Consider the following 229,627-nt stretch of genomic DNA (forward strand, 5'->3'; position numbering starts at 1 on the left):
GCGGCGCGCGCCTGTCCGGCGGCGAACGCCAGCGCATCGCCATCGCCCGCGCGCTGGTCAAGGATGCGCCGATTTTGCTGGTCGACGAGGCGACGGCCGCGCTCGACGCGGAAAACCAGGCCGCCATCGCCGAAGCGCTGGCGCGGCTGCGCGGCAAGCGCACGGTGATCGTCATCGCGCACCAGTTGTCGACGGTGGCCATGGCTGACCAGATCGTCGTGCTCGATGGCGGCACCCTGGGCGAGCAGGGCGCGCCAGCTACCTTGCGCGCGCAGGGCGGCCTGTATGCCCACTTCCTGACCCAGCGCCAGGCGGCCAAGGGCTGGCGCATCGCCGCGCCTGCGCCGGAGTCCGGCATTTGACACACGCGCGTCTGCTTTTCCTTTTCGTGCTGCTGTGCTGCGCCTCCTTGCTGGTGGGCGCCAGGCAGATGGAGTGGGCACAACTGTTGTCATCGTCCGGCGCGCTGTCTGCCGATGCTTGGCTGACCCTGACGGCCAGCCGGCTGCCGCGTCTGGCGGCGCTGGTGCTGACGGGCGTGGGCCTGTCCGTGTGCGGCGTCATCCTGCAGCACATCGTGCGCAACAAATTCGTCGAGCCGGCCACCTCGGGCGGCCTCGACGCGGCCAAGCTGGGCATCCTCGTGGCGCTGACCGTGGCGCCAGCGGCGGGCACGGCGGGCAAGATTGCGTTCGCGCTGGCCTTCTGCCTTGCCGCCAGCGTACTGTACGTGGCCCTGATCCGCCGCATCCGCTTCAAGAACACGATACTCGTCCCCGTGATCGGCCTCGTGTATGGCGGCGTGCTGAGCGCCGTGGCCGAGTTCTATGCCTACCGCAACAACATGTTGCAAAACATGCAGGGCTGGCTGCTCGGCGATTTTTCGCGCATCGTGCAGGGTAACTATGAAATCATTTACCTGATCCTGCCCATCGTTGCCCTCACGTATGTGTACGCGCAGCGTTTTACCGTGCTGGGCATGGGCGAGGGCATGGCGACCAGCCTGGGCCTGAACTATGCGGGCACGGTGGCGCTGGGCCTGATGCTGGTGGCCGTCACGGTGGCGGCCACGGTGATCACGGTGGGAGCGATCCCGTTTGTCGGGCTGGCCATCCCCAACCTGGTGGCCTTGCGCTACGGCGACAAGCTGGACCGCACCTTGCCCATCGTCGCCCTGTGCGGCGCGTCGCTGCTGCTGGCCTGCGACATCGCCGGGCGCTTGCTGATCTACCCGTTCGAAGTGCCGATCGGCATGACGGCGGGCGGCGTGGGCGGGGTGCTGTTCCTCGTCCTGATCATCCGGGGGCGGCGATGAAGCGCAGTGTGAACCAGCGGACGCTGTGGCTGGCCGTGCTTGCTTTGGCCGTGGTGTTTCTCTTCCTCGGCGCCAATCTCGACTTCGATTACATCATCCCCAAGCGCCTCTCTCGCCTGGCCGCCATCGCCATCGGCGGCGTTTGCGTGGCCGTGTCGTCGATTGTGTTCCAGACCATCGCCGGCAACCGGATACTGACGCCGGCCGTCATGGGTTATGAAGCCGTGTACCTGCTGCTGCAATCGCTGCTGATCCTCGCGATGGGCATGCACAGCGTCGTACTGCTGGGACAGAACGGCAATTTTGTGCTGTCGATCGCGCTGATGCTCGCGTATTCCTGGGCCATCCACTATTGGCTGTTTCGTGATGGCAAGAACAACGTGTATTTTTTGCTGCTGCTGGGTTTTGTCCTGACGATGGTGATCGGCACGTTCACCCAGTTCATCCAGCTGCGTATCAGTCCCGGCGAATTTGCCATCCTGCAAGGTTTCAGCCAGGCCTCGTTCAACAAGGCGCAGCCCGCACAATTGCTGACCTCGGCCCTGCTGGCGGGCGCCGCCTGTGTGGCTGTGCTGAAAACCCTGCCGGCGCTCGACGTGCTGGCGCTGGGGCGCGAACAGGCGATCTCGCTCGGTATCGATTACCGGCGCATGGTGCGGCTGCAGCTGACGCTGATCGCCGTGCTGGTGGCCGTGTCGACGAGTTTGCTGGGCCCCACGGCCTTCATGGGCATCTTCGTGGCAAACACGACCTATGCCCTGGCCCGCACGGCGCGCCATCGCGCGACCTTGCCGCTGGGTTGCGCCATCGCCATCGTCATCTTCCTGGCCGCCCAGCTTCTGGTCGAGCACGTTTTCAATTACCGGACCACGGTTGGCATCCTCGTCAACCTCGTATGTGGCGCGTATTTCCTCGCGCTCATGGTTCGCACCCGAGGCACCGCATGATTCACGTCAACCAGATTGAAAAAAGCTACGGAGAAAAGCGCGTGCTGGCCCACGTCAGCGCGCAGTTTCCCAAGGGCAAAGTGACGTCTCTGATCGGTCCGAATGGCGCCGGCAAGACGACCTTGCTGATGCTCATCGCGCGCCTGCAGGAAGCGAATGGCGGCGAGATTACGATAGACGGGCGCAGCATCGCGGCCATCAAGATCCAGGACTATGCAAGACGGGTGGCCACCCTGCGCCAGTCGCCCGATTTTCATTTGCGCCTGACGGTGGAAGAGCTCGTCGCCTTCGGCCGCTTCCCCTACAGCCGAGGTAGCTTGACGGCGCAAGACCGGCAAGCCATCGATGACGCCATCGCCTTTCTGTCGCTGGAAAACTTGCGCGCCAGCTACGTCGATGAGCTGAGCGGCGGCCAGCGCCAGATGGCCTTCCTGGCCATGACGATCGCCCAGCAAACGGATATTCTGCTGCTCGACGAGCCGCTCAACAACCTCGACATGAAGCACGCCGTGCAGATCATGCGCGCGCTGCGCCGCCTGTGCGACGAGCAGGGCCGCACCGTGATCCTGGTGATCCACGACATCAATTTCGCCGCCAATTATTCCGACCACATCGTTGCCATGCAGGGCGGCGCCGTGCGCTTTGCTGGTCCCGCGCACGAGGTCGTCACCGAGGCACGCTTGCGCGCGCTGTACGACATCGATTTTCACATCGTGCTCAATGAGCGCGGCTGCGTCTGCAATTACTTTACCCCCACAGGAGCTTGAGATGATCTGGAACAAATCCCACTGCGCGCTGGCCGTGCTGCTCGCCGCCATGGCCGTCCTGCAAGGCTGCACCGACAAGGCGTCCACGGCACCGCCAGCGCCTGCCGCTTCCGCGTCGGAGCAGGCATTTACTCCCATCACCATTGAGCACAAGCTGGGCACGACGGTGATCCAACAGCGTCCGCAGAGGGTGGCCGTGCTCGACATGAACGAAGTCGATTTCCTCGACCAGCTGGGCGTGCCCGTGGCCGGCATGGTGAAGGATTATGTGCCGCATTTCCTCACGCGCTACAAGGACGACGCGAACATCCGCGACCTGGGCGCCATAGTGCAGCCGAACCTGGAACACATCCACGCGCTCCAGCCCGATCTGATACTGATGACGTCGATCCAGGCCAACCATTACAAGGAACTGAGCCAGATCGCGCCTACCCTGCATTTCGACGTGGATTACCAGAACAGCGAAAGCCAGCACATCGAGGTGGTCAAGCAGCACTTGCTGACCCTGGGCCGCATCTTCGGCAAGGAAGATCTCGCCAGCCGGAAAGCCGCCGAGCTTGACGCGAAGGTGACGGATGCGCGCAAAATGACGCAGGAGCGTCCCGAGAAGGCGCTCATCGTGCTGCACAATAATGGCGCCTTCAGCTCCTTTGGCGTGCGGTCGCGCTACGGTTTCGTCTTCGATGCGCTGGGCGTGAAACCGGCCAGCACGGCCATCGAAGCGGGCTTGCATGGGCAACCGATTTCCAGCGAATTCATCCAGCAAGCCAACCCCGACATCATCTATGTGGTCGACCGGACGGCCGTGATGGAACACCGTCCCGTCATGACGGCCGAGCAGATGGCCAATCCGCTGCTGCGCCAGACCAATGCCTGGAAGAACGGCCGCGTGGTCTTCGTCGATGCGGACGCCTGGTACATCACGGCGGCCAGCGTGACGTCGCTGAAGCGGGTGATCGACGACGTGCTCAGGGGCTATCAATAATCTAAGTTATTTTTGTAATGATTCGTATTTGCATTGAGGGTTTTGCCTTTTCGTTCGGGAGATAGGGTGAGAACAAGCAATCATCCCCTCTGAAAGGATTTACCGTATGACACACCGCATGGCAACGCGCCACCTTCCCGCCTTGAACCTGAGCCGCATCGCCAACGCCGTGCAACTGGCGCTCGTCACGGGCTTGACCATGGGGGCGCTGGGCGTCGCGGCTCCGCCGGCCTACGCGCAAGCGGGGGCGGGGCAGGCCCGGCAAGCGTTCAGCGTGCCGGCCGGTGCGCTGGGCTCGGCGCTCAACATTTTCGCCGCCGAGGCGGGCGTGGAATTGACGGTCGAGGCGAGCCTGCTGCAAGGCAAGAACAGCGCCGGCCTGTCCGGCAGTTACAGCGTGCCCGAAGGCTTTTATGAATTGCTGCGCGGCCACGGCTTGCAGGCCGTACGCGAAGGCAATGGCAGCTATACGGTGCGCCGCGAAGCGGTGCATGGCGCAGCCGCCGAGGCCGCCGCGACCATGCCGGCTGTGACGGTGTGGGGCAAGGGCAACACGGTGACGGATGCTTACGCGGGTGGCCAAGTGGCGTCCGGCGGCCGCGTGGGATTCCTGGGCGACAAGGATTTCATGGAAACCCCGTTCAACACCATCAGCTATACGGATAAATTCATCGAAGACCGCCAGGCGCGCGACATCACCGATGTGATTGCCGCCACCGATCCCACCGTCTTCAGCAGCGGCATGACGGGCATCATCGGCGAGAACTATTCGATACGGGGCTTCAGCTCGAATATCGGCGACGTCGCGTTTGGCGGCCTGTACGGCATCTCGCCGTATTACCGCACCTCGCCTGAAATGTTCGAGCGCATCGAGGTGCTGAAAGGGCCATCGGCCTTGCTCAATGGCATGCCACCGGGCGGCTCGGTGGGCGGCAGCATCAACCTCGTGCCCAAGCGCGCGGGCGAGACGCCGCTGGCGAGGGTGACGGCATCGTATATGTCGGATGCGCAGTTCGGTGGGCATATTGATCTGGGCCAGCGCTTTGGCGAGCATAAACAGTTCGGCATCCGCGTCAACGGCGTCTACCGCGATGGCGACGGCGCCATCGACCACCAGAAAAAGAAGACCCGGCTCGTCTCCGTGGGCCTGGACTGGCGTGGCAACGGCGCGCGCCTGTCCGCCGACCTGTACCACAGCGAGGACCGTGCCGATGGCTTGAACCGGGGCGTCAACCTGGCCCCCGGCTTGCCCGTGCCGCGTCCGCCGAAAGCGGAAACCTTGCTCAATCCCAGCTGGGCGTTTTACGACACCAAGGACAAGGGCGCCATGCTGCGCGGCGAGCTGGACTTGAATGCGCAGGTGATGGCGTATGCCGCCGTGGGGGCCAGCCGGGCCGATTACCAGTCGACGGGCGCCTACCTGATCCAGGTGTTCAACACGGCCGGCGACTACCGCACCAATCTTGCCGACCTGGGTTTTGACGTGGAAAAGCAGTCAGCGGAAATTGGTTTGCGGGGCAAGTTGCGCACGGGCGACATCGGCCATCAATGGGCCGTCAACGCCACGTATTACCACCACACGGACAAGCAGTACGGACGCCGCAATACCCTGGCGAAAGACTGGATCACGAATATCTACCACCCCGTCTGGGGGCCGGCGACGCGCTTCGAGGCGCCGCAAATTTCCAAGGCGGAATTGCGCCTGGCCAGTGTCGGCCTGGTCGACACGCTGTCCTTTGCGCAAGACACCGTGCAGCTGACGGTGGGTCTGCGCCGCCAGGAAGTACTCAGCGACAGCTTCAATATCAAGACGGGCGCGCGCACCTCGCGCTATGACGAAGGCGCCACCACGCCGGCCGTCGCCCTGCTGGTCAAGGCCAGCAAGACTATCTCTCTGTACGGCAATTACATCGAAGGCTTGAGCCAGGGCGCCACGGCGCCGTTGACGGCGGCCAACTCGGGCGAAGTCTTTGCGCCCTACAAGTCGAAACAGGCGGAGCTTGGCGTCAAGGTCGACCTGGGCGAGTTCGCGCATACGGTCAGCCTGTATGAAATCAAGCGGCCCAGCAGCTATGTTGACCCGGTCAGCAATGTCTTTTCCTTTGGCGGGGAACAGCGCAACCGCGGCGTCGACTGGGGCTTCTTCGGTTCGCCCTTGCGCGACGTGCGCCTGATGGGCGGCGTGGCGTATGTCGACCCCGTCTTGAGCAAGACGGTGGGCGGCGCCAACCAGGGCAAGCAGGCCACGGGCGTGCCCAAGCTGCAAGCCAAGCTCGGCGTCGAGTGGGATACGCCCGCCATCCCCGGCGTGACCCTGACGGCGAATGCGACGGCGGCATCGAAGCAATACATCAATGCCGACAATTCGATGTCCGTGCCGGGCCGTACCGTGTTTGACCTGGGCGCCCGCTATGCGACGCAGGCGGCGGGCCGGCCCCTGACCGTGCGCGCCAGCGTGACGAACGTCGGCAACCGGGCGTACTGGGCGCTGCCGCAATGGACCAGCCTGGGCCTGGGTGCGCCGCGCACTTTCATGCTGTCGGCCACGACGGAGTTTTAATCCGGCTAGTCGTCTGGACCCCGCGCCAGACTGTCCGAGCGGCGCCACGTCCACATCAGGCCGATGCCGGCCGAGGTGCCGCTGTTCTGGCGCAGCAGGGGGCTGGCGCGGTTGGCGGCGCCTGAGTAGTTGTCGTAGCGCAAAAAAGCAAAGGCGCGCCAGTCCCGCTGCAGCCGGTACGAACCACCGAGGCCCAGGCGCGTGAGCATCAGCCCGCTTTTTGCCGCATACGCGGGGCGCTGACTGGTGGCAAACGCGGGGTTGACGCCATACAAGTAATCGTTGATGGCGGCATTGCCCAGCACGGCGCCCAGGCTGGCATCGACGTGCCATGCCTGGCCGTCATCGTTCAGACGGTAGAGCAGGCGCGGCTCGAAGGTGGTGCCCTGGCGGCGCAGGCCGCCGCGCGCTTCGATGACGGCGCGCAAGGGCAGTTCCAGTCCCAGGCGGCTGTGCTGGGTCGGCTCGGCCAGTTTGATTTTCAGGCGCGGGCCAAATTCCACCAGCGTACCCAGGTCTGGCATACCGCGCCGGGCCGGCACGTCGCTGGAGCGGGCCGGCAAGGACAGGGCAAAACCGATATCGAAGTCGAGGCGGTCCGTGTTGAACAGGCGCGCGCCCACGCCGGAGCGATCTGCGCGCAACACTTTCCCGCGATAAATCAGATAGGGCAGGGCCAGGCTGCGCGTCGAGCGTTCGCTGGCGCCCGGATAGGCGGGTGTGACGGCCGTGCCGCCAAACACGCCCGCTTCCCATAAGGGCAGCGGTGCTTCGGCGGCGCGCGCCGGCGCCAAGGCGGCGAAGAGGGCCGATGCTGTCAGCAAGGTGCGTGCGATATTCATCGAGGAACTCCGCAGGGTTTGCCGGCCTGTAGCGATTCCAGCGCCTTGTCGCTGAGCGCGCTCGATTGACCGCTTTTCTTTGCCAGCGCGATGGCCTGGCGGAAATGGAATTCGGCCGCATCGTCGCGGCAGGCTGCGCTGGCGGCCCGTCCCGCCTCGTGGTGCAGCCGCGCCTGCCAAGCGGGATCGCCATGGCCCAGTTCGACATTCCCGACGGCGTCCGCGTAGTTGCGCATGGCTAGCGCCCAGTCGCCCCGGCTGGCCGCCTCGCGTCCGAACTGTTCCTGCTGCGCCGCCGTGCGCAGTTCGATTTGCGTGGAGCAGGCGCTCAGTGCCATCAAGACGAGCGGCAGGACGAGGCAAGACCGGAAGGGGAACAGTGTGGACATGGCGCCACTGTAGCGCATGGGAAGGCGCGCACGTTTGCCCGATACGCATGAATTCGGGATTTTCCCCGGCATGGATGACATATAATTTGCACACGACTTTGTTATTTTTGACAGTACACTTCACGGGAGCACCATGTTTTCACGCAAATTCCATTCTTGTGCACAGCTGATGCTGGCTACCATGCTGATGGGCTTTATCGCCGCCTCCCCCGCGCGCGCGCAGCAGGCGGCCGTCAAATTGCCGAATGTAGTGATTCTGGCCACGGGCGGCACCATCGCCGGCAGCGGCGCCGACAGCACCACCACCGTCGGCTACACCTCGGCCACCGTGGGCGTCGAGCGCCTGATCGCGGCCGTGCCGGAATTGAAGAAAGTGGCAAACGTAAAAGGCGAGCAAGTGTTCCAGATCGCCAGCGAAAGCATGGGTAATAGCCACTGGCTGGCCCTGGCCAAGCGCATCAACGTGCTGCTCGCCTCGAACGAGGTCGATGGCGTGGTCGTGACGCACGGCACCGACACCATCGAGGAAACGGCGTATTTCCTGAACCTGACCGTGAAAAGCCATAAACCGGTGGTCGTGGTGGGCGCCATGCGTCCATCGACGGCCATTTCGGCTGACGGCCCGATCAACCTGTACAACGCCGTGATGCTGGCAGGTAGCAAGGAAGCCGTGGGCAAGGGCGTGCTGGTGGCCTTGAACGACCAGATCAACGCCGCGCGCGAAGTGACCAAAACCAACACTTCGACGACCGACACCTTCAAGTCGCCGGAACTGGGCATGCTTGGCTACATTCAGGGCAGCAAGGCCTTCTTCTACCGCCAGTCGACGCGCAAGCACACCCTGGAATCGGAATTTGACATCAGCAAGCTCGATGCCCTGCCGCAAGTGGACATCGTTTACGGCTACGCCAACATGAACCGTGTCGGCATGGACGCCTTCATCGCCGCTGGCGCCAAGGGCATCATCCACGCAGGCGTCGGCGATGGCAGCGTGGCCGCGCAAATGAAGCCGGCCCTGGTGGAAGCGCGCCAGAAGGGCGTGCTGATCGTGCGTTCGAGCCGTGTCGGCCAGGGCATCGTGGCGCGCAATGGCGAAGCCAACGACGATGAACTCGACAGTGTCGTGTCCGACACCCTGAATCCGCAAAAAGCCCGCATCCTGCTGATGCTGGCCTTGACCAAAACAAATAGCACGCAAGAAATCCAGCGTATTTTCTACACGTATTGATCCTTGTCATGCCGGGCCAGCCTTATTGGCTGAGCCTGGCCGATTTACGCTTGCCCGCTTTGCTGCCATACTTCGCTTCTGAATAACTTCCTGGCAGAAGCAGCAACACTGTTCCTTGTCCCTGGTTCATGGCTATCCTGTCCGACATCATCCTGTATCCGATCAAATCGTGCGCCGGCATCCATTTGCGCGAAGCGGTCCTGACGCGCTCGGGGCTGATGAGCGAGCACGTGTTCGACCGCGAATGGATGGTGGTCGATGAGCAGGGCCGCTTCCTGACCCAGCGCGAACATCCGCGCATGGCGCTGATCGTGCCGTCCATCAAGGCCACCACCCTGGAATTGCGCGCGCCGGGCATGCTGCGCCTGGAAATCGAGCTGGGTTTGCCGCATCCGCAACTGGCACCGATGCTGGACGTGCAAGTGTGGGACGATAGCGTGCGCGCCTACGATTGCGACGACGTCACGGCCACCTGGTTTTCCAACGCCATCGGCGTGCCGTGCCGGCTGGTGCGCTTTCACCCGGACGTGGTGCGCGCCACGAGCACCAAATGGACGGACGGCGTGGCTGCCGAGACCATGTTTGCCGATGGCTACCCGGTGCTGATCGCCGGCGCCGCTTCGCTCGATGACGTCAACGACAAGCTGCGCGCCGCCGGCCGCGAGGCCTTGCCGATGAACCGTTTCCGCCCCAACCTCGTCATCGGCGACATCGGCGCCTTCGAGGAAGACTACGCCGACTTCCTGCAATTCGGCGCGACCGTGCTAAAACCCGTCAAGCCGTGCTCGCGCTGCCCGATCCCGTCGGTGGACCAGGCCACGGGCGTGCCCGGACCGGACCCGCTCGATGTCATGCATGGCTACCGCGCCAAGCCCGAGCTCGACGGCGCCATCTGCTTCGGCATGAACGCCATCGTCACCGAAGGCGGCGATGAGCGTATCGTGGTGGGGCAGGACATCGGTTTCGAACTGGCATTTTAAGCATGGCGCCCGCACACAAGGGTTTAAGGTTTCTATGAATCAAGCAATACCGCCGGATCCGCGCATTGCCAGCCTCGAAGCCGAAAACCAGGCCTTGCGGGCGCGTATGGCTTTCCTGCTGGAACAGGTCGAGCGCAACCACGACATCATGTGCCGTCACCAGGCGTTCGACCTGGAAATCGTCGGCGCGTCCACGTTTCCCGAACTGATCGGCACCATCTTCCGCACCTTGCCCGTGATTTCCGACCTCGACGGCGTGACTTTGAGCCTGCTCGACGAGGATGACGATATCGTGCTGGTGATGGAAAAGCTGGGCGTCGATTTCAGCGCCTTTCCGCAGTTGCTGTTCGTGCATGCCGTGGCGGAGCTGGGTTTTGCCGCACCAAAGCCCGTGGCCGAGGGCGAAGCGGCCTTGCCGCCGATGCCGCTGCTGGGGGCCTTCGATGCGGCCGTGCATGGCCCGCGTTTTCCGGGTATCGATGCGCTGCGCAGCGTGGCGCTGGTGCCCTTGCTGCGCAACAAGCGCCTGATTGGCAGCCTGAACCTGGCCAGCAGCGACGTGACGCGCTTTACGCCCGCGCTGGGCACGGATTTCATCAAGCACATGGCGTCCATCATCGCCATTTGCCTGGAAAACGTGATCAGCAATGAAATGCTCAAATACATCGGCTTGACCGATTCTCTGACGGGCGTCTATAACCGCCGCTATATCGACCGCCGCCTGCTGGAAGAAATCGCCCGCGCGCGGCGCCAGAATTATTGCATCTCATGCATGTATATCGACATCGACCATTTCAAATTGGTCAATGACACGTACGGCCACCAGGGCGGCGATGAAGTGCTGCGCGAAGTGGCGACGCGCATCCGCATGGAATTGCGCCGCTCGGACGCGCTGGGCCGCTTCGGCGGCGAGGAATTCGTCGTGCTGCTGATCGACGCCGACCTCGACAGCGCGACCTTCGTGGCCGAGCGCATCCGCGCCAGCATCGCCGGCACCATGTTCGACTTGCCGGGCAGCGCGCAAGCGTGGGTCAGCGTGTCGATCGGCGTGGCCAGCCTGGAAGCGGACGCGGCGCTACTCCCCATCGAAACGGTGGCGCAGCAACTGGTGGCGCATGCCGACCAGGCCCTGTACCAGGCCAAGGCCGATGGCCGCAACAAGGTCGTCAGCTGGCAGGCACAGCCCGGTTAATTACTTTAACAGTAACGTTTCCGCTTTGGCCACGGCGTCGGCCGTGCCGCGCAGCACCACCACGTCGCCGCTGGCCAGTTGCGTCTCGGGCGTGACATCAAGGCGGCCGCGGCCGCGGCGAATGGTCGTCACGGCAGCGCCGCAGCCGGCCACGTCGATCGTGCTCAGGGGCAAGCCCACGCAGTGCGCGCCTTCGCTGACGGTGACCGTATGCAGGCGCTCCAGCTCGGCATCGTCACCCGCGTCGCTGGAACCGTGGAAATAGCCGCGCAGGGACGCATAACGCTCCTCGCGCGCCGCCTGCACCCGGTGCACCACGCGGCGCAGGGGCACGCCCATCATGATCAGCGCGTGCGAAGCGAGCATCAGACTGCCTTCCATCAATTCCGGCACCACTTCGGCCGCGCCCGCCTTCTTCAGCTGGTCGAGGTCGGTATCGTCGTGGCTGCGCACGATGACGGGCAAGGTCGGCGCCATTTCGTTAAGTAAATGCAATAATTTCAAGGCCGAGGGCGTGTTCGCGTACGTGATCACCACGGCGCTGGCCCGGTAGATACCGGCCGCCACCAGGCTTTCGCGCCGGCCCGCGTCGCCATACGACACATGGGCGCCAGCCAGCTGCGCTTCCTGCACCCGTTCCGGGTCCAGGTCCAGCGCGTGGTATTCGATCTTTTCTTCCGCCAGCAGGGTGGCCAGGCTTTGTCCGCTGCGCCCGAAGCCGGCGATCAGCACGTGTTTCTGCGAGGCCATGGTGCGCGTGGCGATCTTGGTCAGCGCCAGCGATTGCATCATCCAGTCGTTGGCCGCCAGTTTCATGACGATGGCGTCGGACTTGGCGATGAGGAAGGGCGCCACCAGCATCGACAGCACCATCGAGGCCAGCACCACCTGCACGACGAACGGGTCCATCAGCTTGATGCCGCCAGCCAGGTTCAGCAGCACGAAGCCGAACTCGCCCGCCTGCGCCAGTCCCAGTCCCGTGCGCAGGGCCACGCCGTTGCTGGAGCCGAATAGCCGGGCCAGGCCCGCGATCAGCGCGAATTTCAGCAGCACGGGGCCGCACAGCAGCAGCAAGACGAGCCACCAGTTGTCGAGTACGACGCGGATATTGAGCAGCATGCCGACGGTGATGAAGAACAGGCCCAGCAGCACGTCGCGGAAGGGCTTGATATCCTCTTCCACCTGGTGCTTGAATTCCGTCTCGGAAATGAGCATTCCGGCAACAAACGCGCCCAAGGCCAGCGACAGCCCGGCCCGCTCCGTGATCCAGGCCGCGCCGAGGGTGATCAGCAGCAGGTTGAGCATGAACAATTCTTGCGAGCGGCGCTTGGCGACGATGGTCAGCCAGCCGCGCACCAGTTTCTGGCCGATGAACAGCAGCAGGATCAGTACGACGAGGGCCTTGCCGCCGGCCCAGGCCAGGGTTTCGGCCAGGTTGTCCGAATCGCGCGTGAGGGCGGGAATCAGGATCAGCAGGGGCACGACGGCCAGGTCCTGGAACAGCAAGATGCCGATGATCTTGCGGCCGTGTTCGCTTTCGAGCTCCAGCCGCTCCGTGAGCATTTTCGAGACGATGGCCGTCGACGACATGGCCAGCGCGCCGCCCAGGGCGAACGCGGCTTGCCAGCTCAGGTGGATGTAGGCGGACAGATAATGTCCGACGAGCCAGCCGAAGACGACGGTGGCGATGATGGTGGTGACCACCTGCGCCATGCCAAGGCCGAAGACGATGCGCCGCATGGCGAGGAACTTGGGCAGAGAAAATTCGAGCCCGATGGAAAACATCAGGAAGACGACGCCGAATTCGGCCAGGGTGTGGCTGGCCTCGTTTTCCGCTGCCAGACCCAGCGCGTGGGGGCCGATGACGATGCCAACGGCCAGGTAGCCCAGCATGGGCGGCAAATGCAACATTCTGAAAGCGACCACGCCCAGCACGGCGCTGCCGAGTAACATCAGGGTCAGTTCAAGCGAGGAAAACATGGGTTGCCCGGTACGGTCAATGGAAATCGTTGTTTGTTGTGACTGGCAAGTTTTTTGCTTTCCTAATTCGTTTATACTTTGGGCATGAGTGTAACCCATGAAAAAACAATGCTGAAAGCTTTTGATCGAATTGACATGCAAGCGACGACCGAGCGCGCTGTCGCGCTGGCCCGCACCACCTTGCAGATCGAGTCCGACGCCATCGTTGCGCTGCACGCGCGCCTGGCCACGGACGACAGCGTGGGCCGCGCCGTGGCGCTGTTGCTGCAATGCAAAGGAAGAGTCGTCGTCTCCGGCATCGGCAAGTCCGGCCATATCGCGCGCAAGATTGCCGCCACCCTCGCTTCCACCGGCACGCCGGCCCTGTTCGTGCATCCGGCCGAAGCGGCCCATGGCGACCTGGGCATGGTCACCTCGGAAGATGCTTTTATTGCCATATCGTACTCCGGCGAATCATCGGAACTGATGGCCATCATGCCCGTCGTCAAGCGCATGGGCGGCGTGCTCATTTCCATGACGGGTAAACCGAATTCGAGCCTGGCCCAGCTGGCCGACGTGCACCTGGATGTTTCTGTTGAAAAAGAAGCCTGTCCGCTGAACCTGGCGCCGACGGCCAGCACCACCGTCACCCTGGCCCTGGGCGACGCGCTTGCCGTGGCCTTGCTCGACTTGCGCGGCTTCAAGGAAGAAGATTTTGCCCGCTCGCATCCGGGCGGCGCCCTGGGCCGCCGCCTGCTCACGCACGTGCATGACGTCATGCGCAGCGGCGAACGGGTGCCGCAAGTGTCCGTGCAGGCTTCCCTGCTGCAGGCGCTGGAAGAAATGACGAAGAAGGGCATGGGCATGACGGCCGTCGTCGACGCCGACGACCGCCCCGTGGGCGTGTTTACGGATGGCGACTTGCGCCGCATGTTCGAGCGCGTGCAGGATTTCACGCAAGTGGCGATCCGCGACGTCATGCATGCGCAGCCGCGCAGCATCGCGCCCGAACGCCTGGCCGTCGATGCCGTGGCCGTGATGGAGCAGTTCCGCATCAACCAGATGCTGGTCGTCGATGCCGACGGCAAGCTGGTGGGCGCGCTGCATATCCATGATCTGACGCAAGCGAAGGTGATTTGATGGACAGCGTAGCGGACAACCTGGCGCGCGCGGCCAAGGTCAGACTGATGATCTTTGACGTCGATGGCGTGCTCACCGACGGCAGCCTGCATTTCGGCCCGGACGGCGAGATGATGAAAACGTTTAATGTGTATGATGGCCTGGGCATCAAGCTGCTGCAGGAATCGGGCGTGCAGACGGCCATCATCAGCGCGCGCCGCTCGGCCATCACGGCACGCCGCGCGCAGGACCTGGGCATTACCCATGTGCACCAGGGCGGCCACGACAAGCTGACGCCGTTTCGCGAACTACTGGCGCTGACGGGCTTGACGGAAGAGCAATGCGGCTATATCGGCGACGACGTCATCGATGCGCCCATCCTGAAGCGCGTCGGTTTTGCCGTCAGCGTGCCGGGCGGGCGCCCGGAAGCGCAGGGCCTGGCGCACCATGTGACGCAGGCCGGCGGCGGCCGCGGCGCCGTGCGCGAGATCTGCGAATTCCTGCTGCGCGCCCAGGACAACTATGCGCGCGTCATGGCGCCGTTCCTGGAGTGAGGCGCGCCTTGCCGCCAGTGATATTGGAAAGAGTGAAACCCTATGCGTAAGCCAGGAGGCGCCCATCGCTGGCGCACGATTTTTACCCTGCTGGGCGCGGTTGTTGTCGCGCTGGCCAGCTTTTGGCTGCTCGAAGTGATGAACAAGAACAGCCAGGACATCAAGGCCAGCAAACATTTGGATGAGCCCGATTATTTCATCACCAATTTCAGCCTGGTGCGCATGGATTTGACGGGCAAACCCAGCTATATCGTGTCGGGCACCAAGCTCACGCATTATCCGGCCGACGATTCGTCCGATATCGACCAGCCCTTCGTGCGCAAGCTCACGCCAGGCATGCCGCCGTTGAACATGAATGCGGAACTGGCGCATATCGACCAGGACAATACCCGGCTGCAACTGCACCGCAAGGTCGTGATCGACCGCGTGGCCAGCCCGAAGGCGCAGAACCTGACGGTCAGGACGGAAGCGCTGACGGTGTTCCCGGATGAGGAAAGAATGGAAACGGACGTGCCTGTCGATATCCTGACGGGCGCCTCGCGCCTCAATGGCGTCGGCATGAAGGCCAATAACGCCACCGGCGTGGTGGAAGTGCAGAATGCGCTGCGCATGGTCCTACCGCCGAAACCGCGCCCGGCCGCGGCGGCAAAATGACAGAATGAAACAAGGAAACCATACTATGAAGAAGATCTTGCTGTTGACCGTATTTTCCCTGGCCATCATGGGCGTGGCGCATGCCGAGAAGGCCGATTCCGAGAAGGAAGCCGTCATCACGGCACGCAGCGGCCACGTCGATGACGTCAAGCAGGTGCGCACCCTGACGGGCGACGTCGTGCTGGTGAAAGGCACCCTGACCATGAAGGCGGGCCGGGCCCTGATCACGGAAGATCCGCAAGGCTACCAGTTCATTACCTTCTGGGCCGATCCCGGCAAGCTGGCCACCTTCCGCCAGAAGCGCGATGGCGCGGGCGACCTGTGGGTCGAAGGCGAAGCGGAGCGCGTGGAATACGACAACAAGACGGAAGTGGTGAAACTGTTTTCCAGAGCCAAGCTGACCCGCCTGGAAGGCACGAAAGTCACCGACGTGGCCAACGGCGCCTTCATCTCGTATGACAGCCGCAAGGAAGTGTTTGCGATGGAAAATTCCAACAGCGGCACCAGCACGCCCGATGGCGGCAGCGTGCGCATGGTGATCCAGCCGAAGACCAAGGCGCCGGCGGCGGAGAAAGCGCCGGCCACGCCCGCGCCAGGAAAGAAATAATGGAAAATACACGTTGCGGCAGCACCCTGATCGTTCGCGGTCTGCAAAAAACCTATGGCAAGCGGCAAGTCGTGCATGATGTCTCGCTGCAAGTCGAATGCGGCGAAGTGGTGGGTTTGCTGGGCCCGAACGGCGCCGGCAAGACCACCTCGTTCTACATGATCGTCGGCCTGGTGCCGTCGGACGGCGGCAGCATCGATATCAGCGGCGTGGACATTTCCAGCCTGCCGATTCACCGCCGCGCGCAGATGGGCCTGTCTTACCTGCCGCAGGAAGCGTCCGTTTTCCGCAAGCTGACGGTGGAAGACAATATCCGCGCCGTGCTGGAAATCCAGACCGTCGAAGGCCGTCCTTTGAAGAAGGCCGAGATCGAGGAGCGCCTGGACAAATTGCTGGCCGACTTGCAGATTGAAAAGCTGCGCGAGAACCAGGCCCTGTCCCTGTCTGGCGGCGAGCGCCGCCGCGTGGAAATCGCCCGCGCGCTGGCCACCGATCCCCGTTTCGTGCTGCTCGACGAGCCGTTCGCCGGCGTCGATCCGATCGCCGTGATCGAGATCCAGCGCATCGTGCGTTTCTTGAAGGAGCGCAATATCGGCGTGCTGATCACCGATCATAATGTGCGCGAGACGCTGGGTATCTGCGACCGTGCCTACATCATCAACCAGGGCTCGGTGCTGGCGTCGGGACGCCCCGACGACATCATCGCGAACGAGTCGGTACGCCGGGTCTATCTGGGCGAACACTTCCGCATGTAAGCCAATGAAACAATCATTGCAGCTGCGCACTTCGCAGCACCTGGCACTGACGCCGCAGTTGCAGCAATCGATACGCCTGTTGCAATTGTCTACCCTGGAATTGCACCAGGAGCTAGAGCAACTGCTGACGGACAATCCCTTGCTCGAACGCCTCGACGATCCGCTCGACCGTTCGCTGCGCCTGCTGTCCGATGGCGCCTTGAGTTCCACGGCGGCGCCGGCCGAAGCGCCGCCCCAGCCGCCAGGCCAGGAAGCGCCCGCCGCGCCGGCCGAAGCGGAAACTTTTGATGGCGAGGCGGGCGACAGTCCGGCCGCAGCCGAGGGCGGCGACAGCGACTGGAGCGAGGCGAGCCGGGGCAAGGCGCCCGACGACGAAGATTCGCGTCCGCAGCTGGAGGCCCATCACTGCACCCTGCGCGAACACCTGATGGAGCAGATGCGCGTGACGGTGCTCGAATTGCGCGACCGCGCGCTGGTCGAGCTGATCATCGACGCGCTCGACGACAATGGCTACCTGGAAGAGTCGCTCGACGACATCCTGGCGCGCCTGCCGGAAGAGCTGGAAATCGACGCCGACGAGATGCGCACGGCCTTGTCGCTGCTGCAAAGTTTCGATCCGCCCGGCGTGGGCGCGCGCAATGCGTCCGAATGCCTGGCCCTGCAAATCAAGCGCTTGCCGCACATCGCCATGGTGACGCGGCGCATGGCCCTCGTCATCGTGGAAAAGCACCTGGCCTGGTTTGCCCAGCGCGATTTCAACAAGCTGAAAAAAGCCCTCGATTGCGACGAGGAAGACTTGCGCGAAGCGCAGACGGTGATTCGCCAGTGCAATCCGCATCCGGGCGCCGTGTTCGCCTCGGACGTGTCCGATTACGTGGTGCCCGACGTCGTCGTCAAGCGCGCGCGCAATGGCTGGCAAGTGACCCTGAACAACGATGTGATGCCGCGCCTGCGCGTCAACGCCATGTACGCCAACCTGCTCAAGCAGGGCAAGGGCGAGGGCGCCATGGGCGCACAGTTGCAGGAAGCCAAGTGGCTGATCAAGAATATGCGCCAGCGTTTCGACACCATCCTGCGCGTGGCACAGGCGATAGTAGAAAGACAAAAGAACTTTTTCTCGCATGGGGCCGTTGCCATGCGCCCCCTTGTGCTCCGTGAAATAGCTGATACACTGGGTTTACACGAGAGTACTATCTCGCGGGTAACAACTCAAAAGTACATGCTGACCCCGCACGGCATGTTCGAGTTGAAATATTTCTTTGGTAGCCACGTCGCCACCGAAGCGGGGGGCGAAGCGTCATCGACGGCGATACGGGCATTGATCGTGCAACTGACAGGAGCAGAAGACCCTAAAAATCCTTTATCCGACAGTAAGATTGCGGACATGCTGGGGGAACAAGGCATGGTGATTGCGCGACGTACTGTTGCCAAATACCGGGAAGCGTTGAAAATTCCGCCAGTGAGCCTGCGTAAGTGTTTGTAAGTTTTTTTCGGTTCCTCTGCGGGCCGGATAGGATGGACCGCACGAACCCGATCATCTTTAGGAGTGTGTATGAATCTCACCATCAGCGGACATCATCTCGAAGTGACACCAGCCATCCGTGAATACGTACAAACGAAGCTGGAGCGTGTGAAACGTCATTTCGATCAAGTTATCGATATCGCCGTGATTCTGACCGTGGATAACCTCAAAGAGAAAGAAAAACGTCAAAAGGCTGAAGTCAACCTGCGTCTGAGTGGCAAAACCGTCTATGTGGAAAGCCTGGCGCATGACCTGTATGCCGCAATCGATACCCTGATCGACAAGCTGGACAGGCAAGTGATGAAGTACAAAACCAAAGTGCAAGGGCACGGTAAAGAGGCGATCAAGCATCTGCCAGACAACTCCGAGGAAGACGCCGTCGTCGCCGTTTAAGGCCACCCGCTTCCAGCAGTTGTGATCAACTAAGGGCGCACATCTTGCGCCCTTTTTTGCGCCTGGACCTGTTGAACGCAATCTTCCCCGCGCAGGCGCTAGAATGTTTGCACTTTCACTTCTTTCCTGCCTGCCATGAGCGACTTCGTCCAGACCTCCATCCGCAACCGCACCGGGCACATCGTGCTCGACCGTCCGAAAGCCTTGAATTCCCTGTCGCTGGAGATGGTGCGTGCCTTGAGCGCGGTCCTGCTGGCCTGGCGCGATGATCCGCACGTGGACGCCGTGGTGATCCGTTCCAGCAGCGAAAAAGCCCTGTGCGCCGGCGGTGACATCCGCTTCTTTTACGATGCGGGACTGGCCACGCCGCAAGGCGGCAGCGCCTTGCTGGAAGATTTCTTTACGGAAGAATACGCCTTAAATCATGTGATTCATTTCTATCCGAAACCGTATATTGCCGTGATGGACGGCGTGGTGATGGGCGGCGGCATGGGCGTGGCGCAAGCCGGGCCCGGCAACCGCCTGCGCATCGTCACGGGCCGCACGCGCATGGCCATGCCGGAAGTCAATATTGGCTTGTTCCCCGACGTGGGCGGCAGTTATTTCCTGTCCCGCCTGGCCGGCCAACTGGGCCTGTATCTGGGCTTGACGGGCCTGACCATCAACGCGGCCGACGCCCTGTACACGGGTCTGGCCGATGTCTACCTGCCCGAGGCGCAGATGGGGGCGCTGCTGGCCCTGTTCGAATCGACGCCGGGCGAGGCCTTGCCGGTGGCCATCAAGGCGCTGGCGGCGCCGTTCCAGGCCGGGGCGGGGGTATCTTCCCTGGCGACGGAGCGCGTGGCGCTGGACCGCCATTTCGGTGCGCCTTCCGTGGCTGCCATCATGGCCTCGCTGGCGCAGGACAGCAGTGCATTCGCCACCAAGGCGCTGGCGGCCATGCGTTTGCGCTCTCCTTTGATGATGTCGGTCACCCTGGAATTGCTGCAGCGGGGCGCTCACCTGGGCGTGGCCGATTGCCTGCGTCTGGAGCGCACGGTGGTGCGCCATAACTTCGCGCATGGCGAAGTGCTCGAAGGCGTGCGCGCGCTGGTGGTCGACAAGGACAATGCGCCGCGCTGGAACCCCGCCAGCCTGGACGAGGTCGATACTGCCATGGTGGCGCGCTTCTTTGTCCCCGTCTGGCCGGCGCAAGCGCATCCGCTGCGCCACCTGAATTAACTAGGAGCGTTCGCGGTGGCGCAGGACCACGCGCTCGTTGGGGCCGAAGTATTGCGCCAGCCGTTCCGCCATGTACACGGAGCGGTGCTGGCCGCCCGTGCAACCGAGCGCCACCGTCAGGTAGCTGCGGTTGTCGGACTTGAATGATGGCAACCATTTTTCGATGAAGGCGCGGATGTCGGCCAGCAGCTCCAGCGCGCTCGGCTGCGCGTCGAGGAAGGCGATCACGGGCGCGTCGCGTCCGTCGAGGGGACGCAGCGCCAGGTCGTAATAGGGATTCGGCAAGGCCCGCACGTCGAAGACGAAATCGGCGTCCAGCGGCACGCCCAGCTTGAAGGCGAACGATTCGAAGAACAGGGTCAGCGGCGCGCGTTCGGAGGCGACGATATCCTTGATCCAGGCGCGCAGCTTGTTGGCGCTCAATTCCGACGTGTCGATCACATGGCCCAGTTGTTCGATGGCCGACAGGCGCTCGCGTTCTTCCGAGATGCACTCGATCAGGGTGCGGCGGCTGGCGGGATTCTGGTTCGGACGCAATTCGTGCGACAGCGGATGGCTGCGCCGCGTTTCCGAGAAGCGCGCCACCAGCGAATGCGTGGTCGCCGTCAGGAACATGACCTTGACGTCGTGCCCCTGGTCGCGCAGCAGGGCCACATTGTGTGGCAGGCTGGTCAGCGACTCGGCGCTGCGCGCATCGACGGCGACGGCCAGTTGTGGTGTACCTTCGTCGAGCAGGGTTTGCACCAGGCTGGGCAGCAAGGCCGGTGGCAGGTTGTCGACACAATAGTAACCGGTATCTTCCAGCACATTGAGCGCGACGGATTTACCGGAGCCGGATATTCCGGTGATAAGGACGATATGCATACGCCGATCATACAATAAAGATCGACGCTCTGCTCCCAAGGCAATTATCTTTACAAATTATTGCAATTATTGTTCGAGTCAATGTGGGGTCAGACCCATCGGGTCGGACCCCGGTAATTAATCGCCGCTCATTGCCAAACGTTGCCGCTCCATGAACTCCTGCAAGGTATCGATGCCGCGCAGTTGCAAAATCGTATTGCGCACGGCCGCTTCCAGCAGCACGGCGATGTTGCGGCCGGCGGCGACGGGGATGACGACCTTGCGCACGGGCAAGCCCAGCACGTCTTCCGTGGGGAACAGGAAGGGCAGGCGCTCGACCTCTTCTTCCAGTGCGTTGCGGCGCACCAGGTGCACGATCAGTTTCAAGCGCATCTTGCGGCGCACGGCCGTTTCGCCAAAGATGGCCTTGATGTCGAGTAAACCCAGTCCCCGCACTTCCAGCAGGTTTTGCAGCAGTGGCGGGCAGCGTCCTTCGATCATGTTGGGGGCGATGCGCGAGAACTCGACGGCGTCATCGGCCACCAGGCCGTGGCTGCGCGAAATCAGCTCCAGCCCCAGCTCGCTCTTGCCCAGGCCCGAATCGCCCGTGATCAGCACGCCCACGCCCAGCACGTCCATGAACACGCCATGCATGATGATGCGCTGCGCCAGCTTTTTCGATAGGTAGACGCGCAGGAAGTCGATCACTTGCGCGGCCGGCAGCGGGGTGGAGAACAGGGGAATGTTTTGCTCGTCGCAGATGGCGAGGATGTCGGGCGGCGTTTCCAGCCCCTGCGCGATGATCAGCGCGGGCGGCCCGCCGGCGATCAGCTCGCCAATCACGTGGGTGCGCGTGTTGACCTTCAGGCGCTGGTAGTAATTGATTTCCTGGTGGCCAAAGACCTGGATGCGGCCCGGATGGATCAGGTTCAAGTGGCCCACCTGGTCGGCGGCCGACGAGACGTCGCCCGAGATCAGGCGCTCGCCGCCGGGGAAGCCGGCGAACCAGCCCAGTTGCAGACTTTCACGATTGTCGTCGTACAGGCGTTGTATCGTCAGTGGCGTTTGCAACATGGCAGTCTTCTTCAGGAGTGGAGGAATACCTGAAGTTTAACCCGCCGCTTGCAGACTAGGTTGCCAATTGACGATGCGCGAATGCACGGATTTCGGTTCCGGATCCGTGGCCAGCGCCGTGCGGAAGGCGTCGTCGGAAAACATTTCCGCGATTTCCGACAGGATTTCCAGATGTTGCTGAGTGACATGATCGGGAATCAGCAGGAAAAACAGCAGATTGACGGGCTTGCCATCGGGCGACTCGAACGGAATCGGCTCGGCCAGGCGCACGAAGGCGCCCAGCGGCGATTTCAAGGTTTTGCTGCCCTTGACTCTGCCATGCGGCACGGCCACGCCATGGCCCAGGCCAGTCGAGCCCAGGCGTTCGCGGGCAAACAGATTGTCCGAGACGGTAGAGCGGGCGATGCCGTAATTGTTTTCGAAGATCAGGCCGGCTTGCTCGAAGGCGCGCTTTTTACTGGAGACTTCCAAGTCCAGCAGGACGTTTTCGAGGGATAATATTTTGCTAAGATTAGTCATGACACTCAATGAAATGGTGCAATGCGCAGAGGGCTTGCGAGCCGAATTATAGGCCTGTTTCGGTGGCCTGTAACGCCAATTCTCAACAGTATACGCCCGCTGCGGGCGCAGTGGGCGCTACAGCCCACGTGGCCATCATTTTAGCAAAAAAATAACATCGGCGTGTATCGGCTATTTCCTGATTAAAAACACGCGGCGCACCGGTTTTTCCGCCGCCGAATGCCGATTTTCCGATTTTTCACCGTCTGTGACATGCTCTGCGGCACTACTGCAACGTTGTTTTAAAACACAGCCAACATTCCTGTTGGCATGGTTTCGTCGTGTTGCGCGATGTTACCCAATCAATGTTACTGGCGCGCATTGCGCAGATTGCCCGGCATCGTACCCGTACTGAAATTGCTGCGCCAGGGATTGATGTCGAGGCCGCCGCGGCGCGTATAGCGCGCATACACGGACAGCTTTTGCGGCTTGCACTGACGCAAGATATCGACAAAGATGCGCTCCACGCATTGCTCGTGGAATTCATTGTGCTCGCGGAAACCGATCAGGTAGCGCAACAGGCTTTCCTGGTCGATCTGCGGTCCCGCATATTCGATCTGCACGCTGCCCCAGTCGGGCTGGCCCGTCACCAGGCAATTCGATTTGAGCAGGTGCGAAACGAGTTTTTCTTCCACCGGCGCTTCATCCAGGGCGGCTTTCAGCAGCAGCGGCGAGGGCGTGTATTGCGTGATTTCCAGATCCAGGCGGTCGAGCAGCACGCCGTTGAATTCGCCCATTTTCAGCTTGCCGAAATCTTCCTGCAAGGTCAGTTCCACTTGCACGGGCGCGCCGAAACCGTTCGATAAATCCTGCTTGAGCAGGGCCAGCAGCGCATCCGCGCTATCGAGCTTGGTCTGGTTGAACGAGTTCAGGTACAGCTTGAACGATTTCGATTCGATGATGTTGGGCGAATCGGCCGGCGCGCTGACCTTGGCAATGGCCACCTGTGGCTTGCCGCGCTGATTCAGCCACGACAGTTCATACGCATTCCAGATATCGAGGCCGAAGAACGGCAAGGTGCCGTGCAGTTCCAGCTCGTCGCGCTTGCCCTGGCGCGGAATCGGAAACAGCAATTCCGGCGCGTAATCGGTGCGGTAGGCGGAGCTTTTGCCCAGGGGAGACAGTTCGGCGAGATCGTTGGTGGTGGTCATGGTCGTGTGGCGTAGTTCGGTCAAGGACGCATGGTAGCCTATTTCAACCCAACGGCAAGGACCGGGGTCAGACCCGACGGGTCTGACCCCAGCATGTGCAGTTGGGTTATTTCCCCATTTACCCCAGGAATAATTTGTACACGGGATTGCTGCTCTCATCCCAATAACGGTACCCCAGGGTATCGAGGAAGCGGGCGAACTCTCCCATCTCGTCTGGCGGCACTTGCAGGCCGATCAGGATGCGGCCCACGTCGCCGCCCTGGCTGCGGTAGTGGCAAAGTGAAATATTCCAGTTCGGCGCCATGCTGTCGAGGAAGCGCATCAGTGCGCCCGGCCGTTCGGGGAACTCGAAGCGGTACAGCAACTCGTCCTGCGCCAGCCGGCTCTTGCCGCCTACCAGGTGGCGGATGTGCGACTTGGCCAGTTCGTCGTGGGTCAGGTCCAGGGTCTTGAATTCGTGTTCCTCGAAGGTCTTGGCCAGCACGCTCGACTCATGCCGGTCGGCAATTTGAATGCCGACGAACACGTGCGCGGCTTTTTCATCGCTGATGCGATAGTTGAATTCCGTCACGTTGCGCGCGCCGATGAGCGAGCAGAAGCGCTTGAAGCTTCCCCGCTGTTCGCGCATGGTGACGGCAAACACGGCTTCGCGGAACTCGCCCAGTTCGGCCCGTTCCGCCACAAAACGCAGCCGGTCGAAATTCATGTTCGCGCCGCTGGCGATGGTGACCAGGGTTTCATTGTTGACAGGATGCTTGGTCAGGCTGGCCCGTTCCACATAGGCTTTGGCGCCGGCGATGGCCAGGGCGCCCGATGGTTCCAGGATGGAGCGCGTATCCGTAAACACATCCTTGATGGCGGCGCAGATGGCATCCGTGTCGACCGTGATGATTTCATCGACATATGCCTGCACCAGGCGGAAGGTTTCCTCGCCGGCAAGGCGCACTGCCGTGCCATCGGCAAACAGGCCCACGTCATTCAGGGTCACGCGTTCGCCCGCTTTCAGCGAACGGGCCATGGCATTCGAATCGACGCTTTGCACGCCGATGATCTTGATGTCGGGACTAATCTGTTTCACGTAGGCGGCAATGCCGGCGATCAAGCCGCCGCCGCCGATGGGGGCGAAGATGGCGTGGATGGGGCCGGCATGCTGGCGCAGGATTTCCATGCCGATCGTGCCCTGGCCGGCGATCACGTCCGGGTCGTCGAACGGGTGCACAAAGGTCAGCTTCTGTTCCTTTTCCAGGGTCAGCGCATGGTTGTAGGCATCCGTGTAGGACTCGCCGTGCAGCACCACTTCCACGTTCACGCCGCCGCGCCCCTTGACCGCCTCGACTTTCACCAGCGGCGTGGTGGTCGGCATGACGATGACGGCGCGGCAACCCATGCGCGCGGCCGACAGGGCCACACCCTGGGCGTGGTTGCCGGCCGAGGCGCAAATCACGCCGCGCTTGCGTTCCGCTTCGCTGAGCTTGGACATCTTGTTGTAGGCGCCACGAATCTTGAAACTGAACACGCTTTGCATGTCTTCGCGCTTGAAGTAAATCTGGTTGTTCAGGCGCTGCGACAGGGCAGGGGCCAGTTCCAGCGGCGTTTCAGTAGCGACGTCATAGACGCGGGCGGTCAGGATTTTCTTGAGGTAGTCGATGTTCATAGTCTGCAAGCAAGTGATTCTGGGCCAGAAAGGGTCTGGAGCGTGTCGGGCGATAGCGGCGGCGCCGCGGCGGATAGCCTGGCGACAATAATGCTCTGTGGAACTGCGGGCGGGTATGCCTTTGCCGGCCGTCGCGGATTGTGCGGCGCGCAAGCTGCTCTTCATTATAATGGAGAGCCTTACCGCATCGTGAAGTGTTCCATGATCGAATCCGCAATCGCCTGGCTGCTGCAGCTGATCGCAGCGCCGGAAGTCGGGCTGACATCGGTCTTTCTGATCAGCTTTATTTCCGCCACCTTGTTGCCGCTCGGCTCGGAACCGGCCGTCTTTGCCGTCATCAAGGCCAATCCCGCGCTGTTCTGGGCCGCCATCGGCGTCGCCACCCTGGGCAACACCCTGGGCGGCATCGTCGACTACTGGCTCGGCTACCGGGCCAAGCAGGCGTTTGCCAAGGAGCGCGACACGCGCTGGTTCCGCTGGCTGGCCCGCTATGGCGCCAAGACCATGCTGCTGGCCTGGCTGCCCATCGTGGGCGACCCCCTGTGCACCCTGGCAGGCTGGCTCAAGCTGCCGTTCTGGCCCAGCGTGGCCTACATGGCCGTCGGCAAGTGCGCGCGCTACCTGACCATGACGGGCTTGCTGCTCTACGTTCCTGATGGCGTATGGCACCGGATTGGACAAATGCTGGCGTAGTGGCACGCAAACGGGGCGTAATGCAACGCCAGTTTGCCCCATTTTTGGGCAGTTCGATAGTTTGTAGTAGAGTCCTGTTCTTGGCATTTTTGCGTCGAAAAATCAGCAAGACTGGTTTTTTATTCATGAAAAATAGGGCTTTTCCGTATTTGCTATGGTAGTGGATGAGGTGCTTAAACCTTGGGCGGAATAAGGCTGTTCCCGCATGGTGCGGCGCAATAAGATAAAATGGGTCTTTAGGGTCCAGTCCACATCGTCACCACACTCCATGAACGCTCCCGCACATATCCAAGCTTTACTGGCAGAAACGCCCAATGGTCCCGCAGCAAGCCGCCTGCGTGAAATCCCGTATAACTACACGTCGTTTTCCGATCGCGAGATCGTCATACGCCTGTTGGGGGAGGACTCCTGGCGCCTGCTCGACGAGCTGCGCGGCGCCCGCCAGACGGGCCGTTCGGCCCGCATGCTGTACGAGGTGCTGGGCGACATCTGGGTCGTGCGCCGCAATCCCTACCTGCAGGATGACTTGCTCGACAATCCGAAGCGCCGCCAGGGCTTGATCGATGCCTTGCATCACCGCCTGGCCGAAGTCGACAAACGCCGCCTGGGCATCGATGCGGCCGGCGGCGACGTCGCTGCCAGTGGCGAAGCGCCGGAAGTCGCCAAGGCGCGCAGCGCCAATGTGGAGCTGCTGCTGAAAGCGGCCAGCAAGGCCGTGGCCGACTTTGGCGACGAATTCCGCAAGACCTATGACTTGCGCAAGCGCACGGTCAAAGTGCTGGGCCGCTACACGGAAAAGCACAATGTGCGTTTCGACGGCATGACGCGCGTGTCGCACGTGACGGACGCCACCGACTGGCGCGTGGAATACCCGTTCGTCGTGCTCACGCCCGACACGGAAGAGGAAATGGCCGGCCTGGTCAAGGGCTGTATCGAGCTGGGGCTGACCATCATCCCGCGCGGCGGCGGCACCGGCTACACGGGCGGCGCGATTCCATTGACGCCGATGTCGGCCGTCATCAACACGGAAAAACTCATCACCCTGGGCGCCGTGGAAATGACGGTCTTGCCGGGATTGAGCCACGAATACGCGACCATCAATTCGGGCGCGGGCGTGATCACGAATAAAGTGTCGGAAGCGGCGGAGAAGGCCGGCTTCGTCTTCGCCGTCGACCCGACCTCGGCGCACGCTTCATGCATCGGCGGCAACGTCGCCATGAATGCGGGCGGCAAGAAAGCCGTGCTGTGGGGCACGGCGCTGGACAACCTGGCCTCGTGGCGCATGGTCGACCCGAACGGCGACTGGCTCGACGTCACCCGCCTCGACCATAATCTGGGCAAGATCCACGATATCGCGCTGGCACGTTTCCAGCTGGAATGGCGTCACCCGAGCACGCGCGACGCAAGCAAACCGAACGCGCCGTTCAAGACGGAAATCCTGGAAATTCCTGGCCGCAAGTTCCGTAAAGAGGGCCTGGGCAAGGACGTCACCGATAAATTCCTCGCCGGTTTGCCGGGCATCCAGAAAGAGGGTTGCGACGGCCTGATCACGTCGGCGCGCTGGATTTTGCACAAGATGCCGAAATTCGCCCGCACCGTCTGCCTGGAATTCTTTGGCCAGGCGCGCGATGCGATTCCGTCGATCGTGGAAATCAAGGATTACCTGGATGGTTTGCCGGCCAAGGGCGAGCAATATACAACCATCCGCCTGGCGGGCCTGGAACACCTGGACGAGCGCTACCTGCGCGCCGTCGGCTACGCCACCAAGTCGAAGCGGGGCGTGTTGCCAAAGATGGCCCTGTTTGGCGACATCGTCGGCGACGATGAAAACGCCGTTGCACAAGCGGCGTCGGAAGTGGTGCGCATCGCCAACACCCGCGTGGGCGAAGGTTTTGTGGCCGTCAGCCCGGAAGCGCGCAAGAAATTCTGGTTAGATCGTGCCCGCACGGCCGCGATCGCCAAGCACACCAACGCTTTTAAAATCAATGAAGACGTCGTCATTCCCCTGAACCGCATGGGCGAATACACGGATGGCATCGAGCGCATCAATATCGAACTGTCGATCAAGAACAAGCTGCAACTGGCCGACGCCCTGAGCGAATTCTTTGGCAAAGGTAATTTGCCAGTAGGCAAGAGCGACGATGCGTCCGACGACCGCGTCGACGATGCGGAAATGCTGGGCGACCGCGCCGAGCAGGCACAACAGCTGCTGGCCCAAGTCACGGCCCGCTGGACCTATCTGCTGGCCCAGCTGGACCGTCCGCTGGCGGACGTGAAGGGCGAATTGGCCGAACTGGGCATGGAGCGCTTGCTGCCCGTGTTCGATGCGCGCCTGGAAACGCAGCCGGACGCCACCCTGTTCGACGTGGTGCAGGACCGCACCGTACGCATTACCTGGAAGCAAGAGATCCGCGCCCAGCTGCGCCAGATCTTCAACGGCGCCGCCTTCAAACTGATTCTCGACGAGGCCACCGCCATCCATGCGCGCATCTTGCGTTCGCGCGTGTTTGTCGCGCTGCACATGCATGCGGGCGACGGCAACGTGCACACGAACTTGCCCGTCAACTCGGACAATTACGAAATGCTGCAGGACGCCCACGAAGCCGTGGGCCGCATCATGATCCTGGCCCGCTCGCTGAACGGCGTCATTTCCGGCGAACATGGCATCGGCATTACCAAGCTGGAATTTTTGACGGAAGAAGAAATCGGCGAATTCCGCAGCTACAAGCAGCGCATCGATCCTGAAGGCCGTTTTAATAAAGGCAAATTGCTGAACCTGCCAGGCATGGGCGCCGACTTGCGCAATGCCTATACGCCATCGTTCGGCCTGATGGGCCATGAATCCTTGATCATGCAGCAAAGCGATATCGGCGCCATCGCCGACAGCGTCAAGGATTGCTTGCGTTGCGGCAAGTGCAAGCCCGTGTGCTCGACCCACGTGCCGCGCGCCAACTTGCTGTATTCGCCACGCGACAAGATTTTGGCGACCTCGTCGCTGATCGAAGCCTTCCTGTACGAAGAGCAGACGCGGCGCGGTATTTCCATCAAGCATTGGGAAGAGTTCGAGGACGTGGCCGACCATTGCACCGTGTGCCATAAATGCGTCACGCCTTGCCCCGTCAACATCGATTTCGGCGACGTGTCGATGAACATGCGCAACTTGCTGCGCAAGATGGACAAGAAGAGCTTTAATCCAGGCACCAAGGCGACGATGATGTTCCTCAACGCCACCGACCCCGTGACCATCAACGCCACGCGCCAGGTCATGATCGGCTGGGGTTACAAGGCGCAGCGCCTGGGCCACGATTTGCTGAAGAAATTTGCCAAGAAGCAAACCAAGGCGCCGCCGCCATCGACGGGCAAGCCGCCCGTCAAGGCGCAGGTGATCCATTTTATTAACAAGAAAATGCCGGGCAACCTGCCGAAGAAATCGGCGCGCGCGCTGCTCGACATCGAAGATGACAAGGTCATCCCGATCATCCGCAATCCGAAGACGACGACGGCCGATACGGAAGCCGTGTTCTACTTCCCCGGTTGCGGTTCGGAACGTTTGTTCTCGCAAGTGGGCCTGGCCACACAGGCGATGCTGTGGGAAGTGGGCGTGCAGACGGTCTTGCCGCCGGGCTACCTGTGCTGCGGTTATCCGCAGCGGGGCGCGGGCGAGTTCGACAAGGCCGAGAAGATGATGACGGATAACCGCGTCCTGTTCCACCGCATGGCCAACACGCTCAATTACCTAGACATCAAGACGGTGCTCGTCTCGTGCGGCACCTGCTACGACCAGCTGGCAACGTATCAGTTTGAAAAGATTTTCCCCGGCTGCCGCATCATGGATATCCATGAGTATTTGCTGGAGAAAAACGTCAAGCTGGAAGGCGTCAACGGCACGCGCTATATGTACCACGAGCCATGCCACAATCCGATGAAACTGCAGGAGTCTAGCAAGACCATCAATTCCTTGATCAGCACGGTGGATAACGTGAAGATCGAGAAGAATGACCGTTGCTGCGGCGAATCGGGTTCCCTGGCCGTCACGCGTCCCGACATTTCCACGCAAGTGCGTTTCCGCAAGGAAGAAGAGATGGTCAAGGGCGCCGACAAGCTGCGCGGCGATGGGTTTACGGGCGACGTGAAAATCCTCACCAGCTGCCCGTCGTGCCTGCAAGGACTCTCGCGCTACAATGACGATTCGGGCACGACTGCCGACTACATCGTCGTCGAGATCGCCAAACACTTGCTGGGAGAGAACTGGATGCCGGATTACGTGAAACGCGCCAATGACGGCGGCATCGAACGGGTGCTGGTGTAATGTCCGCGCCTTGCGATCTGTGCAGCTTGCTCGACGGCTACGCCAACAAGCAAGGTCTGGAGACCTTGCTGTGGCGCAGCGAGCGCCTGTCTGTCGTGGCCGTTGATGACGCCGCCTATCCCGGCTTTTGCCGTGTGATCTGGAACAAGCACGTGAAGGAAATGACGGATTTGACGCCGGGCGAGCGCAACTATGTCATGGAAGTCGTGTGGCAAGTCGAGCTGGCCGTGCGTGAAGTGATGCAGCCGGAAAAGGTCAACGTGGCCAGTTTCGGCAACATGACGCCGCACGTGCACTGGCACGTGATTCCCCGCTACCGCGACGACGCGCATTTCCCGAACCCCAGCTGGGCCGTGGTCCAGCGCGAGACGGCGCCGGAAGTCCTGGCCGCGCGCCGCGCGCTGCTGCCGGCCTTGCGCGACGCCATCATTCAACGTTTATCCGCATAAAGTATCGTCATGACTGAAAAAACAGCAACACCGCAACCGACCGGCTTGACCGTGCACAACCAGTCGCGCGTGCTCGACGTGGCGTTCGATGATGGCAGCGAATTTGTCTTGCCGTTCGAATACCTGCGCGTGTATTCGCCGTCGGCCGAAGTGCAGGGCCATGGCAAGGGCCAGGAAACCTTGCAATTAGGTAAACGCCTGGTCGGCATCACGGGCCTGGAGCCGGTCGGCAACTACGCCGTGCAGCCTACTTTCAGCGATGGCCACAATTCCGGCCTGTACACCTGGGCCTATTTGTACAAGCTGGGCGCGGAAAAAGACAAACTGTGGCAAGCCTATCTGGACCAGCTGGCGGCAGCCGGCTACCCGGGCGACAGCGGCCGCGACGCGAAGGCCGACATGACGGTCAAGCAATCTTCCGGCCACGTGCACGGACCGAGCTGCGGCCACAAACACTGAGGTGAGAAAATAATGCGGTAATCTGTCGGATAACCGCCGCCCCGTTCGTCGTATGAATGCCCGCGCTTGCGGGCATTTTTCTTTTGGAGAAGAGACTATGGAATACCTGATCCTGATCTACGCCGACGAGGCGCGCTATGAATCCATGGAAGAGGGCCAGATGGCCAGTCTGATGGCCGACTTTGCCAGCTATACGAAGGACCTGGAGGCGGCCGGCGTGCTGCGCGGCGGGGCCGAACTGGCGCCCGTGGCCAGTGCCACCAGCGTGCGGGTGCGCAATGGCAAGCCCGTCATCACGGATGGGCCGTTCGCGGAAACCAAGGAGCAGCTGGGCGGCTACTATCTGCTCGCCTGTGCCAACCTGGACGAGGCGCTGGCCTGGGCCGGGCGTTGTCCGGTGGCTTCCTTGGGCACCATTGAAGTACGGCCTGTCACGGCATAAACATGGCCGGCGACGCCCTGTCGGCCGTCGAACACGTCTTTCGCCAGGAAAGGGGCAGGGTGCTGGCCGGCCTGATGCGGCGTTTCGGCGACCTGGGCCTGGTGGAAGATGTGTTGCAGGAAGCGTGCCGCAAGGCGCTGGAATTGTGGCCGCGCACGGGCATCCCGTCCAATCCCGCGGCCTGGCTCAGTTCCGTGGCACGCAATGCGGGCCTCGATCACGTGCGCCGGGCAGGCAAGAGCGTCGGCGAGGCCGAGGCCGTGTTCTCCGGCCTGCCGGCGCCCGTGATTGAAGAAGCGCACGCCATCGAAGACGACCGCCTGCGCCTGCTGTTCATTTGCTGCCATCCCGCGCTGGTGCCCGAGGCGCAGGTGGCGCTGGCCCTGCGCACCCTGTGTGGCCTGTCCACGGGCGAGATCGCACGCGCCTTCGGCCTGGCGGAAGCGGCCCTGTCGCAGCGGCTGTTGCGCGCCAGGCGCAAGATCGCCGAAGCGTGCATCCCCTTTGAGTTGCCACCTGAGCAAGAATTGCAGCCACGGCTGGCGCAAGTGCTGCACGTGATTTACCTGGTGTTCAGCGAAGGCTATTGCGCCAGCGGCGGCGACACCCTGCTGCGCGCGGACCTGTGCGCGGAAGCGCTGCGCCTGGGGCGGCTGCTCGACTGTCTGCAGCCTGGGCAGCCGGAAGTGCAGGGGCTATTGGCCCTGATGCTGCTGCAGGCGTCGCGCGGCCCGGCCCGTCTGTCGCCCGAGGGTTTTCTGCTGACGCTGGAAGAGCAGGAGCGGCGCCTGTGGGATGGCGGCCTGATTGCCGAGGGACTGGCGCTGCTGGAACTGGCCTTGCCGGCGCGCGCACCGGGGCCATATCAGTTGCAGGCCGCCATTGCCGCCTTGCACGCCAAAGCGCCCACGGCCAGCCAGACGGACTGGCGCCAGATCAGCGCCCTGTATGGCGCCTTGCTGCGGCACAAGCCGGAACCCTTGATTTTGCTCAATGCCGTCATCGCCTGCGCCATGGAGCATGGGGCAGCACACGGGCTGGCGTGGCTCGATCGCCTGGAAACCGTGCCCAGCCTGGCGCTATCGCATTATCTGCACGCGGCTCGCGCCGACTTGCTGCGCCGCCAGGGTGACCGGCCGGGGGCGCTGGCGGCATACGCGCGGGCGGCCATGCTGGCTGCGAATGCAGTGGAAAGGCAATACCTTCTCCGGCGTCACGGGGAAATGCGCCTGCCGCTTGTATAATGCTCCCAAGTTCAAACAGACTGCCTACCATGACCAATACGACCCATTTCGGATACAAAACAGTTGCAGAAGACGACAAAGTGCGCGAAGTCGCCAAGGTGTTCCATTCCGTCGCTGCCAAATACGACGTGATGAACGACTTGATGTCGGGCGGGCTGCACCGTCTGTGGAAGACGTTCACCATTGCCAACGCGGGCGTGCGCCCCGGTTTCAAGGTGCTCGACATCGCCGGCGGTACGGGCGACCTGTCGAAGGCATTCGCCAAGCAGGCGGGCCCTACCGGCGAAGTCTGGTTGACCGATATCAATGAATCGATGTTGCGCGTGGGCCGCGACCGCCTCTTGAATCGCGGCTTGCTCACCCCCACCATGTTGTGTGACGCGGAAAAACTGCCATTCCCCGACAATTATTTCGACCGTGTCAGCGTGGCCTTTGGCCTGCGCAACATGACGCACAAGGATGTGGCGCTGGCGGAAATGCGCCGCGTGCTGAAACCGGGCGGCAAGCTGCTGGTGCTGGAGTTTTCCAAGGTGGCGGCGCCCCTGCAAAAGCCGTACGACCTGTATTCGTTCTCGGTCTTGCCGTGGTTCGGACAGAAAATCGCCGGCGACGCGGAAAGCTACCGCTACCTGGCCGAATCGATCCGCATGCACCCGGACCAGGAAACCCTCAAAACCATGATGGAAACGGCGGGCCTGGAACGCGTGCAGTACTACAATTTGACGGCAGGTATTGCCGCTTTGCACACCGGTATCAAGATGTAATGCATCAACGTTGGTGATTTTAGGAGATGGAATGAAATTGAAGAAATTTATGGTCGGCATGATGCTGGCCGCGACCACGGTATCCATGCTGGGCGAGGCGCTGGCCCGTCCCATGGGCGGTGGCCGTTCGTTTGGCCGCCAGTCGCAAAACGTGGGCCGCCAGGCGCCCGCACCGGCGCCAACCCCGGCACCGGCCGCCGCGCCACGCCAGGCGCAACCTGCGCCGGCTCCCGCACCGGCCCCTGCCGCCAAGGCACCGAGCCGCTGGAAGGGCTTGCTGGGCGGCGCCTTGCTGGGTCTGGGTTTGGGCGCGCTGCTGTCGCATTTCGGCCTGGGCGGCGCCCTGGCCAGCATGATCAGTACCCTGCTGATGGTGGCCTTGCTGGCCGGCGTGGCCTTCTTCATCTACCGCATGGTGCGCGGCAAGCGTGACAGCAATGCCAGCGGCAATGCGCCGTTCGCCGGTTTCGGCAACCAGCCTGCGCCAGCCGGCAACGTGCCTGACATCGGTTCGCGCATTCCACCGCTGCCGCCGCTGCAACCCGTCTCGTCCGGCGTTGGCCTGGATAAGCCGGACCCGGTCCCGGCCCCCGCTGCAGCGCCATGGGGCGTGCCAGGCGACTTCGACAAGGATGCCTTCCTGCGCCACGCGAAAAGCAATTTCATTCGCCTGCAAGCGGCCTGGGACAAGGCGGACGTCAACGATATCCGCGAATTCACGTCGCCGGAAGTGTATGCGGAACTGCGCATGCAAATCCAGGAACGGGGCGCGCAGCCGGACTTTACGGATGTCGTCACCATCGATGCCGAACTCCTGGGCATCGAGACGAGCGTCAACGATTACCTGGCCAGCGTGAAATTTACGGGCCTGATCCGTTCGGCGCCGGGCGCCGCGGCGGAACCGTTCGCGGAAGTGTGGAATATGTCGAAACCCGTCAGCGGCAACAGCGGCTGGGTCCTGGCAGGCATCCAGCAATTGAATTAATTGCAAAAACTTGCTGAATACTGGCTTAAGTCCATGCGGAATGCATGATGCTTAACAGATATTTCCTGCTGAACTGGTAAGATCGAAACCGCCCGCGTAGTTTTACGGGCGGTTTTTTCTTTTAGGGGCGCGCCTGGCGCGCTGTATATAGATGGCACCACTTTCCGATCTCTCCCTGATGACGCCCGTCATCGCGACCATCAACCACTTGCTGGCGCAAGAGCCGTGGGCGCGCCAGCAGTTGGCCGTGCACGCCGGCAAGCTGGCCTGCATCGACACGGGCGCCGTGGCCTTGCGCCTGCGCGTCGACAGCGCCGGCATGCTGGCAGCGGCGCCGGCCGACATGCCGGCCAACGTGACCATCCGCGTGAAATTGTCCGATGTGCCGCTGATCCTGCAAAACCGCGAGCGGGCGTTTTCGTATGTGAAAATCGAAGGCGATGCCGAGTTTGCCAATGCGATTTCGCAATTGAGCAAGGGCTTGCGCTGGGAAGCCGAGCACGACCTGGAAAAAGTCGTCGGGCCCATGCTGGCCACGCGCCTCGTTTCCGGCGCGAAAGATGCGGCCTCCTTTGTGCGCACGGGCCAGCAAAAGCTGGCGGAAAACGTGGCCGAATATTTCCTCGACGAACAGCCCATGCTGATCCGTCCTGCTACCTTGCAAGAGTATTCCGCTGGCGTGACGCGCGTGCGCGATGACGTCGAACGCCTGGCCAAGCGCCTTGCCCGGCTGGAAAAGGCGGCCGCCGCCGTCCAGCTGCAGTCCTCCTCACCGGATTTGTCTACATGATATTGAAATTTCTGCGCCTGTTTAAAATCATCCGTGTTTCCATCAAGTACGGTCTGGATGAGATAGCGATTTCTGGTCTGCAAGTTCCCCGCACCGCCAAATTGATCGACACCCTGATTTTCTGGCGCGACCTGTCGTCGCCACGGGGCTTGCGCCTGCGCCTGGCGCTGGAAGAGCTGGGCCCGATTTTCGTCAAATTCGGCCAGGTGCTGTCGACCCGGCGCGACCTGATGCCGCCCGACATCGCCGAAGAACTGGCGCGCCTGCAAGACCGCGTGCCGCCTTTCGATTCCGACCTGGCCATCGCGCAAATCACCAAATCGCTCGGTGCGCACCCGGATCAATTGTTTGCCCGCTTCGAGCGCGAGCCGGTGGCGTCCGCCTCGATTGCCCAGGTGCACTTCGCCAATTTGAAAGATGGCCGCGAAGTGGCCGTGAAGGTCTTGCGTCCAGGCATGAAAAAGCTGATCGACGAAGACGTGGCCCTGATGCACATCGCCGCCGACTGGACCAGCCGCCTGTGGGCCGACAGCAAGCGTTTGAAACCGAAAGAAGTGGTGGGCGAGTTCGACAAATACCTGCACGACGAGCTGGACCTGATGCGCGAGGCGGCCAACGCCAGCCAGCTGCGCCGCAACTTTGCCAACTCGGACTTGTTGCTGGTGCCGGAAATGCACTGGGATTATTGCTCCAGCAGCGTCATCGTCATGGAGCGCATGGTCGGCATCCCCGTGTCGCAAACGGAGCGCCTGGTGGCGGCCGGCGTGGATTTGCGCAAACTCTCCAGCGATGGCGTGGAGATTTTCTTCACGCAAGTGTTCCGCGACGGCTTTTTCCATGCGGACATGCACCCGGGCAATATCCTTGTGTCGATCGCGCCAGAATCGTTCGGCCGCTACATCGCGCTCGATTTCGGCATCGTGGGAACGTTGAACGACTACGACAAGGATTATCTGTCGCAAAACTTCCTCGCATTCTTCCGCCGCGACTACAAGCGCGTGGCCGAAGCGCATATCGAATCGGGCTGGGCGCCGAAGGATACGCGCGTCGATGAGCTGGAAGCGGCCGTGCGCGCCTGCTGCGAGCCGATCTTCGACCGTCCGCTGAAGGATATTTCTTTCGGACAAGTCTTGCTGCGCCTGTTCCAGACTTCGCGCCGCTTCAACGTGGAAGTGCAGCCGCAGCTGGTGCTGTTGCAAAAGACCCTGCTCAATATCGAAGGCCTGGGGCGCCAGCTGGACCCGGAACTGGACCTGTGGCAAACGGCCAAGCCGTATCTGGAAAAATGGATGAGCAACCAGGTGGGCCCGCAAGGCTTCATGGAGCGCCTGCGCGCCGAGGCGCCCCGCTATGCGCACATCTTCCCGCAACTGCCGCGCTTGCTGCACCAGGCCTTGACGGTGCATGGCGAGCCGCGCGAAAACGATGTGGAATTGATGAAAACCTTGCTGGCGGAACAACGCCAGACGAATCGCTTGCTGAGCTTTATCGTGTACTTCGTGGGCGCCTTCGCCCTCGGCGCGTTGGGCTTGCAAGTGTTCATGCGCTGGCATCAACTGCCGTTTTAAAGGCTGAGGACGTAAGTGATGGCTGACTTCCAAACCCGCGATCCGCTCTCGCCCGCCTTCTGGGACGAGCGGTTCGAGAAGCAATTTACGCCCTGGGACCACGGCGGCGTGCCGTCGCGCCTGCGCAGTTTCGTTGCCGGCAGCCCGGCGCCGTTGCGCTGCCTGATTCCCGGCTGCGGTTCCGCGTATGAACTGGTCTTCATGCTCGATCACGGCTGGGATGCCACGGCCATCGACTTTTCGCCGGCCGCCGTGGCCGCCGCGCGCGCCGTCGTCGGTGCGCGGGCAGGGCAGGTGGTGGAAGCGGATTTCTTTGCCTGGGAACCCGCCGCACCGCTGGACCTGATCTATGAACGGGCCTTCCTGTGCGCCATGCCGCGTGCCATGTGGCCGCAAGTGGCGGCCCGCTGGGCGCAGCTGCTGGCGCCCGGTGCCATGCTGGCCGGTTACTTTTTCTTTGACGACAATGCCAAGGGACCGCCATTTGGTATTTCTCGTGAGAAACTGCAGGAGTTGCTGGCGCCGCATTTCGACTGCCTCGCCGATGAAGCCGTCGATGATTCCATCGCCGTCTTCGCCGGCAAGGAGCGCTGGATGAGCTGGCGCCGCCGGGCGGACTGAGGCGGGCGGGGCAATTTCTGCTGGGAGCAAAGGAAAAGCTTTATAATTCAGGGTTTTTGATGATTTTCTCGGAGTAGAGATGCCGATTTACGCTTACCGTTGTGACGAGTGTGGTTTTGCCAAGGACGTCTTGCAAAAGATCTCCGATCCAGTACTGACGGTGTGCCTGTCGTGCGGCAAGCCCAGTTTCAAGAAACAATTGACGGCCGCCGGTTTCCAATTGAAGGGCACCGGCTGGTACGCGACCGATTTCCGCGGCGGCACGGCGCCCACCACGGCCATCCCGACGGGCCCGGCTGATGGCGCCAAGCCTGCCGCAAGCACCGAGAGCGCACCTGCTGCCGCGCCTGCGCCCGCCCCTGCTGCCGCTGCGCCGAAAGCGGACTGAGCGCGCGCCGCGCCGCTACGATCCCTTACCGAGAAACCGATGCGTAAATATTTTATTACCGGATTACTGATTTTGGTGCCCCTGGCCATTACGGCCTGGGTTCTGAATCTGGTGATCAGCACGATGGACCAGTCGCTATTGCTGGTGCCCGGCAGTACGAAGCCCAGCATATGGTTCGGCCACTTGGTTCCTCCGCTGAGCACCATTCCCGGCCTGGGCACGGTATTGACGGTACTGATCGTCTTCTTCACGGGCTTGCTGACGAATAACCTGGTCGGCAATTACGTGGTGAAACTGTGGGAAAAATTGCTGCAACGCATACCCATCGTCAATTCCCTGTATTCGAGCGTCAAGCAAGTCTCCGATACCCTGTTTTCCCCGTCGGGCAACGCCTTCCGCAAGGCCGTGCTGGTGCCGTATCCGCACCAGAACTCCTGGACCATCGCTTTCCTGACGGGTGTGCCGGGCGGCGATGCGGCGAACCACCTGGTGGGCGACTTTGTCAGCGTGTACGTGCCGACGACGCCGAACCCGACATCGGGCTTTTTCCTGATGATGAAGCGCAGCGATGTCGTCGAACTCGACATGAGCGTCGATGCGGCGCTCAAATATATCGTCTCGATGGGCGTGGTGGCGCCTGCGGAAGTTGTTGCTGTACCGGCCCCGGTCCCGGTACCGGCAGCCAAAGAATAAAGGCAGGCGTCCCACGTGGGACGTGGCCGGATTGAACACTCACTAACCTGAACTGAGAATTTTATGTCTATGCGTACTGAATACTGCGGCCTCGTTACCGAAGCCATGCTGGGACAAACCGTCAGCCTGTGCGGCTGGGTACATCGCCGCCGCGACCACGGCAGCCTGATTTTCATCGACTTGCGCGACCGTGAAGGCCTGGTGCAAATCGTTTGCAACCCGGAACAAGCGGAAATGTTCAAGGTCGCCGAAGCCGTGCGCAACGAATTCTGCCTGCGCGTGACGGGCGTCGTGACCAACCGTATCGAAGGCACGATCAACAACAACCTGAAATCGGGCAAGATCGAAGTGGTCTGCTCGGAGCTGGAAGTGCTGAACCCTTCCGTACCCGTGCCTTTCCAGCTGGACGACGACAACCTGTCGGAAACGACGCGTCTGACGCACCGCGTGCTGGACCTGCGCCGCCCGCAAATGCAAAACAACCTGCGCCTGCGCTACAAGGTGACGATGGAAGTGCGCAAGTACCTCGACGCGCTGGGCTTCATCGACATCGAAACGCCGATGCTGACCAAATCCACGCCAGAAGGCGCGCGCGATTACCTGGTGCCGTCGCGCGTGAACGCGGGCAGCTTCTTCGCCTTGCCGCAATCTCCACAGTTGTTCAAGCAACTGTTGATGGTCGCCAACTTCGACCGTTACTACCAGATCACCAAGTGCTTCCGCGACGAAGACTTGCGCGCTGACCGCCAGCCTGAATTCACGCAGATCGACTGCGAAACCTCGTTCCTGACGGAACAGGAAATCCGCGACCTGTTCGAAGACATGATACGCGTCGTCTTCAAGAACACCCTGGACATCGACCTGCCGAACCCGTTCCCGGTGATGGATTTCGCCGAAGCGATGGGCCTGTACGGTTCCGACAAGCCGGACATGCGCGTCAAGCTGGCCTTCACGGACTTGACGGAAGTCATGAAGTCGGTCGAATTCAAGGTCTTCAACGGCGCCGCCAACATGAACGGCGGCCGCGTGGTTGCCCTGCGCGTACCGCAAGGCGGCAGCATGCCACGTTCGGAAATCGATGCCTACACGCAATTTGTCGCCATCTACGGCGCCAAGGGCCTCGCTTACATCAAGGTCAACGAGAAAGCCAAGGGTCCTGAAGGCTTGCAGTCGCCGATCGTCAAGTTCCTGCCTGCCGACGTGCTGGCCACGATCCTCGAGCAGACGGGCGCGCAAGACGGCGACCTGATCTTCTTCGGCGCCGACAAGGCCAAGGTCGTCAACGACGCCATCGGCGCGCTGCGCGTGAAAATCGGTCACAGCGAGTTCGGCAAGAAGGCCGGCCTGTTCGAAGACGTGTGGAAGCCATTGTGGGTGGTCGACTTCCCGATGTTCGAGCACGACGAAGAAGCGGACCGCTGGACGGCAACCCACCATCCATTCACGGCGCCGAAAGACGGCCATGAAGACATGCTGGAAAGCGATCCGGGCGCCTGCATCGCCAAGGCCTACGACATGGTTCTGAACGGCTGGGAACTGGGCGGCGGTTCGATCCGTATCCACCGCGAAGAAGTGCAGTCGAAAGTGTTCCGCGCGCTGAAGATCGACGCGGAAGAAGCGCAGCTGAAGTTCGGCTTCCTGCTCGACGCCCTGCAATACGGCGCGCCACCGCATGGCGGCCTGGCATTCGGCCTGGACCGTATCGTGACCATGATGACGGGTTCCGAATCGATCCGCGACGTGATCGCCTTCCCGAAAACCCAGCGCGCGCAAGACTTGCTGACCCATGCGCCGTCGGAAGTGGACGAGAAGCAACTGCGTGAACTGCACATCCGTTTGCGCAGCGCCGAGCCAAAAGTAGTGTAATGAAGCATGCGGCTGCCTTGGCGGCCGCTGTTTGATCCACTATGCAAAAAAAGGCGCTGTCGTGGCGCCTTTTTCATTGTTGATATGACTCATAAAATCCCTGTTTCCGTGCTGGTCGTCATTCATACGGCTGACCTTGACGTCTTGCTCATCGAACGCGCGGGCCAGCCCGGCTTCTGGCAATCGGTGACGGGTTCCGTCGATGCCGTCGATGAACCGCTGCTGCAGACGGCCGCGCGCGAATTGGCGGAAGAAACCGGCATCGTTGCCGATGGGCGCGATATTGTGCTGCGCGACTGGAACTTGTCGAACGTGTACGAGATCTACCCGATCTGGCGCCACCGCTATGCGCCCGGCGTGACGCGCAACACGGAACACGTGTTCAGCGTGCAAGTGCCGCGCGACATCGCCATCACCCTGAGCCCGCGCGAACACTTGCAGTACGCGTGGCTACCTTACCTGGCGGCGGCCGACCGCTGTTTCTCGTCATCCAACGCGGAAGCGATTTTGCAATTGCCGGCCATGACGGGCCTGGCGCGCCCCACCTGATTTCCCTAGAAAGCATTCCATGTTGAACTGGTTACATTTGACGACACAGCAAAAAATGCTGGGCACCTTGGGCATCGTTTTTTGCCTGTGCTTTATTTTCCTGCTGTTCAGCTCCACCGTGCCTGGCCGCACGCCGCCGATCGGCATGCCGCTGATGGCGATCGGCTGGCTGCTGCATCCGGGCGCATTTGCCAAGGGCAAGCGCACCGTGGCCTGGCGCGGCGCGCCGTTGCTGGTGAAAATCGTCTGGGCCGCCGGCATCACCGCGCTGCTCGTCAGCGTGACGGCGGGCGTGGGACGCATGCTGGCTTAAGCGCTGCAAACTATTGTCATGTGGTATTATTGCTTTAATAGTAATTTCACTTCCTGACGAAAGGCGTACATGCTGAACTGGTCTCAACTTTCTTTTCAGCAGCGTCTCGTGGGCGCCGTATTTCTGTCCTGGATAGTTGGCGCCCTGTATGCCGTGTGTTTCCCCGATCAGCCGCATGCCCGCCTTCCACAGGCAGGCTTGCCCTTGCTGATGCTGGGATTTCTGTTGCATCCCCGTTGCTTTGCCGGCGGACGGGGTGCCTTCAGCTGGAGCAGCGCACCCCGGATCGTGAAGGGCTTGTGGGTGATCGGCATGGTGGTGGGCAGCATCAGCGCCATCGATAGTTTGCTGGCGGCGATGACGGGCAGATAAAGCTGCCATAGGTGCGCACGCGCACCTACGCTGGCGCCGCGCGAGGCCCGTCTGGGAGTAGAATCAATGCATGAAAATCCGCGTAGCAACTTATAATATTCACAAGGGTGTCTCCTCCGTGCGAGGCTTGCCCCGCGTGCATGCTTTAAAACAGGCGATTGCCCTGTTTCATGCCGATGTCGTCTTTTTGCAGGAAGTGCAAGGCAAGCATGACCGCAATGCGGCCCGTTATGGCGCCGAGAAAAACGGCCACAAGCATTGGCCGGAAGCGTCACAGCATGAGTTTTTTGCCGGCGCCGAACACCATTCCGCGTATGGCATGAATGCCGTGTACGATCACGGCCACCATGGCAATGCCTTGCTGAGCAAGTTTCCCATCGCCTCGCAAACCAACCACGACGTCTCTGACCATGCCTACGAGCAACGCGGCATCCTGCATTGCGTGCTCAAGACGCCGCAGGCCGACGTGCACTGTTATGTCGTCCACCTGGGCCTGTTCGAATCGGGACGGGGCCGCCAGACGCAGGCGCTGATCGACGCCGTCATGGAATCGGCGCCGGATGGCGAACCCGTCATCATCGCGGGCGACTTCAACGACTGGCGCAACACGCTCAGTGACAAGCTGCGCAATGCGCTCGGCGTGGTCGAGGTGTTCGACCAGCGCGCATCGAACTCGGCCTTGGGCGACCTGGTGCGCACCCTGGCGCGGCGCCAGAGCAAGACCCCGACACCCGTGCCGGCGCGCACCTTTCCCGCCGCCTTGCCGTGGTTCCGCCTGGACCGCATCTATGTGCGCGGTTTCCACGTGGAAGGCGCGCAAGTGATGCATGGCACCCTGTGGGCAAAACTGTCGGACCACGCGCCGATCGTTGCCGCTTTGAAACTCGCGTAGACTGCCAGCATGCGTACAGTCAATTTCATCGCCCACAACGACATCCAGCTGCTGTATTGCGGCACCGATTACTTTCCCGCGCTGATAGCCGCCATCGACGGCGCGCGCGCGGAAGTCTATTTCGAAACGTATATCTTTGCCGACGACGCCACGGGCACCCTGGTGCTCGACGCGCTCAAACGCGCGGCCGCGCGCGGCGTGCTGGTGTGCATGATCACGGACTGGTTCGGCACGGGCAACCGCCGGGTCAACGCCATGCATGCGGAGCTGGAAGCGGCTGGCGTGCACCACCGCATCTTCAACCCCTGGTTCAAGCGCGGCATCACGCGCACGCACCGCAAGATTTGCGTGGCCGATGGAGAAATCGCCCTGGTGGGTGGCATCAATATCAACGATGACATGTTTTGCGACTACGACCACAACATCAGCCTGGAAGCGCCGCGCTGGGATTTCGCCGTGCAGGTGAAGGGCCCGCTGGTCGACGCCATCCACGAAGAGGTGCAGGCGCAGTGGGCGCGCTTGGGGAAAATGAACCTGGTGCGGCGTATCAAGTTGTACCGCAAGATGCGCGTCGTCAGCAAGGAGCTGGCGAAGAACCCCGTCGTGGCCGGCTTTGTCGTGCGCGACAACCTGCGCAACCGCCGCACCATCCAGCGCGCCTACCTGCAGGCGCTGGGCCAGGCGCGTAAAAGCGTGATGCTGGCCAACCCGTATTTCGCGCCCGGACACAAGCTGCGCCGCGCGCTGGCCCAGGCGGCCCAGCGGGGCGTCGATGTGGTCTTGCTGATCGGCGTGGGCGAATTTCGCATGCAAGACGCCGTGGCGCACTCGTTTTATCCGAAACTGCTGGCCGCCGGCGTGAAAATCGTCGAGTACCGCAAGACGCAGCTGCACGCCAAGGTGGCCGTCGTCGACGATGACTGGGCGACGGTCGGTTCCAGCAATATTGACGCGCTGAGCCTGTTCCTGAACCAGGAAGCGAACGTGGTGATCAAGGACGTGGCGTTCGCGCAAAGCTTGCGCCAGCACATCGAGCAGGGCGTGGCCGACGGCATCGTGATTCACCAGGATGATTTCAAGCACATCGGCCGCTTCCGGCGCATCGGCTATGAAGCCGCCTTCCTCGTGTACCGGCTGGTGATGCGCATTTTTTCAGTAGGCAAGTACGCATGAACGAGATGACAACGGTAAGGCTGGACAAATGGCTGTGGGCGGCGCGCTTCTTCAAGACGCGCTCGCTGGCCAGCGAAGCCGTCGACACGGGCAAGGTCAAAGTGGGTGGCGAGCGCGTGAAACCGGCGCGCAGCCTGCGCGTGGGTGACGAGCTGGCCATCGACAATGGCGCGGAGACATGGGAAGTGGCCGTGCTGGGCCTGTCCGACAAGCGCGGCGCGGCGCCCGTGGCGCGTCTGCTGTATGGCGAAACGCCGGCCAGCATCGCCCGCCGCGAGCAACTGGCCGAGGAGCGCAAGCTGTTCCGCGAGCCGGGCGCCACCATCAAGGGGCGGCCGACCAAGCGCGACCGCCGTCAATTGAACAAGGCAGGCGGCCTCGACTGAGGCCATGCGGCAAGGGCGCATGCCGCTTTTGCCTGCCTGAAATCGCTATAAACACGCGGCCCAAAAATGCTGCGCTGCACCAATAGAACACCGGCTCTAAAGTTCCCGTTTGACTTTTACGTGGTAGTGGATAATAGTACGAGCGTTCGGATTTTTTTGGAGCGTGCTTTTTTTTACCCTCGCTTCAGTCCGCCAAATCGGCAACATCACTTTTAGAACGGTAATCTTGAATACTTCAGTCAAATTCATGCGCAAGGGCGAACTGACCCGTGCCGCCATCCTCGACGTGGCGCTGGACCTGTCCAGCCGCGACGGCCTGGAGGGCCTGACCATCGGGCTGCTTGCGGACAAAATGAACATGAGCAAGTCGGGCGTGTTTGCCCACTTTGGCTCGCGCGAAGACTTGCAGATGGAAGTGCTGAAGCTCTACCACTATCGTTTCGAGCAAGAAGTCTTTTTTCCCAGCATGAAAGAACCACGCGGCATCCAGCGTCTGCAATCGATGTTTGCGCGCTGGGTCAAGCGGGTCAGCGTGGAAATCGCTTCCGGCTGCATCTATATCAGCGGCGCCGTCGAGTATGACGACCGTCCCGGTCCCATCCGCGAGTCCCTCGTGGCCATGGTGCGGGCCTGGCAGGGCGCGCTGCTGCGCAGTGTCGAGCAATCGATCGCCACGGGCGACCTGAAAGCGGACACGGACGCCCAGCAGCTGGTGTACGAGATGTATGGCCTGATCCTGGCCCTGCATCACGACGCGCGCTTCCTGCGCGTGCCGGGCAGCATCGAACGGGCGCAAGCGGGCTTTATCCGCCTGCTGGCGTCGTACCAGAATTCCGTCACAAGCAAATAAGCCGTCAGGCAGTATCCGCAACAACGCACACGCACTTACAAGTACAACACTTTAGCTAATCGCCTTCAGGAGAAAATTATGGGTCAATACGTCGCGCCAATCCGGGATATGCAATTCGTTCTGCATGAGTTCCTGCAAGTGGAAGAAGAACTGAAGCAAATGCCGTCGTACGCCGACGTCGACGCCGACATCATCAACCAGGTGCTGGAAGAGGGCGGCAAATTCACCTCCGAGGTATTGTTCCCGCTGAACCACTCCGGCGACCGCGAAGGCTGCCACCACGACCCCGTCACGAAAAGCGTGACCACGCCTAAAGGCTTCAAGGAAGCCTACAAGCAGTACGTCGAAGGCGGCTGGGCGGCACTGGCTTGCGATCCGGAATACGGCGGCCAGGGCTTGCCTGTCGTGCTGAACAACTCGTTCTATGAAATGCTGAACTCGTCGAACCAGGCCTGGTCCATGTACCCGGGCCTGTCGCACGGCGCCTACGAGTGCCTGAAGGAACACGGCACCGACCACCAGAAGGAAGTGTATCTGCCGAAACTGGTGTCGGGCGAATGGACGGGCACCATGTGCCTGACCGAACCGCACTGCGGCACCGATCTGGGCCTGCTGCGCTCGAAAGCGCTGCCTGAGGCGGACGGTTCCTGGACCATCACCGGCAACAAGATCTTCATCTCGGCCGGCGAGCACGACATGGCGGAAAACATCCTGCACCTGGTGCTGGCCCGCGTGCCGGACGCGCCGGAAGGCTCGAAAGGCATCTCGCTGTTCCTGGTGCCGAAATTCCTGCCGAATGCGGACGGCACGGTCGGTGAACGCAACCCGATCACCTGCGGCGCCATCGAAGAAAAAATGGGCATCCACGGCAACTCGACCTGCCAGATGAACCTGGACGGCGCGAAAGGCTGGATCATCGGCCAGCCAAACAAGGGCTTGAACGCCATGTTCGTCTTCATGAACGCGGCTCGCCTGGGCGTGGGCATGCAGTCGCTGGGCCTGACGGAAATCGCCTACCAGAACGCGCTGATCTACGCCAAGGACCGCACGCAAATGCGTTCGCTGTCCGGCATCAAGAACCCGGAACTGCCGGCCGACCGCATCATCGTGCACCCTGACGTGCGCCGCATGCTGTTGACGGGCAAAGCCTACGCCGAAGGCGCGCGCGCTTTCACTTCCTACGTGGCGCTGCAGATCGACCGCGAACTGCACCACCCGGACGCCGACGTGCGCAAGGAAGCTGCCGACGAAGTGGCGCTGCTGACGCCCGTCATCAAGGCCTTCATCACCGACAACGCCTGGATCGCCACCTCGGACGCGATGCAAGTGTTTGGCGGCCACGGCTACATTTCGGAATGGGGCATGGAGCAGTATGTGCGCGACGCGCGCATCAACATGATCTACGAAGGCACGAACACGATCCAGTCGCTCGATCTGCTGGGCCGCAAGATCCTCGGTGACAACGGCGCCAAGCTGCGCAAGTTCGGCGAAAAGATCAAGGCTTTCGTCGAAGACAACGGCACCGATGAAGCGATGAGCGAATTCGTCACCCCACTGGGCGATTTGGGCGACAAAGTCACCAAGCTGACCATGGAAATCGGCATGAAGGCCTTCCAGAACCCTGACGAAGTGGGCGCGGCATGCGTGCCTTACCTGCGCGTCGTCGGCCACATGATCTACAGCTACCTGTTCGCGCAGATGGCCAAGATCGCCCTCGAAAAAGAATCCAGCGGCGACACCTTCTACACCGCCAAACTGGCTACCGCACGTTTCTACTTCGCCCGCTTGCAGCCTGAAACGGCAACCCTGATCCGTCAGGCGCGTTCCGGTTCGGCCAACCTGATGGCACTCGACGCAGACCTGTTCTAAGACTTGAGGAAAATATGACCAATTTCATCGTTAAAAAAGTAGCCGTCCTCGGCGCCGGCGTGATGGGCGCGCAGATCGCCGCCCATTGCATCAACGCGAAAGTGCCGGTCGTGCTGTTCGACCTGCCTGCAAAAGAAGGCCCAAAGAATGGCATCGTGCTGCGCGCCATCGAGAACCTGAAAAAGCTGTCGCCTGCCCCGCTGGGCAACAAGGATGACGCCGCGCTGATCCAGGTGGCCAACTACGAAGACAACCTGGACTTGCTGGCCGGTTGCGACCTGATCATCGAAGCCATCGCCGAGCGCATGGACTGGAAACACGACCTGTACCAGAAGGTCGCCCCGCACATCGGCCCGAACGCGATTTTCGCTTCGAACACCTCGGGCCTGTCGATCACCAAGCTTGCCGAAGGCTTCGATGCCGACCTGAAATCGCGCTACTGCGGCGTGCACTTCTTCAACCCGCCACGCTATATGCACCTGGTCGAAATCATCCCGACCGAGTCTACCCGCCCGGAAATCGCCGACCAGCTGGAAGGCTTCTTGACCACCACCCTGGGCAAGGGTGTGGTACGCGCCAAGGATACGCCGAACTTCATCGCCAACCGCGTTGGCGTGTTCGGCATCCTGGCCATCGTGCACGAAGCTGAAAAATTCGGCCTGTCCGTGGACGTCGTCGATGATTTGACGGGCGCCAAGCTGGGCCGCGCCAAGTCGGGCACCTTCCGCACGGCGGACGTGGTCGGCCTGGACACCATGGGCCATGTGATCAAGACCATGCAGGACTATCTGCCGAACGATCCGTTCGCCGCCGTCTACAAGACGCCGGAAGTGCTGGCCAAGCTGGTGGAAAAAGGCGCGCTGGGCCAGAAGAGCGGCGCAGGCTTCTACAAGAAGGTCGGCAAGGAAATTCAACGCCTCGATTTCGCCACCGGTGAATACGTGGCCGGCGGCGCCAAGGCTGCCGACATCATCGCCCGCATCCTGAAAGAAAAGGATCCGGTCAAGAAGATGAAGGCGCTGCGCGAATCGACGAACCCGCAAGGCCAGTTCCTGTGGGCGATCTTCCGCGACGCTTTCCACTACATCGCCATCCACCTCGACACCGTGGCCGACAATGCGCGCGACATCGACTTCGCCATGCGCTGGGGCTTCGGCTGGAACGTCGGTCCGTTTGAAACGTGGCAGGCATCGAACTGGCTGCAAGTGGCCAACTGGGTCAAGGAAGACATCGACGCCGGCCACGCGCTGTGCAACGCACCGCTGCCAGCCTGGGTCTTCGAAGGTCCGGTTGCAGACAAGGGCGGCGTGCATACGCCGGAAGGTTCGTACTCCGCCGTGTCGAACAGCTTCGTGCCACGTTCGACCCTGTCCGTATATGACCGCCAGCCATTCCGCGCGCCCGTCCTGGGCAGCGGTGCCATCGACGGCAAGACCGCCGGCACCACCGTCTTCGAAGACGAATCCGTGCGCGTCTGGCATACGGGCGACGATGTCCTGATCATCTCGTTCAAGACCAAGATGCACGTGATCGGCGAGGGCGTCATTAATGGCCTCAAGCTCGCGCTGGCCGAAGCCGAGAAGAACTTCAAGGGCCTGGTGATCTGGCACGCGGACGCAGCCGAAGGCGGCGCCTTCTCGGCCGGCGCCGACCTGCAATCGGCCCTGCCGGCGTTCATGCAAGGCGGCGTGAAGGCCGTCGATCCGATCATCGCCGAACTGCAGAACACCTTCATGTCGCTGAAATACGCGAACGTGCCGGTGATCGCCGCGGTCGCTGGCCTGGCGCTGGGCGGCGGTTGCGAGTTGGCGCTGCATGCATCGAAGCGCGTGGCATCGATCGAGTCCTACATCGGCCTGGTGGAAGTGGGCGTCGGCCTGATTCCTGCCGGCGGCGGCTTGAAGGAAGCGGCGCAGCGCGCCTACAAGGAAGCCAAGGGTAACGACATCCTGCAATTCCTGAAAACGGGCTTCACCAATGCGGCCACCGCCAACGTGTCGAAATCGGCGCTGGAAGCGAAAAAAATGGGCTACCTGAAGGAAGACGACGTGATCGTGTTCAACGCCTACGAGCTGCTGCACGTGGCCAAGGTCGAAGCGCGCGCCATGTTCGACGCCGGCTTCCGTCCAGCGCTCCCTTCGCTGATCCAGGTGACGGGCCGTTACGGCTGGGGCACCATCAAGGCGCAGCTGGTCAACATGCGCGACGGCGGCTTCATTTCGGCGCACGATTTCAAGCTGGGCGAGATGATCGCCGAGATCGTATCGGGCGGTGACGTGGACCAGGGCAGCTTCGTCAGCGAACAGTGGCTGCTGGATATGGAACGCAAGGCATTCCTGGAGCTGTTGAACCATCCGAAAACCCAGGAACGGATCATGGGCATGATGCAAACCGGTAAGCCGGTACGCAACTAAGCCTGACGTCGATGACGATCCTGTCCATTATTTTTAAAGTATTGCTGCGCGTGAGGCCAAGCATGGTGTATGACCGTATCAAACAACAGATGATGGACACCTTGCCCTTCGTGCGGCTGCTGGGGATCAGCATCGACGACATCGGCGCCGGCACCTCGAAGGTGTCGATGCCGGAAGATCCAAAACTGAATAATCACCTGGGCACGCAGCATGCGGGCGCCTTGTTTACCCTGGCCGAAACGGCTTCCGGCGCGGCCATGGCTGGCGGCTTCGCCGAGCTCATTATGGGCTTGCGCCCGGTGGCCAAGGAGTCGCGCATCCAGTACCAGAAGGTGGCCCGGGGCGCGACGCGCGCCGAAGGCCGGGTACCCGGTGACCTGGCTGCATTGAAGGCGCAGCTGGCGCAGGATGGCAAGGTGGCGTTTCCCGTGGCAGTCGATATTTTCGATTCCGAAGGCACGCTGGCGGCACAGGTGACGGTGGACTGGTATTTGTCGCAGAAGCGATAGGCCAGCATCCCGGACATTCGACAGAACACGAACCTCGTTCAACATCTTTGAAAGCATAAAATGAGCAAACAACTTCAAGACGCGTACATCGTCTCTGCAACCCGCACTCCGATCGGCAAGGCGCCGCGCGGCATGTTCAGAAACACCCGCCCGGACGACCTGCTGGTGCGCGTGCTGCAATCGGCCCTGGCGCAAGCGCCTGGCCTGGACCCTGCATTGATCACCGACGCCATCATCGGCTGCTCGTTCCCGGAAGCGGAGCAGGGCTTCAATATCGCGCGTAACTCGGTGCTGCTGGCCGGCTTGCCGAAAACCGTCGGCGGCGTCACCGTCAACCGTTACTGCGCTTCGGGCATCACGGCCATCGCCATGGCCGCCGACCGCATCCGCGTGGGCGAAGCCGACGTGATGATCGCCGGTGGCATCGAATCGATGTCGATGGTGCCGATGATGGGCCACCACCCATCGATGAACCTGGACATGTTCAGCGACGAGAACATCGGCATGGCTTACGGCATGGGCCTGACGGCCGAAAAAGTGGCGCAGCAATGGAAAGTGTCGCGCGAACAGCAGGACGCGTTCTCCGTTGAATCGCACCGCCGCGCCATCGCCGCGCAACAAGCCGGTTTCTTCAAGGCGGAAACGACGCCCGTGGAAATCATCACGCGCACGCCTAACCTGGCTACCGGCCAGGTCGATGTAACGCGCCGCACCGTCGACACGGACGAAGGCGCACGCGCCGATTCGTCGATGGAATCGCTGGCAAAACTGAAGCCCGTCTTCGCCGCCAAGGGTTCCGTCACGGCCGCCAACAGCTCGCAGATGTCCGATGGCGCCGGCGCGCTCTTGATCGTCAGCGAAAAAATCCTGCGCGAGCACAACCTGACTCCGCTGGCGAAATTCTCCTCGTTCGCCGTGCGCGGCGTGCCGCCGGAAATCATGGGCATCGGTCCGAAATTCGCCATTCCGGCAGCGTGCGCCGCCGCCGGCATCACGCAAGACCAGCTGGACTGGATCGAGCTGAACGAAGCGTTTGCTGCGCAAGCCTTGGCCGTCATCGGCGACCTGGGTCTGGATCCATCGAAGGTCAACCCGATGGGCGGCGCGATCGCCCTGGGCCACCCGCTGGGCGCCACCGGCGCCATCCGCGCCGCCACCGTGATCCACGCACTGCAGCGCACCAAGCAGAAGTACGGCATGGTCACGATGTGCGTGGGCGCCGGCATGGGCGCGGCAGGCATCTTCGAACGCGTTTGATCTGCCGGGCGTCGTGAGGTAAGAGGTCAGATTAGATTGGTCAAAACTTGGGCGCTGGGGATACCTCGGCGCCCTTTATCTTTTTGGAGACGACATGGATATTTTGTGCAGCAAGAGCGAGGGCATTCTGACCCTGGAATTCAACCGCCTGGAACGCAAGAATGCGATCACGGGCGCCATGTACCAGACCCTGGCCGATGCGCTGGTAGCGGCCGAGACGGACGATGCGGTACGCGCCATCCTGATCTGCGGCAAGCGCGAGATTTTCACGGCCGGTAACGACCTCGATGACTTCATGAAGACGGCGCGCCCGAAAGATGGTTCGCTCGACCATGACCGTCCCGTGTTCCAGTTCATGCGCGCCCTGTACGGCAGCAGCAAGCCCGTGGTGGCGGCTGTCTCCGGTCCCGCCATCGGCATCGGCACCACCTTGCTGATGCACTGCGACCTTGTCTATGCGGCCGACAACGCCAGCTTCTCGATGCCGTTCACGCAACTGGGCCTGTGCCCGGAATTCGGCTCCAGCCTGCTGCTCACGCAACTGGCCGGCTACCCGCGCGCGGCGGAAAAGCTGATGCTGGGCGAAGCGTTCCCGGCCAGCGAAGCGCTGGAAATGGGCCTGGTCTCGAAAGTCGTTCCCTTGTACGAATTGATGACCTTCGCGCAAGGCCAGGCCGCCAAGCTGGTGGCCCTGCCGGCCGCTTCGATCCGCGCCACCAAGCGCCTGATGAAGCAAAGCCGCATGGAACCGATGAAGGCCGCCATCGCCGACGAAAACAAACTGTTCAGCGCCATGCTGGGCGGCGCCGAGGCGAAGGAAGCGTTTACGGCCTTCTTTGAAAAACGCAAGCCGGATTTCAAGAAGTTTGCCTGATCGCTTGGTCCCGCTACTATTGCTCGTTGAAAAACAGGCCGATAATGCATTCTAGACGACTGGTCTAGTCGTGCTATGCTTTGCCTCATGAAAGCTGAATACACCGACGTCCGTCAGCACATCCTTGAGCAGGGCAAAGTCACATGAGGAACGAGTATAGTTTCGCGGCGCTGGTAAAGCAGGACGTCGCACCGGGACCATGCGCCGATGCGCTTTTTTTCAGCATGCTGGCGCTGGTCCTGCGCGGCGGTCCGCTGACCGCATATGATTCGATTGCTGCTTTGCGCGCGCAATTGACGGCGCCCGCGTATTACGTGGCGCACAAGCTGGTGGCTCATGCAGGCAAGCGTGCCATCTTCCAAGGCCGTGTGGTACAGGCCAGCGCCACCGACCTGCTGGTATTTCTCGATGCGGCAGTGGTAAGTGGTGATCTGCGTCCCATGCTGCTTGCGCCTGTGTTTGAAGGAATACCGGCGCAGGTGATACACATCGATGAGGACGTGCTGCATGTCTACACTGCAAGCCCGGCCTGACGAGGCGTGCCTCCAGCGGGTACATGCAATATTCAATCGACCAGCCTCGTTCCACATTTCGCTCCTTATTGGTAGACGACTGGTCTAATTGTGCTACAATCATCGCATGAAAGCTGAATACACCGACGTGCGCCAGCACATTATCGACCAGGGCAAGGCCATCATCACGCGCAAGGGCTTTGCCGGCGTGGGGCTGAACGAGATTTTGTCGGCCGCCGACGTGCCCAAGGGCTCGTTCTACCATTACTTCAAGTCCAAGGAATTGTTTGGCGAGGCGATGCTGGAAGATTACGTCACCGGCTATCTGGATGAAATGGAGCTCGTGCTGGGCCAGCCCGGCAAGAGCGCGGCGCAGGCGCTGATGGCGTATTGGGCCAGCTGGACCAGCGAGAGCCTCGATGGCAGCGGTTGCGACTGCCGCTGCCTGGTGGTCAAGCTCAGCAGCGAAGTGGCGGATATGTCGGAGCCGATGCGCGTGGCGCTTCTGGACGGCACCCACCGCATCATCTCCAGACTGGCCCTGGCCATCGCGCGGGGCAGGGTGGACGATACCCTGCCATCGGTAGCCGACCCGGCGCAGATGGCCGCCACCTTGTACCAGCTGTGGCTGGGCGCGGCGATGCTGACCAAGCTGCGGCGCGACGCCAGCGCATTGCAAACGGCCTGGCGGGCGACTCTGGCCATGTTGCAGCTGTCGCCGGACAGCTACCGATAGGCAGCAAACCAAGCAAACAAGCGGACGCACCACGTCCGCGTTTTTTGAACCGCATTCTAGACGACCAGTCTAATAATAAAGGAGCAGCAGCATGAAGAATTTTGAATTCCATAATCCGACGAAGATTGTGTTCGGTGCCGACACCGTCGCCAAATTGTCCGCCCTGGTGCCGCACGATGCGCGCGTGCTGATTTTGTACGGCGGCGCCAGCGCGGAAAAGACGGGCACTTTGGCCGAGGTGCGCGCCGCGCTTGCGCTGGGCCAGCGCAGCGTGCAGGAGTTTGGCGGCATCGAACCCAATCCCAGCTATGAAACCCTGATGCGCGCCGTCGCTCAGGTGCGCAGCGAAAAGCTGGACTTCCTGCTGGCCGTCGGCGGCGGCTCCGTGATCGACGGCACCAAGTTCGTTGCCGCGGCCGCCCTGTACGACGGCGAGCCGTGGGAAATCGCCGAGCGCGGCGGCGCCAATGTGCAGCGCGCCCTGCCGTTCGGCACGTTGCTGACCTTGCCGGCAACGGGATCGGAAATGAACAGCGGCGGCGTGGTGACGAAAAAAGCCACGCATGACAAGCTGAGTTTTCGCAATCCGCTGCTGTACCCGCAATTTTCCGTGCTCGACCCTAGTAAAACCTTTACCTTGCCGGCCACGCAGGTGGCCAATGGCCTGGTCGACGCCTTTGTCCACACGACGGAACAGTATCTGACCTATCCGGTGCAGGCGAAGGTGCAGGACCGCTTTGCCGAAGGCTTGCTGCAAACCCTGGTCGAGATCGCGCCGCAGGCCATCGCCTCGCCCGACGATTACGATACCCGCGCCAATCTGATGTGGACGGCCACCCTGGCCCTGAATGGCCTGATCGGCGCCGGCGTGCCGCAGGATTGGGCCACTCACATGATCGGCCACGAACTGACGGCCCTGTACGACATCGACCATGCGCGCACCCTGGCCCTGGTGCTGCCGGCCCTGCTGGACGTACAGCGCGAACAGAAACGCGGCAAATTGCTGCAATTTGGCGAACGTGTCTGGAACATCAACAGCGGCAGCGACGACGAGCGCATCGACGCCGCCATCGCCCGCACGCGCGCTTTCTTTGAAGGCCTGGGCATCCCGACCCGTTTGTCGGCCTATCAGCTGGGTCAGGAAGCGGTGGACGCGGTACTGACGCAACTGGAAGCACATGGCATGACCTCCCTCGGCGAACACCGCGATATCGACCTCGCGCGCAGCCGCCGTATCCTCGAAGCAGCACTGTAATCCTACCCTCGCAAGCTCACTGAAAAGGAAACAACATGAACATCCTGATGGTACTGACCTCGCACGATCAACTGGGTAACACCGGCAAGAAAACCGGCTTCTGGCTGGAAGAATTCGCCGCTCCCTACTATGCCTTGCAGGAAGCGGGCGCCAGGCTGACGGTGGTCTCGCCCAATGGCGGCCAGCCGCCGCTGGACCCGAAAAGCGACGAGCCCGATTCGCAAACGGACGCCACGCGCCGCTTCAAGCAGGACGCCGATGCGCAAGCCGTGCTGGCCAACACGGGCAAGCTGGCCGACGTGAAGGCGGGGGACTTTGACGCCGTGTTCTATCCGGGCGGCCACGGTCCGCTGTGGGACCTGGCCGAAGATCGGCACTCGATCGCGCTGATCGAGCAGATGATCGCCGCCGGCAAGCCCGTCGCCGCCGTCTGCCACGCGCCCGGCGTGCTGCGTCACGTGAAGGCAGCTGACGGCACGCCGCTGGTGCGCGGCAAGCAGGTGACGGGCTTTACGAATACCGAGGAAGACGCCGTCGGCCTGAGCGCCATCGTGCCTTTCCTGGTCGAGGACATGCTCAAGCAAAACGGCGGCGTCTACTCGAAGCTGGGCGACTGGCAGCCGTACGCCGTCACCGATGGCTTGCTGGTCACGGGCCAGAATCCGGCGTCGTCGGAAGTGGCCGCCCAGGCGCTGCTCAAGCTGCTGGCCTGATGCCAAGGTAGGGCGTCCGGCCGCTGGACGTCACACCGCAGTGCGTCCGGCGGCCATGCCCGCCAGGATCAGGCCGACCGAGGCGTGCCATTGCGTCTCGCTGGCCGGCCTGCCCGCCAGCGCATAGCCGTGCAGGAAATCAACGAGCGCATCGCGCCCGCGCAGGCGGGTTTTCTTGTCCAGGCCCAGGCCCTCCACGGCCAGTTCGAACAGCGCCGTGAACCGCTCGGCCACGTCGGCTTGCTCCACCAGCCCGCGCGCCATCAGGCGCACGAAATACGGCGTGGCGCTGACCAGTTCCAGGTACAGCGCGCACAGCGCGAGCAGGCGCCGCTGCGGCCCCTGGCGTTGCGTAAACGGCGGCTGGCACGGGTCGAGCGCGGCAAAGCGCTGCGCCATCAAGGCCAGCAATAATTCCTCTTTTCCCGCGTAGTAGTGATACAGGGCCATGGCATCGACGCCCAGGCTGTGCGCCAGTGCGCGCATGGAGAACGCTTCGCCTTTTTCTTCCAGCAGGGCCAGGGCCGCTTGCAGGATGCTGGCGTTGTCCAGTGCGGGCGCGGCGCGGCGCGGACGTCCGGCGCGGCGCACGGGAGATGCCACGACTTGAAGTTTTGGAGTTTTCATGGGCATAATTCTACACTGTAGAATTAAATCAAGGAGCACCCATGCAAAAAACTTTCGTCAGCGTTTTTCTCGGCATCAGCCTCGACGGCTGCATCGCGGGAGAAAACGGCGACCTGTCCTGGCTGGCCGAACTGGCCCCCGACTCGCCCGACTCCACCGGCTATACGGCCTTGATGGAGCAGGTCGATACCTTGCTGATCGGCCGCACCACGTATGACGCCGTGCTGGGTTTTGAGCCGTGGCCGTATGCGGGCAAGCGCGTGGTGGTCCTGAGCCGCCGCGACTTCGCGCCGCGCCATGGCGAGCAGCGTCGCGCAGGCAGTGTGCGGGCAGTGCTGGAGGGGCTGGCGGAGGAGGGGTGCCGCCACGTGTATCTTGATGGCGGCGCCGTCATCCGCGCCGGCTTGCGCGAGGGCGTCATCGACAGCCTGACCTTGTCCGTGCTGCCCGTGGTGCTGGGCAAGGGCGTGCGCCTGTTCGAGGACGGCTTGCCGCGCAGCGACTGGCGCCTGCACAACACGCGCCAGCTGCCCAGCGGCGTGGTGCAGCTGCGCTATGCAAAGCGTTAAACCGTGCTGGCGAGGTCGACGATGAAGCCGGAATCGTAGCGTTCATTCTCCGGCGTGCCATCGGGCCGCTTGTAGCCGCAGGGGTTGCACACGACGCGACAGTCCTGGACGCGGTAGTCGAGCGAGGCGTGCATGTGGCCATGCACCCACAGGTCGGCCTGCGCCACCAGCGCGTCCAGCTGCGAGGCGAAGGCGGGCGAGCCCAGGTTCGTTGCGTATTGCTCTTCCACCGACTGCATCGATGGCGCCATGTGCGTGATGACGACCGTCTTGCCATCGAACGGTTGCGCCAGCTGTTGCTCTAGCCAGGCGCGGTGCCGCGCGTGCAGCTGCGCCGTGTCGCTCGCGCACAAGAGACGCGGCGTATCGCCGCCCGTGCTGATGCGCTTGTAGTCGGGCATGTAGGTTTGCGCCGCGCTCAAGGCTTCCTCGTACCTGTCGGCGCCGAACAGCAAAAAATCCGTCCACAGCGTGACGCCGAGAAAACGCACGCCGTTCAGCACCATGGCGTCGGCGTCGAGCAGGCGGATATTGGCGCCGTGCGCATTGGCGCTGGTGCAGGCGTCGCGCACGGCGTCCTGCATGTGTTCCAGCTGATGGCCATAGCCCTCGTGGTTGCCGTGTACGTACAGCACGGGCAGGGCGCCGAAGGTGCGCGCGGCCCAGGCGATGGCATTGCTGCCCGTGTCGATGTCGCCGGCCAGGATCACCACGTCGGGCCGGCAGGCGGCAAGGTCGATGGCGGGCGTGTCGTCACCCCAGACTTCCAGGTGCAGGTCGGACAGAATCAGCAAACGCATGGCAGGAGGCGCGGCGAGGCGCACGGCAGTGAATGGGCCTCTATCGTAGCGCAAGTCGCCACGCCCGTCCGCTTGACCGCGCGCGGGGGCGACGTTACCCTGTGGCATCGATTACCGCACACTCATTACTGGAGCCGCATGCCGCCTTTCTACTTTCCCAAGTCTCTGCTCAGCATCGCGCTGGCCGCCATGGCGCTGCCGTTTGCCGCGCATGCCGCCACGCCCGCCGTCGATCCCTTGACGCAGCCGATCGCCTCGCCGTATGCGGCGCAGTGGAACCGCCCGCAGCAGCCGGCGCGCATCCACGGCGACACGTATTACGTGGGCGTGGGCGGATTGAGCGTGGTGCTGATCGACACGCGCGAAGGCTTGATCCTCATCGATGGCGCGTTGCCGCAATCGGTGGCCGCCATCAAGGAGCATATCCTCGAGCTGGGCTTTCGCCTGGAAGACATCAAGTTCATCCTGAGTACGGAAGCGCATTTCGACCATTCGGGCGGCATCGCCGCCCTGGCCCGCGACAGCGGCGCGCAAGTGATCGCCAGCCCGCTGGGAGCGCAGGCGCTACGCGCGGGATCGGTGCTCGCCATGGACCCGCAAGCGGGCGAAATCGACCCCATGCCGGCCGTGGAAAACGTGCGCGAGATCGCCGATGGCGAAACCCTGCAACTGGGCGACGTGACCGTCACGGCGCGCTACACGCCGGGCCATACGCCGGGCAGCACCAGCTGGACCTGGGTGTCGTGCGAGGATGCGGAGCGCAAGGAATGCCTGAACGTGGTGTTCGGCGCCAGCCTCACGCCGGTGGCGGCCGATGATTTTCACTACCTGGGCGATGAACGCCATGCGGACCTGACGCCGGCCTTCCGCCGCGTCATGCAGGACTTCGCCAGACTGCCGTGCGACATCCTGATCTCGGCCCACCCCGACCACTCGGGCGGCGACCGCAAGCTGACGCAGTTGCTGGAAGGCGTCACGCCGAATCCCTTCATCGATGCGCAGGCGTGCAGCAGCTACGCTGCCAGGAATGAAGTGAAGCTCGATGCCCGCATCGCCAAGGAAAAAGCCATGGCTGGCGAGGCTGCGACAAAATAACAACGTTGGCGCATGCGCCATGAAAAGCGGTTGACGCACTGCAGCATCCGGCGCAGAATCGTCATCCGCAGTACAGATCAACCACACAAAAAGAAAGGAAACCCATGTTCGAGCAGGCTGGCAGCAAGTTGACGTACTACTAGCCCCGCGCATGACGCTCGGGGCCATCGGCAGCAATGCCGATCCCGAGCCGGTGTCCTTCAAACCCCGGTGAGGAAACTTGCCGGGGTTTTTTGTTTTGCGCGAGCGGGTTGAAAGGAAACAGCATGAAAATCAAAGTGAAAGCCACGTCCAAGCCGCGCAATCCGCTGGTGGTTGCCGCCAGGCTGCGCGGCGGCGCCGGCGCGCACCAGTCGGAGGCGTCGCCACGCGTGGCGCGCCGGGCCGGCAAGCACCGCCTGCAGCAATGGCTGGCGGGCCGTTTGAAACCGGATGATTAGCGTGGGCCTAGTTCGACGATGAAATTCGGATCGAACGCGGGATTTTGCGGCGCGCCGCTGCGCGTCTTGTAGCCGCACGGGTTGCTGACCACGCGGCACTGGCCGATCCAATAGTCGCGCGAGGCGTGGAGGTGGCCATGCACCCACAGGTCCGCCTGCGCCGCCAGGTCGTCCAGGCGCGAGGCGTAGGCGGGCGAACATCCCTCGCTGCCGTAGGCATCGTCGACCGACAACAGCGACGGCGCCATGTGGCTGATGACGACGGTGCTGCCGTCGAAGGGCTGCGCCAGTTCGCGCGCCAGCCAGGCTTTTTGCTGCGCGTGGAACATGGCCGTATCGGCCGCGCGCAGCTTGCGAAAACCCATGTTGGCCAGGCGGATGCGCTTGTAGTCGTTCATGACGGCTTCCGCATCGCGCATGGCCGCCTGGCGCGTGTCGTCGCCCAGCAGGCGGAAATCCGTCCACAGGGTGGCGCCCAGGAAGCGTACGGTGTGGCCTGCCTGGTCGGTGATGAGGTGAGACCCGGCGTCGAGAAAATGCACGTTGTCCGTGGCGGCGCAGGCTGCGCGCAGCTCCTGGCGCACCTTGTCGAGGTGGTGGCCATAGCCTTCGTGGTTGCCGTGCACGTACATCACGGGCAGGCCCGCGAATGCGGTGGCCGCCCAGGCGACGGCGCGCGCGCCCGTGTCGATGTCGCCGGCCAGGATGACGGCGTCGGGGCAGCTGAGCGCGAGGTCGCCCTGCGGCGCTTCGTCGCGCCACAGCTCATGGTGCAGGTCCGACAGTATCAATAAACGCATGCTGTTTTCACGCCGCTTGAAAGAACACCATCGTACCTGAAAACCTTCATTCGTCCGGCAGCGCGGCGAAGCTGTGCGCCAGGTAGTCGAGCAGCGCGCGCACGGCCGGCAGCAGGCCGCGCCGTGAGGGAAATACCGCGTGGATGATTTCGCGCTGCGGCCGCCACTGCTCCATCAGCGGCAGCAGGCTGCCATTGGCCACCTGCTCCGTGATCATCATGGTCGGCAGCTGCACCACGCCCACGCCGGCCACGGCCGCGTCGCGCAGGGTCAGCATGTCGCCCGTGACGAAGCGTGGCACGTGGCGCAGCTGGGCGCGCGCGCCATCGGGGCCGTATAAATCCCACTGGTAGTGCTGTTGCGGCGTGCCCAGGGCCAGGCTGGGCCAGTCGGCCAGGTCGGCCGGCGCCTTCGGCATGGGGGCGCCGGCGAACAGCAGCGGGCTACCCACCATGCACTGGCCCCGTTCGGCCAGCACGCGCAGCACCAGGTCGCTGTCGGGCAGCGGCGGCGGGCGCACGCGGATGGCCACTTCGATGCCTTCGGCCACCAGGTCGACGCGGCGGTTGCTCGCTTCCAATAGCAGGGTCACTTGCGGATGCGCGCGCATGAAACCGGCCAGCATGGGCGCGACCAGCGAGTGCAGCAGGGCGATGGGGCAGGACAGGCGCACCGTGCCGCGCGGCGCGGCCCGCGTCAGTTCGATCGCTTCCTGCGCCGCCTCCGCTTCCACCATCATCGCCTTGCAATGCTCGTAAAACGTCTGCCCCACGTCGGTGACGGAAAAATGCCGCGTCGTGCGCTGCAGCAGGCGCGCGCCCAGACGCTCTTCGAGCAGGGCGATGCGCCGGCTCAGTTTGGATTTCGGCATGCCCAGCGCGCGCCCGGCCGGCGCGAAGCCGCCATGGTCGACCACCTGCACAAAGTAATACAAGTCATTCAGGTCCTGCATGCCGCCTCCTTGATCGTTCTATTTTTGGAACGCTGATGGCTGATTTTACCGTCTACCGCCTTCATCGTTGCAGGTCTATTCTGTCTTCATCGTAATGCAAACCCCAACAGGAGATCGAGATGAACAAAGTCACAGGTATCTACAGCGCACCTCGCCAGCACTGGGTCGGCGACGGTTTCCCCGTGCGCTCGATGTTTTCGTATAACGGCCACGGCAAGCAGTTGAGCCCCTTCCTGCTGCTCGACTATGCCGGTCCCGCCGAATTTGCGCCCGGCACCCGTCCACCCGGCGTCGGTTCGCACCCGCACCGCGGCTTTGAAACGGTGACCATCGTCTACAAGGGCGAAGTGGCGCACCGCGATTCGACGGGCCAGGGCGGCGTGATCGGCCCCGGCGACGTGCAGTGGATGACGGCCGGCGCCGGCATCCTGCATGAAGAGTTTCACTCGCCTGCCTTCACGCAGTCGGGCGGCACCCTGGAAATGGTGCAGCTGTGGGTGAACCTGCCGGCGAAAAACAAGATGACGGCGCCCGGCTACCAGGCCATCACCAGCGACACGATACCCACGCTGGCGCTGCCGGACGATGCAGGTTCCGTGCGCGTGATCGCCGGCGATTTCGCTGGCCAGCATGGCCCGGCCCGCACGTTCTCGCCGATGCAGGTGTGGGACGTGCGCCTGGCCCAGGGCAAGCTGACGGAGTTGCCTGTGACCCGCGGCTGGAGCACGGCGCTGATCGTCCTGCACGGCACGGTGCTGGTCAACGGCGAGAGCGTGGTGCGCGAAGCGCAGATGGCGCTGTTCGAGCGCGACGGCGATAGCATCACCATCGAGGCAAACAACGACGCCGTGGTGCTGCTGCTGAGCGGCGAGCCGATCGAGGAACCCATCGTCGGCCACGGCCCCTTCGTCATGAACACCGAAGCGGAAATCGCGCAGGCGTTCGAGGATTTCAACAGCGGCCGCTTCGCCCGTATCGCGACGTAATTTGTGCAGTGAATTTGTGTAGTACCCATGCCGCATCCCGCGGCACGGTTTTTCAGGAGACCACCATGAGCACCCCCGCCAACTTCCAAGGTTTGCCACCGATGATCGATCCCGACGATGCCGTCATGCTGCTGATTGACCACCAGAGCGGTTTGTTCCAGCTGGTGCGCGACATCGAGCAGCACGTGCTGCGCGGCCACGTCACGGCGCTGGCCAAGCTGTCGCGCCTGGCCAACATGCCGACGTTTACCACCGCTTCCGTGCCCGACGGTCCGAACGGCCCCTTGATCCCGGAAATCCACCATTTCAACCCGGAAGCCGTCTACATCCCGCGCACGGGCCAGATCAATGCCTGGGACAACCCGGCCTGGGTCGAAGCCATCGAAAAGACGGGCCGCAAGACCCTGCTGATCGCCGGTACGCTCACCAGCGTGTGCATGGCCTTCCCCACCATCAGCGCGCTGGCGGCCGGCTACAAGGTGTTTGCCATCATCGACGCCTCGGGCAACTGGTCGAAGATGGCCACCGACATCACCATGGCGCGCGTGACGCAGGCGGGCGCCGTTCCGATCGACACGTACGCCGTGCTGGCTGAAGTGATGAGCACCTGGAACCGCGCCGACGCGATGGAATTCGCCGCCATCATGACCGACCACATCGTGCCGCCATACCGCGCCCTGATCGAAAGCTACGACAAGGCGCAGGGTGTGCAAAAGAATGGCCGCGAAACCAAGCTGGAAATCCTCGAAGCGGCCAGCAAGGGCTGACCGCCGCTACGGCGCTTCGTAGCGGCTGCGTATCGCCGCCAGCACGCCGCGCTGTTCCAGGTGCGTGATGGCGGCGTTCAGGCGCGCCAGGTCGGCGGCGCTGGTCGTGCGCGCATTGAGCATCAGGTGCACGGGCGCGCGCAGGACCAGGAAGGGCAGGGCGTTCAAGGCGACGCCCTGCAGGCGCGCTTCGTGGCGCACGGCCAGCACGTCGCCCAGCAGCAGGTCGGCGCGGCCCGCGTCGAGCATGCGCACGCCTTGCTGGAAGCTGCCGAACGCATTCAGGCGGCCGGCCTTTTCCAGCGCTGGCCGGGCCGCCGCGTACTGCGCGCCATACCAGCCCACCTTGGGCGCCAGCAAGGTCGACTTGCCGCGCGCGAGCTGCGCGAAGCTGGCGATCTGCTGGTGGCCGCCGGGCGCGCCGGATTTGCTGAAGACGCCCACGGCTTCATCGCGGTACGAAAGGGAAAAGCGCGCATAGGACAGGCGTTCCGGCGTCTCGGACGCGGCGGGCATCAGGTCCAGTCCCCCTTTCTGGAACAGCAGCTGGCGCCGCGCCGTGGGCAGCTCCGGCAAGGTGACCAGGGTGCAGCGGGCTTCCTTGAAAATGGCGTTCAGCAGCTCCAGGTCCAGGCCCGTATGGCGGCCCTGGGCATCGCGGTAGACATACGGCGGCCATTGTTCCAGCGCCATCGTCATGCGGCAGGCTGCGGCGGGCAGGGCAGATACGCCGAGCACTGCCGCAAACAGGAGATGGCGCACACGCATATGGGAGCTTCCCTGGAGTTTCAACTTGATATTCAATTTGCCAGATTGGCCACGGAAGTCAAGGGCTGTGGCCGCTGAAAGCCTGCCTGATTCGCCTTTCCTCGATGTTTGCGCGGTTTTTGCCGCTTTCTCCCCTCGTGTCGCCTCCGGCGTGGTGAACACCGTGCAGTGTAATCGGCTATAGTGGCGCGGTGCCACCACTGCCCCGCAAAGGAAGACCGCTTGACTGCCCCGCTCGAGATCGCCGCCAATGTGCTGATGACTGCCTCCATCATTTTGGCTGGACGCAATAATATTCATTCCTGGTGGATCGGCATGGTCGGCTGCGTGCTGTTTGCCGTGCTGTTTTTCCAGGTCAACCTGTATGCCGACGTGATGCTGCAGCTGTTTTTCATCGTCACCTGTGTCATTGGCTGGCTGCAATGGCGGCGCGGCGCCGGCGGCAAGCCCTTGCCGATCACGCGCACGGGCTGGCGCAGCCTGGCCTGGGTGGTGCCGGCCGGCATCGCCTCCGTGGCGATCTACGGCCTGCTGCTGCACCGCTTCACGAATGCCTACGCGCCCTTCATCGATTCGGCGGTGTTGGTATTTAGCATCATCGCGCAATTCCTGCTGATGAACCGGCGCATCGAAACCTGGGCCTTCTGGCTGCTGGTCAATACCGTCGCCGTGCCGCTGTACTACAGCCGCGGCCTGCACCTGACGGCCGTGCTATATGCGGCCTACTGGGTCAATGCGCTGATTTCCTGGTACTGGTGGGGCGTGCAGGCGCGCCGCGCGGCGCAAGCGCCTGCGGCGACGGCCGACGCCTGATCTTGCCAAGCACCAAGTCCTTAGATTCAAATCGTATATACAATCAATTTTTAATTCGTTCACGCGATAAAGACACCGGGATATAGTGGCCTTTCCCCGCTTACCGGTGTCTTTTATGTTGCGTTTTACCCTTTCCGCCTGTTTTTACGCCGCCGCGCACCAGCTGACCATGCAATGCATGGCGCAGTGGATGCCGGTGCGTGCCCGTCCACGCATCCCTTAAGTCACCCCATCCGTTTCGTTGTCGTTTGCCCGCTGGCCCACCCGGTCCGCGTGCCCCTGCTCGGCCTTTTTTATCGGAAAAAGGCTGCAATCCCAATAAGAGGAAACCATGTTCAAACCACTCGCCATCAGTCTTGCCATCGCCGCCGCCTTTCCCGCCGTTTCCACCATCGCCCATGCGGAGGACGACATGCTGCGCGTGAATGTCACCGGATCGAATATCCGCGTCAGCGAAAAGGAGGGCGCCAGCGCCGTGCAGGTCATCACGGCCAAGGAATTGAAAGCCAGCGGCAAGACCAGCGTGTCGGACGTGCTGCGCGCCATCTCCGCCAACAGCGGCAACAGCTACAACGAACAATATACGGGCAGTTTCTCGGCCGGCACCTCGGGCCTGTCGCTGCGCGGCATCGGCCAGCAAAACACCCTGATCCTCGTGAATGGGCGCCGCGTGGCCAGCTACGCCACGGCGCAGGATTTGCAGCAGACCTTCGTTGACCTGAACAGCCTGCCGATGGCGGCCGTGCAGCGCATCGAGGTGCTCAAGGATGGCGCCTCGTCCGTGTATGGCTCCGACGCCGTCGCCGGCGTGGTCAACATCATCCTGTACAAGGAATTCACGGGCACGGACATCACGGCGCAATGGGGCGGCTCGACGCAAGGCACGGGCCAGCACGAAAAGAGCGCGGCGCTGCAAACGGGTTTCGGCAAGCTCGAGGAAGATGGCTACAGCGTGGTCTTCTCGGTCGACGCGCAGCAGCGCGACAAGCTGCAGCAAAGCGACGTGGCATGGCTGCGCGACGCCGATTACCGCCAGCAGCAGCGCGGCAGCCTGGGCTGGAACGTGACGAATTACGCCGGCAACGATCCCACGCAAACCTTGGGCGGCGTGCGCGGCCCGCTGCAGCTGGTGCCATACAACGACATCAATCCCGATCGCAGCGGCCAGGTGCTGGCCTACAATCCGGCGCCGTATAAGACGCTGATCCCGGGCATCCAGCGCATCCACTCGTCGCTGCGCGGCACCGTGAAACTGAACGCGGACACGGAAGCCTATGTCGACCTGCTGCACAGTTATTCGCGCGCCGACCAGACCTTCAGCGCGCCTTTGAGCGTGAACAACGCCACGCGCGTGTGGAACAACAGCACCAAGCTGCTCGATACCATCCCCGTGGTGCTGCCCGTGGGCCATCCGAACAATCCGGGTACGACGCCCTTGCCGTTCACGGCCACCCTGTTCGACCTGGGACCGCGCCTGAAGCAGGACCGCGTCACCTTCTACCGCGCGCTGGCCGGCGCCAAGGGCACTTGGGCGGGCTGGGACTGGGATACTGCCGTGGCCCATTCCAGCAGCAAGCTGGAGGAAACGGTGCAGAACTTCGTCAACCGCTACGAATTCCAGAAAGTGCTGGCCGAGGGCAGCTACAATTTCTTTGACCAGTCGCAAAACAGCGAAGCGGTGCGCAACCGCCTGCGCCTGTCGACCCTGCGCCCGGCCGAATCGACGCTCGACACGCTCGACTTCTCGGCGGCCAAGGATATCTGGGACTTGCCGGCCGGCCCGCTGGGCTTTGCCGCCGGTGCCCAGTGGCGCCGCGAAAAAATGGATTCGCAAACCTCGACGGCCGTGCTGTCGGGCACGGAACTGCGCCCCGCACTCAATATCATCAACGGCTCGCGCAATGTGTCGGCCCTGTTTGCCGAATTCAATGTGCCCGTCGTGAAAGACCTGTCCGTCAACGTGGCGGGCCGCGCCGACCATTACAGCGACTTTGGCAATGCGTTTTCGCCCAAGGCCAGCGCGCGCTACCAGGCGGCGCCATGGCTGCTGCTGCGCGGCACCGTGTCACGCGCCTTCCGCGCGCCGTCGCTGCCGGAAATCACCGACAGCACGGCCGTCAGCTATACGGGCGTGATCGATGCCCGCGATCCGCTGACGCCGACGCAGTCGCGCGGCGTGACGGTGATGACGATCGCCAATTCGGCCCTGCGCCCCGAGCGTTCGAAAAACCTGAACCTGGGCGTGGTGGTCTCGCCCACCAGCAGTTCGAGCATCGGCCTTGATTACTACCGCATCAAGCAGGATGGCGTGATCGGCACGGCCAGCGCCACCACCATTCTCGAAAATGAAAGCACGGCGCCGCAACAGATCACGCGCGGTGCCGATGGACGCATCACGACCCTGTACCGCCAGTTCCGCAACCAGGGTCAGCGCGAAGTGTCGGGCATCGATATCGACCTGCGCCAGCGCTTCGTCGACAAGGACTGGGGCAAGCTGACCCTGGCCGGCCAGCTGAGCCGCGTGCTGCGCTTTGCCGAACCGCTGTCCGATGGCGCGCCGCTCACCGATGGCGCGGGCACCAATTATTTCGGCTCCATCCCGAAATGGCGCGGCGTCAGCTCGGCCACCTGGGAACAGGGAAAATGGTCGTCCACGCTCACATGGAACTATGTGGGCAGCTATGCGCAGCAGCAGCACCTCGATGAATCGGTGGCCGCCTTCAGTACCTTCGACGTGACCAGCAGCTGGCAGCTGACGCCACAGGCGAACGTCACCTTCATCGTGCAAAACCTGGCCAACAAGCGCGCGCCCTGGGACTATGCCTCCACCGGCTTTGACTTTACCCAGGCCGATCCGCGCGGACGCGTCGCGGCGCTCAAGCTGAACTACAAGTTCTAGCCGCCCGTCGCCTGCCGCTGGCCCGTCTGCTCCTGCAGGCGCTGGCGGTAGGCGCTGGGAGGCACGCCCATGCGTTCGCGAAAGGCGGTGGCGAAGTTGCCCGCGTTGTGAAAGCCGATCAGCAGGGCGATATCCTGCACATCGATATCCGTCTGCTGCAGCAATTCCACGCCGCGGGCAATGCGCGCTTCGCGGATGAAGGCAAACACCGTCATGCCCGTCTGCTCGCGGAACATCAGGGTCAGCTTTTCGCGGTAGGTACCCACGCTGCGGGCGATTTCGGACAGGTTCGGCAGGCTGCCAAGGTTGTCGAGAATCAACTGTTTGACCGCATTGACGAACACCTGGTCGGGATGCTGCAGCTTGTCGCTGACCGGCGTCGTTGCCGGCAAGGTACTGTTGCTTTTACGCATCAAACCCAGGTGGATATGGATGCGCGCGGCCAGTTCTTCCGGCAGGAAGGGTTTGGAAATGTAATCGACGCCGCCTACCTGCAAGCCCATGATGCGCTCCTTGGCGGCATCGGCGCCGCTGAGAAAGATCACGGGAATCTCTTCCGTTTCGGGATTGGCCTTGAGCAAACGGCAGGCCGTGTAGCCATCCATCTCGGGCATGCGTACGTCGAGCAGGATCAGGTCCGGATGCGTGGCCAATGCCAGCTGATAACCCTGGTAGCCATTGAAGGCAATGCTGAAACGATAGGGCTGCTCGCTGAGCAGCTCCATCAGCATGCGCTGCTCGAACGCGGAGTCGTCCACGATCAAGATGTTCTTTTTGATGGTTTCGCTGGTCAATGGCATGGCATGGATGACTTAACCAAATAGCAAGTTGTGGCTTATTATGCCTCGCTTTTTCTTTTTTTTCTGCTTTTCTCGTATTTCAAAAGATGTTTCTCCGCGAGAAGAAGCGCGGATTTCCCAGATCGCCAATAATTCACTCATGCATTGATTTTAAGCAATGTCGCTTGCCAAAAAATCTGTTTTGCCAATGCTGCAAAAAGTGCCGGAGTCCCCGGGTTCCTGACTCTCGGCACACGTAATTTGTCGTCCTGGTTTGCGTGCCCAAGAAAACGCCGGCAATACCGTGACTATCCTCGATGCCCTCCATATTGGCGGGCTCATTAATGATGTTCCATCATCAGGAGGTATCATGTTGCGAGTTATTTTCCCCCGCCTTATCGTTGCCGCCAGCGTGGCTATTGCCGCCACGGCGTTCCTGCCGCGTGGCGCCGACGCCGCCGTGTATCTGAATGGCAGCGCCAACACCACCTTCGACGTTACCCTGAAAATCATCGCCAATTGCACCATCGCGGCGGCCAATCTCGACTTTGGCCAAAGTCAGGGTGTACTGGCTACTGCCGTTAACGTCAATACGACCGTGAACGTCACCTGCACCAATACCACGCTGTATAACGTGGGCCTGACGGCTGGCTCGGGCACCGGATCATCGGGCACCACGCGCTACCTGAGCGGCACTGGCGGCAACCTGGGCACGGTGCAGTTCAATCTGTACCAGACGGCCGGCAGCACCTTGTGGGGTGATACCCAGGGCACGAATACCGTCGGCGGCACCGGCAACGGCTCATCGCAGCCAATCACCGTGTACGGCAATATTCCGCCGCAGGCGACACCGGCGCCCGATACCTACAAGTCGACCATCACGGCCACCGTTTACTTTTAAGCCGGGCGCTGCGTGAAGGCCGGTGCTGCTTCCCTGATGCAAGGCGTGCTGGCGCTGCTGGCTTGCTGCGCCACGGGCGCGCACGGCGCCAGCCTGCAGATTTCGCCGGTGACGCTCAACTTGCGCGCGGCGCAGAATGCGGCCGGCATCAGCCTGCAAAACCTCGGCGACCAGCCCATCTACGGGCAAGTGCGGGTGTTCGTCTGGGACCAGCGCGATGGCGAGGAAACGCTGGCGCCAACGCAGGAACTGGTGGCCAGTCCGCCGATCGTCGAGATCGCCGCCAACAGCCGGCAGACCATCCGTCTCGTGCGTGCCCAGGCTGGCCCCGTCGCGCAGGAAAAGACGTATCGCGTGCTCATCGATGAAGTCAGCCGCGAGGATGAGGCGGGCCGCAGCGGCGTCGATATCCGCCTGCGCTATTCGGTGCCCGTGTTCGTGCTGCCGGCCGGTGCGCCGGGCAAGGAAGTGCTCGACTGGCAGGTGTTCCGGGAACAGGGCGAGTGGATGTTGCGCGTCAAAAACAGCGGCAATTTCCATGCGCAGCTCGGGGCGATGACGTTCACGAACCAGGCGGGCAAGGAGTTTGTCATCAGCAAGGGGCTGTTTGGTTATGTCCTGGCAGCCCGCATGCGCGTATGGCGCCTGCCCGTAGCCAGGGAGGCCGAACTGGATGGACCGTTGAGTATTGCGGTCAATGTGAATGCCAAGGCACTCATTGCCAAGAATTCGACACCTTGAACATGGCTGCCATGACGGGCCGGCTTGCCGCGCGCCTCGGGCGCAAGCGGCCACACCATGAAGCGCGTACTGGCAGCGTTGCTGTTGCTGGGCATGGCGCCGCTGGCCAGGGCCGATGCCGCGGTGGCCGTGACGGGCGCCGATCCGGGTCCCGCCAGCTTGCCCAGCGATCCGGCGGCGCCGAACGAACTGTATCTGGAGGTCACTGTGAATGCTGAATCAACCGGGCTGATCTTGCGCTTTACCCAGGTGGGCAAAGGCTTGCGCAGCAGTGTGGCGAACCTGCAGCAGCTGGGGCTGGCCCCGGCGCGCCTGGTCGCACCCGGTCAGGCCGAGGTGGCGCTCGATGCGATTCCCGGACTCAGCTATGAATATGATGCGGCGCGCCAGAGCGTGTCGCTGCAGGTGGCGGACGACTTGCGCGCGCCGTACCGCATCAGCGCGCGCACGGCGGCGCAGACGCCGCCATCGCGGGTCACGCCCGGCGCCGTCCTCAATTACGAAGCCTATGCGGAACTGGGCCGGACGCGCCGCGCCGCCATCTTCAACGACGTGCGCTATTTCAATGACAGCGGCGTCTTCAGCAATACCGGCACGGTGAACCTGGGGGCGGATCAGCGCAAATACATGCGCTTTGACACCTTCTGGAGCCACGCCGACCCCGAGACCTTGCAAACGTGGCAGGTGGGCGACCTGATTTCCTCGTCGCTCAGCTGGAGCCGCGCCGTGCGCGTCGGCGGCGTGCAGTGGCGCAAGAATTTCCAGCTGCGTCCCGACCTGCTGACCTTCCCCGTCGCCTCCGTCGATGGCACGGCGCTCGTGCCTTCGTCGCTGAGCCTGTATGTCAATGGGGTGCAGCAATATGCTGCCAGCGTGCCCAGCGGTCCGTTTGTGCTGAACCAGGTGGCCGGCATCAATGGTGCGGGGCAAGCCACCCTGATCACGCGCGATGCGCTGGGGCGCAGCGTGACGACCGTGCTGCCCCTGTACGTCGATACGCGCATGCTGGCCGGCGGCTTGAGCGATTATTCGGTCGAGGCGGGCGCCGTGCGGCGCGACTATGGCCGCCGCCTGTTCGGCTATGAACGGCAGCTCGTTGCCAGCGCTTCCGTCCGCCATGGCGTCAGCGACAGCTTCACCTTCGAAGGCCATGCGGAGCTGGCCGCCGGCCTGTATCAGGCGGGGGCGGGCGCGTTGCTGCGGCTGGGCCAGGCGGGCGTGCTCAACGGTTCGCTCTCGGCCAGCGCCGGCCGCAGCCGTGGTGTACAGCTGGGCACCGGCTACCAGTACATGGGGCCGCGCTTCAGCGTCGATGTGCAAAGCGTGCGCGCCAGCGCCGGCTTTGGCGACCTGGCTTCGCGCGACGGCAGCCCCGTGGTGCGCGCGGCGGACCGCTTTACCGTCAGCCTGCCATTGCCTGCAGGAAGCAGCATCAGCAGCAGCTATATCAGCTATCGCACGCCTGGCGCGCCGCCATCGAAGCTGGCCACCGTCGGCTATTCCGCCACCCTGTTGCACGGCCTGTTCTTCAACGCCAGCCTGTTCCAGGACTTGCGGCATCGCGAGAAACGGGGCTTTTACTTTGGCCTGAGCATGGCCTTTGACAACAATCTGTCCCTCAGCGTGAACAGCAGCCGGCAAAACGGCGAGAGCGGCCGCAGCGTCAGTGCCCAGCGCGCGGCGGACTTTGGCGGCGGCTTCGGCTGGAACTTGCAGGCTGGCACGGCGGGCGGCAATGCCTACCGCCAGGCGCAGGTGGAATATCTGGGCAATGATGGCCGCGTGAGCGCGCGCACGCAAAGCAGCAGCATGGGCAATGCCTCGTCGCTGGGCGCGGCTGGCGCGCTGGTGCTGATGGATGGCCATGTCGAGGCGGCGCGCCAGGTGGGCAATGGTTTTGCGCTGGTGTCGACTGGCGGCGTGGGCAATATTCCTGTGCTGCATGAAAACCGCCAGATCGGCGTGACGGGCAGGGGAGGCTATTTGCTGGTGCCGAATTTGAACCCCTATGGCAATAACCAGATCAGCATCGCTACCGACGAGCTCGACGTTGATGCGCGGGTACCCGTGAGCAATGTCAATGTCGTGCCGCAGCACCTGGCGGGCGTGCTGGCGGATTTTCCCATCGAGCGCTACAGCGCGGCCACCGTCATCGTGCAGGATGCGCAGGGCAAGCCGCTGGCCACGGGCTTGCCCGTGTTGCACCTGCAAAGCGGCAAGCAGACGGTCGTGGGATTTGACGGCATCGTTTTCGTCGACGACCTGCTCGAACAGAATCAGTTGCAAGTTGGCGAGGGTGACAGCGCGTGCACCGTGCGTTTTGCCTATGTGCGTCCGGCGGCTGGCGGCTTGCCCGTGATCGGGCCGCTGCGCTGCGCTGGCGTTGCCGCCAGCGCCGGGGCGGGCCACTGATGCGCCGCCTGTTGCTATGGCTGACCCTGCTGCTGGGCTGCGCCTGGGGCAGCGCGGCGCAGGCGGTCGATACCTGCACGGTCAGCATGACGAATATCGATTTCGGCTCCGTCAGCCCGATTTCCGGTACCGATTATGTGGCGCAGGCAACGGGGACCTTCAGCTGCCTGTTTTCGTCGCTGAACCTGGGACAGTTGCTCACGCCGAATGCGCAAGTGTGCATCTCGCTGGGGCTGGGCACGAATTCCACCTCGGCCCTGCCGCGCAAGCTGGGCAACGGCAGCAACCGCATGGAGTACAACATCTATGTGGACAATTCGTATGCGACGGCGAAGATCTGGGGCGGCGCCGGCGTGGCGGGCGCGCCATCGACCTTCGGCATGATCCTGTCGGCCGGCTTGCTGGCGCCGCCCGGCACGTATTCCACCACGTTTACCGTGTACGCGAAGATCCCTGCCGGCACGGCCCTGGCCGCCGTGCCCACGGTCGCCAACGCCAATACCGTGTATACGTCGAGCTTTGCCGGCGTGGGCACCTACACCTACACCACGTATGGCCTCGTCAACCTGCAGGGTTGCTCGGCCACCAGCGGCAGCTTCGGTTTCACGGTGAATGCCACGGCCGTCAACGATTGCACCATCACGGCCACGCCGATGGCGTTCGCGAACGCCTCCATCCTGACGGGCAACCTGCGCAGCACCAGCACCTTGTCGGTGCGCTGCGTGAACAACAACGCCTACCAGATCGCCCTGAACGGCGGCAGCGTGGCGCTCAATGTGGCCAACCGGCAAATGAAGAACACCATCACGACGGACAAGGTCAGCTACCTGCTGTCGGCCACGCTCGATGGTGCGCCCTGGGGCGATGGCACGGCAGGCACGAGCATGGTGACGGGCACGGGGACGGGCGCCAGCGTGCCGCTGACCATTTACGGCCGCGTGCCGGCGCAGGTGTCGCCGCGCCCCGGCGACTACAAGGACACGGTGACGGCAACGATTTATTTTTAGAACGTGACGGTGACGAGGCCAGCGCCCGATGGCGTTGTCTGCTGGAGCAGCAGATAGGGCGTGTTGTGCTGGCAGCGCACCTGGGCGCTGTTGCGCTGCGAGACGATGGTGCACGTTTCGTGGACAACGAATGTGGCCTGGAGCGACGCGGAAGACACGGTACCGGCGGTGGTGGTCTGGCAAAGGGACAGGGCGAGCAGGGCAGGCAGTACGGCAAGCTTCAAAGGGGTCATCGTGAACGCATCGAGTGAAAAACGGGCGTGGGCAGCAGCGCCGCAAGGCGTGGCTGGCACCGTTTTTCGCACCGGGATTGGGGGAACAGAACTAGCCACGATTGTACTTGAACAAGGAAAGTGTGAGTTTTCGCGTATTTTCAGCCCGCCACAGGGGCACGCACCTCACTTTCAAAATGATAGTAACTAAGTTTCCGTGTTGCAACTGAAATTTTTTTTCGATTGTTGTGTTGAATCAATGTGAGGAGATGGCCATGAAACATACCAACTTTAATAATTTGCCTTGCCCGATTGCGCGCAGCCTGGGCAAGGTGGGCGAATGGTGGAGCATCCTCATCCTGCGCGAAGCGTTTTATGGCAAGACGCGCTTCGACGAATTTGAAAAAAGCCTCAAAATCGCCCCCACCATCCTGACGCGCCGCCTGGCCGACCTGGTGGAAGGGGGCTTGATGACGCGCCGCCTGTATTGCGCCAAGCCGCCCCGCTACGACTATGTGCTGACCAAGTCCGGGCGCGCCTTCAAGCCCGTCTTGCTGGCGTTTATTGCTTGGGGTAATGAAAACTTCGCCCCGGAAGGCGCCAGCCTCGTCATCGCCAGCCGCGACACGGGCCTGGCCGCCGACCCGGTGCTGGTCGACGCCACGACGGGCTTGCCCATCAATGACGAGTACTACGCGTTCGCGCCAGGGCCGGCCGCCAGCGACAGCATGCGCAGCATCATCCTCGACGCGGAAAAAAGCAGTGGCATCGCGCCCAAGCCGAAGGCGCCGGCCGCCAACCGCGGCTGGGTGGCGGAAGGGCATTTGGCCTGAGGACGCGCTGGCAGGCGAGCAGCAAGTTTGGCGAAAAGCAATGCGGACACGGCGGCATGGCGTTACTGTCGCACTATGCAATGCAAGTGCGGCGCAAACCCAGGTTCAGCACTGCTGGCGGGGCAGGGCGCCATCCGTGATCCGATGTCCGTTGAAGGAGTATTGCGATGAGCACACTGCAACAACACGTACGCCGCGCCGCCAGCGTGCTGGCGCTGGCCGTCCTGCTGGGCGCCTGTTCCCATGGCCCGCATCAGCCGGGCGGCCATGACGTCACCTTGACGGGCGCGCAGGAAGTGCCGGCCAATACCAGCACGGCCAGCGGCAGCAGCACTCTTCGCGTCGCCCACGACCGCAGCGTCAGCGGCGGCGTGCGCTACACGGGCATGGTGGCGACCGTCGCGCACATCCATGAAGCGCCGGCCGGCGCCAATGGCCCCGTCATCGTGCCCCTGGTGAAAACGGCCGAAGGCATGTTTGCCGTGCCGGCCGGCGCCATGCTCACGCCGCCCCAGTATGCGAGCTACCAGGCCGGCAACCTGTACGTGAACGTGCACAGCGCCGCCTACCCGGCCGGCGAGATCCGCGCCCAGCTCAAGCCCTAGCCGGCCAGCGGCCTTATCCCCGAAACCTCCTTGGGCCGCGCGAGCGGCCTTTTTTTGCGCCAGGCGGCCAGCCGGTGCGGCGCGCTACAATGGCGCTCCATGCTGACCATCCTCGCCATCACCTTTCCCTTCTTCGCCCTGGTGCTGTGCGGCTACCTGGCCGTGCGGCGCAAGCTGCTGCCGCTGGCCGCCATCGGCGGCTTGAACAGTTTTGTCCTGTACTTCGCGCTGCCGTGCATGCTGTACCGCTTCGGCGCCGCCACGCCCATCGCGCAGCTGCTCGACGCCAGCGTGTTCGGCGTCTACCTGCTGTGCGCGCTGATCATGGTGGGCGTCACCATGGCCATGACACTGAGCCACCGCATCGACTGGAACAACGCCGCCTTCGGCGCGCTGGTGGCGGCCTTCCCGAACACGGGCTTCATGGGCGTACCCCTGCTATTGACCTTGCTCGGCCCCCGTTCCTCGGGTCCCGTCATCGTCACCATCGTCGTCGATATGCTCATTACCAGTTCGCTGTGCATCGCCCTGTCGCGCATCGGCAGCGGCGGCGCGCACGGCAGCCGTGCCGCCGTCGTCAACGCCATGAAGGGCATGCTGGGCAACCCGATGCCGTGGGCGATCGTGCTGGGGGCCTTGTCGTCGTGGCTGGCACTGGCCTTGCCCAAGCCATTGATGCAGACGGTGGGCCTGCTGGCCGACGCCGCCTCGCCGGTTGCCCTGTTTACCATCGGCGCCGTGCTGGCCCGCTCGCAAATGAGCACGAGCGATCCGGCGCCGCTGGGGGAATATGTGCCCGTGGCGCTGAAAAAACTGCTGCTGCATCCGCTGCTGGTGTGGGGCATCGGCCACGCGGCCATCGCGCTGGGCGCGCCGCTCGATCCATTCGCGCTGACTTGCATGGTGCTGGTGGCGTGCCTGCCCAGCGCCAGCAATGTCTCGCTGCTGTCGGAACGCTTCGGGGCGAATACGGCGCGCATCGCCCGCATTATCCTGGTCTCGACGGCGCTGTCGTTTTTGACGTTTTCGGCGGCCGTCAGCTGGCTGGCGTGACGTTGGCGGCGATCAGCGCGCCCAGGGCCTGCGCGGCGCCGGGCTGGCTGTCGTGCGCCAGTTCGCGCGCCATCGTGGCCTGATCTTCCTGCGTGCGGTTCTGCCCCAGCTTCCATTTGCCCGTGATGCGCGTGAGGGGGATTTCGATGCCGACGATGGCTTTCAAGAGTTTTTCGATATAGGCGGCCGGCGCATCGCTCACCCGCCATGGCGCGGCCAGCCCTGCTTCATGGCGCGCCGTCAGCCGCTCCACCAATCCCAGCAGCCACGCCGCATCGTCGATGACGCGCAGGGGGCCGTGGGCGTGCACGACCGCATAATTAAAGGTCGGTACTTCCTTGCCGCTGCGCTGTTTTTCCGCATACCAGGCGGGCGTGATGTAGGCGTGCGGCCCCTGGAAAATCACCAGTGCTTCATCGTTCCCGCCGGCTGTACGCCACAGCGGGTTGGCGCGCGCCACATGGGCGCGCAGGATGCCGAATGGGGCGTCAGGCGTGGGTGCGGCGATCTCGAATGGCAGATGGTCGGCGCACAGGCCATCGACGCCATGGCGCACCAGCGCGCCCAGCGGGTGCGCGGCTATCAGGCCATGCAGCACGTCGAGGCGCTCTTCGCGAAAGCTGGCTGGCGTGTACATTTAATTGGCTCCTTCCACGACCACGTCGGCCGTCAGCGAATTGGCGATGTAGCAGCGTTCATGCGCGTCGTGGTGCAGGGCCGCCAGAGCCTCGGGCGAGGGTGGCGTTCCCGCAAACGCGATGCGCGGACGCAGCACGATGCGCGTCATGGCCAGGCGGCCTGCCGCATTTTTCCCCAGGTCGCCGGTGGCGTCGTCGCGGTAGTCGTCGATGACGTAGCCGCGCTGCGCTGCCAGCGACAGGAAGAACAGCATGTGGCAGCTCGACGTGGCGGCCACCAGCGCTTCTTCCGGATCGATATTTGCCGCCACCGACATGGGCAGCGGCACGGACAGGGGCGACGACGAGGCGGCTACCGTCAAGCCGCCGTCGAACTGCCATTCATGACCACGGCTGTAGCGCTGGCCGGCGAAATCCTGGCCGTCGCGCTGCCAGGCCACAGTGGCGAAAAACTGATGCATGGGTGCTCCGCAAGAGTAGAGGGGATGCGCCATCTTAGCGCCAGTCTTGGCTATTTAAAACAGCCAATAAGTGCTATCTTGAAGCTACCAATTCAAGAAGGCCACCATGCCAGCTTCCCATCTGCACCAGCTCATCGCCGCCTTGCCGTTGCAGCGCGGCGCCGGCGAGCCGCTGTTTCGCCAGCTGTATGCGGCCATCAAGGCCGCCATTCTCGATGGCCGCATGAGTCCCGGCATGCAGCTGCCGCCCACGCGCGACTTTTGCCGCCTGCTGGCCGTGTCGCGCCAGACGGTGCTCAATGCGTATGCGCTGCTGACGGCCGAAGGCTATCTCGATGGCGCCGTGGGGCGCGGCACCTTCGTCAGTCGCGACGTTCCGCTGCCGGCGCCTGTCCCTGCAACGGCGCCCGGCCTGCTGCGGCCCCTGTCGGCGCGCGGGCAGGGCGTGGTGGCTACCATGCGCCAGGTGGCATTCCACCGGGGGCCGTTGCGCGCTTTTCGCGTCGGCATGCCGCGCATCGACCATTTTCCGTTCGACGTGTGGCACCGCCTGGAAGCGCGGCGCTGGCGCCGGCCCGACCACCATTTCGGCTACAGCGATCCGGCCGGCTACCTGCCGCTGCGCGAGCTGCTGTGCGTGTATCTGAAAGCGTCGCGCGGCGTCCAGTGCACGCCGCAGCAGATCGTCATCACCTCCGGTTCGCAGCAGGCGCTGTTTTTGCTGTCGACCATTCTGCTGGCGCCGGGCGACTCTGCCTGGATGGAGTCGCCCGGCTACCGGGGCGCCAGCGGCCCGCTGCGCGCGGCCGGCGCGCGCGTCTTCCCGGTTCCCGTCGATGCACAGGGGCTGGACGTGGCGTATGGCGTGGCGCACTGTCCGCAGGCGAAGCTGGCGTACGTGACGCCATCGCACCAGATGCCGCTGGGCGTGAGCATGAGTTTACCGCGCCGCCTGGCCTTGCTGGCCTGGGCCGCGCACAACAAGGCGTGGTTGGTGGAAGACGATTACGACAGTGAGTACCGCTACACGGGCGCGCCGCTGGCCTCGCTGCAAAGCCTGGACCGGGCCGGCTGCGTGGTGTATGTGGGCACCCTGTCGAAGGTGCTGTTTCCCGGCCTGCGCCTGGGCTATATGGTGGCGCCGCCCGCGCTGGCCGACGCGCTGGTGCAGGCCAAGGCCGTGATGGACCGGCACACGGCCATCGTGCCGCAGATGGCGCTGGCGGACTTCATCGCCGAGGGCCACTTTGGCCGGCATATCCGCCGCACACGTGACAGCAATGCCGAACGGCGCGACCTGCTGGTGCGTGGCCTTGCGCGCGAACTCGATGATCAACTGCTGTGCGGCCCGGCCGACAGCGGCCTGGAACTGTGCGCGTATTTTCGCGCCGGCCACGATGAAGAAACGGTATCGCGCGCGGGCCTGGCGCGCGGCATCGAATTGCGTCCGCTGGGCCACTATGCCGATCCGGCGGCCGGGCCCGAGTGCGCCACGCCGCCCGGGCTGCTGCTGGGCTTTGCGGCCATTCCCCCGGACGAGATGGCGCACGGCTTGCGGGAATTGGGACGCATCCTGCGCGGCCGATAAACTATACTGGCACTTGCCTGCACATGAAGAACACGACCATGAATATTACCCGCTGCTCCTGGGCCAACCCGGCCAATCCCCGCTACCTCGACTATCACGACACGGAGTGGGGCGTGCCTTGCCACGACGAGCGCCGGCTGTTCGAGATGCTGAACCTGGAAGGCGCGCAGGCTGGCCTGAGCTGGGAAACCATCCTGAATAAACGCGACACTTACCGCGCCGCCTTCGACAACTGGGACGCGGAAAAGATCGCCGCGTACGGCCCGGACAAGGTGGCGCAGCTGCTGGCCGACCCCGGCATCGTGCGCAACCGCCTGAAGGTGGCGGCCGCCATCACGAACGCGCAAGCCTATTTGCGCCTGCGCGCGCAAGGCCAGACCCTGGACAGCTTCCTGTGGGCGTATGTGGATGGCCAGCCCATCGTCAACAGCTGGCAGCCGGGCGCATTTCCTGCCAAGACGGCCCTGTCGGACCAACTGTCGAAAGACTTGCTCAAGCTGGGCTTCAAATTCGTCGGCTCGACCATCATCTACGCCTACATGCAGGGCATCGGCATGGTCAACGACCACGCGCCCGCCTGCTTTTGCCGCGCGGGGCATTGATGCGCCGCGCGCTGGTCCTGCTCGATACGGATTTTGACGGTGCCCGCTTGCGCGCCGCCTGCGCGGCGCATGGCGGCCGCCGTCTGCACTACATCGCGCTGGCGCCGCGTCCCGTCGACGCGCGCCACTTGCCCGAGCAGTGGCACGCACAGTGGCCGCCTTGCGTGCCGGGCCTGCACCGCATGGTCTCGCACGATGGCCTCGTCACGCTCGACGTGCTGATCGGCGAGCCCGATGCCTGCCTGGCGCAATTGTCGGCGCGTGTCGATGAAGTGCATCTGGCCTGGGTGCCGGCAGCCACGCTGGTGCTGGCGCGCCTGATGGTCGATGGCGCCCGCCTGCAGGCCGTGCACCTGGACGAGGCGCAGCGCACGGCGCTGCAAAAGAACGGTTTTGTTTTTGACGAGAGCCGTTTGCGCGCCGTGTTTTATGCGCGCTCCGGAGAATCCGTGGCTGCCGTCGTACCCGAGCGGCGCGCCATTGTCATCGGCGCTGGCGTGGCCGGCGCGGCCGCCTGCGAACGGCTGGCCGCGCGCGGCTGGAAGGTGACCTTGATCGAGCGCCACGCGCAGCCGGCCAGCGAAGCGTCGGGCAACCTGGCGGGCATCTTCATGCCGTTGCTGTCGAAGGACGACAACATCGCCACGCGCCTGACGCGCGCCGCCTATCTGTATTCGCTGCGCCGCTGGAAAGACCTGGGCGGCATCGGCGCGGCCATCGAGGGTGCGCAAAGCGGCGTGCTGCACCTGGCGCGCGACGGCGCGCATGCGCAGGTGCAGCGGCAGATCGCCGCCAGTGGCCTGTATCCGCGTGAATTCGCCCGCTGGCTGGAAGCGCCCGAGGCCACCGCCATGCTGGGCGCGCCGGCGCCCGATGGCGCCTGGTGGTTCGAGCAGGGCGGCTGGGCGCGCCCGTCCTCCGTCTGCGCGGCCATGCTGAACGCCTGCGGCGCCTTGCTCACGCGGCGCTTTTCCAGCAGCGCCCTGCGCCTGGAGCGCGGCGACCAGGAATGGCTGGTGCGCGATGCGGACGGCGCCCTGATCGCGGCCGCGCCCAACGTCATCCTGGCGGCGGGCACGGGGGCCATCGATTTTGAACAGGCGGCCGGCCTGCCGCTCGACGCCGTGCGCGGCCAGGTCACGCACCTGGCCGAAGGCAGCTTGCCGTCGTTGCCGTTCGTCGTCTGCCGCGAAGCCTACATGACGCCGGCGCACCAGGGCGTCGTCTGCGTGGGCGCCAGCTACGATGCGGATACGGACACCGACTTGCGCCCATCGAGCCAGGAAGACAATATCGCGAAGATCGCCGACATCCTGGGTGTCGCTCCGTTCGCCGCGCCGCTGGCCGGTCGCACGGGCTTTCGCTGCATGGCGCCGGACCGCTTGCCGCTGGCGGGCGCCTTGCCCGACCCCGGCGCGCCAGGCCGCTGCGAGCGCCTGCGTGACGTACCGCGCTGGCCCGGCCTGTTTGGCTTGCTCGGTTACGCTTCGCGCGGCCTGATCTGGGCGCCGCTGGCGGCCGAGCTGCTGGCGTGCCAGCTGGAGGGGGAACCGCTGCCACTGGAGAGTCAATTGGCCGCTGCTTTGGATCCTGCGCGCTTCCTGCTGCGCGAACGCCGCCGCGCTGGTTGAGCGTTGGCGCAGAGCAGGCGAGGGCTGGGGTCAGACCCCCAACACAGCTGACGCAAAGCTTGGCGCCAACGCACATGAGGGTCTGACCCCATATGCGGACGCTCCGCGCGTAGTCCCTATATATGTTTTTCAGCTTTCCAAACTCTTTTTAATTTGTTTTCCGAACAACATAAGTTCGCTACAGTGGACTCGTGCTGGTTTTTGACGACGGAATAAAGAGGTGGAACGATGGCTGCTGCAGAACTGATTTTCGATCCCCGCGCCGCCCACGGCGAGGCGGCCTTTGACGAAGTGCTCAATCTCGCGCGCACCCAGGCGCAGGCGCAAGGCTTGCCGTATGCGGGCATCGTCAGCGCGCAGGATGCGTGGCAGCTGGTGCAGGCCGGCAAAGCCGTGCTGGTCGACGTGCGCACGCATGAAGAACGCACTTTTGTCGGCTACGTGCCCGCCTCGCTGCACGTGGCGTGGGCGACCGGCACGTCCATGAACCGCAATCCCCGCTTTACGCGCGAACTGGAAGCAAAGGCGGGCGGCAAGGATGCCGTCGTGGTGCTGCTGTGCCGCAGCGGAAAGCGCTCGGCCGCGGCTGCCGAAGCGGCCGCCAAGGCTGGTTTCACGCACGTCTTCAATATCGCGCAAGGCTTCGAGGGCGACCTCGACGAACAGCAACAGCGTGGCCACAGCGGTGGCTGGCGCTGGCATGCGCTGCCTTGGCTGCAAGATTAAACCTCTTTCCGGAACCACCATGAACCAGCGAGCCCTTCCCCCGGCCTCCCTTGCCGCGCAGCCGCAATGGGAACTGCACCAGATCGTCGATGAATTGCGCGCCGTGCGCGAGCAGTGGCGCGAAGGATTGGCCAGCAACCAGGAGTGCGGCGCGCGCGAATTCCCGTCGCGCCAGCATTTGCACGACATCATCAAAGCCCTGTGCGCGGCCCTGTTTCCTATGCGCTTGGGTCCCCTCGACCTGCAGCAGGAGAGCGAGGATTTCTTTGTCGGCCACACGCTCGACACGACCCTGACGGGCCTGCACGAACAGGTGCGGCGCGAACTCAGTTATCACGCGCGCCAGCATGGCTTGCAGCAGACGGTGTCCATCGAACAGCAGGCGCTGGCCATCGTACAGCGCTTCGCCCGCGCGCTGCCGCGCATCCGCGCCCAGCTCGACACGGACGTGGCGGCCGCTTTCCATGGCGACCCGGCCGCGCACAGCGTCGATGAGGTGCTGCTGTGCTATCCGGGCATCCTGGCCATCATCCATTACCGCCTGGCGCACACCTTGTATGCACTCGGTGCGCCGCTGGTGGCGCGCATCATCGCCGAAGTGGCCCATTCGCAGACGGGCATCGACATCCACCCGGGCGCCATCATCGGCAGCAGCTTTTTCATCGACCATGGCACGGGCGTGGTGATCGGCGAGACGGCCATCATCGGCGAACGCGTGCGCATCTATCAAGCCGTCACGCTGGGCGCCAAGCGCTTTCCCGCCGGCTTTGATGGCGTGCTGAAAAAGGGACTGGCGCGCCACCCCATTGTGCAGGACGACGTGGTCATTTACGCGGGCGCGACGATCCTGGGACGGGTGACCATCGGCCAGGGCTCCGTCATCGGCGGCAATGTCTGGCTGACCCGCAGCGTGGCGCCCGGCAGCCATGTCACGCAGGCGCATAACCAGCAGGAAGCACCGGAGTCGCCGGCGCCATCCCAACCCGCTTTTGCCCACCACCCATGAGGACAGCATGTTGATCAAACAGTTTGGACTGGCCGTGCGCCAGTTGCGCGAAGGGCGTGGCTGGTCGCAGGAGCGGCTGGCCGAAGCGGCCGACCTGAACCGCTCGTTCATCGGCGAAATCGAACGGGGCGCCGCCACGCCGTCGCTGCTGACGGTGGAAAAGCTGGCCATCGCGCTGGGCGTCGGCCTGGCGGGATTGATGGCGCGCTGCGAGCCGGAGTTGGTGGACTAAAGGCCGCTTTGGTGGCGATAGCATGTTGAGAGAAGAGGGGAGACACCCGATACTTTATTCGTTTTTCAGATAAGCATATTCACTTTTCTCATCAGGAGTAGTCATGGCAGAAGCAACAGAGAACCAGTTCGCGCTGGGCGATAACGCCGCGCGCCAGCTGGCCAATGCAAGCAAGAGCGTCCCCCAGTTATCCACGATCACGCCGCGCTGGCTCGTGCACCTGCTGCAATGGCTGCCCGTGGAAGCGGGTATCTACCGCCTCAATCGCGTAAAAAATCCGAAGGACGTGCGCGTCGCCTGCTCGCAGCGCGACGAGTCGGAACTGCCGCAAACCTTCGTCGACTACGACGACCAGCCGCGCGAGTATTTTCTCAACGCCGTCAGCACGGTGCTCGACGTGCACACACGCGTGTCGGACTTGTACAGCAGCCCGCACGACCAGATCAAGGAGCAGCTGCGCCTGACCATCGAGACGATCAAGGAACGCCAGGAAAGTGAATTGATCAACAATCCCGACTACGGCCTGCTGGCCAGCGTGCACGACGACCAGCGCATCTTCACTCTGACGGGCGCGCCCACGCCGGACGACCTTGACGAACTGCTGACGAAAGTGTGGAAGGAACCGGGCTTTTTCCTTGCCCACCCGCTGGCCATTGCCGCCTTTGGCCGCGAATGCACGCGCCGCGGCGTGCCGCCGCCGACCGTCAGCCTGTTCGGTTCCCAGTTCCTCACGTGGCGCGGCGTGCCGCTGGTGCCGTCCGACAAACTGCCGATCGAAGACGGCAAGACGAAGATCATCTTGCTGCGCGCGGGCGAACAGCGGCAAGGCGTGATCGGCCTGTTCCAGCCTGGCCTGGCGGGCGAGCAAAGCCCGGGCCTGTCCGTGCGCTTCATGGGCATCAACCGCCACGCGATTTCGTCCTATCTGATTTCGCTGTATTGCTCGCTGGCCGTGCTGACCGACGATGCGCTGGCCGTACTGGAAGACGTGGAGATCGGTAAATACCATGACTACCCAGACACCTACAAGTGATGGCGCGGCGGGCTTGCCTGCCGTCCCGTTCTTGCCCGATGAAGCGACCCTGAACCGCCTGGCTGGTGAATTCTTTGCCCGTTTGCCGGGCTTGGACAAGTCGCCCAGCCTCGGTGGTTCCGGCAGCGTGCTCGATGCGGCGCCCCGCTATGCGAACCGCCCGCCGCCGCAGCCCGGCCCTTCGTTTGCCGCCATCGCCCCCGGCGTGGCGACGGAGCAGGTGCCGCCCGTGACGGCGCCGCTGGAAGCACCGATTGCGCCGTCGCCGGCATCGATTCCCACGCCGCGGGCGTCAAGCCTCGGTGCGCCGTCGCCGTATTACTTTGTCGGCGGCGCGCATGGCTATCCCGCATCAAGCCACAAGCTCGATGGCCTGGCGCAGCAGGGGCTGGGGCAGGCGGCGCCGCAGCAGGCACCCGCGCGCCAGCTGCCCGTATCGCAATCCAGTGGCCAGCCCGTGTTCTATTTCCAGACCGAGCTGCCCCCGGCGACGAAGCCGGGCCAGCACCAGACGCCGGCGCCGTTCGACGTGCATGCCGTGCGGCGTGATTTTCCCGTGCTGGCGGAGCGCGTCAACGGCAAGCCGCTGGCCTGGTTCGACAATGCGGCCACCACGCACAAGCCGCAGTCGGTGATCGACCGCGTGTCGTATTTTTATGCGCACGAGAACTCGAACATCCACCGCGCCGCACACGCATTGGCGGCGCGCGCCAGCGATGCATATGAAGCGGCACGCGCCAAGGTGGCGCAGTTCCTCGGCGCCGCCTCGCCCAATGAAATCATTTTCGTGCGCGGCGCCACCGAAGGCATCAACCTGGTCGCCAATACGTTTGGCCGCAAGTACATCGGCAGCGGCGACGAGATCATCGTCTCGCAGCTTGAGCACCACGCCAACATCGTGCCATGGCAGCAGCTGGCGGCGGAAAAGGGCGCGACCTTGCGCGTGATTCCCGTCGACGACAGTGGGCAGATCATCCTCGACGAATTCCGCAAGCTGCTCAACGGTCGTACGAAACTGGTGTCCGTGACGCAGGTGTCGAATGCATTGGGCACCGTGACGCCCGTGGCGCAGATCATCGCGCTGGCGCATGCGGCCGGCGTGCGCGTGCTGGTCGATGGCGCGCAAGCCGTGTCGCATTTGCGCGTGGACGTGCAGGCGCTGGGCGCGGATTTTTACGTGTTTTCGGGGCATAAAGTGTTTGGCCCGACGGGCATCGGCGCCGTGTATGGCAAGGCGGACTTGCTCGAGCAATTGCCGCCTTGGCAGGGCGGCGGCAACATGATCGCCGACGTCACGTTCGAGCGCACCGTTTACCAGGGCGTGCCGAACCGTTTCGAGGCGGGCACGGGCAATATCGCCGATGCCGTGGGCCTGGGCGCGGCCATCGATTACGTGCAGCGCATCGGCCTGGAAAACATCGCCGCCTACGAGCACGCGCTGCTGGAATACGCGATGCACCACTTGCAGGCGATTCCCGGGGTGCGCCTGATCGGCACGGCGCTGGACAAGGCGAGCGTGGCCTCATTCGTGCTGGCCGGTTACGAGCCGGCGGAAGTGGGGCGCGCCCTGAACGACGAGGGCATCGCCGTGCGCTCGGGCCACCATTGCGCCCAGCCGATTTTGCGCCGCTTCGGCGTGGAAGCGACCGTGCGGCCATCGTTCGCCTTCTACAATACGTATGAGGAAATCGACCGCATGATCGTCGTGGTGAAACGCCTGGCGGGTGCGCGCCGCTGATCTTGCCTGCTTGTCAAGCTGATGCCGCCCCTGCGCAAGCGGGGGCGGCATTGTTGCGTCATGTCACGGACTTTGCGCGCGGCTGGCAGGCGCCCGCAGGCTGGCGGTATAATTTATCCTTGGCAATAATCAAGCTGCGGCCCCAAGGAGATGTCCGGTGGAAGATCAACACAGCTCGCCCGAGCTTTTCCTGTTCCTGGCGTCGACCGTGCACGACATGAAAAACTCGATCAGCGTGGTCAGCGGCACGCTGGAATCCTTGCTGGCGGCCGAGCAGGCGAAAGCCGCGCCGCAAGCGGACCCAGCCTACCTGCAGATGGCGCAGATGCTGTACCAGACCAAGCGCCTCAACGATAACCTGATCCAGCTGCTGGCCCTGTACAAGGAAGTGGGCAAGCCCGGCTACCCGTTCGACGTGCAGCCGCAACTGGTGAGCCAGGTGGTCGACCAGGTGGTGGACCAGGAAAAGATATTGCTGGCCTCGAAAGGCATCCATCTGGAGACGGCTTGTGCGCCGGAGCTGATCTGGACCCTCGATGAAGACCTGGTCATCGGCGTGCTCGCGCATGCCATCAACAACGCCATCCGCTACACGAAAGACACGATCCGCCTGTCGGTGCGGGAGCACGACGGCATGCTCGAGCTGCGCGTGGAAGACAATGGCGACGGCTATACGCAGGCCTTGCTCGACGCGGGCAGCGCAGCCATGGATGGCATGACGGCGGGCGTGAATTTTTCCACCAACAGCACGGGCCTGGGCCTGTATTTTTCCAGCGAAGTGGCGAAGATGCACAAGCACCGGGGCAGCAGCGGCAGCATCGCCCTGGAAAATGGCGGCGCCCTGGGCGGCGGCTGCTTCATCCTGCGCCTGCCCTGAACGAGGAACCCATGACGACAGACAGCCACGCCACCGCCGCCGAAGCGGGCAGCACCGACTGGGCCGACAAACATTATCTGCTGGTCGACGATTTCATCGGCATCCGCATCCTGCTGCGCGAATCCTTGCGCAACCTGGGCGCGCGCCATATCGACCAGGCGGCCAGCGGCGGCGAAGCCATGAAGCTGCTGGCCAAGACGCGCTACGACGTGGTGCTGTGCGATTACAACCTGGGCGAAGGCAAGAACGGCCAGCAAGTGCTGGAAGAGACGCGCGTGCGCAACCTGACGGCGCCATCGAGCGTGTGGCTGATGGTATCGGCCGAGAAAAGCGTGGAATCCGTGATGGGCGCGGCCGAGCACCAGCCCGACGCCTACCTGATCAAGCCGATCACGGAAGGCGTGCTGCTGACGCGCCTGAATCGCGTGTGGCACAAGAAGCAGGTATTCCGCGAAATCGACCAGGCTTGCATGGAAAAGGATTATTTGCGCGCGGCGAAATTGTGTGACGCGCAGATCGAGCTCAACAAGCTGCACGAGCTGGAATTGCTGCGCATGAAGGCCAGTTTGCTGCTGAAAAGCGGCGAACCTGAAAAGGCCCGCGCCGTGTACGAAAAAGTGCTGGCCGAGCGTGATTACAGCTGGGCCAAGGCGGGCCTGGGCAAGATCCGCATGAATAACGGCGAGCACGAGGCGGCGCGGCAGATCTTCCAGGGCGTGATCGTCGAGAACAAGTATTACATCGACGCCTACGACCAGATGGCCGTCGCCTACCAGTTGATGGGCCAGCACGAGGAAGCATGCGGCGTGCTGGAAAAGGCGGCGCGCCTGTCGCCCAATTCCGTGCCGCGCCAGCGCAACCTGGGACTGGCGGCCCTGAAAGTGGGCAATGTCAGCATGGCGGAAAAGGCTTTTCGCAAGTGTATTTCCATCGGCGAGTTTTCCGTCATGAAGACGCCGGACGCCTACCTGGGACTGGCGCGCGTGTGCGGCCTGAAGAAAGATGCCAAGGAGGCGCTGCAGTGGCTGCTGCTGGCGCAACGCGAATTCTCGCCCGAGCAGATCGGGCTGCGCGCGAAGATCACGGAAGGCATGGTGCACCACGAAACGGGCGATTACCGGCGCGCGCGCAAGTGCGGCGACGAGCTCGAAGCCATGCTGGCCGAAGACCCGGCGCGCCCCGAAAAGGCCATCTGCATGGAGCTGGCCACCTTGCTGTTCGCCGTCGGCGTCAAGGATGCGCCGGCCGGCCTGCTGTGCTACGTGGTGAAGAACAACCACGACAACCAGGTGGTGCAGGACGAGGTGCAAAAGATTTTCGACAAGGCGAAGATGGGCGACGAGGGCACGAGCCTGATCATCGCTTCACGCAAGGAAGCGTCGGACTTGATGAACAAGGGCGTGCTGCTGTGGAAGACGGACAAGCTCAACGAAGCGGTCGCCTGGATGCGCACGGCGCGCGAAAAGCTGCCGAACAACTTGCGCATCCTGTTCAATTCCGCGCAAATCATCGTGTCGTGCCTGGAGCAGCGCGGGTTTCAGGCCGACCTGGCGGCCGAGGCCATGGAAGTGTTGTTATATGTAGACAAAATTGCACCAGGGCAGCAGCGCTTCGCGCAATTGATGGAGCAACTGGTGCAGCTGACACCGCCGCCCGGGCCGGAAGAAGCCGTCGCAGCGCCGGAAAAAACGCCGCCGGCGCCGGAAAAGGGCGGAAAAGCCGTGCGTGAGCGTGCCGGATGATAAACTAGGGGCCAGCGTGGGTTCGCCCGTGCTTGAGTTGCTTTACAACAATAAGGAAGAAACTATGCGTGATGTGGTCAATGAAGTGTACAAAAAAATGAAAGTCGGCAGTATTGCCTGGGTACGCCCGGTCGCCGCCAAGGGAGACACGCTGGAAACATTCCAGTCTTCGTACGAGCACGCCAAGGCGCTGGCCGACGAAGGCCTGATCACGATCGGTGACGTAAAACGCCAGGCCGACAACATGATCGAGGCGATCCGCATTCATCGTATCGCCTGATCATATTGCCGGCTTGCAGCATCAGGCTTTGCCTGACGCTTTAGCCTTGGGCGCTGCGCGTTTCGCGGGCGCCTTGCGCAGCGGGGCCTTGGCCTTGGCTGCCGTGCCTGCCTCGGCAGGTTTGGCCGGCTTGCTGGCCGCTGGCTTGGCTTTGCTCACGCTGCCAAAGCTGGCCGCTGCCGCGCTGGTGGCGTCGGGCGACATCGCCGTCGAGACGGCTTGCTTGAACTGATCTTGTAACAAATTCCACCAGGCACTTGGATTGGCGAGCTGGGCTGCCGCCTGGCTGCCGGCATCGCCGGGCGCAGCCGCTGCTGGTTCCGGTACGGGCGCAGGCGCTGGTGCAGGTGCCGGTTTCGGTTCAGGTGCCGCAGGTGTGGCTTGCTGGAAAAACGCGGAAGCGTAGGGCACGGATTCAAACACGGTTTTCTCGCTGGCGCCCGGTTGCGTGATGGCCGCCGCCAGTGACGCGCCCATCGATTTCAATGTGGCGATGGTGCCGCGCTGCACTTCCAGCGCCTGGATACTGCCGCGCAGCATGCTGGTGTTGAGATTCAGCCACGCTTCGACGGCTTTCAGGTCGTTGATTTTCTTGTCCAGCTCTTCCACCGACATGGTGGGCGCCGTGATGCCAGGCACGCCCATGCCGGGCACGCTCATGCTGCCCCACAGGTTTTTGACGAAGTCGAGCGTATCGGTCACAACTGCTGCGCCCGGCATTTGGGGCATTTGCGGGTTTGCCATGCGAAATCTCCTGGTAGATGGATAGGCTTAGCGTAGCAGATATCGGCTTGCAACTGACGCAATGCCGCCAACATTTTCTTACATAAAACATTAAGAGTTGAGCACGGGCAAGAAGCGGGAAGCAGGGCGGAAGCGTTACACTACGGCCTATGATGCCTGACTCCTTCTTTTCGCCACCGCGCCGCCGCACCGTCGTCTTTGTCGCGGTCATCGGCGTACTGCATTACGTGGCGTTGGAATGGCTCACCTCGCGTGCCAGCATGGTGCCGCTGGGACAGAATCATGCGCAGGCGGTCAGCATGGCCTTGATCGCCGAGCCGCCCAAACCGCTGCCGGTGGCGCCGCCGCCACCGCCGCCTGAACTGCGGCCCGTGCCCAAGCCCCGGCCGCCGCCACCGCCGCCCCCGACGGAGCTGGCGTCGAGCGAAACGCCCCAGTTGACGGCGCCCGCCAGCGACGTGCCGGAAGGCCCGGCCACGACCGAACCGGCCGCCGTGGCCGCCCCGGCCATCACGGCGCCGGCGCCCGCCGTGGCCGCCGCACCCGTGCCAGCCAGCGCGCCGCCGCCACCGCCCGTCGAGCAGGCACGCCGCTACAAGACGAACGCGCCCGCCTCGGCCCAGTTCGACCTGCATGTGGACCGGCGCGATGCGGACGGCACCAAATGGCAGGGCGTGGCCGCGATGGCGTGGGACAACCGGGGCGACACGTATCAACTGAAGCTGGAAGTGGGTTTGAGCATGCTGATCACGCGCATCAACCTGCTGGTGCTGACCAGCGAGGGCGTGATCGATGGCAGCGGCATCGTGCCCGTCACTGCCACGGAAAAACGCAAGGGCCGCGCGCAAACGGCCACGCATTTCAACCGCGACGCCAAGGCCATCACGTTTTCGGCCACGACGGCCACGGCGCCATGGCAAGAGGGGGCGCAAGACAAGGCCACCGTGCCGTTCCAGCTGGCCGCCATCGGCCGTGCCGACGTCAACCAGCTGGTGGGCAATATCGACATACTCGTCGGCGAGGAAAAGGAAGCGACCGTGTTCCGCTTCCACCTGGTGGGCGAGGAAGAACTGGAAACCAGGATGGGCCGGCTGGTGACCTGGCATTTGCGCCGGCCGCCGAAGCCCGGCACGTATTCGTCGCAGCTCGATATCTGGCTGGCGCCGTCCATGCAATGGTATCCGGTACAAATACGCAATACCGAAGCGAACGGGGCGCTGACCACGCAAACCGTGACCCAAATTCGCGTCAATGACGCTACAGGAAAATAAATGACTACTTTGATAACTTTGAAACGCGTTCTGCTCGCCAGCCTGCTGGCCGCCACCCTGTCCCCCGCCATGGCGGCGGACGAGCCCGTCGATCACCCCGTCATCAAGCGCCCGTACAAGCTGGCGCCATCGGCTGACCTCGTCTATTCGATCAAGGCGAAACAGCGCGGCATTGCGCTGTCCGGTGAATCCGTCAGCAACTGGCGCGCCGGCGATGGCAAGTACTCGCTGCTGGCCGAAACCAAGGCGGCCCTGTTCGGCAAAATACTGGAACAGCGCAGCGAAGGCACGGTCGACGATTACGGCCTGGCACCGTTTCAATTCGTGGAAAAGCGTTTCCGCAAGGAAGCGGCCACGACCACCTTCAAGCGCGACAGCAAGACCATCGTCTTCAGCGAAGGCGATGAAACCTATCCGCTGAAAGGCGGCGAGCAGGACCGCAACAGCACCGTCTGGCAACTGGTCAGCGTGGCGCGCGCCACCCCCGAGAAATTCACGCCCGGCTCGGAATGGAGCTTCTTCGTTGCCGGCCGCCACGACGCCGAACCGTGGACCTTCAAGGTCGTCAAGCAGGAGACCGTCGCCACCGGCCAGGGTCTGGTGGAAGCCGTGCACCTGATCAAGGCGCCGCCGCCGGACAAGAAGGGCCAGCAAGTGGACCTGTGGCTGGCGCCGTCGCTGGAATGGTATCCCGTGAAGGTGACGTTCGCCGATGAAGACGGCGATTACGTCGAGCAAACCTTGCAAAAGATCGTCAAGAAGTAAGTGCTCGCTGTTGTTGTGGGGTCAGACCCGCCGGGTCTGACCCCAGCCTTTCATGGGTTTTCGCCATCAGGAGTCTTAATAAGCAGGCGCCAGCGTTGCGCCGTGTCCGCACCTCCCCCTCCCATGCGCTAAATTGCATGTCAGAACTGATATACTGACGCCCCCGCCCCGCAGCGCCGCGTTAGCCCGCAGCGCCGCCCGCTGAACACTCATCCGGAAAAGAATGATTGATATAATGGCAAGTGCAGCCGTGGCTACGGATGCAAATCAGACAGAGCAAGAGCATCACGATTCCTTGCAGGCGCATTTTCAGCCCAATATTTCGGCCGACGAGATCGAGCAGGTATTTCACTTGAAGCGGGCGCAGCCCTTGCTGCAAGTGTTTACGGCCCTGTTCCACGGCGGTTTCGATGGCGTGCTGGTGCGCCTGCTGGTGTTGCGCGAGCTGGCGTCCGATGCGGCCACGTCCGCCTATACGCGCGCCGATATCAATACGAAACTGGCGTATCTGTTGCCGGAAAGCCTGGAAACGGTCTTGCTGCGCCTGCGTTCGAACCAGTTGCTGGCCTGGGATGCGCAGCAGGGCGTGTACCGCGTGACCCCGATGGCGCGCAATGTGCTGTCCGCCATCGACAGCTTGCTGGGCCTGGGGCAGACGGAAGACGAAGCGGAAATGGGTTTCCTGCTGTCGCAGGTGGCGGGCGCGCAAGCCGTCGGCGGCGTATCCGTTGAACAACTCCAGCATTTGCTGGGGCGCCTGGTGGACTTGACGGAGGAGTTCTCCGACGCCATCGCTTCCGGTTCCGAATTCCGGCTGCGCACGGCGCAAGCGAAGTGGAACATGGCCTGCGACTGGGTCGAGAAGGGTTCCGAGATTCTCGTGGCGATCACGTCCGATGAAAACGCGGACAGCGCCACGCACAAGGCGGCGCAGGCGATTGGCCGCGCGCAAAGTAAATTGCTCAACATGCAAGGCATGTTTTCGCGCGCCCTGAACCAGATCGAGCGCCAGCGCGTGCACCTGGGCCAGTCGGGCCTGTCGACTACCGACATCAAGCGCTGGCTCTTGCTGCACGACGACCTGGCCAGCCTGGCCGAGGGCGCCATCGACCAGCCCGTCGTACCGCTGTTCTCCACGCCGGCCGAAATGATCGATGTGGCCGAAACGGAACTGCTGTCCGAACGGGCGGCAGGCGTCATCAACACGGGCCTGCCTAGCGGCGAGGATGCGCCCACCACCATCAGCGACGGACCCGCCATGCAGCTTGAACTCGATGACCTGTTGGACCGCCTGTCAAACTTCGCCAGCCTGGGCAATTTCCCCAGCATCGGCGAAGAGGGGCCGAAATCGGTGCCCGTGCAGGATTCCTTGCTGCCGGCCAGCTTTGCCGTGGCCTCGTACCGCGCCTCCATGCTGCCGCTGCTGGGCGATGTGTCCGAAGCGAGCTTGCAAGGCTCGACGGCCGAACTGGCCCGCTTGCCGATTACCTTTACACCGACCGACGAGATGGTCCAGCTGACCGACCCCCACGTGGCGGCCATGTCGATCGCCTCGCTTTCACTGAATGTTTCACTTGATTTAGATAGCGGCACCGCCGATGAATGACGATTCCCAAATCCTGATTGCGCGCCTGCTCACGCATCAAACCCTGCGCCGCGACGACAAGCTCGTCAAGCGCGTGCTGTCCGACGAGCTGTTCCGCGCCGAAATCGATGCGCGATTGCTGGCTTGCGGCCTGAAGCTGCTCGACAACGTGTACGCCGACCATGTCACCCTGGCCCTGACGCGCACCATCGAGCCGAAGATTTTCGGCGCGCGCGACGTGTGGCAAAACAATAATTTTGGCCTGGCGCGCGATGGCGTGGCCTTGCTGGTGGTACTGTGGGCGCAGATCATCCTGCCCAAGCGTGAACGCCAGGAAACGCACCAGCACGCGGACGATGACCAGAACGATATGTTCGGCACGGAAAAGCCGCTGCCACGCGCGGAAGACGCGTCGATCGGCATTTCCTACAAGGCGCTGCTGTCGGACTTCGGCGACAAGCTGGGCAAGAAGACGCGCATGGACATGAATCTGGGCACCCTGGCCAAGCTGGGCTTCATCGAGCGGCGCGGCGATTTCATCCTCGAAGGTCCGCTGCTGGACCTGATGATGGATACCGACGTGCTCAAGGAACGCATCATCAACGGCGCCCTGGCCGACGTGTTCAAGCGGGCGCCGGCGCGCCTGGTGGCCGTCGACCTCGATGCTGACTTGTTGGCTGATTTGTCCGCCGACATCGGCGACCTGCCAGATGCGGGCGACGAGCCTGCGTCCGACCTCCCTCACTGAAAGCGCCCATGTTTCATATCAAATCACTTGAACTGGTGCACTGGGATTACTGGCAGCGCATCAAGAATATTCCGCTCGACGCGAAGATCATCACCATCGCCGGGCAGAATGGTTCCGGCAAGACCACCTTGCTCGACGCCTTGCGCACCCTGTTCGGCCTCGACTGCTCGATGGGCCGCACCTATAAACACTATGCGCGCCATTCGGGCCAGCAGACGGCCTGGCTGCGCGCCGTGGTCGACAACAAGAACGTGGGCAAGCAGTTGTCGAACCGTCCGTTCCGCAGTTCCGGCTTCTTCAGCGATGATGAAGTGACGCTGTTTTGCCAGATCCAGAAAAATGGCGGCGACTGGAAGCGCCAGTATCTGATGCGTCCGGGCAATGTGCAGATCGAAGACATTACGGATGCCAACGACTGGCTCGGCGTGGAAAACTACCGCAAGCGCCTGGCCAATGCAGGGCTGTCGCCGGCCATGTCGAAAGTGCTGGCGCTGGAGCAGGGCGAGACGGACAAATTGTGCGAATACGCGCCGCGCCAGCTGCTCGACCTGGTGTTCCAGGTGTTTGGCGACAAGGAAGTGCTGGACGCCTACGATGAAGCCAAGCGCCACCAGCGCGACACGGAAGTGGAACTGAAGCGTTTCGAAACGGAACTCGAAGCGTCGAAAACCAACCTGGAAGGCTTGCGCCTGCGTGTGGCCAATTACCACCAGTGGGAAGGCCTGCATAAGGAACGTCGCAACCTGCTGGAAGAAGTGCTGCCCAGCCTGCAGTACCACGAGGCGCGCGAAAAGGCGGCCATCGCCAGCCGCCAATTGCGCGATGCGCGCAAACCGATGGCGCAGGCGGATCAGCAACTGACGGACAAGCGCAATGCGCTGGCCGCGCAAGCGAAGGCCCTGTCCGACGCGCAAATGAACGAGACCTTGCTGGAACAGGAATCGATCGGTTTGCAGAGCCGTTTGTCCCTGATCAATAGCAAGCTGAAACCGCTGGACAGCCTGCTGGAACAGAAAGACCGCCTGCACAAGCTGGCGGCGGACTCGGGCAGCGACATCGCCGAAGTGGCGGCCCAGCTGGAACAGAAGGAAGCGGAACTGTTGCGCCAGCGCCAGCAGCGCGACGCCCTGTCGGCCCGCATCGCGGGCGAGCAGGCGACGATTGCAGCATTGCAAGGCAAGACGGCCATGCCGGAGCCGGACAATGTGCGCGGCATGCGCCGCGCGCTGCGCGACGCGGGTATTCCCCACGCGATGCTGTCGGACATCGTCGAAGTGACGGACAGCCGCTGGCAGGGCGCCGTCGAAGGCGTACTGGGCGGTTACGCCTCGGTCGTCCTGCTCGACAAGGCCAAGGATGCGGCTGCCGCCTACCGTTTGGCCGAGAAGGAACGCTACCGCCACTTCATCGTGCCCGACCTCGTCACGGCGCCAGTGGCGAAAGATGAAAGCTTGCTGGCCGTGGTGAAATTTTCCGCGCCCGTGCCGAGCTGGCTGATCGAGCAATTGTCGCGCATTGCGCGTGTCGATTCCGTCGAAGCCGGCTTCAAGCTGGGCAACCACGAGGAATGGATCACGCCCGAGGCGTATCACCGCGAACGCCGCGGCGGTCGCTCCCTGTTCGTGGAAGCGTCGCGCTACCGCTTCGGCCAGGCTGGCCGCAGCGGCCGCCTGGAAGCGCTGCTGCGCTCCCTGCCGGGTCTGGAAGGCCAGGAAGACACGCTCACCTTGGCGATCTCGAAGCTGGCGGCCGAAGTGGGCGCCTTGAAAGCGCGCATCGCCGGCGTCGACGCGGCCAAGGAACTCAGTGCGCGTCAGGAAGAATTCGCCGAAGCGCTGCGCAATTCCAAGCCGCTCAAGGAAGAGCGCCTGGAAGTGGGCGGCCGTCTGGGCGAGCTGCAAAACCTGACCAAGAACGCCACGGTGGCGCGCACGCGTGCCGATACCGTGTGGCAAAACGCGCGCCTGGCCTTGTCGGAAGCGGAAGCGGGGTCGCGCCTGGGCTACAAGAAGCAAATTGAGCAGCGCGCCGAGCATGCGCGCGCCTTGCTGGCCTTGCGCCATGCGTGGCGCCACCTGCCGAAAAGCTGGCGCCGTCCCGCCCGCCGCGCGGCCCTGGTGGCCGAGCACCAGAATGCGCACCAGGTCGATCTGCGCGTGGCCAGCCTGCAAAACAGCCTGGCGCGCGACGACTGGGAACTCGACGCCACCGTCATCGACCAGCATCACCGTTTGTCGGACCAGCTGCATGGCCGCCAGTCGGAAACGGACGAGCGCCGCTACCAGAACAACCGCGCCATCGAAGCGACGGGCAATGCCCGCGGCGCCTACATGGAGCGCTTGCGCTACACCATCAAGACCTACAGCAAGAACATCAAGGAACTGGGTGAACTGGCCGGCATCGAAGTGCATGCCGACCCCGTGCGCCTGGAAAACGACGACGTGCAGCTGTCGCAGGCGGGCTTGCACGTGCGCTTCAAGTTCGACGGCAAGGGCGTGATCGGCATGAACGATGGCGAAGCGTCGGGCGGCCAGCAAGTGATGAAGTCGCTGGTGCTGCTGATCGGCTTGCTGAAATCGGAAGACGGTTCCGGCGGCTTCGTCTTCATCGACGAACCGTTTGCCCACCTCGATATCCGCAACATTCAATTGGTCGGCGAATTCCTGAAAAATACGGAAGCGCAATACCTGATGACGACGCCGTTGACGCACAACACGGATGTCTACGATCCGTCGGAGCTCACTTTGATCACCAGCAAGAAGAAAAAGGATACCCAATGGGCGCAACCGATTTTCGTGCTGCAGCGCCGCGTCGATCCCGTATCGGGCAAGGTGGCGTGATGGCCATGGGCAAGCTCATTCTGGCCGCGGCCCTGTCGCTGGCATTGGCCGGCACGGCCGTGGCCAACGACGGCATCGGTTCCGTGAGCGCGGGCGGCATTCTGTTCGGCAAGACGGATGCCGTGGCCATGAAAAAGGAAGTGCTCAGCGTGAGCACGGACTTGATCAAGGTCGAGTATGAATTCCTCAATGAATCGGCCAGGGATGTGGAAGAGACGATCTTCTTCCCCTTGCCAGAATACGCGTCCGGCTACCACGGCTCGCCCACGTATTATGGCCAGCCGCAGCAGTTTACTGTCGACGTGGATGGCAAGCGCAAGGATTATAAAACCACCTTTGTCGCCAAGTTCGATGCCGAGGACGTGACGGCCCGCTTGCGCCAGCTGGGATTGTCGGATGCGCAAATTGCGTATTTCCCCTCGCACACGCCGTTCGACAAGAAAGTGACGCCGCTGACGGCCGCGCAGAGCAAGATCATGATCCGTGAAGGCCTACTGGCCCAGCTGTACGACGAGGAATGGGTGCCGGCCTGGACCGTGAAAGTCATCTACCTGTGGCAGCAGAAATTCCCCGCCGGCAAAGTCGTGCGCGTGCGCCATCAATATGCGCCGTTCGTCGCGGCCGGTCCTGGCGCTTCTTACCTGGGCGATGGCAATGCCTTTGAAAAGAAATACTGCGGCGACAAGGCCTTCTACAAGACGTGGAACCGCCTGGCGGCCAAGCAGGGTGAAAGCGGCTTCGTCAATGCCGTGTGGGTCTCGTACATTCTGACGACGGGCAATACATGGAAGAATGGCATCGAAGACTTTACCTTGAACCTGATCAAGGGCAAGTCGGACGAGCTGGTCAGCCTGTGCTTCCCCGGTACGTTTACGAAAATCAACCCCACCACCTTGCAAGTCAAGCTGCGCAACTTCCATCCGAAACAGGACCTGGACGTGTACTTTGGCAATGTCGAGATCGGTGGTGCCCACGACGGCGTGGCGCCGCAGATCCGGCCGTGAGCACGTGAGCGAGCAGCAGGCACTGGCGGTGCGTCTGCGCGCCATCGCCCGCGCCACACCGTGGTGCATGCAAGCCTTGCAAGCCGTGGCGCAGCTGGGCTTGCCCCACTGCTGCATCGGTGCCGGCGCCGTGCGCAACCTCGTGTGGGACGCCTTGCACGGCTACGCGCAACCGTCGGTCTTGAGCGACGTCGACGTGGCGTATTTCGATGCGCACAATTTGCAACCCCGGCGCGAGGTGGAACTGCGCCAGCGCCTGGAAACTGCGTTGCCCGGCGTGCCGTGGGAGGTCTGCAACCAGGCGCGGGTGCACCTGTGGTTCGAAGATGCTTTTGGCTATGCCGTGCCGCCGCTGCTGTCGCTCGACGACGCCATCGCTTCCTGGCCCGAATTTGCCACCTCGGTTGGCATCTGGCTGCAGCCTGACGGCGAGATCGGCATCGTCGCGCCGCATGGCCTCGATGATCTGTTCAATATGGTGGTGCGGCGCAACCCGGCGCGCATCAGCCTGGACGGCTATGCGCAGCGCCTGGCCAGCAAGGACTATGCGGCGCGCTGGCCGCGCGTCACCCTCATCGCTTAGGTAAGTATTATCGCAAAGGCAATTAAATGCACTGTGGATACAGATTGCCTATAATTACCAATTATTCAATAGTGTTTTCCTGATCCCATGTCCTTTTTGATTTCTACGCCGCTGCGCCGCCTCGGGCGCCTGTTCTGCCTTTCCTCCGCCCTCGTGGCGCCTGCCGCCTGGGCCGACAGCTATACCGATTTCCAGCAAGCTGCCTCGCGCCTGGAAGCGATGGTGGCCGCGTCCACTGCCGATGGCAGCTTGCCGCGTTTGGCCAACCCTGGCGTGGCGGCATTGTTTGCCCAGGTCGCCGATGGCCCGCGCCTGTTCCAGGCGCCCGTCGCGGCGCTGCAGGACATGAACCAGAGCGTGGCCCTGTGCGAGCGGGCAACCAACCTGGGCAAGGCGTATTACACGTTTGGCTTGCAACGGCCGCTGCTGCTGTCCGGCGCGGAGCTGCAGCAGGCGCGCCGGGAGCAGGTGACGCAGAACCTGGCCAATTATGGCGATGAAATGGCCGCCCTGTTTGCCTTCGGCGTACATTGCCATGCGCACTTGATCGGCTTGATGGAAGCCGAGTTCCGCACGCAGCCGGCGCAGGACGTGAGCGGTGCCGAGCGCATGCGCGCCCGCGCCTTCAGCAAGGGATCGAGCACCATGTTTGCGAACGTGGTGCAGTTCGTGCAGGTGCCGTACTGGAATGGGGCGCAGAAGAAGGTCATGCTGGCAGCGGCGGCGCAGCACGCCACGGCGAATGCCAATCTGATGGCGCCGCCCTTGCGCGAGCGCATGCTGACCAGCCTGGCCGAGGCGGACAAGGACCTCGATCCCACCCTGGCGCCTGCGCTGGCGACGATACGCCAGGCGCTGTCGGTGACGAGCTGTACTGGCCTGTGCCAGTACTACTGATCCGGCTTATTCGGCCGCTTGCAAGGGCTTGTTGCGCTGGCGCCAGCGCACCAGGCCCCACGCATACACGGCGTAGTAGCCGATGACGAGGCCGTAGGCGGCCATGGTCAGCGGGCTCTGGCCGAACGGTGGCGGCGGCACGGGCACGTCCTGGCGCGAGTTCAGGTAAATCTCCATGCCGCGGTACAGCAATCGGGCGATGAACAGCATCGTGATGGCCAGGCCCAGGTAGCGGTGCTGGGTAAAGAAAAAGTCCTTGCCGACGTGCTCGAAGCGCGTCAGCTTCAGGCCCAGCACGCCCAGCCAGCCGCCGGCCAGCGCCGCCGCGCCCAGGCTGGACAGGGGCAGGACGTCGAATTTCGTCGTCGTCGCCAGAAACAACAGCAGTACGGGAAACGCGATCGCCACGCTCCAGTGCCGCCACAGCTGCGACTTCTGGCGCGCCACCAGTTTCTTCAGGCGCGAATAAATGCGCCAGACCAGCAGCGGGACCAGTAACAGCAGGGCGAGGGTGGTGGTTTCCATGTATGCAATCGGGTACGGGTAAAACAGTGATTGTAAGCCAGATGGGGACGGGCGGCGATGCTTGTCAAACGCTAAAGGTTGCATGTTGACATTTACATGGCAGGCGGCGGGCATCTCGTGGTATGGTCTTCTTTTGTCTGCAGGGAGGCCAGCCATGTCAGTCATCCATGCCCACCGCGCGCCCGACCCGGCGCCCGTCGATGAACCCATGCCGGCGCCGGAGCCGCAAGAAGCGCCCGGGCACCATCCGGGGCCCGTGCACCCGGTGCCGCAGGACGATCCCGTGCCGCACCCGCATCCCAGTTAATCTCGTCAAGAAAGGCTGTTTTAGATGGCAATTGTCAAGGAAGTCTACACACGCAAAGTCAGCGGAGAATCGTTCGACTATGAACTCGATTACACCCAGGGCGCGGACGTGGCCTGGATTGCGCGCGTGTATCACGACGGCGTGCTGAAGGGCTCGCCGCACGGCGCGCTGACGGCCAACGTGCTGTCCGGCCCCGCGCTGGAACAATACCTGCGCGCGTATGTCGAAGGCATGATCGAGCGGGGGCTCGACGTGGCTGAGTAAGCTGTTTGCAGCAGTCAAACAAAAGGGCGCCGAGGCGCCCTTTGTGTTTCTGGTAGTGTCGGATTACGCGGCTGCGCCGCTAATCCGACCTACGCGCATGCACATGGAGCGTAGGTCGGATTAGTGGGGCAACGCCCCGCGTAATCCGACGACATTGTTGGCCGCCAATCTAATCAAACGCCCACGTGTACAACACGTCGAGCGCATTGTTCGTGCCCGTCTGGAATTGCAAGGTGATGCGGCGGTTCAGTTTATAACGGAGTTTCACCAGGCTCGTCGCCGTGCTGGTGCCTTGTTCGAACGTCAGGTAGGCGCGCGAGGACAGGCGCTTGCCGACGGTGACGACCGTGCTTTCCAGCCCTTGCGCCTGCGACAGGCCCACCTCATCGAGTCCCAGCGAACTGGCCAGCTTGCCCTGCAAGCCGCCGCCGGAGCCGCCGAAGAGGGCGCCTGCGGCCGTCGTCAGCAAGGCCATTTCATCGCCGGCCGCCGTTTCCGCGCCGTGGCCGAGGATCAGCCAGGCCAGCTTGTCGCTGTCCGACACGCTCGGCGTGGACACCAGCTTGGCTGTCGGCGCCTGCGCCGTGCCGCGCACTTCCACGCCCGCTTCCACGTTCGTTTCCGACAAGGCTTCGCCTTCGGGACGCTTGCGCACGGCCAGGATATTCAGCGACGGGTTATCGTAGGCGCCCGTGAAGGCGATCAAGCCCCGTTCGATCGACAGCTTTTGCCCGTAGGCCGCGTACTGGCCGCTGGTGACCTTGATGCTGCCCGTCACGCGCGGCGCGGCGCGGTTGATGACTCTGGCGCGCACATTGCCGGCCAGGTCCGCATCAATGCCCATGCCGCGCAGGTGGAAGGCGTTGCCCAGGTCGAATTCAAGGTCGATATTCAGGGGGAGTGTGGGCGCTTCCTTGCCGCCCTTGACTTCCTTGCCCAGCACCACCACGTCGCTGCTTTGCGTCGGGGTATCCTGCGGTGCCAGTTCGATCAGCGCGCGGTTGGCCTTGAACTTGCCCTCGAAGCTGAAACGCTTGTCGTTGCGCACCAGGGTGCTGTTGCCCGACAGGATCAAGGTGCGATCGGGGCGCGATAGCGCCTGCAGGCGGTCGGCCATCAATTTCAGTTCCAGGCTCGCCTCGCCATTCGCAAAGCGTACCCAGCCATCTGCCTGCACCTTGCCATCGCCGCCGTCAAAGCTCAGGCGCTGCAGTTGCAATTGATCACCGGCCAGCTTGGCTTGCAGCACGCCATTGCGCAATTTCAAGCCCTGGTCGGCCCAGTTTACCAGCAGCTTGCTGCCGTTGATGTCGCCATTCAATTGCGGTGCGCCGATGGTGCCGCTGCCGGACAGGGCCACCTTCAAGGCGCCGCCCAGTTCCAGCCCTGGCTGGCCCGTCAGCGGCGCCAGCCAGGCCAGTGTATCGATGCTGGTGGTGCCCGTCAGCGAGAGGGCGCTGTCGTTGCTGATGCGCCCGCCCAGCATTTGCACGGTGGCATTGATGTCGCTCTGGCCTGCGCGCGCGCCGTCCAGTTTCACGGCCAGGCGCAATTGCTGGTTGGCCACGTCCACTCTCGCATCGAGGGTGCGCAAGCCCAGCGCCAGCGGCTGTTCCACGCCCACCGTCACGTCGCCTTTTTCGCGGTAGATGTGCAGCATGCCGGCCAGTGATGGGTCTTTCTGCTTGGCCGTCGGCACCTGCATGTCGAGCGACCATTGCGCGCCCAGGGTCAGGTCGCTACGCGCATTGGCTTGCAGCGCCGGAATCACTTGCGCCAGATAGGTCAGCGCCACGCCGGCCGCCTGGCCGGAACTGGTCCAGCGGGGGCCGTTCTTGACCAGGCTTTGCATGGTGATGCTGCCTGCCGGTAATTTGATGACCGTGTTGCCCACGCTGATCTGTTCCGGCTGGCCCAGGCCCGCCACGCCGCTGCCGGCGGGACCGGCCACTTTGACGGGCACGGGCGCTTGCAGCACGAGCGCATAGCGGCCCTTGTTTTGCAGGCTGTCGATGGTGCCCGTCCAGCTGGCGCCGCTCTGGCTGCCGCGGATTTGCACGTTGGCGTCGAAATCGTCGTTGCGCGCCGCCAGGTTCACCGTATGGCTGCCGCGCGTGCCCGTCGTGCCCAGGCGGGCGCTGGCCAGCTTGAAGGTGGGCGTGCTGTAGCCCGTGATGTCCAGGCTGCTGACCATGGGGTCGAGCGCGCCTTGGCCGGCGCCCACGCTGGCGCTGCCTTTGATGGATTTCAGTTGCTGGTCGCCAAAGAAGGTCAGGTCACGGCCATCGAGCGTCAGTTGCGCTGCCGGTGCATCCATCTTGCCCGAGACGGAGCCGGCTGCCTGCAGCACGCCGGCAAAGCGCGGGCCCAGGGTCGACAGTTGCGGCGCATCGAGTTTCCATGTGAGCTTGTCGGTGGCGCCACCGAGCGCGCCCTTGGCCAGCAGGCTGTTCGGCCCCAGGCGCAATTCCGTATCGACGCTGTCGATGCGTTTCGCGTTGGCCGACAGTTTGGCGTAGCCGGCCAGCGGCGCATTTTGCAGGGTCGATTCGCGCAAGGCCAGGTTGAGGGCCACTTGCCAGTCGCCGCTCAGGCGGCCGTTGCCGTTGAAATCCGCATTGACGTTGCCGTTGGGCAGTGATGCGCCAAACGCGGCCGGGTTGATCTTTTGCAGGGAACCCGTCATTTTCAGTTCCGCTGTCTGCTTCGGCCCCGTCAAACCCACGTCGCCGCTGGCGTGGATGGCGCTGTCCGCTGCGGGACGCTTGCCGCTGGTCAGGCCCAATCCTTTCGCATCGGCAACAAAGCTCGTGCGCGGCTGCTGCAGGGTGCCCTGCACCACGCCACTGGCCAGCACGCTACCCAGCAAGTCGCCCTGCAAGGCGGAAAGTTGCCGCGCATCGACGTTCCAGTTGAGTTTTTCGCCGGCGCCGCCAAAGTTGCCCTTGGCCGTCACGTTGTTCTTGCCCAGCGCCAGTTGCACGTCGATGCCGCTGAAATGGGCCGCATCGGCCGTCAGCTTGCCCTTGCCGGACAACGGCTGGTCAAGCAGCTTGCTGGGGCGCACGGTGAAGTCCGCATTCGCCAGCCACTGGGGAGCCACGTGGCCGCTGGCGCGCACGTCGAGGTTCAGGTCGGCCACGGGGAAGGCGCCGAAGTCGGCAGGGTTCAGGCGGCTGGTACTGGCCACGGCCTTGAACGGTTGTTCATCCTTCAGACTGATCTGGCCCGTCGCATTGACGCTGCTTTTGCCTGCTTGCAAGGTCGCCTTGCGCAATTGCACCAAGGAATCGGCCAGGGTGGCTTCCACATCCAGGCGCAGCTTGGCTTCACCGAGTTTGGCGCGCAGGGTTTGCGTCTTGCCGTCGCTGTCGAGCACGATGTCGCCGACGATCTTGGTGCTGTTGATGCTGCTGTACATGTGCTGCAAGTCGATCTTGTCCGTGTGCAGGGTCAATTGCGCATTGCCGATGGGCGCATCGACAGCGTCGCGGTTGAGCTTGCCGCTGCCCGTGAATTTGCCCGCGTTGCCGAAATCAATGATGGCCGACTCGAGCGTGGTGGCCGTCAGGGTGCCGCCCAGGCGCGCTTCGAACTGGCGCAGCGGCAGCTTTTGCTGGTCGATGGGGCCCGGTGTGGCGTGGTTGAGGATGGCCAGCTTGCCTGACACGGTTTGCTTGGTTGGCCGCGTGTCGATGGCGGCGTCGAGTTCCAGGCTCAGGTCCGCCTGCGGCAAGGTGGCGTCAAACTTGCCCGGATTGATGTTGCGGCCACGGATATTGGCTGAGCGCAGGATGATGACGGGATCGAACGGCGCCAGCGCCAGCTGGGCGTCGGCCGTGGCCGCGCCCGCGCTGCCCTTGGCCGTCACGTTCAGCACGTTCAGGTCGCCGCCCAGCTGCAGCGCCAGGGCGGCCGGTTTTTCGCCGGCGGCGGCCTTGAGCTGCGTCAAGCCGGCCTTGCCTGACAGTTTGAATGGCTGCGTGGCGGCAATCGTCGCGCTGGCCGTGGCCTGGCCGAATGGCGTCAGGGCCGACGCGTCTTCCAGCTGCCATTGCGTCTTGTCGCCGGACAAGGTGAAGTGGATCTTTTCAAACACCGTGTTGCCGCCCGCGCTGACCAGGGTCACCTTGTCCAGGCGCGCGTCGGCAATGCCGATCTTGAACGGCGCGGCCAGGCTGGCGGGCATGGTCGACGGTTCCTCGGACGGCGCCGTGCTTTCCACGGACAGGCTGGCCACGTGCAGTTCGCTGATGGCGATGCCTTCCGAGAAGAACTGGAACGGCGACCAGTTGATGTCGATATTGTCGGCCGTGATGTGCTGCGTCTTGCTGCGGTAGCTGACGTGGCCCAGGTGCATGCGGTTGTACAGCGAGCCGGACACGCCCGATACTTCGATGTCGCCGCCGCTGGCGCTGGCCACTTTTTGCACCAGCATCTGCAAGGTCGATTCGCGGCCCAGGAACCAGAAGGCGCCGCCCAGCAGCACGGCCAGGCTGGCGATGGCGATCAGTGTGTAGCGCACCCAGCGGCGCGGTTTTTTCGCCGGCGGCGGAGGGACGGCGCCGGGCGATTCGGTAGTCATATCGGACATCAGAAAGTGAATCCCAGAGAGAAGTGCAAACGGTAAGCGTGGACGGCGTGGCCGTACGCCACGTCGACATTGATGGGGCCGACGGGGCTCTTGTAGCGCCCGCCCAGGCCATAGCCCGATTTCGGCGTCATGGCCACCTTCACGGTATCGGCCGCGTTGCCGGCGTCATAGAAGGCGGCAATGGCCCACTTCGGCTTGAACCAGTACTGGTATTCGGCGCTGCCGGTGAGCATGTAGCGTCCGCCAACCGTGGCGTCGCCTTCCTTGACGCCCAGTTCCTGGTAGGCATAGCCGCGCACCGACTGGTCGCCGCCTGCGCGGAACAGGTAGACGGCCGGCACGCCGCGTTTTTCCTTCGAACCGAGCGCGCCCATTTCGCCGCGTACGATCAGCTCGCCTTTTTCACCGAGCGGACGGTAATACACGGCCTTGCCGGCCACGCGCACGAAGCGCTCGTCCGTCAGCACGGGCAGCAGGGCGCCGCCCACCTGGGCATTGATGACATAGCCCTTGGTGGGAAACAGCAGGCTATCGAGGCTGCGCTTGGTGATGGCATAGGTCAACGGCAAGCTCTTGCTGCGCGTCTGTTCCAGGCCGACGACGGTCTTGTCTTCGCTGAGGAACTCGAACGTCAGGCTGCGCTCGAGGTTGGTGCCGCCCCAGTTGCGCTTGGCCGAGAGGGTGGTGACGGCCGTGATTTCGTTGGAAATGTCGCTGCGTTCGAACGAGGCGCCCGCGCTGTCGTTGTAGCCGCGCTCGGTTGTCGGAAAGTAGAAATTGGCGTGCGCCGCCTGTTTCTTCGTTTCCATGGTGATCGCGCTCTTGAAGCGCGTGCCCCACACGTTCAGGTTGTCATAGTTGAGCTGGGCGCGATTGCCCGTATTCGTACTGAAACCGAGACCGGCGCTGACGTTCTGCTGCTTGTTTTCCGTCACGCGCACGACCAGCGGCAACAGCGGCGCGGGGCCGCGGTTGGCGGGTTTCGTCACGGAGGCACCTTCGGCCTCGGCCGCCTGGCTTTCCTGGCCCGCTTCGATCTGTTCGCCCAGGATGCTGCTCATGTCGGCGCTCACTTCCACGCTGGCAAAGTAGCCCGTGTCCTGCAGGCGCGCCTGGAACGATTGCAGCGCCGATTCGCTGTAGTATTCACCCGGACGTATCTTGTCGAGGTTGAGGATGATGGCTTCCGGGTAGCGTTTCAGGCCTTCGATGCGCAGCTCGCCGAAGCGCAGTTCGGGGCCGCTGTCGAGCACCACCAGCAGGGAGACCTTGTGCGTTTCCGGGTCGACCACGGCTTGCGTGTCGACCAGCTGGGCGCGCGGGTAGCGCGTCTGCACGACTTCGCGCAGCAGGGCGCGCTTGGCCGCTTCCCAGTCGGACTGGCGAAACACGCTGCCCGTCTTCAGGGCCCAGCTGCGTTTCAGGGCTTCCGTATCGTAGGGTTCGCTGGCGGCCAGCGGCGGCGTGGGATCGAAGCCGCGCAATTCCAGTTCGACCTTGTCGATGGTCGCGGGCTGGCCCGGATCGACGTCGACGATGACGACGGGTTTGGCGCCCGTCGTATCGACGCGCACCGTGACGACGGGCGTGTAATAGCCGGCCGTGGCGATGAGGTTTTTGGCTTCTTCGGGCGTAGCGCGTACGAGGCGCCGCAATTGCTCGCGGTCCATGCGGGGGTTGCCGCGGAAGCGTTCCAGGTCCAGGTTTTTTTCAAGCAACTCATCGAGGTCGCCGGGCGCGTTGACCTTGACCTCGTACTGCAGCGGGGCGGGCGCCGCTTCCGTGCTGGCGGGACTGTCGGCAAGGGCGTCTTGCGGGCGCTCTTGCACCGCCTCCTGCGCGCCGGCATGGGCGATGGGAAACAGCAATATGGCACCGCCGGCGGCAGCCAGTGTCAGTTGACCCATTGCTTTTGTCACTACTTGTGCCAAAATTCGTGGTCGTATCGCCTTGCCGGCAGCCGTATGCCGTATGGGTCGTGCAGAAAACATGGTGCTCCAGATGAGTAAATGCTGACTGCATGTTACCGGAATAGGTAAACTGATGGCGGACGAATAAGTATTTTTTGCAGGGGGAATTCGTTTCCCCACGCACTATTGCAACAGATAAAAACATAGAAAGAAAATTTATGCTAGCAACGGACTCCGCACTGGTGCTGTTTAGCGGTGGACAAGATTCCACTACCTGCCTGGCCTGGGCCTTGAAGCACTATAAGCGCGTCGAAACCATCGGCTTTGATTATGGCCAGCGCCATGCGATCGAGCTGACCGTGCGCCCCGGCGTACTGCAACAGATGCGCCAGCAGTCGCCCGAGTGGGACAGCCGCCTGGGCCAGGATCACATGATCGACCTGTCGCTCATTTCCGCCATTTCCGACACGGCCATGACGCAGAACGTCGAGATCGTCATGCAGGAAAACGGCTTGCCGAACACCTTTGTTCCTGGACGCAACTTGCTGTTCATGACGGTGGCCGCCACCGTGGCGTATCGCCGCGGCTTGACGGTGCTGGTCGGCGGTATGTGCGAGACGGATTTTTCCGGCTATCCGGATTGCCGCGACGATACGATGAAGGCCCTGCAAGTGGCCCTGAACCTGGGCATGAATACGCGCTTGAAGCTGGAAACGCCGCTGATGTGGCTGGACAAGGCGCAAAGCTGGGACCTGGCGGAAGACCTGGGCGGCCAGCCGCTGGTCGACCTGATCCGCAGCGGCACGCACACGTGCTACCTGGGCGAACGGGGCGAGCTGCACGACTGGGGCTATGGCTGCGGCACCTGCCCCGCCTGCGCCCTGCGCGCGAATGGCTACCAGCAATACGCTGCGCGCAAGGCAGCAAAGTAAAAAACAGGTTGCGCCGTTTCTTCAAGCGGCGCGGCGGAGAGAGCAGCCATGCTGTGGTTTTTGCCACAGGAGCGTCTTGCCATGAAATCCCTCTTTGCCGCGCTGTACGGCCCCGCGTTCTGGGCCGGCTTCATCGGCGCCGCCAGTTATCTGATCGCGGTGTGCCACTATTCCTTCTGGGTCTTGCTGCCCTTGCTGCTGCTGGCCCTGCTCACGTCCTTTCTTGCCGAACGCTATGCGCCGTATGACGGCGCGTGGAACGACGGTCACGGCGACGGCTGGCGCGACAGCCTGCATGCGCTCGTCAATGAAGCGCTGTACCTGCTGGGTCTGGCTGCCTTTCCCCTGCTGGCCGGGCACCTGGCGCTGGGCGCATTCTGGCCTGTCCAGCTGCCGCTCTGGACGCAGCTGCTGCTGGCCATCCTGATTGCCGACTGCGGCATCACGCTCGTGCATTACCTGAGCCACCGCTATTACTTTCTGTGGAAACTGCATGCCGTGCACCACAGTGTGCAGCGCATGTACGGTTTCAATGGCTGGATGAAACACCCCTTGCACCTGTTGCTGGAAGCGGCGGGCGGCATGCTACCCTTGTTGCTGCTGGGCATACCGGAAGCTGTCATGGCCGTGCTGGCGTTTGCCGTGGCGATCCAGTTGCTGCTGCAGCACGCGAATGTCGACATGCGCATGGGCCCGCTGCGCCACGTATTCGCCTGGGCGCCGCTGCACCGTTTCCACCACATGAAGTATGGCACGGCCGGCGACGTGAATTTCGGCCTGTTTTTTACCTGCTGGGACCGCTTGCTGGGCACGGCCTTCGACGCGCCCGGCTACCGCATGCGGGGCGAAGATCTGGGCATCGGCAGCCGTCCCGACTACCCGCCCGCGTATGGGGCGCAACTGATCGAACCGTTCCGCGCGGAAGAGGGCGTGCGCGCGCCCGAGTTGCCGGCCGGCTTGAAGCAGGCGCTCAAGCGCGTCATCAATCGAGCAGCTTGACGTTGAGCTGGCGCAAGCTGCGGTCGGCGCGCACGCCGAACAGGCTGCGCATGGTGCGCGAAAAATGCGCGGCATCGGCAAAGCCGGCGCCGTGGGCCGCCTGCGTCAGGGTACTGCCGAGCAATATAAAACGGATGGCCAGGCGCAGGCGGCGCCACAGCACCAGCCGCCGCACGGGCAGGCCCAGCTGGGCGCTGAACAGGCGTTCCAGCTGGCTCAGCGACAAATGCGCTGCCTCGGCCACGGCCGCCGCGCTGACCTTGCCCGACAGCAGCGCGTCGACCTTGTCCAGCGCCCGCCGCAAGCGGGGATCGGGCAAGTCTTCGCGTGGCTGCGCCTGCAGCGCTGCGGCCAGATTGTCCAGGCTGGGCACGCCCGCGCCGCCGGCCGCCGCCAGCAGGGCCGCGCCGCCCAGGCGTTGCGGTTCCGCATAGATGGTCAGCATGGGCGCCGGTGCGCTGAGGATGGCGTGCGGGCGCAGGCTGTCGACCAGCAAGTGCCGCGCCGTGTGGACGATGCCGTCGAGCTCGGCCGTGAAGGGCGCCCCGGTGCTCAGCATCAGCTGGTGCGCATAATGGGCGTGGCTATCCGTGGCGCCCGCTGCGCCATGCAAGATGGCAAAGTCCGGCGCCAGCCAGAGTGTTCCCTGCCAGCTATCGTGCTGCAAACGCGGCTCCTCGGTGATGGATTGCGGGGCGATCATACCAGCCGGCGGAGATGGTTTTCACGGCAACGAAGTTTCCTGGCGTGCACATCGTTGCATTGACGAAATATGTGATTTTTTTCATACAATATTCAGCATTGCAAGGGCGCCCGCTGTAACGTACTATCATTCTCATCGACTACCGATGGTAATCGTGCAGCCCGCCGCCAGCCATGTTGCTGGTCGTGTAGCGGTTTGATGTCCGTTCTGCCTGTCAGCCTGTCATGCCTACACGCGCGTCTTCGTCGTGGTTTGCCCGGCCAGTGTCGCACTGGGTGGGACCGCGCGTGTTGGCCGCCCTGGTGCTGGCGCTGTGCCTGGGATTGACGTATGGCGCCTGGCGCAATGCCGACGACGCCAGCGAACAGCAGGTGCAGGCCGATTTCGATTTCCGCGTGCGCGAACTGGTTAATAACATTGTCGGCCGCATGCAGACCTACATCCAGGTGCTGCACGGGGTGCAGGGACTGTATGCCAGTTCGCAGGAAGTCACGCGCCGCGAATTCCATGCCTATCTGGCGGCGCAGCAGGTGGATCGCCACTTTCCTGGCATCCACGGCATCGGCTACCTGCCCCTGTTGTCCGGCGCCGCCCTGGCGCGGCACGAGGCAGGCGTGCGCGCGGACGGCTATCCCGGCTATGCGGTGCGTCCGCACGGCCAGCGCGACTGGCATGCGCCCATCACGTATCTGGAACCGTTAAGCGAGAGCAATCTGCTGGCCTTCGGCTACGACATCGGCTCCGAACCCGTGCGCCGCGCCGCGCTCGAGCAAGCGCGCGACACGGGGCAAGCGGCCATGACGGGCAAGATCCACCTGGTGCAGGATGGCGGCAGCGCCCAGGCGCATGGCTTCCTGGTCGTCTTGCCCGTGTATGACAATGGCTTGCTGCATGGTAGCGTGGCGCAGCGGCGCGCCGCCTTGCGCGCCTGGGTGTTTGCGCCATTTCGCATGGGCGACCTGATGGTGGGCGTGGGCGGCGAGAGCGCGCGCCAGCTGGACCTGGAAATCTATGACGGCGCGCAATTGTCCGAGGCGGCCCTGATGTATGACAGCTTGCCGGGCGCCCTGTCGTCTGCCGCCTCGGACAGCCTGGTGTCGCGGCAAGCGATCAGCATCGCCGGCCATGCCTGGACTTTGCGCGTGCGCACCATGCCGGGCTTCGATGGCGAATTGCTGGCGCGCCCTCGCCTGGTGGCCTGGACGGGGCTGCTGGCCAGCATCGTGCTAGCGCTGGCCACGTGGCTGCTGGCGGCGGGCCGCGCCCGCGCCCAGGCGGCGCTGGCGCGTTCGAGCGAACTGACGGGCCAGCTGGAGCAGGGGCAGGCGAGCGTGCTGGCGATGGCCGAGGCGGCGCAACGCAGCCAGGCCATGCTGCGCAGCATTCTCGATTCGACCATCGACGGCATTCTGGTCGACAATATCGATGGCCGCATCTTCACCTCGAACCGGCGCTTCCGCGATTTGTGGCAAGTGCCCGATGCGCTCGACTGGCAAGCCGATGGCGCGGCGCTGGTGCGCCATGTGGAAAGCCAGCTGGAGCAGGCCGCGCCTTTCCTCGGGGCACGCACCCACGCGCCACACGGCCACCGCGAGCGGCGCGACGTGCTGCACCTGCGCGATGGTCGGGTGGTCGAGCAATATGTGCGCAGCATGCAGCTGGGCAATGAGCAGGCGCGCCTGTGGACCTTCCGCGATATCAGCGAGCGCAGCCAGATGGAGCGGCGCGAGCATACTCGGCGCCAAGTGCTGGAAATGCTGGCCACGGGCGCGCCGCTGGAACGGGTGCTGGAAAGCGTGGTGCTGAGCGTGCAAGCGGACCATCCGGCCATGCTGTGCAGCATCTTGCTGCTCGATGAAAGCCGCCACCGCCTGGTGCTGGGCGCCGCGCCCAGCTTGCCCGCGTTTTTCAACCTGTCCAGCCATGGCCATGACCTCGACACCCTGCAGGGCGTGCATGGCATCGCCGCGCAAGCCCTGCGCGACGGCCTGCGCGTGATCGTCGGCGACTTGCATACGGTTGCCGATGCACAAGAGACGATGGAACTGGCGTGGCGGGCCCAGTTGCAATCGTGCTGGGCCGAACCCGTGCGTGGCGGCTCGGGCAAGCTGCTGGGCGTGCTGATGGCGTATCACCGCCAGCCCACCTTGCCGGGCGCGGCGCACCTGGCGCGGTTGAGCGAGGCGGCGCACCTGGCCGGCATGGCCATCGAACAGGCGCAGGTGGCGCTGGCCCTGCGCGCGGGCGAAGCGCGTTTCCGCAGCCTGTACGACCATGCGCCCGTGGCCCTGTGGGAACAGGACTGGTCGGCCGTGCGCGCCGCGCTCGATGCCCTCGAGCAAGCGGGGGTGCGCGACCTGGGCGCCCATTTCCAGGCCAGTCCGGACGCGCTGCGGCAACTGGCGGACCTGGTGCGCATCATCGATGCGAACGGCGCCGCGCTGGCGCAGGTGCGCGCCAACGAGGACGACCAGCGCCGCGGCGCCTTGAGCCTGGCGCAGAATTTCGACGACAGCGCCTTGCCCCGCTTCGGCGATGCGCTGCTGGCGCTGGCTGGCGGCGCCCACCTGTTCGAGTGCGAAAGCAGCTTCGTGCGTCTCGACGGGGCGGCGCGGCAAAATGAATTGAGCTTGCTGGTGATGCCCGGCCATGCGGACAGCCTCGATTTCGTCATGGTGTCCTCGCTCGACATCACCGAGCGCAAGCGCATGAATGCGGAACTGCTGCAACTGGCCACCACGGATTTTTTAACTGGCTTGCCGAACCGGCGCCACTTCATGGCGTCGCTGGAAAACGAGCATGCCCGCTTGCAGCGCGAGCTGGCCAGCTGCGCCAGCGTGTTGATGCTCGACATCGACCATTTCAAGCGCGTCAACGACGAGTATGGCCACGCCGTGGGCGACGCCGTGCTGCGTCACCTGGGCGCGCTGATGTGCCAGGCCTTGCGCAAGGTCGACGTGCCGGGCCGCGTGGGCGGCGAAGAATTCGCCATCTTGCTGCCTGGTACCGACCTGGCGGCGGCGGCCGTGTTTGCGGAACGGCTGCGCCGGCGCGTGGCGGAAAGTTCGCTGACCATCGATGGCGGCATCGTGATCACCATTACGGTGAGCATCGGCATGGCCGCCATGGCCGGTACCGATGCCGATTGCGACGCCGTGCTGGCACGCGCCGACGAGGCGCTGTACCGGGCCAAGCGGGGCGGGCGCAACCGCATCGAGCAGAATGACGGCGGCGGCGACGGCGTGCTCAGCAAGTTCATGGCACAGTGATTACAGGCTTTGCTGGCGCGCTTGCGCCTGTTTGCGGTTGCGGCTGACGATCAGCCAGACGATGGCGACGGGAATCAGCAGCGGCAGCAGCACGGGCGTGCTCAAGGCCAGCGCCAGCACCACGCACAGGGCCACCACGGCGATCAGCACCACGCCGACTCCCGCCAGGACGACGCCCGTGACGACGGCGGCGCACACCACCGCAATGGCGGCGACCAGCAAGCCGCCGCCGGCAAACACCAGGCCGAACAGCCACTCGAGCGGACCGTCGACATCGTCGCCGTTGAACTGCATGTGCATGTCGCTGCCGCTGATCTTGTCGAGGAACAGGCAGGCGAGCATGACGATGAGGACGAAGGTGAGCAATTTTTTCATGGTAAGCCTCGGTGTGTGAGTGATGGGGTCTTGCATGGTCACACTGTAGGCGCGCGCCCGGCTGGCCGCCAGCGGCGTGCGACAGGCCGTCATTTTCACGGTATGGAAGGCGCTGGCGGGGCAAAAACGCTGATCTGGAACAAGATTTCTTTTCTTGTAATGTGCGCAAGCCGTCCTATACTGAATACCTCACTCTCGCAAGGAGGGCAACATGCTTTTGTTTGCAGATACCGGGGATCAATCGCTATCCCTTTCCCACCATCGAAGCACGCGCCAGCGTAGCGCCACGCAGTCTTGCGCCGAGCCCGTCGGCGCGCCATCGGCGATACCGCCGATCATCATCAATCCCTTTAATTACCATGCGCCGCTGCCGGCCATCGACCCGCGCTGGGTACCGCCTGGCCCGCCGCTGACCTGGCCCAACCGGCCTGCCATGTCCATGTGCTGACAGTTGCCTTGGTGGCAGGCTGGCTCGTGCCGTAGGACGTGCCGTTTCGCTTCCGGCGATGCGGCACGGGAGGGCGTTTTCGACTATCATGCTAGCCCCGACCTTCCACCACGAGCACCGCCATGAGTACCGATTTCCCCGACTTTTCCGACGAAGCAGCCGAGCCAGACAATGACGCCCCGATCCAGGAGCCGCGCCTGTGGGTAGGCAACGGCTGGACGGCGAGGGTGATCAAGAATGAGGAAGATGAAGGCTGGGCCGTGGCCATGATCAAGGATGGCGAACCGGAGCCGGCCCTCGTGGGTCCGTGGACCATGGGCCGCGACAAGAAAAACCCGAAGCCGCTCGACGTGAACGCGTTCAATACCCTGGTCAAGACGGCGTCGGAAGTGCTGCGCCGCCACGAGCAGCAGCTGCATGCGCAACTGCACAAGAACCTGTTCGTCGCCACCGACGAGGGGCAAGTCAAGGTGATGTTCGACATCGTGCCCGACGAAGACCACCCGTACGCGGAACTGAGCGCCTACGACGCCGACGGCGAACAGATCGCCAAGGTACGCACCTCGGCCGCGTTCAAGTTCAATGCCACGTCAGCGGCGAACTGGATCGAGGGCGGCTACCGCCGGCCGTAATCCAACGTCACCACCCGCGCCAACAATGTGTCGGATTACGCGCCTGCGCGCTAATCCGACCTACCTCTTGCGGCATACGCGAGCCGGTACAGCAGCGGCAGGGCGTAGGTCGGATTAGGCCTGAAAGGCCGTAATCCGACGCCACCAGCGGCGTCAACAATGTGTCGGATTACGCGCCTGCGCGCTAATCCGACCTACCTCTTGCGGCATACGCGAGCCGGTACAGCAGCGGCAGCACCAGCAAGGTCAATGCCGTCGACGATAAAATGCCGCCGATCACCACGGTGGCCAGCGGACGCTGCACTTCGGCGCCCGTGCCCGTGGCGATGGCCATCGGCACGAAACCCAGCGAGGCCACCAGCGCCGTCATCAGCACGGGCCGCAAGCGCGTGATCGCTCCCTCGCGTATCGCCTCTTGCAAGGGCATACCCTGTTCGCGCAGCTGGCGGATGTAGGCGATCATCACGAGGCCGTTGAGCACGGCCACGCCGGACAGGGCGATGAAGCCGACGGCCGCCGAGATCGACATGGGGATGTCGCGCAGCCACAGGGCGACGATGCCGCCCGTCAATGCGAACGGGATGCCGCTGAACACCAATAAACCATCCTTCACGTTGCCGAACATGGCGAACAGCAAGACGAACACGAGTGCCAAGGCCACGGGCACCACCAGCTCCAGGCGTTTCGTGGCCGATTGCAGTTGCTCGAACTGGCCGCCCCAGCTGGTCCAGTAGCCGGCGGGAATGGCCACTTGCGCTTGCAGCTGCTGCGTGGCGTCCGCCACAAACGAGCCGATATCGCGCCCGCGCACGTTGGCGCTGATGACGATGCGGCGCTTGCCGTCTTCGCGGCTGATCTGGTTCGGCCCCGGCGCGACTTGCAGGCTGGCTACTTCACCGAGCGGAATGAAGCGGGCACGGCCTTCCGCCGCCGCGCCCAGGGGCAGGGCGATGGGCAGGCGTTTCAACTGCTCCAGGTCGCTGCGCAGGCTGTCGGGCAGGCGCACGACGATGTCGAAGCGGCGGTCGCCCTGGAACAGGGTGCCCGCCTCTTGCCCGCCGATGGCCGTGGCAATCGCCGCTTGCACGTCGGCAATGTTGAGGCCGTAGCGGGCCGTCTGCTCGCGGTCGATCTGCACCGTCAGCATGGGCAGGCCCGTGGTCTGCTCGACTTTCACCTCTGTTGCGCCAGGAATCTTGCCCAGCACGCCGGCGATCTTCGCCGCCGTGCTGTCGAGGACAAGCATGTCGTCGCCGAACAGTTTCACGGCCACGTCGCTGCGCACGCCGGAAATCAGTTCATTGAAGCGCAGCTGGATCGGTTGCGAAAACTCGTAGTTGTTGCCGGGTAAACTGGTGGCCGTCGCTTCGATTTCCGCCAGCAATTGCTCGCGCGATTTTCCCGGTTCCGGCCATGCATCGCGGGGTTTCAGCATGATGTAGCCGTCGGAAATATTCGGCGGCATGGGGTCGGACGCGATCTCGGCCGTACCCGTGCGGGCGAAGACGCGGGCGATTTCCTTGTGGTTTGCCATCAGCTTGCTTTCCAGCTGCTGCTGCATGGCCAGCGATTGCGTCAAACTGGTGCCGGGGATGCGCAGGGCCTGGATGGCGATGTCGCCCTCGTTCAGGCTGGGCACGAATTCGCTGCCCATGCGCGTGGCCAGCAAGCCTGACAGCACGACGGCCACGGCCGCACCCGTCAGCACGACGGGCGTGTTGCGCATCACCTTGTCCAGCAGCGGCGCATACCAGCGCTTGGCGGTGCGCATGATGGCGTTTTCCTTCTCCGCCACCTTGTCGCCTATAAACAGCGCCACGGCGGCCGGAATGAAGGTGATCGACAGCAGCATGGCGCCCAGCAGGGCGATGACCACCGTCAGCGCCATCGGCGTAAACATGCGGCCTTCCACGCCCGTCAGCGCAAAGATCGGCAGGTACACGACCATGATGATCAGCTGGCCGTACAGCAAGGGACGGCGCGCCTCTTGCGATGCGGAAAACACTTCGTGGAAACGTTCCTGCAAGGTCAACGGTCGTCCCAGTTTCTGCTGCGCATGGGCCAGGCGGCGCACGCAGTTTTCCACGATCACCACGGCGCCATCGATGATGATGCCGAAGTCCAGCGCGCCCAGACTCATCAGGTTGGCGCTGACATGGTATTGCACCATGCCCGTAAACGTGAACAACATGGCCAGCGGAATCACCATGGCCGTGATGACGGCCGCGCGGATATTGCCGAGGAACAAAAACAAAATGGCGATCACCAACACGGCGCCTTCGAGCAGGTTTTTCTTCACCGTATTGATGGCCTTGTCGACCAGCACCGTGCGGTCATACACGGTGACGGCGTGCACGCCTTTCGGCAGGCTGCGGTTGATCTCGATCATCTTTTTATCGACCGCTTGCGAGACGGCGCGGCTGTTCTGTCCGATCAGCATGAAGACGGTGCCGAGCACCACTTCGCGGCCGTTTTCGGTGGCCGCGCCCGTGCGCAATTCGCGCCCCAGCACCACGTCGGCCACGTCGCGGATGCGGATGGCCACGCCCTGCACATTGGCGACGACGATGTTGCCGATGTCGTCCTTGGAGGCCACCTGGCCCGGTGCGCGTATCAGCAATTGCTCGCCCTGCTTTTCGATATAGCCGGCGCCCACGTTGCTGTTGTTGCGTTCGAGCGCCGTCACCACGTCTTGCAGGCTGATGCCGTAGGCGGCCAGTTTTTCCGGATACGGCGCCACCTGGTATTGCTTGGCGTAGCCGCCGATGGCATTGATTTCCGTCACGCCCGTGACGTTGCGCAACTGCGGCTTGATGATCCAGTCCTGGATTTCGCGCAGGTCCGTCGGCGTGTACGGCGTGCCGTCCGGCTTTTTCGCGCCGTCCTGCGTTTCCACCGTCCACAGGTAGATTTCGCCGAGGCCCGTGGAGACGGGACCCATCTTGGGCGTGATGCCGGCCGGCAAGCTTTCCTTGGCTTCCTGCAAGCGCTCGTTGATCATCTGGCGTGCAAAATAGATGTCCGTGCCATCCTTGAAGATCACGGTCACTTGCGACAGGCCATAGCGTGACAGCGAGCGCGTCTGCTCCAGATTCGGCAAGCCGGCCATGGCCGTTTCGATGGGGAAGGTGACTCTCTGCTCGGTTTCCAGCGGCGAATAGCCGGCGGACTGGGTATTGATTTGCACCTGCACATTGGTGATATCGGGCACGGCGTCGATGGGCAGCTTTTGATAGCTGTAGATGCCCAGGCCAGCCATGGCGGCCACGGCCAGCATCACCAGCCAGCGCTGGTCGATGGCGAAGCGGATCAAACGTTCAAACATGATGGTTTCCTTTAGTTTGACGTGATCAGTGTTCGTGGCCGGCGGAATCTTTGCCCAGCTCGGACTTCAGGACAAAACTGCCTTGCGCCGCATACGGCGTGCCAGCGGCCAGACCCTGCTTGATGTGCGTCAAGGTACCATCGCTGCGGCCCGGCACCACGGGCGTGGCCTGGTAGCCATCTTTCACTTGCACGAAGACGACGGGCTTGTCTTCCACCGTCTGGATGGCTGTACTCTGCACGGTGACGGGCGCGTCCGCTTCGCCGGAGACCACTTCCACCGTGACGAACAGGCCCGGACGCCACGCCATGTCGGGGTTCAGCAAGCTGATGCGTGCCTTGGCCGTGCGTGTCTGCTCGCCCAGCAAGGCGCCTACATAGGTGATCGTGCCTTGCGCGCTGGCGTCAAATGCGGACGCTTTCACTTCCGCCTTGCCGCCCATGCGCACGGTGGCCAGGTCTTTTGCCGGCACGGCGATTTCCGCCCACACGGTCGACAGGTCGGAAATGACGAAGATGTTCGCGTCTTCCTTGACGGCTTCGCCCAGGGTGATGTGTTTTTCCAGCACCATGCCGTCGAACGGCGCGCGGATCTCGTAGCGGTTCAGCGGACCTTTGCTGGTACTCGTGGCGCCCAGGGCGCTGAGCTTTTGCTGCGCGTTCTGCACGGCGATTTCCGCTTCGCGCCACGCTTGCTGGGCCTGCAGGTAATCCTGTTCGGCCGAAATTTTCTCGCGCCACAGTTTTTCTTCGCGCTCATACGTGGAGCGGGCCAGCGACAGCCGCCGCTGCGCCGAGAGCAGCTCGCTGCGCTGTTCCGACAATTCCGTGCTGGCGATGACGGCCAGCACTTGCCCCTTTTTCACCAGCTGGCCCAGGTCCGCATGCACGGCTTCGACCACGCCGGCCAGACGCGGCACGACGTGGGCCGTGCGGTCTTCGTTGAAACGGATTTCGCCGGGCAGGGCCACCGTCGTCTTGATGCGGCCCGGCGCGGCCGTGGCGATGACGACGCCGGCTGCCTTGCTTTGTGCCGCCGTCAATTCCAGCTTGCCTTCCACTTCTTCGTGGCCATGTTCGTCTTTCTTTTCAGCATGTGCTTCCGCCTTGACTGCAGGGGCCGGTGGGGCGCCGGACTTGCCCGTGCCGAGGATGAGGGCAGCCAGCACGATACCGGCGGCCGCGATGGAGATGATGGCGATCGTCTGTTTTTTGTCGAGTTTGATGTTCATGGTCGGGGATTCCTTACAGGGGAGCTGGTGTGCCCAGCAGGCGCTCGATGTCGGCGGCGGCGTGCTGCGCTTCCGTCAGCGCGCGCAGGTATTGGTTTTTGGCTTGCAGCAAGGTGCGCTGGGCATCGAGCACGTCGAGGAAGGCGAACTTGCCGAACTCGAAACCTTTGCTGGCCGCGTCGTAGGCGCTTTGGGCGCCAGGCAAGATGTCCTGGCGCAAGCTTTCCACGTCGAGCCTGGCCGTGGCCAGCCGTTCGATGGCGGCGGCCACGTCCGTTTGCACGGCGATGCGGGCGGCGGCCAGCTCGTCGCTGGCCTTGTCGCTGCGGCGCAGGGCGTCGAGCTTGTTGCCCGCGTTGCGGTCGAATAAAGGCAGCGGCAGGGCCAGGCCGATGATGGCCTGGTTGCGGCCCAGCTCTTCCGAACGCTTCATGCCGATGCTCACCGTGACGTCGGGCGTGGCGCGCCGCTGTTCCACGTCCAGCATGGCTTGCCGCTGGGCCAGCGCGCTGTGCGCCTGGCGCACGGCCGGGGCTTGCCCCAGGCGTGCCGCCAGTTCGCTGGCCTGGGGCAGTTCCGGCAAGGTTTCCAGGCGTCCCTCGGCCACGCTGAAGCGTGGCGTGGCGTTGCCCCACAGTGCGGCCAGGCGCTTGCGGGCACTGGCCAGGGTGCTGCGGGCCAGGTTCAGTTCCAGCCGCACGCTCGCTTCGGCGACACGGGCGCGGGTTTCCTCGACGGGCGAGGCCTTGCCGGCCGTCACCCGTCGGGCCGTGATGTCGCTGGCGCGCGCGGCCAGGGCTTGCGCGCTGTCGGTCAGGCGCAAGCCTTCCTGCGCCGCCAGCACGTCGACAAAGGCGGACGTGACGGCCGCGCGCGTGTCGGCTTGCTGCAGGGACAGGCCCGCTTGCGCCAGGTCTGCGCCGCGCTGGGCGACGGCGGCGCGCGCCCCCCGTTTGCCGCCCAGTTCGATGAGCTGGTTCAGTTGCACCGTGGTGCTGCGCGTGGCGCGCCGCGTGTCTTCCAGCACGGTTTGCAGTTCCGGATTGGGCCGGGCGCGCGCCTGTTGCAGGGCGCCGCCTTGCGCCGCCAGTTCGTGGCGGGCGGCGGATAAAGTGGCGTTGCCGCCTTCGGCCAGCAGCAGCGCGGCGGGCAAGGTCAGGGGGCCGGCAGGCTCCTGCGGAGCTTGTGCATGGGCAAAATTGCCGGCCAGCAGGCCAGCGGAGAGCAATAACAGATAGATGGATCGGTGCATCGAATTCTCCAAAGTACGGAAAAAGAATTCGACGGGACGCGCAGGCCTGCGCCTGACTTACTGCGAAAAGTGATTGAAACGTCCCGTCGGCCTAGGCGGCCGACGACCAGTCAGGGCGCTTGGGAGCGTCCGGGATGTGGGAAGCGTAAAAGAAGGGAGAAGTGTCCGCGTTGACGGACGCTATGTCGCCGATGGGCAGGCTGGAGCCGGCTGGCAGCCATGCATGGCCGATGCCGTGGCAGACGTTGCAGTCGCTGTGCGGCTGGCCTTTTTTGTCGCCGGCGGGTTGCTTGTCCGCGTCGGACTCGGCCTTGTGCTGGTGGCTGTGGTGGCCCAGGTGCTGCGCCGCCTTGCCTTCCTCGTGCAGGCAATACGCGCTCGCCGCGGCCCAGGACATCTGGAGCGGAAGCACGAACAGCAGCAAAATGAGGAAGAATCGGCGCATGGTGACAGCTATTGTACAGAAAGAAGCGCTTAACGTGGCTGTGCGCGCCACGCCTTCAGTTGCGCAGCGATGGCCTTGCCCTGGAACAGTTGCGGCTCGGAATGTTCTTCCGTCTCCATGCCGCCTTCGCGGAAATCGGCCGCCTCGCGCGCGCGCACCAGCACCTTGGCCTGCTCGAACGCTTCGGCAAAGCCGGTGCTTTTGGGCAAGGCTTCCTTGAAATACGCTTCGCTGAAATAGGTAAAATCGTTCTGGTCGTCGCAGCCGAACGAGGTGCGGTCGCTGCGCGCGGCCGTGATGATGAGGGTGTTGTCATCTTTCAAGGGCGCAATGAAGCCGCCCGCATAACAGGCCGAGATCACGATGACTTTCCAGCGGATGCCGCTGTGCTTGAGCATGGTGGCCAGCTCTTGCGCGGGCAGGCTGTGCAGATCCATGCCGTTTTGCGCCAGCGCCAGTTCGTGCTCGGGCGAGCCGTGGCTGGTGAGGAACAGAAACAGGATGTCGTTGGCCTTGTCCATTTTCGCGCCCAGGGCGTCGAGGCTGGCGGCGATGCTGGTGCGCGTGGCCATTGGCTGCTGCGCCACCGTGTTGCGGCTGTTGACCAGCATCAAGGAGCGCCCCACGGTACCGTAATCGCGGTCGAACTGGCGCTGCACGAATACCGTTTCGCGGTGAAACACTTCCTGCGCGCCATCTCCAGCCACGCCCAGCAAATACAGATTGATTTTTTTCGCCGCATCGCGCGGCGCGATGCGGGCCAGGGCGCCGTCGAGCAGGGTGCGCTGGTGGTACAGGGCCAGCTCGATATTGTCGCGCGTAAGTTTATCTGCGGCCGGGTCGTCCAGCTGGCCTTCCGTCCAGTTGCCGCTGTCTTCGCGCCGGCCGTCCGCTTGCGCCACGGCATAGCGCAGCACGCCCTGGCCGTCAAACTGGCCATTCTTGAAGCCGCCCCGGTATTCGTCGCCATCGGCCGTGCGCAGCACGCCTACACCCTCGAATTTCCAGTCTTTCAGCTCGCCTTCGTAGTGGATGCCGTCGCTGGTGGTGACTTTGGCCTTGCCCTGCACCTGGCCCTGGACGAATTCGCCTTCGAAGACGGTGCCGTCCGTGTCGGTCAGCTTGCCGGCGCCGTGCGGGCGCCAGTGCTTGAAATGGCCTTCGAAGGTGGCGCCATCGGCGCCCTGGAAGCGGCCTTGTCCCTCGAAGCTGCCCTTGACGAAGCTGCCTGCATAGATTTCGCCCTTGGGCGAGGTGTAGCGGCCGAGGCCATCGAAGGCGCCCTGACGGAACGCGCCCGTGTATTCGACGCCGGACGCCTGGCGCAGCTTGCCCTGGCCGGAAAACACGCCGCGCGCAAAACCTCCTTCGTAGAACGCGCCGCTCGCGTATTCGAGCCGGCCCTGGCCATGCATCTTGCCCGCGACGAGGGGGCCGAAATAGCGTCCGCCATCGGCCGTTTCCGCCGCCGGCGCCTTGGCTGGCGCGGCGCACAGCGGCGGCATGCCCAGCGCGGCAAAGGCCAGCAGGCCGGCGAGGGTGTAGGGGCGAAGCGAGGCGCGTAGCGTGGCAGTCATGAGGACGGTCTGGTCTGTAGGAAGGGGCCTAGTCTGCCACTGTATTGCCAGCATGGCAAATGCGCGCGTGGCGTGTGTTGCTCTGCCTCAAGGCAAGATTCTGCGTTTTATGCCGTGCCAAGGCTGGGCTGAACTGATAATATTGATTTTCAGAACATATACTTGCACAAGGTACATAGTCACCCATGGAAAGCCGTCTCAGCCGCCTGGAAGCCGTTCAAACCGTGTTGCTGGAAATCGGGCAACGCTCGAGCACCTGCAGCGATATCAGCGAATTCCTGCAGGCGGTGCATGCGGCGCTGGGACGCATCATGTATGCGGCCAACTTTTACGTGGCGCTCAGCGACCACGACGACGGCCTCGTGCGCTTTCCCTACTTTGTCGATGAATTCGACGCCGCGCCTGATCCGGATGAGGGCGTACGCCTGGCCAGCGCCGCGCAGTCGCCCACGGCGTGGGTCATCGTCAATCGCAAGCAACTGGTGATGACGGCCGACGACGACGCCATGCGCGCCATCGGCGGCGGCGCCTGGGGCGGCGGCACGGCGGCCGAGCACTGGATCGGCTGTCCGCTGCTGGACCAGCAGCACCAGGTGCTGGGCGCCATCGTCATCCAGAGCTATGATGCGCAGCACCGTTTCAGCCTGGAAGACCAGGCCCTGTTCGCGCTGATCGCCACGCACGTGTCGAGCGCGCTGCAAGGCATGCAAAGCATGGACCGCCTGGAAAAGGCGGTGCAGGTGCGCACGGCCCTGCTGGCGCACGAGGTGGCCGAGCGGCGCCGCGCGGAAAACCTGCAGCATGCGCTGTATGAAATCGCCAACCTGTCGGCGCAGGCGGCCGACGCGACGACCCTGTACGCGCGCCTGCACGCCATCATCAGCGAGCTGGTGACGGCAAAGAATTTCCTGATCGCCCTGTATCACCCGGACAACAAGGACATCACGATCCCGTATTTCGTCGACGAGAAGGATGCGCAGGCGCCCGTAAAACGTTTTCACTATGGCATCGGCATGAGTTCGTACGTGCTGGCGCGGCGGCAAGCCTGCCTGCTCGATGCCGGCAGCTACGCGGCGCTGGTGGCCAGCGGCGAGATGGACGAGCCGCTGGGCAATACCGGCATCGCCAGCTGGATGGGCGCGCCCATGCTGCTGGGCGAGCGCAAATATGGCGTGATCATCGTGCAAAGCTATGACGAATCCGTCGTGTATGGCCAGGCCGAACTGGACGTGCTGGCCTTCATGGCCAGTCACGTGGCCGTGGCGATGGCCCGCATTCAGGCTGACAGCGCCATGCGCCGGGCCAAGGAAGCGCTGGAAGAGCAGAACGCGGCCCTGAACAGCGCCCTGAGCGCCTTGCAGGAAGCGCAGTCGGAACTGGTGCGTCAGGAAAAGCTGGCGTCCCTGGGGCGCCTGGTGGCGGGCGTGGCGCATGAAATCAACACGCCGCTGGGCATTTGCGTGACGGCCACCAGCCACCTGGTGCAGGAATTGAAACTCACGCGCGAAGACATGGACGGCGGCCAGCTCGATGAAGACGGCTTGCGGCAGTTTTTCGACATCATCGACCAGACCCTGCGCATCATGACGACGAACACGCAGCGCGCCGCGGCGCTGGTGCGCAGCTTCAAGCAGGTGGCCGTGGACCAGTCCTCGGACGAATTGCGCAGCTTTAATTTGCGCAAATACCTCGATGAAGTCCTGCTGTCCCTGCAGCCCAAGCTGAAGGGCAAGCCGATCAAGGTGGAGATCGACTGCGCGCCCGAGGTGCAGCTGCGCAGCTATCCGGGCGCCGTCTCGCAGATCGTCACGAACATGGTGGTCAATTCACTCGTGCATGGCTTTGCCGAAGGCGAGCCGGGCAAGATCAAGATCAGCGTGCGCACGGCCGGCGAGATGCTGGAACTCGACTACAGCGACGACGGCATGGGCATGGACAGCGCGACCCTGGGCCAGCTGTTCGACCCCTTCTTCACGACCAAGCGGGGTTCCGGCGGCAGCGGACTCGGTGCGCATATCCTGTACAACCTGGTGACGGGACCGCTGGGTGGGACGGTGAAGGTGGTTAGTGCGCCGGGGATGGGGTTGCATTACAAGATACGTTTTCCATTAGAACCACGTAGGTCGGATTAGGCCGCAGGCCGTAATCCGACGCCGGCGGCCAAAAATGGCGGGCCGGAGACGCGGGCCTGAGAAAATGCCGATGGCGGCGTTGCAGCTCCTTGCCGTACATGCGTACTGTCTGCGTCGCTGCGCCTTGCCCTCGACATTTTTCAGGCCCGCTTGGCCCGGAGAGCCTGTGTTGGGGGCTTGGGCCGCAGCGTGGTTTGCTGGTTTGCCGGTGTGCGTATCGCTCAGCGACGTAGGTAGGATTAGCGGCAAGGCCGCGTAATCCGACAACATTGTTGACGTGGCCGGTGGTGATGTCGGATTACGCGCAAGCGCTAATCCGACCTACTAATCCGGGAAGCGCTTGTTCAGCGCAAGCGCTTCATCGAGATTCTCAATCAGCAACTCCACATACTGCGGATCGAGGTGGCTGCCGCTCACTTCGCGCAGGTAGCTGACCACGCGCTCCAGGGGCCAGGCGTCCTTGTAGCAGCGCTTGTGCATGAGGGCGTCGAAGACGTCGGCCACGGCGGCGATGCGCGCGTATTTGTGGATGTTGTCGCCCACCAGGCCTTGCGGGTAGCCGCTGCCATCGTATTTTTCATGATGCTGGTGGGCGATCACGGCGGCCGCCTTCAGGAGCGGGCGCTGCGAACCGTCGAGGATGGACATGCCCACCGTCGGATGCTGCTTCATGATTTCCCACTCGGCCGCGTCAAGCTTGCCCGGTTTGAGCAGCACGGCGTCGGGCGTGGAGATTTTGCCGATGTCGTGCATGGGCGCCGCGTGGCGCAGCACCATGGTTTCCTCTTCCGACATGCCGGACGCCTGCGCCAGCAACTGGCACACTTCGGCCATGCGGCGCACGTGATTGCCGCCTTCGTGCGAGCGCGATTCGACCACGTCGCCCAGACGCAGGATCAGCTCGGCCTGGGTATCGGTGATTTCCTGCGTCAGCAGGATGTTGTCGAAGGCGATGGCCACGCCGGAGCAGAATACTTCCAGCAATTGCGCATCGAGGTCGGAAATTTCTTCCACGCCTTTGAGTACCAGCAAGGAGGCCTTGCCGCTGCTGTTGGGAAAGTAGCCGACATAGGTGTCGCCGTGCAGGCGCGAGATCTTGTTGCTCTTCGCATGGTCGAGCTGCGACAGCAGGGAAGGGCTGAGGATGCCATCGTCCGTGTCGCCGATCTGCGCGAGAATTTCGTAGTCTTGCTCGCCCGTGATGGCGCTGGCGCCACGCAGGCGCAGCAGCATGCTCGTTTCCAGGCGCAGCAGGGCGACGACTTGCTGCAGCAGGCCGCTGGCGAAGTCGCGCAGGTTGCGCTGTTTGAAAATGTGCGCCGAAGCGGCGATGACGCGTTCGAGTCCTTCGCGGTAATGGAGCTGGGCCTGGCGCGCCTCTTCCACCTTCATGATGTCGCGGTAGGCGCGCAGGGCGGCAAAGGTGGTGGTAAACAGCTTGGTGCGGTCGAGCTCCGTCTTTTCCTTGTAGTCGTTGATGTCGTAGTTGACGATCACGCGTTCTTCCGGCGCCTGTCCCGGTTGTCCCGTGCGCAGCACGATGCGCGTAAACTGGTTGCCCAGGTCTTCGCGCATCCAGCGCGCCACTTCCAGGCCGCTGTCTTCGCGCTCCATCACTACGTCGAGAAACACCAGCGCGATGCCTTCTTCGCGCGCCAGCACCTGCTTGGCTTCGGCGCCGCTGTAGGCGTGCACGAAACTCAGGGCGCGGCCTTCCAGGCGAAAACGGCTCAGCGTCAGTTTGGTGATGTCATGGATGTCGGGTTCATCGTCGACGAGCAGGACTTTCCAGGGGGGTAACTTGGGTGAGGCTGAAGACAAAAATGACATAAGGGCGAGTTCCGCTAAAAGGCATAACTGACGCAATGCTGAGACGCCCGCGCCAGGCTAGCCTGTGCGCCACTACTGGCGTTGCGCGTTTTTCGGGCGCATTTTATCGATTGTAGACTGACGGCTTAGTATTAACAACAAGCAAGAATAATTGACTAAATTCATGCAACATGCATATCAAAAAAGCACTTTAAATCCCTGTTGGCGACACCATCTATACTTTATCGCTTAGGCAACTATATTTTCAAGACAATACTTTGTTTTAATTAATATTGCCAATGAATCTGTAAAAAAGTCTGTGGCCTAAGCCATGTTCGTTGCGCTGTGCAAGAAAAGTAACAATGTATTAGTTTCTCTTTAGAATGAAACTCATTGCGTTATAGTAAAACGTAAACAATGGCCGGAGTGCCATCCACATTCTTGAAAGGACTCATCATGAAAACGAACACAACGCGTACCTTCATTGCTGGTCTTGCCTTGCTGGCGAGCAGTGCCGCCTGGGCGGGCACGGAAGTGCATTTCACCAAGCCGGAACAATTTTCGGACGTGTCTTTCGATCAGACGGAGCGTGAAAAAGTGCTCAAGGACTTGACGGCGCATTTCGAGAAACTGGGAGAGTCGCTCAAGCCTGGCCTGACCCTGAAGATCGACGTGACGGATCTGGATATGGCTGGCCGTGAAAATCCCGCCATGCGCTCCACGCAGGATTTCCGCGTGATGACCGGCCAGGCCGATTGGCCGCGCATGCGCTTGCACTATGTGCTGGAGCAGGATGGCAAGGTCATCGCCAACGCCGATGCGGCCCTGTCCGATATGTCCTATCTGACGCGCATCAATCGCTATGCGAGCGGCGACAAGCTGCGCTACGAGAAGAAGATGATCGATGACTGGTTCTCGAGCACGTTTGGCACGCAAGTGAAGCGTCCGGTACGCAAATGATCTTGCCGTCGCGCGCGACCCGCAGGGCAGCTAATCAACGCAAATAGTCAACGCAAAAGTCAACGCAAGTAAGCCTGTTCGATGCGCGCCTGCTGGCCGCTATGGCGCAGGGCCAGCAGGGCGGCATTCATCTGCGCGATGAAATCGTCCTTGTAAGCCGGCGTGTTGCGCGCGCTGTAGGCGATATAGGTGGCTTCGGACGACAGTTCCAGCACTTCATGCAGGGCGAAGCCGTAAGTGGCCAGTTCACCCTGCAGCTGGCGCGCCGTGTGGCGCGCCGCGCCGCGGTCGCTGGCGTAGCAATCGATGCGCCGCAAGGCCAGTTTTTTCAGATTGGCTTCATTCCCCTTGGCCGCTTCCAGGTGCAGCAGTCCTTCGCGGGCTGGCGCCATCAGTTTTTCCGACAGCAGAAAACCCGTATTGACGCCGATGGTCAGGCCGGCAAAGTCGGCGGGAAACCGCGTGCGCGGCGTGCGCATGACGGCCTCATGGCAAAACAGGACCACCGATTCACGGTATAGCACGGCTGAATACGGTTGCACGTACGAGCGTTCCGTTTTGCGTCCGGGCGGAAACAGGCCAAAAACCTGGCCCTTTTCCAGCGCGTCGAGTCCCCGTTTCCATGGGCGCGGCTGCAGTTCCAGCCGGTAGTCTGGCATCGACATGGCCGCCTGGCGCAGGATGTCGACATACATGCCCTTGAAGACGCCGTTTTCCACATAGCTGTACGGTGCATAGTCGTCGTCGCCGTACAGAATGACGGTTTGCGGCGCGGCATGGCCGATGCCCGGTGGCGCCATCGCGCAGGCGGCGGCCAACAGGCAGGCGCCGGCGCGGCGCAGGTCAATTTTGCATATCATCCTGACAAGCATACAGGATGACGAGCAGAATGTATCGCGTCTCAGTCGATCCAGTTCACCTGTGGGAACTTGCTGCCGAAATCTTCCGGCATGGGCACGACTTGGCTGCGTTTGTAGTTGAAGAAGACAAAGCCGGACTTGGCCATGGCGATCAGAGTGTTGTCGCGCGGGCGCGTGATGCGAAAGGTAATGTCGCCGCCATACTTGTTGAAATCCATGACGCCCACTTCGAACAGCAGCTGATCGCGCGCATGGGCTTCGGCGCGGTAGGTGGTGGCCAGGTCGGTGACGATGATGCCGGTGCCGTCCGCTTCGATGTCGCGCACGCCGTATTCGAACAGGAAGCGGGCGCGTGCTTCGGAAATCATGGAAATCATGGAATCGTTGCCGAGATGGTTGCCGGCGTTGATGTCGGTCGTGCGTACCGTCAGTTGCGAGGAATAGCAGTACTGGTCTTCAGGAAATTCAAGTTTCAAACGGGCCATGGTGTTCTCTTGGGCTGGGGCGCAGGGCGCGGCGGAAAAAATCCATTCTAGCCGGTTCCCCGCGCCCCGTCGAAAAACAGTCCCAGCCGCGTGCGCGGGGCCGCTTTACGGGGGTACGCTTATTTGCGCACAATCCTGTACACCTTGCCCGTGCCACTCAGCATGTACAGCTCGTTTTGCGCGTCCTGGCCAAACGACAGGATATTGCCCACGTTCGTGATGCCCCAGTCTTTCACGGCCGATGCCGTGCCATTGCTATAGCTAAAACTTTTCAGCCAGGCGCTGCAGTAGTCGGAATACAGGTATTGCCCCGCCAGTTCCGGCAAGGCCGTGCCCCGGTACACATAGCCGCCCGTGATCGAACAGCCGTTGGCCGCATCGTTGCTGTACGTGATGGCGGGCAGGACCAGCCCAGCCTGGTTGCAGCTGGCGCTGTTGTAGCACTGCGTGCCTTCCATGATATTCCAGCCATAGTTGTTGCCCGCCTGGCCCACAGGGCGCACGTCGACCTCTTCCCAGTTGGCCTGGCCCACGTCGGCGATGTACAGCAGCTGGGCCGGCACGTCGAAGGCGTAGCGCCACGGATTGCGCAAGCCATAGGCCCAGATTTCAGGGCGCCCGCCCGCCGTGGCAAAGGGGTTGCCGGGTGGAATGGCGTACGGCTGGGCCACCGTGCTGGCGTTGACGTCCAGGCGCAGCAGTTTTCCCAAGAGTACGTTGGTGTTTTGCGCGTTGCCGGGCGGATCGCCCCCGCTGCCGCCGTCGCCCGTGCCCGCGTACAGATAGCCGTCCGGGCCAAAGCTGAGCAAGCCGCCATAGTGATTGTTGAACGTGGGATGGGGAATCGTGATGATGTTCAGCGCGGACAGGGGATCGGCCACGTTGGCGTTGCCAGCCGACACTTGCCGCCGCTCGATGACGATATCGCCGGCCAGGTTCGTGTAGTACAGGAAGAAATAGCCGTTGCTGGCGTATTGCGGATGAAAGGCCATCGACAGCAAGCCCCGTTCGCCGCTGGTGGTGGTGAGCGTACTGATGTCGAGGAAGGGCGTGGCCAGCAGGTTGCCGTTCTGCACCACGCGGATGCGGCCGGCCCGTTCGATAATGAACAAACGGCTGTCGCCGGGCGGCGCCGTGAGGAAGATGGGCACGCTCAAGCCGCTGGCCACTTCCTGCAGGCGCAGGGCCAGCGGTGCTGTGGCCGCGTACGTGACGGCCGCGCTGGCCGTCGCCCCCGCATTGACTTGTACCTGCTGCGTGACGGGCGTGGGCGCCAGCGTTCCCGTGCCCTGCGCCACGCTGGCGGCGCTGAGCGTGTAGGCGCCGGGCGCCAGGTCCGTGAGCGTGGTGCTCGCCGTCAGCGTCTTGCTGTACGACGCCGGTCCCGTGACCGTGACGGCGCCCGCCACGCCGGCCGGCAAGCCGCCGAGGGTGACCGTCAGGCTGCCCGTGGTGGCGCCAGGTGCAGGGTGGTGCTGGCCGCCGCCACAGGCGGCCAGCAGGGACAGGCAGCATGCCAGCAGCAGGGCCAGCCAGGGCCGGGGGAGGCGGAAAGGTAGATGGCGCATGTCAGTCTCCTGCGGGAATGACGCAACGGCTGATCGAGGGGATGTGCCAAGAATGCGCGTCTTTGTGGCGGGAAGTTTGCGCTGGCGCAAACGTGCGGCGGCATCGGACAAATGCGCCGCGTTTTCAGACAAGCGCGGGGCCAGCTGTGCCACCGTGCCGGCAGCCGCCCGATAATGGCGCATCTGAAACCGAGCAGGAATGACACACATGAAAACCAAAGCCGCGATTGCCTGGAAAGCGGGCGCCCCGTTGACCATCGAAGAAGTCGACCTGGCCGGCCCGCGCGCCGGCGAAGTGCTGGTCGAGCTGAAAGCCACGGGGATTTGCCATACCGATTACTACACCCTGTCCGGCGCCGATCCGGAAGGCATCTTCCCTGCCATTCTCGGCCATGAAGGCGCCGGCGTCGTCGTCGACGTGGGCCCGGGCGTGACGACCCTGAAAAAGGACGACCACGTCATCCCGTTGTACACGCCGGAATGCCGCCAGTGCAAGTTCTGCCTGTCGCAAAAGACGAATCTGTGCCAGGCCATCCGTTCCACGCAGGGCCGCGGCCTGATGCCGGACGCCACCAGCCGCTTCTCGCTGAATGGCCAGCCGCTGTTCCATTACATGGGCACGTCGACCTTTTCGAATTACATTGTCGTGCCGGAAATCGCCCTGGCCAAGATCCGCGAAGATGCGCCGTTCGACAAGGTCTGCTACATCGGCTGCGGCGTGACGACGGGCGTGGGCGCCGTCCTGTTCTCGGCCAAGGTCGAGGCGGGCGCCAACGTGGCCGTGTTCGGCCTGGGCGGCATCGGCCTGAACGTGATCCAGGCGGCGAAAATGGTCGGCGCCGATAAAATCATCGGCATCGACATCAACCCGGCGCGCCAGGCCATCGCGCGCAAGTTCGGCATGACGCATTTTATCAACCCGAACGAGGTGGAAAACGTCGTTGACGCCATCGTGCAACTGACGGACGGCGGCGCCGACTACAGTTTCGAATGCGTGGGCAACACGACCCTGATGCGCCAGGCGCTCGAATGCACGCACAAGGGCTGGGGCAAGTCCTTCATCATCGGCGTGGCGGCGGCGGGCCAGGAAATTTCCACGCGGCCATTCCAGCTGGTGACGGGACGCGAATGGCGCGGTTCGGCCTTCGGCGGCGCGCGCGGACGCACGGACGTGCCGAAGATCGTCGACTGGTATATGGAAGGCAAGCTCAACATCGACGACCTGATCACGCATCGCTTGCCGCTCGAACGCATCAATGAAGGCTTCGACCTGATGAAGAGCGGCGAATCGATCCGTTCCGTCGTGTTGTACTAATCTTATCGGATGTACTCATTGCGCAACACTTGACGGACGGGGCAGGGCGGCACGCTGTACTTCGCTGCCTGCCCCTGCTAGTGTGAAGACATCACCGCCTTGCTTTGGGAGCCGTTCATGTTTGCCACTGCCTACCTCGCCACCTTGCGCCGCATGCTGCCCGTCTTCCTCGGCGCTGCCCTGTCTTCCCTGCTGGCCTTGTGGTGGAGCAATGCCGCCAGCCTCGCCACGCCCGCCATCTGGCTGGCGCTGCTGGCCACGTATCTGCTGTGCGCACTGCTGTTTACGCCGCTGGCCCGGCAGAGCCGCCAACTGGCCGCACGCCACGTGCGTCACGGCAAGCCGCGCTGAGGTCCTAGCGCGCCGTGCTGGAAAAACGTTCGCGGTAGTCGCGCGGCGTGATGGCGAGTTTCTTTTGAAACAGCCGGCGCAGCCTTTCCTCGCTATGCAAGCCCGCCTGCACGGCCACCTGTTTTAAGGAAGACACATTGTCTTCCAGCAAACGGCGCGCCACTTCGAAGCGGGCCGTGTCGATGAATTCCGTGGGGCTGGTACCCGTTTCGCGCTGGAACACGCGCGTAAAATTGCGCTCGCTCATGGCCAGCCTGGCCGCCAGCAGCGGCACAGTAAGCTCTTCTGCCAGGTGTTCCATGATCCAGCCCTGCAACTGGCGGATGGTGGGATGCGTCGTCATCTGGCTCGACAGGTGCACGGAAAACTGCGACTGGCCCCCGGGCCGCTTCAGATACACGACCAGGTCGCGCGCCACTTCCAGCGCGATATCGCGGCTGAAATCGTCTTCCACCAGGGCCAGGGCCAGGTCGATGCCGGCCGTCACGCCGGCCGACGTCCAGAATTTCCCTTCCCGCACGAAAATCGCATCGGCATTGACCTGTATCAATGGATAGCGCTGACGCAGGCTGTCCACGGCGCTCCAGTGCGTGGCGGCGCTCTTGCCGTCCAGCACACCGGCCTCGGCCAGGAAGAAGCAGCCCGTGCACAGGGCCGCCAGGGTGTCGATGCGCGGCGCCGCCTCGGCCACCCAGGCGGCGAGGGCGGGGATGTCCTGCAAGACTTGCTCGACGTGGTGGCAGCCGACGATGACGGCCAGGTCGGGCAGGCGGCTGGCATCGAGCGCCTTGCTGGCATGCAGCGACATCAGGGTGTCCGACTCGACCGGGCCGATGGCTGTCGACACGATGCGCACGTCGTAGCCGCCGGGCAGATTGCGCAGGCGCAAATGGGTGTTGGCGTAGTCAAACACTTTCATGGCGCCGATGGCTTCGAGCGCCTTGAAGCCGGGATAGACGATGATGTCGACGGTGCGCAGGGGGAATTCTTTGGGGCTTTGCTTGATCATGCGATATGCGCGAGGGGGATAAATACTGCCATAATGCAACAACAGCGATGGCGTAGGTTAGCATGAAATAACCGGCGCGCCCGCTGGCTCCCCACCCACCGGATTCCTCGATATCGTGCGCTTACTTCACATTTTTGCCGCCCTGACATTGCTGCTGGGCTCATCCCTTGCCCACGCGGCCACGCTCAACTTCAATGGCGGCGCCGTCAGCAACTGCAACCAGAGCCAGGATGGCTTGCAATACACGTGCACCTCGCTGGCGCTGACCTCCACCGACGTCATCGTCATCGGCAGCGCGTATGCCGTGACGGTCAACAGTTCGCTGGCGATGAGCTACAACCAGGGCTTGACGATGAGCGGCAATGCCACGCTGACGGTCAAGGGCAATCTCGATATCAAGGAAATCAATCCGCCGAACCTGAAAGTCACGGGGGGCAACCTGACAGCCGAGGGCGGCACTTTCCTCATGGGCGCGCAGGAACAGACCATCACGGCAAATGTTTCCGCCACGACCATCAAGATGGGCTCGAACAACGTCAAGGTGACGGGTAAGATCAGCGCCAAGGGCCCCGTGGAAATCGCCTCGGGTTCCGTCATCAACGGGCCGATCAGCGGCACCATCGTCAATATCCTGCCCGCCAGTACCCGCATCCAGGGCGATATCACGGCCAGCGTATCGCTGACCATCGGTTCCGGCAGCCAGGTGACGGGCAATCTGAAATCGCCGACGATCGACCTGAAGGCGTCCGGCCTGCTCGTCACGGGCGACGTGGACGCCAGCAATTCCCTGTCGATCGCCTCCGGCAATGGCATCAAGGGCAATGTGGACGCCGGCGAGGTGACGCTCGACTCGTCCAACGCCTATATCACGGGCAACGCCAAGGTCGACCACATCACCCTGGGCTGGCAGGGCCGGGTGCAGCAAACCATCACCTGCAAGGCATATACGCCATCGAACCCGTGCAGCTGCGTGACGAACAATAGCGGCTGGGCCTTCAATGAACCGATGGGGCCGAAATGCGGGCCCGGTACGCCGAGCGGACTGCACCATTTCCAGATCGAGCACCCGCTGACGGCGCTCACTTGCCAGGTGCCCACGGTGAAGGTAACAGCCTGCGCCGATGCCAGTTGCAGCGCGGTCTACAAAAATGGCGTGAATGTCACCGTCAGCCCGGGCGGCGAGTCGACGCCGATCGATACCAGCGGCGTCAACGCCAATGTCACGGTGCGCCAGACCACGGTGGGCATCGCCACCCTCGGCCTGGTCAGCACGCCCGCCACGACGGGGGCGCTGGTGTGCAAGAGCGGCGGCAACACGAGCAATTGCCAGATCAGCTTTCTCTCCAGCGGCTTCCAGGTGAGCGGCATTCCGCGCTACGCGGAAGTGCCGTATAAATTGGAAATCAGCGCCTTGCAAGTATCACCCAACAATCCGACCGCTTGCGTGACCATGTTCGCCGGCCAGAACAAGGACTTGAACCTCACATGTGCGTACGGCAATCCGGACAAGGGGACATTGCCTGCGCGCATCTTTGACAGCGCCAAAAATAGCTATGTTGCCCTGGCGGCCAGCGACCAGAGCAGTTGCAGCGGGACGAGCACCAAGTTGAGAGTGACGTTCGACGCCGATGGCGTGGCCAAGCCGAACATGCTGTATGCCGATGCGGGAGCGCTGCTCCTGACGGCCTCTTACAAGCCCGATAGCGGCAGCGACAAAGGTTTGGACATGAGCGGCAGCGGCACGGTCATCGTGGCGCCGCAGCAATTCCTGTTGACGAAGCTGGCGCCGACGCAGCGCGCTGGCCTGGCGGCAACGCCTCTCGTGGCGGGGACACCCATCACGTTATCGGCCGTCAACGCGCTCGGTGCCGTGACGAAGAACTTTGGCAACGAAAGCGGTGTCGCGGTGCAAAAAGTCGTGCTCGGCCGTAATCTGCTGGCGCCGGTCTACACAGACGTAAGCAATCCAGAAGTCGGCGGCGATCTCGATTTCGTGAAGAAAGGGGGCGTCATCGCGGCGCCGCCGCTGGTCTGGCCCGAAGTGGGCAAGATCAATTTCACGGCCGCGCTGCAATACGGTTATCTGGGCAGCGGCCTGACGTCGCCGGGGACGAGCGATGCCGTACTCTTTTATCCGCACCACTTTGTGACGGAACTGGTGGTCAAGAAAGTGGACCTCCCGGGGGGGACGAAGACGGAGTTTCCTTTCCCGTGCAGCGCGCCGTTCGTGTGTGCCGGCGACCGTGCCGTGTATTCGCGCCAGCCTTTCGATCTGACCATCCGCGCCCAGACCTCGGGTGGCGTGGACACCAAGAATTTTGACGCCAGGAATGACGTCATCAACAAAACGCAAGTGACGCTGGTCCCGTATGACGCGGCTACGGAGAAGAACAGCTATCCGCCCACGGCGCCATCGGGCAGCACGCTGACGGATGGGGCAAAAGCACCTGCGGCCGTGACGGGCGTACCCGTCAGCAGTTTCAGCAATGGCGTTGCCACGCGCTCCATCGCCTACAGTTTCCCTTCGGCCTATGCCGTGCCCAAAGAGCCAACGGCACTGGCATCGCCGACGGGGCTGCTGCTGCGCGCGACGTATGCCTACCCGGCGGCCGGTAATGTGAGCTCGGCACCGGCCGATGGCAAGGAAGCGCAGCTGACCGTGCTCACGGGCCGCCTGATGGTGCCGCATGACTACGGTTCCGAGCGCTATCCCGTGCGCCTGGCGGTACAGACGCAGTACTGGGATGGCAAGACCTGGGTCACCAGTCTGCTGGACAGCATCAGTGCGTTCGACAACACGCTGGTGGTGTTTGCCAATTGCAAGAAAACCCTGGTATGCAAGGACTTTTTATTGCCCAATAACACTATTGTTACTTATACGGTCGACAAGGGCGTCTTGCCGCCAAATAGACGCCTGATCCTGGCGGCGCCCGGCGTCGGCAAGAGCGGCAGCGTCGATGTTTCCGTGCCCGGCATTGCGTACTTGCCCAGCACCGTGGGCACCGTCGTCTTTGGCGTCTTCAAGTCGGGCCCCGTGATTTACCTGCGCGAGATGTATTAGCCTGAACCAAGGGCGGGGGCAGGCAGCGCGAAAAACCAGTAACATGCCTGGCTGTGGCATTTCCTCCCCCAACCTCAGACTGGAGTTTTCTATGAGCACAACTTCGCAGTGGATCGATATCGCCGGCCCGGACGGCAGCTTCCAGGCTTACCTGGCCGTGCCGCACGTGGGCAAGGGTCCCGCCATCATCCTGTTGCAGGAAATTTTCGGCGTCAACGAGCACATCCGCGCCGTGGCCGACCAGTACGCGGCCGATGGCTACGTGGTGCTGGTGCCCGACCTGTTCTGGCGCGCCGGCGCACACATTGAGCTCGGCTATGACGCGGACGGCTGGAAGCGCGCCGTCGAACTGATGCAGGCAACCGACAATCCGCAGGCGGACGCCGATATCGCCGCCACCATCGCCGCCCTGCGCGCGCGCCCGGAAGTGACGGGCAAGCTCGCTTCCGTCGGCTACTGCTTCGGCGGCCGGTTGTCGTTCCAGGCGGCCGCGGCCGGCCTGGTTGACGCCGCCATCGCCTATTACGGCGGCGGCATCCAGAACAAGCTGGACCTGGCTGACAACATCAAGGTGCCGCTGCTCATGCATTTCGGCGGCCAGGACAGCCATATTCCGCCGGAAGCCGTGCAAAAGATCGCCGAGCGTTTCGAAGACCGGCAAGACGTGGAAATCCATATCTACCCGGGCGCCGAGCACGGTTTCAATTGCACCCACCGCGACAGCTACCAGCAGCGCGCCGCCGCCCAGGCGCATGGTAATTCCCTGATTTTCTTGGCGGAAAATCTGTAAGACTGCCTCGCCAGACTGGCCAGCCGTTATTTTCCGCCCAGCAGCAAAGCCGCATGGGCGCTAAAATAGCGGCTGTGCCGGGCAACTCCGGCCGGCCGGGCGCGGCGCCCGGCAAACCTGGATGAGGAACCGAATTAAAGATGGCCCAAGTAATTGTTTCTGTAACATTGGCGGCAAGCGCCGAAAGAGTGTGGGATTTTATCGGCGGCTTCCAGTCGCTGAATGAATGGTCGAGCTCCATAAAGACCAGCCTGTCCGAGCACGGCGGCAGAGTGCGCCGCCTGAAAACCACGGACGGCGCCATCATCGCCGAACGCCTGCAAAGCTACAGCGAAGCGGACAAGAGCTACAGCTACACCATCGTCTCGGGCCCGATCCCCGTCAAGAACTACCGTTCCACCCTGCGCGTCACGGGCGAACCGGGCGCGAATGAATGCGTGGCGGAATGGTCGAGCGAGTTCGACGCGGCCGAAGGCGTGGAAGAGGTCATGGTGGGCGCGTTTCAGCATCTGTATGAGACGGCGTTTGTCGACCTGAAACGCATCATGGCGATTTGAACGCTCGTAGGTCGGATTAGCGGCAACGCCGCGTAATCCGACACCACCACCGGCGCCAACAATGTTGTCGGATTACGCGGGGCGATGCCCCGCTAATCCGACCTACGCTTGACGTTACCGCTTTACCTTCCCAAACGCCTCACCCTTGTTCCATGTCGGCAAGTTCTTGTCGTTCGCCACTTCATAGCCCAGGTTCAAAGTAAATTGCGCCTGCTGCACCATGCCGGACAGATCCCATGACGGCTTGTACTCGTCGGTGACCTGGTGGTAATCCTTTTTAAACGCCACCAGGCGCTCGCCTGAGGCTTTGGGCTCCTGGACGAAGTCGAACGAACCGTCGCCGGAAAACACGGCCGAGCCCACGTTGAAGGCGGGTACGCCGGCCTTGGCGAACGCAAAATGGTCGGCCCGGTAAAAGGCGCCGGACAGGTCGGGGATGGTCGGCGCCAGGCGCAGGCCCATGCGCTTGGCCACCCTGGCGGCGCTCGCGTACAGGCTGCTGCGCTCGGCGCCGGCCACGCCGATGTCGTGCGTCTTGCCGACGAAGTTCATGCTGTCGAGGTTCAGGTCGGCGGCCGTCTTGGCCAGTGGCCATAATGGCGCGCGCGTGTAGGCCGTGCTGCCCAGCATGCCCGTTTCCTCGCCGGCCGGCCACAGGAAGATCTGCGTGCGGCGCGCCGGCTGTTTCACCGCCACTTGCGCCATGGCCAGCAAGGCCGCCGCGCCCGAGGCGTTGTCGATGGCGCCGTTGTAGATATGGTCGCTCTGGCCAGCGCGGACGCTGCCTTCGTCATCCTTGCCCAGATGGTCCCAATGGGCCGAGTAGATGACGGCTTCATCCTTGAGTTTCGGATCCGTGCCCGGTACGATGCCGGCCACGTTGAATTGTTCGATGCTGCGGATCTGGCTGTTCAGTGCCACCTTGACCGTCGCGTTCAATGCGACGGGGCGAAATGCGCGCGTTTCCGCCTGTGCGCGCAAGGCGTCCAGGTCTTGCCCGCCCGCCTGGAACAGGGCGCGCGCCATGTCTTCCTGCAGCCAGCCTTCCATCGCATTGCCCGCGCCCGCCAGGTTGAAGCGCTCATGGCCGAAACCGTTGGCCGGCACCGACCACGGATACGACGCAGATGCCGTCGTGTGTATCAGCAGCACGCCGGCCGCGCCCTGGCGCAGCGCTTCCTCGTACTTGTAGACCCAGCGGCCGTAGTACGTGAGCGACTTGCCGGCGAAGCGCTGCGGTTCGGCGCTGGTCGGCTGCGGGTCGTTGACCATCATGATGACGAGTTTGCCCTTCAGGTCGGCGCCCTTGAAATCGTCCCAGTTTTCTTCCGGGGCGCGAATGCCGTAGCCGGCAAACACGACGGGCGCGTCGAACGCCACTGTCTGCTGGCCATTCGCCGCGCCAAAGACGATGTCCTGGCCGAAGGCGGGAGATAAAGTCTTGCCGCCCGCGCTGAAGGTGACTTTGCTCGATGGCAAGGCCTTGCTGCCGACGATGGTCAGTGCCTGGCGATACGTGCCATCCTTCAACGGTTGCAGGCCGGCCACGGCCGCCTGCGTTTCCAGGTAGCGCACGGCCAGGTCGCCGCCGCGCTGGCCCGTGCCGCGTCCTTCCAGCAAATCGTCGGCCAGGAAGGACAGATGGGCGCGCAGGGGCGCTTCGGCAACGAGCGGTTGGGCGAGGGCGGCCGTGCTGAACAGGCTGGCGGCGAGGACGAGGGGAAAGCGCATGACAACTCCAAAAGTGAATACGGGAAAGCAAAGCAGCGGCAATCTTACTCTACCGCAATGCTCCAGCGTAGCGCGCGGCGTGCGTGCGCCATTGCGGCCACAATGGCTGCTGGTCCACCGACAAGGAGCGTTCCATGACACCCCCTGACTTGCATTCAAACAATACCCTGCGTACCGCCGACGGCACATTGATCCACTACAAGGACTGGGGCAGCGGCCCGCCCGTCGTCTTCAGCCACGGCTGGCCCTTGTCGTCCGACGCGTGGGAAGACCAGATGTTTTATCTGGCTTCGCACGGCTACCGCGTCATCGCGCACGACCGGCGCGGCCACGGCCGTTCCAGCCAGCCGTTCGACGGCAACGACATGGATACCTATGCCGACGACTTGGCCGCCCTGATCGCCGCGCTGGACTTGACGGGCGCCACCCTCGTCGGCCACTCGACGGGCGGCGGCGAAGTGGCGCGCTACATTGGCCGCCATGGCACCGGACGCTTGGCCGGCGCCGTGCTCGTGGGCGCCGTGCCGCCGCTGATGCTGCAAACGGCCGACAATCCGCTGGGCTTGCCGCTATCCGTTTTTGACGCCATCCGTGCCGGCGTGCAGGCCGACCGCAGCCAATTCTTCCGCGACTTGAGCGAGGCCTTCTATGGCTACAACCGGCCCGATGCGAAGCCCTCGCAGGGCGTGCGCGACGGTTTCTGGCGGCAAGGCATGCAGGCGGGCATGCCGGCCGCCTATCTGTGCATCAAGCAGTTTTCCGAGACGGATTTCACGGCTGACCTGGCCAAATTCGACGTGCCGACTCTGGTGATTCATGGCGACGACGACCAGATCGTGCCGATCGCCGCCTCGGCGCGGCGCACTGCCGAGCTCATCATCGGCAGCAAGCTGCTCGTGTATGCGGGCGCGCCGCACGGCCTGGCGACGACGCACAAGGACAGGCTGAACGAGGACTTGCTGGAATTTTTGCGCCACTCGGTCGATGCGGCAAGCAATATCGAGGCGCACCTGTAAAACCGGCATATCCATTGCAAAACACATAATATTGTTTGATTTTTGCACCAATTGCGTGCGGATCGCCGATTTTTCTGCGTTTTAGAATGCAAAAAATGGCGTTCTGCCGCCTCGTTCCACCCGGTAAGGTCCAGTAAAGAGTAAACTAGCAGATACACTCTTTCGCATTGGGCGATTCGAGCGAACTTGTGAGTGATTTCATGTCTGATACACCAATTTCCTTATTTTCCGACCTTAACCTGAGCGAGCCGCTGATTCGCGCGCTCAAGGACGTCGGTTACGAAACACCGTCGCCTATCCAGGCGGCCACGATTCCATTATTGCTCGCGAACCGCGACGTGCTGGGCCAGGCGCAAACAGGCACGGGTAAGACCGCCGCCTTCGCCTTGCCGATCCTGTCGCGCATCGATCTGAAACAAAGCTCACCCCAAGCCCTGGTCCTGGCACCGACGCGCGAACTGGCCATCCAGGTCGCCGAAGCGTTCCAGGTGTACGCCGCCCACATCCCCGGCTTCCACGTGTTGCCGATCTACGGCGGCCAAAGCTATGGCCCGCAGCTGTCGGCCCTGCGCCGCGGCGTGCACGTCATCGTCGGCACCCCAGGCCGCGTCATCGATCACCTGGACAAGGGTTCGCTCGACTTGTCCAAGCTGAAAACCCTGGTGCTGGACGAAGCCGATGAAATGCTGCGCATGGGCTTTATCGACGACGTCGAACGTATCTTGAAAGAAACCCCGGAAGGCCATCAAACGGCCCTGTTCTCGGCCACCATGCCTTCCGTCATCAAGCGCATCGCCACGACCTATCTGATGAACCCGGCCGAAGTGACGGTCGCCGCCAAGACGGGCACGGCCGACAACATCCGCCAGCGCTACTGGCTGGTGTCGGGCATGCACAAGCTCGACGCGCTGACCCGCATCCTGGAAGCGGAAGCGTTTGACGGCATGATCATCTTTGCCCGCACCAAGCTGGGTACGGAAGAGCTGGCCGGCAAGCTGCAAGCGCGTGGCTTCTCGGCTGCCGCCATCAATGGCGACATCCAGCAAGCCCAGCGCGAGCGCACGATCCAGCAGTTGAAAGACGGCAAGATCGACATCCTCGTGGCAACCGACGTGGCCGCCCGCGGCCTGGACGTCGAGCGCATCAGCCACGTCGTCAACTACGACGTGCCGCACGATCCGGAAAGCTACACCCACCGCATCGGCCGCACGGGCCGCGCCGGCCGCAGCGGCGAAGCGATTTTGTTCATCACCCCGCGTGAAAAGAACTTGTTGAAAGCCATCGAACGCTCGACCCGCCAGCCGATCGGCATGCTGGAACTGCCGACGATCCAGGCCGTCAACGACGTGCGTATCGCCAAGTTCAAGGAGCAAATCAGCGAAACCCTGGCCCTGGGCGAGCTGGAACAGTTCCAGTCGCTGATCGAGGATTTCGAGCGCGAGCAAAACATTCCCGCCATCGAAATCGCCGCCGCCCTGGCGAAGATGGCGCGTGGCAATACGCCGCTGCTGCTGGACAAGAACAAGGCGCGCGAGCAAGCCACGTGGCAGGACGACCGTCCTGTGCGCCAAGACCGTTTTGAGCGCAACGACCGTCCGGAACGGGGCGACCGCTTCGACCGTAACGAGCGCAGCGACCGTGGCGAACGCCCGGCCTTCCCGAAAAAAGAACGCATTCAACGTCCAGCCGACGCCGGCATGCAGACCTTCCGCATTGAAGTCGGTCATCAGCATGGCGTAAAACCAGGCAATATCGTGGGCGCCATCGCCAACGAAGCGGGCATCGATTCGAAAAACATCGGCCGCATCGAAATCTATGACGACTACAGCGTCCTGGACTTGCCAGACAGCATGCCGAAAGAATTGCTGGACCAGCTGAAAACCGTGTGGGTCGCGGGCCAGCAGCTGCGCATCAGCCGTGACGGCGACGCGCCGGACCTGGCGCCGCCAGCCGCGCCACGCAAGCCGTTTGCCGCCAAGTCCGCGCCAGCGTTCAAGGATGCGCCAGCGGACGCGGGCGACGCAGCACCTGCACCGCGCGCGCCGAAGAAGGAACGTCCACGCCCGGGCGTGACGGCTTACCGCATCGAAGTGGGCCGTGAGCACGCTGTGACGCCAAGCAACATCGTCGGCGCCATCGCCAACGAAGCGAACCTGGAAGCCAAGCATATCGGCCGCATCGATATCTTTGACAACTACAGCGTGCTGGACCTGCCGGAAGGCATGCCGCCGGAAATCCTCGACCACCTGAAATCGGTCGTCGTTTCTGGCCAGAAACTGCGCATCAGCCTCGACGATGGCACGACGGAGCGCAAGCCTGCGCCACCGCGTCCGAAGTCGCCGCGCAAAACGTTCAAGTAAGCCATCCCCACGGGCGCCACGGCGCCTGTGTCGCGGATTGGAGACACATCCCTCACTGGCGCGTTCGCGCCAGTTTTTATTTTCCCTCAAGAAATGAATATTGTTGCCGCGTTATTGTTGGCGGCAGGCGTCGCCATGCGCCGGCCATGACGGCAGTCTTCCTGCGTCTTTTTATCGGCACATACGCCGTATTTATCGCCTGCCGCGCAGATACATAATTTTTTATTAATTATTGTGTGTGCGCGTAATTTGAATTTTGCATTCAATAAAATCAATAAAGTTGAATCAAAGTAAATTCTAAAAAATAAATGAATTGGTTTTTATTAAATTATTTGACCAGTGTCACTGTCGCCGAAGCGATATATCAAGGGTGCTTGATGTGGTATATTGTTTTTATGTTTTTGTTATGCTAGTTGAAAAAAAATAGAGGAGCGACGATGCGGGTCAATACGCCTATCACGCAAAATGAATACGTATTAAATGAAGGCATGACGATTGTTTCCACGACGGATTTACAGGGAAACATCAATTACGCTAATCAGTATTTCATTGAAGTCAGCGGTTTTTCAGAAATGGAACTGCTGGGTGCGCCACAGAATATCCTGCGTCATCCCGATATGCCGGCCGAAGCGTTTGCCGACCTGTGGGACACCATCAAGACGGGCATGCCGTGGACCGGCATGGTCAAGAACCGCTGCAAGAACGGTGATTTCTACTGGGTCTTCGCCAATATCACGCCCGTGATCGAAAACGGCCGCCCGATCGGTTATATGTCCGTGCGCACCAAGCCCTCGCGCGAGCAGATCAACGAAGCGGCAGCCCTGTATAAAAGTTTCAAAGACGGCAATACCTCCAAGCTGGCGATCCGCAATGGCCGCGTCGTGCGCCAGGGCTGGGTCGCCAAGCTGGCCGAATGGCGCAAGCTGACCCTGTCGCAAGACCTGGCCTTCCATTGCATCGTCTTTGGCGTGGTGCTGGCCATCCTCGGCTGCGCCGTGTGGAATATCGATGGAGACACAAGCACGGCCACGCGCAGCTGGCTCAGCGGTGCCGCCGCCGCCGCCGTCGCGCTGATGCTGTATTTCTGGGCCCATCTGCACAATTCGCTCGTCGCTCCGCTGGGTGACGCCGTCACGATGGCGCGCAAGATGGCGGGCGGCGACTTGACGGGCGTCATCGACAAAGTGCGCGACGACGACATGGGCCAATTGATGGCGGCCTTGCGCCAGACCAACATCAACTTGCACAGCATCATCGGCGACGTGCGCGCCAACTTCGAGGATATCCGCATCACCACGGCCGAGATCGCCACGGGCAATATGGACTTGTCCAGCCGCACGGAATCGCAGGCGTCCAGCCTGGAACAGACGGCGGCCAGCATGGAAGAGCTGACGTCCACCGTGCAGAACAGCGCCGACCACGTGGACACGGCCAACAAGCTGGCAGCGCAGGCGTCGACCGTCGCGGCCAAGGGCGGCACCATCGTCAGCGAAGTGGTCACCACGATGGACGAGATCAGCACCTCGTCGCGCAAGATTCTCGACATCATCGGCTTGATCGATGGCATCGCCTTCCAGACGAATATCCTCGCCTTGAACGCGGCCGTGGAAGCGGCCCGCGCGGGCGAGCATGGCCGCGGCTTTGCCGTCGTGGCCGGCGAAGTGCGCAGCCTGGCGCAGCGCTCGGCAACAGCGGCAAAAGAAGTGAAAAACCTGATCGACCATTCGATCGCCACCGTGAATGCGGGCAGCGTGCTGACCAGCAATGCGGGCGCCACCATGACGGAAGTGATCGCCTCGGTGGCCCGCGTGACGGAAGTGATGGACGAGATTTCCTCGACCACGCGCGAGCAGAACCAGGGCATCGGGCAAGTCAACCAGGCCGTCATCCACATGGATGGCATCACGCAGCAGAACGCGGCGCTGGTGGAGCAGGCGGCCGCGGCCGCCAGCAGCCTGGCGCAGCGCACCGAGAGCGTGGCCCAGTCGATCGGCATCTTCAAATTAAAGGCCTCGCCCAAGCGCAAGGCGGCCGGCGTGGGGCGTAGCGTGGGTGCGGGTGTGGCAGCAAGGGCGCTGTTAAAGGCCAGGTAGCAAAATGCTGGGGTCAGTCACTGCGTGATCGGAATGCTCCCCATTGGGGCGCATTCCCCCGTCGGGTCTGACCCCGGGTTTTGCCTGTGGGGTACTCTTACTGCTTCACCCGGTACACTTCCCCGCTGCGTACTTTCTTCACCACCCCATCCCCGCCAAACAGAATCACGTACTCTCCCTGCGCGCCCGAGGCGGCCGGGTAGGTGTACATCCACACTTCATTGCCGCTGTCGAAACGGATGGACGTGCTCTCGCCCAGCGCGGCGCGTACTTGCTCGCGCGTGCTGATGCCTGCTTGCACCGTTTGCTCCAGCGTAGCGTAGGGCACATTCTTGCTCGCATGCAAGGCGCGCGTGCCGGAGCAGGCGGCCAGCAGCGCCAGCACGAAGACACTGAACCACTTCATGGCGCCACCTCGTCCATGTAAGTAAATTCCAGCAGGGTGTCGTCGGGCCAGCTGGCATCCCACAAGGGCGCGTAATACGTGCGGTCGAGCAAGACCTGGCAATCGCAGTAGGGCAGTGAGGCGGGGGTCTGCTCGCCGCCCGCGTACAGCATCGTGAACGGTAGCGTAACCCTGCGTTCGCCATGCACGAGGGTGACGCCGAACAGGGGGCGCTCCGTGAAGAACAAATAGTTGCCGTCCGGCTCGGAACAGACCTTGTCCGTGCTATAGAGCATGCTGGACAGCCAGGCGATGATTTGCGGGTCGTTCGAGATCAGGCCCGAATCCATGCCGGCGCGGCATTCCAGGCGCAAGTCGCCCAGGCGCCGCGTACCGGGCGGCAAGCCGGGCGTGATGACTTGCGCGCGCCAGCTCATGGTGGTGGCCTTGCGGTTGGCGATCAGCACGGCGTCTTCGCGCGCGGCCTGTGCATTGCGCACGGGGGCAAAGCTGTTGTCCTCGGCCAGGGGCAGGGGGATGCTGACGGTGTCGCCGGCGATGCGCAGCCGCACGCCCGTCATGTTCACACCGGGCTGGCGCGGTAGCAAGCGAAAGCGCAGCACTGCCTGCGGCGCCAGCGCATGGTCGCGTTCGAAGCGGTCCACGCCCTGCAGCATCTTGCGGTAGGATTTATCGACGGGGTCGCGCGTGGCGTCGACCTTGACTTGCGGCACGGGCGCGGTTTGCGCCAAGGCGACCGGGCCATGGAGCAGGCAGGCAAGCAGCAGGGAGAGATTAATACGCATGGCTTGATGCTACGCTTTTTTGCGCGGCAGCCACGCACGCGTGAGTGTCTCAGTATTCGCTCAGTACTCGCTATATTTGCGCGCGTCGCCGCGTACCTGTTGCGCCGGGTATTTCTGTGCGTTCAGTGCCATCTTTTCCAGCACGGCAGAGTGCAGGTCGACGCCGCTCTTGTCGGCCAGGCGCACCAGGTACATCAGCACGTCGGCCAGCTCGTGGCGGATGCCCGTGCGTTTGGCATCGTCCAGTTCGGCGTCCGCGCCCGTGGGCAGCCACTGGTAGTGCTCGACCAGTTCCGCCACTTCCACGGACAGGGCCATGGCCAGATTTTTCGGCGTGTGGAACTGGTCCCAGTCGCGTTCGTCGGCAAAGGCGCGCAGGCGTGCACGGATATCAGACAGGCTGTCGGCCGGCGCGCTCATGCCGCCGCCTGCAGTGGTTTTTCCATGAAGACACTGAACGGGTCGTCGGGATAGTCGCCGTACGGCCCGCGCCGCTGGTAGCCGTGGCGCGCGTACAGGGCGATGGCTTCGGGCTGGTGGATGCCCGTCTCCAACGTCAGCAAGCGGCAGCCGCGCGCCAGCGCCTGCTCTTCCAGCAAGCTTAGCAGGCGCCTGGCCAGGCCCAGGCCGCGGCTGTCCGGGTGCACGTACATGCGCTTGACCTCGCCGAAATCGGGCGTGACGACGATGGCGCCGCAGGCGCGCGCGCGGCCATCGGCATCGCGGGCGACGGCAAACAGCAGGGTATCGGATGGCACCGATGCCAGGTCCAGCGAGTAGACGCACTCGGCCGGGTACAGGGTCTGTTGATAGGCATCAAGCTCGGCGATCAGGGTTTGCACGTCGGCTTGCTGTGGCGATTCCAGGCGGATGGTCATGGGGAGGTCGAATGAATGGGACTTCCCCCATGGTATCACTGCGGCCGCGCCAGGCGCATCGTCAAACCGATGGGCGACATCACAAAACCCATCAGCTCCTGCGCCTCGCCGCCATCGGGCGTGTCGACGCCGGCGATGTCGAAGCTGCCCAGCAGCATGGCCATGGCGATCTTGATTTCCAGCAAAGCCAGATAGCGGCCGGGACAGGTACGCAAGCCCCCGCCAAACGGCATGGCGGCGCGCTTGTTGTTCGCCTCGGCGCTGCCCTCCAGCCAGCGCTCGGGCCGGAACGCTTGCGCGTCGGGAAAGTGTGCATCGGACACGCTGTCGTGGCGCATCACACACCACAGCATGCTGCCGGCGGGCACGGCCACGTCGCCCACCACCGTGTCGCGCAGCGCTTCGAGCGGAATGTAGGGCGCCACCGGTTTCAAGCGCATGGCCTCGCTGGCGCAGGCGCCCAGGTAGTCGAGGCTATCCATTTGCGCCACGCTGAACTGCGCCACGTCGGGCGCCAGGCGCCGCACTTCCTCGCGCGCCTTGGCCAGGCTGTGCGGATGGCGCTGCAGCAGATAGATGATCCAGGAAATCGTGTTGGCCGTCGTGTCTTCACCGGCCAGCAGCATGGTCAGCACATTGCCGGCCACGGCGCGGTCGTTCACGCCGCTGTCCTTTTCGTCGGCGGCGGCGATCATGGCTTCGAGCAGGTTCGGTGGCCGCACGCGCCGCGCGGGGTCGTGCGCCATGCGTTCGCGCGCCTGCTGCACCAGTTGCGCCACGGCCACGTCCAGCGCTGCCACGTCGCGGTCCAGGCGCCGGTCGACGGGCAGTTTGACGTAGCGCCAGTACGGCAGCATCGACAGGCTGCGCCGTGCCACGGCCGGCAGGATGGCGTCCAGGTGGCGCTGGATCACGTCCTCGCCCGATTCCAGCGTGTTGACTTCGCTGCCGAAGGCCAGGCCGGCGATGATGTCGACCGTGTAGCGTTTCAGGTCGCCATCGAGGGCGATGGCCTGGCCTTGCGTGGCGGCATGCTGCCAGCGCCGCTGCAGGCGCTGCGCCACCGTCACCAGCGCGGGGAAATATGCCTTGATGGCGCCCGGCGCCATGCCGGCCATGACCATGCGGCGCTGGTTGCGCCACTCGCTGCCCTCGGCCAGGAAGACGCCGGGGATGCCGCCCATTTCCACCGAAATCGTGTAGCTGCTGAGGGGGCGGCGGAAACCGTCCGGGCGGTCGCGCAGCACGGCGGCCACGGCCTCGCTGTCGGCCACCACCAGCACCAGGGTGCGGCCAAACCAGGCGCGCACGAAGGGGCCATAGCGGCGTACCCAGCCTTCCACGTCGCGGTGGATGCGCGGCAGTCTCACTTGCATGGCGTTGCCGATGATGGGCAAGGCGAATGGCCCCGGCAACTGGCGGATCTGGCGCAGGGTGGTGGCGGGTGCAGGTGCGGTGACGTGGTCGAGTGGTGGCATGGCAAGCTCCTGTTGTCGTGGAACGATGGCCTGACTGTAGCGCGCTTGCGCGCACGCGTCTTGAACGAATACGACATGAACGAATATGGCAGGAACGAATACGACAGGAACGAATACGACAGCGCGCGCGGCGCCGAAAATTGCCGGTACAATCGTCGCCATGCCTGCCGCCCCATCGCCCCTGACCCGTTTGATCGCGCCGCGCACCGCGCTCGCTTCCTGCGTGCGCGCCTTCCTCGTGCGCGACACCACGCATTGCGCGCCGCTGCCGCCCGCGCAGCGCCTGAACCGCTTTCCCGCCACGCCCATGTGCTGCCTGCTGTGGACGGTCGCGGGCGACGTCGAGGCGGCCGCGCCCGCTCCCGACCTGCTGCACGTGCGCATGCCGCCCGCCCTGTTCAGCGGGCCGCGCGGCTATCCCCTGGTCAGCTACAACCCCGGCCCCGTGCACTCGTTCATGGTGATGCTGTATCCGGCCGCCCTGCATGCGTTGACGGGCATCGACATGGCGGCCCTGTTCGACCAGGTGCGTCCGCTGGCACCGCTGTTCGACGCCGACTGGCTGGCCTTGTCCGACGCCGTGCTGGCCGCACCCGACGATGACGCGCGCATCGCGCTGGTGGAAGCATTCCTCGCGCCGCGCTGGGCGCTGGCGCGCAAGGGCGGCGACCATCCGGCCGGCGCCATCCAGGACTGGGTGCGCCGCCTGGGCGTGCAGGCGGCCTCGACGGGCCTGGCCAGCGGCGCGCGCAATATCGAGCGCCGCATCAAGGCCTGGGCCGGCCAGCCCATGCGCACCCTGCGCCGCATGCGCCGCGCGGAACAGTCGTTTCTCGACGCGCGAGAATCCATGCTGCAAGGCAATGCTTCCTGGACCGATATCGCCGCCGAGGGCGGTTACGCCGACCAGGCCCACCTGTGCCGCGAAGTGCGCGCCATCACGGGCCTGAGCCCCACGGAACTGGCGCGCGCCAGCCGCGAGGATGAAAGTTATTGGGTCTACAGGATTTGGGCGTAATCCGGCAACATCGTTGGCGCGGCCGGTGGTCATGCCGGATTACCGTTCGCTGTACACCTTGCCCTTGGACAGGGTCACTTCATGATGCCCCGCGCCCGGCGCCATCATGGGGAAGCAGTTTTCCTCGCCATGCACGCGTACGTCGAGGAAGTAGGGGCCGCTCGATGCCAGGCAGGCCGCCAGTGCCGCATCGAGCTCCTCGCGCCGGCTCACCGTGTGCGCCTGCCAGCCGAAGGCGCGTGCCAGGGCAACGAAGTCGGGCAGCGCTGCCGTGTAGCTGTGGCTGTAGCGCTCGCCGTGATGCAGTTCCTGCCACTGGCGCACCATGCCCATGTAGCCATTGTTCGACAACACCACTTTCACGGGCAGGCGGTGCTGCACGGCCGTGGCCAGTTCCTGGATATTCATCAAAATCGACGCGTCGCCGCTGACGCACACGACGCATTTTCCCGGATGGGCGATCTGCGCGCCGATGGCGGCCGGCAAGCCATATCCCATGGTGCCGGCGCCACCCGAGGTGAGCCAGCGGCGCGGCTGCTCGAAGCGCAAATGCTGCGCCGCCCACATCTGGTGCTGGCCCACGTCCGTGGAGACGATGGCGTCCTTGCCATCGAGCGCCGCCTGCAGCCGTCGCATCAGCGCCTGCGGCGCGATCACTTCCTGTGTGTCGTCGAAGGCCAAACTATGCTGCGCGCGCCAGCCATCGATGCGCTGCCACCACGGCTGGCGGTCGGCCAGCAAGCGGTCGCGCAGCTGCGCCAGCAAGGCCGCCAGCACGGGCGCGCAATCGCCGCGCAGGGCCACGTCGGCGCGCACCACTTTATGGATGGAGGCAGGGTCGATATCGATGTGGATGACCTTTGCGCCAGGACAGAAGGCGTCGAGCCGGCCCGTCACCCGGTCGTCGAAGCGGGCGCCGACGCAGACGATCAGGTCCGCGTGGTGCATGGCCAGGTTCGCTTCCAGCGTGCCGTGCATGCCCAGCATGCCGAGGAAGGCCGGGTGCGCGGCGGGAAAGGCGCCCAGGCCCAGCAGGGTCAAGGTGCATGGCGCGGCCGCCAGTTTCACCAGTTGGCCGAAGGCGGCACAGGCATCGAGGCCGGAATTGATGAGGCCCCCGCCGCCATAGAACACGGGCTGGCGCGCGCCGGCGATCAGGCTGGCGGCTTGCTCGATATCGGCCGCCTCGGGCAGGGGAGCAGGGACGGCTGCGACGGATGGCGGCGGCGTGTGGTCCGCAACGGGCGCCAGTTGCATATCCTTGGGAAAATCGATCAGCACGGGACCGGGCCGCCCTTGCGTGGCTTGCGCGTACGCTTCGTGCACGACGGCCGCTGTCTCGTCGGCCGCGCGGATTTGCCGGTTCCACTTGGTGACGGGGCGCGAAATGCCCAGCGCGTCGCATTCCTGGAAGGCGTTCGTGCCGATGCTGGTAGTGGCCACCTGGCCGCTGATGCAGATGACGGGAACCGAATCGCACAGGGCGTCGAGCAAGCCCGTGGTGGTATTGCTCATGCCGGGGCCGGACGTGACGAAGACGACGCCGGGCCGGCCCGTGCTGCGCGCATAACCCTCGGCCGCGTGCACGGCCGCCTGCTCGTGGCGCACCAGCACGTGGCGCAAGCGCGGTTGCGCGTGCAGCGCATCGTACAGGGGCAGCACGGCGCCGCCCGGATAGCCGAAGACGGTGTCGACACCCAGGGCCAGCAGGGTGTCGATCAGGGTGCTGGCGCCGTTGCGCGGCGCAAGATCGTGGGCGGGAGCGAGGAGGGGAGCGGGATCGGGTTTCATGTATCTATTTTCTGCTTGCCCCGGCAGAAAAGGCTGCTGGTTTTCTCGTATAGAATGCTTATTTAAGCAAAATTTGCTGTGAAATAAGGATATGACAGAATGAAGCTCGATAAATTCGATCTCGCCATCCTGACGGCCCTGCAGCAGGATGCCCGCATCAGCCTGCACGAGCTGAGCGCCAAGGTGGGCCTGACCTCGTCGCCATGCTGGGCGCGCATCAAGCGCATGGAAGACGATGGCGTCATCGAAGGCTACACGGTGAACGTCAACGCGGCCAAGGTGGGGCTGGCCGACACCGTCATCGTGCAAGTCACGCTGGACGACCATTCCGACCAGGCCCTGTTCGAATTCGGCCACGCGCTGGCCATGATCCCGGAAGTGCTGGAAGCGTTCCTTGTTTCCGGCGACTACGATTACTATTTGCGCATTGCGGTGAGCGACACGCGCGACTATGAACGGCTGCTGCGCGAGCGCCTGTATAAAATTCCCGGCATCCGCCACAGCAAATCGAGCTTTGTCTTGCGCCAGCTCAAACAGAGTTACTTGCCCTTGCAGCGTTAGTTCCCCGCACGGCGGGAGTTTTTCCCTAGTTCATCGATGGTGGCTGTCCGATACTGGACAGACATAAAAACCATGATAAAACTGGGGACCCGCATGAAACTGACTTTATTCGCCGCCGCGGCCATGGCGCTGTGCCAGGCGCAGGCTGCCGAGCCTGCTGGTGCAAGCCTGGCCGCCTCGGGTGACTTGCCCACCGTCATCATCACGGGCAGCATGCCGCTGCCCACCGTGGAGCAGGCGAGTGACACGTTCGCCGCGCCCGTGCAGACGGCCAGCGCGCAGCAGATCGCCTCCAGCGGCGCGCTGGACTTATCCGCCTTTCTGCGCCGCAACTTGGGCAGCGTGGTTGTGAACGAGGTGCAGAACAATCCGTTCCAGCCCGACGTCAGCTACCGCGGCTATACGGCGTCACCGTTGCTGGGCACGCCGCAAGGACTCTCTGTGTACCTCGACGGCATGCGGCTGAACCAGCCGTTTGGCGACGTCGTCAGCTGGGATTTGATACCGCGCATGGCCATCAAATCGCTGACCCTGATGCCGGGCTCGAATCCATTGTTCGGCCTCAACACCCTGGGCGGCGCGCTGGCCCTGCAGACCAAGGATGGCCGCAGCAATTCCGGCACCGCCGTCGAGGCGCGCCTGGGTTCCGATCAACGCCGCGGTGTCGAGTTCGAACATGGCGGCAGCAATGCGCAAGGCTGGCACTGGTATGTGACGGGCAACCGTTTCAAGGAAGATGGCTGGCGCGACGATTCCCCGTCCGACGTGCGCCAGCTGTTCGGCAAGCTCGGCTGGAGCGATGCGCGCACGGACATTGCCGCCACCGTGGCCCACGCGGACAATGCGCTGACGGGCAACGGCTTGCAGGAACAGCGCCTGCTGGCGCGCGATTACCGCAGCGTCTACACCAAGCCGGACTTGACGCAAAACAGGTCGACCTTGCTGAACCTGACGGGCAAACACCAGGCCAGCGCTGCCTTGCTCTTGTCCGGCAATGTCTACTACCGCAAGATCGACACGCACACCTACAACGGCGACCTGAACGACGAGTCGCTCGACCAGTCCATCTATCAGCCCGGCGCGGCCGAACGGGCCGCCCTGGCGGCGGCCGGCTACACGGGCTTTCCCGCCAGCGGGGCGAATGCGGGCAATACGCCGTTTCCGAAATGGCGTTGCATAGCCAACGTGCTGCTGAACGACGAGCCGGCCGAAAAATGCAATGGCATGATCAACCGCAGCCATACGCAGCAGGAAAACTACGGTTTTTCGGGCCAGTTCACGGCGCTGGCCGACCTGGCGGGATCGCGCCATGCCGTCACGGCCGGCGCCGCCTTCGACACGAGTCACGCCACCTTTCGCCAGACCAGCCAGTTCGGCTACCTGAACCCGGACCGCGGCATCACGCCCGTGGACTTCTTTGCCGACGGCACGCAGATCGGCGACGACGGCACGCCAGTGGATAACCGGGTCGACTTGAGCGGGCGCATGCGCACCTGGAGCGTGTATGCGAGCGACAGCATTGCGCTCAAGCAAGACTTGACCCTGACTGTTTCCGGACGCTACAACCGCAGCACCGTGCGCAACCGCGACGCCATCACGCCGGGCGGCGGCAGCGGTTCGCTCGATGGCGACCACCGCTTCAGCCGCTTCAATCCCGCCATCGGCCTGGCCTATGCGCCGGCTGCGGGCGTGAGCGCCTACCTTGGCTACAACGAAGGCAGCCGCACGCCGACGGCCATCGAGCTTGGCTGCGCCGACCCGGAAAACCCGTGCCGCCTGCCCAACGCCATGGCCGGCGACCCGCCCTTGAAACAGGTGGTGACGAAGACGTGGGAAGCGGGCGTGCGCGGCCAGTGGGGCGAGCTGGCGCGCTGGAGCGCGGGCCTGTTCCGCGCGGAAAACCACGACGATATCCTGTTCGTCGCCGACAACCAGGCCGGTTTCGGCTACTTCAAAAATTTCGGCAAGACGCGCCACCAGGGGGTGGAGCTGGCGCTGGACGGCAAGGCGGGTGCGCTGGACTTCGGCGTCAATTACACGTGGTTGCAGGCGACGTATCAAAGCCGGGAGACGGTCAACGGCAGTGCCAACAGCAGCAGCGACGCGGACGCGCCCGGCCTCGAAGGCAATATCGCGATTACGCCGGGCAAGCGCATTCCTTTGACACCGAGCCATATTTTCAAAGCGCACGTGGATTACGAGGGCGGGCGCGACTGGACGGTGGGCCTGGCCATGACGGCCGTCTCCAGCGCGTATGCGCGCGGCAATGAAAACAATGCGCACCAGGCGGGCGGCCCAGCGTACCTGGGCGCGGGCAAGAGCGGCGGCTACGCCGTGGTCGAGCTGAACGGCAAGTACCAGCTGACGCCGCAGCTGAGCGTGTTCGCCCAGGTGAATAACCTGTTCAACCGCAACTATGCGACGGCGGCCCAGCTGGGCGCGACGGGTTTCGACGCCAACGGCAATTTCGCCGCCCGGCCACTGCCGGCCGTGAACGGCGAATATCCGATGGTCAACGCGACCTTTTATGCGGCTGGCGCGCCGCGCAGCGTGAATGCGGGCTTGCGCTACGTGTTTTAAGGGTGGATCTGTTCGATGACGCCGTTGCGCAGAGCAAGATGGACGAGGGCGGCGGGGCCGGGCACGTCGAGCTTTTCCCTGATGCAAGTCTGGTGGTTGGCCACCGTCTTGCTGCTCAGGTGCAGCAGGCGGGCGCAGTCGGCGGCGCTGCGGCCTTCGGCCAGCAGGCGGAAGATTTCGAATTCGCGCTGGCTCAGGCTGCTCAAACGTTCCGCCTCCCTGCGGGCCGTGCCTTGCAGCACGTCAGGCGCGCTGTGCGGATCGAGGTAGCGCCGGCCCGCATGGGCGGCGCGCACGGCGTCGACCAGGTGTTCCGGGTCGGCCTGCTTGCTGACGAAGCCGCAGGCGCCGCCGTCAAACGCGCGCGCGATCAGCTGCGGCGTGTCGTGCATGGTAAACACCAGCACGCGGGCGCCGGCGTCGCGGGCGAGCAGCTTGCGCAGCAATTCCAGGCCGCCGATGCCGGGCATGGACAAATCCGTCACGCAGACGTCGGGCGCGTGCTCCAGGTGCAAACCATATGCGGTTTCACCGTTGCCCGCCTCGGCCACGACGGTGATATCGCCGCCCTGTTCCAGCAGGCGCCGGTAGCCCGTGCGCACCACCGGGTGGTCGTCGACCAGCATCACGCGGATCGGGGTCATGGCCGCGTTCATGCTGCGCACCGTGCCGCCAGGGCCACTTCGATGCGCAAGCCGTTGCCCAGCGCGCTGATCCAGCGGATATGGCCGCGCAGGCCGGCCACTCTTTCGCGCATGCCCAGCATGCCGAAGCCATCTGCTGGCGTCTTGTCCGTGCATAAACCGCGGCCATTGTCTTCGATGGCCAGGTGCAGCACGCCGTGCGCATCGGCGCGCAGTTCCACCGTGGCCCGGTCGGCGCCCGCGTGGCGCGCCACGTTCGTCAAGCCTTCCTGCACCAGGCGGTAGATGGCGGTGGCGGTGCTGTCGTCGAGGCTGTCGGGGATGGCCTGCGGCGCGAAATGGCAGGCGATGCCGTGCTGCTGGGCCCAGCTGTCGCACAGCGCCTGCAGGGCCGGCGCCAGGCCCAGGCTGTCGAGCACGGGCGGGCGCAGCCGGCGCAACATGGTGCGCACCATCGCGTGCAGTGCTTCCGACGAGCGCGCGATGCTGGCGGCGCACGCCTGCACGTTCGCCTGGTCGCCCTCGCGCGCGCGCAGGATGTAGCTGGCGGCGGCGCGGATGGCCGTGCAGTCTTGTCCCACTTCATCGTGCAGCTCGCGCGCCAGCGCGCAGCGCTCCTCTTCCTGCGCGCGCAGCAGACGCTGCGTGAGGGCGCGGTTTTGCGCCAGCAGCAGCGCCACCTGGCGTCCGCGCCGCACGGCGAAGCCAGCCAGCGCCAGCGCCAGCACCAGCAGGCTCAGAGCCAGTTCATCGAGTTGCCAGTGCTCCTGGCGCCAGAGTGACTGCGTCAGCCGTTCGGCCAGATCCAGCCTGGCGGCCAGCAGGAAAAAAGCCAGCGCCAGCGTACAGCACAGCAGGAGGCGCCAGGCCTGCCGCGTGTTCGAGCGGCCGCTGCCGGCCAGTTGGTAGTGTTCCATGATGCTGCTCCCTGAGCACGGTCGATCTTCTTGTTGTGCAAGCTTCATGCCATCGGCACAGGGGCAGAAGGGGCGGATCGCCGGGGCGGCGGGGACAGGCAAGTGTTCCAGGATGGAACAGGTGTACCGCGATGTGACGGGGATGACGACGCGGCAGGCGCGGTTTTCGAGCTTATCCGAAGTCGTGCCGGCGCGCTGGCGCATGCGCCTGCAGTGCGAAGCATTGTTGTTCAAATGTAACGTTGAGATTCCTCAAACTTTCATAGATAAAACAAAACAAAGTTTCGCGGAGTTAGATAAAAAATAAATAAATGATATTAAAAATATGCTATTTGTTTTATACGATTTGCTATATTTGTTGACACTTTTGTGAAAAAGCTGAAAGCGGGCGCCAGACCTGCCGACCTATCTATCCACAACAATCAAGGGAATAGAATGCATCGTTCATCACATGCGCGGGTATCGCCCGCCACCGCCAATACATCCGCTACCCGCGGTCGCGCCACCATCCTTGCCGCGCTGGCCACCTTGTCCGTGCTGGCCTCGGCGCCGGCCATGGCCGGTGTCCTGACCTTCGACAACTTGCGCCCCGACGTGTATGAAAGCGGCCAGACGCTCAATACGTCGAGCTACAACCTGCTGTTCCTGGCCGATCCGACCACGGCGGCCGGCGGCGGCGTCAGCGGCGTGGGCGCCATCCTCGATGGCCGCGCGGGTTCGTCATGCGATATCGCCGCCTGCCCGCAGGGCGCCACCGGCAACTACCTGGCTATCCTCAACGATGGCGGCGTGAACTTCGCGCGTGCCGACCACCAGGCATTCACCCTGGCCGGTTTCGATTATTCCTTCATCGCGCCTGTCTCCGGCTTGCCGAACCAGAATTGGGGCCAGCTGCAGCTGAGCGGCACCCTCAGCGACGGCCAGGTGATCAGCACCTCGCTGGCGTTTCCCGGCCAGGGCAGCGATGGCAATTACTTTTTCCAGAGCGCTTCCCTGCTGGGCGGTTTCAGCAACTACGCGTTTACGGGCCTGACCTTCAATGCCTGCATTTTCAATGACACGGGCGCATGCAGCAATTCCATCGATTTTCCCGCCTTTAACCAGGGGCAGTTTGCGCTCGACAATATCAATGTCAGCGCCGTGCCGGAACCGTCGACCTACATGCTGATGCTGGCCGGCCTGGGCGCCATCGGCATGCTGTCGCGCCGCCGCAGCGGCAAGTTCGCCGCTGCCAACGTGCAAGGAGCGTGAGATGAGATTACGTCCCGTTTCACTCGGCATCCTTCTGCTGGCCGCCAGCCTGGCGCAAGCGGCGCAGGCGCAGGAACGCCGCTCCTACATCGTGCAACTGGTCGACAAGCCGGCCGCCACCTACACGGGCCAGGTCGACGGCCTGGCCGCCACCAGACCGGCGCCGGGCGCGCGCATCAACGTGGGCGCCGCCGATGTGCAGGCCTATTTGAGCTACCTCGACACCAAACAGGCCGCCGTGGCCGGCACCGTCAGCGCGGCGCAAATCACGCACCAGTACAGCGTCGTCTTCAACGGCTTTTCCGCCTTGCTGACGGACGATGAAGTGCGGGCCCTGAAGAAAAACAGCGGCGTGGCCAGCATCAGCGCCGATTCCATCCTGCAGCTCGACACCAGCTACACGCCCAGCTTCCTGGGCCTGGACAAGCCGGGCGGCATCTGGGAGCAGCTGGGCGGCAAGGCGCACGCCGGTGAAGACATCATCATCGGCATCGTCGACAGCGGCATCTGGCCCGAGAACACGGCCTTTGCCGACCGTCTCGACGAGAATGGCGTGCCCAGCCACAGCGGCGGCAATGTCGTGTACGGCGCGCCGCCGGCCAGCTGGCAGGGCACTTGCCAGACGGGTGAAGGTTTTAGCGCCGAGAATTGCAACAACAAGCTGATCGGCGCGCGCTACTACCGCGCCGCCACGTCGGCGCTGCACTGGACGGAATTTTTGTCGCCGCGCGATTCCGTCGCCGGCCTGACGGGACACGGCGGCCATGGCACGCATACGGCCTCGACGGCCGGCGGCAACAATGGCGCCCTGGCCACCTCGAATGGCGTATCGCTGGGCAAGGCGTCCGGCATGGCGCCGCGCGCCCGCATCGCCGCCTATAAGGTCTGCTGGACGGCAGCATCGACGGGCCGCAACGGTTGCGCCACGGCCGACAGCGTGGCCGCCATCGACCAGGCGGTGAAGGATGGCGTCAACGTCATCAACTTCTCCATCGGCCCGAACGCGGGCGGCGGCGCCTTCGACGAACCGACGGAAGTCGCCTTCCTCGGCGCGGCGGCAGCCGGCGTGTTTGTCGCCACGTCGGGCGGCAATTCCGGCCCGGCCACGCCCGCGCCCGACGTGCCGGCGCCCGTGTCGCACATCAGCCCGTGGCTGGCAACGGTCGCCAATTCCACCCACAACCGCCTGTACGCTGCCAACGCCATCCTCAGCAATGGCACGAAACTGGAAGGCGCATCGAACAATGCGAATACGCCGGCGCTGCCGCTGATCCAGTCGCGCGACGCGGGCCTGGCCGGCGTGCTGCCGACGGACCTCAATCTGCTGCGCTGCTTTGGCGTGGCCGATGCCACCTCGGCGTATCTGGATCCGGCGAAAGTGGCGGGCAAGATACTCGTGTGCGACCGTGGCGGCAACGTGCTGGTCAACAAGAGCGCGAACGCCAGGACGGCAGGCGCGGCGGGCGTGATCATCGCCAACGTGGCCGGCGGCGCCAACACCATCATCAACCAGGCGCACGCGCTGTCGACCGTGCACCTGGCGCAGGCGCAGGGCGACGCGCTGAAGGCTTTCATGGCCGCGACGCCCGATGGCACGGCGGCGCTGGGGGAAATCCATACGATCCCCGACACGACGGTGCAGGCGCCGATCGTCAGCGACCGTTCCTCGCGCGGGCCGAACGTGGCCAACGCGAACATCCTCAAACCCGACCTGTCGGCGCCCGGCACCAACGTGCTGGCCGGCGTGACGGCCGACCTGACGCAGGCGCAGCGCGATGCCGTGGCGGCAGGCGGCGTGGCGCCGGCGGCCGAGTGGGATTTCTATTCCGGCACCTCGATGGCCAGCCCGCACGTGGCCGGCGTGGCGGCATTGCTCAAGCAGCAGCATCCTGACTGGTCGCCCGCGGCCATCAAGTCGGCGCTGATGACGACGGCCTTCAGCACCTATTCGGATGGCTTGAACGGTTCCGTGTCGTGGGATGCCACGGCGAAGAATTCGGGCCAGCTGCCGTGGGGCCAGGGCGCCGGCCACATCGCGCCGAACAGCGCGGCCGATCCGGGCCTCGTGTACGACATGTCGGAAATCGACTATGCGCGCTTCCTGTGCGGCCTGAACCTGAAGGTCTACAGCGCCGCCACGTGCCAGGCCATCGGCGGCATCGCTGCCTACAACCTCAACCTGGCATCGCTGACGGCGGCCAACGTGCTGGGTACGCAAACCCTGACGCGCACGGTGACCAACGTGGGCGCCGGCAGCGCCGTCTACAACGTCTCGGCCAGCCTGCCCGGCTATACGGTGGCGGTGACGCCAACGAGCCTGAGCCTGGCGCCGGGCGCCAAGGGCCAGTACCAGGTCAAGCTGACGCGCACCACGGCGCCGGCCAATACCTGGACCTACGGCGCCCTGAGCTGGACGGATGGCACGCACACGGTGCGCAGCCCGCTGACGGCGCGCGGCACCGCGCTGGCCGCCATTCCACTGGTCAGCAGCGAAGCGGCCACGGGCAGCAAGGTGCTGACCCTGGGTACGGGCTTCTCGGGCCCGCTGGTCGGCGTCAAGTCGGGAATGGTCGAAGCCGTGCGCCAGGCGCGCACGATCGGCCAGGCGGCGACGGGCGCTGCAGCCTCGGCTGCCTGCAAGGCGGGCGGCGCCACGGGTGTGAACGTGCACAACGTGGTGATCCCGGCCGGCACCCTGGCGGCGCGCTTTGCCACCTACGATACGGAAACGACGGGCGGCGCGAATACCGACATGGACATGGAGGTCTACAACGCCGCCAATGTGCTGGTCGGCAGCAGCGGTAACGAAAGTTCCAATGAGCAGGTGGAACTGCGTCTGCCTGCCGCCGGCACCTACAAGGTGTGCGTGATCGGTTTCGCGCCGCAAAACGGCCAGGCCGACTACACCTTGTCGTCGTGGGTGCTGGCGCCGGGCTTGTCGAATGGCGGCTTCAAGGCGCTGATGCCGGGCACGGCCTACACGGGCGGCACGGCGACCGTCTCGCTGAGCTGGTCCAACCTGGCCGAAGGCACGCGCCACCTGGGCGCCGTCGGCTACCAGGTGGCTGGCGTGGTGCAGGGCGTGACGGTGGTCGAGGTCAATACCAATGATCCCGTGCCGCTGTTCCAGAACGCGCGCGGCGCCAGGCCGGTGCTGGCGGAATAAACCGTTCATTGTGTGAACGCAAGGCGTGCCTCCGGGCACGCTTTTTTTTAGGCTCTGTCATCGGCAAGTAGGGAAATGTCGGAATCTTCCTGTGGCCGTGCTGTCTGACTCTGCATACTCACCTCACAGGGAGCAGAAGATCATGCGGCCAGCCGAATGGATCAGTTTTATCGCGCAGTTTGCTCATTTGAGCCAGCGCCAGCGCCAAGCGGGCATTGCCCTGCTGCGAGGTAACTCTCCACACGACGCGACCGTCGCGCTGCTGGAAAGTGTGGCGCAGTTGCGATTGGCCTGTCCCGCCTGCCACTCGGTGCACTTGCACCGGCACGGCCATGCGCACGGCCTGCAGCGCTACCGCTGCGTGCCCTGCGGTCGCACCTTCAATGCACTCACCGGCACGCCGTTGGCCCGCTTGCGCCATAAAACCTTGTGGCTCGACTACACCGATTGCCTGCTGGCATCGGATTCCGTGCGCAAGGCGGCGTTACAGTTAGGCGTGCACCGCAACACCACGTTCCGCTGGCGCCACCGGTTTTTGTCGTTGGCAAAAACGGACCGGCCGCATGGTCTGCATGGTATCGCCGAGGCAGACGAGCTATATCTGCTGGAATCGGAAAAGGGATCCAGAAACATGACGCGTCCAGCCCGCTGCCGGGGAGGCCATGCCCACCAGCGTGGCATTTCCAATGAACAGGTTTGCATCCTGGTGGCGCGCGACCGCACGGGGCAGACGCTCGATTTTGTCACGGGAAAAGGGGCATTGACGAAAGCGCAGCTGCATCATTGCTTGTTACCCGTTATCGACAAGGACGTGCTGCTGGTGACCGATGGCCACGCCGCCTACCGGGCCTTTGCGAGGGAAGCGGGCATCAGCCACCAGGCCGTCAACTTGCGCGCCGGTATCCGCGTGCAGGGCGCCGCCCACGTGCAGAACGTCAACGCGTATCACAGCCGATTGCGTGAGTGGCTGCAGCCCTTTCACGGCGTGGCGACGCGCTACTTGCCGAACTACCTGGGATGGCGCTGGATCCTCGACGCCAGGCGCATCCGTTCACCAGAAACATTATTGAAAGCAACGCTGGGAGCATTCCCTCATCTGACGGTGACATAGCCTTTTTTTATGCACGCACCCCCGTTCGGGAGGAATAGCACTTGCATGGCGGTAACGCCAACGGTATCTTGTCGGATAGCCATGGCTTTGTGCCCTGGCATTCTTGGGGAGTCGCGCGTGACCAGTTTCCGCACCAATACCGACCGCCTGCTGGAAGTGCGCCTGCAGGATGAAAAAGTGCTGGCGATTGCCGGCGCGATGGTCGCCTACACGGGCGCCATCAAGTTTGAAAAGTCCCTGCTTGGTGGCGAGGGCCTCTTCGGCGCGCTCAAGCGCAAGGTGACGAACGAAGGCATGCAGGTGATGCAGGCCGCCGGCACGGGCACCGTGTTTTTCGCGCAGAATGCGGCCGAGATCACCGTCATGGCGCTGGCCGGCGAAAAGCTGACCATCGAAAGCAGCAGCCTGCTGGCCTACGACACGAGCCTGAAGACGGGCACCAGCTTTGCCGGCTTGCGCGGCGCCAGCTCGGGGCAGGGCCTGTTTTCCACCACCGTCGAAGGCCACGGCAACCTGGCCGTCATTTCGCGCGGCAACCTGATCATGCTGGAAGTGACGCCGGCGCACCCGCTGCGCGTGGACCCGGACGCTTTTGTCGGCTTCAAGGGCGATATCCGCCAGGAATTCGTTTTTGATGTCAACTGGCGCACGATGATCGGCCAGAGCTCGGGCGAATCGTACCAGCACAAATTCACAGGCCAGGGCGTGGTGTTCATCCAGCCCGCCGAACGTTAAGTTAGCGAGGACCCGCGATGCCTGTCTATCAGCAGATCAATGAAAAAATGCTCGAGGTCAAACTCGGCAATGAAGAAGTGTTCGCGCGCAAGGGCGCCATGGTGTCTTACCAGGGCGACGTGGCGTTCAGCCGCTCCTTCCTGGCCGGCCAGGGCGTGCAAAGCCTGGCCATGCGCGCCGTCACGAACGAGGGCTACGCCATGATGTCGGCGCGTGGCACGGGCAGCGTGTTTTATGCTCAGGGCGGCCTGTTCGTCACCATCGTCCCCGTGCGCGGCGAAACTTTCTATGTGGAAAGCGATTCTCTGCTGGCCTTCGATGCGCGCCTGACGGCCGGCACCATGTTCCTTGGTAACCAGGGCGGCGTGCAGGGCGTGGTGCGCGGCATGGCTTCCGGCCAGGGTCTGTTCACCACCACCTTGCAAGGCACGGGCGACGTGGCGATTTTGTCCGACGGTAACGCCATCGGCTTGCCCGTCACGCCGGATGTGCCCGTGTTTGTCGACCCGCAAGCGTATATCGGCCACACGGGCCAGCTGAGCTCGACCATCGTCACGGACCTGAACTGGAAAACTTTCGTCGGCCAGGCGTCCGGCGAATCGTACCAGGTGAAGTTTACGGGCCAGGGCACGGTCTACATCCAAGCGAGCGAAAGGTAAGCCATGACGATTTACAACCCCGATACCTTGCCGAAGAACGATAACCTGAACCGTTTTTCGTATGTCATCGACGTCAAGGAACAGATCTTCATTCGCAAGGGCAAGATGATTGCCTTCTATGGCGAGCTGCGCTTCGAAGCCATGGGCAGCAGCGTGCTCGACCTGATCGTGCGCAACGCCTTCAACGCGCCGAAATACATCCACCACTTTGTCGTGGCGCAAGGCCAGGGGCAATTGATTTTGGGCGACAACGGCAACGACCTGGCGTGCTACGACCTGGACAACGCCAACATGACCATCCGCGCGAAAAACCTGCTGGGTTTCACGAAGGACGTGATTTGCCAGGAATCGACCTTGCCCGGCTATCTGACGATGATCGGCACGGGCAAAGTGATCGCCTCGTCGAACGGCCCCGTGCATTTCCTCGAGTTGCCGTGCCGCGTGGACGAGCAGGCCGTGCTGGGCTGGGCCGATTGCCCCAGCCCCTCGTACCACTACGATTACGCCCACGTGCAGGGCTGGGCCTCGGCCGCCGGCGCGCTCACGGGTTTTACCCTGTCGGGCGAGGAAAAGCAGATCGACTTCACGGGCGCCGGCACGGTGCTGGTGCAGTCGTCCGAGCTGGACGTGACGGGCAGTTCCGCCCTGATGCAGCTGCTGGCGCAATTGCCGATGCTGGGCAAGGAAGACCTGGGGACCTTGAGTCTTTCTGTCCAGCAGCAGATGAAGCAGGAACGTTAAGCTATTTGACGGTCGCCCAGCCGGGCGGCCGCTTTTCCAGGAAGGCGCTGACGCCTTCCTCCGCATCCTCTTCCATCATATTGCGCGCCATCACGTCGCCCGCATACGCATACGCGTCGTCCAGCGGCAGCTGGCGCTGCCGGTAGAACATCTGCTTGCCGTAGCGGATGGCCGTCGGACTTTTCGCCATGATCTGCTGCGCCAGGCGCGCCACGGCGTCGTCGAGCGCCGCGTCGGCCACCGTTTCGTTGATCAGGCCCCAGTCGGCGGCCGTGTCGGCGTCGATGAAGCGGCCCGTCACCAGCATGTCGAAGGCCCGCTTGGGCGACACATTGCGCGACAGGGCCACGGATGGCGTGGCGCAAAACAGGCCCACGTTGATGCCGGAGACGGCAAAGCGCGCGGACGCGCCCGCCACGGCCAGGTCGCAGCTGGCGACCAGCTGGCAGCCGGCCGCCGTGGCGATGCCATGCACGCGGGCAATCACGGGCACGGGCAAGGTTTGAATGGCTTGCATCACGCGCGAGCATTGCGCGAACAGGGTTTGATAATACGCAAGCTGGCGCGTGGTCTGCATCTGGCGCAAATCGTGGCCCGCGCAAAAGGCCTTGCCTTCGGCGGCCAGCACCACGCAGCGCACGTGCGGCTGCTGCGCGATGGCATCGAAGGCCTCTTGCAGCGCGGTCAGCATGGCTTCCGACAGGGCATTGAATTGCAGCGGACGGTTCAGGCGCAGGGTGACGAGGCCACCCTCGTCTTCGCGCAGCACCAGCGGCGCTTGCGTGTCATGTGTTGCGGTCATGCGGTCTCCAGTGGCCTGATGGCCTTTTTTTATGGAAAAATCTTATTTGGCGGCATTCACGCTGCCGATGCCGGCGATCGACTTGTGCACGATCTTCGGCTTGCCGTAATAGGTCAGTTCACCCATGCCGCGCACCACGGCGTTCAGTTCGCCCGAGGAATACACCTTGACGGAGCCGATGCCTTCGAAATTGACGTCGACGTTTTTCGCCAGCAAGGCTTTCGTATCGACTTCGCCCACGCCTTGCGCCTTCAGGCGCAGCCAGTCGACCTGGCCATCGGCGGCCAGGCGGCCCGCGCCCTTGTAGCTGATGTCGACTCTTGGGCCATTGAGCTTGGTCAATATCTTCTCGCCCGCGCCTTCCGCGATCAGCTTGCGCAAGGTGGGCATGGTGATGATGATGCGCGGGTCGCCCTCGGTCTTCTTGATGTCCTTGTCCTTCATGGAAATTTTCAGCTCGCCATCGACCACTTCCGTGATCACGCCGCTGAGGAATTTCTGGTCGCCGCGCAGCAGCAGGGTCTGCTCTTTGCCCGATTCGACTTCGATGCTGATGGGGCCGCGGATGTCGATGGCGTTGAAGGCGGCTACCGTGCGGGTTTGCTCGTCGGCATGCGCGAGAGTGGACAGGCAGGCGAGGGACAGGACTGACAACAGGAACAGAGGGCGCATGGCGGTTTCCTTGAGTAGTTGATCAGTGTATTCTATTGTGCAACATCTCCATTGGGGAGAAATTTGCGATGAACTGCACAAATCGCGGCGCGGATGACACGGCGCCGCCGGCCAGCCGCGCGCCCGGCAAGGCGCCGTTGGGCTATGCTGTGGCGTACCGCGTCCTGGAGACCAGATGAAAAATTACCACAAAGAAGATTATCCCGTCGCCGATATCCGGCGCTTCCTCGAACCGGGGCCGGTGGTGCTGGTCAGTTCAACGTGGCAGGGCGAAAGCGACGTCATGACCATGGCCTGGCACATGCTGATGGAATTCACGCCATCCTTGCTGGGCTGCTTCATTTCCGACGCGAACCACAGCTATGAAATGATCAAGCGCAGCATGGAGTGCGTGATCAACCTGCCCACGGCCGACATGGTCGACCAGGTCGTCGCCATCGGCAACTGCAGCGGCGAAGACACGGACAAGTTCACGGCCTTCGGCCTGACGCCCCAGCCGGCCGAGCAGGTGGGCGCGCCCCTGATCGCCGAGTGCTACGCCAACTTCGAATGCAAGCTGGCGCAGGTGTCGGGCAATCCGAAAGGCGGCTTCTTCATCTTCGAGTGCGTGAAAGCCCACGTGGCTACGTCGCCCAAGCTGCCGGAAACCCTGCATTACCGCGGCAACGGCGAGTTCATGGTGTCGGGCCGCACGATCAGCCGCAAGAGCCTGATGAAGCCGGAGATGTTGTAGGTCGGCGTAGGTCGGATTAGGCGCAAGGCGCCGTAATCCGACACCACCGTTGGCCGATGATTAAATCACGCCCTGCGCCAGCATCGCATCGGCCACTTTCACAAAGCCGGCGATATTGGCGCCATCCACATAGCTGACCGTGCCATCGGCGCGCGTGCCGTATTGCTTGCACGCGGCGTGGATGCCTTGCATGATCTGCAGCAAACGCGCGTCGACTTCTTCGCGCGGCCAGGAAATGCGGGCCGCGTTCTGGCTCATCTCCAGGCCGGACGTGGCCACGCCGCCCGCATTGCTGGCCTTGCCCGGCGCATACAGCACGCCGGCCGCTTCGAAGGCCTTGGCGGCCTCGATGGTGGTGGGCATGTTGGCGCCTTCGGCCACGCATTGCACGCCATTGGCGATCAAGGTGCGCGCATCGTCGATGTTCAGTTCATTTTGCGTGGCGCAGGGCAGGGCGATGTCGACCGGCACATGCCATGGCGACACGCCCGCTTCGAAGCGCACGCCCGTGCGCGCGGCGTAGTCGCTGACCCTGCCATACAGATGATTCTTGACCTCCATCAGGATGGCCAGCTTTTCCGGCGTAAAGCCTGCTTCGTCGATGACGGTGCCGCTGGAATCGGAGACGGTGATGACTTTCGCCCCCATCGCCATGGCCTTTTCCACCGCGTATTGCGCCACGTTGCCCGAACCGGACACGGAGACGCGCATGCCTTCGAAGGAGCGGCCCCGCGTTTTTAGCATTTCTTCGGCGAAATACACGGTGCCGTAGCCCGTCGCTTCCGGACGCATCAGCGAGCCGCCGAAGCTGGCGCCCTTGCCTGTGAACACGCAGTCGGCGCGGTTGCTGAGTTTTTTCATCATGCCGGCCATATAGCCCACTTCGCGCCCGCCCACGCCGATGTCGCCGGCCGGCACGTCCGTGTCCGAACCCACGTGGCGGAACAGTTCACTGACGAAGGCCTGGCAGAAACGCATCACTTCGCCCGGGCTCTTGCCCTTCGGATCGAAATCGGCGCCGCCCTTGCCGCCGCCCATCGGCAAGGTGGTCAGGGCATTCTTGAATGTTTGCTCAAAGGCGAGGAATTTCAGCACGGACAGGGTCACGGAAGGGTGGAAGCGGATGCCGCCCTTGTACGGTCCGATGGCCATGCTGTGCTGGATGCGGTAGCCGCGATTGACTTGTACTTGCCCATGGTCATCGACCCACGACACGCGGAACATCACCACGCGCTCCGGCTCGATCAAGCGTTCCAGCAAGCCTTGTTCCGCGTATTTCGGGTGCTGTTCCAGGAACGGCCACAAGCTCTCCATGACTTCGGTGACGGCTTGCAGAAACTCGGGTTGACCTGGATTGCGTGCGGCGACATGCTGGACATACTCGTGAGCAGATGCGTATTTCATCAGAATTCCATGGAGGTAATCGGTTATTTGGGCAACTATCATCGCAGATTTCGCACGAAAATGGTGCGGAAATTTGGTTTTGAGGGGTTTCTGCTACATTGCGGGGCGTATTTTCCAGCTGGCCGGTCCGTCAAAACAGGCAGTGGTCTGGTGGGGAAGTTGACCGAAAAAACAAAAATGCCAGCGTAAGCGCTGGCGTTGCCGTCCTTACGTCGGATGTCCGGAGCGTTCCGTGCGCGGTTCCGGCACGGGTGTTTCTTTGCCGATAAGGACCTGCATGGCGCGCTGCCGCAGTGCGTAGCGCCGACTGTGCGGAGCCCGGCATGCAATGGTATCGAGCAGGAAATAGCAAACGGAACGCAGGCCGGGTGCCGGGCGCGGCACGCTGGCGCGCCAGTAGCGTACGGCCGCCGAGATGCCGGTATGACCCAGCAGGGAACGCAGATTGTTCAGCAGGCGCGCGCAGCGGACCCGCTTCGCCAGCGCCGGCGCCAGCCGCTCGAGATAGGGCGCGACAATGGCGTCGATATTCAGGAAATGCTCGAGCTTGCGCGCCGGCGCCGTCATCTGCGGATGATGCTGCCGATAATGCAGCAGGATATTGGTGCTGTAGCGGATGGACATGCCGGCGCTCAGGCAGCGTATCCAGTAATCGTAAGCGGCACCTTCCCGTATCTGTTCGTTGAAGGGCCCCATGCGGGAAAGTAATTTTTTGCTGAGCAGCACGCCGGATGGCTGAATAGGCGAGCCCAGCAGACAGGCCGGCCAGGAGGCAAACTGGCGTGGCGTCGCCCAGGGCGCAGGCGCGCCGGCGTCGCTGCGCAGAGTGGCGATCTGCGATGCCCACACCACCGCGTCCGGTGTTTCGGATGCTTGCGCCTGGCTAAGTTGTTCGGCCAGTTTTTCAGGGCGCCAGATGTCGTCATCGTCAATGAATGCCACCCATGCAGAGCGCACCGCGGCCACGCCCGTATTCCGGGCCGCCGCCAGTCCCTTGCCGGCATTCGGCAGGACGGTCACTTGCGGGTAGGTTTGCCGGACGTAGGCGGCCGTGCCATCGCTGCTGGCGTCATCGATCAGCAAGATTTCTTGCGCGGGCCGGGACTGGGCCAGCAAGGACTGCAAGGTGGCGTCGAGAAATCCCCGCGACCAGCCGTTCCTGGTGCAAATGATGACACTGACTGCCGCTGCGCTCATGTCGCCACGGCCGCAGGCGGCGCAACACGGATGCGTACGGCTGCGCCGTCTTGCCGGACTTCATACGGTTGCAGTGTCAATGACGGGCACGATGATTTTCCTGTTTGCAAGTCGAACGAGATGGCACAGGCCGGGCAATACACTTTATCGCTGTCACATCCGCCGTCGGCCAGGTCCACGCCGTAATGCGGGCAGGCCGCGTCGTAGGCGCGGGTGCCGTCGCTGGTGTGTACCAGCATGATGCGATACGGCGCGGCATCGACGATGATGCGCTGCGTGTCCGGCCCGGCGGCAGGCAGTTGGCCATGTATGAGGCCGCTTGTCTGGTCGAGCTGGCCAGCGATGACGGGAACGGCAGGCGGCGTCTGCACGGGCGCGCTTGTAACGGGCGCGCCGAAGTTGTCTTCGCGTTGCAGATGCAGGACTTCATCATGGCCCTGCTCGATATCGGCGGCCCGGCGCCAGAATTCGCGCGAATAAAAGCAGGCGGGATCGAACGTTGGCCTGGAAGCGTTCAGGCGCATGGAAATGGCCACGCGCGTGGCGTCGGTTGTATTCAGATGCGTGCCGTGCAGCACTTCAGGATCGAAGACCAGCATCTCGCCTGCTGCCAGGGGCAGGTAGGTGGGCACGGGCAGGCGGTAGCCCGCTTGCAGGTAGAGCGTGCGCCGCTCGCAGGGCAGCGGGACGTTGGCCAATTCCGGATACAGCACCATGCCCGCTTGCGCCGGCACTTCACCGATGGCCCACCAGATATTGCGCCCGTCGCGGGAGTGGCCGGCCCAGCTATCGATGTGCGGACCATGCGCCCAGGCGGCGGGCGGGTGGCCGCGGTGATACGCTTTCGGTGCATACACGGGGTCGATGACCTTGCGCGTCTGGAATTTGTCGCGCACGCTAGCGCTGAGCCTGCCAATGCCGGGATTTTCGCTCGATGGATTGGTCTTGCGGGCCACTTCATAAGGGAAGTTGATGCGCAGGATCAAATAGTCGTCCACATAGAAATCGCCATCCCAGCCCAGGACCTGGCGTCCGACGGCCGTTGCCATGGCCAGCAAGGGCTGGCGCAAGCGCTCCAGTACCTGGTTGCGCAAGGACGCCACATCGTCGGTGTCGATGACTTCGTGCAGCCGCTCGATGCCATGCTGGCGCAGCAGCTGGGCCGCAGCGGCGCCCTTCATTTGTCCGACCGTGGAAATGAGTTCGCTGAGCACGCGCTCGGTCATCGACTCCCAGGATGAGAGGTCGCGGACGTGGCATTTGAGCCACACGCCCTGGGACGAGGATGGCAAGTTCATCTCATTGCTCCGTTGCCAGGGTGCGCAAGGTCTGCAAGCCGCGCAGCGTGATCTGCCGCAACTCCTGTATCAGCGGCAGGGCATCCTGGCGGGCGCGGTGATATTGCGCGGCCGAGCGTGCGCGGTCCATGATGGCGCTCACGCAGTCGCCACTTTGCATCAGATCGACATCCCACGACGCCATGCCGATGGTCGACAGCATCGAGCGGCCCCGTTCGTCATACGACAGATTGATGCTGTGCGAACCCATTGCCAGGCACGGCAGGAAGCCATGCAGGCGGTAGCTGACGTGCAGCTTGCAGGTGCGCAGCGCCTCGATGTACCGGCCGACCTCGTCAAAGTACATGGGCGACGCTTCCGGGAAACCGGCAGCGAATTCGAGATCGATGTAGTCATGGCAGGCCAGATAAACCGGTTGCGCATATTCGGCACGCAGGGCGGCAATCAGGCGGCGCAGGTCTTCTGCGATGCGCCACTGCAAGGTGGCAGGAACGCTCATGCGCATGGGGTGGCGGATGGAAATGATCACGCCGCCCGTGGCCGCTTCGCCTTCGGCATTCGGCGGCAAGTACAGCGTGGGGCAGCCTCCGACCGTCACCTTGGCGCCAAGGTCGGCGAGGATTTCTTGCGAACCCGTGTCGCGCACCATGGCCACCTTGGCGTGCTCGACCAAGTGCCGTATCGCAGTCGGGCTGAGCGCATCGGTGCGGTCTTCCATTTGCCCGTCCCGCCCCGTGATGCGGCCGTGGGACAGGCCCATCAGCATCATCGGCCGGCGCAAGGCATTGACGGCCTGGACATCATAGGACAGCTGGCCGTTTTCAAACAGATTCCCGCCGCCCACGATGACGGCGTCGGCGAGACGGTTCATGTCATAGATCTGGCGCGCTACCAGGCCGCCAAACTGCGGTCCCTTCAAGGCGGGAATGCTGACGACATTGGTGGCTGCTCCGAACACTTCGTAGAGGAGCTCGGCGGTAGCGTAGCCGATGAGATCGTTGCCGATGTTGCGCGTGGTGGGCCGCACCATAAAGATATTCAATGTTCGTCCTTCTTGTTCTGTGTGTTTAACGAGGTGGCGAGGCCGGGGACGCGGACTAGCCGCGTGCCGCGAGTTCTTCGATGAGTGCGCGAAAGCGCGATTTCAGTTCCGGATCGCCCGGGTAGGCGCCCTGATCCACGTCCAGCATGCGCTGGGCGCTTGCCGCATCGGCGCTGACGCCGAGCAAACCGGCAATCTCATTGATCAGCGTCAGATCGTGCCGGTTGACACGTTCGGTACTGATGACGAGCGGTTCGATACCCCGTTGCCTGAACCAGCTCTGCCAAAGTTGTTCATCCTCGGCAATGAGCTGCATGGCCTTGCGCGCCGCCAGTTTCAGGCGCCAGGTCGAGTAATTTTTTGTCACCGTGGCGGCTTCGAAACCCCAGCGCCCCGTGACCATGCAGGTCGCCAGGGACGCTGCCTGGGCGAGTTTGTTGTCGCGGATCAAATGAATGACCGTTGCGCCTTCGAACAGGGCAGCAAAATCGTGAGCATGGGGCCACTTTTGAATCTGGGGAAACTGGATATTCGACGCGAACACGCCATTCGCGGAACGCCTGGCATACATATGCGCCAGGTAATCCTGTTTCTTGATCTGCCAACGCTCCGTCAGCGCCTGTATGCTGTTGTCATTGAAATATTCCAGCGGCACGCCCATGCCCGCGCCGAGCAACAGGCGGGCCAGTCGCTTGCTCGATGCGCGAGGCGCAGCGCAGACCAGCAGTTTTTTATCGGGCAGCGACGATGACGTTGTATCGTAGGCGAGCGCACGCATTTCAGCGGGTGTAGGGCGCGTGTTGCTGGTCCATACTGACCTGGCATTCGCCAACGGAGTGGGGAGACGTTCATTCATGAGTGGCGGAGAGGCTGACTGAGCCTTGTTGCGTGCGATAGGATGCGTTTAAAGCAAAAATTACTTTCTTGAAATTATGTTGCTTTAAAATACTATCTCACTTCATGCCCTTTCATTCATAAAGTTGTATTTTATTTATGTACTCTGTCTCCCTCCAGCAACTAGTGGTGGCTGGTAGCAAGCTGAGCGGCCCATAAACGACAACGCCAGCCCGCAGGCTGGCGTTGTCGTCACTATGCTGCCAGGAGCGTCACCCCGCCATGCTGCGCAAGATCAAGCCCGTGATGTAGGCGCCGTAGGTGCCCAGCGCGTAGCCGAGCACGGCCAGCAGCACGCCGACGGGGGCCAGGGCCGGGTGGAAGGCGCTGGCGATGACGGGGGCGGAAGCGGCGCCGCCGATGTTCGCCTGCGAGCCGACGGCCATGAAGAACAGCGGTGCGCGGATCAGCTTGGCGACGAGCAGCATCAGGCCGCCATGCACGGCGATCCAGATCAGACCCAGCAGGAACAGGAAAGGCTTGTCGAACAGGGCTTTCAAGTCCATGTGCATGCCGATGGTGGCCACCAGCACGTACAGCATGGCAGAGCCGATGGTCGAGGCGCCCGCGCCTTCCAGGCTGCGCGCTTTGGTAAAGCTCAGCAGCAAGCCGAAGGTGGTGGCGAGCACGACGATCCAGAAGAAGTTCGACGTCAGGCTGTAATCCTGCAAGCGCCATGCGGCGGGCAGGGTGTTGATCCAGCTGATGATGGGGCCGGCAAGGAAATGCGACAGGCCCGTCACGCCCAGGCCCACGCCGAGGATGATCATGATGTCGGTGAGGGTGGCGATGCGCGCGTGTTGCGTGCGGTAGCTTTCGATGCTGTCCTTGAGCGCATTGATGGCCGTCAAATCGGCGCCGGTCCAGCGGTCGAAGGCGCCCGCGCGGCCGGCCAGGAACAACAGCACGGCCGTCCAGACGTTGGCCACCAGCACGTCGACGGCGACGAACTGGCCAAACAGCGTGGCGTCCACTTCAAACACTTCCTTCATGGCCGCCTGGTTGGCGCCGCCGCCTATCCACGAGCCGGCGACGGTCGTCATGCCGCGCCACGTATCGCCCGCCACTGTTTCCGGGTGGATCAAACGCAGCGCCTCGAACGAGACGAGGGCGCCCAGCATGACGCCCAGCGTGCCCGTCAAAAACATGATGATGGCCTTGGGGCCGAGGCGAATGATGCCGCCGAAATCGATGGCCACGCACAGCAGCACCAGCGCGCTGGGCAGCAGGTAATCGCGCGCCACGGCGTACAGGCCGGAAGAGTTGCCATCGATGACGCCGAAGGTGTTGAGCAGTGCCGGGATCAGATAGCACATCAGCAGGGAAGGAATGTACGTGTAGAACTTTTTCCAGAAGCCGTCGGGGCGGGAGGCGCTCCAGAAGACGGCCCCCAGGGTCATGGCGAGCAGGCCGAGGACGACGGCGTCATTGGTGATCAGGGCAGGTGTGGCAGGTGGCATCGGGGATTCCGGTGAACGTGTCAGGGACGCACGGGATGCCGATCAGGCCCCCGGGCGCGGGTGGCTGTATCGTATAGCAATGTTGAAGCCTAAACAAATTGTTTAAGCGGTGCTCTGCGGATTTTTTCTTGTCAAATCAAACACTTGGAAACTGCTACGCCACCTGGCGCAGCAGACTGGCGGTTACAAATAGCGCGCCAGCAAGGCCTTGTCGAGAGCACCGTCGAGTTCGATGCGCACGAAGTGGCCGCTGCCGGGCGCCACCTGGATCTCGCTGCCGTCGTCGCTGAGCATGCGGGTAATGGTGAAGTCGCGGTTGCCGCCCGGATGCACGGCCTCGATGCGGTCGCCCACGGCAAAGCGGTTTTTCACGTCCACCCGCGCCCAGCCGTCCGTCACGCCCAGCACGTCGCCCACGTACTGGCTGCGGTCGGCCTCGGACGCGCCGCGCATGTAGTTCTGGTGCGTCTGGGTATGATGGCGCTGGTAAAAACCATCCGTGTAGCCGCGGTTGGCCAGGCCTTGCAGCTGGCCCAGCAGGCCAATGTCGAAGGGCTTGCCCGCGACGGCGTCATCGATGGCCTGGCGGTAGACTTGCGCCGTGCGCGCCGCGTAGTACAGCGACTTGGTGCGGCCCTCGACTTTCAGCGAATCGACGCCGATTTTCACCAGGCGCTCGATGTGCTCGACGGCGCGCAAGTCCTTCGAATTCATGATGTAGGTGCCGTGCTCGTCTTCGAGTATCGGCATCAACTGGCCCGGACGCTGGGCTTCTTCGATGAAGTATGGCTGGTCGGCCAGCGGGTGGCGCGGCTGCTGGTGCAGGGCGGAAAACGCGTTATTGTCGGCCTCGGCCAGCGCCTGGTGAAATTCCAGCGGCACCACCTGCATGCCGCCCAGGTCGCCGCTGGCGTCTTCGGTGGCATTTTTCACCTTGTAATCCCAGCGGCAGGAATTCGTGCACGTGCCCTGGTTCGGGTCGCGGTGATTGAAGTAGCCTGACAGCAGACAGCGGCCCGAATAGGCGATGCACAGGGCGCCGTGGACGAATACTTCCAGTTCCATTTCCGGGCAGCGCTGGCGGATTTCCTCGATTTCGTCGAGCGACAGCTCGCGCGACAAAATCACGCGCGTCAAGCCCATGCGGTGCCAGAACTTCACGTCGGCCCAGTTGACGGCGTTCGCCTGCACGGACAGGTGCACGGGAATCTCCGGCCACTTGTCGCGCACCATCATGATCAGGCCGGGATCGGCCATGATCAGCGCGTCGGGGCGCATGGCGATCACCGGTTCCATGTCGCGCAAATAGGTTTTCAGCTTGGCGTTGTGGGCGAAGATATTGCTGGCGACAAAGAATTGCTTGCCACGTGCATGCGCGCCATCAATTCCTTCCTGCAAGGCTTGCAAAGTCGAAAAGTCGTTATTGCGCACGCGCAAGCTGTAGCGCGGCTGGCCCGCGTAGACGGCGTCGGCGCCAAAGTCGAAGGCGGCGTGCATCTTGGCCAGGGAGCCGGCAGGCAGGAGGAGTTCGGGAGCGTGGCGCATGGAAGATGGGCAAAGCCGGCGATCTTATGCTGGCTGGCCCCATATTGCATTGCCTAACGTCAAGAAATTGCACTAATTCGACACCATGGGAATGCATTTTCCTGCGTCGAAACAGACGGTCGTTTTTAACTAACATACGCGTGTAATTTGTGTCGCGAGAGCTGGCCAGAGCGATAGTTTATGAGTAATGAATGATTTGAATCGGTACTGCTCCGGTTTGCTCGACGCTAATATCTCTCCTGCTTTTGCCTTCCACATACCGAAGACTACAACCTCATCACCAGTATTGAGTTTTGCCAGCCAGTCAGCATTCTCGCACCAGACACTGGCTTCGACGCCGATACCAATTTCCGGATCATTGGCATCCGCAAGGTATTTGTTTTTTGTGAGGTTCAATACATTGCTTGTTTGATTCTTGCCTATGCCAATGCGCTTCGATTTGACCGTGCCATGCAAGGCGATAGGGTGTTGTACTGTATTGCGTATCGCATTTCTGTAGGCATCAAGATGGCGCTCTGTCTCGAAATAGAAATGAGACCATGGTACGGTCGTGTTACCTTCGAATATCAATTCCAGATACATCGCAATCTCTTCGTCCTCATCGCAGAGTGCACGTAATTGCAGCACACGCTTGGCCGAGTTGATATAGGCGGGAAGTTTTCCTCGTGAACTTTCAAATGTTTTGCTACTGCCGTTTGCAGATTTTTCGTCACTATTCGTTGCTTTTTTGCTCAATTCTGACAATGCGTCTCTGATCATGACTAGGCGCAGACGGTATTGGCCATTGCGGATGCTTTCAAAGAGGCCCGTCGATTCGTTTGCTATCGATTTGACCTTGTCGTTGATGGCATGCTTGCATCCTTCTGCATGATGGCCGCCAGGAAGCAAACGGAAATAAGCAGATACCAGATAAGGTTTGTCGTCCCGCTCCCGTGTATGTGCATTCTGATGGGTGACGTGAACAGAGCAATGGGAGCAACGAAGGGGCTCCGTGCCTTTTCCCTTCGAATAAATTTCGGCGGTCCATTCAATGCCAGCACTATCGAGTGCTGTGTTCATTTTGATACCCATTACAGTTCCTTTTGTTGGCCTCGAGCAATCATTCTAGCTGCCACCTTGAGAATTGTGCCCCTGGGTATGTCGCTAAAGGAATCCTTGAGTTGGCTTTCAACATAAAAACCGGCGCAGTCGGGCAATTAGACTATTTGTCCGCATCATTAGTGCCCAATAGCCAGAAAGAAGATTTTCCAGTTAGGCGGCACGGTTTTCACCAGCAGGAGATTCTCCACCAAGGACATGCACGATCGGGCTGGTGTCACTGCCATGTGCCTGTCGCATCGTCTCCGGCGCAAAATCGTCGACCTGTATCAAGCCGTCGACCAAACGCGCATATTCCAGCAAGGTATTGTGCTCTTGGCAGCTGACCGAGCCTGCGGCCTTGGCCGTCGCCAGCCACTGTTGCATGGCGGACAGGCTTTGCGGCAGGTGCCGCAGGGCCGCGCCTTCGGGCGTGTCCTTCAGGCGTTTTTCGATGTGCAGGACGTCGGGCAGCAGGGCCAGCGCCCGCTCGGCGCAAGCCACGGGATCTGCCGCGTCGCTGGCCACATGGCCGTCGGCCAGCAGGCGCTCGCGGTCGGCGCCCGGCGTTTGCAGGGCCAGCGCCACTTCACTGCCCAGTTCGTCGGAAGGCGGACGATGGGGCAGGCCAAACGGGAACAGCAGGGTGCGCAGCAGCATGGCCAGCACGCGCGCCGGGAAATTGTCGAGCACGCCCGTCAAACCCTGCTGCGCCTTGACCAGCGCATCCTGCAGCGACCAGTGCACATAGGGCAGATCGGGCTCGGGCCGGCCATCATCCTCGTAGCGTTTCAGCACGGACGAGGCCAGGTACAGTTGCGCCAGCACGTCGCCCAGCCGGGCGGACAGCCGTTCGCGGCGCTTGAGTTCGCCGCCGAGCACGAACATCGACATATCCGTCATGACGGCAAACGCCGTCGACAGCCGCGTCAACGCGCGGTAATAGGGCGCCAGTGCGGGCGCACCGGCGTCGGGCACGCCCGCCAGGCGCGCGCCGCCCAGCCCGTACCACAATCCCCTGGCCAGGTTGCTCAGCACAAAGCCCACGTGGCCAAAGAAGGCGGAGTCGAAATCGCGCAGAGCCTTGCGGCCGTCGCTTTCGCTGACGGCGGCCATTTCCCTGAGCACATATGGATGGGCGCGGATGGCGCCCTGGCCGAAGATGATCAGGCTGCGCGTGAGGATGTTGGCGCCTTCGACCGTGATGGCGATGGGGATTTGCTGGTAGGCGCTGGCGAGGAAATTGTTGGGGCCCACGCAGATGCCCTTGCCGCCGAGAATGTCCATGCCGTCATTGACGAGCGCGCGTCCCCGTTCCGTGACGTGATATTTGACGATGGCGGAAATGACGGCCGGCTTCTCGCCCAGGTCGACGGCGTGCGCGGCCAAGGTGCGGGCCGCATCCATCAGGTACAGGTTGGCGCCCATGCGGGCCAGCGCTTCCTGCACCCCTTCGAACTTGCCGATCGGCATGTTGAACTGGCGCCGCACGGCCGCATACGCGCCGGTGCCGCGCACGGCCATCTTGCCCATGCCCACGCTGGACGAGGGCAGAGAGATTGCGCGCCCGGCCGCCAGGCATTCCATCAGCATGCGCCATCCTTTCCCCACTTGCGCCTGGCCGCCGATGACCCAGTCGATGGGGATGAAGACATCGGTGCCGGACGTGGGGCCGTTCTGGAAGGCGGCATTCAATGGGTGGTGACGGCGGCCGATCACCACGCCGTCGTGGCTGGCGGGGATCAGCGCGCAGGTGATGCCGGGCGCATCGTTGTCGGACAGCAGATGCTCGGGATCGCTGGTCTGGAATGCCAGGCCCAGCAAGGTCGCCACGGGCGTCAGGGTGATGTAGCGCTTGTTCCACGTGAGGCGGAAACCCAGGGTGGCGCGGCCCTCATGCATGCCCATGCACACCACGCCCAGGTCGGGGATGGCGGCCGCATCGGAACCCGCGTACGGGCTGGTCAGGGCAAAGCAGGGAATCTCCGTGCCGGCGGCCAAGCGCGGCAGATAATGGTTTTTCTGTTCTTCGGTGCCGTAGTGTAACAACAGTTCAGCCGGCCCCAGCGAATTGGGCACCATTACGGTCACGGCCAGCGCCGAGCAGCGGCTCGACAATTTCATGACCACTTGAGAATGCATGTAGGCGGAGAACTGCTTGCCGCCGTACTGCTTCGGGATGATCATTCCGAGGAAACCCTGGCTTTTCATGTAGTCCCAGGCTTGCGGCGGCAAATCCTGCGCCTGCTGCGTTTCCCAGTCGTTGACCAGTTCACACAGCCGCTCGACGTCATGCTCAAGAAAGTGACGCTCTTCGGCCGTGAGCGAGGCGCGGCCATAGCCCAGCAATTTTGGCCAGTCGGGCTTGCCGGAAAACAGCTCGGCATCCCACCACGTGGTGCCCGCTTCGAGCGCGTCGCGTTCCGTGTCGGACATCGTCGGCAAAATACGCTTGAACAGGGCCAGCAAGTGTGGAGCAAGCAGGGCGCGGCGCACGGGGCCGGGCGCGAACAGTGCAACCAGGCCCAGCAGGGCCAGCATCAATATGATCGTCAGCATGCGATATCTCCCTGTGTAATGAGGACAGGGTAGTCCGATGCGGCCGATGTTACTGTGCGGTACAGCGCATACGCACAACGCCAACCGCAGGGGTTGGCGCTGTGGTGTGAAGCGTGAGGCGTATTAGCGTTGTGGCACGACAATCACCGTGTCGCCCGCCTTGCCTTTGGCGCCAGTGTCGCACCGGCAGGGCCGATAACGACTGGTACTACGGCGGGCGCTGCCTGACCCGCTTATTTGACGGTGAAACTCTGGTTGTAGCCGCCATTCGTACTCGTATAGCCCAATACATCACCGAAAGCCAGCGAGCTGATTAGCCATGCGCCCGCTTTGGCGCCTGCGGGGATCCTGACCGTCGAACTGAAGGTGGCATGCTTCGCATCGCCGGATGCCAGCACCCATGTGCTGTCGATGCGGGTGCCGCCGATATCGGCGAGGTTGTACCAGGAGGTGCCGGGCAGGGCGTTGAGATTGACCCCGGTGGCATCTGTCACGGTCACCGTGGCCGTCACCAGTTGGCTTGCCTGGGAGGCATCAACGATGCTGGGGGTGACGGTGATGGCTGACACGGCGGGGCCCGCCGTGTCGCTGAGTCCATCGTTTTGCACGGTGAAACTCTGGCTGTAGCCGCCATTCGTACTCGTATAGCCCAATACGTCACTGAACGATGTCGCACCAACCAGCCATGCGCCCGCTTTGGCACCGGCTGGGATCGTCACCGTCGAACTGAAAGTGGCATGCTTCGCGTCGCCGGAGGCCAGTACCCATTTGCTATTGATGCGGGTGCCGCCGATATCGGCGATGCTGTGCCAATAGGGGGAGGGCAGATCTTTGAGATTGATTCCGGTGTCGTCTGTCACGGTCACCGTGGCCGTCACGCGTTGGCTCGCCTGCGAGACGTCAACGGTGCTGGGATTGACGGTGATGGCTGACACGACGGGGCCCGACGTGTCGTTGTCTCCATCGTTTTGCACGGTGAAACTCTGGCTGTAGCCGCCATTCGTACTCGTATAGCCCAATACGTCACGGAACGATGTCGCACCAACCAGCCATGCGCCCGCTTTGGCGCCGGCGGGGATCGTCACCGTGGAACTGAAGGTGGCATGCTTCGCGTCGCCGGAGGCCAGCACCCATTTGCTGTCGATGCGGGTGCCGCCGATATCGGCGATGCTGTGCCAATAGGGGTGGGGCAGGGCGTTGAGATTGATGCCGGTGGCATCTGTCACGGTCACCGTGGCCGTCACGCGTTGGCTTGCCTGCGAGACGTCGACGGTGGCGGGGGTGACGGTGATGGCTGACACGGAGGGGCCCGACGTGTCGACGGTGCTGGCGCTGACAGTGACCGTTGCATCCGCACTGTTCGCTTTGCCATCGTTGACGATGAGTTTGGCGACATACAAGCCGGAGGCATCGGCGGTAAAGGTGGTCCTGGCCGCGCTGACAGAGGACAAGGTGGCCGTGCTGTTCGCCGGTTTTTCCGTCAGCATCCAGGCAAACGTCAACACATCGCCATTGGCATCCGAGCTGGCGCTGCCATCGAGTTCGACCACGCTGCCGGACAAGACATTCTGCGCGTAGCCTGCGTTCGCAACCGGCGCCGCATTGGCTACACTGGCCGTAATGCTGACTGCCGCGGCGTTGCTGCTGACCTTGCCGTCGTTGACGATGACGCTGGCAACATAGGTGCCAGCCACATCCGCCGTAAAAGTGGGTCTGGCGGAGGTCGGCGACGCCAAGCTTGCCGTGCTGCCTGCCGGTTTGGATTGCAGGGTCCACGCATAGCTGAGTGTACGGCCGGCATCTGCCGAGCTGGCGCTGCCATCGAGAGTAACGACAGTGCCCGTCACCACGCTTTGTACCGGCCCGGCCTGGGCGACAGGGGGGACTGCGGCAATATCGGCGATGACTTGCTTGATGGTGTCTGGATTGCTGATCTTGGCCAGCGCGGTCACGACCTGGGTAAGCTGGGCGGCATTGATTTTTATTCTGAGCGCATCGAGAAGCCTGTCCTGCGCATCGCCGCCGGCCGGGTTGCCTTGCGTCGCCGCTTTCAATGGTGTGGAAAGGAAATCAGCGAGCGGGGTCGTGTCGACGACACCGCTCAGTACCGCAGCCACGTCAGCCTGCGCTGCTTTCACCGCAGTGCTATTGATCTTGCTGCCGGCAATAGCGGAGTCAAAAGCGGCGAAGAAGACCGCGGGTTCGTTCCCCAATACCCGCGCCGTCAGCATTTCGGTCAGTGGCGTGATATTGGCAGTGGCGGCGTTGCCGCTTCCCAGTACGAGCGTGTGTAATTTGGAGCCATCAGCCGGATCGGTGATCTGGAGCAGGCACGGCAGTTGGCCACCGGCGGCGGCAAGGCTGTAGCTGCCGTCGGCCAGCGTCGTGGTGTTGCCTGTGCCCGTCTGGCATTTGGCAGTAATCATGGCGCCAGCAATTGCTTTCCCCGTTGCGGCAGTGCCGTTGACGGTTAACTCTGCCGGGCTAGCAGGGGCCGGTGAGGCGCCGCTACCGCCGCCGCCGCATGCAACGAGCATGCACGAACCAAGCATAATTGCCAAAGTCTTCATCGAATCTATCCATTTTCAATTTTTAAAGTGATGCCATGTGGCGTCACGCTCAAACGGCCAAGCTCTTGCCGGAGTCAGTCTGTTAAGGGAAATTATATATCTTTAAGCAATAGTTCATGCCTTGAAATTGAAGGCGATGCAGCTGAAGGGAGTGAGGGATGGATTTTTTCAAGCGGCGCGCAGCGCTGCGCGGTTGCAGCGTGACTGGCGACAGGCTGGATGCGAACAATTCAGCAAACAAAAAAGCCAACCCGAAGGTTGGCTTTTTGCTATGTGTTGCTGAATTCTTGGTGGCCCGGGGCGGAATCGAACCACCGACACAAGGATTTTCAATCCTCTGCTCTACCGACTGAGCTACCAGGCCAAGGCGGCGAATTATAGCAGAAAGACTTTCCACCTGACCAGAGCTGGCTGTGTTCAAATGCAACAGATGGCCAAAACATGGTGTTTTGGCATCCTTGTATGACCTGAAGGGATGTGGCGATGCAGCGACGTATTGGAGTGCAGGGCCTGGCGGTGGCGGGCTTGTTCAGTTTGTTGTGCGGTACGGCGCGGGCCGACGGGCTGGCCGAGCTGAATGCGGCGCTGTCGCGCTTGCAGGGCCAGATGCCGATCAAGGCGCAGGTCGAATCGAAATCCTGGCGCCGCGAGGGCGAGGGCAAGGCGGCGGAAGAGGATAGCGGCCAGGCCACTGTCACTGTCGAGGGCGGGCCGGCGGGCTTGCAGGTGCTCTACGGCAAGGAGTTGCTGGCGAAAGTGGAGGCCGAGCAGCGCGCCAGGGTGAAGGATCCGAAGGTCAAGACGCCGATCGGCTTTGCGCTGGGGGAAATGAAGGCGACGGAACTGCGTTCCATGGTGTCGGCGGCGGATGCCTTGTCGCGCGAGATCGAGGAGGCCGTGTTCAGCGGCGAAAAAATGGATAGCTACAAGGGCAAGCCAGCGCGGCTGCTCAGCTTTACCTTGTCGCTCGACAAAGTGCCTGAGAAAGACCGCAAGTATGTGAAGAAGTTCGACGGCGGCCTCGATGTGTGGATCGCCGCGGACGGCACGCCGCTGGCCAGCCATTTCCACTTTGACGTGAGCGGGCGCGCCTTTGTCGTCATCAGCTTTACGCAAAAGACGGACGAGACGCGCCAATATGGTGTCAGCGGCGACCATTTATTGTTGCTGCGCAAGGAGAGCAAGAATGCCATGTCGGGCGCGGGCGAGAAAGTGGAAAGCAAGATCGTCAAGACCTTGCTGCTGCAGCCCTGACATGTTGCAGTAGCACTCGATTACATGGCGGCGCTGCCGCCCAGGCCGCTCTTTTGCAGCACGCAGCGCCCTGCTTCGCAGGTGGCGCCCGGATCCGTGACGATGGAGCAGGTGGACATCATGCCGTCCGCCTGCTGCTGCTTGCGGCTTGCTTCGGCTTGCGCCTGTGCCAGTGCCTTGAGTTTCTTGCCGTCATTGCTTTTGCTGGACCAGGCCAGGTAGCGCTCGGGGCCGCCGCAAGCCTTGGCGCCGATGGCGATGGTCTGGCATTGCTGGGTGGAATCGCAGGCGGCGGCGCCCACTTCCGCCTGGATTTGCGCCAGCAAGCCGGCATTGCCGGGGGCGGGCGGCGCATCATCTTGCGTGGGGGCGCTGCCGCAGGCGCTGGCGGCCAGCAGCAGGAAGCTGGCGCACGCGGCGCGCAGCAGGGGCAACAGGGTAGGGTAGGTTGGCGTTTGCATGTCCTTATCATGTGCCAGGCTTGCGTAAATGGCAAGCGCGATTCGCGCCTGGCCAGAACCTTGATCCCGGTCATTTCCATTGTCAACCCGTCAAAGTTAATATAAATCAACATCCAACCAGCGATGTACGGGTGGCAACCGGGCCGGTGCGCTGCATTCCCGCGCCGGCGCGCGCCGCCGATTCGGGAATGTTTCCAGGAGTTAGACTATGCGCCGCACCCTCTCACCCTTCCTCTTCATCACCAGCCTGGCCTTTGGCGGCGTCCTGCATGCCGCCGAAAAGGAACCGATCCAGCCGATTACTGCCGCCAAGGTGGCCAATCCAGCCATGGTCGAGCTGGGCAAGAAACTGTTTTTCGATCCGCGCCTGTCGCGCTCGGGCTTTATTTCCTGCAACAGCTGCCACAACCTGAGCATGGGCGGCACGGACAATATCAAGACCTCGATAGGCCACAACTGGCAGCGCGGGCCCATCAATTCGCCTACCGTGCTCAATTCCAGCATGAACGTGGCGCAATTCTGGGATGGCCGCGCCAAGGATTTGCAGGAGCAGGCGGGCGGCCCCATCGCCAATCCCGGCGAGATGGCTTTTACGCACGAGCTGGCCATCGACGTGCTGGCCTCGATTCCCGCCTACCGCGCGGAATTCAGACAAGTGTTTGGCCAGGATAAATTGACCATCGAGCAAGTCACGCGCGCCATCGCCGCCTTTGAAGAGGTGCTGGTGACGCCCGGTTCCCGTTTCGATCAATGGCTGTCGGGCAAGAAAAGCGCGTTGACGAAAGACGAGCTGGCCGGCTACCAGCTGTTCAAATCGAGCGGCTGCATCGCCTGTCATAACGGCCCCGCCGTGGGCGGCAATACTTTCCAGAAGATGGGTGTCGTCGAGCCGTACAAGACGGCGATGACGGCGCAAGGGCGCTCGGCCGTGACGGGCAAGGATGCCGACCGTTTCAATTTCAAGGTACCGACCCTGCGCAACGTGGAGCTGACGTATCCCTATTTCCACGATGGCGAAGCGGCGACCCTGACGCAAGCCGTCGACGTGATGGGCCGTTTGCAACTGGGCCGCACCTTTACGCCCGACGAGAACGCCAGGCTGGTGGCGTTCCTGAAAACCCTGACGGGCAAGCAGCCGCACATCGTGCTGCCGATCTTGCCGCCATCGAGCGACACTACGCCGCGGCCGGTGCCGTTTGACTGAGTGCTTGCCTGGGGTCAGACCCGGCGGGTCTGACCCCGACACCAGTTACTTCAACGTACGCTGGAACAACTGGTAAATCCGGCGGTACTCGTCATACCACGCTTCCGGCTGCACGAAACCGTGGCGCTCCATCGGGTAGCTGGCCATTTCCCAGTTATCCTTTTTCAGCTCGATCAAGCGTTGCGACAGACGCACGGAGTCCTGGTAAAACACGTTGTCGTCGATCATGCCATGGGCGATCAGGAGGTTGCCCGTCAGTTTGTCCGCGTATTCGATCGGTGACGAAATTTTATACGCTTGCGGGTCGACGTCCGGCGTGTTCAGGATATTTGCCGTGTATTCGTGGTTGTAGGTGGTCCAGTCCGTCACGGGACGCAGCGCGGCGCCCGATTTGAAGATGTCCGGTGCACGCATCAGGGCCATCAGGCTCATGAAGCCACCATAGCTGCCGCCATAGATGCCCACGTTCCGGATGTCGCCCTGGTGCTGCTGCGCCAGCCAGTTGGCGCCGTCGATAAAATCTTCCAGTTCCGGGTGGCCCATCTGGCGGTAGATGGCCGTGCGCCAGGCGCTGCCGTAGCCGAGCGAGGCGCGGTAGTCGACGTCGAGCACAATGTAACCCTGCTCGACCAGCAGGTTGTGGAACATCTGTTCGCGGAAATACACGGGATAGCGCTCGGTGACATTCTGCAGGTAGCCGGCGCCGTGCGCGAACATGACGATCGGATAGCGCTTGCCCGCTTCCAGCTGCTTTGGCCGGTACAACTTGGCCCAGATCGGCGCCGCGCCATGCGTGGACGGCACTTGCACCAGTTCCGGCATGACCCAGCTGCGCGCCTTGAAGGCGTCGCTGCGCGTATCGGTCAGGATGTTCGCCTTGCCGCCAGAGACAGAAACGCTGGCCAGCTGGGCCGGCATATAGCTGGTGGAATAGCGCAGCAGCAGCTTGCCGTTGTCGGGCGACAGGCCGAAGTTTTCCACGCCTTTCAAATTCGTCACTTCGCGCGCGCCGCCCTCTTTCGCCGTGCTGGCGCACACTTCATACGTGCCGGGCGCTTGCCGGTTGCACATAAAATACGCGTTCTTGCCGTCGCGGCTCCATTCGACGGAGCTCACTTCCCACTGGCCGCTGGTCAGCGCGCGCGCCGGGGCCGCGCCCGTTTTCGCGTACAGGTGGGCGTAGCCGCTTTCCTCGGACAGATACCACAGGGTGGCGTTGTCGGGCAGCCAGCCGAATTCCTCGGCGCGGCGGTTGACCCAGGCCGTATCGCTGATGCGGTGCACGGGCACGAGGGCGCCGTTGGCCAGGTCGACGTTGGCGAGCCAGCCATCCTTGTTGTCGATGGCGCGGATGCGCACGGCGACCTTGCTGCCGTCATCGGTCCAGGCGATGCCGTCGCGCTGGGCGTCGATGCGCACGGCACGGTTGCCTTTCAACGGCGGCAGTTTCTGTTCGGCGCGCAAGGCCGCCAGCGGGTCGGTGGCGATGCCGGGCAGGCTGTCAAAAGCGATCTCGCGCACCTGGCCCGTGCGCAGGTCGGCCAGCTTCAGGCTTTGCGCGATCGGCATGTTGCGGCCCACGCGCGTGCGCTCGTCGTCCGCTTCCGGGTAGCCCGTTTCCGTGACGTAGCGCGCCAGTTTGCCCAGCTTGCCCTTTTCGGCGGCCTTGTCTTGCGTGACGAACAGCAGCCAGCGGCCATCCGGCGACAGGGCGCTGCCGGAAATGGTGACTTTTTCTCCCAGGTAGATCGGTTCCGGCGCGCGCGTGGCGTCCAGGCGGCGCTCTTCATGGCGGCGTTCGCGGCTCGCGTCGCGGTCTTCCTTCTGGCGCGCCAGGTTGACGATCAGGCGCAGTTGCAATTCGCGCAGGGCGTCCGCTTCCGGCTTGGCGTCCGGGTCCTTGGCCGCGCGCAGCAGGGCGACGGGAGCGCTCAGGCGCTCCGCGCGGCTCCAGCTGAACCAGTCGGTGCCGCTGCGGTATTGCACGGCGCCGCCGTCGGCGGAATATTGCGGGTCGCTGATGGCGGAGACGCCGCGCGTGATTTGCGTCAAGGCGCCGTTCTTCAGGTCGCGCTCGAACAAGTCGCCGTTGCGCAGCAGGATGGCGCGCGTGCCGGCCCGGTTGACGACCATTTGCTGGCCATCGAGGTTGGCCAGCTGCGCATCGTCGACCTGCTTGCCGCTATTGAGTTTCGCGTTCGCGCCTGGCAATTGATACGTGTCGCGCAGGGGCGAGCCGAGGCGTTTTTGCTTGTAGTAGAGCTGGCCATTCCAGCCCCACCATGCCGCTTCGACGGGCGTGCCGATCCAGTCGGGATCGGCCATGGCCTGGTCCAGCGTGATCGGCGTGGGCGCGGTGGCGGTGGAGGACGGGGCCGCATGGGCGGCGGGCAGCAGAGAGAGCAGCAGCGGCAGCAGAGGTAGAACCAGACGCATCGGGGATCGCTTTAATCAAAGGGGATGGTGAAGGTACAGGCTATGAGGCCGGTATTCTAGCGGAGGAGTTTCGTGCAGGAAATGTCGGAAAGCTAAGCTTGACGCTGGGTCAGCCAGACGAGAAAGTCGGCTAGCGGCATGGGCCGCGCATACAGATAGCCTTGCAAGCCATCGCAATCGTGGGCGAGCAGGAAATCGGCCTGCTCCTGCGTTTCCACGCCTTCGGCCACGACGCGCAAGCCCAGGTGGCGCGCCATGGCCAGGATCGCTTGCACGATGGCCGTGTCGCGCGCATCGCGCGGTGTGTCGTCGATGAAGCGCTTGTCGATTTTGAGTTCATACAGCGGCATCGAGGTCAGGTAGGCGAGGCTGGAATAGCCGGTGCCGAAATCGTCGATGGAAAAGCGGATGCCCAGGGCCGCCAGCTCGCGCATGCGCGCCAGCGAGGCGTCGCGCTGGTCGATCAGCAAACCCTCCGTCAGTTCCAGGATCAGGGCGCCGGCCGGCGTGCCGTGTTCGGCCAGCGCCGCCTGCACGCGGGCGGCGAAATCGGGCTGGCGAAACTGCGCCGGACTGACATTCACCGACAGGGCGACGGGCTGCCCGGCCCGCGCCAGCATGGTCGCCGCGCGGCACGCTTCGCGCAGGGCCCAGTGCCCGAGCTTGACGATCAGTCCCGATTCCTCGGCGATGGGAATGAACACGCCAGGCGCGATGTATGTGCCGTCCGCTTGCGGCCAGCGCATCAGCAATTCGGCGCCCGTCACCCGGCCGTGGCGGTCGACCTGCGGCTGCACGTGCATGCATAATTGACTGGCATCGAGGGCGCGCGCCAGCGCCCGTTCCAGGGTCAGGCGGCGCTCCACGCCCGCCTGCATGGCCGCTTCAAAGAAGGCGATGCCGTTGCGTCCTTCCGCTTTGGCGCGGTACATGGCGATGTCCGCTTCGCGCAGCAGGTCGTGCGCCTGCTGGCCCGCTTTCGGCAGCAGGGTCACGCCGATGCTGGCGCTGCAATGATAGGACTGCCCGTCGATATCGAAGTCGCGCGCGATGGCGGCGCGGATTTTCTCGGCCACCTGGGCTGCCGCGCGGGCGGCGCTGTCCAGGTCATCGGCCAGGTGCGCCAGCAGCACGACGAATTCGTCGCCGCCGATGCGCGCCACCGTGTCGGCCTTGCGCATCAGCTGCGCCAGCCGTTCGCCCGCCAGGCGCAGCAGCGCGTCGCCGGTGGCGTGACCGCGCGCGTCGTTGATGTGCTTAAAGTGGTCGAGGTCGATGAACATCAGCGCGCTGATGGACTGGTCGCGCGGTGCGGCGGCCAGCAGGTGAGCGATGCGGTCCATCAGCAGGCGCCGGTTGGGCAGGCCCGTCAGCACGTCGTAGAAGGCCAGGCGGTGGATGTCCGCTTCCGATTTCTTGCGCTCGTCGATTTCGCGCTCGACGGCCACCCAGTGCGTCTGCTTGCCGTCCGCATCCGTGAACGGCACCAGTTCCGCTTCCACCCAGTACGCCTTGCCGGCCTTGTTGTAATTCAGCAATTCCGCCCTGGCCGGCTGGGCCTGGGCCATGGCGGCGGCGATGCGCGCCAGTTCGTCCGTATCGGTGGCGTCGCCTTGCTGGAACAGCAGGCTGCGGCCCAGCACCTCGGCGCGCGCATAGCCGCTGCTGCGCTCGAAGGCGTCGTTGACGAAGATGATGCGCGTGGCCGATACCGTGCCGGAGTCGGGGGCATCGCTCACTTCGGCGATCATCACCATGTCGTTCAGGCGGGCCAGCGCCGTGGCCGTCAAGCGCAGGTCGGCGTTCAGCTGCGACAGGGCCTGGCTGCTGCGTTCCAGGTGGCGCAGCAGGAAGGCGCAGGACAGGGTCAGCACGGCGGCGATGAACAGGAAGTTCAGGGCCACGATCAGCGCGCGCAGCACGGGGGAGTCGGGCACGCCCTGCACGTGCAGGGCGACGTCGGGATGCAGGCCGAGGACAAAGATGGTCAGCGACGTCAGGGCCAGGGTCGACAAGGCGGGCCGCATCCCCAGCAGCAGGGCCGCCAGCACGGGCATGAGCATCATGTAGATCTGGCTGACGGGGCCGATTTTCAGGAGCAGGCCCACGCCCACCAGGTAGGCGATGATGAGAAATTGCCACACGCGCCAGCGGTAGGGCATGGCGCGCCAATGCCAGATGAGGCCGATCCAGCCGATGGCCAGCACGTCGAGGATGACTATGGACCAGATAGCTTCGCGCGCGGCCAGCAGGGCGCTGGGAATGGCAGTGACGATGCCCAGCAGCAGCACCGCCTGCAGCAGGCGCGCAAAAATCTGTCCGCGCCAGTGCGCGAGATCGTTTGACGCGGCCACGCTGCCGTCCTTTCACCAGTGAGCTCTGCTGCCGAGCTGAGCAGTATGGTAAAAATATTACGCGGTATCTTTCAGCATGTCATCTTGATCATTCGGCATGATTGACGGCGCGACCACCTTCCGCTGCCGGCCAGTAGTGGCTATCGGGCGTGTCGCGCGCGCCGAAGATGGCCTGGCCGACGCGCACGACGGTGGCGCCTTCTTCAATGGCGATTTCATAATCGCCGGACATGCCCATCGACAGTTCGTCGAGGCCGATGCCATGCGGGACGTCCTGGCGCAGCCGGTCGCGCAGTGTGCGCAGCAGCACGAAGCAGCGGCGCACGCGCACGGCTTCCGCCGACAACAGCGCCAGGGTCATGAGACCGCGCACGCGCAGCGCCGGGAAGGCGGGCAGCTGGCGCAGGAAAGCGGCCACCTCGTCCGGCGGCAAGCCGTATTTGCTGGCTTCGCCCGAGGTGTTCACTTGCACGAACACATCGAGTCCGCGCCCTTCCGCTTGCAGGCGCCGCTCCAGCGCCTCGGCCACGCGCAGGCTGTCGAGGGCCTGGAATTCGCTGGCAAAGCGCGCCACCAGCTTGGCCTTGTTGGTCTGCAAATGGCCGATCACCGACCATTGCAGGTCGGCCAGGTCCGCCATCGCTTCCCACTTGCGGCCCGCCTCCTGCGGCTTGTTTTCTCCCAGCATGCGGCAACCGGCGGCGTACGCCAGGCGCAGGCTCGCTTCGGGCTTGGTCTTGCTGACGGGCAGCAGGCGCACGCCGGCCGGGTCGCGCCCGACCCGCTGGCACGCGGCCGCCATGCGCGCATGCACCGCCGCCAGATTGCGGCGGAAATCGTCTACCGACACGGCTTGCGGCCAGCGCCCATGCCGCTCATGCATGGTGGGAGTGAGCAAGGGGATGTCGTTGTGCATGTGTCAGCCTTGTATTCGCCTTTTATTAGCGGCAGGAGTCGCCGCAGTGGTATATTATTGTCCTATGCCAAAATATATCATGTCTGAGACTATCGTGAAAATCACAGGGAAAACCGCGGCGGAGCTGTTCGACAGCATCCGCGCGCTGACGCAGGCGGGAGAATTGGCGCCGGGCCAGGAGCTGCCCACCGTGCGCGAGCTGGCCGCCGCCTTGGGCGTCAACCGCAATACCGTGTCGCTGGCGTACCAGCGCCTGGTGACGGCCGGCATCGCGGTCACGCAAGGGCGTCTGGGCACGGCCATCCGCGCGCAGCGCGATCCGGGCGAGCAGGAAGGCTTGCTGCCCGGCTCGCCGCTGGCCGACCTGGGCGGCGGTAACCCGAACCTTGCCTGGTTGCCTGATGTCGGCGCGGCCCTGGCGCGCAAGCCATACCGCCCGCGCCTGTATGGCGAGGCTACCGTCGATCCGGAACTGGAAGCCCTGGCGCGGCGCTGGATGGCCGGCGACTGCCCCGAGGGCCACGACATCACCCTGACGAATGGGGCGGTGGACGCGGTCGAGCGCCTCCTGGGTGCGTATCTGGTCGCGGGCGACAAGGTGGCCGTGGAAGACCCATGTTTCATCAGCAGCATCAACACCTTGCGCAGCGCCGGGCTGCACGCCGTTGGCGTGGCGGTCGATGTCGAGGGCATGCAGGCCGGGGCGCTGGAACGGGCGCTGGCGCAAGGCGCGCAAGCCGTCATCGTGACGCCGCGCGCGCACAATCCGACCGGGTGCAGCCTGAGCGCGGCGCGCGCGGCCCAGCTGCGCGCCGTGCTGGCCGCTTACCCGCACGTGCTGGTGATCGTCGACGACCATTTCTCGCTGCTGTCCGTCGCCGGCTACCAGGATGTGATTCCGCCTGCAGCCCGGCGCTGGGCGCTGATCCGTTCAGTGTCGAAGATCTTCGGCCCCGACCTGCGCCTGGCCGTTGTCGCCAGCGACGGGCCGACCGCCCAGCGCCTGCGTCTGCGCCTGGCGCCCGGCACGAACTGGGTCAGCCATCTCTTGCAGGATGCCGTGAGCGCCTGCCTGTCGTCGCCCGACGTGTCCGCGCAAGTGGTCCTGGCCCGCGCCGACTATGCGCGCCGCCGCGACATGGTGGCGGCGGCGCTGGCGGCGCACGGCCTGGTCTGCGCCAGTCCCGCCGATGGCCTGAACCTGTGGCTGCCACTGCCGGATAGCAGCCAAGCGGCCGTGCTGGCGCTGGCCCGGCATGGCTGGCTGGTGCGCGGCGGCGAAGCCTTCGGCGTGCAGGTGTTGACGCAGGGATTGCGGATCACCGTGTCGACCATCGATGAAGCTGGCGCGCAGGCGTTCGCCGCGGTGCTGGCCCAGGTGCTGGGCCAGCCATAGTTTTTTAATTCCTCGCCACAGAAAGGGAACATCATGAAAGTCCATTTCATCGTGCATGAAGCGTTCGAGGCGCCGGGCGCCTATGAGACATGGGTGCGCGAGCGCGGCCACCAGGCTACGTATTCCCGCGTCCATGCCCATGAACCGCTGCCCGGCTCCATCGCGGACATCGACCTGCTGGTCGTCATGGGCGGGCCGCAGTCGCCGTCGACGACGCGCGAGGAATGCCCGCATTTCGACGCCGCAGCCGAACAGGCCCTGATAGCCGCCTGTGCCGCCGCAGACAAGGCCGTCGTCGGCGTTTGCCTGGGCGCGCAGCTGATCGGCGCAGCCCTGGGAGCGCGCCATGCGCACAGCCCAGAAAAGGAGATCGGCAAGTTCCCCATCGTGCTGACGGCAGACGGAAAGGTGAACGACAAGTTCAAGCATGTCGGCGATGTCCTGGAAAGCGGGCATTGGCATAGCGACATGCCGGGGCTGACCGACAGCGCGAAGGTCATCGCCTATAGCCAGGGCTGCCCCCGCCAGATCATCGAATACGGCAATCTGGTATACGGCTTCCAGTGCCATATGGAGTTCACGCCGGAGGTGGTCGAGCTGCTGATCGCCGCGGCAGAAACGGAACTGGCCACGCTCGCGTCCCACCGCTTCGTGCAGCAGCCAGCCACCTTGCGCGTCCACGACTGGCAAGCCATGAACGGCCAGCTGTTTGTTTTCCTTGACCGGCTGATGCAGGCGTACGCAGCGCAATAAAAAAGGCTCTGTCATCGGCAAGTAGGGGAAATGCCGGAATCTTCCTGTGACCGTGCTGTCTGACTCTGCATACCCACCCTGCAGGAGCAGATCATGCGGCCAGCCGAATGGATCACCTTGATTGCGCAGTTTGCTCAGCTGAGCCAACGCCAGCGGCAGGCAGGCATTGCCCTGTTGCGTGGCAACTCTCCACAAGACGCGACCGTCGCGCTGCTAGAAAGTGTGGCCCAACCGCGATTGGCCTGTCCCGCTTGCCATTCAGACCAATTGCACCGGCATGGCCATGCGCACGGTTTGCAGCGCTACCGCTGCATGTCCTGCGGCCGCACCTTCAATGCCTTGACTGGCACGCCGCTGGCCCGCTTGCGCCACAAGGCGCTGTGGCTCGACTACGCCGATTGCCTTCTGGCATCGGATTCCGTGCGCAAGGCGGCGTTACAGCTGGGCGTACACCGTAACACTACGTTCCGCTGGCGCCACCGGTTTTTGTCGTTGGCAAAGACGGACAGACCGCATGGTCTGCACGGCATTGCCGAAGCCGACGAGTTATATCTGCTGGAATCGGAAAAGGGATCCAGAAACATGACGCGTCCGGCGCGCCGCCGGGGCGACCATGCCTACAAGCGCGGCATTTCCAATGAACAGGTCTGCATCCTGGTGGCGCGCGACCGCACGGGGCAGACGCTCGATTTTGTCACGGGAAAAGGGGCGTTGACGAAAGCGCAGCTGCATCATTGCTTGTTACCCGTTATCGACAAGGACGTGCTGCTGGTGACCGATGGCCATGCCGCCTACCGGGCCTTTGCGAGGGAAGCGGGCATCAGCCACCAGGCCGTCAACTTGCGCGCCGGCATCCGCGTGCAGGGCGCCGCCCATGTGCAGAACGTCAATGCCTATCACAGCCGTTTGCGGCAATGGCTGGGTCCGTTTCATGGCGTGGCGACGCGCTACCTGCCGAACTACCTGGGATGGCGCTGGATACTCGACGCCAGGCGTATCCGCTCACCGGAAACGTTATTGAAAGCAACGCTGGGCGCATTCCCACATTTGACGGTGACATAGCCATAAAAAACGCCAGCATGATGCTGGCGTTGTGGGGCAAGCAGCGAGGCGCTTATTTCTTCGGCGCGCTCAGGCATTCCTTCATGAAGGCCTTGCGGGCATCGCCCTTCATGTCCTTGGCGTCGACATTGCACGCTTTCATCTTGTTTTGCTGTGTCATGGCCGGTGCCGGCTTGGCGCTCAGGCATTCCTTCATGAAGGCCTTGCGCTCATCGCCTTTCTTGCCGGCGGCATCCGCATTGCAGGTCGTCATTTTTGACTGTTGCGCCGTCTTGGCGACGGGCGCCGCTTCCGGTGCGGCGGCAAAGGCGGTGCTGGCAAACGCGGCGGCGATGCAGAGGGCGATTAATTGTTTCATGGTAAATCCTTGTAGGCGCAGTCGGTGGAAGGGGACGTGCAATCGGCAGGTAATGCCGATATGCAGAACGTAACTAACTATAGGACATTTATCAACAAAATTTCCACTCGAGTGTGTCTTTTTGTTACTGGCAGGTACAAGGCGCTCCCTGGCTGGCCCGGGCAGCCATGTTGCGGCGGCAGCGCCCCTGTTTTTTGCTATGCTAGCGTCTTTCCACCGGCCGATGCCGCTGCCTTGGCCGGCGCACCCTCAATACGGAGTAGTTATGGTCTCGTTGCAAGAGCAGTTTTTAAAGGCCGGCCTGGTCGACAAGAAGAAGGTCAAGCTGGCCAACCAGGACAAGAGCAAGCAAAAAAAGGACGAGCGCAAGAGCGGCACGCAAAGCGTCGACGAAGTGCGCCTGGCCGCGCTCGAGACGCAGCGCAAGAACGCGGAACGCGCGCGCGAACTGAACGCCCAGCGCGACGCGGCCGCCAACCAGAAAGCCATCGTGGCGCAGATCGCGCAAATGGTGCAAAAAAACCGCCAGAGCAAGGGCAACAACGGCGACGTGCCGTATAACTTCACGTTCAACAACAAGATCGAGCGCATCTACGTGACGGCCGCCGTGCAGGCCCACCTGGTGGCGGGCCGCCTGGTGATCATCTGCCTGGGCGGCGCCGTGGAACTGGTGCCGCGCATCATCGCCGACAAGATCGCCGAACGCGACCCGGCCATCGTCGTGCGCGTCAAGCAGGCCAGCACGGAAGTGGATGAGGACGATCCGTATGCGGCGTTCCAGATTCCCGATGATTTGATGTGGTAAGAACGACGGGGCTGGCCGCAGCCGGCAGCCTTGCTCGATTCAATAAAAACGCCAACCCGAAGGTTGGCGTTTTTATTGGCGCGGCAAATTCTGTTACCCGGCGCAAGCAAGGCACGGGGAGATGCAAGGCTAGGCCGGTATCTGGACAGTTGCCATTACTGCGCTGCGGGCGCGCTTCTCTCATTCGTGGCTTGCCTGGCAGCAGGCAGGCCAAATGACGCTGGTAATCGCCCCAGGATTTCGCCAGTGATGCCGGAGTAAAAAACGATGCCCAAGATATTCCCAGTAAGAAATACTCTATCTGTCGTAGTCACGTCGATTTGTTGTGGTGTTGAATCGGACGACTCGTAGTCGTAGGCAATGTAAGGCGATGCCAGCTGCATCACGATCATCGCCTTCAAGACCGGCAATTCTTTTGCCGCGACGGCATTTTCCAGCGTAAACTGGAATGCAGGTTTTATGTATTGGGTGTAGCCCCGGTCAATATCCAGGAATGGGATGCGATTGACGGCAACGCCCATCGTGGATGTGTACGTTTCTTCAATGGGATAGTAGCCGCGATAGTAGCCGCGATAGGTGCTGCGTCCTTTATAACGGCCTTTCGAGTTCAATTTGGAACTCAAGTCAAATTGGTCCAGTCCTTTATAGGAAGGCTTGTTGATGTCATAGTCAGGCGCGCCGATGCCATTCAAGTCTCGTGTGCGGGGAAAGACATACAGCTTCACCTTTCCCGTATCCGCATTGAAATCGTACCCAATGCCAACGGAATATGCTCCGTCTTTTTTGACGGAAACAACAAAGGCCAGTGCATCATTCAAGCTCGAATCCGCCACCACTTTTTCGTTCAGCGCTGCCGCCATTCTGCGCTTGTAGTCAGCCGTCGATTCAAACTCCCCCTTTTTCTCGCGCACAAATTTTTTGACTGCCTCGATGACCGCGCCCAGCGGCAAGCCTGGATACGCCGGATCGAGGCGGTCGCTGTCGAGCATCTCCATGGAAAATTTCTCCCCCTCCACCTTTCGTTCCCATGGCCTGTGGAGGACGGCACTCTTCTGTTCCTGAGGCGTTGCGCTCGATGGGCTTTTCACTTGCTCTGCCACTTGCGTGGCCTGTGCCGTGCCCATGCCTGCAAGTGCGCTGGTGGCAGCCAGCAAGAACCATTTTTTCATTTTCATCATCCTTGATGCCGGTGTTAATATTTATTTAATTTTAACATGTTTCCCATGGGGAATATCTGCCGGTATCGGGGTACTGGCGTCTCGCGTCAGGCCGCCGGGCCATGCGCTGGAGGGGAAATACCGTATCGGATGAGGGGAGGATGCCGGCATGCGGCCCGAAGAGGGGGATGCTGCGGTGAATTGGCGCAGTCCACAAACAAAAACGCCACCCGAAGGTGGCGTTTTTGAACGTATAACGAATTCTTGGTGGCCCGGGGCGGAATCGAACCACCGACACAAGGATTTTCAATCCTCTGCTCTACCGACTGAGCTACCAGGCCAAGGTGGCGAATTATAGCAGACCAAAACGGGAATGCAAGAGCCGGCTGCGACTTTTCCTGTATTTCCCGGATCGGCATTGCGTTACTTGCGCGTGGGTCAAATATGATTTGATATAAACGGTATTTTTCTCAATAAAAGATGGGCGCATAGTGTGGTCATCGAAATCTATTTGAGAGGACTGCCGCATGAACACCAGCACCCAACACACCGCCATCCCTGAAATCGGCCTGGGCACTTTCCGCCTGCAGGGCCAGGTCGTCATCGATTCCGTCACCACGGGCCTGGACGTCGGCTACCGCCATATCGATACGGCGCAAATCTATGGCAATGAAGCCGAAGTGGGGCAGGCGATCGCCGCCAGCGCCGTCCCGCGCGACGAGTTGTTCGTCACCACCAAGATCTGGATCGAGAGCCTGCAGCGCGACAAGCTGATTCCAAGTTTGAAAGACAGCCTGCACAAGCTGCGGCTGGAACAGCTGGACCTAACCCTGATCCACTGGCCGTCGCCGCAAGACGCGATTCCCGTGGCCGAATACATGGCGGCGCTGGCGGATGCCAAGGCGCAGGGGCTGACCAGGGCCATCGGCGTGTCGAATTTTACCAACGCGCAGCTGCGGCAAGCCATCGATACGGTGGGCGCGGCAGAAATCGCCACGCAGCAGATCGAGATCCACCCGTTCCTGCAAAACCGCAAGGTCATCGACTTCGTGCGCAGCCAAGGCATCCACATCACGGCCTACATGCCGCTCGCGTATGGCAAGGTGATGGCGGATCCCGTGATCGCGGCCATCGCCGCCAGGCACGGCGTGACGCCGGCGCAAGTGGCCCTGAGCTGGTCGCTGCAGCAGGGCTTTGCCGTGATCCCGTCGTCGACCCGGCGCGCCAACCTGGAAGCGAACCTGCATTTCCAGCGCATCACCCTGTCGCCGGACGAGATGGCGCAGATGGCGACGCTGGAGCGTGGCGAGCGCCTGGCCAACCCGGACGGGCTGGCGCCGCAGTGGGATTGAGGTGAAGCCCATGACTGCGATGCAAAAGCTGGGGCAGGGCGGTTTCAGTATCGGCCTGGAACTGCCGCTCGATAATGACTGGTCGTCCACGGGGCGCCAGGCGAATGCGGCGTCCGGCCGGGTGCCGGGCGAGCCGGATCTGAAACAGCATGCGGCGCTGGCGAAGCTGGCCGACCGCCTGGATTTTCGGGCCCTGTGGCTGCGCGACGTGCCCCTGTACGACCCGTCGTTCGGCGACGCGGCCCAGGTCTTCGAGGTGTTTACTTACCTCGGCTACCTGGCCGGTATCACGGACAACATCTTGCTGGGCACGGCCGCCGTGGTGCTGCCGCTGCGTGAGCCGGTGCTGACGTTAAAAGCGGCGGCCAGCGTGGACCAGTTGAGCGGCGGGCGTTTGCTGCTGGGCGTGGCCAGCGGCGACCGGCCCGTCGAGTATCCCGTGTTTGGCCGCGATTTCGACCAGCGCGGCGCCGCCTTCCGCGAGCAGGTCGCCATGCTGCGCGACTGGGGCGAGATGCGCCTGCCGCCCGGCATCCGTCTGCTGCCCAAACCCGCCGCGTCCTTGCCGCTGCTGGTGGCGGGGCTGGCGCAGCAGTCGCCCGCGTGGATCGGCGCGCAGATGGATGGCTGGCTCGCCTATCCGGGCACGCCGGACGACCATGCGCGGCGCTCGGCGCAATGGCGCGCCGTGGCTGGAGAGGACAAGCCGTATGTCAGCTTCATCCACCTGGATCTGGACGAAGATCCGAACCTGCCGCTGCAGCGTTTTCGTTTCGGCGGCCGCACGGGGCGCCATGGCCTGATCGCGGAGCTGCACGCCATGCGCGCGGCCGGCGTGCGGCATATCGGCTTGCAGCTGCGGCAGAACCGCCGCCCGCTGGCCGAGACGATGCAGGAGATCGCGGACCATGTGCTGCCCGTCTTTCATGGCACCGCTTGATCTGGGGCACGCGTTCTGTACTTCCGGACTATCTGAAAAGGGTGGGGCAAACGCTATAATGGCCGCATGAACAGTCCCACTCCCCCTACCATGCGGCGCTTCATGCACAGCCACAGCGACGTTTGCATCGTCGGCAATGGCGCCATCGCGAAAACCACGGCGCTGGCGTTTGCCCAGGCAGGACAAAGCGTCACCCTGCTATCGCCGGTGAGCCCGCCCGCCCCCGCTTCGGCTGCCAAGCCGGTCGAAGCCAGCTGGGACGTGCGCGTGTATGCGCTCAATCATACGGCGCACCAGTTGCTGTCGTCGCTGAAGGTATGGGGTGCTTTGGCGCCTGACAGGGTGGCGCCCGTTGACGCCATGCTGGTCAACGGCGACGGCGCGCAGGCGGGCGGACTCGGTTTCGACGCCTACGGCGCCCATGTGGGCACGCTGGCGTGGATCATCGAAGACCGCAACCTGGGCCAGGCGCTGGACGCCGCCCTCAAATTCGCGCCGAACGTCAGCGTGCTGCAGGGCCGGGCCAGCCGCCTGGAATGGACGAATGATTCGGCCATCGTGCACCTCGATGGCGGCGACACCATCACCTGTGCGCTGGTGGTGGGCGCGGACGGTGCCCAGTCGTGGGTGCGGGGCCAGTGCGATATCGGCCTCGATTACCGCTCGTATGGCCAGCGCGGCGTGGTCAGCAACTTCGCCTGCGAAAAGCCGCACCATGGCGCGGCCCACCAGTGGTTCACGGGCAGCGAAGGCATCGTCGCGCTGCTGCCGCTGCCGGGGGACCGCGTTTCGCTGGTCTGGTCGGCGCCCGATGCGCTGGCCGATACCTTGATGGCCGAATCGGCCGACGCCCTGGCCGCGCGCCTGGCCGCCTATTGCCACGACAAGTTGGGCAAGCTCACGCCGCTGCAGCCGGAGCTGGTGCGCGCATTTCCCCTGACCCTGATGCGCCCGCACGCCATGGTGGCGCCGCGCGTGGCCCTGGTCGGCGACGCCGCCCACGTGGTGCACCCGATGGCGGGCCACGGCATGAACCTGGGTTTTGCCGACGTGGCGCAGCTGGTCAAGACGATCAGCGAACGCGAAGCGCACCGCGGCATCGGCGACGAGCGCATGCTGGCCCGCTATGCGCGCGCGCGCAAGGAAGACGTGCTGTTGATGCAGCTGGCGACCGATGGCCTGGCGCGATTATTTGGCGCCGATCTGGAACCGTTGCGCGTGGTTCGCAATTTGGGATTAAACTTGCTGGATAAATTGCCGGCCCTGAAGCGAAAAATGATTGCGCACGCATTGGGACATCAGTAAATATCAGCGAATCTTAAGATATCGCCGGATAATGGCAGGTGTGAAAATTCAAGGTCGCCGCAGCTGGTCTGCGGCGATCGTTTTGTCAAAGAGATCATGACGCCGGACCAGAGGCCAGTCCCGCCAGGCGTTTCAAGTGGAGAAGTGATAGTGATAAAAATGAGCAGAATCGCATTGGTACTGGCCTCGGGCCTGATGATGTCGTGCGCCGGCGCGGAAACGCCGACGGAAGCAAACATCAAAAAGCTGATCGAGCCGCGCCTGGGCGAAGGCGCCAAGGTCGATTCGGTCAAGGAAACCCCATACGGCGGCCTGTATGAAGTGCGCACGGGCGGCGACATCCTGTACACGGACAAAGCCGCGCAATACCTGTTCGTCGGCCACGTCTTCGACGCCAAGACGTCGCAAGACCTGACCAAGGTGCGCCTCGATGAAGTCAATCGCATCAAGTTCTCCGACTTGCCGCTCGATTCCGCCATGAAGACCGTCAAGGGCAATGGCAAGCGCGTGATCGCCGTGTTCGAAGATCCGAACTGCGGCTATTGCAAGCGTTTCCGCCAGAATGCGCTGAAGGAAATCGACAACGTCACCGTCTACACCTTCATGTACAACATCCTGTCGCCGGACTCCATCGTCAAGTCGCGCAATGTCTGGTGCGCGCCGGACCGCAACAAGGCCTGGGATGACTGGATGTTGAACGGCAAGGCGCCGGCCACGGTGGCCGCCACTTGCGCCAACCCGCATGAAAAAATCCTGGCCCTGGGCCAGCAATTGCGCGTCTCGGGCACGCCAGCCATCTTCTTTGCCGACGGCAGCCGCATTCCGGGCGCGGTCGATGCGAAGACGCTGGAACAGAAATTCTCGACCATTAAGTAATCCGGGCTGTCGCCAGGAAGGCTGGACGGCGCGCCCTCGCAAGGCGCGCTTTTTTTTGCACTTTTTTCCGCTGTCGTATCATCAAGTGTTGTTCGTAGACGCCATAACAATCCAAAAAAGGGGAAGCAGCAGATGATTACCTTGAATATCAACGGACGCGACACGCAGGTCGACGCCGATCCTTCCACGCCCATCCTGTGGGCGCTGCGCGATAACCTGAATATGACGGGCACCAAGTTCGGTTGCGGCGCGGCCCTGTGCGGGGCCTGCACGGTGCACCTCGACGGCCAGCCGATCCGCTCCTGCATCACGCCGATTTCCTCGGTGGGCGCGCAAAAGATCACCACCATCGAAGCGATGGAAAACGATCAGGTGGGCAAGGCCGTGCAGGCGGCATGGGTACGCCACGACGTGCCGCAATGCGGCTACTGTCAAAGCGGCCAGGTGATGAGCGCCACGGCGCTGCTGCGCACCAACAAGGCGCCCAGCGATGCCGACATCGACGGCGCCATGAGCGGCAATATCTGCCGCTGCGGCACCTATCAACGGATCCGCGCAGCCATCAAGGACGCGGCCAAGACCCTGGCCTGAGGAGAGCGACATGCGTATCGAATGGTTGAATCAGGAAGCATTGCAGCATGGCGGGGTGACCCTGGGCGCGGCGCTGGCATCGGCGCCGGTGGCCGTTGCCGATGGCGTGTCGCGGCGCGGTTTCATGAAGGCCGGCGCGGCGGCCGGCGGCGGCTTGATGCTGGGCTTTTTCCTGCCCGGCGCAGGCAAGCTGGCGCAGGCGGCCGATGCCGCGCCCGCCAAGCCCGTGTATGCGCCGAACGCCTTCTTGCACATCGCTCCCGATAACTCGGTGACGGTGCAGGTGAACCGGCTGGAATTCGGCCAGGGCGTGCAAACGAGCTTGCCCATGCTGATCGCCGAGGAACTCGACGCCGACTGGAGCCTGGTGCACGGCGCCCTGGCGCCGGCCGGCGAGCAGTACAAGGATGCCGCCTACGGCATGCAGATGACGGGCGGTTCGGGCAGCATCGCCCACTCGTTTACGCAGTACCGCGAAATCGGCGCCAAGGCGCGCGCCATGCTGGTGGGCGCCGCTGCCGCGCAGTGGAAAGTCAGTCCCGACCAGGTGCGTGCCGCCAAGGGCGTGCTGTATGGCCCTGGCGGACAAAAGGCGACGTATGGCGAGTTTGCCGACGCGGCCATGCGCCAACCCGTGCCCGCCACCGTCAAGCTGAAAGACCCGCGCGAATTTGTCATCATCGGCAAACCCGTGAAACGCCTCGACGCGGCGGCCAAATCCACGGGAAAACAGCAGTTCGGCATCGACTTCAAGCCGCCTGGCGCGAAAGTGGCCATGGTGGCGCGTCCGCCCGTGTTTGGCGCCAAGGTGGCGACATTCGACGCCAGCAAGGCGAAAGCCATCAAGGGCGTGCTCGAGGTACTGGAAGTGAAGATCGACCGTGGCGGCAGCGGCGTGGCGGTGATTGCCGACGGTTACTGGCCTGCCAAGCAGGGACGTGACGCTTTGGCCATCGAATGGGATACGAGCGCCGTGGAAAAGGTCAGCAGCGACAAGCAGCTGGCCGCTTTCAAGGCGCTGGCGAAAACGCCGGGCACGGTGGCGCGCCCATTCGATGTCGCAGCGCTGGCCAAGGCGCCGAAAAAGATCGAAGCTGTGTACGAGTTCCCTTACCTGGCGCACGCGCCGATGGAGCCGCTCAACTGCGTCGTCGACCTGCAGGCCGACAAATGCACGATGTGGGTCGGTTCGCAATTCCAGACGGGTGACCAGGCGGCGATCGCGGCCACCTCCGGCCTGAAGCCGGAGCAGGTGACCTTGCACACGATGATGGCTGGCGGCGGCTTTGGCCGGCGCGCCGTGCCCTCGTCCGATTATGTGGTCGAAGCCGTCAACGTCGCCAAGGCATACCGGGCGGCAGGCAAGAGCGGCCCCTTAAAGCTGATGTGGAGCCGCGAGGATGACATCAAGGGCGGCTACTACCGGCCGTCGCATGTGCACCGCGCGCAGATCGGTCTCGACGCCAAAGGAAAAATCCTCGCCTGGGACCACACCATCGTGGGCCAGTCGATCATGGCCGGCACGCCATTCGAAGCCTTCATGGTGAAAAATGGCGTCGACGGCACCATGGTCGAAGGGATGGGCGAGCCGTACACCCTGCCGATGAAGCTGTCCGTGCACACGGCCAAGGCGAACGTGCCCGTGCTGTGGTGGCGCTCCGTCGGTTCGACGCATACGGCCTTTGTCATGGAAACTCTGATCGACGAGGCGGCGCACGTGGCGAAGATGGATCCCGTCGCCTACCGCAAGCAGCTGATCGACGCCAGGCACACGCGCCACATCGCCGCGCTGGACCTGGCCGTGGCCAAGTCCGGCTATGGCAAGAAGAAGCTGCCGAAAGGGCAGGCCTGGGGCGTGGCCATGCATGAATCGTTCAATTCTGTCGTCGCCTACGTGGTGACGGCTTCCGTGGTGGAAGGCGCGCCCAAGCTGCACCAGGTGTGGGCGGGCGTGCATTGCAACCTGGCCGTCAATCCCTTGACGATCGAGGCGCAAGTGCAGGGCGCCGCGCTGATGGCGCTGGGCATGACCATCCCCGGCGCGGCCATCACGCTCAAGGATGGCGTGGTGCAGCAGCAGAACTTCGGCGACTATCCGGTGCCGCGCATGCCCGACATGCCGGTGATCGAGGTGCACCTGGTGCCGTCGGGCGACGCGCCGACGGGCATGGGCGAGCCGGGCGTGCCGCCATTGGCGCCTGCATTCGCCAATGCGCTGTTTGCCCTGACGGGCAAGCGCCTGCGCAAGCTGCCGTTCGACCTGGCGGCCGCATGACGGCAGTAGTTTTTTGAGTACGGTCGGCATCTTGCTGGCAGCCGGAAGGGGGCGCAGGTTCGACCCTTCCGGCGTGCAGAACAAATTATTGCAGCCTTTGACGGAAGGCTCGCATGCGGGCTTGCCGGTCGTGGTGGCGGCGGCCAGGAACATGCTGGCGGCCCTGCCGCGCGTGCTGGCCGTGGTGCGCGCAGACGATACGCAAGTGGCGCGTGCGCTCGGTGCGCTGGGCTGCGAAGTGCGCGTCTGCCACGACGCCGATACTGGCATGGCCGCCTCGCTCACCTGCGCCATCGACTATGTGCGCGGCGCGCCGGGCTGGCTGATCGCCCTGGGCGACATGCCTTTCGTGGAAGCGGCTACAATCGCCACCTTGTCGCAAGCCATCGGCGATGGCGCGCGCATCGCCGTGCCCGTGTTCCAGGGACGGCGCGGCAATCCTGTCGCGTTCAGCGCCTTTCACTTGCCGCTGCTGCTGGCGCTCGATGGCGACCAGGGTGCGCGCAGCATCGTCAACAGCCATGCCGTGTGTGAAGTGACAGTGGACGACGGCGGCATCTTGCGCGATATTGATACACCTGACGATTTGTAAGGCGGGGCAGTGGCGTTCCCGGGAAGACAGGCCAGACACGAGGAAAACATGAAGAAAGCACCGATTAAAAAAATCACCGCAAAAGCCTCCGGCAATGCCACAAGCAAAGCCGTTGCGAAAACCAGGGCGAAAACCGCACCGGCGGCCGGCATCATCTACAGCATCGCCGCAGCGGACCTGGCCGGTCACATGTTCAAGGTGACGTTGACGGTCAAGTCGCCGGCCGCCATCGGCCAGGTTCTGTCCTTGCCGGCCTGGATTCCGGGCAGCTATATGATCCGCGAATTTTCGCGCAACATCGTCAGCATCCGCGCCGAGTCCGAGGGCAAGGCCGTGGCGCTGACCAAATTGGACAAGCACTCGTGGCAAGCCGCGCCTTGCAAGGGCCCGTTGACGGTCGAATACGACGTGTATGCGTGGGATCTGTCCGTGCGGGCCGCCCACCTGGACCAGAATCACGGCTTCTTCAACGGCACCAGCGTGTTCCTGCGCGTACTGGGCCAGGAATCCGACGCCCATGAAGTGCACATCGTGCAGCCGAAGGATGCGGCCTGCAAGACCTGGCGTGTCGCCACGACCCTGCCGGAACTCAAGGCCAAGCGCTATGGCTTCGGCAGCTACCAGGCGGCCAACTACGATGAGCTGATCGACCATCCGGTGGAGATGGGCGACTTCGCGCTGGCCACCTTCACCGCGCATGGCGTGCCGCACGATATCGTCGTCACGGGCAAGGTGCCGAACCTGGACCTGGACCGTCTGTGCCGCGACCTGAAAGCCATTTGCGAAACGCAGATCGCTTTCTTCGAGCCGAAGACCAAGAAAGCGCCGATGGAGCGTTACGTGTTCATGACCATGGCCGTCGGCGACGGCTACGGCGGCCTCGAACACCGCGCCTCGACGGCGCTGATCTGCGCCCGCGCCGACTTGCCGACGACGGCGTCGACCAGCACGGAAATCGGCGACGGCTACCTGAAATTCCTCGGCCTGTGCAGCCACGAGTACTTCCACACCTGGAACGTCAAGCGCATCAAGCCGGCCGCTTTCGCGCCGTACAACCTGCAGGCGGAAAGCTATTCGCCGCTGCTGTGGCTATTCGAAGGCTTCACCAGCTATTACGACGACCTGATGCTGGTGCGCGCTGGCCTGATCGATGAAGCGGCCTATTTCAAACTGCTGGGAAAAACCGTCAACAGCGTCTTGCGCGGCAGCGGCCGCAGCAAGCAAAGCGTGGCCGATTCCAGCTTCGACGCCTGGGGCAAGTACTACCGCCAGGATGAAAACGCGCCGAACGCCATCGTCAGCTACTACACCAAGGGTTCGCTGATCGCGCTGGCCTTCGACCTGACGATCCGCAGCAAGACGAATGGAGAGAAATCGCTGGACGACGTGATGCAGGCGCTGTGGCAGCGCTATGGCCGCGATTTCTACAAGGGTAAAGCGCGCGGCGTGACGCCGGCCGAAGTCGAAGCCCTGTTCGATGAGATTGCCGGCACGCGCATGAAGCCGTTCTTCGAGCGCTATATCCGCGGCACGGACGACGTGCCGCTGGCGCGCCTGCTGGCGCCGTTCGGTGTGAAATACAGCGACGCGCGCAAGGCGGAAAAAGCCAGCCTGGACGTTAACCTGGGCCGCGACGGCAACGACGCCAAACTGGCGCAGGTACACCAGGGTGGCGCCGCCCACACAGCCGGCCTGTCGGCGGGCGACGTGCTGGTGGCCGTCGACGGCTTGCGCGTGACGGGCAGCAACCTGGACACCTTGCTGGGCCGTTACGCCGTCGGCGCCAGAGTCGCCATCCACGCCTTCCGCCGCGACGAGCTGATGACGTTTGCGGCCGTGCTGCAGGGCGACCGCGTGCCTGGCGTCAGCCTGACCCTGCTGCCGACGCCAAAGAAAGCCACGGGGCCGAAGCGCCCTAGCGCTGTATAAGCTGTTCGTCACGCGGTAAGACAGAAAACCGGCCGTCACTGGCCGGTTTTCTATTTCAGACTGCAATTTCTCAAATGCAACTCGTCCGCCGGCAGCTGCGGATAGCCATCATATTTACTGCAAATGAACTAATTTTTCTTTAACTAAACTAAAATTGCCGAACTGCTTATTTTAGATCGCGCCCAACGTGGAAACCCTCGATCCCCGAACCATCATGCTGATGACGACCCTGATGTGCGGGGCCATGAGCATCGTCATGTTCTCGGTGTATCGCAGTTTCCGGCGCGAGGTGCATGGTCTGGGGCATTGGGCGGCCGGTTTGCTGCTGCTGGTATGCGCATCCCTGCTGTTTGGCACCCGCGAGGTACTGCCGCCGGCCCTGTCGATGATCGCGGCCAATGCGGCGCTGGTGGCCGGCATCGGCCTGTCGATGCTGGGCACGGAAAAATTCTTTGGCCTGGCGCCCAGCCGCCGCGCCTATCTGCTGATACTTGCCCTGGCCATCGCCGGCAATAGCTGGTGGCTGCTGGCGCGCCCGGATTTCTCGGCGCGTGTGGCGGTCTTTTCCCTGCTGGTCTTCCTGTTTTATGCGCGCCAGGTGCAACTGGTGTGGCGTCATGGCGAACGCCATTTCTCGAGTTTTTTCTTTGGCGTGCTGATGCTGATGCAAGCCCTGGTGGTGCTGGTGCGCGGCATGTCGGCCTTGCTGCATGGCGGCGCCAGCGTGAACCTGACGGTGGCAGGCACGCCGGCCGGCATCTATCTGGCGGTCGCCAATTTCATGGCGTTGCTGCTGACGGTGGGCTTCATGACGGTGGCGACGCGCCGCCTGCAGCAGATACTCGAGCGCCGCTCGACCCATGACCCGCTGACGCAGGTGCTGAACCGGCGCGGCTTTGGCGACGCCTATGCGCGCGAGACAGGTAATCTGCGGCGTCGCCGTTTGCCGCTGACACTGCTCAGCATCGACCTCGATTACTTCAAATTGATCAATGACCGCTACGGTCACGCGGTGGGCGACCAGGTGCTGGCGCACGTGGCCGCCGTCATCGGCAGCGCCTTGCGCGAATCGGATTGCGTGGCGCGTTTCGGCGGCGAGGAATTCGTCGTGCTGATGCCGGACATGCCGGCGCATAATGCGCTGGGCGTGGCCGAACGCATCCGCGCCTTGCTGCACGAACCCAGTCATGCGGGGCTGCCGCCGTGTACGGTCAGCATCGGCGTCGCTTGCCAGGCATCGGTGGTGGAAGGGCTGGAACAGCTGCTGTCGCGCGCCGATGCGGCCCTGTATCTGGCCAAGGAGCGGGGACGCGACCGCATCGAACTCGATACCGCCGCGGTTACTGCGGACCGGACAAGGTCCGCAGCTGGAACCGGTACTGGTCGTTGAACAGAAAGGTTTCGGAAAAATCGAAGGTTTTGGCGTGGCGGCGCATCAGGTGTCCGGCCGGAGGAAACGCGTCTTGCACGCGCCGCACGGCGGCCAGCGCGGCGGCCGACGCTTCGCCGTCGCGCGAACGGTGCACGTGCACGTTTTTCAGTTCGCCGTCCGGCCCTACGCTCAGGTCAAGCACGACGATGGCCGGCAGCATGGGCGGCAGGCGCCCGCTGAACGTGTATGCACCGTTGGCGGCCATGATCTGCTGCGCCACCAGCGATTTGTAGGCGTCGATGCTGGCGGCCAGCTGTATCGCGGCTGGCGTGCGAGGGGGCGTGGTGTTCACCGCCGGCGGGGGCGCAGTCTGGCAAGCCGACAGCAGGACAGCGGCGGCAAGGACGGTGATCGCGTGTCTCATGCCTGCCAGACTACCATGCTTTAACTGAACAGGCGTTCCAGCTCCACGCCCGGGTCTGGCGCGCGCATGAACGCTTCGCCCACGAGGAAGCTGTGGATGTGCGCGTCGCGCATGCGTTGCACGTCGGCCGTGCTGTGGATGCCCGATTCCGTGATGATCAATTTGTCTTGCGGGATGCGCGGTAACAGGTTGATGGTCGTGTCGAGCGAGGTTTCGAAGGTGCGCAGGTTGCGGTTGTTGATGCCGATCAGCGCGCTCTTGAGTTTCAGAGCCGCCGTCAGTTCGTCACCGTCGTGGCTTTCGATCAGCACGCCCATGCCCAGTTCGTGAGCGCATGCTTCCATCTCCGCCATCAAGCCATGGTCGAGCGCCGCGACGATCAGGAGGATGCAGTCGGCGCCCATGGCCCGCGCTTCATAGATCTGGTACATGTCGACCATGAAATCCTTGCGCAGCACGGGAATGGCGCAGGCGGCGCGCGCCTGCTGCAGGTATTCCACGGAGCCCTGGAAGAACTGCTCGTCCGTCAGCACGGACAGGCAGGCGGCGCCGTGTTGGGCATAGCTGGCGGCGATGTCGGCAGGGCGGAAGTCGGCGCGGATCACGCCTTTCGAGGGCGACGCTTTTTTGACTTCGGCGATGATGCCGGGCTTGCCGTCGGCGATGTGCTGGCGCAGGCTTGCTTCAAAACCGCGCAGGCCGGCGCGCAGTGCGCTGTCGCTTTCCACGTCGCCGCGCAGGCTGGCCAGGCTGCGGTGGGCTTTGGCCTTGGCCACTTCATCGGCTTTTACGGCCAGGATTTTATCGAGTATGTCGGACATGATGGTCGCTATTCTATAAGGAGGGCGGAGGGCTTACGCTTGCTTTGGTGTGCCCAGCTGCTGCGTGACCTGCACGAATTGATCGAGTTTTGCCAAGGCCGCGCCCGAGCTGACGGCGGTGCGCGCGCGCGCCAGGCCGTCTTCGATCGAGCTGGCCACGCCGGCCGCGTACAGCGCCGTGCCCGCGTTCAGGGCGACGATGTCGGCGGCGGCGCCGGGTTCACCGCGCAGCGCTTCCATCATCTTCGCCTTCGATTCGACGGCATCGGCCACCTTCAGGTTGCGGCTGGCGATCATCTGCAAACCGAAATCTTCGGGATGAATTTCATATTCGCGGATTTCACCGTTGACCAGCTCGCCCACGAGGGTAGAGGCGCCGAGCGACACTTCATCCATATTGTCGCGGCCATACACGACGATGGCATGCTGCGCGCCCAGGCGCTGCAGCACGCGCACCTGGATGCCGACCAGGTCGGCGTGGAACACGCCCATCAGAATGTTCGGCGCACCGGCCGGATTCGTCAGCGGCCCGAGGATATTGAAAATCGTGCGCACGCCCAGCTCCTTGCGCACGGGCGCCGCATGCTTCATGGCCGCGTGGTGGTTCGGCGCATACATGAAGCCGATGCCCGTTTGCGCGATCGACTGGGCGATCTGCTCGGGCTGCAGGTTGATGTTGACGCCCAGGGAGTCCAGCACGTCGGCGCTGCCGGACGAGGACGAGACGCTGCGCCCGCCATGCTTGGCCACGCGCGCGCCGGCCGCGGCCGCCACGAACATCGAGGCGGTGGAAATGTTGAAGGTGTGTGCGCCGTCGCCGCCCGTGCCGACGATGTCGAGCAGGTTGGTGGTGTCGGCCATGGGCACCTTGGTGGAAAACTCGCGCATCACTTGCGCGGCGGCGGCGATTTCGCCGATGGTTTCCTTTTTCACGCGCAAGCCCACGGTCAGGGCGGCGATCATGGTGGGCGACATTTCGCCGGACATGATCTGGCGGAACAGGTACAGCATTTCGTCGTGAAAAATTTCGCGGTGTTCGATGCAGCGCAGCAGGGCTTCTTGTGGTGTGATCGGCATGATGCTTCCTTCTTCAATGATGGCGCAGGAGGACACTGATGGCACGCCGTGGCGTGCGCGGAAAATCAGCGCTCGAGAAAATTCTTCAGCAGGGCGTGGCCGTGTTCCGAGAGGATCGATTCGGGGTGGAACTGCACGCCCTCGATATCGTATTCCCGGTGGCGCACGCCCATGATTTCGCCGTCGTCCGTCCACGCCGTCACTTCCAGGCAGGAAGGCAGCGAGGCGCGTTCGATCGCCAAAGAGTGGTAGCGGATCACTGTGAAGGGGCTGGGGATGTCCTTGAAGACACCCACGCCCGTATGCGCGATGAGGGAAGTCTTGCCATGCATGACTTGCTTGGCGCGGATGACCTTGCCGCCAAACGCTTCGCCGATGGCCTGGTGGCCCAGGCACACGCCGAGTATCGGCTTCTTGCCGGCGAAGTGCTTGAGCACTTCCACCGAAATGCCCGCCTGTGCCGGCGCTTTTGGGCCGGGCGAGATGCAGATGCGGTCCGGGTTCAGCGCCTCGATCTGTTCGATCGTGATTTCATCGTTGCGGTAGACCCGCACGTCTTCGCCCAATTCGCCGAAATACTGCACGATGTTGTAGGTGAAGGAGTCGTAGTTGTCGATCATGAGCAGCATCTTAAAACCCTCCATCCAGGCCATCTTGCACTTGTTCGGCGGCGCGCAGCACGGCGCGCGCCTTGTTTTCAGTTTCCTGCCATTCCATTTCGGGGATGGAGTCGGCCACGATGCCGGCCGCGGCCTGCACGTACAGCATGCCGTCCTTGACCACGCCCGTGCGGATGGCGATGGCCACATCCATTTCGCCGCCAAATGACAGGTAGCCGCAGGCGCCGCCGTAGATGCCGCGCTTGGTGATTTCCAGTTCGTCGATCACTTCCATGGCGCGCACTTTCGGCGCACCCGTCAGGGTGCCGGCGGGGAAGGTCGCGCGCAGCACGTCCAGGTTAGACAGACCCTTCTTGAGGGTGCCTTCCACGTTCGAGACGATGTGCTGCACATGCGAGTATTTTTCGATGACCATGCGGTCGGTGACGTGCACGCTGCCCGTCTCGGCAATGCGGCCGATGTCGTTGCGCGCCAGGTCGATCAGCATCACGTGCTCGGCGATCTCTTTCGGGTCGGCCAGCAGCTCGGCCGACAATTCGGCGTCGCGCTCCGGCGTGGCGCCGCGCGGACGGGTGCCGGCGATGGGGCGCAAGGTGACTTTCTTACCGCCGTCCGCCGTCTTCTCGTTGCGCACCAGGATTTCCGGCGAGGCGCCGATGATTTGCATGTCGCCGAAATTATAGAAGTACATATACGGCGACGGGTTGAGCGAACGCAAGGCGCGGTACAGGGTCAGCGGCGAATCGACGTATGGTTTGCGGATGCGCTGGCCGATCTGCACCTGCATCAGGTCGCCTGCCATCACGTATTCATGCGCCTTGGCGACGGCCTTCAGGTAGTCTTCCTTGGAAAAGTCGCGGATGGTTTCCGTGCGCACGGAAGCGCTGGTGACGGGCGCATCGACACCGCGGCGCAGCATCATGCGCAAGTCCTTCAGGCGCTGCTGCGCTTTCGAAAACGATTCGGGCTGCGTGGTGTCGGCGTAAACGATCAAATACAGCTTGCCGGACAGGTTGTCGATGACGGCCAGTTCTTCCGTCACCATCAGCTGGATGTCGGGCAGCTTCAAGTCATCTTTCGGCGCGCCGCCGGCCAGCTTTTTCTCGATGTGGCGCACGGTGTCGTAGCCGAAGTAGCCGGCCAGACCGCCGCAGAAGCGCGGCATGCCGGGGCGCAGGGCCACTTTGAAGCGCGACTGGAACTGCTCGATGAAGTCGAGCGGATTGCCTTCGTGCTCTTCGATCACGACGCCGTTCTTGACGATTTCGGTGCGCTTGCCATAGCTGCGCAATACGGTCGTGGCGGGCAAGCCGATGAAGGAATAGCGGCCGAAGCGTTCGCCGCCGACGACGGATTCGAGCAGGAAGGTGTTCTTGCCACCTTGTTGGGCCTGTGCCAGTTTCAGGTACAGGGTGAGCGGCGTTTCCAGGTCGGCGAACGCTTCCGCGATCAGGGGGATGCGGTTGTAGCCTTGCTGGGCCAGCGATTTGAATTCGAGTTCGGTCATGTTTCTCTCCATGCCGTCAGGGTATGAGTGTGCATAGTGCACAAACCCTGCGGTGGGTTATCAAAAAACTTGCCGGTACATGCAACATGCGCAAAATGCGCAAAGGACGCGTGTGCAACCGGCAGCAATCGTAACGGCTCGGCCCTTAGGCCTGCCAGGATTGCCAGCGTCGCCAAAGCCAGGCCTCAATCGAGCCGGTTTGGGTGACATTGTGTTTTTTGATGAGAAACTTGTTCACGATATGGTGTTGGGTTTGGTCAGTATGCCGGTTAGTTTTGCATGCTAATACAACGGGCTGCTTCGAGCAGTGTCTTTACTATACCATCGGAATCGGTATCGTGTATAGAGTGTCCGTGATTGTAGCCATACGGTACCGTCAATACGGGGCAGGCCGCAGCCCTGGCCGCTTGCGCGTCATTCGAGGAGTCGCCGATGGCCACCACTTTGGATGGCGCCAGGTCGAAGTCCGCGCACACTTGCAGCAGCGGCATGGGGTGCGGTTTTTTCTGCGGCAGCGAATCGCCGCCATAGACGATCTCGAAATACTGGTCGAGGTTTTTCAGTTTCAGCAGGGGCAGGGCGAAGGCGATGGGCTTGTTGGTGACGCAGGCCAGGCGCAAGCCCGCCGCCTTCATCGCCGCCAGTCCCGCTTCCACGTCCGGGTAGAGGGTACTGAACTGGCCGTTGATGGCCAGGTAGTGGCGCTGGTAGCCGTCCATCGCCTGCTCGAAATGCTGTTCCACGCCGGCCGCATCGAAGTCGAGCGCCAGCACGGTGCGGATCAGGTTTTCCGAGCCTTTGCCCACCATCAGCTTGATGGTGTCGGCGCTGATGGGCGCCAGGTCCAGTTCGGCGCGCATGCCGTTGATGGCGACATGGAAATCGGGCACGGTGTCGAGCATCGTGCCATCGAGGTCGATGATGGCGGCGCGCACGCCGGCCAGTACGTGGTCTTTCACCGTGCCCGCTTGCATCAGGCGCCCTTGACGGCTGCCAGTTCGGCGCGCATGGCGTCGATGACGGCTTTGTAGTCGGGCTTGCCGAAGATGGCCGAGCCGGCGACGAAGGTGTCGGCGCCAGCGGCGGCGGCGGCGGCGATGTTGTCGATCTTGATGCCGCCATCGACTTCGAGCATGATGTCACGGCCCGATTCGTCGATCATGCGGCGCGCTTCGGCGATTTTTTTCAAGGCTTGCGGAATGAAGGACTGGCCGCCGAAGCCGGGATTGACGGACATGATCAGGATGATGTCGATCTTGTCCATCACGTGTTCCAGGTAGTGCAGCGGCGTGCCCGGGTTGAATACCAGGCCCGATTTGCAACCATTGTCGCGGATCAGCTGCAAGGAGCGGTCGACGTGATCCGACGCTTCCGGGTGAAAGGTGATGATGTTCGCGCCAGCCTTGGCGAAATCCGGGATAATGCGATCGACAGGCTTGACCATCAGGTGCACGTCGATGGGCACTTGCACGTGCGGGCGGATCGCTTCGCATACCAGCGGGCCGATGGTCAGGTTCGGCACGTAGTGATTGTCCATCACGTCGAAGTGGATGATGTCGGCGCCGGCGGTAACGACGTTGCGCACTTCCTCGCCCAGGCGGGCAAAGTCGGCGGACAGGATGCTGGGAGCGATACGGAATGTAGTCATGGTGGAGTAGCCAAAGGATAGAAAATGCGAAGATGCGCTATTTTACGCCTGACGCCGTTACCATGCCTCATTGAAGCATGGGGAAACACAGAATACGCATCGCGCGATGGCCTATGCGTCGCGCGCGACACACAATATGACTGGCAATGTCTGAATAGGAATGACGATGGCGACTTATGAATTTACGGTAACGGTCAAGACGCAATACCTGCCCGAGCAATCGGCACCGGACCAGGGGCGGCACGTGTTCAGCTACACGATCCGCGTCGTCAACACGGGCACGGCTGGCGCGCAACTGATTTCGCGCCACTGGGTCATCACGGATGCGAACAACAAGGTGGAAGAGGTGCGCGGCCTGGGCGCCGTCGGCCATCAGCCATTGCTGCAGCCGGGCGAGCAGTTCGAATACACGAGCGGCACCATGCTGGGCACGCCGCAAGGCTCGATGCATGGCGAATACTTTTGCGTGGCCGAAGATGGTCACCAGTTCGAAGCTTTGATTCCCGAATTCGTGCTGTCGGTGCCGCGCACCCTGCATTAAGGAAACGCCGGGGGCTTGCCCCCTTACTTCAGTTTTTCAGTGGCGTCCTGTTCTTCACTGAGCTGCTTGCGCGCCGGCGGTGCGGGCTTTTTGCCCGAATACATGGTCCACCAGACTATAAATGCCAGCAAGAAGAACGCCACCAGCGCCTCTATCATCAAGATCCACATACGCACTCCTATGTTATTTACCCGCAGCTTAGTATTTACCCGCCGTCTGTTGACACGCGGTAGTCTACCCGTTTCAATCGGCGCCGTCGCGCTTGCTCTCTCCGCCTGTACCACGCCGCCCGCGCCGCCCGCTGCCAGCGGCAAGGCGCCACCCATCGCGCCGACCGTCGTCAAGCCGGTTCCGGCCAAGCCGGCCGACGCCAAGGATGCCACGGATGTGGCGGCGCCCACCTTCGTGCCCGCCAAGTTTGCCGCCTTGCCTGGCTGGGCCCGCGACGACATGCGCGCCGCCTGGCCCGCGTTCATGGCATCGTGCGGCGTGCTGGTCAAGCGCCCGGACTGGAAGGAATCGTGCACGATCGCGCGCCAGGTGAATGCGGACAGCGACAAGGCCATCCGCCTGTTTTTCGAGACGTTCTTTGTGCCAAATCAAGTGGTGGCCGCCGATGGCGCCAATACTGGCTTGGTGACCGGCTACTACGAACCCTTGCTGCACGGCGCGCGCAAGCGCGGCGGCCCATACCAGACACCGCTGTACAAGGTGCCTGACGACCTGGTTTCGGTGGATTTGTCCGGCGTGTATCCGGAACTGAAAAACATGCGCTTGCGGGGCAAGCTGGTCGGCAAGAAGGTGGTGCCGTACGCCACCCGCGCCGACATCGAGCGCGCCACGTCCGTCACGGGCAAGGAATTGCTGTGGGTGGATGACGAAGTCGAGGCCTTCTTCCTGCAAGTGCAGGGTTCCGGGCGCGTGCAGCTGACCGATACGCAGGAAACCGTGCGCGTGGCGTATGCGGATCAAAACGGCCACCCGTATAAATCGATCGGCCGCTACCTGGTCGACAAGGGCGAGCTGACCCTGAGCCAGGCGTCCGCGCAGGGCATCAAGGCGTGGATCGCCGGCCACCCCACGCGCAAGGATGAATTGTTCAACGCCAATCCCAGCTATGTGTTCTTCAAGGAGGAGCGCCTGCCCGACCCGAAAGTGGGGCCGAAGGGCGCGTTGGGCGTGCCGTTGACGCCGCAGCGCTCGGTAGCCATCGATTCGCGCTTCCTGCCGCTGGGCGCGCCCGTGTTCCTGTCCACCACGCAAGCCAATAGCGAGATTCCCATGCAGCGCCTGGTGATGGCGCAGGATACGGGCGGCGCCATTCGCGGGCCGATCCGGGTCGATTATTTCTTTGGCTTTGGCGCGGAAGCGGCCGAGAATGCGGGCCGCATGAAGCAGAGCGGCGCCGTGTGGGTGTTGTTGCCGAAGCAGGCACCGGCGCGCTGAGTTTCTCGCGGCGCCGGGCAGTTCGTGGTGTCGCTTAGCGCAAGACCATGACGGGCAGATGGGTATGCGCCAGCACTTTTTGCGTTTCGCTGCCCACGAACAACTTGTTCAAGCCCTTGCGGCCATGCGAGGCCATCAGGATGATGTCGCAATGGTAGGTCTGCGCCGCATTGACGATTTCATCATGCGGGCTCGGCGACACGGCCACCACGCCTTCGAAAGGCACGCCGGCGGCGCTTGCCGCTACGCCGATCTTGTCGATGGCGCGTTGCGAGGCTTCCTGCATCTGCTGTTCATACAGGCTGGCGTCGAGCACGATGCCGCCGTCGGCCATCGGCGAGAACGGAAAAGGCTGCACCACGCTGATGGCGACCAGCTTGGCTTTGTTCAATTGGGCGAAGGCGAGGGCGGTCTCGGCGGCTTTGTCGGACAACGGAGAGCCGTCGGTGGGAAATAAGATGGTGTTAAACATAGCGTGCTCCTCAAGTGATGTAAGACAGCTTATGGATTTACATCAATTAAAACCTTGATGTAAATCAAACCTCACAGGCTTTGGCGTGAATAGTGTCGCCAAAGCAATCTTTTGCCAGTGTATGCCCGTTCACCGCTTCAGGTGCGCACGCTACGCAGCGGCGTGCCCCACACCATGGCGACCGTCAACACAATGCTGCCAGCCGCGATGCAGGCCAGGCCGTTGCGCACGCCAAAGTGTTCCGCTACCCAGCCGGCGGCCAGCGCGCCCAGCGGCGCCGTCGCAACCGTCAGGAAGCGCATGGTCGACGTCATGCGGCCCAGCATGGGATCGGGCGTGACCTTTTGGCGCAAGCCCAGGTAGGGAATAAAGAACAGCATCACGCCGCAATCGAAAAAGAACATCAAGATGGCATAGGCCACGGCGCTGGCGGCCGCGCTGCCGAACAGCGCGGCGGGTATCGTGGGTGTCAGGGCAAAGCAGAGCGAGGTTGATGCCAGGCCGATCAGGATGGTGCGGCCGGCGCCGTAGCGGCGCGTCAGCGGCTTGACGATGAAGGCGCTGAGCAGGACGCCGGCGCCACCGAGCATCTGCGTCATGCCCAGCACGCCAGGGCTCATGCCCAGGTCGCGCGTGGCGAACAGCACCGTCAAAGCCATGCTGGCGTAAAACAAAAAGTGCCAGATGCCGGCACCCCAGGCCAGCGCGCGCAGCAGCGGTTCGCGCCAGACAAACAGCAAGCCATCGGCGATGTCGCGCAAGGCGTGCTTGTCAGACGGCGCCGGCCGTGGATCGCGCACGCTCATGGCGCGCAAGTTGAAGACGGAAACCAGATAGCCGCAAGCCGTGCACAGGATGGCGACGGGCGCCGACAACACTTGCACCAGCACGCCGGCCAGGCCGGGGCCGATCAGGCGTGAAGCCGATTCGGTGGCGGCAAATTTCGATTGCGCATCGATCAAGCCATCGCGGCCCACCAGGAAAGTCAGAAACACCTGTTCGGCGCCGCCACCGACGACGAAGCCCGTGCCGATGATGAACCCCACTATATATAACCATGGCATCGACAGCACGCCGCACCAATAGGCCACGGCCACGCTGGCCAGGGCCAGGCCGGACATGCTTTCGCTGAACAGCATGATCGGGTGCTTGCTGCGCCGGTCCAGCAGTACGCCGACGGGCAAGCCGAAGAGGGCGAACGGCAGCGCCTGCAAGGCGACCAGCACGCCCATCTGTTCCGGTGTCGCATGTAGTAATAACACCGCGCACAGGGGCAGGGCCAGCGAGGTGATCTGGGCGCCGAAGCAATTGAGGCCGTTGCTGAACCACAGGCGGCGGAAATTGACGCTGGCGGCGCTGCCGTCGCCGCGCAGGTAACGGGCGCAGTACTGGAAGAGGGGAGAGAAAATATGCTGCTCGATAAAGATGATCGGACTCACAATAATAGCAGCGCACCCGCCGCGCCGCTGCCGTTAGCCGCTACAATCGTTGCACCGTTCATCGAGAGGAGACACTATGCAATACGAAGACCTGATCATCGACATCCAGGACAAAGTGGCGGTCATCCGCCTGAACCGCCCCAAGGCGCTCAATGCCTTGAACGACAACATGATGAATGAGCTGGGCGACGCCTTGCTGAAGTTTGATGCGGACGAGAATATCGGCTGTATCGTGCTCACTGGCAGCGAAAAAGCATTTGCCGCCGGCGCCGATATCGCGGCCATGGCCGATTACACCTATCCGGACACCTTTACCCAAGGCTACATCAGCCGCAACTGGGAGCATATCTTGCGCGTGCGCAAACCCGTGGTGGGCGCGGTGGCCGGCTATGCGCTTGGTGGCGGTTGCGAACTGGCCATGATGTGCGATTTCCTGATCGCCGCCGACAGCGCCAAATTCGGCCAGCCGGAAATCAAGGTCGGCGTCACGCCAGGCGCGGGCGGCACGCAGCGTCTGCCGCGCGCCATCGGCAAGGCCAAGGCCATGGATCTGCTGCTGACGGCGCGCACCATTGACGCCGCCGAGGCGGAACGCATCGGCCTCGTGTCGCGCGTGGTGCCGGCCGATAAATTGCTGGAAGAAACCCTGGCTGCCGCCAGGACCATTGCCGCCATGCCGACCTCGGTGGCCATGATGATCAAGGATTGCGTCAACCGTGCCTTTGAAACCACCTTGACCGATGGCGTCGCCTACGAGCGCCGTCTGTTCCAGGCCGCCTTCGGTACGCCTGCACAAAAAGAAGGCATGCACGCTTTCCTGGAAAAGCGCTTGCCAAACTTCGACGGTCTTTGATATGATTCGCCTCCTCGCAAAACGACGCACACAAAACATGGTGTTGCAGAGTAAAAGCGGGGAGAAAAAGAAGGTTGACGAAATGCTGCAAACGCTTCATACTCTTCCTTCTTCGCAGCTGGCAAACACAACGCTTTGTCGATAGCGCGAAAGCAGTACCGAATACAGTTCTTTAACAATTAACAGTCGATAAGTGTGGGCATTTGATGTAAGTGCAGCGTCAATCTTCGGATTGGCGTAAAACTTAAAATATCAAATGTTCACAAGAAATAATGAAATAGGATACTTCTTCGGAAGTAGCCTGTCAGTTTTTTGAGTGAGCGACCCGTCAGCAATGACGGTGCCGGTAAGACGGCAAAGTAACAGAGATTAAACTGAAGAGTTTGATCCTGGCTCAGATTGAACGCTGGCGGCATGCCTTACACATGCAAGTCGAACGGCAGCACGGAGCTTGCTCTGGTGGCGAGTGGCGAACGGGTGAGTAATATATCGGAACGTACCCTGGAGTGGGGGATAACGTAGCGAAAGTTACGCTAATACCGCATACGATCTAAGGATGAAAGTGGGGGATCGCAAGACCTCATGCTCGTGGAGCGGCCGATATCTGATTAGCTAGTTGGTAGGGTAAAAGCCTACCAAGGCATCGATCAGTAGCTGGTCTGAGAGGACGACCAGCCACACTGGAACTGAGACACGGTCCAGACTCCTACGGGAGGCAGCAGTGGGGAATTTTGGACAATGGGCGAAAGCCTGATCCAGCAATGCCGCGTGAGTGAAGAAGGCCTTCGGGTTGTAAAGCTCTTTTGTCAGGGAAGAAACGGTGAGAGCTAATATCTCTTGCTAATGACGGTACCTGAAGAATAAGCACCGGCTAACTACGTGCCAGCAGCCGCGGTAATACGTAGGGTGCAAGCGTTAATCGGAATTACTGGGCGTAAAGCGTGCGCAGGCGGTTTTGTAAGTCTGATGTGAAATCCCCGGGCTCAACCTGGGAATTGCATTGGAGACTGCAAGGCTAGAATCTGGCAGAGGGGGGTAGAATTCCACGTGTAGCAGTGAAATGCGTAGATATGTGGAGGAACACCGATGGCGAAGGCAGCCCCCTGGGTCAAGATTGACGCTCATGCACGAAAGCGTGGGGAGCAAACAGGATTAGATACCCTGGTAGTCCACGCCCTAAACGATGTCTACTAGTTGTCGGGTCTTAATTGACTTGGTAACGCAGCTAACGCGTGAAGTAGACCGCCTGGGGAGTACGGTCGCAAGATTAAAACTCAAAGGAATTGACGGGGACCCGCACAAGCGGTGGATGATGTGGATTAATTCGATGCAACGCGAAAAACCTTACCTACCCTTGACATGGCTGGAATCCTCGAGAGATTGAGGAGTGCTCGAAAGAGAACCAGTACACAGGTGCTGCATGGCTGTCGTCAGCTCGTGTCGTGAGATGTTGGGTTAAGTCCCGCAACGAGCGCAACCCTTGTCATTAGTTGCTACGAAAGGGCACTCTAATGAGACTGCCGGTGACAAACCGGAGGAAGGTGGGGATGACGTCAAGTCCTCATGGCCCTTATGGGTAGGGCTTCACACGTCATACAATGGTACATACAGAGCGCCGCCAACCCGCGAGGGGGAGCTAATCGCAGAAAGTGTATCGTAGTCCGGATTGTAGTCTGCAACTCGACTGCATGAAGTTGGAATCGCTAGTAATCGCGGATCAGCATGTCGCGGTGAATACGTTCCCGGGTCTTGTACACACCGCCCGTCACACCATGGGAGCGGGTTTTACCAGAAGTAGGTAGCTTAACCGTAAGGAGGGCGCTTACCACGGTAGGATTCGTGACTGGGGTGAAGTCGTAACAAGGTAGCCGTATCGGAAGGTGCGGCTGGATCACCTCCTTTCTAGAGTTTGCACGAATCAGAAATGATTCACGCATCAAATGTTCACACTTATCGGCTGTTAAATGAAGAAGAAACAGTAGTCGTAGTAGTTCCGCGTTGGGGCTGTAGCTCAGCTGGTTAGAGCACCGTGTTGATAACGCGGGGGTCGTTGGTTCGAGTCCAACCAGCCCTACCAGCTAATTAGTAAAATCTCAGGGGGATTAGCTCAGCTGGGAGAGCACCTGCTTTGCAAGCAGGGGGTCGTCGGTTCGATCCCGTCATCCTCCACCAAAGTTTTACTCGAAAGTGCAAATGTAAGCCTCTGGGTTTAGATTTGATCTTTTAGCGATCAAAGCTGTTTCGTTCTTTAACAATCTGGAAGAAGTAAAGATTATTTATTGATCGGTTTGCCGTAAAAAGCGAATCGATGGGTAATGATTGTATGTATCAACAAACAAGCAACAACGTTGTACTTTCTTATCCCTGTAGCGCTCTTTTCGTTTGAAAGAATGAAGAGGCTAACGTTATAGGGACAAGCGAATAAGTGCACATGGTGGATGCCTTGGCGATTACAGGCGATGAAGGACGTAGTAGCTTGCGATAAGCTGCGGGGAGTGAGCAAACACACTTTGATCCGCAGATTTCCGAATGGGGCAACCCACCCTTTTAGGGTATTGCATACTGAATACATAGGTATGCAAGGCGAACGCGGCGAACTGAAACATCTAAGTAGCTGCAGGAAAAGAAATCAACCGAGATTCCCAAAGTAGCGGCGAGCGAAATGGGAAGAGCCTGTACGTGATAGTCGGACTGATAGAAGAATCCTCTGGAAATAGGAACCGTAGCGGGTGATAGTCCCGTATTCGAAATCAGACCGGTGATACTAAGCGTACGACAAGTAGGGCGGGACACGTGACATCCTGTCTGAATATGGGGGGACCATCCTCCAAGGCTAAATACTCGTAATCGACCGATAGTGAACCAGTACCGTGAGGGAAAGGCGAAAAGAACCCCGGAAGGGGAGTGAAATAGATCCTGAAACCGTGTGCATACAAACAGTAGGAGCGGACTTGTTCCGTGACTGCGTACCTTTTGTATAATGGGTCAGCGACTTACATTCAGTGGCAAGGTTAACCATATAGGGAAGCCGTAGAGAAATCGAGTCCGAATAGGGCGATCAGTCGCTGGGTGTAGACCCGAAACCAAGTGATCTACTCATGGCCAGGATGAAGGTGCGGTAACACGCCCTGGAGGTCCGAACCCACTAATGTTGAAAAATTAGGGGATGAGCTGTGGGTAGGGGTGAAAGGCTAAACAAACTTGGAAATAGCTGGTTCTCTCCGAAAACTATTTAGGTAGTGCCTCAAGTATCACCATCGGGGGTAGAGCACTGTTATGGCTAGGGGGTCATTGCGACTTACCAAACCATTGCAAACTCCGAATACCGATGAGTGCGAGCTTGGGAGACAGACGTCGGGTGCTAACGTCCGGCGTCAAGAGGGAAACAACCCAGACCGCCAGCTAAGGTCCCAAAGATTGGCTAAGTGGAAAACGAAGTGGGAAGGCTAAAACAGTCAGGATGTTGGCTTAGAAGCAGCCATCATTTAAAGAAAGCGTAATAGCTCACTGATCGAGTCGTCCTGCGCGGAAGATGTAACGGGGCTAAGCCAGTCACCGAAGCTGCGGATATCCTTTATTGGATATGGTAGGAGAGCGTTCTGTAAGCCTGCGAAGGTGTCTTGTAAAGGATGCTGGAGGTATCAGAAGTGCGAATGCTGACATGAGTAGCGATAATGGGGGTGAAAAGCCTCCACGCCGTAAGCCCAAGGTTTCCTGTTCAACGTTCATCGGAGCAGGGTGAGTCGGCCCCTAAGGCGAGGCAGAGATGCGTAGCTGATGGGAAGCAGGTTAATATTCCTGCACCGTCGTATGATGCGATGGGGGGACGGATCGCGGAAGGTTGTCTGACTGTTGGAATAGTCAGTTTCTGTCTCATAGAAGGCGCTTAGGCAAATCCGGGCGCGGAATTCAAGGGGATGGGACGAGTGAATTTATTCACGAAGCAATCGGAAGTGGTTCCAAGAAAAGCCTCTAAGCTTCAGTCATACGAGACCGTACCGCAAACCGACACAGGTGGGCGAGATGAGTATTCTAAGGCGCTTGAGAGAACTCGGGAGAAGGAACTCGGCAAATTGGTACCGTAACTTCGGGAAAAGGTACGCCCCGGTAGCTTGATTGGTTTACTCCATGAGGGTGAAAGGGTTGCAATAAACTGGTGGCTGCGACTGTTTAATAAAAACACAGCACTCTGCAAACACGAAAGTGGACGTATAGGGTGTGACGCCTGCCCGGTGCTGGAAGATTAAATGATGGGGTGCAAGCTCTTGATTGAAGTCCCAGTAAACGGCGGCCGTAACTATAACGGTCCTAAGGTAGCGAAATTCCTTGTCGGGTAAGTTCCGACCTGCACGAATGGCGTAACGATGGCCACACTGTCTCCTCCCGAGACTCAGCGAAGTTGAAATGTTTGTGATGATGCAATCTACCCGCGGCTAGACGGAAAGACCCCATGAACCTTTACTGTAGCTTTGCATTGGACTTTGAACCAATCTGTGTAGGATAGGTGGGAGGCTTTGAAGCGGGGACGCTAGTTCTCGTGGAGCCAACCTTGAAATACCACCCTGGTTTGTTTGAGGTTCTAACCTTGGTCCGTTATCCGGATCGGGGACAGTGCATGGTAGGCAGTTTGACTGGGGCGGTCTCCTCCTAAAGTGTAACGGAGGAGTTCGAAGGTACGCTAGATACGGTCGGACATCGTGTTGATAGTGCAATGGCATAAGCGTGCTTAACTGCGAGACTGACAAGTCGAGCAGGTACGAAAGTAGGACATAGTGATCCGGTGGTTCTGTATGGAAGGGCCATCGCTCAACGGATAAAAGGTACTCTGGGGATAACAGGCTGATTCCTCCCAAGAGTTCATATCGACGGGGGAGTTTGGCACCTCGATGTCGGCTCATCACATCCTGGGGCTGTAGCCGGTCCCAAGGGTATGGCTGTTCGCCATTTAAAGTGGTACGTGAGCTGGGTTTAAAACGTCGTGAGACAGTTTGGTCCCTATCTGCCGTGGGCGTTGGAAATTTGAAGGGGGCTGCTCCTAGTACGAGAGGACCGGAGTGGACGAACCTCTGGTGTACCGGTTGTCACGCCAGTGGCATTGCCGGGTAGCTAAGTTCGGAAGAGATAACCGCTGAAAGCATCTAAGCGGGAAACTTGCCTTGAGATGAGATTTCCCAGAGCCTTGAGCTCTTTGAAGGGTCGTTCGAGACCAGGACGTTGATAGGCTGGGTGTGGAAGTGCAGTAATGCATTAAGCTAACCAGTACTAATTGCCCGTACGGCTTGTCCCTATAACCTTAGCAGGTACAGAGGATAAGACGGTACAACGTTGCGTGTGTGTTGATACTACTATTCATTACCCCAATCTTTGCTTCTTCCAGATTCAGGCTTTGTCGCTCCATTGAGGACAAATGCCAGTACAAGTTATGCCTGATGACCATAGCAAGTTGGTCCCACCCCTTCCCATCCCGAACAGGACCGTGAAACAACTTTGCGCCGATGATAGTGCTGCAACCAGTGTGAAAGTAGGTTATCGTCAGGCTTGTTATTCGCAGTAGAGAAAAACCCCGCCAGCAATGGTGGGGTTTTTTTTCGTCTGGTGGTTTTGTTTGACGCTGGTGGTGCTTGTCGGCTTACGCGCTGCGCGCTAAGCCGACCTACGGTCATGTAAAGTCCGGTAGGTCGGATTAGCGTAGCGTAATCCGACAACATTGTTGGCATTCATGGTGATGCCGGCTTACGCGCTTGTGCGTCAAGCCGACCTGGGGTATAATTCGCCTCCTCAGATCAGATGGTTTGCTGCCCCGTTGGGAGCAGGCTGTTGAAAAAGTTATGCCTGATGACCATAGCAAGTTGGTCCCACCCCTTCCCATCCCGAACAGGACCGTGAAACAACTTTGCGCCGATGATAGTGCTGCAACCAGTGTGAAAGTAGGTTATCGTCAGGCTTGTTATATAAAAAAACCCCGCTAGGTGCGGGGTTTTTTTTCGTCTGCAGCATTCATCGGATCAGATGCCCCAGGTGATGCTTTCATTTTCCGCCTTGGCCGAGCGCAGCATTTCCATCAAAGGGTAGGCGCGCTGCGAAAAATGCACTTTTTGCGCGCGCGCATGGGCACCCGTTTCGCCATCTTCCAGGGTTTCCGGGGTATGCACATCGTGTTCGATGTCATTTTCCGGATGCAATTTGCTTTCCGCGACTTCTTTTTCCAGCAGGGCCAGGGCATCGCCCGCTTCGGCAGGCGTGATGACGCCGCGCGTGGGGTTTTTGTGCAGGATGTCGAGGATGCGCTGGGCATGTTCCTGGTACATCAGCACTTCTGGGGAGGATTTGGATTTGAATGAGATCAACATAAGCGCTTTCTGAAACTTGTTGTTAGTGTCGAAACAATATCACGACTTGAAATGTCGCACAGGCCGTCCGATTGCCCGGATTGCACATTTGCAAGCCGGATAGGTCCATCTGTTGGACAACGCACGCATTTACAAGAGCTTGCTTACCGCGACCACACCCGTTTAAGCGAGCGTTAAGTCTCAATCCAGTTTCACCGAGTCCATGAAGGTGTCGATGGTGTCACGCGACAGCTTGCTTTCTTCGCCGAGAATGATGATCTGGAAGATGCGTTTGTCCTGTGCCACAAAACGCCCGACCAGCAAGACGGGCTTGCCTTGCTGCATCCCCGTCGCTTCGATGCTCAGCGAGCTGCGCTGGTGTGTTCCGGCTGTCGTGCTGCTGGCCGCCGATGCCGATTTTTCGCTGCGCACGGTACCGTTGATGTTTTTCAACAGGGCCGTCTGCATGGCGGGCAGGGCCGCTTGCGCCTGTTCCGCACTGTCGAGCACGCCGCTGCCGATGGCGAAGGTATTGCCATCGACCTCGCTGGCCGTCATGGTCAGGCTGACTTTCTTGCCATCGAGATCGATCTCGCGTGTCAGCACGGCCGGCTTGCCTGGAAACAAGGCCGTGAACTGGGCGTCGGGGCTGCGATAGTCGCGCCAGTCGAATTTCGGACTGCAGGCGGACAGGATGCTGGCAGCCGCGAGCGTCGCCAGGAAGAGGGCAAGTGATGTTTTTTTCATCAGCAGATGGTAGCAGCGCCGCCACTCACGCGCAATCGCGCACGTGTGGCGGGCACCGGCCGCCTTATATTTCACGCAGCACGCGCCGGTACTGGATCGCTTCGGCGACATGTGGCGGTGTGATGGCCGGGCTACCCGCCAGGTCCGCGATGCTGCGCGCCACGCGCAATACCCGGTGGTAAGTGCGCGCGGACCAGTGCAATCGCGTCATGGCGCCATGCAGCAACTGTTCGCCATGCGTTTCCAGCCGACAATGCTGTTCGATTTCCGTGTTGCTCAGCCGCTGGTTCGTTTTTCCCTGGCGTGCCAGCTGCAGGGCATAGGCTGCCGCTACCCGCGTGGCGATGGCTTGCGTGCTTTCGCCGGCGCCGGCACGCCGCCCCAGCGCCGCGGGCGGCATGGCGGCCACTTCAATTTGCAGGTCGATACGGTCGAGCAGCGGGCCGGACAGGCGATTGTGATAACGGAGCACGGCGTCTGGCGTGCAGCGGCAACGGCCGGAAGCGTGGCCCAGATAGCCGCACGGGCAGGGATTCATGGCGGCGATCAATTGAAAACGGGCGGGAAACTCGGCCTGGCGGGCCGCCCGTGAAATGCTGATCACACCCGATTCCATGGGCTGGCGCAAGACATCGAGCACCCGGCGCTGGAATTCGGCAATTTCGTCGAGAAACAGCACGCCGCAGTGGGCCAGCGAGATTTCGCCAGGCCGCGGCACGTTGCCGCCGCCCACCAGGGCTACGCCGGACGCCGTCTGATGCGGCGCGCGATAGGGGCGCCGTTTCCAGTGCTCCACCTTGAAGTGGCCGCCCAGCGAATGCACGGCAGCCGATTCCAGCGCCTCTTCATCGCTCATGGGCGGCAGCACGCCGGGGAAGCGGCTGGCCAGCATGGTCTTGCCTGCGCCTGGAGGGCCAATCATCAGGACGTTATGGCCGCCTGCCGCCGCCACTTCCAGCGCCCGTCGCGCTTGCTGCTGCCCTTGCACATCGGCAAAGTCGGGATAGGGAAAAGCGTGCGCCGCCAGCACGGGCTGGTGGCGTTGCAAGGCCGTCTGGCTGGCGTGCGCAGCAAAATGCGCGCAGACCTCGAGCAGGCTGTGGGCGGGATAGATGCAGGCATCGTTGACGAGAGCGGCCTCGTCCGCGTTTGCCCGCGGCAGGATGAAGGCGCGTGGTGCGCCCGACTGGCTGCGCTGCATGGCAAAGGTCATGGCCAGCGCGCCACGGATGGGACGTAGTTGTCCCGACAGCGACAGTTCACCCGCGAATTCATAGTGGTGTAATTGGTCGCCCGGCAACTGGCCGGAGGCGGCCAGGATGCCCAGCGCAATGGGCAGGTCGAAGCGGCCCGATTCCTTGGGCAGGTCGGCCGGCGCCAGATTGGCCGTGATGCGCCGCGCCGGCATCTCAAAGCCGCAGTTTTGCAACGCGGCACGCACGCGGTCGCGCGATTCTTTTACTTCCGTATCCGGCAGGCCGACAATCGTAAAGGACGGCAAACCATTGGCAAGGTGGACTTCGACACTTACCTCGGGCGCCTCCATGCCGGACAGGGCGCGGCTTTTAAGGACTGCCAGACTCATCAGACTCCCCTGTAGCGCGGGCGCGGGCAGTATCAGTCTAGCGCTTGAAACGGCGTCAGGCTTGAGGTATGCCAGCAAGGCCGCCGATTACGGCGCCCTGCATGCAGCAGCGGTTCAGGCTTTGGGATCGTTCAGGCGCGTTTCCAGTTCGATCAGGCGCAATTCCAGTGCATCCAGCTTGGCGCGCGTCTTGGCCAGCACTTGCGCCTGGATATCGAATTCCTCGCGCGTGACCAGATCGAGGCGGGCGAAGCCCTGGGTCATCATCGATTTCACGTTTTTCTCGATATCCTTGGCCGGCGAGTTTTCGATGGCTTGATGGATCTTGCCTTGCAAGTCGTTAAAGAAGGTATTCATGTCCATGGTCAGTCCTTTTATGGTGCGGCCTGTGCATCGCACCATTGCGGTGCACAGCGGCGTTAATCTGGTGCGAAACTGGGCAAATTCACAATGCTTCAGCAGCCCGTACCCGCATGCCGACAGGCTTGCAGGGTATGTATGGCCGGAAACGCACCTGTCAAGGTGGCAAGTGAGCTGGCACGTATTCTGCTAAAGAAGGTATGAACGCTTTGTGATCTCCAGCCAAGATTTTAAACCTCAACCGCTTTAAAAGTTCAATAAAAGGGAATCGCCATGAAGAATCTGTCCAAGAACATGACTTTAGCTGCAGCGTTGACGCTGGCCATGACCGCCGTGTGCGGTAGCGCCATGGCCCAGGATGCAGTGGCGGCGCCTGCTGCGGCCGAAGCCGTGCCTGATAACGTGGTGAGCTACAACGTGGCGCTGACCAGCGACTACCGTTACCGCGGCATTTCGCAAAGCCGCTTGAACCCGGCCATCAGCGGCGGTGCCGACTATACCCATAACCCGACGGGCCTGTATGTGGGCACCTGGCTGTCGAGCATCAAATGGATCAAGGATGGTGGCGGCGATACCGATCTGGAATGGGATATCTACGGCGGCAAACGGGGCGAGATCAGCAAGGATTTTACCTATGACGTGGGCGGCCTGTACTATTTCTATCCCTCGAATGGCCTGAGCACCAATGCCAATACCTTCGAGCTGTATGGCCAGCTCGGCTACGGCCCGATGTATATCAAATACTCGCATTCGACCACCAATCTGTTCGGTGTTGCCGACAGCAAGAACAGCGGCTACCTGGACGTGGGCGCCAATGTCGAGGTGCATGATGGCTACATGCTGAACCTGCATATGGGCCGTCAGAAAGTCGAGCACAACGATTCCCTCAGCTACAGCGATTACAAGATCGGCGTGACCAAGGACTTTGGCATGGCGACCGTTTCCCTGGCTGCCGTCAAAGCCAACATCACGTCGCTGGCACCGAATGGCAAGAATCTGGCGAAATCCGGTCTCGTGCTGACCGTGTCCAAAACCTTTTAAGCGAGACTGCCATGAAAATGATTACCGCAATCATTAAACCGTTCAAACTGGACGAAGTACGCGAAGCTTTGTCGGCTATCAATGTGCAAGGCATTACCGTCACGGAAGTCAAAGGTTTCGGCCGCCAGAAAGGTCACACGGAACTCTACCGTGGCGCCGAGTATGTCGTTGATTTCTTGCCAAAAACCAAGATTGAAGCGGCTGTCGATGACGCCATTGTCGACCAGGCCATCGAAGCGATCGAAGGCGCCGCGCGTACCGGTAAAATCGGTGATGGCAAGATTTTCGTCTACAACCTGGAACAGGTCATCCGCATCCGTACCGGTGAAACCGGCAACGAAGCGCTCTAAGGGGAATATTGATGCATAAAAATATAACAAAATTGCTAGCCGGGATAGCCTGTCTGTGTGCGTTTGGCGTTGCCACGCCGAGCTTTGCCGATGCGCCCGCCAAGACGGAGGCGGCCACGACTACGGCCGTCGCGGCCCCTGCCGTCACGCCGGTGCCTGATGCAGCGCCTGCCGCCGCCGCGCCGGCTCCGGCCGCTGCCGCGCCAGCCGCCGCGCCCGTCGCCAACAAGGGCGACACCAGTTTCATGATGATCAGCACCTTGCTGGTGATCTTGATGACCATCCCCGGCCTGGCCCTGTTCTACGGCGGCCTGGTGCGCTCGAAAAACATGCTGTCGGTGCTGATGCAAGTGTTCATGGTGTTCGCGCTGGTCATCGTGCTGTGGTGTATTTACGGCTACTCGATCGCCTTCACGGAAAAAACCGCCTTCTTCGGTGGCTTCGACCGCCTGTTCCTGAACGGCATCTGGGATCCGGCCAAGGGCACGTTTGCCGCCGCCGCCACCTTCAGCAAGGGCGTCGTCATTCCCGAGTTCGTCTTCGTTGCTTTCCAGGGCACGTTTGCCGCCATCACCTGCGCACTGATCGTCGGCGCCTTTGCCGAGCGCGCCAAGTTTTCCGCCGTGCTGGCCTTCGTCGTGCTGTGGTTCACGTTCGCCTACCTGCCAGCGGCCCATATGGTGTGGTTCTGGACCGGTCCTGACCTGATCACCAACGCCGCCACCTCGGCCAGCGAAGCCCTGAAGGCTGGCTGGATCTGGCAAAAAGGCGCGCTGGACTTCGCCGGCGGCACCGTGGTGCACATCAACGCCGCTGTTGCCGGCCTGGCGGGCGCCATCATGATCGGCAAACGCGTCGGCTACGGCCGCGAATCGATGGCGCCGCACTCGCTGACGATGACCATGATAGGCGCATCGCTGCTGTGGGTGGGCTGGTTCGGCTTCAATGCCGGTTCCTCGCTGGAAGCGGGCGACGTGGCTGCCCTGGCCTTCGTCAACACCTTGCTGGCCACTGCCGCCGCCACCCTGTCGTGGGTGTTTGGCGAATGGATCAGCAAAGGCAAGCCTTCCATGCTCGGTGGCGCATCGGGCGCCGTGGCCGGCCTGGTGGCGATCACCCCGGCGGCCGGCTTTGTCGGCCCGATGGGCGGCCTGGTCATCGGCTTGCTGGCCGGTGTCGTCTGCCTGTGGGGCGTGAATGGCCTGAAACGCCTGATCGGCGCCGACGATTCGCTCGACGTGTTCGGCGTGCATGGCGTGGGCGGCATCCTCGGCGCCCTGCTGACGGGTGTGTTTGCTGCGCCACAACTGGGCGGCCAGGGCGTTTTCGACTACGTCACCAACAAGATGTCGGCCGATCCGTACTCGATCGGCCACCAGGTGTGGGTGCAGGCGCAAGCGGTCGGCACCACCATCCTCTGGTCGGCCGTGGTCTCCGTCATCGCCTATAAATTGGTCGACATCGTCATCGGCCTGCGCGTACCGGAAGAAGAAGAGCGCGAAGGCCTCGATATCACGAGCCACGGCGAGCAAGCGTATCATGGTTAAATAGCAATCATCTGGCATGCCAGCGCCCCGGCGCGGCATGTCCGGTTGGAAAAGGCGCCTCATTGAGGCGCCTTTTTTTCGTTGTGGGAATGTAAAAGGTCTTTAAAACAAGGCTTTTGCCCCGATTTGGGGTACTTACACGGTAATATAGTCGGCAGTTCTGTGTGCTTTTTTGAATACTGCACATAATTTAAGGATGTAACTATGGTTCCCCATCTCGTCACGGCCCTGACCGGACCGCTGCTCGACCTCGAAAAAAAGATTCTGGCCGCGACGCCGGCCATTGAGCGCTGGTTTCGCATGGAGTGGCAAGAGCACACGCCGCCCTTCTATTGCTCGGTAGACTTGCGCAACGCCGGCTACAAGCTGGCGCCCGTCGATACCAATCTGTTCCCTGGCGGTTTTCATAATCTGGCCACGGAAATGCTGCCCCTGTCCGTGCAAGCGGCCATGGCCGCCATCGACAAGTATTGCCCGGACGCCCGCAACCTGCTGATCGTGCCGGAATTGCACAACACCACGCCGCAGTATCTGCAAAACGTGGCGCGCCTGATGCAGATCTTCCGCCAGACGGGACTGCACGTGCGCTTCGGCTCGTGGTCGCCCGAGATCACCCAGCCGACACCGTTGGCGTTGCCAGATGGCAACATGCTCGTCATCGAGCCGCTCGTGCGCCTGAACAATGGCCGCCGCCTGGGCTTGAAGGATTTCGACCCGTGCACGATCTTGCTGAATAACGACTTGTCGGACGGCATCCCCGATATCTTGCAAAATATTCATGAGCAAAGCCTGCTGCCGCCCTTGCACGCGGGCTGGGCCTTGCGTCGCAAGAGCAACCACTACACGGCCTACGATGAAGTGGTGAAAAAATTCGGCAAGATGATCGATGTCGATCCGTGGATGCTCAATCCCTTCCACGCCAAGTGCAGCGACGTCAACTTCCAGGAAGGCGAGGGCGAAGATGCGCTGGCCGCCAGCGTCGACGTGCTGCTGGCCAAGATCCGCAAGAAATACAAGGAATACGGCATCAAGGAAAAGCCGTTCGTCATCGTCAAGCCCGATGCGGGCACGTATGGCACCGGCATCATGACGGTGCGCGACGCCAGCGAAGTGCGCGACCTGTCGCGCAAGCAGCGCGAAAAAATGTCCATCGTCAAGGATGGCCAGCTGGTGACCGACGTGATCATCCAGGAAGGCGTGCCGACCTTTGAAAGCATCAAGGATGCCGTGGCCGAGCCCGTCGTCTACATGATCGACCGCTATGTGGTGGGCGGCTTTTACCGCGTGCATGCGGAACGGGGCGTGGACCAGAACCTGAACGCGCCCGGTTCGCAGTACGTGCCGCTGGCGTTTGCCCAGCAGCATGCCGTGCCGGATTTGAAGGCCAAGCCGGGCACTGCCGCGCCGAACCGCTTCTATGTGTACGGCGTGGTGGCGCGCCTGGCTTTGCTGGCCGCGTCGCTGGAAATGGAGCGCACGGACCCGAATCCCGAGGTGTATTGATCCACCACGGAGGCTTGCCGGGCGCGGCGACTACCGCGCCTGGCGATCTCGGCTAGAATCAAGCATTCCTTATCCAGGCTCCCCGATTGGACGCACCATGAAAATTGCATTCCTTGCCGACCCGCTGGCAGGCTTCAAGACTTACAAAGATTCCACCTTCGCCATGATGCGCGAGGCGGCCAAACGCGGCCACGCCGTCTACGCCTTCGAACAGAAAGACATGGCGCTGGAAGAGGGCATCGTCACAGCATTGGTAAAACATATCGAGCTGACCGGCGACGAACACGACTGGTACAAGGTGCTCTCCACCGAGGAAGTGCGCCTGTCGACTCTGGACGCCATCATCGAGCGCAAGGATCCGCCGTTCGACATGGAATACGTGTACGGCACGTATCTGCTGGAACTGGCGGAAAAGCAGGGCGCTTGCGTCTTCAACAAGCCGTCCGCCATCCGCGACAACAATGAAAAGCTGGCCATTGCCCAGTTTTCCGAATTTACTTCGCCGACCCTGGTGACGTCGAACGAAGCGCGCCTGCGCGCCTTCCATGCCAAGCACCAGGACGTCATCTTCAAGCCGCTCGACGGCATGGGCGGCACGGGCATCTTCCGCGTCAAGGCCGATGGCCTGAACCTGGGCGCCATCATCGAGACGCTGACGGACAACGGCGCGCAAACCATCATGGCGCAGCGCTTTATCGCCGACATCGACAAGGGCGACAAGCGCATCCTCGTCATCGGCGGCAAGCCGGTACCGTTTTCGCTGGCGCGCATTCCGCAGGCCGGCGAAGTACGCGGCAACCTGGCCG

At 62.7% G+C, this 229,627-nt stretch carries 205 protein-coding genes, 4 tRNA genes and 4 rRNA genes (2 of these 213 running past the window's edge); 137 read left to right on the top strand and 76 right to left on the bottom strand.

Annotation, left to right across the window (positions count from 1 at the left end; translation table 11 throughout):
• The 6 genes from P9875_RS03575 to P9875_RS03600 all read left to right on the top strand — a co-directional run.
• Positions 1–362, top strand: partial view of an ABC transporter ATP-binding protein gene (locus tag P9875_RS03575; RefSeq protein ID WP_278317590.1) — the 3' end only. Its footprint begins 1,411 nt before the window's first position; only the last 362 of its 1,773 coding nucleotides appear in the window; its start codon lies beyond the left edge, outside the window; it ends in the stop codon at positions 360–362.
• Positions 359–1,315 carry an ABC transporter permease gene (locus P9875_RS03580; protein ID WP_278317591.1) on the top strand — a complete coding sequence of 319 codons (957 nt, stop codon included), beginning with the start codon at positions 359–361 and terminating at the stop codon, positions 1,313–1,315. The genes P9875_RS03575 and P9875_RS03580 overlap by 4 nt, the downstream gene beginning before the upstream one ends.
• Positions 1,312–2,262, top strand: a complete 951-nt coding sequence (locus P9875_RS03585; RefSeq protein WP_278317592.1) for an iron chelate uptake ABC transporter family permease subunit — start codon at positions 1,312–1,314, stop codon at positions 2,260–2,262. Before P9875_RS03580 ends, P9875_RS03585 begins: the two co-directional genes overlap by 4 nt.
• Positions 2,259–3,029, top strand: coding sequence for an ABC transporter ATP-binding protein (locus P9875_RS03590; protein WP_225242969.1), 771 nt, complete (start codon positions 2,259–2,261; stop codon positions 3,027–3,029). Before P9875_RS03585 ends, P9875_RS03590 begins: the two co-directional genes overlap by 4 nt.
• Position 3,030: 1 nt before the next feature.
• Positions 3,031–4,014, top strand: coding sequence for a siderophore ABC transporter substrate-binding protein (locus tag P9875_RS03595; RefSeq protein ID WP_225242968.1), 984 nt, complete (start codon positions 3,031–3,033; stop codon positions 4,012–4,014).
• Between the two features lie 106 nt (positions 4,015–4,120).
• Entirely contained in the window at positions 4,121–6,574 is a 2,454-nt protein-coding gene (locus P9875_RS03600; protein WP_278317593.1) for a TonB-dependent receptor, read from the top strand.
• Positions 6,575–6,579: 5 nt separating this feature from the next.
• On the opposite strand, the gene P9875_RS03605 is transcribed toward P9875_RS03600, so the two are convergent.
• Positions 6,580–7,416, bottom strand: coding sequence for a MipA/OmpV family protein (locus P9875_RS03605; RefSeq protein ID WP_278317594.1), 837 nt, complete (start codon positions 7,414–7,416; stop codon positions 6,580–6,582).
• On the bottom strand, positions 7,413–7,805 hold the full coding sequence (locus P9875_RS03610) for a hypothetical protein (RefSeq protein ID WP_278317595.1): 393 nt from the start codon (positions 7,803–7,805) through the stop codon (positions 7,413–7,415). The genes P9875_RS03605 and P9875_RS03610 overlap by 4 nt, the downstream gene beginning before the upstream one ends.
• A gap of 133 nt (positions 7,806–7,938) precedes the next feature.
• On the opposite strand from P9875_RS03610, the gene P9875_RS03615 reads away from it, so the two are divergent.
• The 3 genes from P9875_RS03615 to P9875_RS03625 all read left to right on the top strand — a co-directional run bounded on the left by P9875_RS03615 (position 7,939) and on the right by P9875_RS03625 (position 11,205).
• Positions 7,939–9,033, top strand: a complete 1,095-nt coding sequence (locus P9875_RS03615; RefSeq protein WP_081922672.1) for a type II asparaginase — start codon at positions 7,939–7,941, stop codon at positions 9,031–9,033.
• A gap of 128 nt (positions 9,034–9,161) precedes the next feature.
• Positions 9,162–10,013: an MOSC domain-containing protein gene (locus P9875_RS03620; protein WP_278317596.1), complete on the top strand. Its 852-nt coding sequence runs from the start codon at positions 9,162–9,164 to the stop codon at positions 10,011–10,013.
• 34 nt (positions 10,014–10,047) lie between these two features.
• Complete coding sequence (locus P9875_RS03625; protein ID WP_278317597.1) at positions 10,048–11,205, top strand: GGDEF domain-containing protein; 1,158 nt, start codon at positions 10,048–10,050, stop codon at positions 11,203–11,205.
• Here P9875_RS03625 and P9875_RS03630 read toward each other — a convergent pair whose 3' ends face one another.
• Entirely contained in the window at positions 11,206–13,185 is a 1,980-nt protein-coding gene (locus P9875_RS03630; RefSeq protein ID WP_035824107.1) for a monovalent cation:proton antiporter family protein, read from the bottom strand.
• Positions 13,186–13,293: 108 nt separating this feature from the next.
• Between P9875_RS03630 and P9875_RS03635 the strand changes: the two genes are divergently transcribed.
• The 8 genes from P9875_RS03635 (at position 13,294) to P9875_RS03670 (ending at position 19,989) form a co-directional block, all read left to right on the top strand.
• The gene (locus P9875_RS03635) at positions 13,294–14,304 is read left to right on the top strand and encodes a KpsF/GutQ family sugar-phosphate isomerase (protein ID WP_278317598.1); all 1,011 of its coding nucleotides are present in this window, start codon (positions 13,294–13,296) and stop codon (positions 14,302–14,304) included.
• The gene (locus P9875_RS03640) at positions 14,304–14,837 is read left to right on the top strand and encodes a KdsC family phosphatase (RefSeq protein WP_035824109.1); all 534 of its coding nucleotides are present in this window, start codon (positions 14,304–14,306) and stop codon (positions 14,835–14,837) included. The genes P9875_RS03635 and P9875_RS03640 overlap by 1 nt, the downstream gene beginning before the upstream one ends.
• A gap of 42 nt (positions 14,838–14,879) precedes the next feature.
• Positions 14,880–15,491: an LPS export ABC transporter periplasmic protein LptC gene (gene lptC / locus P9875_RS03645; RefSeq protein ID WP_035824112.1), complete on the top strand. Its 612-nt coding sequence runs from the start codon at positions 14,880–14,882 to the stop codon at positions 15,489–15,491.
• Positions 15,492–15,516: 25 nt separating this feature from the next.
• Positions 15,517–16,098: a lipopolysaccharide transport periplasmic protein LptA gene (lptA, locus tag P9875_RS03650; protein ID WP_035824115.1), complete on the top strand. Its 582-nt coding sequence runs from the start codon at positions 15,517–15,519 to the stop codon at positions 16,096–16,098.
• Positions 16,098–16,853, top strand: a complete 756-nt coding sequence (gene lptB / locus P9875_RS03655; protein WP_035824117.1) for an LPS export ABC transporter ATP-binding protein — start codon at positions 16,098–16,100, stop codon at positions 16,851–16,853. The genes lptA and lptB overlap by 1 nt, the downstream gene beginning before the upstream one ends.
• Positions 16,854–16,857: 4 nt before the next feature.
• Positions 16,858–18,336, top strand: coding sequence for an RNA polymerase factor sigma-54 (locus P9875_RS03660; RefSeq protein WP_278317599.1), 1,479 nt, complete (start codon positions 16,858–16,860; stop codon positions 18,334–18,336).
• 69 nt (positions 18,337–18,405) lie between these two features.
• Positions 18,406–18,768, top strand: a complete 363-nt coding sequence (gene hpf / locus P9875_RS03665) for a ribosome hibernation-promoting factor, HPF/YfiA family (RefSeq protein WP_035824124.1) — start codon at positions 18,406–18,408, stop codon at positions 18,766–18,768.
• A 135-nt stretch (positions 18,769–18,903) separates the two neighbouring features.
• On the top strand, positions 18,904–19,989 hold the full coding sequence (locus P9875_RS03670) for an enoyl-CoA hydratase/isomerase family protein (protein ID WP_278317600.1): 1,086 nt from the start codon (positions 18,904–18,906) through the stop codon (positions 19,987–19,989).
• On the opposite strand, the gene rapZ is transcribed toward P9875_RS03670, so the two are convergent.
• The 5 genes from rapZ to ilvA form a co-directional block, all read right to left on the bottom strand.
• The gene (rapZ, locus tag P9875_RS03675; RefSeq protein ID WP_035824128.1) at positions 19,990–20,853 is read right to left on the bottom strand and encodes an RNase adapter RapZ; all 864 of its coding nucleotides are present in this window, start codon (positions 20,851–20,853) and stop codon (positions 19,990–19,992) included.
• Between the two features lie 117 nt (positions 20,854–20,970).
• Positions 20,971–21,906, bottom strand: a complete 936-nt coding sequence (hprK, locus tag P9875_RS03680; RefSeq protein WP_034753337.1) for an HPr(Ser) kinase/phosphatase — start codon at positions 21,904–21,906, stop codon at positions 20,971–20,973.
• A gap of 36 nt (positions 21,907–21,942) precedes the next feature.
• A complete protein-coding gene (locus P9875_RS03685; RefSeq protein ID WP_034753339.1) occupies positions 21,943–22,425 on the bottom strand; it encodes a PTS sugar transporter subunit IIA in 483 nt (160 codons plus the stop codon).
• Positions 22,426–22,772: 347 nt separating this feature from the next.
• Positions 22,773–23,615, bottom strand: a complete 843-nt coding sequence (gene queF / locus P9875_RS03690; RefSeq protein ID WP_278318784.1) for an NADPH-dependent 7-cyano-7-deazaguanine reductase QueF — start codon at positions 23,613–23,615, stop codon at positions 22,773–22,775.
• 118 nt (positions 23,616–23,733) lie between these two features.
• Positions 23,734–25,269, bottom strand: coding sequence for a threonine ammonia-lyase, biosynthetic (ilvA, locus tag P9875_RS03695; RefSeq protein WP_278317601.1), 1,536 nt, complete (start codon positions 25,267–25,269; stop codon positions 23,734–23,736).
• A 201-nt stretch (positions 25,270–25,470) separates the two neighbouring features.
• Between ilvA and P9875_RS03700 the strand changes: the two genes are divergently transcribed.
• From P9875_RS03700 to P9875_RS03845, 30 genes are all read left to right on the top strand, one after another.
• On the top strand, positions 25,471–25,962 hold the full coding sequence (locus tag P9875_RS03700) for a YqaA family protein (RefSeq protein ID WP_035824134.1): 492 nt from the start codon (positions 25,471–25,473) through the stop codon (positions 25,960–25,962).
• A gap of 268 nt (positions 25,963–26,230) precedes the next feature.
• Positions 26,231–30,271, top strand: a complete 4,041-nt coding sequence (locus P9875_RS03705) for a DUF3683 domain-containing protein (RefSeq protein ID WP_176387719.1) — start codon at positions 26,231–26,233, stop codon at positions 30,269–30,271.
• Positions 30,271–30,720 (top strand): HIT family protein, encoded by a 450-nt coding sequence (locus tag P9875_RS03710; RefSeq protein ID WP_035824142.1) that lies wholly within the window; start codon positions 30,271–30,273, stop codon positions 30,718–30,720. The genes P9875_RS03705 and P9875_RS03710 overlap by 1 nt, the downstream gene beginning before the upstream one ends.
• A gap of 9 nt (positions 30,721–30,729) precedes the next feature.
• Positions 30,730–31,179 carry a DUF971 domain-containing protein gene (locus tag P9875_RS03715; protein WP_278317602.1) on the top strand — a complete coding sequence of 150 codons (450 nt, stop codon included), beginning with the start codon at positions 30,730–30,732 and terminating at the stop codon, positions 31,177–31,179.
• Positions 31,180–31,276: 97 nt separating this feature from the next.
• The gene (locus P9875_RS03720) at positions 31,277–31,621 is read left to right on the top strand and encodes a YciI family protein (protein WP_278317603.1); all 345 of its coding nucleotides are present in this window, start codon (positions 31,277–31,279) and stop codon (positions 31,619–31,621) included.
• A 2-nt stretch (positions 31,622–31,623) separates the two neighbouring features.
• On the top strand, positions 31,624–32,865 hold the full coding sequence (locus tag P9875_RS03725) for an RNA polymerase sigma factor (RefSeq protein WP_278317605.1): 1,242 nt from the start codon (positions 31,624–31,626) through the stop codon (positions 32,863–32,865).
• Between the two features lie 29 nt (positions 32,866–32,894).
• The gene (gene ubiE / locus P9875_RS03730) at positions 32,895–33,629 is read left to right on the top strand and encodes a bifunctional demethylmenaquinone methyltransferase/2-methoxy-6-polyprenyl-1,4-benzoquinol methylase UbiE (protein WP_034778407.1); all 735 of its coding nucleotides are present in this window, start codon (positions 32,895–32,897) and stop codon (positions 33,627–33,629) included.
• Positions 33,630–33,660: 31 nt separating this feature from the next.
• On the top strand, positions 33,661–34,614 hold the full coding sequence (locus tag P9875_RS03735; RefSeq protein ID WP_176387724.1) for a Tim44 domain-containing protein: 954 nt from the start codon (positions 33,661–33,663) through the stop codon (positions 34,612–34,614).
• Positions 34,615–34,765: 151 nt separating this feature from the next.
• The gene (locus tag P9875_RS03740) at positions 34,766–35,404 is read left to right on the top strand and encodes a ubiquinone biosynthesis accessory factor UbiJ (protein WP_278317606.1); all 639 of its coding nucleotides are present in this window, start codon (positions 34,766–34,768) and stop codon (positions 35,402–35,404) included.
• Positions 35,401–36,972 (top strand): ubiquinone biosynthesis regulatory protein kinase UbiB, encoded by a 1,572-nt coding sequence (gene ubiB / locus P9875_RS03745; RefSeq protein WP_278317607.1) that lies wholly within the window; start codon positions 35,401–35,403, stop codon positions 36,970–36,972. Before P9875_RS03740 ends, ubiB begins: the two co-directional genes overlap by 4 nt.
• An 18-nt stretch (positions 36,973–36,990) precedes the next feature.
• On the top strand, positions 36,991–37,593 hold the full coding sequence (locus P9875_RS03750) for a methyltransferase (protein ID WP_176387725.1): 603 nt from the start codon (positions 36,991–36,993) through the stop codon (positions 37,591–37,593).
• 79 nt (positions 37,594–37,672) lie between these two features.
• The gene (locus P9875_RS03755; RefSeq protein WP_035824165.1) at positions 37,673–37,981 is read left to right on the top strand and encodes an FmdB family zinc ribbon protein; all 309 of its coding nucleotides are present in this window, start codon (positions 37,673–37,675) and stop codon (positions 37,979–37,981) included.
• Positions 37,982–38,020: 39 nt separating this feature from the next.
• Complete coding sequence (locus P9875_RS03760; protein WP_278317608.1) at positions 38,021–38,674, top strand: DUF502 domain-containing protein; 654 nt, start codon at positions 38,021–38,023, stop codon at positions 38,672–38,674.
• A 69-nt stretch (positions 38,675–38,743) separates the two neighbouring features.
• The gene (gene aspS / locus P9875_RS03765; protein WP_278318785.1) at positions 38,744–40,540 is read left to right on the top strand and encodes an aspartate--tRNA ligase; all 1,797 of its coding nucleotides are present in this window, start codon (positions 38,744–38,746) and stop codon (positions 40,538–40,540) included.
• An 84-nt stretch (positions 40,541–40,624) separates the two neighbouring features.
• Positions 40,625–41,089: a dihydroneopterin triphosphate diphosphatase gene (gene nudB, locus P9875_RS03770; protein WP_278317609.1), complete on the top strand. Its 465-nt coding sequence runs from the start codon at positions 40,625–40,627 to the stop codon at positions 41,087–41,089.
• Positions 41,090–41,108: 19 nt separating this feature from the next.
• Positions 41,109–41,402, top strand: coding sequence for a hypothetical protein (locus P9875_RS03775; protein ID WP_278317610.1), 294 nt, complete (start codon positions 41,109–41,111; stop codon positions 41,400–41,402).
• A gap of 69 nt (positions 41,403–41,471) precedes the next feature.
• Positions 41,472–41,774, top strand: coding sequence for a hypothetical protein (locus P9875_RS03780; protein ID WP_278317611.1), 303 nt, complete (start codon positions 41,472–41,474; stop codon positions 41,772–41,774).
• Positions 41,775–41,844: 70 nt separating this feature from the next.
• Positions 41,845–42,666: an endonuclease/exonuclease/phosphatase family protein gene (locus tag P9875_RS03785; RefSeq protein ID WP_278317612.1), complete on the top strand. Its 822-nt coding sequence runs from the start codon at positions 41,845–41,847 to the stop codon at positions 42,664–42,666.
• A 9-nt stretch (positions 42,667–42,675) separates the two neighbouring features.
• Positions 42,676–43,839, top strand: coding sequence for a cardiolipin synthase ClsB (gene clsB / locus P9875_RS03790; protein ID WP_099401337.1), 1,164 nt, complete (start codon positions 42,676–42,678; stop codon positions 43,837–43,839).
• Complete coding sequence (locus P9875_RS03795; RefSeq protein ID WP_278317613.1) at positions 43,836–44,225, top strand: RNA-binding S4 domain-containing protein; 390 nt, start codon at positions 43,836–43,838, stop codon at positions 44,223–44,225. Before clsB ends, P9875_RS03795 begins: the two co-directional genes overlap by 4 nt.
• Positions 44,226–44,472: 247 nt before the next feature.
• Complete coding sequence (locus P9875_RS03800) at positions 44,473–45,075, top strand: TetR/AcrR family transcriptional regulator (protein WP_035824184.1); 603 nt, start codon at positions 44,473–44,475, stop codon at positions 45,073–45,075.
• A gap of 78 nt (positions 45,076–45,153) precedes the next feature.
• A complete protein-coding gene (locus P9875_RS03805; protein ID WP_035824186.1) occupies positions 45,154–46,944 on the top strand; it encodes an acyl-CoA dehydrogenase C-terminal domain-containing protein in 1,791 nt (596 codons plus the stop codon).
• A gap of 14 nt (positions 46,945–46,958) precedes the next feature.
• Complete coding sequence (locus P9875_RS03810; protein WP_278317614.1) at positions 46,959–49,358, top strand: 3-hydroxyacyl-CoA dehydrogenase/enoyl-CoA hydratase family protein; 2,400 nt, start codon at positions 46,959–46,961, stop codon at positions 49,356–49,358.
• 62 nt (positions 49,359–49,420) lie between these two features.
• A complete protein-coding gene (locus P9875_RS03815) occupies positions 49,421–49,867 on the top strand; it encodes a PaaI family thioesterase (RefSeq protein ID WP_099401446.1) in 447 nt (148 codons plus the stop codon).
• Positions 49,868–49,927: 60 nt separating this feature from the next.
• Positions 49,928–51,124, top strand: coding sequence for an acetyl-CoA C-acyltransferase (locus P9875_RS03820; RefSeq protein WP_035824191.1), 1,197 nt, complete (start codon positions 49,928–49,930; stop codon positions 51,122–51,124).
• Between the two features lie 94 nt (positions 51,125–51,218).
• On the top strand, positions 51,219–51,998 hold the full coding sequence (locus P9875_RS03825) for an enoyl-CoA hydratase (RefSeq protein WP_071079693.1): 780 nt from the start codon (positions 51,219–51,221) through the stop codon (positions 51,996–51,998).
• A 224-nt stretch (positions 51,999–52,222) separates the two neighbouring features.
• On the top strand, positions 52,223–52,531 hold the full coding sequence (locus tag P9875_RS03830; protein ID WP_278317615.1) for a hypothetical protein: 309 nt from the start codon (positions 52,223–52,225) through the stop codon (positions 52,529–52,531).
• Between the two features lie 106 nt (positions 52,532–52,637).
• Positions 52,638–53,246, top strand: coding sequence for a TetR/AcrR family transcriptional regulator (locus P9875_RS03835; RefSeq protein ID WP_035824197.1), 609 nt, complete (start codon positions 52,638–52,640; stop codon positions 53,244–53,246).
• 91 nt (positions 53,247–53,337) lie between these two features.
• Positions 53,338–54,501: an iron-containing alcohol dehydrogenase gene (locus P9875_RS03840; RefSeq protein WP_176387734.1), complete on the top strand. Its 1,164-nt coding sequence runs from the start codon at positions 53,338–53,340 to the stop codon at positions 54,499–54,501.
• A 35-nt stretch (positions 54,502–54,536) separates the two neighbouring features.
• The gene (locus P9875_RS03845; protein ID WP_278317616.1) at positions 54,537–55,214 is read left to right on the top strand and encodes a type 1 glutamine amidotransferase domain-containing protein; all 678 of its coding nucleotides are present in this window, start codon (positions 54,537–54,539) and stop codon (positions 55,212–55,214) included.
• Positions 55,215–55,244: 30 nt separating this feature from the next.
• Here the strand turns inward: P9875_RS03845 and P9875_RS03850 are convergent, their stop codons facing one another.
• On the bottom strand, positions 55,245–55,841 hold the full coding sequence (locus P9875_RS03850; protein ID WP_176387736.1) for a TetR/AcrR family transcriptional regulator: 597 nt from the start codon (positions 55,839–55,841) through the stop codon (positions 55,245–55,247).
• A gap of 41 nt (positions 55,842–55,882) precedes the next feature.
• Between P9875_RS03850 and P9875_RS03855 the strand changes: the two genes are divergently transcribed.
• Entirely contained in the window at positions 55,883–56,410 is a 528-nt protein-coding gene (locus P9875_RS03855; protein ID WP_176387737.1) for a dihydrofolate reductase family protein, read from the top strand.
• Here P9875_RS03855 and P9875_RS03860 read toward each other — a convergent pair.
• Positions 56,407–57,318, bottom strand: coding sequence for a metallophosphoesterase family protein (locus P9875_RS03860; protein ID WP_255206087.1), 912 nt, complete (start codon positions 57,316–57,318; stop codon positions 56,407–56,409). The two genes, P9875_RS03855 and P9875_RS03860, sit on opposite strands and share 4 nt — an antisense overlap.
• Before the next feature lie 30 nt (positions 57,319–57,348).
• On the opposite strand from P9875_RS03860, the gene bla reads away from it, so the two are divergent.
• Entirely contained in the window at positions 57,349–58,305 is a 957-nt protein-coding gene (gene bla / locus P9875_RS03865) for a subclass B3 metallo-beta-lactamase (protein ID WP_176387738.1), read from the top strand.
• A gap of 266 nt (positions 58,306–58,571) precedes the next feature.
• Complete coding sequence (locus P9875_RS03870) at positions 58,572–58,745, top strand: hypothetical protein (RefSeq protein WP_176387739.1); 174 nt, start codon at positions 58,572–58,574, stop codon at positions 58,743–58,745.
• On the opposite strand, the gene P9875_RS03875 is transcribed toward P9875_RS03870, so the two are convergent.
• Together P9875_RS03875 and P9875_RS03880 are read right to left on the bottom strand one after the other, a co-directional pair.
• The gene (locus P9875_RS03875; protein ID WP_176387740.1) at positions 58,742–59,545 is read right to left on the bottom strand and encodes a metallophosphoesterase family protein; all 804 of its coding nucleotides are present in this window, start codon (positions 59,543–59,545) and stop codon (positions 58,742–58,744) included. The genes P9875_RS03870 and P9875_RS03875 overlap by 4 nt on opposite strands.
• A 46-nt stretch (positions 59,546–59,591) precedes the next feature.
• A complete protein-coding gene (locus P9875_RS03880) occupies positions 59,592–60,497 on the bottom strand; it encodes a LysR family transcriptional regulator (RefSeq protein ID WP_278317617.1) in 906 nt (301 codons plus the stop codon).
• Between the two features lie 119 nt (positions 60,498–60,616).
• Here P9875_RS03880 and P9875_RS03885 point away from each other — a divergent pair, with 119 nt between their 5' ends.
• A complete protein-coding gene (locus P9875_RS03885) occupies positions 60,617–61,483 on the top strand; it encodes a pirin family protein (protein ID WP_278317618.1) in 867 nt (288 codons plus the stop codon).
• A gap of 65 nt (positions 61,484–61,548) precedes the next feature.
• Positions 61,549–62,250 (top strand): isochorismatase family protein, encoded by a 702-nt coding sequence (locus P9875_RS03890; protein WP_198521362.1) that lies wholly within the window; start codon positions 61,549–61,551, stop codon positions 62,248–62,250.
• 6 nt (positions 62,251–62,256) lie between these two features.
• Here P9875_RS03890 and P9875_RS03895 read toward each other — a convergent pair whose 3' ends face one another.
• A complete protein-coding gene (locus P9875_RS03895; protein WP_278317619.1) occupies positions 62,257–63,018 on the bottom strand; it encodes a substrate-binding periplasmic protein in 762 nt (253 codons plus the stop codon).
• A 222-nt stretch (positions 63,019–63,240) separates the two neighbouring features.
• Here P9875_RS03895 and pnuC point away from each other — a divergent pair, with 222 nt between their 5' ends.
• Positions 63,241–63,831, top strand: a complete 591-nt coding sequence (gene pnuC, locus P9875_RS03900) for a nicotinamide riboside transporter PnuC (protein WP_035824218.1) — start codon at positions 63,241–63,243, stop codon at positions 63,829–63,831.
• A gap of 331 nt (positions 63,832–64,162) precedes the next feature.
• On the top strand, positions 64,163–66,730 hold the full coding sequence (locus P9875_RS03905) for a TonB-dependent receptor (protein ID WP_278317620.1): 2,568 nt from the start codon (positions 64,163–64,165) through the stop codon (positions 66,728–66,730).
• Here P9875_RS03905 and P9875_RS03910 read toward each other — a convergent pair.
• Positions 66,727–67,530, bottom strand: a complete 804-nt coding sequence (locus P9875_RS03910; protein ID WP_278317621.1) for a response regulator — start codon at positions 67,528–67,530, stop codon at positions 66,727–66,729. The two genes, P9875_RS03905 and P9875_RS03910, sit on opposite strands and share 4 nt — an antisense overlap.
• A gap of 349 nt (positions 67,531–67,879) precedes the next feature.
• Between P9875_RS03910 and P9875_RS03915 the strand changes: the two genes are divergently transcribed.
• The 4 genes from P9875_RS03915 to P9875_RS03930 are packed head-to-tail and all read left to right on the top strand — an operon-like array spanning position 67,880 to position 72,570.
• Complete coding sequence (locus P9875_RS03915; RefSeq protein ID WP_278317622.1) at positions 67,880–68,410, top strand: Csu type fimbrial protein; 531 nt, start codon at positions 67,880–67,882, stop codon at positions 68,408–68,410.
• 12 nt (positions 68,411–68,422) lie between these two features.
• The gene (locus P9875_RS03920; RefSeq protein WP_278317623.1) at positions 68,423–69,151 is read left to right on the top strand and encodes a fimbrial biogenesis chaperone; all 729 of its coding nucleotides are present in this window, start codon (positions 68,423–68,425) and stop codon (positions 69,149–69,151) included.
• Positions 69,152–69,208: 57 nt separating this feature from the next.
• Positions 69,209–71,563 (top strand): fimbria/pilus outer membrane usher protein, encoded by a 2,355-nt coding sequence (locus tag P9875_RS03925; RefSeq protein WP_278317624.1) that lies wholly within the window; start codon positions 69,209–69,211, stop codon positions 71,561–71,563.
• Positions 71,563–72,570, top strand: a complete 1,008-nt coding sequence (locus tag P9875_RS03930; protein WP_278317625.1) for a Csu type fimbrial protein — start codon at positions 71,563–71,565, stop codon at positions 72,568–72,570. Before P9875_RS03925 ends, P9875_RS03930 begins: the two co-directional genes overlap by 1 nt.
• Here P9875_RS03930 and P9875_RS03935 read toward each other — a convergent pair.
• A complete protein-coding gene (locus P9875_RS03935; protein ID WP_278317626.1) occupies positions 72,567–72,803 on the bottom strand; it encodes a hypothetical protein in 237 nt (78 codons plus the stop codon). The genes P9875_RS03930 and P9875_RS03935 overlap by 4 nt on opposite strands.
• Positions 72,804–73,057: 254 nt before the next feature.
• On the opposite strand from P9875_RS03935, the gene P9875_RS03940 reads away from it, so the two are divergent.
• The 3 genes from P9875_RS03940 (at position 73,058) to P9875_RS03950 (ending at position 75,273) form a co-directional block, all read left to right on the top strand.
• Entirely contained in the window at positions 73,058–73,615 is a 558-nt protein-coding gene (locus P9875_RS03940; RefSeq protein WP_034753667.1) for a winged helix-turn-helix transcriptional regulator, read from the top strand.
• A gap of 167 nt (positions 73,616–73,782) precedes the next feature.
• On the top strand, positions 73,783–74,220 hold the full coding sequence (locus P9875_RS03945; RefSeq protein WP_099401351.1) for a CHRD domain-containing protein: 438 nt from the start codon (positions 73,783–73,785) through the stop codon (positions 74,218–74,220).
• Positions 74,221–74,319: 99 nt separating this feature from the next.
• Positions 74,320–75,273: an AEC family transporter gene (locus P9875_RS03950; RefSeq protein ID WP_278317627.1), complete on the top strand. Its 954-nt coding sequence runs from the start codon at positions 74,320–74,322 to the stop codon at positions 75,271–75,273.
• On the opposite strand, the gene P9875_RS03955 is transcribed toward P9875_RS03950, so the two are convergent.
• Both P9875_RS03955 and P9875_RS03960 read right to left on the bottom strand, forming a co-directional pair.
• Positions 75,257–75,910: an FMN-binding negative transcriptional regulator gene (locus tag P9875_RS03955; RefSeq protein WP_278317628.1), complete on the bottom strand. Its 654-nt coding sequence runs from the start codon at positions 75,908–75,910 to the stop codon at positions 75,257–75,259. The genes P9875_RS03950 and P9875_RS03955 overlap by 17 nt on opposite strands.
• A complete protein-coding gene (locus P9875_RS03960; protein WP_099401353.1) occupies positions 75,911–76,372 on the bottom strand; it encodes an OsmC family protein in 462 nt (153 codons plus the stop codon).
• A gap of 106 nt (positions 76,373–76,478) precedes the next feature.
• Between P9875_RS03960 and P9875_RS03965 the strand changes: the two genes are divergently transcribed.
• From P9875_RS03965 to P9875_RS04015, 11 genes are all read left to right on the top strand, one after another.
• Positions 76,479–77,960 carry a PLP-dependent aminotransferase family protein gene (locus P9875_RS03965; protein ID WP_278317629.1) on the top strand — a complete coding sequence of 494 codons (1,482 nt, stop codon included), beginning with the start codon at positions 76,479–76,481 and terminating at the stop codon, positions 77,958–77,960.
• A gap of 38 nt (positions 77,961–77,998) precedes the next feature.
• Entirely contained in the window at positions 77,999–78,562 is a 564-nt protein-coding gene (locus tag P9875_RS03970; protein WP_099401448.1) for a DNA-3-methyladenine glycosylase I, read from the top strand.
• Positions 78,562–80,193 carry an FAD-dependent 5-carboxymethylaminomethyl-2-thiouridine(34) oxidoreductase MnmC gene (mnmC, locus tag P9875_RS03975; RefSeq protein WP_099401355.1) on the top strand — a complete coding sequence of 544 codons (1,632 nt, stop codon included), beginning with the start codon at positions 78,562–78,564 and terminating at the stop codon, positions 80,191–80,193. Before P9875_RS03970 ends, mnmC begins: the two co-directional genes overlap by 1 nt.
• 228 nt (positions 80,194–80,421) lie before the next feature.
• Complete coding sequence (locus P9875_RS03980) at positions 80,422–80,919, top strand: rhodanese-like domain-containing protein (protein WP_278317630.1); 498 nt, start codon at positions 80,422–80,424, stop codon at positions 80,917–80,919.
• A gap of 19 nt (positions 80,920–80,938) precedes the next feature.
• Complete coding sequence (gene epsC, locus P9875_RS03985) at positions 80,939–81,925, top strand: serine O-acetyltransferase EpsC (protein WP_278317631.1); 987 nt, start codon at positions 80,939–80,941, stop codon at positions 81,923–81,925.
• Positions 81,926–81,932: 7 nt separating this feature from the next.
• The gene (locus P9875_RS03990) at positions 81,933–82,157 is read left to right on the top strand and encodes a helix-turn-helix domain-containing protein (protein ID WP_051959649.1); all 225 of its coding nucleotides are present in this window, start codon (positions 81,933–81,935) and stop codon (positions 82,155–82,157) included.
• Between the two features lie 103 nt (positions 82,158–82,260).
• Positions 82,261–83,190 carry a family 2A encapsulin nanocompartment shell protein gene (locus tag P9875_RS03995; RefSeq protein WP_034784363.1) on the top strand — a complete coding sequence of 310 codons (930 nt, stop codon included), beginning with the start codon at positions 82,261–82,263 and terminating at the stop codon, positions 83,188–83,190.
• Positions 83,165–84,928 carry a family 2A encapsulin nanocompartment cargo protein cysteine desulfurase gene (locus tag P9875_RS04000; protein ID WP_278317632.1) on the top strand — a complete coding sequence of 588 codons (1,764 nt, stop codon included), beginning with the start codon at positions 83,165–83,167 and terminating at the stop codon, positions 84,926–84,928. The genes P9875_RS03995 and P9875_RS04000 overlap by 26 nt, the downstream gene beginning before the upstream one ends.
• Before the next feature lie 157 nt (positions 84,929–85,085).
• Entirely contained in the window at positions 85,086–85,805 is a 720-nt protein-coding gene (locus P9875_RS04005; RefSeq protein ID WP_219310457.1) for a sensor histidine kinase, read from the top strand.
• An 11-nt stretch (positions 85,806–85,816) separates the two neighbouring features.
• Complete coding sequence (locus P9875_RS04010) at positions 85,817–87,547, top strand: response regulator (protein WP_035824253.1); 1,731 nt, start codon at positions 85,817–85,819, stop codon at positions 87,545–87,547.
• Positions 87,531–87,827 carry a hypothetical protein gene (locus tag P9875_RS04015; RefSeq protein ID WP_225242919.1) on the top strand — a complete coding sequence of 99 codons (297 nt, stop codon included), beginning with the start codon at positions 87,531–87,533 and terminating at the stop codon, positions 87,825–87,827. Before P9875_RS04010 ends, P9875_RS04015 begins: the two co-directional genes overlap by 17 nt.
• 21 nt (positions 87,828–87,848) lie before the next feature.
• Here the strand turns inward: P9875_RS04015 and P9875_RS04020 are convergent, their stop codons facing one another.
• Positions 87,849–88,571 carry a PhaM family polyhydroxyalkanoate granule multifunctional regulatory protein gene (locus P9875_RS04020; RefSeq protein ID WP_278317633.1) on the bottom strand — a complete coding sequence of 241 codons (723 nt, stop codon included), beginning with the start codon at positions 88,569–88,571 and terminating at the stop codon, positions 87,849–87,851.
• Positions 88,572–88,720: 149 nt separating this feature from the next.
• On the opposite strand from P9875_RS04020, the gene P9875_RS04025 reads away from it, so the two are divergent.
• The 8 genes from P9875_RS04025 (at position 88,721) to P9875_RS04060 (ending at position 98,264) form a co-directional block, all read left to right on the top strand.
• Positions 88,721–89,842, top strand: coding sequence for a DUF3108 domain-containing protein (locus tag P9875_RS04025; RefSeq protein WP_278317634.1), 1,122 nt, complete (start codon positions 88,721–88,723; stop codon positions 89,840–89,842).
• Complete coding sequence (locus P9875_RS04030; protein ID WP_278317635.1) at positions 89,843–90,607, top strand: DUF3108 domain-containing protein; 765 nt, start codon at positions 89,843–89,845, stop codon at positions 90,605–90,607.
• 235 nt (positions 90,608–90,842) lie between these two features.
• Positions 90,843–92,213, top strand: coding sequence for a hypothetical protein (locus P9875_RS04035; RefSeq protein WP_099378545.1), 1,371 nt, complete (start codon positions 90,843–90,845; stop codon positions 92,211–92,213).
• The gene (locus tag P9875_RS04040) at positions 92,206–92,940 is read left to right on the top strand and encodes a hypothetical protein (protein WP_278317636.1); all 735 of its coding nucleotides are present in this window, start codon (positions 92,206–92,208) and stop codon (positions 92,938–92,940) included. The genes P9875_RS04035 and P9875_RS04040 overlap by 8 nt, the downstream gene beginning before the upstream one ends.
• An 8-nt stretch (positions 92,941–92,948) precedes the next feature.
• Complete coding sequence (locus P9875_RS04045) at positions 92,949–95,780, top strand: ATP-binding protein (RefSeq protein WP_278317637.1); 2,832 nt, start codon at positions 92,949–92,951, stop codon at positions 95,778–95,780.
• A gap of 5 nt (positions 95,781–95,785) precedes the next feature.
• On the top strand, positions 95,786–96,784 hold the full coding sequence (locus P9875_RS04050; protein ID WP_278317638.1) for a DUF4424 family protein: 999 nt from the start codon (positions 95,786–95,788) through the stop codon (positions 96,782–96,784).
• 4 nt (positions 96,785–96,788) lie between these two features.
• On the top strand, positions 96,789–97,367 hold the full coding sequence (locus tag P9875_RS04055; RefSeq protein WP_341353815.1) for a nucleotidyltransferase family protein: 579 nt from the start codon (positions 96,789–96,791) through the stop codon (positions 97,365–97,367).
• An 87-nt stretch (positions 97,368–97,454) separates the two neighbouring features.
• On the top strand, positions 97,455–98,264 hold the full coding sequence (locus P9875_RS04060) for a hypothetical protein (RefSeq protein ID WP_278317639.1): 810 nt from the start codon (positions 97,455–97,457) through the stop codon (positions 98,262–98,264).
• 6 nt (positions 98,265–98,270) lie between these two features.
• Here P9875_RS04060 and P9875_RS04065 read toward each other — a convergent pair whose 3' ends face one another.
• Positions 98,271–98,789, bottom strand: coding sequence for a hypothetical protein (locus P9875_RS04065; RefSeq protein ID WP_035824281.1), 519 nt, complete (start codon positions 98,787–98,789; stop codon positions 98,271–98,273).
• Positions 98,790–98,943: 154 nt separating this feature from the next.
• On the opposite strand from P9875_RS04065, the gene P9875_RS04070 reads away from it, so the two are divergent.
• Positions 98,944–99,096, top strand: coding sequence for a hypothetical protein (locus P9875_RS04070; protein ID WP_168208500.1), 153 nt, complete (start codon positions 98,944–98,946; stop codon positions 99,094–99,096).
• A 24-nt stretch (positions 99,097–99,120) separates the two neighbouring features.
• On the top strand, positions 99,121–99,360 hold the full coding sequence (locus tag P9875_RS04075; protein WP_034753464.1) for a hypothetical protein: 240 nt from the start codon (positions 99,121–99,123) through the stop codon (positions 99,358–99,360).
• Positions 99,361–99,529: 169 nt separating this feature from the next.
• Here P9875_RS04075 and P9875_RS04080 read toward each other — a convergent pair whose 3' ends face one another.
• Entirely contained in the window at positions 99,530–103,945 is a 4,416-nt protein-coding gene (locus P9875_RS04080) for a translocation/assembly module TamB domain-containing protein (protein ID WP_341353816.1), read from the bottom strand.
• 8 nt (positions 103,946–103,953) lie between these two features.
• Positions 103,954–105,861 (bottom strand): autotransporter assembly complex protein TamA, encoded by a 1,908-nt coding sequence (locus P9875_RS04085; RefSeq protein ID WP_278317640.1) that lies wholly within the window; start codon positions 105,859–105,861, stop codon positions 103,954–103,956.
• Positions 105,862–106,082: 221 nt separating this feature from the next.
• Between P9875_RS04085 and queC the strand changes: the two genes are divergently transcribed.
• Entirely contained in the window at positions 106,083–106,796 is a 714-nt protein-coding gene (gene queC, locus P9875_RS04090; protein WP_278317641.1) for a 7-cyano-7-deazaguanine synthase QueC, read from the top strand.
• 81 nt (positions 106,797–106,877) lie between these two features.
• Positions 106,878–107,795 (top strand): sterol desaturase family protein, encoded by a 918-nt coding sequence (locus P9875_RS04095; RefSeq protein WP_278317642.1) that lies wholly within the window; start codon positions 106,878–106,880, stop codon positions 107,793–107,795.
• Here P9875_RS04095 and P9875_RS04100 read toward each other — a convergent pair.
• Positions 107,779–108,498 (bottom strand): helix-turn-helix domain-containing protein, encoded by a 720-nt coding sequence (locus tag P9875_RS04100; protein WP_176390737.1) that lies wholly within the window; start codon positions 108,496–108,498, stop codon positions 107,779–107,781. The two genes, P9875_RS04095 and P9875_RS04100, sit on opposite strands and share 17 nt — an antisense overlap.
• Positions 108,499–108,722: 224 nt before the next feature.
• Between P9875_RS04100 and P9875_RS04105 the strand changes: the two genes are divergently transcribed.
• Positions 108,723–111,767, top strand: a complete 3,045-nt coding sequence (locus P9875_RS04105; protein WP_278317643.1) for a sensor domain-containing diguanylate cyclase — start codon at positions 108,723–108,725, stop codon at positions 111,765–111,767.
• On the opposite strand, the gene P9875_RS04110 is transcribed toward P9875_RS04105, so the two are convergent.
• Positions 111,768–112,142 (bottom strand): hypothetical protein, encoded by a 375-nt coding sequence (locus P9875_RS04110; protein WP_278317644.1) that lies wholly within the window; start codon positions 112,140–112,142, stop codon positions 111,768–111,770.
• A 211-nt stretch (positions 112,143–112,353) separates the two neighbouring features.
• Here P9875_RS04110 and P9875_RS04115 point away from each other — a divergent pair, with 211 nt between their 5' ends.
• Together P9875_RS04115 and P9875_RS04120 are read left to right on the top strand one after the other, a co-directional pair.
• Complete coding sequence (locus tag P9875_RS04115; RefSeq protein ID WP_152598828.1) at positions 112,354–112,590, top strand: hypothetical protein; 237 nt, start codon at positions 112,354–112,356, stop codon at positions 112,588–112,590.
• A gap of 122 nt (positions 112,591–112,712) precedes the next feature.
• Complete coding sequence (locus P9875_RS04120) at positions 112,713–113,222, top strand: hypothetical protein (protein WP_035824298.1); 510 nt, start codon at positions 112,713–112,715, stop codon at positions 113,220–113,222.
• Between the two features lie 184 nt (positions 113,223–113,406).
• Here P9875_RS04120 and P9875_RS04125 read toward each other — a convergent pair whose 3' ends face one another.
• From P9875_RS04125 to P9875_RS04145, 5 genes are all read right to left on the bottom strand, one after another.
• On the bottom strand, positions 113,407–116,547 hold the full coding sequence (locus tag P9875_RS04125) for an efflux RND transporter permease subunit (RefSeq protein ID WP_278317645.1): 3,141 nt from the start codon (positions 116,545–116,547) through the stop codon (positions 113,407–113,409).
• A 25-nt stretch (positions 116,548–116,572) separates the two neighbouring features.
• Positions 116,573–117,778, bottom strand: coding sequence for an efflux RND transporter periplasmic adaptor subunit (locus P9875_RS04130; RefSeq protein WP_278317646.1), 1,206 nt, complete (start codon positions 117,776–117,778; stop codon positions 116,573–116,575).
• 13 nt (positions 117,779–117,791) lie between these two features.
• Complete coding sequence (locus P9875_RS04135; RefSeq protein WP_278317647.1) at positions 117,792–119,030, bottom strand: TolC family protein; 1,239 nt, start codon at positions 119,028–119,030, stop codon at positions 117,792–117,794.
• 91 nt (positions 119,031–119,121) lie between these two features.
• Positions 119,122–119,475, bottom strand: a complete 354-nt coding sequence (gene czcI / locus P9875_RS04140) for a cation efflux protein, CzcI family (protein WP_035824308.1) — start codon at positions 119,473–119,475, stop codon at positions 119,122–119,124.
• 29 nt (positions 119,476–119,504) lie between these two features.
• The gene (locus tag P9875_RS04145; protein WP_278317648.1) at positions 119,505–121,052 is read right to left on the bottom strand and encodes a C13 family peptidase; all 1,548 of its coding nucleotides are present in this window, start codon (positions 121,050–121,052) and stop codon (positions 119,505–119,507) included.
• 185 nt (positions 121,053–121,237) lie between these two features.
• On the opposite strand from P9875_RS04145, the gene P9875_RS04150 reads away from it, so the two are divergent.
• On the top strand, positions 121,238–123,184 hold the full coding sequence (locus P9875_RS04150; RefSeq protein WP_278317649.1) for a GAF domain-containing sensor histidine kinase: 1,947 nt from the start codon (positions 121,238–121,240) through the stop codon (positions 123,182–123,184).
• A gap of 324 nt (positions 123,185–123,508) precedes the next feature.
• Here P9875_RS04150 and P9875_RS04155 read toward each other — a convergent pair whose 3' ends face one another.
• Positions 123,509–125,014 carry a DUF3369 domain-containing protein gene (locus P9875_RS04155; protein ID WP_278317650.1) on the bottom strand — a complete coding sequence of 502 codons (1,506 nt, stop codon included), beginning with the start codon at positions 125,012–125,014 and terminating at the stop codon, positions 123,509–123,511.
• A gap of 435 nt (positions 125,015–125,449) precedes the next feature.
• Here P9875_RS04155 and P9875_RS04160 point away from each other — a divergent pair, with 435 nt between their 5' ends.
• The gene (locus P9875_RS04160) at positions 125,450–125,953 is read left to right on the top strand and encodes a DUF3016 domain-containing protein (protein ID WP_219313486.1); all 504 of its coding nucleotides are present in this window, start codon (positions 125,450–125,452) and stop codon (positions 125,951–125,953) included.
• Positions 125,954–126,012: 59 nt separating this feature from the next.
• Here the strand turns inward: P9875_RS04160 and P9875_RS04165 are convergent, their stop codons facing one another.
• The 3 genes from P9875_RS04165 to P9875_RS04175 form a co-directional block, all read right to left on the bottom strand.
• Positions 126,013–126,813, bottom strand: a complete 801-nt coding sequence (locus tag P9875_RS04165; protein WP_051959341.1) for a substrate-binding periplasmic protein — start codon at positions 126,811–126,813, stop codon at positions 126,013–126,015.
• Positions 126,814–126,854: 41 nt separating this feature from the next.
• Positions 126,855–127,298 carry a thioesterase family protein gene (locus tag P9875_RS04170; RefSeq protein WP_099401379.1) on the bottom strand — a complete coding sequence of 148 codons (444 nt, stop codon included), beginning with the start codon at positions 127,296–127,298 and terminating at the stop codon, positions 126,855–126,857.
• 119 nt (positions 127,299–127,417) lie between these two features.
• Positions 127,418–128,866, bottom strand: a complete 1,449-nt coding sequence (locus P9875_RS04175) for a PQQ-dependent sugar dehydrogenase (protein ID WP_278317651.1) — start codon at positions 128,864–128,866, stop codon at positions 127,418–127,420.
• A gap of 208 nt (positions 128,867–129,074) precedes the next feature.
• Between P9875_RS04175 and P9875_RS04180 the strand changes: the two genes are divergently transcribed.
• Positions 129,075–130,181: an S-(hydroxymethyl)glutathione dehydrogenase/class III alcohol dehydrogenase gene (locus tag P9875_RS04180; RefSeq protein WP_035824324.1), complete on the top strand. Its 1,107-nt coding sequence runs from the start codon at positions 129,075–129,077 to the stop codon at positions 130,179–130,181.
• A gap of 117 nt (positions 130,182–130,298) precedes the next feature.
• Positions 130,299–130,532: a hypothetical protein gene (locus P9875_RS04185; protein WP_176390766.1), complete on the top strand. Its 234-nt coding sequence runs from the start codon at positions 130,299–130,301 to the stop codon at positions 130,530–130,532.
• Positions 130,533–130,536: 4 nt separating this feature from the next.
• On the opposite strand, the gene P9875_RS04190 is transcribed toward P9875_RS04185, so the two are convergent.
• On the bottom strand, positions 130,537–131,541 hold the full coding sequence (locus tag P9875_RS04190; protein WP_035824326.1) for a GlxA family transcriptional regulator: 1,005 nt from the start codon (positions 131,539–131,541) through the stop codon (positions 130,537–130,539).
• 115 nt (positions 131,542–131,656) lie between these two features.
• On the opposite strand from P9875_RS04190, the gene P9875_RS04195 reads away from it, so the two are divergent.
• The 3 genes from P9875_RS04195 to P9875_RS04205 all read left to right on the top strand — a co-directional run bounded on the left by P9875_RS04195 (position 131,657) and on the right by P9875_RS04205 (position 135,949).
• Positions 131,657–134,602, top strand: a complete 2,946-nt coding sequence (locus P9875_RS04195) for a polymer-forming cytoskeletal protein (RefSeq protein ID WP_152598829.1) — start codon at positions 131,657–131,659, stop codon at positions 134,600–134,602.
• Positions 134,603–134,693: 91 nt separating this feature from the next.
• The gene (locus tag P9875_RS04200; RefSeq protein ID WP_099401383.1) at positions 134,694–135,392 is read left to right on the top strand and encodes a dienelactone hydrolase family protein; all 699 of its coding nucleotides are present in this window, start codon (positions 134,694–134,696) and stop codon (positions 135,390–135,392) included.
• A 140-nt stretch (positions 135,393–135,532) separates the two neighbouring features.
• Positions 135,533–135,949 (top strand): SRPBCC family protein, encoded by a 417-nt coding sequence (locus tag P9875_RS04205; RefSeq protein ID WP_035824332.1) that lies wholly within the window; start codon positions 135,533–135,535, stop codon positions 135,947–135,949.
• 114 nt (positions 135,950–136,063) lie between these two features.
• Here P9875_RS04205 and P9875_RS04210 read toward each other — a convergent pair whose 3' ends face one another.
• Complete coding sequence (locus P9875_RS04210; RefSeq protein WP_278317652.1) at positions 136,064–137,680, bottom strand: M28 family peptidase; 1,617 nt, start codon at positions 137,678–137,680, stop codon at positions 136,064–136,066.
• A 134-nt stretch (positions 137,681–137,814) separates the two neighbouring features.
• On the opposite strand from P9875_RS04210, the gene P9875_RS04215 reads away from it, so the two are divergent.
• From P9875_RS04215 to P9875_RS04225, 3 genes are all read left to right on the top strand, one after another.
• A complete protein-coding gene (locus P9875_RS04215; RefSeq protein ID WP_278317653.1) occupies positions 137,815–138,696 on the top strand; it encodes an alpha/beta fold hydrolase in 882 nt (293 codons plus the stop codon).
• A gap of 200 nt (positions 138,697–138,896) precedes the next feature.
• Positions 138,897–141,056: a DEAD/DEAH box helicase gene (locus tag P9875_RS04220; RefSeq protein WP_278317654.1), complete on the top strand. Its 2,160-nt coding sequence runs from the start codon at positions 138,897–138,899 to the stop codon at positions 141,054–141,056.
• A 437-nt stretch (positions 141,057–141,493) separates the two neighbouring features.
• Complete coding sequence (locus P9875_RS04225; protein ID WP_219313470.1) at positions 141,494–143,149, top strand: methyl-accepting chemotaxis protein; 1,656 nt, start codon at positions 141,494–141,496, stop codon at positions 143,147–143,149.
• Positions 143,150–143,246: 97 nt separating this feature from the next.
• Here P9875_RS04225 and bamE read toward each other — a convergent pair whose 3' ends face one another.
• From bamE to P9875_RS04250, 5 genes are read right to left on the bottom strand one after another with little or no spacing between them, the layout of a single operon-like run.
• Positions 143,247–143,555, bottom strand: a complete 309-nt coding sequence (gene bamE, locus P9875_RS04230; protein ID WP_278317655.1) for an outer membrane protein assembly factor BamE domain-containing protein — start codon at positions 143,553–143,555, stop codon at positions 143,247–143,249.
• Positions 143,552–144,340 (bottom strand): hypothetical protein, encoded by a 789-nt coding sequence (locus P9875_RS04235; protein ID WP_278317656.1) that lies wholly within the window; start codon positions 144,338–144,340, stop codon positions 143,552–143,554. The genes bamE and P9875_RS04235 overlap by 4 nt, the downstream gene beginning before the upstream one ends.
• A 60-nt stretch (positions 144,341–144,400) precedes the next feature.
• The gene (locus P9875_RS04240; RefSeq protein WP_278317657.1) at positions 144,401–144,760 is read right to left on the bottom strand and encodes a nucleotide pyrophosphohydrolase; all 360 of its coding nucleotides are present in this window, start codon (positions 144,758–144,760) and stop codon (positions 144,401–144,403) included.
• Positions 144,757–145,218, bottom strand: a complete 462-nt coding sequence (locus P9875_RS04245) for a GNAT family N-acetyltransferase (protein WP_278317659.1) — start codon at positions 145,216–145,218, stop codon at positions 144,757–144,759. Before P9875_RS04245 ends, P9875_RS04240 begins: the two co-directional genes overlap by 4 nt.
• Before the next feature lie 35 nt (positions 145,219–145,253).
• Positions 145,254–146,696 (bottom strand): cytochrome P450, encoded by a 1,443-nt coding sequence (locus P9875_RS04250; protein ID WP_278317660.1) that lies wholly within the window; start codon positions 146,694–146,696, stop codon positions 145,254–145,256.
• Between the two features lie 85 nt (positions 146,697–146,781).
• Between P9875_RS04250 and P9875_RS04255 the strand changes: the two genes are divergently transcribed.
• Positions 146,782–147,714: a helix-turn-helix domain-containing protein gene (locus tag P9875_RS04255; RefSeq protein WP_278317661.1), complete on the top strand. Its 933-nt coding sequence runs from the start codon at positions 146,782–146,784 to the stop codon at positions 147,712–147,714.
• 39 nt (positions 147,715–147,753) lie between these two features.
• On the opposite strand, the gene ilvB is transcribed toward P9875_RS04255, so the two are convergent.
• Positions 147,754–149,505, bottom strand: a complete 1,752-nt coding sequence (gene ilvB / locus P9875_RS04260) for a biosynthetic-type acetolactate synthase large subunit (protein WP_278317662.1) — start codon at positions 149,503–149,505, stop codon at positions 147,754–147,756.
• Positions 149,506–149,604: 99 nt separating this feature from the next.
• Here ilvB and P9875_RS04265 point away from each other — a divergent pair, with 99 nt between their 5' ends.
• Both P9875_RS04265 and P9875_RS04270 read left to right on the top strand, forming a co-directional pair.
• Positions 149,605–150,066: an Lrp/AsnC family transcriptional regulator gene (locus P9875_RS04265; protein ID WP_034784295.1), complete on the top strand. Its 462-nt coding sequence runs from the start codon at positions 149,605–149,607 to the stop codon at positions 150,064–150,066.
• A gap of 93 nt (positions 150,067–150,159) precedes the next feature.
• Positions 150,160–152,646, top strand: a complete 2,487-nt coding sequence (locus P9875_RS04270) for a TonB-dependent receptor (RefSeq protein WP_278317663.1) — start codon at positions 150,160–150,162, stop codon at positions 152,644–152,646.
• Here the strand turns inward: P9875_RS04270 and P9875_RS04275 are convergent.
• A complete protein-coding gene (locus tag P9875_RS04275; protein ID WP_278317664.1) occupies positions 152,643–153,290 on the bottom strand; it encodes a response regulator in 648 nt (215 codons plus the stop codon). The genes P9875_RS04270 and P9875_RS04275 overlap by 4 nt on opposite strands.
• A gap of 8 nt (positions 153,291–153,298) precedes the next feature.
• Positions 153,299–154,207, bottom strand: a complete 909-nt coding sequence (locus tag P9875_RS04280; protein ID WP_278317665.1) for a histidine kinase — start codon at positions 154,205–154,207, stop codon at positions 153,299–153,301.
• On the opposite strand from P9875_RS04280, the gene P9875_RS04285 reads away from it, so the two are divergent.
• From P9875_RS04285 to P9875_RS04315, 7 genes are all read left to right on the top strand, one after another.
• The gene (locus tag P9875_RS04285) at positions 154,206–154,514 is read left to right on the top strand and encodes a hypothetical protein (RefSeq protein ID WP_278317666.1); all 309 of its coding nucleotides are present in this window, start codon (positions 154,206–154,208) and stop codon (positions 154,512–154,514) included. The two genes, P9875_RS04280 and P9875_RS04285, sit on opposite strands and share 2 nt — an antisense overlap.
• 128 nt (positions 154,515–154,642) lie before the next feature.
• Positions 154,643–155,458: an NF038120 family PEP-CTERM protein gene (locus P9875_RS04290; protein ID WP_278317667.1), complete on the top strand. Its 816-nt coding sequence runs from the start codon at positions 154,643–154,645 to the stop codon at positions 155,456–155,458.
• A gap of 1 nt (position 155,459) precedes the next feature.
• Complete coding sequence (locus tag P9875_RS04295) at positions 155,460–158,624, top strand: S8 family serine peptidase (RefSeq protein WP_278317668.1); 3,165 nt, start codon at positions 155,460–155,462, stop codon at positions 158,622–158,624.
• 142 nt (positions 158,625–158,766) lie between these two features.
• Entirely contained in the window at positions 158,767–159,735 is a 969-nt protein-coding gene (locus tag P9875_RS04300; RefSeq protein ID WP_278317669.1) for an IS1595 family transposase, read from the top strand.
• 117 nt (positions 159,736–159,852) lie between these two features.
• Entirely contained in the window at positions 159,853–160,470 is a 618-nt protein-coding gene (locus tag P9875_RS04305) for an AIM24 family protein (RefSeq protein ID WP_035828590.1), read from the top strand.
• 17 nt (positions 160,471–160,487) lie between these two features.
• On the top strand, positions 160,488–161,129 hold the full coding sequence (locus P9875_RS04310; RefSeq protein WP_034753503.1) for an AIM24 family protein: 642 nt from the start codon (positions 160,488–160,490) through the stop codon (positions 161,127–161,129).
• A 3-nt stretch (positions 161,130–161,132) separates the two neighbouring features.
• On the top strand, positions 161,133–161,870 hold the full coding sequence (locus P9875_RS04315) for an AIM24 family protein (protein ID WP_099401396.1): 738 nt from the start codon (positions 161,133–161,135) through the stop codon (positions 161,868–161,870).
• A 1-nt stretch (position 161,871) separates the two neighbouring features.
• On the opposite strand, the gene P9875_RS04320 is transcribed toward P9875_RS04315, so the two are convergent.
• Both P9875_RS04320 and P9875_RS04325 read right to left on the bottom strand, forming a co-directional pair.
• Complete coding sequence (locus P9875_RS04320; protein ID WP_278317670.1) at positions 161,872–162,672, bottom strand: enoyl-CoA hydratase; 801 nt, start codon at positions 162,670–162,672, stop codon at positions 161,872–161,874.
• A gap of 42 nt (positions 162,673–162,714) precedes the next feature.
• Positions 162,715–163,344, bottom strand: a complete 630-nt coding sequence (locus P9875_RS04325) for a head GIN domain-containing protein (protein ID WP_099401398.1) — start codon at positions 163,342–163,344, stop codon at positions 162,715–162,717.
• Between the two features lie 175 nt (positions 163,345–163,519).
• On the opposite strand from P9875_RS04325, the gene P9875_RS04330 reads away from it, so the two are divergent.
• Positions 163,520–164,077: a flavin reductase family protein gene (locus P9875_RS04330; protein ID WP_099401399.1), complete on the top strand. Its 558-nt coding sequence runs from the start codon at positions 163,520–163,522 to the stop codon at positions 164,075–164,077.
• Between the two features lie 60 nt (positions 164,078–164,137).
• Here the strand turns inward: P9875_RS04330 and gdhA are convergent, their stop codons facing one another.
• From gdhA to P9875_RS04385, 11 genes are all read right to left on the bottom strand, one after another.
• Positions 164,138–165,481, bottom strand: a complete 1,344-nt coding sequence (gene gdhA / locus P9875_RS04335; protein WP_278317671.1) for an NADP-specific glutamate dehydrogenase — start codon at positions 165,479–165,481, stop codon at positions 164,138–164,140.
• A 207-nt stretch (positions 165,482–165,688) separates the two neighbouring features.
• A complete protein-coding gene (locus tag P9875_RS04340) occupies positions 165,689–166,678 on the bottom strand; it encodes a glycosyltransferase family 2 protein (protein ID WP_278317672.1) in 990 nt (329 codons plus the stop codon).
• Positions 166,675–167,976, bottom strand: coding sequence for a Rieske 2Fe-2S domain-containing protein (locus P9875_RS04345; RefSeq protein WP_278317673.1), 1,302 nt, complete (start codon positions 167,974–167,976; stop codon positions 166,675–166,677). The genes P9875_RS04340 and P9875_RS04345 overlap by 4 nt, the downstream gene beginning before the upstream one ends.
• Before the next feature lies 1 nt (position 167,977).
• Positions 167,978–169,018, bottom strand: coding sequence for a polysaccharide pyruvyl transferase family protein (locus P9875_RS04350; protein WP_158300081.1), 1,041 nt, complete (start codon positions 169,016–169,018; stop codon positions 167,978–167,980).
• A gap of 55 nt (positions 169,019–169,073) precedes the next feature.
• Complete coding sequence (locus P9875_RS04355; RefSeq protein ID WP_158300082.1) at positions 169,074–169,796, bottom strand: Stf0 family sulfotransferase; 723 nt, start codon at positions 169,794–169,796, stop codon at positions 169,074–169,076.
• Positions 169,797–170,124: 328 nt separating this feature from the next.
• Positions 170,125–171,372, bottom strand: coding sequence for a DUF819 domain-containing protein (locus P9875_RS04360; RefSeq protein WP_278317674.1), 1,248 nt, complete (start codon positions 171,370–171,372; stop codon positions 170,125–170,127).
• A 183-nt stretch (positions 171,373–171,555) separates the two neighbouring features.
• A complete protein-coding gene (gene yegQ / locus P9875_RS04365) occupies positions 171,556–172,917 on the bottom strand; it encodes a tRNA 5-hydroxyuridine modification protein YegQ (RefSeq protein ID WP_278317675.1) in 1,362 nt (453 codons plus the stop codon).
• Positions 172,918–173,046: 129 nt separating this feature from the next.
• Positions 173,047–173,988 (bottom strand): hypothetical protein, encoded by a 942-nt coding sequence (locus P9875_RS04370; RefSeq protein WP_099401407.1) that lies wholly within the window; start codon positions 173,986–173,988, stop codon positions 173,047–173,049.
• 180 nt (positions 173,989–174,168) lie between these two features.
• The gene (locus tag P9875_RS04375) at positions 174,169–176,553 is read right to left on the bottom strand and encodes an acyl-CoA dehydrogenase (protein ID WP_278317676.1); all 2,385 of its coding nucleotides are present in this window, start codon (positions 176,551–176,553) and stop codon (positions 174,169–174,171) included.
• Between the two features lie 233 nt (positions 176,554–176,786).
• Positions 176,787–179,123, bottom strand: coding sequence for a PKD domain-containing protein (locus P9875_RS04380; RefSeq protein WP_278317677.1), 2,337 nt, complete (start codon positions 179,121–179,123; stop codon positions 176,787–176,789).
• Positions 179,124–179,411: 288 nt separating this feature from the next.
• Positions 179,412–179,487: transfer RNA gene (locus tag P9875_RS04385), tRNA-Phe, on the bottom strand.
• A 119-nt stretch (positions 179,488–179,606) separates the two neighbouring features.
• On the opposite strand from P9875_RS04385, the gene P9875_RS04390 reads away from it, so the two are divergent.
• Complete coding sequence (locus P9875_RS04390; protein WP_278317678.1) at positions 179,607–180,377, top strand: hypothetical protein; 771 nt, start codon at positions 179,607–179,609, stop codon at positions 180,375–180,377.
• Positions 180,378–180,397: 20 nt separating this feature from the next.
• On the opposite strand, the gene P9875_RS04395 is transcribed toward P9875_RS04390, so the two are convergent.
• Positions 180,398–180,838 (bottom strand): hypothetical protein, encoded by a 441-nt coding sequence (locus tag P9875_RS04395; RefSeq protein WP_051959357.1) that lies wholly within the window; start codon positions 180,836–180,838, stop codon positions 180,398–180,400.
• Positions 180,839–181,046: 208 nt separating this feature from the next.
• On the opposite strand from P9875_RS04395, the gene P9875_RS04400 reads away from it, so the two are divergent.
• Complete coding sequence (locus P9875_RS04400) at positions 181,047–182,042, top strand: cytochrome-c peroxidase (protein WP_278317679.1); 996 nt, start codon at positions 181,047–181,049, stop codon at positions 182,040–182,042.
• Between the two features lie 45 nt (positions 182,043–182,087).
• Here the strand turns inward: P9875_RS04400 and P9875_RS04405 are convergent, their stop codons facing one another.
• The 3 genes from P9875_RS04405 to P9875_RS04415 all read right to left on the bottom strand — a co-directional run bounded on the left by P9875_RS04405 (position 182,088) and on the right by P9875_RS04415 (position 187,748).
• Positions 182,088–184,478 (bottom strand): S9 family peptidase, encoded by a 2,391-nt coding sequence (locus P9875_RS04405; protein WP_278317681.1) that lies wholly within the window; start codon positions 184,476–184,478, stop codon positions 182,088–182,090.
• Positions 184,479–184,570: 92 nt separating this feature from the next.
• Positions 184,571–186,832: a putative bifunctional diguanylate cyclase/phosphodiesterase gene (locus P9875_RS04410; protein ID WP_278317682.1), complete on the bottom strand. Its 2,262-nt coding sequence runs from the start codon at positions 186,830–186,832 to the stop codon at positions 184,571–184,573.
• Positions 186,833–186,920: 88 nt separating this feature from the next.
• Positions 186,921–187,748: a YggS family pyridoxal phosphate-dependent enzyme gene (locus P9875_RS04415; protein WP_278317683.1), complete on the bottom strand. Its 828-nt coding sequence runs from the start codon at positions 187,746–187,748 to the stop codon at positions 186,921–186,923.
• 94 nt (positions 187,749–187,842) lie between these two features.
• Between P9875_RS04415 and ptsJ the strand changes: the two genes are divergently transcribed.
• The 3 genes from ptsJ to P9875_RS04430 all read left to right on the top strand — a co-directional run bounded on the left by ptsJ (position 187,843) and on the right by P9875_RS04430 (position 190,959).
• On the top strand, positions 187,843–189,144 hold the full coding sequence (ptsJ, locus tag P9875_RS04420) for a transcriptional regulator PtsJ (RefSeq protein ID WP_278318787.1): 1,302 nt from the start codon (positions 187,843–187,845) through the stop codon (positions 189,142–189,144).
• A 33-nt stretch (positions 189,145–189,177) separates the two neighbouring features.
• Positions 189,178–189,897: a glutamine amidotransferase-related protein gene (locus P9875_RS04425; RefSeq protein ID WP_278317684.1), complete on the top strand. Its 720-nt coding sequence runs from the start codon at positions 189,178–189,180 to the stop codon at positions 189,895–189,897.
• Between the two features lie 93 nt (positions 189,898–189,990).
• Complete coding sequence (locus P9875_RS04430; RefSeq protein ID WP_278317685.1) at positions 189,991–190,959, top strand: IS1595 family transposase; 969 nt, start codon at positions 189,991–189,993, stop codon at positions 190,957–190,959.
• Between the two features lie 52 nt (positions 190,960–191,011).
• Here P9875_RS04430 and P9875_RS04435 read toward each other — a convergent pair whose 3' ends face one another.
• Positions 191,012–191,317 carry a PsiF family protein gene (locus P9875_RS04435; RefSeq protein WP_099378608.1) on the bottom strand — a complete coding sequence of 102 codons (306 nt, stop codon included), beginning with the start codon at positions 191,315–191,317 and terminating at the stop codon, positions 191,012–191,014.
• Between the two features lie 265 nt (positions 191,318–191,582).
• On the opposite strand from P9875_RS04435, the gene P9875_RS04440 reads away from it, so the two are divergent.
• Positions 191,583–192,122, top strand: coding sequence for a DUF2058 domain-containing protein (locus P9875_RS04440; RefSeq protein WP_034784389.1), 540 nt, complete (start codon positions 191,583–191,585; stop codon positions 192,120–192,122).
• A 155-nt stretch (positions 192,123–192,277) separates the two neighbouring features.
• Here the strand turns inward: P9875_RS04440 and P9875_RS04445 are convergent, their stop codons facing one another.
• Complete coding sequence (locus P9875_RS04445) at positions 192,278–193,291, bottom strand: hypothetical protein (protein WP_152598836.1); 1,014 nt, start codon at positions 193,289–193,291, stop codon at positions 192,278–192,280.
• Between the two features lie 253 nt (positions 193,292–193,544).
• Positions 193,545–193,620: transfer RNA gene (locus P9875_RS04450), tRNA-Phe, on the bottom strand.
• A gap of 186 nt (positions 193,621–193,806) precedes the next feature.
• On the opposite strand from P9875_RS04450, the gene dkgB reads away from it, so the two are divergent.
• From dkgB to P9875_RS04495, 9 genes are all read left to right on the top strand, one after another.
• Complete coding sequence (gene dkgB, locus P9875_RS04455) at positions 193,807–194,631, top strand: 2,5-didehydrogluconate reductase DkgB (protein ID WP_099401419.1); 825 nt, start codon at positions 193,807–193,809, stop codon at positions 194,629–194,631.
• 10 nt (positions 194,632–194,641) lie between these two features.
• Complete coding sequence (locus P9875_RS04460; protein ID WP_278317686.1) at positions 194,642–195,571, top strand: LLM class oxidoreductase; 930 nt, start codon at positions 194,642–194,644, stop codon at positions 195,569–195,571.
• A 66-nt stretch (positions 195,572–195,637) separates the two neighbouring features.
• On the top strand, positions 195,638–196,876 hold the full coding sequence (locus P9875_RS04465) for an FAD-dependent monooxygenase (protein ID WP_278317687.1): 1,239 nt from the start codon (positions 195,638–195,640) through the stop codon (positions 196,874–196,876).
• A 159-nt stretch (positions 196,877–197,035) separates the two neighbouring features.
• Positions 197,036–197,752, top strand: a complete 717-nt coding sequence (locus P9875_RS04470) for a DsbC family protein (RefSeq protein WP_034785648.1) — start codon at positions 197,036–197,038, stop codon at positions 197,750–197,752.
• A gap of 132 nt (positions 197,753–197,884) precedes the next feature.
• Positions 197,885–198,343: a (2Fe-2S)-binding protein gene (locus P9875_RS04475; RefSeq protein ID WP_034753534.1), complete on the top strand. Its 459-nt coding sequence runs from the start codon at positions 197,885–197,887 to the stop codon at positions 198,341–198,343.
• 10 nt (positions 198,344–198,353) lie between these two features.
• Complete coding sequence (locus tag P9875_RS04480) at positions 198,354–200,618, top strand: xanthine dehydrogenase family protein molybdopterin-binding subunit (protein ID WP_278317688.1); 2,265 nt, start codon at positions 198,354–198,356, stop codon at positions 200,616–200,618.
• A gap of 13 nt (positions 200,619–200,631) precedes the next feature.
• Positions 200,632–201,210, top strand: a complete 579-nt coding sequence (locus tag P9875_RS04485; protein WP_278317689.1) for a nucleotidyltransferase family protein — start codon at positions 200,632–200,634, stop codon at positions 201,208–201,210.
• Between the two features lie 48 nt (positions 201,211–201,258).
• Positions 201,259–203,139, top strand: a complete 1,881-nt coding sequence (locus P9875_RS04490) for a M61 family metallopeptidase (RefSeq protein ID WP_278317690.1) — start codon at positions 201,259–201,261, stop codon at positions 203,137–203,139.
• Between the two features lie 187 nt (positions 203,140–203,326).
• Positions 203,327–204,529, top strand: coding sequence for a GGDEF domain-containing protein (locus P9875_RS04495; RefSeq protein WP_235211790.1), 1,203 nt, complete (start codon positions 203,327–203,329; stop codon positions 204,527–204,529).
• Here P9875_RS04495 and P9875_RS04500 read toward each other — a convergent pair.
• The 7 genes from P9875_RS04500 to rpe all read right to left on the bottom strand — a co-directional run bounded on the left by P9875_RS04500 (position 204,480) and on the right by rpe (position 210,608).
• Positions 204,480–204,935: a hypothetical protein gene (locus P9875_RS04500; protein WP_278317691.1), complete on the bottom strand. Its 456-nt coding sequence runs from the start codon at positions 204,933–204,935 to the stop codon at positions 204,480–204,482. The genes P9875_RS04495 and P9875_RS04500 overlap by 50 nt on opposite strands.
• A 20-nt stretch (positions 204,936–204,955) precedes the next feature.
• On the bottom strand, positions 204,956–205,756 hold the full coding sequence (trpC, locus tag P9875_RS04505; protein ID WP_278317692.1) for an indole-3-glycerol phosphate synthase TrpC: 801 nt from the start codon (positions 205,754–205,756) through the stop codon (positions 204,956–204,958).
• A 33-nt stretch (positions 205,757–205,789) separates the two neighbouring features.
• Positions 205,790–206,833, bottom strand: coding sequence for an anthranilate phosphoribosyltransferase (trpD, locus tag P9875_RS04510; RefSeq protein ID WP_176390745.1), 1,044 nt, complete (start codon positions 206,831–206,833; stop codon positions 205,790–205,792).
• A gap of 65 nt (positions 206,834–206,898) precedes the next feature.
• On the bottom strand, positions 206,899–207,462 hold the full coding sequence (locus tag P9875_RS04515; protein ID WP_035824429.1) for an aminodeoxychorismate/anthranilate synthase component II: 564 nt from the start codon (positions 207,460–207,462) through the stop codon (positions 206,899–206,901).
• A gap of 1 nt (position 207,463) precedes the next feature.
• The gene (gene trpE / locus P9875_RS04520) at positions 207,464–208,960 is read right to left on the bottom strand and encodes an anthranilate synthase component I (protein ID WP_035824432.1); all 1,497 of its coding nucleotides are present in this window, start codon (positions 208,958–208,960) and stop codon (positions 207,464–207,466) included.
• Positions 208,961–209,229: 269 nt separating this feature from the next.
• Complete coding sequence (locus tag P9875_RS04525; protein WP_278317693.1) at positions 209,230–209,934, bottom strand: phosphoglycolate phosphatase; 705 nt, start codon at positions 209,932–209,934, stop codon at positions 209,230–209,232.
• Positions 209,934–210,608, bottom strand: a complete 675-nt coding sequence (gene rpe, locus P9875_RS04530) for a ribulose-phosphate 3-epimerase (protein ID WP_034753544.1) — start codon at positions 210,606–210,608, stop codon at positions 209,934–209,936. Before rpe ends, P9875_RS04525 begins: the two co-directional genes overlap by 1 nt.
• 166 nt (positions 210,609–210,774) lie before the next feature.
• Here rpe and apaG point away from each other — a divergent pair, with 166 nt between their 5' ends.
• Entirely contained in the window at positions 210,775–211,149 is a 375-nt protein-coding gene (gene apaG, locus P9875_RS04535; RefSeq protein ID WP_035828598.1) for a Co2+/Mg2+ efflux protein ApaG, read from the top strand.
• A 23-nt stretch (positions 211,150–211,172) separates the two neighbouring features.
• Here apaG and P9875_RS04540 read toward each other — a convergent pair whose 3' ends face one another.
• A complete protein-coding gene (locus tag P9875_RS04540; protein ID WP_167468630.1) occupies positions 211,173–211,319 on the bottom strand; it encodes a hypothetical protein in 147 nt (48 codons plus the stop codon).
• Positions 211,320–211,395: 76 nt separating this feature from the next.
• Here P9875_RS04540 and P9875_RS04545 point away from each other — a divergent pair, with 76 nt between their 5' ends.
• On the top strand, positions 211,396–212,595 hold the full coding sequence (locus P9875_RS04545; protein ID WP_035828600.1) for a murein transglycosylase A: 1,200 nt from the start codon (positions 211,396–211,398) through the stop codon (positions 212,593–212,595).
• A gap of 34 nt (positions 212,596–212,629) precedes the next feature.
• Here the strand turns inward: P9875_RS04545 and P9875_RS04550 are convergent, their stop codons facing one another.
• Complete coding sequence (locus tag P9875_RS04550; RefSeq protein ID WP_035824436.1) at positions 212,630–213,067, bottom strand: universal stress protein; 438 nt, start codon at positions 213,065–213,067, stop codon at positions 212,630–212,632.
• 137 nt (positions 213,068–213,204) lie between these two features.
• A complete protein-coding gene (locus tag P9875_RS04555; RefSeq protein WP_278317694.1) occupies positions 213,205–214,506 on the bottom strand; it encodes an MFS transporter in 1,302 nt (433 codons plus the stop codon).
• Between the two features lie 76 nt (positions 214,507–214,582).
• Here P9875_RS04555 and P9875_RS04560 point away from each other — a divergent pair, with 76 nt between their 5' ends.
• The 7 genes from P9875_RS04560 (at position 214,583) to rrf (P9875_RS04590) (ending at position 221,303) form a co-directional block, all read left to right on the top strand.
• On the top strand, positions 214,583–215,359 hold the full coding sequence (locus tag P9875_RS04560) for an enoyl-CoA hydratase (RefSeq protein WP_035824438.1): 777 nt from the start codon (positions 214,583–214,585) through the stop codon (positions 215,357–215,359).
• Positions 215,360–215,730: 371 nt separating this feature from the next.
• Positions 215,731–217,261, top strand: a 16S ribosomal RNA gene (locus P9875_RS04565).
• A 98-nt stretch (positions 217,262–217,359) separates the two neighbouring features.
• Positions 217,360–217,436 (top strand) — tRNA-Ile (locus tag P9875_RS04570).
• A 19-nt stretch (positions 217,437–217,455) separates the two neighbouring features.
• Positions 217,456–217,531: transfer RNA gene (locus P9875_RS04575), tRNA-Ala, on the top strand.
• 239 nt (positions 217,532–217,770) lie between these two features.
• Positions 217,771–220,646: ribosomal RNA gene (locus P9875_RS04580) — 23S ribosomal RNA — on the top strand.
• A gap of 138 nt (positions 220,647–220,784) precedes the next feature.
• Positions 220,785–220,897: ribosomal RNA gene (gene rrf, locus P9875_RS04585) — 5S ribosomal RNA — on the top strand.
• A 293-nt stretch (positions 220,898–221,190) separates the two neighbouring features.
• Positions 221,191–221,303, top strand: a 5S ribosomal RNA gene (gene rrf, locus P9875_RS04590).
• The 16S, 23S and 5S rRNA genes sit together here with 2 tRNA genes alongside, the layout of an rRNA operon.
• Positions 221,304–221,364: 61 nt before the next feature.
• Here the strand turns inward: rrf (P9875_RS04590) and P9875_RS04595 are convergent.
• The 4 genes from P9875_RS04595 to P9875_RS04610 form a co-directional block, all read right to left on the bottom strand.
• Positions 221,365–221,709, bottom strand: a complete 345-nt coding sequence (locus P9875_RS04595) for a DUF1840 domain-containing protein (protein WP_092716690.1) — start codon at positions 221,707–221,709, stop codon at positions 221,365–221,367.
• Positions 221,710–221,889: 180 nt separating this feature from the next.
• The gene (locus P9875_RS04600) at positions 221,890–222,435 is read right to left on the bottom strand and encodes a hypothetical protein (protein WP_278317695.1); all 546 of its coding nucleotides are present in this window, start codon (positions 222,433–222,435) and stop codon (positions 221,890–221,892) included.
• 64 nt (positions 222,436–222,499) lie between these two features.
• Positions 222,500–224,020 (bottom strand): YifB family Mg chelatase-like AAA ATPase, encoded by a 1,521-nt coding sequence (locus tag P9875_RS04605; protein ID WP_278317696.1) that lies wholly within the window; start codon positions 224,018–224,020, stop codon positions 222,500–222,502.
• A 114-nt stretch (positions 224,021–224,134) separates the two neighbouring features.
• A complete protein-coding gene (locus P9875_RS04610) occupies positions 224,135–224,383 on the bottom strand; it encodes an accessory factor UbiK family protein (RefSeq protein WP_035824443.1) in 249 nt (82 codons plus the stop codon).
• 270 nt (positions 224,384–224,653) lie between these two features.
• On the opposite strand from P9875_RS04610, the gene P9875_RS04615 reads away from it, so the two are divergent.
• From P9875_RS04615 to gshB, 5 genes are all read left to right on the top strand, one after another.
• Positions 224,654–225,421, top strand: a complete 768-nt coding sequence (locus tag P9875_RS04615; protein WP_278317697.1) for a TorF family putative porin — start codon at positions 224,654–224,656, stop codon at positions 225,419–225,421.
• A gap of 11 nt (positions 225,422–225,432) precedes the next feature.
• On the top strand, positions 225,433–225,771 hold the full coding sequence (locus P9875_RS04620) for a P-II family nitrogen regulator (RefSeq protein WP_010393464.1): 339 nt from the start codon (positions 225,433–225,435) through the stop codon (positions 225,769–225,771).
• 11 nt (positions 225,772–225,782) lie between these two features.
• Positions 225,783–227,318 carry an ammonium transporter gene (locus P9875_RS04625; RefSeq protein WP_278317698.1) on the top strand — a complete coding sequence of 512 codons (1,536 nt, stop codon included), beginning with the start codon at positions 225,783–225,785 and terminating at the stop codon, positions 227,316–227,318.
• A 204-nt stretch (positions 227,319–227,522) separates the two neighbouring features.
• Positions 227,523–228,821, top strand: coding sequence for a glutamate--cysteine ligase (gene gshA, locus P9875_RS04630; RefSeq protein ID WP_034784679.1), 1,299 nt, complete (start codon positions 227,523–227,525; stop codon positions 228,819–228,821).
• Between the two features lie 97 nt (positions 228,822–228,918).
• On the top strand, positions 228,919–229,627 hold the 5' portion of the coding sequence (gene gshB / locus P9875_RS04635; protein WP_278317699.1) for a glutathione synthase. The gene runs 248 nt beyond the window's last position; 709 of the gene's 957 nt are visible here — the first part of the coding sequence; its start codon is at positions 228,919–228,921; its stop codon lies off the right edge, out of view.

This window comes from Janthinobacterium rivuli, from assembly GCF_029690045.1.
In the GTDB taxonomy this organism is placed as follows: Bacteria; Pseudomonadota; Gammaproteobacteria; order Burkholderiales; family Burkholderiaceae_D; genus Janthinobacterium; species Janthinobacterium rivuli.

Excerpts from the sequence above, each read along its gene's own strand:
- P9875_RS03585 (WP_278317592.1), top strand. The coding sequence starts at position 1,312 with ATGAAGCGCAGTGTGAACCAGCGGACGCTGTGGCTGGCCGTGCTTGCT.
- P9875_RS03590 (WP_225242969.1), top strand. The coding sequence starts at position 2,259 with ATGATTCACGTCAACCAGATTGAAAAAAGCTACGGAGAAAAGCGCGTG.
- P9875_RS03595 (WP_225242968.1), top strand. The coding sequence starts at position 3,031 with ATGATCTGGAACAAATCCCACTGCGCGCTGGCCGTGCTGCTCGCCGCC.
- P9875_RS03600 (WP_278317593.1), top strand. The coding sequence starts at position 4,121 with ATGACACACCGCATGGCAACGCGCCACCTTCCCGCCTTGAACCTGAGC.
- P9875_RS03605 (WP_278317594.1), bottom strand. The coding sequence starts at position 7,416 with ATGAATATCGCACGCACCTTGCTGACAGCATCGGCCCTCTTCGCCGCC.
- P9875_RS03610 (WP_278317595.1), bottom strand. The coding sequence starts at position 7,805 with ATGTCCACACTGTTCCCCTTCCGGTCTTGCCTCGTCCTGCCGCTCGTC.
- P9875_RS03615 (WP_081922672.1), top strand. The coding sequence starts at position 7,939 with ATGTTTTCACGCAAATTCCATTCTTGTGCACAGCTGATGCTGGCTACC.
- P9875_RS03620 (WP_278317596.1), top strand. The coding sequence starts at position 9,162 with ATGGCTATCCTGTCCGACATCATCCTGTATCCGATCAAATCGTGCGCC.
- P9875_RS03625 (WP_278317597.1), top strand. The coding sequence starts at position 10,048 with ATGAATCAAGCAATACCGCCGGATCCGCGCATTGCCAGCCTCGAAGCC.
- P9875_RS03630 (WP_035824107.1), bottom strand. The coding sequence starts at position 13,185 with ATGTTTTCCTCGCTTGAACTGACCCTGATGTTACTCGGCAGCGCCGTG.
- P9875_RS03635 (WP_278317598.1), top strand. The coding sequence starts at position 13,294 with ATGCTGAAAGCTTTTGATCGAATTGACATGCAAGCGACGACCGAGCGC.
- P9875_RS03640 (WP_035824109.1), top strand. The coding sequence starts at position 14,304 with ATGGACAGCGTAGCGGACAACCTGGCGCGCGCGGCCAAGGTCAGACTG.
- lptC (WP_035824112.1), top strand. The coding sequence starts at position 14,880 with ATGCGTAAGCCAGGAGGCGCCCATCGCTGGCGCACGATTTTTACCCTG.
- lptA (WP_035824115.1), top strand. The coding sequence starts at position 15,517 with ATGAAGAAGATCTTGCTGTTGACCGTATTTTCCCTGGCCATCATGGGC.
- lptB (WP_035824117.1), top strand. The coding sequence starts at position 16,098 with ATGGAAAATACACGTTGCGGCAGCACCCTGATCGTTCGCGGTCTGCAA.
- P9875_RS03660 (WP_278317599.1), top strand. The coding sequence starts at position 16,858 with ATGAAACAATCATTGCAGCTGCGCACTTCGCAGCACCTGGCACTGACG.
- hpf (WP_035824124.1), top strand. The coding sequence starts at position 18,406 with ATGAATCTCACCATCAGCGGACATCATCTCGAAGTGACACCAGCCATC.
- P9875_RS03670 (WP_278317600.1), top strand. The coding sequence starts at position 18,904 with ATGAGCGACTTCGTCCAGACCTCCATCCGCAACCGCACCGGGCACATC.
- rapZ (WP_035824128.1), bottom strand. The coding sequence starts at position 20,853 with ATGCATATCGTCCTTATCACCGGAATATCCGGCTCCGGTAAATCCGTC.
- hprK (WP_034753337.1), bottom strand. The coding sequence starts at position 21,906 with ATGTTGCAAACGCCACTGACGATACAACGCCTGTACGACGACAATCGT.
- P9875_RS03685 (WP_034753339.1), bottom strand. The coding sequence starts at position 22,425 with ATGACTAATCTTAGCAAAATATTATCCCTCGAAAACGTCCTGCTGGAC.
- queF (WP_278318784.1), bottom strand. The coding sequence starts at position 23,615 with ATGACCACCACCAACGATCTCGCCGAACTGTCTCCCCTGGGCAAAAGC.
- ilvA (WP_278317601.1), bottom strand. The coding sequence starts at position 25,269 with ATGAACATCGACTACCTCAAGAAAATCCTGACCGCCCGCGTCTATGAC.
- P9875_RS03700 (WP_035824134.1), top strand. The coding sequence starts at position 25,471 with ATGATCGAATCCGCAATCGCCTGGCTGCTGCAGCTGATCGCAGCGCCG.
- P9875_RS03705 (WP_176387719.1), top strand. The coding sequence starts at position 26,231 with ATGAACGCTCCCGCACATATCCAAGCTTTACTGGCAGAAACGCCCAAT.
- P9875_RS03710 (WP_035824142.1), top strand. The coding sequence starts at position 30,271 with ATGTCCGCGCCTTGCGATCTGTGCAGCTTGCTCGACGGCTACGCCAAC.
- P9875_RS03715 (WP_278317602.1), top strand. The coding sequence starts at position 30,730 with ATGACTGAAAAAACAGCAACACCGCAACCGACCGGCTTGACCGTGCAC.
- P9875_RS03720 (WP_278317603.1), top strand. The coding sequence starts at position 31,277 with ATGGAATACCTGATCCTGATCTACGCCGACGAGGCGCGCTATGAATCC.
- P9875_RS03725 (WP_278317605.1), top strand. The coding sequence starts at position 31,624 with ATGGCCGGCGACGCCCTGTCGGCCGTCGAACACGTCTTTCGCCAGGAA.
- ubiE (WP_034778407.1), top strand. The coding sequence starts at position 32,895 with ATGACCAATACGACCCATTTCGGATACAAAACAGTTGCAGAAGACGAC.
- P9875_RS03735 (WP_176387724.1), top strand. The coding sequence starts at position 33,661 with ATGAAATTGAAGAAATTTATGGTCGGCATGATGCTGGCCGCGACCACG.
- P9875_RS03740 (WP_278317606.1), top strand. The coding sequence starts at position 34,766 with ATGGCACCACTTTCCGATCTCTCCCTGATGACGCCCGTCATCGCGACC.
- ubiB (WP_278317607.1), top strand. The coding sequence starts at position 35,401 with ATGATATTGAAATTTCTGCGCCTGTTTAAAATCATCCGTGTTTCCATC.
- P9875_RS03750 (WP_176387725.1), top strand. The coding sequence starts at position 36,991 with ATGGCTGACTTCCAAACCCGCGATCCGCTCTCGCCCGCCTTCTGGGAC.
- P9875_RS03755 (WP_035824165.1), top strand. The coding sequence starts at position 37,673 with ATGCCGATTTACGCTTACCGTTGTGACGAGTGTGGTTTTGCCAAGGAC.
- P9875_RS03760 (WP_278317608.1), top strand. The coding sequence starts at position 38,021 with ATGCGTAAATATTTTATTACCGGATTACTGATTTTGGTGCCCCTGGCC.
- aspS (WP_278318785.1), top strand. The coding sequence starts at position 38,744 with ATGCGTACTGAATACTGCGGCCTCGTTACCGAAGCCATGCTGGGACAA.
- nudB (WP_278317609.1), top strand. The coding sequence starts at position 40,625 with ATGACTCATAAAATCCCTGTTTCCGTGCTGGTCGTCATTCATACGGCT.
- P9875_RS03775 (WP_278317610.1), top strand. The coding sequence starts at position 41,109 with ATGTTGAACTGGTTACATTTGACGACACAGCAAAAAATGCTGGGCACC.
- P9875_RS03780 (WP_278317611.1), top strand. The coding sequence starts at position 41,472 with ATGCTGAACTGGTCTCAACTTTCTTTTCAGCAGCGTCTCGTGGGCGCC.
- P9875_RS03785 (WP_278317612.1), top strand. The coding sequence starts at position 41,845 with ATGAAAATCCGCGTAGCAACTTATAATATTCACAAGGGTGTCTCCTCC.
- clsB (WP_099401337.1), top strand. The coding sequence starts at position 42,676 with ATGCGTACAGTCAATTTCATCGCCCACAACGACATCCAGCTGCTGTAT.
- P9875_RS03795 (WP_278317613.1), top strand. The coding sequence starts at position 43,836 with ATGAACGAGATGACAACGGTAAGGCTGGACAAATGGCTGTGGGCGGCG.
- P9875_RS03800 (WP_035824184.1), top strand. The coding sequence starts at position 44,473 with ATGCGCAAGGGCGAACTGACCCGTGCCGCCATCCTCGACGTGGCGCTG.
- P9875_RS03805 (WP_035824186.1), top strand. The coding sequence starts at position 45,154 with ATGGGTCAATACGTCGCGCCAATCCGGGATATGCAATTCGTTCTGCAT.
- P9875_RS03810 (WP_278317614.1), top strand. The coding sequence starts at position 46,959 with ATGACCAATTTCATCGTTAAAAAAGTAGCCGTCCTCGGCGCCGGCGTG.
- P9875_RS03815 (WP_099401446.1), top strand. The coding sequence starts at position 49,421 with ATGGTGTATGACCGTATCAAACAACAGATGATGGACACCTTGCCCTTC.
- P9875_RS03820 (WP_035824191.1), top strand. The coding sequence starts at position 49,928 with ATGAGCAAACAACTTCAAGACGCGTACATCGTCTCTGCAACCCGCACT.
- P9875_RS03825 (WP_071079693.1), top strand. The coding sequence starts at position 51,219 with ATGGATATTTTGTGCAGCAAGAGCGAGGGCATTCTGACCCTGGAATTC.
- P9875_RS03830 (WP_278317615.1), top strand. The coding sequence starts at position 52,223 with ATGCTGGCGCTGGTCCTGCGCGGCGGTCCGCTGACCGCATATGATTCG.
- P9875_RS03835 (WP_035824197.1), top strand. The coding sequence starts at position 52,638 with ATGAAAGCTGAATACACCGACGTGCGCCAGCACATTATCGACCAGGGC.
- P9875_RS03840 (WP_176387734.1), top strand. The coding sequence starts at position 53,338 with ATGAAGAATTTTGAATTCCATAATCCGACGAAGATTGTGTTCGGTGCC.
- P9875_RS03845 (WP_278317616.1), top strand. The coding sequence starts at position 54,537 with ATGAACATCCTGATGGTACTGACCTCGCACGATCAACTGGGTAACACC.
- P9875_RS03850 (WP_176387736.1), bottom strand. The coding sequence starts at position 55,841 with ATGAAAACTCCAAAACTTCAAGTCGTGGCATCTCCCGTGCGCCGCGCC.
- P9875_RS03855 (WP_176387737.1), top strand. The coding sequence starts at position 55,883 with ATGCAAAAAACTTTCGTCAGCGTTTTTCTCGGCATCAGCCTCGACGGC.
- P9875_RS03860 (WP_255206087.1), bottom strand. The coding sequence starts at position 57,318 with ATGCCACAGGGTAACGTCGCCCCCGCGCGCGGTCAAGCGGACGGGCGT.
- bla (WP_176387738.1), top strand. The coding sequence starts at position 57,349 with ATGCCGCCTTTCTACTTTCCCAAGTCTCTGCTCAGCATCGCGCTGGCC.
- P9875_RS03870 (WP_176387739.1), top strand. The coding sequence starts at position 58,572 with ATGAAAATCAAAGTGAAAGCCACGTCCAAGCCGCGCAATCCGCTGGTG.
- P9875_RS03875 (WP_176387740.1), bottom strand. The coding sequence starts at position 59,545 with ATGCGTTTATTGATACTGTCGGACCTGCACCATGAGCTGTGGCGCGAC.
- P9875_RS03880 (WP_278317617.1), bottom strand. The coding sequence starts at position 60,497 with ATGCAGGACCTGAATGACTTGTATTACTTTGTGCAGGTGGTCGACCAT.
- P9875_RS03885 (WP_278317618.1), top strand. The coding sequence starts at position 60,617 with ATGAACAAAGTCACAGGTATCTACAGCGCACCTCGCCAGCACTGGGTC.
- P9875_RS03890 (WP_198521362.1), top strand. The coding sequence starts at position 61,549 with ATGAGCACCCCCGCCAACTTCCAAGGTTTGCCACCGATGATCGATCCC.
- P9875_RS03895 (WP_278317619.1), bottom strand. The coding sequence starts at position 63,018 with ATGCGTGTGCGCCATCTCCTGTTTGCGGCAGTGCTCGGCGTATCTGCC.
- P9875_RS03905 (WP_278317620.1), top strand. The coding sequence starts at position 64,163 with ATGTTCAAACCACTCGCCATCAGTCTTGCCATCGCCGCCGCCTTTCCC.
- P9875_RS03910 (WP_278317621.1), bottom strand. The coding sequence starts at position 67,530 with ATGCCATTGACCAGCGAAACCATCAAAAAGAACATCTTGATCGTGGAC.
- P9875_RS03915 (WP_278317622.1), top strand. The coding sequence starts at position 67,880 with ATGTTGCGAGTTATTTTCCCCCGCCTTATCGTTGCCGCCAGCGTGGCT.
- P9875_RS03925 (WP_278317624.1), top strand. The coding sequence starts at position 69,209 with ATGAAGCGCGTACTGGCAGCGTTGCTGTTGCTGGGCATGGCGCCGCTG.
- P9875_RS03930 (WP_278317625.1), top strand. The coding sequence starts at position 71,563 with ATGCGCCGCCTGTTGCTATGGCTGACCCTGCTGCTGGGCTGCGCCTGG.
- P9875_RS03935 (WP_278317626.1), bottom strand. The coding sequence starts at position 72,803 with ATGACCCCTTTGAAGCTTGCCGTACTGCCTGCCCTGCTCGCCCTGTCC.
- P9875_RS03940 (WP_034753667.1), top strand. The coding sequence starts at position 73,058 with ATGAAACATACCAACTTTAATAATTTGCCTTGCCCGATTGCGCGCAGC.
- P9875_RS03945 (WP_099401351.1), top strand. The coding sequence starts at position 73,783 with ATGAGCACACTGCAACAACACGTACGCCGCGCCGCCAGCGTGCTGGCG.
- P9875_RS03950 (WP_278317627.1), top strand. The coding sequence starts at position 74,320 with ATGCTGACCATCCTCGCCATCACCTTTCCCTTCTTCGCCCTGGTGCTG.
- P9875_RS03955 (WP_278317628.1), bottom strand. The coding sequence starts at position 75,910 with ATGTACACGCCAGCCAGCTTTCGCGAAGAGCGCCTCGACGTGCTGCAT.
- P9875_RS03960 (WP_099401353.1), bottom strand. The coding sequence starts at position 76,372 with ATGCATCAGTTTTTCGCCACTGTGGCCTGGCAGCGCGACGGCCAGGAT.
- P9875_RS03965 (WP_278317629.1), top strand. The coding sequence starts at position 76,479 with ATGCCAGCTTCCCATCTGCACCAGCTCATCGCCGCCTTGCCGTTGCAG.
- P9875_RS03970 (WP_099401448.1), top strand. The coding sequence starts at position 77,999 with ATGAATATTACCCGCTGCTCCTGGGCCAACCCGGCCAATCCCCGCTAC.
- mnmC (WP_099401355.1), top strand. The coding sequence starts at position 78,562 with ATGCGCCGCGCGCTGGTCCTGCTCGATACGGATTTTGACGGTGCCCGC.
- P9875_RS03980 (WP_278317630.1), top strand. The coding sequence starts at position 80,422 with ATGGCTGCTGCAGAACTGATTTTCGATCCCCGCGCCGCCCACGGCGAG.
- epsC (WP_278317631.1), top strand. The coding sequence starts at position 80,939 with ATGAACCAGCGAGCCCTTCCCCCGGCCTCCCTTGCCGCGCAGCCGCAA.
- P9875_RS03990 (WP_051959649.1), top strand. The coding sequence starts at position 81,933 with ATGTTGATCAAACAGTTTGGACTGGCCGTGCGCCAGTTGCGCGAAGGG.
- P9875_RS03995 (WP_034784363.1), top strand. The coding sequence starts at position 82,261 with ATGGCAGAAGCAACAGAGAACCAGTTCGCGCTGGGCGATAACGCCGCG.
- P9875_RS04000 (WP_278317632.1), top strand. The coding sequence starts at position 83,165 with ATGACTACCCAGACACCTACAAGTGATGGCGCGGCGGGCTTGCCTGCC.
- P9875_RS04010 (WP_035824253.1), top strand. The coding sequence starts at position 85,817 with ATGACGACAGACAGCCACGCCACCGCCGCCGAAGCGGGCAGCACCGAC.
- P9875_RS04020 (WP_278317633.1), bottom strand. The coding sequence starts at position 88,571 with ATGGCAAACCCGCAAATGCCCCAAATGCCGGGCGCAGCAGTTGTGACC.
- P9875_RS04025 (WP_278317634.1), top strand. The coding sequence starts at position 88,721 with ATGATGCCTGACTCCTTCTTTTCGCCACCGCGCCGCCGCACCGTCGTC.
- P9875_RS04030 (WP_278317635.1), top strand. The coding sequence starts at position 89,843 with ATGACTACTTTGATAACTTTGAAACGCGTTCTGCTCGCCAGCCTGCTG.
- P9875_RS04035 (WP_099378545.1), top strand. The coding sequence starts at position 90,843 with ATGGCAAGTGCAGCCGTGGCTACGGATGCAAATCAGACAGAGCAAGAG.
- P9875_RS04040 (WP_278317636.1), top strand. The coding sequence starts at position 92,206 with ATGAATGACGATTCCCAAATCCTGATTGCGCGCCTGCTCACGCATCAA.
- P9875_RS04045 (WP_278317637.1), top strand. The coding sequence starts at position 92,949 with ATGTTTCATATCAAATCACTTGAACTGGTGCACTGGGATTACTGGCAG.
- P9875_RS04050 (WP_278317638.1), top strand. The coding sequence starts at position 95,786 with ATGGGCAAGCTCATTCTGGCCGCGGCCCTGTCGCTGGCATTGGCCGGC.
- P9875_RS04060 (WP_278317639.1), top strand. The coding sequence starts at position 97,455 with ATGTCCTTTTTGATTTCTACGCCGCTGCGCCGCCTCGGGCGCCTGTTC.
- P9875_RS04065 (WP_035824281.1), bottom strand. The coding sequence starts at position 98,789 with ATGGAAACCACCACCCTCGCCCTGCTGTTACTGGTCCCGCTGCTGGTC.
- P9875_RS04070 (WP_168208500.1), top strand. The coding sequence starts at position 98,944 with ATGTCAGTCATCCATGCCCACCGCGCGCCCGACCCGGCGCCCGTCGAT.
- P9875_RS04075 (WP_034753464.1), top strand. The coding sequence starts at position 99,121 with ATGGCAATTGTCAAGGAAGTCTACACACGCAAAGTCAGCGGAGAATCG.
- P9875_RS04080 (WP_341353816.1), bottom strand. The coding sequence starts at position 103,945 with ATGACTACCGAATCGCCCGGCGCCGTCCCTCCGCCGCCGGCGAAAAAA.
- P9875_RS04085 (WP_278317640.1), bottom strand. The coding sequence starts at position 105,861 with ATGGGTCAACTGACACTGGCTGCCGCCGGCGGTGCCATATTGCTGTTT.
- queC (WP_278317641.1), top strand. The coding sequence starts at position 106,083 with ATGCTAGCAACGGACTCCGCACTGGTGCTGTTTAGCGGTGGACAAGAT.
- P9875_RS04095 (WP_278317642.1), top strand. The coding sequence starts at position 106,878 with ATGAAATCCCTCTTTGCCGCGCTGTACGGCCCCGCGTTCTGGGCCGGC.
- P9875_RS04100 (WP_176390737.1), bottom strand. The coding sequence starts at position 108,498 with ATGATCGCCCCGCAATCCATCACCGAGGAGCCGCGTTTGCAGCACGAT.
- P9875_RS04105 (WP_278317643.1), top strand. The coding sequence starts at position 108,723 with ATGCCTACACGCGCGTCTTCGTCGTGGTTTGCCCGGCCAGTGTCGCAC.
- P9875_RS04110 (WP_278317644.1), bottom strand. The coding sequence starts at position 112,142 with ATGAAAAAATTGCTCACCTTCGTCCTCATCGTCATGCTCGCCTGCCTG.
- P9875_RS04115 (WP_152598828.1), top strand. The coding sequence starts at position 112,354 with ATGCTTTTGTTTGCAGATACCGGGGATCAATCGCTATCCCTTTCCCAC.
- P9875_RS04120 (WP_035824298.1), top strand. The coding sequence starts at position 112,713 with ATGAGTACCGATTTCCCCGACTTTTCCGACGAAGCAGCCGAGCCAGAC.
- P9875_RS04125 (WP_278317645.1), bottom strand. The coding sequence starts at position 116,547 with ATGTTTGAACGTTTGATCCGCTTCGCCATCGACCAGCGCTGGCTGGTG.
- P9875_RS04130 (WP_278317646.1), bottom strand. The coding sequence starts at position 117,778 with ATGAACATCAAACTCGACAAAAAACAGACGATCGCCATCATCTCCATC.
- P9875_RS04135 (WP_278317647.1), bottom strand. The coding sequence starts at position 119,030 with ATGCACCGATCCATCTATCTGTTATTGCTCTCCGCTGGCCTGCTGGCC.
- czcI (WP_035824308.1), bottom strand. The coding sequence starts at position 119,475 with ATGCGCCGATTCTTCCTCATTTTGCTGCTGTTCGTGCTTCCGCTCCAG.
- P9875_RS04145 (WP_278317648.1), bottom strand. The coding sequence starts at position 121,052 with ATGACTGCCACGCTACGCGCCTCGCTTCGCCCCTACACCCTCGCCGGC.
- P9875_RS04150 (WP_278317649.1), top strand. The coding sequence starts at position 121,238 with ATGGAAAGCCGTCTCAGCCGCCTGGAAGCCGTTCAAACCGTGTTGCTG.
- P9875_RS04155 (WP_278317650.1), bottom strand. The coding sequence starts at position 125,014 with ATGTCATTTTTGTCTTCAGCCTCACCCAAGTTACCCCCCTGGAAAGTC.
- P9875_RS04160 (WP_219313486.1), top strand. The coding sequence starts at position 125,450 with ATGAAAACGAACACAACGCGTACCTTCATTGCTGGTCTTGCCTTGCTG.
- P9875_RS04165 (WP_051959341.1), bottom strand. The coding sequence starts at position 126,813 with ATGATATGCAAAATTGACCTGCGCCGCGCCGGCGCCTGCCTGTTGGCC.
- P9875_RS04170 (WP_099401379.1), bottom strand. The coding sequence starts at position 127,298 with ATGGCCCGTTTGAAACTTGAATTTCCTGAAGACCAGTACTGCTATTCC.
- P9875_RS04175 (WP_278317651.1), bottom strand. The coding sequence starts at position 128,866 with ATGCGCCATCTACCTTTCCGCCTCCCCCGGCCCTGGCTGGCCCTGCTG.
- P9875_RS04180 (WP_035824324.1), top strand. The coding sequence starts at position 129,075 with ATGAAAACCAAAGCCGCGATTGCCTGGAAAGCGGGCGCCCCGTTGACC.
- P9875_RS04185 (WP_176390766.1), top strand. The coding sequence starts at position 130,299 with ATGTTTGCCACTGCCTACCTCGCCACCTTGCGCCGCATGCTGCCCGTC.
- P9875_RS04190 (WP_035824326.1), bottom strand. The coding sequence starts at position 131,541 with ATGATCAAGCAAAGCCCCAAAGAATTCCCCCTGCGCACCGTCGACATC.
- P9875_RS04200 (WP_099401383.1), top strand. The coding sequence starts at position 134,694 with ATGAGCACAACTTCGCAGTGGATCGATATCGCCGGCCCGGACGGCAGC.
- P9875_RS04205 (WP_035824332.1), top strand. The coding sequence starts at position 135,533 with ATGGCCCAAGTAATTGTTTCTGTAACATTGGCGGCAAGCGCCGAAAGA.
- P9875_RS04210 (WP_278317652.1), bottom strand. The coding sequence starts at position 137,680 with ATGCGCTTTCCCCTCGTCCTCGCCGCCAGCCTGTTCAGCACGGCCGCC.
- P9875_RS04215 (WP_278317653.1), top strand. The coding sequence starts at position 137,815 with ATGACACCCCCTGACTTGCATTCAAACAATACCCTGCGTACCGCCGAC.
- P9875_RS04220 (WP_278317654.1), top strand. The coding sequence starts at position 138,897 with ATGTCTGATACACCAATTTCCTTATTTTCCGACCTTAACCTGAGCGAG.
- P9875_RS04225 (WP_219313470.1), top strand. The coding sequence starts at position 141,494 with ATGCGGGTCAATACGCCTATCACGCAAAATGAATACGTATTAAATGAA.
- bamE (WP_278317655.1), bottom strand. The coding sequence starts at position 143,555 with ATGAAGTGGTTCAGTGTCTTCGTGCTGGCGCTGCTGGCCGCCTGCTCC.
- P9875_RS04235 (WP_278317656.1), bottom strand. The coding sequence starts at position 144,340 with ATGCGTATTAATCTCTCCCTGCTGCTTGCCTGCCTGCTCCATGGCCCG.
- P9875_RS04240 (WP_278317657.1), bottom strand. The coding sequence starts at position 144,760 with ATGAGCGCGCCGGCCGACAGCCTGTCTGATATCCGTGCACGCCTGCGC.
- P9875_RS04245 (WP_278317659.1), bottom strand. The coding sequence starts at position 145,218 with ATGACCATCCGCCTGGAATCGCCACAGCAAGCCGACGTGCAAACCCTG.
- P9875_RS04250 (WP_278317660.1), bottom strand. The coding sequence starts at position 146,696 with ATGCCACCACTCGACCACGTCACCGCACCTGCACCCGCCACCACCCTG.
- P9875_RS04255 (WP_278317661.1), top strand. The coding sequence starts at position 146,782 with ATGGCAGGAACGAATACGACAGGAACGAATACGACAGCGCGCGCGGCG.
- ilvB (WP_278317662.1), bottom strand. The coding sequence starts at position 149,505 with ATGAAACCCGATCCCGCTCCCCTCCTCGCTCCCGCCCACGATCTTGCG.
- P9875_RS04265 (WP_034784295.1), top strand. The coding sequence starts at position 149,605 with ATGAAGCTCGATAAATTCGATCTCGCCATCCTGACGGCCCTGCAGCAG.
- P9875_RS04270 (WP_278317663.1), top strand. The coding sequence starts at position 150,160 with ATGAAACTGACTTTATTCGCCGCCGCGGCCATGGCGCTGTGCCAGGCG.
- P9875_RS04275 (WP_278317664.1), bottom strand. The coding sequence starts at position 153,290 with ATGACCCCGATCCGCGTGATGCTGGTCGACGACCACCCGGTGGTGCGC.
- P9875_RS04285 (WP_278317666.1), top strand. The coding sequence starts at position 154,206 with ATGATGCTGCTCCCTGAGCACGGTCGATCTTCTTGTTGTGCAAGCTTC.
- P9875_RS04280 (WP_278317665.1), bottom strand. The coding sequence starts at position 154,207 with ATGGAACACTACCAACTGGCCGGCAGCGGCCGCTCGAACACGCGGCAG.
- P9875_RS04290 (WP_278317667.1), top strand. The coding sequence starts at position 154,643 with ATGCATCGTTCATCACATGCGCGGGTATCGCCCGCCACCGCCAATACA.
- P9875_RS04295 (WP_278317668.1), top strand. The coding sequence starts at position 155,460 with ATGAGATTACGTCCCGTTTCACTCGGCATCCTTCTGCTGGCCGCCAGC.
- P9875_RS04300 (WP_278317669.1), top strand. The coding sequence starts at position 158,767 with ATGCGGCCAGCCGAATGGATCAGTTTTATCGCGCAGTTTGCTCATTTG.
- P9875_RS04310 (WP_034753503.1), top strand. The coding sequence starts at position 160,488 with ATGCCTGTCTATCAGCAGATCAATGAAAAAATGCTCGAGGTCAAACTC.
- P9875_RS04315 (WP_099401396.1), top strand. The coding sequence starts at position 161,133 with ATGACGATTTACAACCCCGATACCTTGCCGAAGAACGATAACCTGAAC.
- P9875_RS04320 (WP_278317670.1), bottom strand. The coding sequence starts at position 162,672 with ATGACCGCAACACATGACACGCAAGCGCCGCTGGTGCTGCGCGAAGAC.
- P9875_RS04325 (WP_099401398.1), bottom strand. The coding sequence starts at position 163,344 with ATGCGCCCTCTGTTCCTGTTGTCAGTCCTGTCCCTCGCCTGCCTGTCC.
- P9875_RS04330 (WP_099401399.1), top strand. The coding sequence starts at position 163,520 with ATGAAAAATTACCACAAAGAAGATTATCCCGTCGCCGATATCCGGCGC.
- gdhA (WP_278317671.1), bottom strand. The coding sequence starts at position 165,481 with ATGAAATACGCATCTGCTCACGAGTATGTCCAGCATGTCGCCGCACGC.
- P9875_RS04340 (WP_278317672.1), bottom strand. The coding sequence starts at position 166,678 with ATGAGCGCAGCGGCAGTCAGTGTCATCATTTGCACCAGGAACGGCTGG.
- P9875_RS04345 (WP_278317673.1), bottom strand. The coding sequence starts at position 167,976 with ATGAACTTGCCATCCTCGTCCCAGGGCGTGTGGCTCAAATGCCACGTC.
- P9875_RS04355 (WP_158300082.1), bottom strand. The coding sequence starts at position 169,796 with ATGCGTGCGCTCGCCTACGATACAACGTCATCGTCGCTGCCCGATAAA.
- P9875_RS04360 (WP_278317674.1), bottom strand. The coding sequence starts at position 171,372 with ATGCCACCTGCCACACCTGCCCTGATCACCAATGACGCCGTCGTCCTC.
- yegQ (WP_278317675.1), bottom strand. The coding sequence starts at position 172,917 with ATGCGCCACGCTCCCGAACTCCTCCTGCCTGCCGGCTCCCTGGCCAAG.
- P9875_RS04370 (WP_099401407.1), bottom strand. The coding sequence starts at position 173,988 with ATGGGTATCAAAATGAACACAGCACTCGATAGTGCTGGCATTGAATGG.
- P9875_RS04375 (WP_278317676.1), bottom strand. The coding sequence starts at position 176,553 with ATGCTGACGATCATATTGATGCTGGCCCTGCTGGGCCTGGTTGCACTG.
- P9875_RS04380 (WP_278317677.1), bottom strand. The coding sequence starts at position 179,123 with ATGAAGACTTTGGCAATTATGCTTGGTTCGTGCATGCTCGTTGCATGC.
- P9875_RS04390 (WP_278317678.1), top strand. The coding sequence starts at position 179,607 with ATGCAGCGACGTATTGGAGTGCAGGGCCTGGCGGTGGCGGGCTTGTTC.
- P9875_RS04395 (WP_051959357.1), bottom strand. The coding sequence starts at position 180,838 with ATGCAAACGCCAACCTACCCTACCCTGTTGCCCCTGCTGCGCGCCGCG.
- P9875_RS04400 (WP_278317679.1), top strand. The coding sequence starts at position 181,047 with ATGCGCCGCACCCTCTCACCCTTCCTCTTCATCACCAGCCTGGCCTTT.
- P9875_RS04405 (WP_278317681.1), bottom strand. The coding sequence starts at position 184,478 with ATGCGTCTGGTTCTACCTCTGCTGCCGCTGCTGCTCTCTCTGCTGCCC.
- P9875_RS04415 (WP_278317683.1), bottom strand. The coding sequence starts at position 187,748 with ATGCACAACGACATCCCCTTGCTCACTCCCACCATGCATGAGCGGCAT.
- P9875_RS04425 (WP_278317684.1), top strand. The coding sequence starts at position 189,178 with ATGAAAGTCCATTTCATCGTGCATGAAGCGTTCGAGGCGCCGGGCGCC.
- P9875_RS04430 (WP_278317685.1), top strand. The coding sequence starts at position 189,991 with ATGCGGCCAGCCGAATGGATCACCTTGATTGCGCAGTTTGCTCAGCTG.
- P9875_RS04435 (WP_099378608.1), bottom strand. The coding sequence starts at position 191,317 with ATGAAACAATTAATCGCCCTCTGCATCGCCGCCGCGTTTGCCAGCACC.
- P9875_RS04440 (WP_034784389.1), top strand. The coding sequence starts at position 191,583 with ATGGTCTCGTTGCAAGAGCAGTTTTTAAAGGCCGGCCTGGTCGACAAG.
- P9875_RS04445 (WP_152598836.1), bottom strand. The coding sequence starts at position 193,291 with ATGAAAAAATGGTTCTTGCTGGCTGCCACCAGCGCACTTGCAGGCATG.
- dkgB (WP_099401419.1), top strand. The coding sequence starts at position 193,807 with ATGAACACCAGCACCCAACACACCGCCATCCCTGAAATCGGCCTGGGC.
- P9875_RS04460 (WP_278317686.1), top strand. The coding sequence starts at position 194,642 with ATGACTGCGATGCAAAAGCTGGGGCAGGGCGGTTTCAGTATCGGCCTG.
- P9875_RS04465 (WP_278317687.1), top strand. The coding sequence starts at position 195,638 with ATGAACAGTCCCACTCCCCCTACCATGCGGCGCTTCATGCACAGCCAC.
- P9875_RS04470 (WP_034785648.1), top strand. The coding sequence starts at position 197,036 with ATGAGCAGAATCGCATTGGTACTGGCCTCGGGCCTGATGATGTCGTGC.
- P9875_RS04475 (WP_034753534.1), top strand. The coding sequence starts at position 197,885 with ATGATTACCTTGAATATCAACGGACGCGACACGCAGGTCGACGCCGAT.
- P9875_RS04480 (WP_278317688.1), top strand. The coding sequence starts at position 198,354 with ATGCGTATCGAATGGTTGAATCAGGAAGCATTGCAGCATGGCGGGGTG.
- P9875_RS04490 (WP_278317690.1), top strand. The coding sequence starts at position 201,259 with ATGAAGAAAGCACCGATTAAAAAAATCACCGCAAAAGCCTCCGGCAAT.
- P9875_RS04500 (WP_278317691.1), bottom strand. The coding sequence starts at position 204,935 with ATGAGACACGCGATCACCGTCCTTGCCGCCGCTGTCCTGCTGTCGGCT.
- trpC (WP_278317692.1), bottom strand. The coding sequence starts at position 205,756 with ATGTCCGACATACTCGATAAAATCCTGGCCGTAAAAGCCGATGAAGTG.
- trpD (WP_176390745.1), bottom strand. The coding sequence starts at position 206,833 with ATGCCGATCACACCACAAGAAGCCCTGCTGCGCTGCATCGAACACCGC.
- P9875_RS04515 (WP_035824429.1), bottom strand. The coding sequence starts at position 207,462 with ATGCTGCTCATGATCGACAACTACGACTCCTTCACCTACAACATCGTG.
- trpE (WP_035824432.1), bottom strand. The coding sequence starts at position 208,960 with ATGACCGAACTCGAATTCAAATCGCTGGCCCAGCAAGGCTACAACCGC.
- P9875_RS04525 (WP_278317693.1), bottom strand. The coding sequence starts at position 209,934 with ATGCAAGCGGGCACGGTGAAAGACCACGTACTGGCCGGCGTGCGCGCC.
- rpe (WP_034753544.1), bottom strand. The coding sequence starts at position 210,608 with ATGACTACATTCCGTATCGCTCCCAGCATCCTGTCCGCCGACTTTGCC.
- apaG (WP_035828598.1), top strand. The coding sequence starts at position 210,775 with ATGGCGACTTATGAATTTACGGTAACGGTCAAGACGCAATACCTGCCC.
- P9875_RS04540 (WP_167468630.1), bottom strand. The coding sequence starts at position 211,319 with ATGTGGATCTTGATGATAGAGGCGCTGGTGGCGTTCTTCTTGCTGGCA.
- P9875_RS04550 (WP_035824436.1), bottom strand. The coding sequence starts at position 213,067 with ATGTTTAACACCATCTTATTTCCCACCGACGGCTCTCCGTTGTCCGAC.
- P9875_RS04560 (WP_035824438.1), top strand. The coding sequence starts at position 214,583 with ATGCAATACGAAGACCTGATCATCGACATCCAGGACAAAGTGGCGGTC.
- P9875_RS04595 (WP_092716690.1), bottom strand. The coding sequence starts at position 221,709 with ATGTTGATCTCATTCAAATCCAAATCCTCCCCAGAAGTGCTGATGTAC.
- P9875_RS04600 (WP_278317695.1), bottom strand. The coding sequence starts at position 222,435 with ATGAAAAAAACATCACTTGCCCTCTTCCTGGCGACGCTCGCGGCTGCC.
- P9875_RS04605 (WP_278317696.1), bottom strand. The coding sequence starts at position 224,020 with ATGAGTCTGGCAGTCCTTAAAAGCCGCGCCCTGTCCGGCATGGAGGCG.
- P9875_RS04610 (WP_035824443.1), bottom strand. The coding sequence starts at position 224,383 with ATGGACATGAATACCTTCTTTAACGACTTGCAAGGCAAGATCCATCAA.
- P9875_RS04615 (WP_278317697.1), top strand. The coding sequence starts at position 224,654 with ATGAAGAATCTGTCCAAGAACATGACTTTAGCTGCAGCGTTGACGCTG.
- P9875_RS04620 (WP_010393464.1), top strand. The coding sequence starts at position 225,433 with ATGAAAATGATTACCGCAATCATTAAACCGTTCAAACTGGACGAAGTA.
- P9875_RS04625 (WP_278317698.1), top strand. The coding sequence starts at position 225,783 with ATGCATAAAAATATAACAAAATTGCTAGCCGGGATAGCCTGTCTGTGT.
- gshA (WP_034784679.1), top strand. The coding sequence starts at position 227,523 with ATGGTTCCCCATCTCGTCACGGCCCTGACCGGACCGCTGCTCGACCTC.